Below are 192,825 nucleotides of genomic sequence, written 5' to 3'. Positions count from 1 at the left end.
CTCTTACTGGCATTCAATGACAATACCACCATACAAAGTAACTCTTCAATACTTTTAAAAGGAAATAAGGATGTGAGGTTAAGAAGTAATGAATCAATAAGTTTAATTTTTACAACGGGAAAGTGGCTTGAAGTAGCAAGAAACGTGCAGTATACACCGAATATTCAGGCTCTTGAAAGAGATAGTACATTTATAGATGTAACTGATAACGACAGAGTTTATTTAAACCAACCAAATAAAAACATCATTACAGAGTTGGTAAACGGAACAGGTTCTCAGGAAATCCTCTTACTGGCATTCAATGACAATACCACCATACAAAGTAACTCTTCAATACTTTTAAAAGGAAATAAGGATGTGAGGTTAAGAAGTAATGAATCAATAAGTTTAATTTTTACAACGGGAAAGTGGCTTGAAGTAGCAAGAAACGTGCAGTATACACCGAATATTCAGGCTCTTGAAAGAGATAGTACATTTATAGATGTAACTGATAACGACAGAGTTTATTTAAACCAACCAAATAAAAACATCATTACAGAGTTGGTAAACGGAACAGGTTCTCAGGAAATTCTCTTACTGGCATTCAATGATAATACCACCATACAAAGTAACTCATCTATAGTTTTGAGTAAAAATACAAATATTACGTTACCTAATAAGGGAATAATAAAACTTCTTTATACAACTGATAAATGGGTAGAGTTGTTTAGAAATTTTTGATTATATTTTTTCTGAATACACCTAACAGACATTTAGAGGACGAGAATGTTTGTTGGGTGTATATAGTTAAATATAGTGATGAATATTCAAACTTTTCATTTTTAAGGAGGAAACACAATGAAGAAAAATGTACTACTAGCAGTATTCTTGATATTTTGTATAGTTGTCTATTCTATAAGTAATCTATTTTTTCAAGAAAACCACACGAAGAAGATACATGAAAACCCAAAACATAATATCCACAAAGGAGTCGCACTTACTTTGCTTGACCCCTATAATACTGACAATTTCTATGATAAGAATTTACCGAAAATAAAAGAAATGGGCGCCGAGTTAGAAGTAGTAACCAAAGTTAGTATACAGAGCACAAATGATTCAATGCCAGTTAACGACCCTAATATAGAAGACAAGTTTAATAGATTATTTTCTAAGAGTAAAGAATATGGAGTTAAGGTTAGTGTAATTAAACCGCATATTATGTTTCCAGGAGATGGTTTTGATAGGGGAACATACAACCCTAGTAATACCAATGATTTTTTTAAAAGATGGAAAGAAATTATTTTATATTATGCGAAAGTCAGCCACGACGAGGATGTGCCCTTTTTAAGTATAACTTGTGAGACAAGCATTATAACTCAAAATACTTACATACCTTATTGGCAAGAAATAATTAACGAAATTAAACAAAAGTATCCTGATGTACAAGTAACTATGGCTTTAAAAAAATCTGATTTGGATAGAGAAATAGCATATCACGAAAAGGGGGTCATTAGCATATTAGATTATTTAGATGTTGTGTCTTTAAATATGTTTCCAAGAGTCAAAAGAGATTATGTAGGTAAGAATATCATTGCACCTAGTGACGATGCTTTTGTCAGTGTACCAGGATCTTATGGGTTTATCACTTCAATAAAAAAAGTTAAAGAATATTTTAAAAAAGACGTAATAATTACTGAAACAGGCTCCTCTCCTAGGTCAGATTTTAAAAAGGATTATCTAAACCCTTTTAATTTTGATCAGGAGACTCCTAAAAACCATAGGGATCAAAATGATTGGATGAAGATTGTTTTAGATAATTTATTCCTACTGAAAGAAGTCAAAGGTATTTATATCTGGCATATAGATCAACCTTTTGATTTTTTAGATACAAAAACTGCAGATACTATAAGAAAAAAGTATCGCAACTAAGTAAAAAATTCTGATAATGTTGCATACTTGTACACTTAGACTGTTAGAAGCTTTAAGATGTATTTCTATAATTAATGTATGTCTTCTAACACTATAATTTAAGCATATTATTTTGAGATATAAGATTTAATGAATATTAAGAACTATTTAGGAACCAAAATGATACATTAAAAGACTTAAAGTGCAACATTTGACGTATTTCGACAAAACAAGACATTGAACCTATGTATACATTGTGCTAGTATTTTCTAGTATTAATAGTCTTTTTTCCCTAATGTGGTTTTTAATAAAATTGTGGAGATGTTTTTTATTTTTTTGAAAAACAATCTTGTTAAATAACCTAACAAGATTCTTATTTTCAAGATGAAGAAGCATTATACTAATAGAGGTGAGTGTTCTTAATAAAAAATACCTTGGGTAATATGCTCAATTAATTATAATTAATTATTAAGGAAGTGAGGATGCAAATGGAGCAAATATCTAGTAAAGAAGCTATCTCTTGCAATGCAGAATTACAAATAGCACCTAATGATACCATCACCTATCTATTTTTCAAGAGAACAATTGATATATTTGGAGCAGTAATAGGGTTAGTTATACTATCCGTTGTTTTTATAGCTGTAGCACTTTTAATTAAAGTCGAAGATCCTAGAGGACCCGTTTTTTTTGCTCAAGAAAGAATGGGAAAAAAAGGAAATAAATTCAAAATGTATAAATTTCGATCTATGGTTGTAGATGCTGAGGATAAATTAAAAGATTTATTGGAACTTAATGAGACTACAGGTGCCATGTTTAAAATGAAAAATGATCCCCGCATAACCAAAATAGGGAAATTTATCAGAAAAACTAGCATCGATGAATTACCTCAGTTATGGAATGTCTTGAAAGGAGATATGAGTTTAGTTGGACCTAGACCTCCTTTATTAAGAGAGGTATTGGAGTATACGGCGTACGACAAACAGCGCTTATTAGTTAAGCCAGGTTGTACAGGACCTTGGCAGGTAAGTGGAAGAAGCAACATAGGATTTAAAGAAATGGTAGAGTTAGATTTAATTTATATTAAAACACGAAATTGTAAAGCTGATATTAATTTAATATTAAAAACTATCAAAATAATCTTAATGCCAAACAAAGGTGCTTTTTAAACTCTCTTGTATCTTTAATTTTAAAAAATGATAGATAACTATAAGAATCGAAAGGCGATTTATGAATATTCAAAGAGAAGGAGAAAGAGTTTATAAGAAAACTCTAATCCATTACATTCCAGCTGTTTTAGTTCCAGCAATTACAAATATATTTTTAACACTAGGGTTAGCAAGAATATTAGATTTAAATATTTATGGGGATTATACATATCTAACGAGCATAGCAGTGGTAGTTACATCAATTCTTTCCCAGTGGTTAGTACAGTCTATTCAAAAATTTTATTATGTTGATAAAGAAAAGGAAGAATATATTCTTCTGATAAATAATTTTAAAGCAGCCTTAATATATTTATTTATAATTTCGTTTGTAGTTTGGTCTTTCAATAAAGTGTTCTTGAATACTAATGATGGATTTATAAATAATTTATTAGGACTAATTATGTTATTTTCTTCACAAAGTTTACTTGCAGTAAAAGTAGCAGAGTACGCTGCGAAATATCAAGTTAAACATATAAGAAATTTAAATATACAACAATCTTTTTTAAAACTTATTTTTCTTACAGCGTATTTGCTGTTAGTCAACTCTTATCAATTAAATGAAATTATAGTAATGATAGCCTTTCCTGCTTTTCTAAATCTACTCTATTTTATAGGAAGAGATAAAGAAATTAGAGACATTTCAAGGATCAACTACTTTAAAATGAATAGTAGTGCTAAGGAGTTATTTAATATACACTTGAGAAAATCTTTGGCTTATGGGTTACCTATGACGGGGTGGTTCATAGGAACCAATTTGTTAGGAGTAGGAGATAGAATCATTTTAAAATTCTTTACGGATAGTAGTCAAGTAGGGGTTTACTCAGCAAATTATACTTTAGTTTCAACAGGAATTGCTTTGTTAGTGTCTCCTTTATTACAAGCTGCTCACCCTATAATAATGAATTATGGGCAAAAGGAGAAACAAAGCCCTGAAGAGGTTGCTCTTTTTATTGAAAAGCTGTCGAGGAAATTTATTATGGTTAGTATGTTAATGGTAGTATTCCTATTTTTCTATTACAAAAAAATAAGTCTCCTTTTATTTGGCTCAGAATATCAAGCAGGTGCAATTATTATACCATTGTCTATTCTAGGAATTTTCTTTTGGAACTACAGTATGTATGGACATAAAGGAATCGAACTACTTGGTAGGCCTCTCCAAATGATGAAATATGTTCTTTATTCTGCTTTAATTAATACAGTACTTAATATTGTCTTAATACCTATAATGGGAATAAAAGGGGCTGGTATAGCAACTTTAATAGCTTATATCTCCTATGCTTTTATGATTAAAGTAAATTCTAGACATAATATAAGATGGATTATTAATTATAAGTATATTGGATCATTAGCAGTTATATATTCTGTACTATGTTTTCTTTTATCTCCTTTAATCAATTTAGTATTAGATTATATTATTAAAGTTATGAATTAAAATGCTGTTACTAAGTGTATAAATAGTCTATTAAACACTTATCTCTAGCTAAATAAGTGTTTAATAGACTTAAAAACACACTATTTTCTATTTTATAAGGAGCGGTTAAATTTGGACGGCGTAATATTAAACTATAATTCTTCAAGTGATACAGTAGAGTTATTAAGTAACTTATTAAGAATGAACGACACCTTTGAACACATTGTTGTTGTGGATAATAACTCCAATGAAAAGGATAAGGCGGCCTTATCCGCGGCAGTTGATGAAATGAAAAGTCAGTCTAATAGTTCAGTAGATATTAAACTTATATTTAATAAGAAAAATACAGGATACGCCTCGGGTAACAATATTGGTTTAAAGTACTTAAATACTTTAAGTTCTAGAGATAACCTAGTTGCTATAATGAATCCTGATATTTATATAGAAGAGCAACAACTAAGGGGTGTAATAAAGAATTACCAATACTTTGAAAGTAAATCAGGAGAAAATTCAGTAGGCGTTATTAGCCCCTGGGTTATAAATACTGGCCAAGCAGGTATGGTAGCTTGGAAATTGCCTTATTTTTGGTCTGATGTAATTGCTTCTTCCATGATATTGAAAAAATTATTGGGTGATAAACTGGAGTATAAAAAATTAAATAGAAATAAACATCTCCAGCCTGTAGATGTCTTGCCAGGCTCTTTTTTAATTATAAATAAAACGGCGCTTGAAAGAGTAGGTTTTTTGGAAGAAAGTACTTTTTTATACTGTGAAGAGAGAATTTTAGCTTCTAAAATGAAAAGAAATGGCTTTGCAACTTTACTTGATACAGATCATTACTATCATCACGCTCATTCAAAAACTATAAATAAGTTTTTAAATGGCTTAAAAAAAATAGACTTTTTATATGATAGTAAAAAAGTTTATTATAAGCAAGAAAAAAAATCTTATATCCAAAGTTTTATTATCAGTAACTTAAGATTTCTTTCTAAAGCTGAATATGTTTGTATCCAAGGTCTGAAATCTCTAATAGCAATAAAAAATTAAAAGGCTGAATAAAAAATGATAATGGAGTGCGAGTATGCAACAAAACATTTTTCCGGCGAAATACAAAAAAATAAAATATATCCCTAATATTATGTTAGCTGTGATTATTAATGTTATTTTAAAGTACGTATATAAAAAGAAGAATATTGTATTAGTAGGAGGACATGCAGGCGAAAAATACCAAGATAATTCAGCAGCTATACATCAATACCTTTTAGAAGAAAAAAAGAATATAACGCTCTGTTGGATGACACATCATTCGCTCAATAAGTCAAATTTAAACATTAATGGCGAGGTAATTAAACTTGGAAGTATAAAAAATTATCTATTCTATTTAAATGCAAAAACTTGCTACTTTAGTCATTCTTTAAGTACTGATATAGCTCCAATTATTGATAAATTATTACCACATAAATATAAGCCAATTAGGGTTCACCTTAGTCATGGTATTGAGGGATTAAAAAAGAATTTAAATTTAGAGCATATAGAAGACGTGGATTTTTATATTTGTAGTTCTAATCAAGAGAAGGTAATAAAAAAAGAAGAGTGGGGGCTAGAGGAAAAAAAGCTAATAGTTACAGGGGTGCCACGATACGATGAACTATATAACCATTTGGAGAAAACGTCTAAAAACACAATTCTGTACGCTCCTACGTGGAGAGAATGGCTATATTTGAATGGAGAAGAAGAGTTTTTTAATACAGAGTTTTGTATTAATTTAGTGAACCTCATTTCTGATAAATATTTAAACGATATTTTACATAGAAAAGGTTTTAGACTAGAAATAGTACTTCATCCATTCATGCATAATAAGCTATCCATAATTAAGAAGCAGGTAGAAAGTTTGTCTAACATAAATATCATGTCTGATAAGGTAGACGTAGGGAAGAAAATTCGAGAGTCTGCATTGTTAATTACAGATTATTCTAGTATATGTTGGGATTTTCTCTATTTAGATAAAAGTGTGATTTTTTATCAATTTGACCAGACCAAATATTTGCTAGAACGTGGATCTTATATAGATTTAAATAGTAGTTTATTTGGAGAAGTCGTCCTGACTAAAGATAAGTTAATTGAATGTATTGAAGAGCAACTTTTTAGTGAAAGTTATGAAAAGAAATATCGTAATTATAAAGCATATAAAGAAAAATATTTTGCGTTTTTCGATAATAAAAACTGCAAAAGGGTAGTAGAAGCTACATTAAATGTCTAATCATTCAAGGGGAAGCTTACAATAAAGTTTCTCGAGGCAACATTTATATATGTTTTCATCTAATCAATATAAATCAGAAAAGAGTTTTAAAGAATGATAATACTTCATTATAGTTTAGGACTGCCACCTTACAGAAGTGGAGGACTCACTAAGTATTCAGTAGATTTAATGTCTGAACAACTTCAACAAGGTCATCAAGTATATCTCTTGTATCCAGGTCAAATTAACCCATTCCAAAAGCAAAAAATTATAAAGAATCAAGCTTATAACAATATTCAAGTATATGAACTAATAAATCCTTTGCCTGTAGCACTATTAGGGGGAGTGTTTCGCCCCGCTAACTTTATGGAAGAACCAAAAGTTAGTTCCTTATACTCCGATTTTTTCATGAGTTTAAAACCTGATGTTATCCATATGCATACACTAATGGGCATACACAGTGAATTTATAGAGCATGCGAGAAAGAATGGAATTAAATTAATTTTTAGTACGCATGACTACTATGGGATATGTCCAAAAGTAAATTTATTAGACGTCAAAGGCGAAATTTGTGAAGACTTTGAAAGTGGACAAAAATGTATTTCATGTAATGTCAATAGTTACAGCAAGTCATTAATTACCGTTATGCAATCGCATCTTTACAAAAACTTTAAAAATAGTCCTTCTATTAAGAAATTAAGAGCTTTTAAAAAAAGTGACATTAAAGACGTGGAAGAGCAACAGTCTATTAATCATGAGCATGTTGAAGTGAAAAAAGATTTGGTGCTTGCAGAAGAATTTCAACAGCTTAGAAACTATTATATGAACATGTTAAGTATGATGGATATGGTTCATTTTAATAGTGAGGTAACAAAAAATGAATATGAAAAATATGTGAATGTTGAAAGTGAAATTGTTTCGATTACTCATAAAGATATTAAAGACCAAAGAAAAATTAAAGAATACAACAGCGATAAGCCATTACAAATTGGTTTTCTAGGGCCTATAGAAAAATATAAAGGTTTTCCTTTATTAAGAAAATCCTTAAAAAACCTTTTGAAAGAACAAGAAATGGACTGGCATTTGCATGTATATGGTAATGATAGAGTCGTACAGCTAGATGAAGATTGCGATTACGTCTCTTTTCATGGCCGTTATGAACATGAAGAACTTCCAAATATCTTTGAGAAAATAGATATTTTAATTTTGCCAAGCCTATGGAAAGAAACATTCGGTTTTATTGGTTTGGAAGCTTTATCTAATGGTGTTCCTACAATTGTGACAACATACGTAGGTTTTAAAGATCTTGTGGACAATTATAATACTGGATTAGTAGTGGAGCCAAACGAAGACGAAATCGGTAAAGGAATTAAATATGCTATCCATAACCGAGATAAGCTGGCTGTTTGGAATAAAAATATTTGTACAGGAACATTTAATTCTATTATGAAAGACCACAGTCAATCATTAGAAGTACTATATGAAAAAATTGTAGGAGAAAAATAAGATGAAAAATGTATTTATTATTGGTTCTAAAGGCATTCCAGCTAAATATGGAGGATTTGAAACATTTGTTGAATATTTAACAAAAATGAAAGTCAGTGAAGAAATAGCTTATCATGTTTCCTGTATGGCTGAAGATAACAAAGAATTCTATCATAACAATGTTCGCTGCTTTAATGTGAAAGTGCCTAATATCGGAAGTGCTAAAGCTGTTTTGTATGATATTTTAAGCTTGAAAGAATGTTTGAACTATATAAAAGAAAAGAAACTTACTAATTCAATAGTATATGTACTGGCTTGCCGAATCGGTCCGTTCTTCGCTAAATATAAAACAGCTCTTGAAAAAATGGGCGTCCAAGTATTTGTGAATCCTGACGGACATGAGTGGAAACGAAGTAAATGGAATTATTATATTAGACAGTATTGGAAACTTTCTGAACGTCTCATGGTTAAACATGCGGATTTATTAGTATGCGACTCTAAAGGAATAGAAGATTACATACAAAAAGATTATCAACGTTATTCTCCAAAGACCACTTTTATTGCGTATGGTGCGACAGTAGAAGAGGCACCATTAAGCAGTACTTCTAGCAAATTAACTGAATGGTATCAAAAACACGGTGTTGAAGCATTTGAATATTATTTAATTGTCGGTCGCTTCGTACCTGAAAATAATTATGAACTAATGATCAGAGAGTTTATGGCATCTAACTCGAAAAAAGATTTAGTTATTATTTCAAATGTAGAGCAAAATAGCTTTTATGAAGAACTTTTAAAACGTACAAACTTTAATCAAGATTCACGTATTAAGTTTGTTGGAACAGTATACGATCAAGAATTGCTTCAAAAAATCCGTGAACAAGCATATGGCTATTTTCACGGTCATGAAGTAGGAGGAACTAACCCTTCTCTACTTGAAGCACTTGCCTCTACAAGACTTAATTTATTACTAGATGTTGTTTTTAACAGAGAAGTAGGAGCTGAAGGGGCAGTTTACTTTAACAAAGATAAAGGTAGTTTATCAAAGCTAGTAGATTCAGCAGATTTGTATAACATTGATACAATCGATTTAATGTCAAAAAAAGCCAAAAAACGTATTGTTGAGGAGTATTCATGGGGGAAAATTGTTCATGAATATGAAACATTATTCTTAAAGAATTAATAAAGGAGCTGGAAATATGAAAGGCATAATATTAGCAGGTGGCAGTGGTACTAGATTATACCCTATTACAAGATCAATTTCTAAACAATTGATTCCGATTTATGATAAACCGATGATTTATTACCCACTGTCTGTATTGATGTTAGCAGGTATAAAAGATATTTTAATTATTTCTACGCCTACAGACACTCCACGTTTTGAACAGTTGCTTGGAGATGGAAAAGATTTAGGTATTAATTTAAGCTACGAAGTACAAGAATCACCTGATGGCTTAGCGCAAGCATTTATTATTGGTGAAGAATTTATTGGAAATGATTCAGTGGCCTTGATTTTAGGAGATAATATTTTCTATGGTCATGGATTTACCAAAACATTAGAGCGTGCAGCAAGCCGCTCTGAAGGTGCTACAGTATTTGGATATAATGTAAAAGACCCTGAACGTTTTGGTGTAGTAGAATTTGATGAAAAAGGCAAAGCCATTTCTATTGAAGAGAAACCTGCAGATCCAAAATCAACGTATGCTGTTACAGGCCTGTATTTCTATGATAACGATGTAGTAGAAATTGCAAAATCTATTAAACCATCAGCTCGTGGTGAACTAGAGATTACTTCTGTTAACGAAGAGTATCTACGTCGCGGAAAACTTCAGGTAGAGTTATTAGGACGTGGATTTGCGTGGCTTGATACAGGTACTCATGAATCATTATTAGAAGCGTCTACGTTTATTGAAACTGTAGAGAAACGCCAAAGCTTGAAAGTAGCATGCTTAGAAGAAATAGCATTTAGAAAAGGATACATCACAAAAGAACAACTTATTCAATTAGCTGAGCCATTAAAGAAAAATGAATATGGACAGTACATGCTACGTTTAGCGAATCAAAGTGCATTAGAAAAAATATTGGTGGGTGGAAAAGCATGAATATTATAAAAACAAAATTTGAAGATGCGATCTTGATTGAACCGAAGGTTTTTGGTGATCATAGAGGTTTCTTTACAGAAAGCTATAACAAAGAAATGTTTCAACAAAATGGAATTGATATGGATTTTATTCAAGATAACCATTCATTATCTCAGCAACCAGGCACGTTGCGAGGCATGCATTATCAGCTGAATGACAAAGCACAAACAAAACTTGTACGTGTAACAAGAGGTGCAATTTATGATGTTATTGTAGATATCCGAAAGGGTTCACCTACATATGGAGAATGGCAAGGTTTTATCTTATCAGCAGATAACAAACGTCAGCTTTTAGTACCAAAAGGTTTTGCACACGGTTTTTGTACGATTGTAGAAAATACTGAGGTGCAATATAAAGTAGACGAGCTGTATTCCCCAGAGCATGATAGAGGTATTGCTTGGAACGATCCGGCTTTAAATATTGATTGGCCGTTTAATAATCCAGTTCTCTCTGACAAAGATACAAAACATCCAACTTTAGCAGAAGCAGATAATAATTTTACTTGGGAGTGATTCAATAATGAATATTTTAGTAACGGGTGGAGCAGGTTTTATTGGAAGTAATTTTGTACGTCACATGGTAGAAACATATCCTAGTTATGGTATCGTAAACTATGATTTACTTACATATGCAGGAAATCTTGAAAACTTAAAAGATATAGAAAGTCATGAAAACTATACTTTTGTAAAAGGTGATATTAACAATAGAGAACTTGTAGGCCATTTAGTTAAATATCATGATATTGATGTAATTGTAAACTTTGCAGCAGAATCACATGTTGATCGCAGTATTACAGAGCCAGATATTTTCATTAAGAGTAATGTGTTAGGGACACAAGCACTTTTAGATGTAGCAAAAGCTAATAACCTGAAGAAATATGTACAAGTATCAACGGATGAAGTATATGGTTCACTAGGCGAAACAGGCTATTTTACAGAAGAAACGCCTCTTGATCCAAACAGTCCTTATTCTGCAAGTAAAGCAGGGGCTGATATGCTTGTGAGTGCGTACCATGAGACATTCGGCATGAATGTTAATATCACAAGATGTTCAAATAACTATGGTCCTTATCATTTTCCTGAGAAATTGATTCCATTAATGGTGACAAATGCTCTAGAAGGAAAAGAACTTCCTATCTATGGAGATGGTAAAAACGTTCGTGATTGGTTACATGTAAAAGATCATTGTGCTGCTATCGATTTGGTTATTCATAAAGGAGAGCCAGGTGAAATTTATAATGTAGGCGGCCACAATGAACGTACAAATAATGAGATTGTACATTTAATTGTAGAAAAACTTAATGCTCCAAAAGAATTAATTAAATTTGTAGAAGACCGACTTGGACATGATCGTCGTTATGCAATCGATCCTACTAAATTAACAACAGAGCTTGGATGGAAGCCAAAATACACGTTTGATACAGGAATCGTTGAAACGATTCAATGGTATTTGGATAATCAAGACTGGTGGAAAAACATTAAATCAGGTGACTATGTAAACTACTACAACAAACAATATGGTGATAAATAATGAGTCAAAAAGTTTTAATTACAGGAGCGAATGGACAGCTTGGTAAGGAGTTAGTCGAACTCTTTACTGAAAAAGGTTTTGAAGTTTATGGATTTGGTCGAGATAAGATGGATATTACAAACCAAGCACAAGTTCAAGAAGTAATTAGTACTTTGAAACCAAATATCGTACTTCATTCGGCTGCTCATACACAAGTAGATTTAGCAGAATCAGAGCCTGAACAAGCATTCTCTATTAATGCATACGGTACACGCAATGTTTCTGTAGCCGCAGAAGCAGTAGGAGCAAAACTTGTATATGTAAGTACGGATTATGTATTTGATGGCACAAATGATGAACCTTATAACGAATTCTCACCGACTTCTCCCTTAGGCGTATATGGAAAATCTAAACTAGCCGGTGAACAATTTGTACGTGATTTGCATTCTAAATTCTTTATTGTGCGAACTTCTTGGGTATACGGCAAGCATGGGGCTAACTTTGTTAAAACTATGCTAAAATTAGGAAAAGAACGAAAAGAACTTTCTGTAGTGGCTGATCAAAGAGGCTGTCCAACTTACACGCTAGATTTAGCTAATGCTATTTTAGAGTTAGTAGATACTGAAAAATACGGGGTGTATCACATTTCTAACAGTGGAAGTTGCTCTTGGTATGAATTTGCAAAAGCTATATTTGAAAATACAGATCTGGATATAAAAGTAATTCCATGTACCACATTAGATTTTCCGCGTGTAGCAGCTCGACCAGCATACTCAGTTTTGGAGCATATGTCACTAAAACTAAATAATTTTACTCCTATGAGAAATTGGAAAGAAGGCCTATCTAACTTTATTAAGCATCAGTAAAGTTTAAGAACTTTTATAGTCTGTGATTTAAAATTGGAAAAAACAATGAATTTAGTAATTGTAGGGTTTAGAATTTTTTTACAGAATTATATAGAATTTAGACCTATTGTAAATTATAATGGAGCGTATAATTTATTTCATTATTATAATACATTGAGAAATTTGGAGGTCAACTATGGAAGAAACGATTAGTTTACGAGACTTATTTCAAGTACTACGTAAGCGCGTATGGTTGATTATATTAATCACTATTATTTCAGCCATTATTAGTGCAGTTATCAGTTTTTTTGTGTTAACACCCGTCTATCAAACAAGTACACAAATTCTTGTAAATCAGGCTAAATCAGAACAGCAATTGTATAATGCAGGGGCCGTGCAAACGAATGTTCAATTAATTAGAACGTATAATGATATTATTAAAAGCCCTGCTATTCTAGATAAAGTTGTTGAGCAATTAAAGCTAGATGGCTCAGCTAAAGCTTTAAGTGGAAAAATTCAAGTAACTAGTGCTGAAAATTCCCAAGTTGCTCAAATTACTGTTCAAGACACAGATCCAAAGCGTGCTACTAAAATTGCCAATACAACAGCAGCAGTTTTCCAGAAAGAAGTACCGAAAATTATGAATATTGACAATGTGAGTGTTCTATCTAAGGCAGACCTTGCATCTAGTGAAAATCCTGTAAAGCCGCAGCCCACTTTAAATATTATTGTTGCCTTAGTTGTCGGATTAATGGTAGGTGTTGGAATATCTTTCTTACTAGAATACTTAGATAATACTATTAAAACAGAGCAAGATATTGAAAATATTTTAGATCTTCCAGTAATGGGTGTCATTACAAATATCAAAGAGGTGCCTAAAGCAACAAATGTGCAGAGAACGGATATAAATTCTCGTGTACAACAAAGAGGTGAGACATTTGGCTCGTAAAGAAAAAGAAAACAAAAATAGCAAGATATTAACATTAAAACGACGAATGCTTGCGCATAACAGCCCAAAAGATCCTGTTGCTGAACAGTATCGTACAATTCGTACAAATATTCAGTTTTCAGGTGTGGATCAAGATATTAAGTCGTTGCTTTTAACTTCGAGTGGAACTGCTGAAGGCAAATCGACTACTGCTTCAAATTTAGCAGCTGTTTATGCTCAGCAGGGCTTAAAGGTATTATTAGTCGATGCGGATTTACGCAAGCCAACGGCTCATTACACATATCGTCTAGAAAACCACAGCGGTCTCACAAACGTTCTAACAAGACAGTCTAGCTTGGGACAAGCAGTGCAAGAGACGGAAGTGAGTGATCTTCATGTTTTAACAAGCGGTCCTATTCCTCCAAATCCATCTGAACTGCTTGCATCATATCAAATGGCAGAGTTACTGAACGAAATGAAGCAGCAGTTTGATATGGTCATTTTTGATACGCCGCCTATTTTGGCTGTAACAGATGCTCAAATTTTGGCTAATCAAGTAGATGCTTCTATTTTAGTAGTTAGTAGTGGGAAAACCGATAAGGAAGCAGCATTAAAAGCAAAAGAGTTGCTATTTTATGCAAAGTCGAAATTACTTGGTGCGGTTTTAAATAATCGTAAAGCAGAAGGTGGAAACTACTATTATTATTATGGGAATAATTAATAGTAATAGTGTTAGATATCTTAAATAGAGTGTAATAAGGCAATAAAGGAACTCGAAACTTCAAAGGTTTCGAGTTTTTAATCCTATTATTACAATATAAGGGGCTAGATTAGTGAGTTCTATATCTGGCATTTATTTTACAAAAAATAAGAAGCATCTAACATTTACCACTTAAGATTTATCTGTAGAGGAGTAGGATGACGCAGATGATTGATTTACATTGTCACATTTTATCTGGTATTGATGATGGAGCTTTAAATGATGACATAAGCTTAAAGATGGCTCAAAAAGCCATTTCAGAAGGCATTCATACAATTGTAGCTACACCTCATCATCAAAATGGGCGATATTTTAATGAGAAAAAAGATATTGTACAATACGTACAGAAATTAAATGAGCTGCTAAAGCAGAAAAAGCTTCCATTAATAATCTTACCAGGACAGGAAATACGGCTTTACGGTGAAATCCTTGAAGACTATCGAGCAGATAAAATTTTGACGCTCAATGATACAGGAAAATATTTATTTATAGAATTTCCATCTAATCAGGTGCCGCATTATGCAGAGCGATTGTTGTTTAATATTCAATCACAGGGGTTAATTCCAATTATTGTGCACCCTGAAAGAAATAGTCGTTTGCTTGAAGAGCCTGATCTTCTCTATAAATTTATAACGAATGGAGCTCTCGCTCAAGTAACAGCTGGAAGCGTAACGGGACGTTTTGGAAAAAAAATAAAAAAATTTTCTCATCAGCTAATTCAATCAAATCTCGTGCACTTTGTATCCTCTGATGCCCATAATCTTGAGGGCCGCTCGTTTTATATGAGGGAAGCTTTAGAAGTTATAGAAAGTGAGCATGGACAGGATACAGTATATGTGTTTCTAGAAAATGCCCAGTACGTGATACAGGGTCAAATGTGCTACAAAGAACCCCCAGAGATGATTAAAAAGAAAAAGTTTTTAGGCATCTTTTAAAGTGCTTTATTTATACTAAACTACGTATCTAAAAGGAGAAATGAACATGCAAAAAGTTAAAAAGGCCATTATTCCAGCAGCAGGATTAGGAACTCGATTTTTACCAGCAACAAAAGCCATGCCAAAAGAGATGCTTCCAATCGTCGATAAGCCAACGATTCAATATATTATCGAAGAGGCAATTGAATCAGGTATTGAAGATATTATCATTGTAACTGGTAAAGGCAAGCGTGCAATTGAAGATCATTTTGACAATGCACCTGAGCTAGAGCAAAACTTAGCTGAAAAAGGAAAGTTTGAGCTGCTAGAGAAAGTTCGTCAGTCTTCAAATGTGGAAATTCACTATATTCGCCAAAAAGATCCAAAAGGATTAGGGCACGCAGTGTGGTGTGCGCGTAACTTTATTGGCAACGAGCCTTTCGCGGTATTGCTAGGAGATGATATCGTACAAGCAGAAACGCCGGGCTTACGTCAGTTGATGGATGAATACGAACAAACATTATCATCTGTTATTGGTGTTCAAACTGTTGCTGATAATGAAACGCATCGCTATGGTATTGTTGATCCAACTTCAAGTAAGGGCCGCCGTTACCAGGTTAATTCGTTTGTTGAAAAGCCAGCGCCAGGAACTGCACCTTCTAATCTAGCAATTATGGGACGCTATGTATTCACACCGGAAATCTTTAAGTTCTTAGAAGAGCAGGAAGTAGGAGCAGGCGGCGAAATTCAGTTAACAGATGCGATTCAAAAATTAAATGAAATTCAGCGTGTATTTGCTTATGATTTTGAAGGAAAACGTTATGATGTAGGTGAAAAGTTAGGCTTTATCCAAACATCTTTGGAATTTGCTCTCCAGCATGAAGATCTACGTGAAGACCTTCTTGTGTTTATGGAAGAGTTGTTAAAACAAGAAAAAGTTCAAGCGTGAACGATTAATAACTAATAATCTCATAGACTATTAAATATAATTAAGATAAGTAAAGGTTTAATTCAATAAAAAAGGAAATGTCCTATAGGTCACGTTAAGTGATTTATGGGACATTTTTTTGTGGAACGTAGAAGTTACTCTTCGTGACTATAGCATGAACCAGCTCAATCTTCCTATAGATTTTTTAGTTTTAATTCCTCCTAACCCAGCTGAGCTGCTGGTATCTAACCAAATGCTTGAAGTATTTAACGAAATGAAGCAGCAGTTCGATATGATTATCTTTGATACGCCTCTTATTTTAGCGGCGGCTGATGCGCAGATTTTAGCGAATCAAGCAGACGGCACGATTTTAGTTGTCAACAGCGGTAAAACAGAGAAAGACGCTGCGTTAAAATCGAAAGAGCTGCTAAGTAATGCGAAAGGCAAACTGCTTGGGGTTGTGTTAAATAACCGCAAAGTAGAAGAAGGCAACTACTATTATTATTATGGTACCAATTGATCAAAGCCTCCTTGCTAGCTTTTGCTAGCGAGGAGGCTTTTTGGTGTGTTTTTATCGAAGCACGTATAAGAAATTATGACTATTGTTATAAAAAGTTTGAAATGTGAGATTTTTCATGGTTGAAGAACTTAGAAGTAATTAGTAAAAAATTGCTGTTTATTCATGTGCTTACATTATAGATAAAAAGTAGGTTTTTCTTGATGAACAGCACATTCTAGGGCTTGTTTAGTAGTTCGAATGAAATGAACACATATATTCAGACTATTCTTAAATATTTACAGGGCGTTGATTTGCAGATGTTTCGACAAAAAAAGACATAGAAATACATGTTATAATATGCTAACATAAGTATTGCTTTTATTAGGTCTTAAGAAGGATAGGGGTGAGGGTAGATGATTGCCTTACATTGTCACATTTTGCCTAATGTCGATGATGGTTCTGCAAGTAGTGAGATGAGTATTGAAATGGCAAAACGAGCGGTATCAGAAGGCATTACAGCTATTGTTGCCACGCCTCATCATCAGAATGGCAGATATCTCAATGAAAAAGAAGCTATTTTACAGAGTGTTGAACAATTAAATAGTTTATTAGTTCGTGAAGGAGTGCCATTAACCATTTTACCTGGTCAAGAAAACCGTATTTACGGTGAAATCTTAGACGACTATCATCAAGACAAAATACTCACTTTAAACAATACGGGAAAATACTTGTTTGTTGAATTTCCTTCGAGTCAAGTCCCTCGATATGCGGAGCGGCTGCTGTTTGATATTCAATCACAGGGAATCATCCCCATTATTGTCCATCCAGAACGAAACAGTCGGTTGTTAGAAGACCCTGATCTTCTCTATAACTTTATTAATAAAGGAGCATTAGCTCAATTTACAGCTTCTAGCTTGGTTGGACACTTTGGAAAGAAGATAAAGAAATTTTCTCACCAGTTAATAGACGCCAACCTCGTGCATTTTGTTTCCTCAGACGCCCATAACCTCCAACATCGCTCTTTTCATATGCAAGAGGCGATTGATGTGATTGAGAGTGAGCATGGAAGAGATTATTATTATATGTTTCTAGAAAACGCTCAATGCGTTATCGACGGTACACAGCGCTACAAAGAATCTCCAGAAAAAATTATGCGGAAAAAGTTTCTAGGTATTTTTTAATGCCTAGAGGGTAGAAGCTATTGAGCAGGATAGAAATCATGAAAGAATTTGATCATTTACCTAAGAGTGTAAAAAAGGCTGTGCGGTATATTTACCAAGATGCATCTTACGATCAGCTGCTGATTTTAAAGAAACATTTAGCACATGCCATTCAGCAGAAAGAACAAGAACTTTATAAAGAAAGAGACTAGTATTTTCTATTAGAAATACTAGTGCTTTTATACATAATTTAATGAAACTAGGTGACTGCATTGCAACAGCGTATTAAAGTAATGACGATTTTTGGCACACGTCCAGAAGCCATTAAAATGGCTCCCCTTGTATTAGAATTAAATAAACGTTCAGAAGAATTTGAATCTATCGTGACGGTAACAGCTCAGCACCGTGAAATGTTAGACCAAGTGCTGCGTGTATTTGATATCACACCGAATCACGACTTGAACATTATGAAAGATCGTCAAACGCTTATGGACGTAACAACACGTGGCCTTCAAGGACTAGATCAAGTCATGAAAGAAGTTCAGCCTGATATCGTACTTGTACACGGCGATACAACAACAACCTTCATCGCAGGTCTTGCGGCTTTTTATAACCAAATCAAAGTAGGCCATGTAGAAGCGGGTCTTCGTACATGGAATAAATATTCTCCGTACCCGGAAGAAATGAACCGCCAGTTAACAGGTGTATTAGCGGACCTTCATTTTGCTCCTACTACAAAGTCTGCCCATAACTTATTGCAAGAAAACAAAAAAGAAGAAACGTTGTTTATTACAGGAAACACGGCAATCGATGCACTAAAAACAACTGTGTTAGAAGAATATTCTCATCCGGTATTAGATCGTGTAGGGGATGACCGTTTAATTCTGTTAACCGCTCACCGCCGTGAAAACCTTGGTGAACCAATGCGCAATATGTTCCGTGCGATTAAACGAATTGTAGAGGAACATGATGACGTACAAGTAGTCTACCCTGTACATTTAAATCCTGTTGTTCGTGAATTGGCAGATGAAGTGTTAGGAAATGATCCTCGCATTCAATTAATTGAACCTCTAGAAGTAGTAGATTTCCATAATTTCGCTTCGCGTGCTCATATCATTTTAACGGATTCAGGCGGCGTGCAAGAAGAAGCTCCTTCATTAGGTGTGCCGGTATTAGTACTTCGTGATACAACCGAACGTCCTGAAGGCATTGAAGCTGGTACGTTAAAGCTTGCAGGTGTAGAAGAAGAAACCATTTATTCACTTGCTAAAGAGCTTCTAACAAATGAAGAAGAATATGCACGTATGTCTAAAGCGTCGAATCCGTACGGTGACGGCTTTGCTTCAAAACGTATCGCTGATGCGATTAGCGAATATTTCAGCGCTCAAAATAAGTAATTAGTAGATGGGGGAAGTTTAATCATGTCAAAAGTGAAAAAAGCAATTATTCCAGCTGCTGGATTAGGTACACGTTTCTTACCGGCAACAAAAGCAATGCCAAAAGAAATGCTTCCAATTGTAGACAAACCGACCATTCAATACATTATCGAAGAAGCAATTGAGTCTGGTATTGAAGACATTATTATCGTAACGGGTAAAGGAAAGCGTGCGATTGAAGATCATTTTGATAATGCACCCGAATTAGAACAAAACCTTGTAGAAAAGGAAAAGTTCGAACTTCTAGAAAAAGTGCGTCAATCAGCAAATGTAGAAATTCACTACATCCGTCAAAAAGAGCCAAAAGGATTAGGGCATGCGGTTTGGTGCGCACGTAAATTTATTGGAGACGAGCCTTTTGCTGTGCTGCTCGGAGACGACATTGTTCAAGCAGACACGCCTTGCCTGCGCCAGCTGATGAATCAGTATGACGAAACGTTATCATCAGTCATAGGTGTGCAGACGGTTCCAGAAAACGAAACGAATCGTTATGGAATTGTAGATCCTATTTCTAATAAAGGACGCCGCTATCAGGTTGATACCTTTGTCGAAAAACCAGCATTAGGAACAGCTCCTTCTAATCTAGCGATTATGGGCCGCTATATTTTCACGCCTGAAATCTTTAAATTTTTAGAGCAGCAGGAAGTAGGCGCAGGTGGAGAGATCCAATTAACAGATGCAATTCAAAAGCTTAACGAAATTCAGCGCGTATTTGCTTACGACTTTGAAGGCAAACGTTACGACGTGGGTGAAAAGCTTGGATTTATTCAAACGTCGTTAGAATTTGCTCTTCAGCATGAAGATTTACGTGAAGATTTACTTACATTTATGGATGAGCTATTACAGAGAGAAAACGTAAAAGCTTAATTGATGTTTCACTAGTTCGCTTGGCGAGCTAGTGAAATTGTATTGGAGTGAAGTTGCTTTGACAAAAAGGGTACTTGTGATTTCTCAACATTTTTATCCTGAAATCGGTAGTGCAGGAAATCGTATAAAAAATATATATAAACTCTTAAAAGATGAAAATTATGACGTAAATGTACTGACGACTGAGCCCACATATCCAAATAAAAAGATCTATCATGACGAACAGTTTTGGGATGATGAGTCAATTGATGAAGAAAATGATGTAACGCGTATCGGTGTAAAAAATCGCAAGTATTCTAGAAGTATTATCAATCGTTTAATGTATTATTTAGAAATTGCTTTTAAAATGATGTTATTCATTTTAACCGACCGAAAAAAGTATGATGTGATTTTCGTTACGTCTCCGCCTATTTTTATTGCTGTCGTCGGGCTGCTTGCCAAATACCGTTACCGGAGGCCACTTATTTTAGACATTCGAGATTTATGGCCTGAATCGTTAAAAGGCGTAGGGGTGTTTAATTATCCGGTCGTTATTTCTGTGTTTAGCCGGATCGAGAAAATTCTCTATGTAAAAGCAGATCATATTATTGTAAACAGCGAAGGCTTTATTCGTTTTATGACAGAGAAATATGCTATTCCTTTAAATAAAATTCATTTTATGCCTAATGCTGCAAATCGTAACGAAATTTCAATGATTGAATCTGGAAGCGACGTATTTAAAGTTATGTATGCAGGTAATATTGGGTTAGCGCAAGATGTAACGGTTCTAATGGATCTTGCAAAAGAACTAAATGAGTATAATATTGAATTGACGGTTATGGGATATGGGTTTAAAAAGAAAGAATTTGTGAGCTTTGCCAAAGAGCATAAGTTAACAAATGTTCGATTTATTAAGCCCACTACTCGTCAAGAATGTTTACATATTATTTCTGAACATCATATTGGAATTGTGACGTTGAACGGTAAGCAAGTATTTGAAACGGTTCTTCCTGGTAAGGTCATTGATTACATGACGTGTGGAATCCCGATTGTCGCATCGGTTTCTGGCTATGCCAAAGACGTAATTGTTTCGCATGAAGCTGGGATTGTATCAGAGACAAATACAGCAGATGAGATGCTCAGACATATTCTGTACTTGTATCAGCACCCTTCTAAAAGAGGTGAAATGTCTCGCAACAGCTTAAATTATGTGAAAAAGCATTTCTTCTGGGAGAAAAACATCGAAGTATTAATACGTTTAATTGAGAATAAAAGTTCTGAACCGCTGCATGTGGAGCAGACAGAATCAGTGGATAAGGTTGAAGTATTATGAGAAAAAATGTCTGTATGTTTGTATGGAATCATTTTACCAATGATGCGCGCGTTCTGCGCGAATGTACGGCTTTATCAGAGAATGGTTACGCCGTTGATTTAATTTGTATTCATGATCCGAACAATCCGGATTTAAAACAGTATGAAGAAGTAAATGAACATTTTCACGTTCATCGCGTAAAGCGTTATCCTTCTTCGCTGCTTTTTATGAAAAAAGCGTACCGTGCACTTCTAAAATATAAAGTGCTCGCTCTGATCGCTTTTTTGCTGTGGTTAGGAGCAGCGTACGTAGCTCCTTATGTAGTTCTTCCTGTTACAATCGCAGCAGCGCTGTTATTAAAAACGAAGCTGCAAGTGGTTTGGGTAAGAGGAAGCATTATCTTAAGGATGATTTTAAAAGGCAGGAAGAAGAAATACGAGATTTATCACTCGAATGATTTAAATACGTTGCCTCAAGGGTTTATATGCTCCAAGCTTCGCTTTAAGCGCAAGTATCTTGTCTATGATTCTCACGAGGTGCAAACGAGCAGAACGGGCTATGACAGCGGCGTATACGCAAAAATGGAGTCGTTTTTCATTAATAAAATTGACTCTATGATTGTAGAAAATCACACGCGTGCCAAATACAATGAAGATTTATATGGCTTCTATCCAAACGTTGTCTATAACTATCCGTTTCGACCAAAAAAGAAGCAGCAGCAACAAGTGAATTTACACGAACGCTTAGGGCTTCCTGAAAATGAAAAAATTCTGCTGTATCAAGGCGGTATTCAAACGGGACGAGGCCTTGAAAAGCTTGTTCAAGCGGCTCCGTTATTTAAAGAAGGAACGTTAGTCTTTATTGGAGACGGGCGTATCAAGCCAGAGCTAGAGCGTATGGTAGCTGAGATGAAGTTAGAAAATAAAGTGAAGTTTATTCCAAAAGTACCCTTGCAAGACTTACCGAAGTATACAAAAAATGCGTACTTAGGTTTCCAAGTATTAAATAATGTTTGTTTCAATCACTATTCCGCTTCTTCAAATAAGCTGTTTGAATACATTATGAGCGATGTACCGGTGGTAGCATGCGACTTTCCGGAGATTAAAAAAGTAGTAGAAGGCGAGCATCTTGGATTGTGTGTAGATTCGCATGATTACAAAGAGATTGCAAGTGCTGTTAATCAGTTATTACGAGATCCTGTGCTGCGCGCAACGATGAGCAACAACTGTAAAACAGCGAAGTTCAAGTACAACTGGGAAAGTGAACAAGTTCAATTTTTGAAAGTCTATCAAGCAATATAACGTAAAAGGAGGAACTTACGCGTATGGGTGTCAAACTCCAGAGCCATGTATCTGTAGAAGTTCTTGAAAAAGAACTTCAAGTGGTTAAATCGGAACTAATCGAACAATTAAATATAAGAGAAAAAGAATTAAAAGAGTACCAGGATTTGCAAAAGCGCTATACGATGCTCGAAAAGAGATATGCGGCTATCAGCCGTTCTTTTCTAGGAAAGTTAACGCTAAAGTACTGGACGGTTCGAAAGCGAATGGGTACAAATAAAGCAACAAAGGGGCATAGATAATGATCAGTGATATTCAAAAGCGTATGAAGTCGATTACGCAAAAAAGAGATTGGGCAAAAGCACATCGCATTCCAAGCCTAGAGTTTTCAGAAGTCGAAGCAAATAGCGGCTGGTTTAAAAAGAATCAAGTTGCTGTTTCATTTAATGAAGACGACCGAAGTTTTACTGTTGATTTGAATTCTAACAACTATACGTATCTAACTTATCGCGAGCAGAATATCGACTTTCAACAAGCTCCTGTAGAAGAAAATATTGCATTCGACTTTTCAAGTCAGCAAACGCTTGTCTTCAAAGGGACAAAAAGTGAAAGTGTCTCCGTCGAGTTATTCATTATTGAATATAAAAATCGTCAAAAAGTAGGTATACATAGATTTGAAATGAACAGTGAAGGTATTATACCGTTCTCTCAATCTACTGATTCTATACGCTTAGCGCTGCGCGTGAAAGGGCAGGGAACATTTAAAATTGAGAGCATGTTAATTAATGACCGAGGATTCTGGAATCAAAGCGAGCTTTTGACAGAAGGAAATTATATTGTTTTAGAACAAAATCAGTGGTACATGCCTAAGTCCGATCAATTATACTATGATCCATTTAACAAAAAGTTCAACGTGAGCTTTGAAGATAAGCAATTCGCGTATGTAACGCATAGAGAAGGAAATGCTGCTTTCTCTGCTCAGCCTGCAAGTCCAGTGGCTGTTCATGACGATACACTATCGGTTTGCTTCCAAGGTGAGAAAGAGAATTCTGTTGATGTACGTCTTGCTATTATTTTTTACCAAGATGGAAAAAAAGTAGGAACAGATGAATTAAAGTTAAATAATAAAAAACTTATTCATTTCCAAGAAGAATATAACTCTATTCGTCTAGCAGTAAGAGTATCTGGTAAAGGTGAATTTAAACTTGATGATATCATCATTAACAACGTGTCTTATTGGTGGGTTCATGACGTTGAAGTAACAATTCCTAAAATGACGGTCGATGCACTTATTAAATATGCTCTTAACGAACACTCCCTTAGAGGATGGCAAGAGTCAAATAATGGTGTCATTTATCATCCTTGGAACCAGCTGTTTCAATCGAAGTTAAAAGGACAAGAATTCATTCATTTAACAGCTCAGCACTTTAATACGAGTGAAAATATCTCAGTAGCTGTTGATCATGATTCTACGTATGTGATTACGCCAGCAGGTGAAGTGTACGAAGGTATTGAGTTAGTTGTATATGCCGTAGGATATAAAAACAACAAGCAAAATGAAATTCATCAGCTTGAGCTAAATGAAAAAGCTGAACTGCGTTTCAAAAAAGATACAGAACACGTTGAGTTTTTAATACGTGTGACGGAGAGCGGATTCTTTAAAGGACTGCAGATTAACATTCAAGAAAAGCCAATTGAAATTACCAACAGTGCACAGCTAGAGCTACAAGCTTCAGATTGGTTTGCAAGCGCGAAGAAATTAGTACAGCTTTCTACATCAGAAAAAGGGCTGCACGGTTTAGTGAATATTGAAGCTGGAAAAAACAGCTATATTTCGTATAAAGAAACAAATAACAGTTTTAAAATGCTTCCGACTCACCATATCATGACGATGCAAAAAGGTTTTGAATATGAGTTCACTGTAAAAGGTAAAGCAGATGAAGATGTAGCGGTAATTCCAATGTTTATTGGATATTCCGATGAAGAAAAGCTTCAAGTGCTGCAGCTAAAATTTAATTCAATGACAAAAGTTCAAATTCATCCTGATATTACACAGTTCCGAATTGCTTTACGCGTTTCTGGAAAAGGTGAATTTGAGGTTCATACGATTTCTATTAATGAAATGAAAAGCATTGAACGAGAGCAGTCATTAAATTACGTAGCAAAACAAGAAGTAGATGCATTTAACATGCTTCCTCCAAAGCCGATCAAAGAAATGAAGATGGCGGTTATCTTTGACGAATTTACGACGGCTTCTTATGAACATGAATGTAAATTAATTAAAATGACGCCAGATAACTGGCTTGAGGTTATGACAAAAGAACAGCCGGACTTGTTAATGGTTGAATCTGCTTGGCGTGGTAACGGAGGCGTTTGGAATAAGCGTGTTGGTTACTACGGAGAAGAGAATATGAAGCCTCTTTACTCACTGTTAGCTTGGTGTAAAGAACATAATGTGCCAACCGTATTCTGGAACAAGGAAGATCCTGTTCACTTTAATCGTTTTATTGAAACAGCTAGACGATTTGATTACATTTTCACAACGGATGAAAACATGGTTCCTTACTACCAAGAAAGAGCTGGACATCAAAACGCATTTGCGCTGCCGTTTGCTGCGCAGCCGGCTATTCATAATCCGATTAAAATCGTGGATGAACGCGAAAACAAAGCGTGTTTCGCTGGATCTTATTATCGTCATCATGAAGAAAGATGTATTGATATGGATCGATTATTAGATGCCGCGGCTAAAGTGGGACTGGATATTTACGATCGAAACTATATTCAAAACTTAAAAGGTCTTATGCCAAATCATCAATTCCCGGATCGCTTTGTTCCTTATGTAAAAGGAAACTTAAAGTATTACGAAATTGACAAAGCATATAAAGGCTACAAAGTTATGATTAACGTAAATACAGTAAAAGAATCTCCTACGATGTTCTCTCGACGTGTATATGAAGGGTTAGCATGTGGAACGCCTGTTATTAGTACGTACGCACAGGGAATTGGAGAAATTTTCGGTGATCTTGTTTATATGTCTGAAGATCCAACGAGTTTGCATGAAGAATTCAAGCAGCTGTTAGAAGATGAGCGCTACTACGAAGAAAAAGCTTTAACGGGTATTCGAGATGTATTAACCAAGCATACGTATACGCATCGCTTAGAGTACATCATTGAGAAAGTGGGCTTAAACTTTGCTTTCGAACTGCCGACAGTTACGGTAGTTGCGATTGCTAATACCCGTCAAGAGTTTGAGAACATCGTTGATCAATTTAACCGTCAAGCTTATGAAAATAAGCAATTATATATTTTAGTAGATACATTTGATGGCTATTTAGACCTTTACAATAAGTACAACACAAAAACCATTCACACGTTTGTTCGCAGTTATATGCATAACTACTTAAACATTCGCGACTGGATTACAAGTGAGTATGTAACGTACTTTGGCCAAGACAGCTATTATGGGCAAAATTATTTACTAGACTTAATGCTGGGCACAACGTTTACGGACAGTGACTTTATTGGTAAAACAACTCACTACAGTGTGGAAAACGGAAAGCTTGAAGAGAAAAATGCAGGTCAAGAATACGAGTTTGTAAGAGAGTTATCGTCACAGAGCTCCGTTGCTAAAACAAATGTATACAGCAATCTTTCGCTTGAGCAAGTAATTAATCTCTTTGAACAAGATCAAAGTCTTGCGTCATATGCTAAATACGGCAAGCAGTTCTTTAGTAATGACAAATTTAATTACTTGAAATTAGAAGATAGCAGCAAGGACGACATCACTGCTATGGTAAATAAAATAGAGCTGTGAGGTTACAAAAATGAAAAAGATATTATTTGCAGGACATGATTTAAAATTTGCACGTATCATTATGGACCGTTTGGCAAGCCGTCCTGGGTTTGAAATTAAAACGGACGAGTGGAGTGGTCATAATGCTCATGATGAAGAACAGAGCCAAGCTTGCTTAGAGTGGGCAGACGTTATTGTTTGCGAATGGGGACTTGGAAATGCAGTGTGGTATTCTCATCATAAAAAGCCTCATCAGCAGTTAATTGTACGCATGCATCTTCAAGAGCGTGATACGATTTACCCTCATAGTTTTAACATGGAAAATATCGATAAAATTATCGCGATTTCTCCATACGTATATGAAGAGTTTTATCGAACGTTTAATTTTTCGCGTGAAAAGATGACGATGATTTATAACGTAGTAGATACAGAAAAAGTGGATGGCTCCAAAACGGAAGACGCTAAGTATCATTTAGGCATTATTGGAATTTGTCCGCAGCGAAAGCGTCTAGACTTGGCTGTAGATATGCTAGATAAGTTATGGCATCAAGATAATCGCTATAAGCTGTTTGTTAAAGGGAAAATGCCGCAGGAATATTCATGGCTGTGGAATAAAGAAGAAGAGCGTGAATATTATGAAGCAATTTTTAATCGTATCGAAAAAGCTCCGTGGAAAGATGCTGTTATTTTTGAAGGGTTCGGCGATATTTCTGAATGGCTTTCAAAGGTAGGAATTGTTCTATCAACAAGTGATTTTGAAAGTTTCCACCTTTCACCAAGTGAAGGAATGGCTTCAGGAGCTTATCCAATCATTCTCAACTGGGATGGCAGTGATACAATCTATCCGAAAGAGTATCTTCTATCTGATGTGGAGGAAGCAGTAGCGCGTATTCTAGCACTGAACTCAAAAGAAACAGATGCAGAGCTTCAAGCTTCTTTAAAAGAGTATGTAAAGCAGCACTTTGGAGCTGAAAAAGTAGCGAATCAATGGGAAGAGTTAATTGTGAACGTTGCGGAACCTGTTTTAAGTTAATCTATAAGTTCCTTTTGAAATTTATAGTTTGTATGCGTACAGGGCGCATATGAGAAAGTGGGAAATGACTGAATGATAAATACAAAAAAAGCATTAACGGCATTGGATGAAGAAAAAATTCAAAAGCTGATGAGGATCTTACCGAAAAGTCGGAATAAAGATCCGCTAGCAGCTGCTAAAAACATTATGGGTAATAAATATCCGCTTCCGCCTTTTGGGGTCATTCGATACCCAAAAGGAATTCTATGGAACGAAGATAAATCTAGAAGTTTTTTACGCTTGATTCATGGTCATACTTTTTTAGGATGTTTGACGGATGCTTACGAAGAGACAAAAGAAGAGCAGTACAAAGATAAAGCCATTGGTTTAGTCAAAGATTGGATTCAAAAAAATCCTTATCCTAATGGTTCAAATGAAATGGCTTTTCACGATGAAACAACAGCAATGCGTTTGCAGTATTGGTTGAGATTATACATCTTAGCAAAGGACAAGCTTGCTTCATCCGATGAACAGCTTATCGTAGAGAATATGGCCAAAACGGCTAATTTACTGTCTCAAGATGACTTCCATTCAACAAATACAAATCACGGCATGTTCCAAGATATTTCGTTGCTTGCTTACGCGATGTATTTCGAAGAGGCAGATAATGAGTCGGATCGTTATCGTGATATTGCATTAAAGCGTCTCGTTGATTACTTTACCTATGTGTATACAGAAGAAGGCGTACATAAGGAACATTCGCCGTCTTATCATTTTCTCGTATCCAATTATTTGAATAAATTGGTGGTATGGCTGAAGGATTTGAGCCCTAACCACGCAAAGTTTTTTATTGATTTATTTAAAAAGACAGAAAAATACGCAACCTATATTATTCGACCAGACGGATTATTCCCGCCTCTTTGTGATACAGAGTCTAAGCCTGTTGTAAACAGCAGCTACCGAAGCTTGTACAAAAGTGAAGAGTTTTTATATGCAGTTCATCAAGGTAAAGCTGGCAGGATGCCTGTAGAAAAAGATGCGGTGTTCAAAGACTCGGGTTATGCGATTTTCAGGAGCGGATGGGAAAGAAAAGAAAAAGAAACGTACGTACTGTTTTCCGCGGCTTATCACACTAGTTACCATAAGCACAGTGATGACTTAAATATGCACATTTATTCAAACGGTGATATCATTACAGAAGCTGGGCCAAATGGATATAATTACAAAGATAAGTTTACGAAATATGCGTATTCTTCATTTGGACACAACACGCTAATCGTGGACGGACGCGGTCTCCCTCGAGTGGATCATCAGCACGAAAAAGTATATATAAAAGATTATCAGCTAACGGAAGCCTACTCGGAAGCAACGGGAGTGAATGAACGTTATAGTGGAGTTACCCATACGCGTAACGTACGCTATAACAAGCAGCTTGAGCATATCACTGTACGTGATCAAGTCGCTTCAGAAGATACTCATCAATATAAGCTGTTTTGGCATGTAGCTCCGGACTTAGAAGTTCACGTAAGAGATCAAATTGTGGAGTTATTTAGAAACAATAACAAAGTAGCTGAACTTGAAGTTACGTCTACTACAGATGTCAATATACGAGCAGTGCGTGAACAAACAGTTCCGCACGTGCAAGGATGGGTATTTCCCAAAATGGAATCGAAACAGCCTGCTACTGTGCTTGAGCTGGATTTCAGCAGCGGCAAACATTCGGTTGAAGTAGTAACAGAATTCCGCTTGGCGAATTATAAAATCGCAGCAAGAGATCAAGGGCCATTTGAATTAGAGTCACATTATCAATCTATGAATGGCGTGAAGTATCACTTCGTTCCAACAGCTGATGAGACATTACAGGATAAATTGGTTATTGTCTTTTCTGCTTTAGCTAATAAATATCATTATGTATATAATTATATGAAAACGTTAGACGAAGTTGGAGCAAATAAACTTTTCATTTTAGATGATTTTGGTGAACAAGGCTCTTACTACTTAGGTAAAAATAGAAATCATGTGATTGAAACAAGCGTATCTTCGCTTATTCAATATATTATGTCCAAGCACGGTTTTACGCACAAAAATGTCATGACCGTAGGCTCGTCTAAAGGCGGCTATGCGGCGTTATACTATGGAATTAAGTATCATTTTGGACAAGTAATTGCCGGTGCTCCTCAAAGTAAATTAGGAGACTTTTTGATTGATCAGGCAGAGCATGTCAATATTGCAGAGTATATTTCGGGATCGGATAATGTAAACAAAGAATACTTAAATCAAATTCTATTTAACTTGCTAGATCAGCCCGTGGATAGCGCACCAGACATCCGTTTATATGTAGGAACGTGGGATTATCATCACAAAAGTCATGTTCTTCCGCTGTATCATCAGCTAAAAGACAGAGGATATAAAGTAACGCTAGATTTAGAAGATCGAGCAAATCATAAAGATTTAAAAGGTTATTTTCCTCTGTATCTTGGCCGAACGATTAGCGAAATTTTAGACGTGCAGTATGTCGAACATGTGCCATTTAAAATTAAAAGAGCTCTTTTAAAAGATAACGAGAGCTACTTTATCGTACGATGTGACACAGAAGGTCAGGGCAATTTAGAGTACGCGTATTACATCTATAAAGACGATAAAATCGTTCACAAAACTTCTTACATCGACGAAGAAATTTTCCGCTATAAGCCAAGAGCTAAAGGCGAATACAGATGTAGAATTTTTGTAAGAAATCAATACAAACAAAAAGCGGTTAGAGACACAAATAGTGTCTTTATATAAAACATTATTAAGCAGTTAACACAGGAGGAAATAAAATGAAACTTTGTACAGTAGGATTAGGATATATTGGATTACCAACGTCTATTATGTTTGCAAAACATGATGTGGATGTTGTAGGTGTTGACGTAAGTCAACGCGTAATTGAATCATTAAACAATGGGAAAATCCATTTAGAAGAGCCTGGTCTGCAGGAAGCATTAAATGAAGTAATTGAAAAAGGTACATTCCGCGCAGCATTACAGCCGGAAAAAGCAGATGCATTCATCGTAGCTGTACCAACACCAAACCATGACGATCAACACAAATCTTGTGATCTCTCATATGTATTAAGCGCTGTAAGCAACGTCATTCCTTACTTAGAAAAAGGAAACGTATTAATCGTAGAATCTACAATCGCACCGCGCAGCATGGATGACCATGTGAAACCGTTAGTAGAAGCAGCTGGCTTTGAAGTTGGAAAAGACGTGTTCTTAGTACATTGCCCAGAACGTGTACTTCCAGGACAAATCCTTCACGAACTAATCCACAACAACCGTATTGTTGGAGGACTTACGCCAAATTGTACAGAAGCTGGTGCAATGGTATACAGCACGTTTGTACAAGGTGAAATCATTAAAACAGATGCAAAAACAGCAGAAATGTCAAAACTAATGGAAAACACATTCCGTGACGTAAACATTGCGTTAGCAAACGAATTAACAAAAGTATGTAACGAATTAGAAATCGATGCATTAGAAGTTGTTCAAATGGCTAATAAGCATCCGCGTGTAAACCTTCATACACCTGGACCGGGTGTAGGTGGACACTGCTTGGCTGTAGACCCGTATTTCATCGTTGCAAAAGCGCCTAAAACAGCGCAGCTTATTAATCTAGCAAGAACAATTAACACGTCTATGCCTCAATACGTAGTAGATAACACAAATGCTCTAATGGAAAAAGTAGACGGACGCGTTGTGACAGTATTCGGTTTAACGTATAAAGGAAATGTAGACGACATCCGTGAAAGTCCAGCAATGGAAATCTATGATCTATTAAAAGCAGAAGGCAAATACGAAATTCGCGCATTTGATCCTCACGTGGAACAAGATTGGGTTGAACAAGATATCAAGGAAGCTGTACGTAACTCTGATTTAGTTCTTGTGTTAACAGACCATAATGAATTTAAAGAATTAAACTGGAGCGAATTAGAAGGTATGGCAACAAAACGTATTTTTGATACGAAAAACGTGGTAGCTAACCGTTCTGACAATTTCAGCTATATTAACTATGGTAACCTACATGCATTTCTTAAGAAGGAAGAAGTAATGGCATGAATTCTGTAGGGAGGATTTTGAAAGAACAATCCTCGAATTTTCATTTAATATTGAGATTATCTCTTTATGATGCAAAAAGTAAATACCAAATGCACTATCTTGGAGCTGTATGGCAGTTTTTAGGACCTGCCATACAGATTCTTCTGTACTGGCTTGTTTTTGGATTAGGAATTCGTGGAGGCGCACCCGTACACGGAATTCCATTCTTCGTATGGCTAATTGCTGGGTTAATCCCTTGGTTTTTTATTAGTCCTTCCATTACTCAAGGTTCAAACAGTGTGTACGCAAGGGTAAATTTGGTTTCAAAAATGAAGTTTCCAGTCAGTGTACTGCCAACTGTCACGATTGTTAGTAACAGTTTTCAGTTCATCATCATGATGCTGGTTATGGGAGTTATCTTCGTTATTTATGGAATTAATCCAGGATGGTATTTACTTCAATTGCCATATTATTTAGTAGCGTTATTTGTGTTTTTATTTGCGCTTACGCTGCTAACATCAACTATTTCAACGTTAATAAGAGATTTTCAGCAAGTATTACAATCATTAATGAGAATGGTGCTTTACTTATTGCCTATTTTATGGGATACGTCTAAATTGTCACATGTATATGAAACGATTTTAAAATTAAATCCTCTCTTTTACATCGTGCAAGGATTTAGATATTCATTGTTAGGTTACGGTTGGTTTTATGAGGATTGGATATATACATTATATTTTTGGGTTATCACATTATTAATACTAACAGTAGGATCAATCCTGCATTTAAAATTCAGAAATAAATTCATCGATTACTTGTAATCTAGGAGCGTAATCTATGGCACTAAAAGTTCAGTTTAAGAACGTTAGTAAAAAGTATGTTTTATATAAAAAAAGATCTGATAAACTGCTCGAAATTTTCTTTCCAAAAAAGAAAAATGAAAGCTTTTATGCCCTGAGAAACATCTCTTTTTCCGTAAATGAAGGAGAAACCATTGGTGTTGTGGGAATTAACGGATCAGGAAAATCAACTCTTTCTAACTTGCTGTCGCAAGTTGTGCCTCAGACGTCAGGTGATATTAAAATCAATGGCGAAACATCATTGATTGCTATTTCAGTAGGGTTAAATAATAACTTAAATGGATTAGAAAATATCGAATTGAAGTGTTTGATGCATGGACTAACGAAAGAAGAAATTAAAAAAATCACTCCGGATATCATCGAATTTGCTGATATAGGTAAATTTATTACTCAGCCCGTCAAAAACTATTCAAGCGGTATGAAATCAAGACTTGGGTTTGCCATTTCAGTTCATACTAACCCCGATATACTAGTAGTGGATGAGGCATTATCCGTAGGAGATCAAACATTTTATGATAAATGTTTGAAAAAAATTAATGAATTTAAAGCACAAGGTAAAACTATTTTCTTTATAAGTCACTCGTTGACTCAAATCCGCAGTGTATGCAACAAGGTCATGTGGATCCATTTTGGAGAGTTAAAGCAATTTGGCGGTACTCGTGTTGTTTTAGAAAAATATAAAGAGTTTGTTAAATGGTTTAATGGATTAACTGAGGAAGAAAAAAAGCAGTATAAGCTAGATATGCTGGCTAACCAAGCGAAAGATGAATATGCCTTGATGGATGAAAAGAGTGAATATAATCAGTCTTTATACTCATTAGAGAAGCGTACGAAGCGACGTGAACGAAAGAAAGAAAGACGAAAAACGTTCAAGCTTTATTGTCAAGTAGGCATTCTATCTATGCTGTCTTTGTTTTTAGCGATTTTAATGTTTTATACATAAGGTTTATAAAGCATTTTAATAATATTGAGAATAGATATGTAAATTGATATATCTACTATTCAAGGAGGATCTCTAATGAAAGCAAAAGTATTAATTCCAATCGTAGCAGGTGCACTATTATTCACAGGCTGCAGCAATGACAAAGAAACTGCAAGCAAACCAACTAAAACGGAACAGACTCAACAAGAAAAAACAGCATTAAACAAGGTCTCTATTAAAAACGTAGGAGACAAACGCTTAGAAGTAAAAACAACAACGGAAGGGAAAGACCTTAAATACGCTTACTCCGTTTATAAAGACGGAAAGCTATTCCAAAAAATCCCTTACTCTTCAAAAAAAGAGTTGGCTTATAAGCTAACGAAGTCTGGCGACTATCGTGTACGCGTATACGTGAAAGCTGGAAAAGAAAAAGCTGTTGCAAAAAGCACAGAATTAGTAAAAGTAACAAAATCATAATAAATAAAAAGATCACGGGAGACATCCCGCGATCTTTTTTTATTTTAGATTTAAACTTTCTTTTAATTCAGCAGATAGTTGGTTACGTGTGTCATCAGATACGGCATAGTAATAGATACCGTTAATCTTTTCGCCTTTTCCATCTATTTGAAGCTGTTCTGAATGTTTGCGTGCGTCTTTATAGTTTGATTGAATTTGCTTCATATCATCAAACGTAAGGTTTGTTTTTACATTTTGGCCAATTGCATCTAGAATTGTACCGTAGTTTGTTAAAGACTGAACGCTAGCTCCTTCATCAATAACGCCTTCAATTACTTGACGCTGGCGCTGTTGACGTCCAAAGTCACCGCGAGGGTCTTGTTTACGCATACGTGTGAAAGCCAATGCTTCTTTACCATCTAACGTTAGAGGGCCTTTTTGGAAGCTGTAGCCGTCATAATCAAATGCAAGAGTATTATTTACAGTTACGCCGCCAACAGCGTCTACAATGTCTTTAAAGCTTTCCATATTCACTTGAACGTAGTAGTCTACGGGAACGTCCAAGAATTTCTCTACCGTATTTACGGACATGTCTACGCCCCCAAAAGCATAAGCATGGTTGATTTTATCTTGTGTTCCTTTTCCTACAATTTCAGTACGCGTATCACGTGGAATACTGACCATCTTCATAGACTGTGTCTTTGGGTTTACCGTCATTAAAATAGTAGAATCTGAACGTCCGCGGTCACCGGCACGCTGATCTACTCCCAATAGTAAAATAGAAATAGGATCTCCATTTGCCAGGCTCACTTTGCTTGAACGTTTTTCAGATACATCACGTTTTAACGGTTCGTGAGTTTGTGTAAATGTCTTTTCAACGGAATGCCATATGCTATATGCATAGCCTGCTACACCTAGAATTAATACTAAAATAATACCAAGAATAATTTTAAAGGCGCGTTTCTTTTTCGGTTTTTTTCGTTTGCGTCTGCGCGCATTTGAAGGTTGTACTTGTTCTTCCATGTGGAACCTCTCTTCCTTTTCCTTATGTATTGATAAAATAAATGTCTTCTATGTAAGCCATTATTCTTATCTTTTTCATCAGAAAATACGTCAAAATGATTAAAAAAATGACAAATTTAATCAAATTTCTTCATGTACTTTAAAATTATATTATAATAAAAGAAAAAAAGAAAGATATAGTAAGGGAGACATTTTATGAAAATTTTAATTAATGTATTTGCTATTCTCATCTTTATCTCGTCTTTAGTAGCAGGAAAGATGTACTGGAATCATCAATTAGACAAGCAGTTCGAAACAAAGCCTACGAAAGTAAGCGCAGCAGAAACAAAAAAAGATACGCAAACCGAGACTAAGAATCTGCCGGAATCAATTGTGAAAAAATTAGAAAATGCAAAGAAAACAGGAAATCCTGTAAAACTTGTAATTGTCGGATCCGCTCCTGAGAAAGATGTAAAGACATGGGGAACTTTATTGAAAGATAAAGTAGAAGATACATATGGGACGGATTTAATAAATGTAGAGTTGTATGAATACAAACAAATGAATACATTACAATTTGTGAAATCGAAAATGTATGAAGACATTACAAAAGCAAAGCCTGATATCTTGCTTTTTGAACCATTTCTATTAAATGATAACGGCGTAGTAGGTATTAACAATACAATTGATAACTTGCAAATTATTATGAAGCATATTGAAAGTGAAAATAAAGACCTAGTTACTATTTTTCAACCATCAGCTCCGGTCTATCAAGCTCAAAATTACCCTAATGACGTAAAGGCTTTAGAAACCTTTGCTAAAGAACATGGATACGAGTTTGTAAATCACTGGAGTGCATGGCCAGATTATAACGGGGAAGACATTTTAAAGTATTTATCTGATGAAAATGGCCAGCCGAACGAAGAAGGGGAGAAGGTATGGTTCAAATTTCTCTCTGAGTATTTTACTAATTCATAATGAAAAAGCACGCTACCTTATAAAAAAAGGTGCGTGCTTTTATTTTTTAATTTGCTGCAACAGGTAAAAGTAAAGCGTTAAGCTGCTCTAAAAATCTTTCATAATAAGATGGCTGATAGTGTCTTGGCGTAAGACCCCATTTGTGATTTTCATCTGCCATAAATTCTTCTTTTATTTCAAGGTATGTACTATTGTTAATTTTGTTGCCAAGGTATGTATACATATACTCTAATTGCTGATTGTGACGTTGAATTTCGTCTTGATTTTCAAAAACTTGAACGTTTCCTTCTTTATCTACATATTTTTCTTTCCAAAACGCTTTATGAATAATGACTTTTGAAATGCTGCTTGCGTTGATTCTTTCGCATATTTTATCAGCAGAGCTTTCCCATAATTCATCAGTGCGTTCTACAATTCTTTTACTCTTTAAATCCTTCATTAAATTAGATTGAGCAAATTCTTTGGAAAGGGCGATATAAGATTCTCCGCGTTTCATAAGTCTTAATCTTTCAGAGAGTAAGTCAATGATTAACGTGTCGGCAGGCTCTTCATCCACATGTTTTAAGAAAAGCTTATTAAGATCATTGTATACACTTCTACGCTGGAATTTAGACTCAATGTGGATGCCTCGAATGGAAAGTCCAACAGGTTTGGATGCTAGCGATATAATATTCGTTCTAGCAAAATACTCATTAATTTCATATTGATGGTCAAACATAGCAAAAGGGTCTCTAGAAACACAGCTTCCTAGAATGTCAATTTTTTTCTTCAAATTCATCTACAACTCCTACAATATTTTCTCATTTTTAGACACATATAGAAAAACTATAAACGAAGAAGAAGAGAAAAGTCAATCAGTGTTTGGGTATATTTACTCATTTTCTATCTCGTTAATTTTCCATTATTTATTTTTAACATTTTCTTCAAGAAAAGAATGCTACATTTCAATACAAAAGGAACGTCTATCAATCCCAAAAGAGAGCATGAGCAAAAATAGATACTTATGCTAGAAGATAGAAAAAAAGCCCTGTGATATAATATAATTCATGGAATACTATCCATGATCTGAGGCATAGAAAGAGGAGAAAAAAATGATAGATATATATACCAATATCTTGCCAAATGTGAACAGTGGTCCCAAAAGTGTAGAAGAGTTTTTAGAAATGGCAAATGTATTAGTGAAACAAGGAGTAACAGAAGCCGTAGCAGCACCTCTTTATGACGGAAAAGATTCCAGCTATAAAGAAGGCGTGGATCTTGCGAATGAATGGTTAAGAAAATCTTCTATTTCGTTAAGCGTTTTACCAGGTCAAAAAGTAATTGCCTCTACCAACATGATTGTATCAAATGAAGAGTATTACACGATGACAATAAATGAAAATGAAAAATATATGTTTTTACACATTCCACAAGACGTGGAAATTGAAGTGTTAGAAAATATTGCTTACGAGCTTCAGCTAAAAGGTATTGTACCGGTTTTAAATGAGCCTGAGTGCCATTCATTATTTGTGGAGAACCCTCCGCACTTGTACAAGCTCGTAAAAAATGGAGCAGTCGTTCAGCTGTCTGCACAAAGTGTGCTGGGCAGCAACGGCAGTAAAGCTAAAAAAGCAGCTTATCAGTTCATTGATCACGGATTAGCACACGTTATTGCATCAGGTGTAAATCGTGAAAATTACCAGCAGTACGGCCTGCAAAAAGCCTACTCAGCCGTTTCTAAAAAATACGGAAACAGCAAGCTTTATCATTTCATGGAAAATGCTGAAGCCATTGCGAGTGGGAAGGCTGTTTATAAACAAGAGCCTGAACGCATCAAAAAAACAAAATTTCTAGGAATCTTTTAAATTTTCCCTTTGTACCCTGATTAACTTCTGTTTAATCAGGGTATTTGCATACAAAGACCTATTTCAATCCCTTCTTTTATCATCATTATTTGGAGTTATTTTACAAGTTATGTTTGCGTTTTCACATAGAGTGATAGTAAAATATTGTTAGTTAAGTAGATGACAGGAAAGTACGCGGTTTTCCGGGGTTCGTGGTGGTAAATGTCGAGAAGAATACATAGTTTCACACTAGAAATCGTCGTAGAATATATTTATATTGATGTAGAAGATTTGCCAGGACTAAAGAACGTAGTCCTGGCAAATCTTCTAGACCTAAGCGTGTGTCGCTCCCCTTGCGGGGTTAGCGCCATCCGCATAGGTGAATCTTTTAGTGAGTATTCAGTGAAGAGAAAATCACGTTCTCTGATGAAAGGTGAGTGTGATTGGACGAAATAAGATGCAGATAGAATGCAGGGAGGGAAATAAAGTGATTGATATTCATACGTACATATTGCCTAATATCGATAGCGGACCTGAGGAAGTAGACGGCTTTTTGAAGATGGCGCGCTCCTTAGCGGAGCAAGGAGTTCAGTCCGTCGTGGCGACGCCGCTTTATGATAGCGATCAAGAGTTTATGAAACACCATTTATTTCTCTATGTAAATGCAGCTAATGAATGGCTCACAAATTCATGTATTCCTCTTCAAGTATTACCAGGTCAGCTTGTCCCTTTATCGCCTCAACTTCTGCGAAACTATGAGCGAAATCAGCTTCTTACGCTTAATCACACCGATAAATATTTGTTTCTTTCACTGCCTGACTATGATGTCTCACCTTATTTTGAAAAGATACTGTCTGATCTTCTAACAAAAGGCATTGTGCCTATTCTTCGTTCACCAGAATGTCACCCGATTTTCCGAGATCACCCTGAGCGTTTGTATGAGCTTGTTAAAAAAGGCGTACTCGTTCAGCTAAGCGCCGCTAGTATTCTTGGTTTAAATGGAAAAAAAGAAAGAAAAGCGGCGTGTACGTTTATTAAATACCGCTTAGCCCACGTGATTGCCTCTGGCGTTCATGCTCGCAATTACCACGACTATTCACTTTCAAAAGCGTATGATTACATTTCCGATATGTACGGTGCGTCAGAACTTTATTTTTTTATTGAAAATGCAGAAGCGATTATCGACGGTCGTCCGGTCCATCAACTAGATCCTGAGCCAATGAAAAAATTTAGTTTATTTAAATTATTTAGCTGAAAACAAGGGACTTTTCCATAAAAACGGGAAAGTCCCTTGTTTTGTCTTTCTTTCATTGTGGTATGGAATAGAAACAAAGTAAAAGAAAGGAAGGCTGAATATGATAAAAACTACAGCTGGAAAAGCAGCTATGTCGGTATTAAAAGAATGGAATATCGATCACATTTTCGGTATGCCAGGAGATTCAATCAATCATTTTATGGACAATCTGCGCAGTGAAAAAGATGAAATTGAGTTTATTCAAGTCCGTCACGAGGAAGTAGGTGCACTTGCGGCATCTTCTTACGCTAAGATCACGGGTAAAATCGGCGTGTGTCTGTCAATTGGAGGGCCGGGTGCGATTCATCTGTTAAACGGTTTGTATGATGCTAAAGCAGACGGTGCACCGGTGCTGGTGCTAGCGGGACAGGTGCCACGTGTGAAGCTTGGCAATGAATCGTTTCAAGAAGTGAACTTAGAACGTGTTTTTGACGATGTGTCGGTGTTTAATCACCGAGTAGATTCGCCTGAATCATTTCCGCATCTGCTGCAGCAAGCCATTCGAACGGCTTACGCGAAAAAAGGCGTCGCGGTATTAGTCATTCCAGATGATATTCCGTCTTCAACGATTAAAATTGATGAAAAAACGCCAGTTGCGAATGTATCAAAATCCATTTCTCACAGTGACCCGGAAGATGTGGCTAAAGCGCTTCTAGCGATTAAATATGCAAAAAAACCGGTTATTTTAGCAGGAACGGGTGCCAAGCACGCCAAGCTTGAGTTAGCGCAGTTTGCAGAAAAAATTGCGGCACCGATTATCTTTACGCTTCCGGGTAAAGGAATACTGCCAGATCATCATCCTTACAATTTAGGTCAGCTCGGGCAGATTGGTACAAAGCCGGCGTATGAAGCGATGGAAGAAACCGATCTGCTGATCATGATTGGAACTTCGTTTCCATACCGTGAGTTTTTACCGGACGGCGTTGAAGCAATACAGCTGGATTCTGACGCCACACAAATCGGCAGACGCTATCCTGTATCTATCGGATTAGTCGGAGACTCTAAAACGACGCTGTCGCAGCTTGCGCATAATTTAGATTACCAAGAAAACCGCCGTTTCTTAGAAGAGTGTCAAGTTAATATGGAAAACTGGTGGAAGCACGTAGAAAAAGAAGAAAACGAAGTGAGTACGCCAATCAAGCCGCAGCAAGTTATTCCTAAGCTGCAAAAAATCGTCGATGATGATGCGATTGTATCGGTTGATGTTGGGAACGTGACGGTATGGATGGCGAGACATTTCCGCATGACGAATCAAAAATTTGTGATTTCAAGCTGGCTGGCAACAATGGGCTGCGGACTTCCGGCTGCGATTGCAGGAAAGCTTGCTCATCCTGAAAAACAATCGGTAGCCGTATGCGGTGACGGAGGCTTTACGATGGTCATGCAAGACTTTGTGACGGCTGTGAAGTACAAGCTGCCAATCGTTGTAGTCGTCCTTAATAACAGTGAAATCGGGATGATTAAATATGAACAAGCCATTCAAGGTCACTTGGATTACCAAACGCAGCTTGGTGAAATGAACTTTGCGAAGTTCGCTGAATCGTGCGGAGGAATTGGCTACCGCGTTGAAAAACACAAGGAGCTCGAAACAGCGTTTGAAAAAGCAGCGCTTGCGAATGTTCCTGTTGTGATTGATGTTGTTATTGCGGATGAGCCGCCGCTTCCAGGCAAAATTTCATTCGGACAAGCAGCCAATTATTCGAAGCACATCATGAAAAAATTCTTTAAAGAACATGAGCTCGAAATGCCGCCGCTTCGTAAAGGACTAAGCAGAATGCTTTAATCAGTGACTCTCCGTATAGGAGAGTCTTTTTAGGAGGGATATCATGGGAGTATTTGAAATCATTTTACTTATTTTTGGCGCAGTCATGATGCTTGTCATTGTAGTGCCGGTTATTATGGCTATTATTCTTTGGATGAAAGATGAAAAACAAGAAGAGCATTCGGTTTTGAGAAACTATCCGCTGCTTGGGAAAATGCGCTATATTTTTGAGAAAATGGGGCCTGAACTGCGTCAGTATTTATTTTTAAATAATAACGAAGGCAAGCCGTTTTCTAGAAATCAATATGAACAAACCGTTAAGTCGGGTAAATACCTCAACCGAATGATGGGATTTGGCTCAGAACGTGATTTTAGCGAACCGGGATACTATATTCGTAATGCGGTATTTCCAAAGCAACGTGACGAAATGAAAGCGGATAATACGCAAAAAATTAAAACGAAAGTATATAAAATGGACGCCGATAACTTATTCAGCCGAAGAGAGCACCGAGAAGAAAAAGAAGCGGATCCGTTTTATTTGCGGGATGAAGAGGCGGTCGTTATAGGTCCTTCATGCAAAAATCCGTTTGTTGTAAAAGGATTAATCGGTCAATCCGGCATGAGCTTTGGAGCGCTTGGCGACCACGCGATTACGGCTTTATCACTAGGATTAGGACGAGCAGGCGGCACGTGGATGAACACGGGAGAAGGCGGACTGTCACCGTATCATTTAAAAGGAAACGTCGATATCATTTTTCAAATTGGTCCAGGGCTTTTTGGCGTTCGGACAAAAGAAGGCGAATTTTCATGGGAAGAATTTAAAAAGAAAAGTGACATGGAGCAAATCAAAGCGTTTGAAATTAAGCTCGCTCAAGGAGCTAAAACGCGAGGGGGTCACGTAGACGGTTCAAAAGTAACGGAAGAAATCGCAAAAATCCGCAACTTAAAGCCAGGAGAATCGGTAGACAGCCCAAACCGTTTTAAAGAGTTCGCGTCGTATCCTGAAATGTTTCAGTTTATTGAAAAACTTCGAGATATAGGCGGCAAGCCAGTAGGCATTAAAATGGTTGTCGGAAACACAAATGATCTTGAAGAAATGGCAGCGTATATGAAAGAGACAGGAAGCGGTCCTGATTTTATTACGATCGACGGAGCAGAAGGAGGAACAGGCGCATCGTTTCAAGAATTAGCGGACGGAGCGGGCGTACCGCTATTTTCAGGACTTCCTTTTGTGGATGAACTGCTTAAAAAGTATGGCGTTCGTGATGAAGTAAAGCTTTTTGCATCGGGCAAGCTGTTAACGGCTGATAAAATTGCGACGGCTTTATCACTGGGTGCTGACTGCGTTAATATTGCCAGAGGCTTTATGTTTTCTGTTGGCTGTATTCAAGCGCAGGTTTGTCACAATAACAGGTGTCCCGTGGGCATAGCGACAACAGATCCGAAGCTGCAAAAAGCGCTTATTATTGAAGAAAAATCATACCGCGTGTGCAACTACGTGCTGTCATTACGTGAAGGATTGTTTAATTTAGCCGCAGCAGCCGGTATTGATTCGCCAACGAAGTTTTCAAATAAACACGTGGTGTTCAAAAACAGCAGCGGACAGTTAGCTGATATTTCTATAAAAGAAAAGATGTACGTATAAAAAAGCTGCCGATTGGCAGCTTTTTTATTGTCTTCTTTGAAGTAAATGCAGGCAAAACTCTAAGTCTTTTTGAAGGTGCTCTTGCATTAACGCTTCCGCTTTTTCAGCATTGCGTTCTTTAATAGCTTTATAAATTTCTTCATGTTCGTCAATTAAAAACGGGCGGTTGTAAAATACGACCGTATGACGGAATAAGTAAATGATCGACTGCATGCGGTCGATGATATTAATCATGACGTCATTGTTGCTTGCGTTCACAATAATGGCGTGAAAACGTTCATTTGCGCTCATGATTTCTTCAAACGAGCCGTTTCTTCCTGTGTCTACGCATTCCTTTAATTCTTCTAATTCGTTATCAGATAAAAAAGTTGCGGCAGCTTTAGAAGCTGAGCCTTCTAGCAGCATTCGCACTTCAAACAAGTTGCGTAGATCTTTTTCTGTCGGCGACACCACTTTTTTTCGAACAATCAGTCCTTCATATTCTAAGCGTCTAATGGAATCACGAATCGGCGTTCGGCTGAATCCAAGCTCGCTCGCTAATTTTTCTTCGACGATTTTTGTACCGCCTTCAAGCTCACCGTTTAAAATTTTATCTCGAATCATCTCATAAGAAGGGTGATGAGACGAACGAGAACCTTGATTTCTTAACATACTCTACTTCACCTCTAGCATTCGACACGAGGAAATCTCGTCTCTTTCTCTCTTTATTTTTTATCATTTTGTACGCGTATACCCAAATCATACTATAACTTGTGAAAAGGTGGGACGGAAAGTTTCGGTTTTGGAAATAAATTTCATTAAAAAAAAGGCTAGACAAATAAATAAAATGCGAATATGATGAGTGTATACAAAATTATCAGAAATGTATACAAAAAATATTTTAACGTATACATTCTTTTTTAAAACGTATTTGAAAACGTATACAACAAGGGGAGGAAACGAAAATGACAAAACGCGTTGGATTTATTGGACTTGGAATTATGGGAAAACCGATGACACTCAATTTATTAAAAGCAGGCTTTGAGGTAATGGTTTACGATATTAATAAAGCAGCAGTAGAAGAAGTGAAAGCAGTAGGAGGATTTGGAGCAGAAAGTCTTGCTGAAGTTGCAGTGAACAGCGACGTGATGATCACGATGCTTCCGGCTTCACATCATGTAAAAAGCGTAGTGCTTGGAGAAGAAGGGTTAATTCATAGCGCCAAAGAAGGAAGCGTTATCATCGATATGAGTTCCATTTCGCCGGTAGCATCAAAAGAAATTGCGGCTGAGCTTGCACAAAAAGGAATTCACATGCTAGACGCTCCTGTTAGCGGCGGAGAGCCAAAAGCAATTGACGGCACGCTTGCCATTATGGTCGGAGGAAATGAACACATCTTTGAAAGCGTTTCATCTATTCTTCATGCGATGGGAGCAGAAATAACGCTTGTTGGAGACAACGGAAGCGGCGTAACGGCTAAGCTTGCAAACCAAGTGATTGTAAACTTAAACATTGCAGCGATGTCTGAAGCACTTGTACTAGCAGCCAAAGCAGGCATTGACGTTGAAAAAATGTATCAAGCGATTCGTGGCGGATTAGCAGGAAGCGCTGTATTAGATGCAAAGGTACCGCTTATTTTAGACCGCAACTTTGTAGCAGGCGGACGCATTGATATTAACTTAAAAGATATGACAAACGTGATGGAAACGGCTCATGACATTGGCGTACCGCTTCCGCTTTCAAGTCAGCTTGTGGAAATTTTCCATGCGTTAAAAGTAGACGGAAAAGCAAGCGATGATCACGGCGGAATTGTACAGTACTATGAAAAGTTAGCAAATGTTGAAGTGAAAAAGAAGGTGGAAGCATGATTAAACAGCAGGAAAAACGTCTTGTAAGCGATGTGTTTAAAAACATTCCAGCAGTTGATGAAGCACTTGTCCAAAAAATGCTCGACGAAGAGCTGCTGACGTTTAATCAAAAAATCATTGTACTGGATGATGATCCAACTGGTGTTCAAACGGTTAACGGTATTTCTGTTTATACAGACTGGAGCAAAGACAGCATCAAGCAAGGGTTTTTAGAAGAAAACTCCATGTTTTTTATTCTAACGAATTCACGCGGATTTACGGCTTCTGAAACGGAAAAAGCCCACGCGGACATTGCGGCTGTTATTACAGAAGTAGCGGCTGAAGTAGATAAAGAGTTTTTAATTATTAGCAGAGGTGATTCAACTCTTCGCGGTCACTATCCGTTAGAAACAGAAGTGTTAAAGAAAACGGTTGAACAGCACTCAAACCAAGTGCTTGACGGCGAAGTGATTTTTCCTTTCTTTAAAGAAGGCGGACGATTCACAGTTGATAACATTCACTACGTGCAAGATGAAGACTACTTAGTGCCGGCAGGAGAAACAGAATTTGCAAAAGACCGTACGTTTGGCTACAGCAAGTCTCATTTAGGCGAGTGGGTAGAAGAAAAGTCAGAAGGAAAATTCAAAGCAAGTCATACGACATATATTTCGCTCGGGAGCATTCGTGCACTTGATTTAGTGACGATTACAAATCAGTTAATGGAAGTGAAAGACTTTAACAAAGTAGTTGTGAACGCAGTGGATTATGTAGACGTAAAAGTTGTAACGATTGCGCTTCTTCGCGCGATGAAGCTTGGAAAGCACTTTATGTATCGAAGCGCTGCGGCTCTAACAAAAGTGATGGGCGGCGTGAGCGACAAAGACCTTTTAACAAAAGAAGAGCTCATTAAAGAAAAGTCGTCAAACGGCGGATTAATTATGGTTGGCTCGCACGTTAAAAAAACAACAGAGCAGCTGGAAGAATTAAAGAAATGCAGCTTCATTGAATTTATTGAATTTGATTGTCATCTTGTCTTAGAACCTGAAAAGTTTGAAGAAGAAGTGAACCGTATTATCAATGAAGCAGAGAAGCTTGTTTCCAAAGGTCAAACGGTAGCTGTGTATACAAGACGCGAGCGCTTAGATCTTGGTGAAGGAAAAAAAGAAGAAGAGCTTAAATTATCGGTAAAAATTTCAGATGCGGTTACAAGCATTGTTCGCCGCTTGAACGTTCGTCCAAACTTTATCGTCGCAAAAGGCGGCATTACGTCAAGCGATATCGGCGTAAACGGGTTGTCTGTAAAGCGTGCGACGGTTGCTGGACAAATCAAACCCGGCATTCCGGTATGGGTAACGGGAGAGGAAAGCAAGTTTCCAGGCATTGCGTACATCATTTTCCCTGGAAACGTCGGAGCCAAAACAACGCTTCGTGAAACAGTTGAATTACTAAGTAAATAGAAAGAAGTGAACGTACGAGGTGCGTTCACTTTAGAAAATATTTGAAAGCGTATACATTATTTGGATGTACGTACATGAAAAATGGTCACACTAAGGGGATGAACATATGAATTCAGTATTCGGATTAAGTCATGAAGCAAGTCTTTTGCTGTATGCGATTGTATCGATTGTCGGACTGATCTTTTTAATTGCTAAGTTTAAAACAAATCCGTTCGTAGCACTGATTGTTGCGGCTTTGTTTATGGGCCTTATTTCAGGAATGAAGCTGCCTGATATCGTAACGGCTTTCCAAGAAGGCGTAGCGAGCGTCTTAGGGTTTATCGCGATTGTTCTTGGTCTTGGAACGATGTTAGGTAAAATGATGGCAGAGTCAGGCGGAGCCGAGCGTATTGCCCGCACGTTAATTAAAGTATTCGGTGAAAAGAACGTACACTGGGCAATGATGGTTGTAGCCGTTATTTGTGGTATTCCAGTCTTTTTCCAAGTTGGTGTTGTATTATTAATTCCACTTGTGTTTGTAATTGCCAAGCATACGGGTACGTCACTTATTAAAATTGGTTTATCATTAATTGCCGGTTTAGCCGTTGTTCACAGTTTAGTACCTCCGCATCCGGCAGCGATGCTAGCGGTGGATATCTTCAAAGCAGATTTAGGTAAAACGATTTTGTATTCATTAGTTGTGGCATTCCCAGCTGCAGCAGTGGCAGGTCCTATTTACGGATCGTTCATTTCACGCCGTGTTCACGTAGAGCCAACGGGTGAAATTATGGAGCAGTTCACAGAGTCAAAGCATAAAGATCTTCCTGGTTTCGGCATTACGTTATTCACGATTTTACTTCCAGTACTATTAATGCTTTTAGCAACAATCACTGGGTTTGTTTATCCAGAAACAAGTACGATTCGCTATGTAACAAACTTTATCGGAAGCCCAATCGTAGCGCTGTTAATTTCGCTAGTGTTTGCTTTTTATTCGTTCGGCTTTGCAAGAGGATACAACAAAGACGATTTATTAAAATTCACAAACGAATGTCTTGGACCCGTTGCTTCGATCATTTTAATCATCGGTGCAGGCGGCGGTTTTAATAAAATTTTAACAGCAAGCGGTGTAGGTGACGCGATTGCAGGATTTGCTCAAGATGCACATCTTTCTCCTATCGTGTTAGCATTTGTGATTGCCGGGTTAATTCGTGCAGCAGTTGGTTCAGCAACAGTAGCCATGACCACAGCAGCAGGTATTGTCGCACCAATTGCAGCAACCATGCCAAACGTAAGCCCAGAGCTGCTAGTACTGGCAACAGGCGCAGGCTCTGTAATGCTATCGCACGTAAATGATTCTGGCTTCTGGTTAATCAAAGAATTCTTCAATATGTCAGTGGCTCAAACGTTAAAAACGTGGACAGTGATGGAAACGATTCTATCATTTGCGGCGTTTGCAATGGTTCTTATTTTAGACATTTTTATTTAAAAGAAAAGCGCTGTCTCCAGCGCTTTTTTTACTTGTTAATATGAAAATATAAAAAATTTCAAATAATGAGAAAAAAATACTAGATTTTCCTTATTTCGATAGTATAGAATAGTGATAAAGTATCAAAAGGGGGTAGATGTATGACAAGTAATGAAAATTATCGAATTAGTTTGACGACAAAAGCATTAATTCCAGTGAATGATCCTATTTACCGAACGAAGGTGCTAGATGAAGCAGGAGAATACATGCTAAGCAAGACGTGTAGACAACTATTAGAAGAAGCATGTATTCGAGAATTAAGTACGTTCAACGGTTCCATCGCTGCTGTTCGAAAAATGTTTCCGTACAAACAGCTTACACCTCTTGTTATTAGTCGTTCACAAGCTATCATTGCGTTTCCGACATCTTCACCCAACGACTATAGCTGCGCCTGGATTTTTTCCTCTCATGTTCATACTTCACATACGCTTGCTTCAGTTAGTTCAAATTCTACGGTGATTTACTTCAAAGACGACACGTTCATTACTGTCAAACTTTCCTATTACAGTTTAGAAAAAAAGCTAGCGAGAGCAGCCGTTATTCGAAACTATTGCTTAGAAAGTGAGCTTTTTTTTCTTAATCTGTTCGTTTTATCAAACGCACTTGTTTACATACGGTCAATATTTTGGTCCCGGTGTGTTGAGAGGAAGCTTAAACAAGCTTCCTCTATCTTATTCTTTTATTCTTGAAGAAGCAGGACCTTTAGTTTTTTACGGGCTGTCTTTCCCCAGTTCTTAACGGCTCCTGTTGATACGTGATATTTGTATGCAATTTCTTTATAAGAATATCCTTCAAGCAAGTATTCTATTACATAGATTTTTTCTCTAGGGGTGAGATGTTCAATATATTGGTTAATTGTATCAGCTTCTAATGGAACAATAGGAGCAGGGTCTTCATTTAATGCAAGTAAATCATATTCAGCAGGAGTTTCTCGTTCTTCACGCAATGCATTTCCTTTTAAATAAGAAAGTATAGTTCCACGCACGGTTGTGTAAGCATAAGCGGAAAAAGAGCCCTTGCTTTCATCAAATTTTTGGTGTGCTCTCCATAAACCAATTAAAGCAACCTGATAATATTCATCAAAGTCTTTGTAAATGTGAAATCTCTTAATCATTGACACAATTAATGGATGGAAAGATGAAGCGACTTGATCAAACGAGCTTTTTTGCATATAGCATTCCTTTTTCAAAAACGCGTTTTTGCTGTATTCCGCCGGTATCTCTACTGTACAAGGGGAAGATCATATGTGCGAATGAACGTACATTATGTTTTCTTTTTAAGAAACGTGACGTAATTTCCCCGGAAACTTCACGTTTCGCTAGGAAATATGCGAAGTATACGTGTATTTGTAGAGATTTTACGTACGAAAGGTCCCCCATTCCAATTTCTACTAATCTATACTATTTATATATCGATGTAGCAACTCTACCATCACGGAAGAGCGGTGATGGTAGAGTTGCTAGACCTATCCGGATGAGTCCCTCCCTTGCGGGCTGGCCTCATCCAGATAGGTGGACCTTTGAGGGTATATTCGCAGGAGCTAATAATTTTGAGGTCTTCTTTATGAAAGCAAGTTGCTGAGATTGTAAGAAGAACTTATAAAGGGGAGATTGAATGAAGGCGATGGTTGGGGTAAATGTGGCGGCGGCTGTTCTGTGCGGGACGGTGATGTATGCGGGGACGCAGCACTGGAAGGAGCAAACGGAAGCGCAGGCAAGTGAAGTAAAAACTGCTGTTGTACATAAAGAAAAACAGTTTTCTGATGTATCTGCTTATACAAAAAATCTTCCAGACTTTATCACAAAGCAAATCCAGTCATCTATCGCAAATAAAAAGCCTCTGACTCTTGTGCTTGCCACATCCGCGAAGGAAGCAGGCTGGCCGCAACAGTTAAAAAAAGAGCTAGCAGCTACATATGGAAGTGATGTGTTTACGGTTAAAACACTTTCATACGGCAACCAAACAACTGGTGAGCTTTTATCCTCACATATTGCAGATCAAATTAATCAACTTCAGCCAAATATTATTTTATTTGAAGCACCTCTTAAAAATGATTATCAGAAGCTGACGTTAGACGATACACTTAAAAATACAGACGAGCTGATTTATCAGCTTAAAGACTTGAAAAAAACCCTGGTCCTTCAGCCGTCTCAGCCGTATATTTCTCAGACGGAATCCTATGAAGAAGGGGTAGAAGCTATTCGGGGAGTGGCAGAAAAAAATTGGGTGCATTATCTAAATCATTCGCTCATTTGGCCGTTTCATTTAGGAGAGTATATTAATAAAAACGACGGAAGGTTAACAAATAAAGGAGGTGAAGTGTGGGGAGACTATTTAGTGAATTGGTTCACCGATACTAAAAAAGAGATTAAATAATAGATTTTCTGATGTTATACTAAGCAGCTACTAGGTAAAAATAGCTGAACGAAGCTTTCTATGATAAAGCTAGAAAACTTCATTCACGTTATTGTGTTATTTTACTTTTTTTAAGTGCCTGTTTGCTCTGCTTTTATAATAATAAGAGCCGGTGCTTGGGCATTTGTAAAGCGTAATACCAAAAAACTGCAAAGGTGTTTTAATTCGTTTTAAAGAATAAGATAAGGGCATTATGGTCCTCCTAAATAAAATGGGTTAATATTACAAAATTTGAGTTAATTATACAAAAAAATCCTCGGTTGGTAAACCTTAATAACGAACAAAATAAAAAAATGTTCTTTATCAGAAACAAAAATGCGTTTTTTCTCTAGAATAATGCCTGTTTTACTGACATAATAGTTTAGGGAGTTTAGTATAGTTTTATTAAATTAACGTAAAAAAATAGGTATGAGGGTTATATTGCAACAGAATTTGATTTATAATTAGAAAGGTTGAAAGAAGGGATAAAATGGATATTAATGAAAAAAATGATATGTTGCTTCCTCCAGAATGGATGGCCCTTGTTAAGGAAGCAATGGATTCAAATATAACGAAGAATCAGTTTGAAGAGTTTCTTAAACAAAAATCTCTAGAAAACAAAGGTATACGTAGCAGCGAAAAAACCATTAGAACTTAAGTTCTAATGGTTTTTTACTATTGTGCTTTATTTTGTTGTAAAAAATCCTTAATTTCTTTGCTAGATAAGCCCAGCTGTTTTGCTTCGTAAATAAGCTGTAGCCATTCTTTATCTAGTTCGTTATCAAATACTTTGTTCAGCTTTTCCATCAAGTCTGCTCCTTTAGTAAAGGAAACTCAGCCATCATAGTGTAAAAACCGTAGATCTGTAGTTTTGCGTCCTAACTTTTCAATTAGTTTGCCTTTTTCTGTAGTAATATAATTTAAGTTATATTCTACTATATTTAGTCTGTAAAAACATGTAAAAAACAAGTTTTTGAGACTGAATTTCCGTTATTTTAAGCGTCTTCAGAAACATTCCGTTCCTTATGTGAGACTTTTCGTATAAATATTTTCACTTTATATCCCAATGTTGTAAACGTATACAATGAATTCATATGTTAGATAACCTAACACATAAGTTGAACGATTCAGAAAATTCATATATCTTAAATATATCTTTAAAGATGCATAGAAAATATATCTTTGAAACAAGCAGGTATAGACGCCAGGGGAGGAATGGAAGATGCAAAAAAAGAAACTCGTATTGATTGGAAATGGAATGGCTGGAGTTCGAGCGATTGAAGAAGTATTGAAGGTTTCAAGCGAAGCTTTTGAAATTACGATTTTCGGAAGCGAGCCGCATCCGAACTATAATCGTATTTTACTATCAAAAGTGCTGCAAGGAGATACGAATGTTGAAGACATTACGTTAAACGATTGGAACTGGTATCAAGAAAACAATATTACATTGTATACGGGCGAAACGGTTACTAGTATCGATTCAGTAAAAAAAGAAGTAGCGACAAACAGCGGCAGAGTAGAATCATATGATGAATTAATTTTAGCAACGGGCTCTCTTCCTTTTATTCTTCCGATTCCAGGGTCTGATAAAAAAGGAGTTACGGCTTTTCGAGATATAAAAGACACGGATGAAATGCTGCAGGCTTCTCAGCAGTATAAAAAAGCAGCGGTTATTGGAGGCGGACTGCTTGGATTAGAAGCGGCGCGCGGACTGTTAAATCTAGGGATGGACGTATCTGTGATTCATTTAGCTCCGTATTTAATGGAACGCCAGCTCGATCCAACAGCCGGCAAATTGCTTCAAAACGAATTAGAAAAACAAGGCATGAAGTTTTTGCTTGAAAAACAAACGGCGGAAATCGTCGGCGATGAGCGAGTTGAAGGATTATCTTTTAAAGACGGGACGTTTTTAGAAGCTGATTTAGTCGTGATGGCCGTTGGAATTAAGCCAAATGTTCAGCTTGCAAAAGAAGCGGGACTTAATGTAAACCGAGGAATTGTTGTGAATGACTATATGCAAACGGATATTCCAAACATCTACGCGGTTGGAGAATGTGCAGAGCATAGAGGAATGGTATACGGATTAGTGGCACCTTTGTATGAACAAGGAAAAGCATTAGCAAAAGCAATTTGCGGGGCAGAAAAAGTGCCTTATGAAGGATCGGTTTTATCAACGCAGCTAAAAGTATCAGGTGTTGAAGTGTTCTCGGCAGGAGACTTCACGGAAGATGAAGAGAAAAAAGCAATCAAAGTGTTCGATGAACAAGACGGCATTTATAAAAAGCTTGTTTTGCGAGGCAATCAAATCGTAGGAGCCGTTCTTTTTGGAGACAGCAGCGACGGAAATCGACTGTTTTCAATGATTCAAAAGCAAGAAGATGTATCCGATGTCGCAAAAGTGTCGATTTTACAGCCATCTGGCGGTAACGCGGGTGAAAGCTTAGTAGCAAGCATGAGCGCGGATGATATTATTTGCGGCTGTAACGGCGTAACAAAAGGTACGATTGTGGAAGCTATCCAAAAACAAGGATGCTCATCGGTTGATGAAATCAAAGCTTGTACAAGTGCCTCTCGCTCCTGCGGAGGATGTAAACCGCTTGTAGCGGAAGTGCTTCAGCATACGCTTGGCGCTGACTTTGACGCTACGGCTCAAAAAGAAGCGATTTGCGGCTGTACGACTCTGTCACGAGATGAAGTTGTGGAAGAAATCAAAGCAAAAGGCCTTTCGCATACGCGTGAAGTTATGAATGTACTTGAATGGAACAATGAAGAAGGCTGTTCAAAATGCCGTCCGGCGCTGAACTATTATTTAGGTATGGTGAATCCAACCGGATACGTTGATGAACGCGAATCACGATTTGTGAATGAACGCATGCACGCAAATATTCAAAAAGACGGCACGTATTCTGTTGTTCCTCGCATGTACGGAGGCGTCACAAACGCAGAAGATTTACGAAAAATTGCAGATGTTGTTGATAAATATGAAATTCCGCTCGTAAAAGTGACGGGTGGTCAGCGTCTTGATTTGTTTGGTGTTAAAAAAGAAGATTTGCCTAGCGTATGGGAAGAGTTAGATATGCCTTCTGGATACGCGTACGGTAAGTCGCTGCGAACGGTGAAAACATGCGTCGGCGAACAGTTTTGCCGCTTTGGAACGCAGGATTCAATGGGCGTTGGAATTGCGCTTGAGAAAAAATTTGAAGGACTATGGACGCCTCATAAAGTGAAAATGGCTGTATCTGCTTGTCCGAGAAGCTGCGCTGAGTCAGGCATTAAAGATATTGGCTTTATTGGAATTGACGGCGGCTGGGAAATTTACGTGGGCGGAAATGGAGGTACGCATCTTCGCGGCGGAGATTTGTTGTATAAAGTAAAAACAGACGAAGAATTGATGGACATTACAGGAGCTTATTTGCAGTATTATCGAGAAACGGCTAATTACTTAGAGCGTACGTCTGCATGGATTGAGCGCATGGGACTTTCGCACATTCAGTCAGTGCTTGATGACGCTGAGACGAGAAGAGAGCTGAATATGCGTATGGACGAAGCGTTATCTACGTACCTTGATCCTTGGAAAGAAATCGTCGAAAGCAAAAAGACGAAAAAAGAGCTGTTCGAAACAGTTGTTACATCATAATGCTGGGGGGAAATAAAGATGGTGAATAAAAACATTACAAAAGTATGCGTAGGGTCAATTCATGATTTTCCAGTAAGCCTTGGTAAAACAGTGAAAGTAAACGGAAAAGAAATTGCGGTGTTTAAGCTATCAAGCGGAAAAATACGGGCAATTGAAAATCGTTGTCCGCATAAAGGCGGGGTGTTAAGTGAAGGGATCGTGAGCGGCGACTCGGTGTTTTGTCCGATGCACGACTGGAAAATTTGCTTGCATGACGGTAACGTGCAAGAGCCTGACAGTGGCTGTGTAGACACGTACGAATCGTCTGTTGAAGGAGATTTGCTGTATCTTTTAATTGAAGAATAAGTAACGTGGCGCGTTGATTTTCAACGCGCCACAAAAATTCAAGGGGACACACTAAAAGGAGCGAAGCAAAAATGAGAACAGGAAAAGTGTACATTGTAGGAGCCGGACCAGGAGATCCAGATTTACTAACGATAAAAGCAGCCAAATGTTTAGAAAAAGCAGATGTTATTTTATATGACCGCTTAGTGAACCCTGTTCTTCTTCAGTATGCAAAAGAAGGAGCCGAACTCGTCTACTGCGGGAAAAAGCCTGGTGATCACTGCGTTTCTCAAGATGATATTCATGATTTGCTTGTATTCTACGCAAGAAAAGGAAACACCGTCGTCCGGTTAAAAGGCGGAGATCCGTTTATTTTCGGAAGAGGCGGTGAAGAAGCAGAAGTGCTTGCTCAGCATAGAATTCCATTTGAAATCGTTCCGGGTATTACAGCAGGCATAGCGGCACCGGCCTATGCTGGAATTCCTGTGACGCATCGTGAGCTCAGTCGTTCGTTTGCCGTTGTGACGGGACACTGTTTGAGCGGCAAGCCGGAAAGTATTCGCTGGGAGCATTTAGCAAAAGGAGTTGATACGCTTGCGATTTATATGGGCGTTAAAAACTTGCCTTATATTTGCCGTCAGCTTTTAGACGCGGGAAAAAGCGCGGATACGCCGGTCGCTCTTATTGAACAAGGCACGTCGCTTTATCAGCGCACGGTTACAGGCACGCTTGGCACAATCGTAGATACGGCTGCAGAGCAGAAAGTCAGCAATCCCGCGATGATTGTGATTGGTGAAGTGGTGAAGCAAGCTTCTGTTCTTTCGTGGTTTTTGGAAAAAACAGAAGACAAAGTATGCGTCTAGTATGAATAAAAGGAGGGAACGCTTTTGCTTAAGAATTCACTGCAGTCAATGAATGAGTTAGCCCGTGAAAAAACGAAGCTTGTGAATGATCATTTACCGAGTTATTTGCTGTTAGCTATGCTTGCGGGTGCTTACGTGGGGCTTGGCGTTATATTAGCTCTATCGGTAGGAGCGCCTTTAGCTTCTGCTTCTTTAGCGGTCGTTTCTCTTGTGATGGGGTTATCTTTTGCTGTTGCTCTCCTGCTTGTCGTATTTGCAGGAGCTGAATTGTTTACGGGGAATCATATGGTTTATACAGTCAGTACGCTATCAGGAGTCACGACATGGAAAGATACGTTTAAAAACTGGACGTGGTGTTTTATCGGAAATGCGATAGGTGCGTTTGGACTTTGTTTGTTAATTACCGGAACCGGTTTGTTTAAAGGAATTGAACCGAATCATTTACTTATGGCGCTGGCAGCTAAAAAAATGAATTTGCCGGTCAGTGAATTGTTTTTTCGCGGCATCCTTTGCAACTGGCTTGTTTGTCTGGCGATTTGGACCGCTTCGCGCACTAAAAGCGATGCAGCAAAGATCATGCTTATTTTTTGGATGCTGTTTGCATTTGTTGCTTCAGGATACGAGCACAGCGTGGCAAATATGACGTTTCTTGGCCTAGCTTTACTGCTTCCACACCCCGATACGATTTCGGCTGCTGGACTACTGCATAATTTAATTCCTGTTACGCTCGGAAACATCGTAGGGGGAGGACTGTTTGTAGGAAGCGTTTACTGGTTTGTGAACGCTAGGCAGCTAAAAGAAGCTAAAAAGCAGCCGGCTTCTCTCTCAGCTGACTTGGATTCTGCTAAACTGTCTAAATAGCAAAAAACCGCCCTTTGTACCATATAGTCTGCTTTTAAAGCTAACATAACGGTATTTTAGAGCGGTTTTCTTCTATATAATATAAACTGCTTAAAGCGTATTCACATCTATACGTATCGAACAAGCAGTATTGTTCTTCATTTTATAGAAACAGGAAGTCTGTGAGAATTGAATCCGAACAGATTCTGTTGAAATGAATGTGTGAGGGTGCAGATATCATCGAAGAGGCAGAGGGCATCTTAGAATTTTAATGTTGTTTGGCATTTTATGCTCTTTTTGAGCATCTTTAAAGCAGTTGTACATTGCTTTGCTGCCTAAGTGATTAGCGGAGTGAATCGTAATTCGATCGGCATATAAATGGTGTTTTACCATAAAATGCACGAGCATTAATCCATTCCGTGTCTTGCTGAGTAAATCGTGATCGATTGACAAATGTTCAACATCGAATGCTCTTAGCAGGTCAATACATTCGTCAATCGTTTCGGCTAAAACATGACCGTCAGGGCACTTGCGATAGTCGTCTAGAAAAACATTGATTTTCATGACTGATTCTCCCTTCCTTGCCTTGTATTTAGTGTAACATACATAATGTCATATACCTACCTAAGTCTATTCGACACGTTTTAAGCTATTCCTTCTTAAATAGGGGTAAAAACACGAATTTTTATCATTATTTGCATATTCACGGCGAATAAACAGGAAATAAGGAAAGAGATGTCGAACGAAAAGTAAATAAATAAACAGTTTAAACTGGAAATTAACTTTTTTTATTTTGTGATCTTTGTTTAACAAGGCCTTTTAAATCCCAGATTTAACAAGGGATGGAAAAGGTTTAATGAATAAAAGATTGTGAGAAAAAAACGATAATTTGCGATTTTTTTAAAATAAATTGGAAATTTCTCTTTACGAAAAAGATGTTTGGGACGTATAATTTGATTTAAGGATTTTTTGGAACATAGTATGACAATATGACAAAATAGAAAAGTAAGGTGAATAGAATGGGTAAGTTATTTAGTATCGGTGAAGTATTAATTGATATGATTCCAGCTCAAAAGGGTCTTCAATTGAAAGAAGTGGAATCGTTTACGCGTGTGCCAGGCGGAGCGCCGGCAAACGTTGCAGCAGTTGTTGCTACATACGGTAATGAGTCAGCGCTTATTACAAAAGTTGGAGAAGATGCGTTTGGAGACTTTCTAGTAGACACGCTTCGTGAAGTAGGAGTAGGTACTGATATGGTCTATCGTACAGAAGAAGCAAACACAGCTTTAGCTTTCGTTTCACTGCGTGAAGACGGAGAAAGAGATTTCAGCTTCTATCGTAATCCTTCAGCAGATTTATTGCTAACAGAAGAAGAAATTAACCCTGATTGGTTTGCAAGCAACGATCTTCTTCATTTCTGTTCGGTTGATTTAGTTGAAAGTCCTATGAAATACGCTCATATGAAAGCGATTAAAAGCATGAAAGAAAAAGGCGGAGTTATCAGCTTTGATCCAAATGTACGTCTTCCGCTGTGGAAAGACCATGAGCTATGCCGTCAAACGATTTTAGAATTTATCCCTCAAGCGCACATTGTCAAAATTTCTGACGACGAGCTAGCGTTTATCACAGGCATTGAAGATGAACAGCAAGCGATTCAGTCTCTATTTACAGGTGACGTTCAAGTAGTTGTGTTCACAAAAGGTGCAGAAGGCGCAACGCTTTATACAAAAGAAGCTGTTTATGAATCAAACGGTTACAAAGTAGCGGTTGTTGATACAACAGGTGCAGGAGATGCGTTTATTGGCGGATTCCTTTATCAGCTATTAAGCCGAGATGTGTCACAAGAAAACTTAACGGCTATTCTTGACCGTGACCACGATGCTATTTTGCGCTTTGCAAATGCAAGCGGTGCCTTAACGACAACTGGAAAAGGTGCAATCAGCTCAATTCCAGCCAAAGAAGTAGTAGAGCAATTTTGTAAGCCTGTAGCTAACTAAAATGAAAAGGCTTTATCTCTTCTTATTTTCAATCAGCAGAGGCGTCTGTTTCTGCTGATTGCAGATCACATAAGAGGAAAAAGCAGGCTGCGGAGTAAGAAGAAAAAAATTTTTTCTGTTTTTAAAAAATAATCAAAAAAATTTCTAGCTAAATAATAAATGTTCGTGTTAGTATAATACGAGCAGTAAGAAATAGAAGTTTTACCAACATTTATGAAAACGTTATATATTTATCGATGTAGAACATTTAATAGGATTAAAGAGCGATCCTATTAAATGTTCTAGACCTTTGGGGGAATATTCGAGGGAGTATGAGTGCTTGGTCCTTAGCCCTTGATGAGAGAAAAGCAGCAGGTCGTTACATACGATGTACATAGATTAGAAATAGGAAAGTAGGTTAAGAGAAAGATGGATATTTTGCTAGGTGTTCTTCCTTCCGTTGCGTGGGGAAGCATGATTTTAGTTAGTATGAAGATGGGCGGTGGACCTTACAGTCAAACGCTTGGAACAATTATTGGAGCTTTGATCCTTTCATTTGTTCAGTTTATGATTGTTCAGCCGGTGTTAACGCCAACGCTTGTTATTGTTGGGATTGTTTCAGGTTTGTTCTGGTCAGTAGGTCAAAGCAATCAGTTTAAAAGTGTTCCATACCTTGGGGTTTCAAAATCAATGCCGATTTCAACGGGTATGCAATTAGTATCAACAGCTCTTTTTGGTGTTATTGTATTTAAAGAATGGTCAACGCTTCAAACGATTGTACTTGGATCTATTGCGATTCTTTTAATACTAGCAGGCGTTGTGCTTTCTTCATTAGACGGTAAAAAAGAAGGAGCACAAGGGACTCCAGGACAAACGAAAAAAGGAGTTATCACTCTTATCATTTCAAGTCTTGGATTCTTAGTTTACGTAGTTATCGCACGTATCTTTAACGTAGACGCATGGGCAGCACTATTCCCGCAAGCAATCGGTATGTTAATTGGCGGTTTAATCATTACATACAAACATAAGCCATTTAACAAATATACGATTCGTAATATCTTACCAGGTCTAATCTGGGCATCTGGAAATATGTTCTTATTCTTATCTCAATCAAGACTAGGCGTAGCAACAAGCTTTTCATTATCGCAAATGGGTATTGTTATTTCTATCTTTGGCGGTATTGTATTCTTGGGAGAAAAGAAAACAAAGCGTCAATTGTTTTATGTATCTCTTGCGAGTGTACTGATTATTTCAGGCGGTATCTGCATAGGCCTCGCAAAAGCCCACGCTTAATATATCGATGTAGAAAAACCCTCATGGCTAGAGTGCAGCCATGGGGGTTTTTCTAGACCTAAGGTTTTGAGGCACCCCTTGCGGGGTAGCCTCAAAACTTTAGTTAAAGTCAAATTCAAAGTCAAAGTCAAATCCATAGTGCTCTTGGAGATTTCCAAGCTGTACGTTTGTGTGAGTGTTTCTCGTTCTTAAGTATGATTGTTTTTCATTCTTTGTTAGGAAGCTGTTTGGTGTGAAATGGCTTATAGTAGTAGGAAAGGATGGGGGAGAGGCTATGATTAAGAGTATTTATGAGACGCATGTACAGGTTCGGAGTTTGGAGGATTCGATTGAGTTTTATAGACATCTTGGGCTGACGTTTGTTCATAAAATTGAAGAGAGGCGCTGTGCTTTTTTCTTTGTTGGGGAACAAAAGCAGATGCTTGGGCTTTGGGAAACAGACGAAAAAGAGCTGAAAAGAAGTCATTTTGCTTTTGGAATTGAAGCAGCAGATATTCATGAAGCGTTAACGTGGCTGCGTTCAAAAGGCATTGAGCCGGAAGAAACGTCGTTTGGAAAGCCGCAGACAGAGCCAATTGTTCATACGTGGATGCCGGCGGCTTGCGTGTACTTTAATGACCCTGACGGTAACAGCTTGGAGTTAATTACGCTTTTGAATGACGAGCCCGTTGTATCTAAGGATTTTCCGTATTTAAGTGAATGGAATAAAGAGACAGGGACGAAATTATTTTAGCCCAAGTGAAAAACGAACCACTGATCAACGTGTTTGATTAGCGGTTCGTTTTTTTTAGTTATGGTAAACGTAGGTTTCATATGTGTAGGTCTTTCTAGCAGTTAATTGGAGGGCAAGGCGAAGACTCCTGCGGGAAAAGCGGAACAGGTGAGATCCCGCGAGCGAAAGCGACGAGGAGGCTCACCGGCCGCCCGCGGAAAGTGAAGCCTTGCATGGAAATTGACTGCGGTGTCATAAGCGATCTATATGAGCTCGTGTATCCCGTTTGTTCGTCTTTAGATTGGAGTCATTTCGTTATGTCTTCATCTTTTTATGTATCATAAACGTAGAATTGACATATTTATAAACATATAATATATTTGTTTATAAATTAATAAACAAAATAGAAAGGTGTCTATTTAAATGGTAAACGACTTGTTTTGGGAATCATCTTTTGAAGATATGAAGAAAGGGTACGGGGAAAGCGAAGATCACTACCACTGCTTACTGTGCGGTGAAAGTATTGAAAAAGGCATTATTTATCCCGTGGAAGGTGTTTTTTATGAAGCAAAACGCTATATGAAGCTTCATATTGAACAGCAGCACGGATCTGTATTTCATCATTTAATAGGGCTAGATAAAGAGGTAACCGGTCTTTCTGATCATCAAAAAAATTTAGTGAAGTTTTTTAAAGAAGGAAAAAGCGATAGTGATATTCAAAAAGAAATGGGAATTGGCAGTTCATCCACCATTCGGAATCACCGCTTTACGTTAAAGAAAAAAGAGCGTCAGGCAAAAGTGTTTTTAACGCTGATGGAACTGTTAAATGAAGGGGAAGAAGAGAAGGCGGTACCCGTAACAAATACTGCGACTAGAAGAAGTCAGCGCTACAGCGTCAGTGATGAAGAGCGTGAAAAGATTTTAGAGAAGAATTTTCCTCAAGGTTTAAACGGACCGCTTCGTACTTTTCATTTGCAAGAAAAACACCGTCTTGTTGTTCTTGAAGAATTAAGCGGGCATTTTGAGTTTGGCGCAACGTATACCGAAAAAGAAGTAAATGATAGGTTAACACCTTTTTATGACGATTATGCGGTGCTGCGACGCTATTTAATTGAGTACGGTTTCTTAGAGCGCAGCGCAGACGGAAGCAGCTACTGGAGAAAAGGAGAGACAGAGATGAGTACTGATTCGAAAGACTACAAAAAACAAATGAAGCAGCTAGCGAAAGAAGTAAAAACAGAAGGCGGCGTGTATCAAATTAAAAACCTTCAAAACGATAAGATTTACATTGGCTCTACGCCTAATATCAAAACGTTAAACGGCGTAAAGTTCACGTTAAAGACGAACACTCATCAAAATAAAGAGCTTCAAGATGAGTGGAATACGTATGGTGCGGATGCTTTTTCAATTGAGATGCTGGAAACGATTAAAAGAGAAGAAGAAAAAGCACTTTCAAAAAAGGATTTGCTAAAACTAGAAGCGAAATGGTTAGAGAAGCTGCAGCCTTACGGCGAAAAAGGCTATCATTCGCCCAAAGCTGATACAAAGGAGAAATAGGTGTGAAGAATCAAGATGTGAAAAGTGAAGTAGTGGAATCAGAAAAATCCGTCAGTAAGCTGATGCTTGTGTTTTTGATTCCGCTCATGTTAAGTAATGCCATGCAGTCCGTTGGGCAGCTGGCGGGGAGTATTATTGTCGGAAGAGCGCTTGGAGTTGATGCGTTAGCCGCTATTTCCGCGTTTTTTCCTCTGTTTTTTCTGCTCGTGTCGTTTTCGATTGGAATTGGGTCAGGAAGTTCCATTTTAATCGGGCAAGCGTACGGGGCACAAAATGAAAAACGAGTGAAAGAAATTATCGGTACCACGCTCACGTTTACCTTTTTAGTCGGAATTGTGCTTGCTGTTTTGGGAAGCATATTTGCTCCGGAGATTCTTCGGATTATGGGAACGCCGGCTAATATTATTGATGTAACGGTTCACTATGCGCGCATTTTGTTTGTGGCGATTCCTGTTTTGTTTTTATACTTTGTTTATACGACGTTTATGCGCGGAACCGGAGACTCTAAAACGCCTTTTTACTTTTTAGTTGTGAGTACGGTCTTAAACCTCATTTTTCTTCCAATTTTAATTTTTGGATGGATCGGAGTGCCGAAGCTTGGTGTGTACGGCGCTGCGTACGCAACCGTGTTTTCAACCGTATTAACGTTCATTATTATGATCATTTATTTACGCAAGAAAAATCATCCGCTAAAGTTTGACTCATCTATTTCATTAAAAATGGACGGAACGCTGTTAAAGCTGCTTATGCGTTTAGGAATTCCCGCGAGTATCAATATGATTTTAGTTTCTCTTTCTGAAATTGCGGTTATTACGTTCGTAAACGGATTTGGCTCAGACGCTACAGCGGCCTACGGAGCGGTGAACCAAGTAGCAAGCTATGTACAAATGCCGGCAATCAGCTTAGGAATTGCGGTTTCTATTTTTGCCGCGCAGTCGATTGGTGCCAATAAATTTGAGCGTTTAAAAGAAGTGATTCGCTCTGGAATTATGCTGAATTACGTTATTGGCAGCGTATTGATTTTACTTATTTATCTCTTTTCCAATCAAATTTTAGCGCTGTTTTTAACTAGTCAGCATACGCTCCATATTGCCGAAGAGCTGTTAGTGATAACGCTTTGGAGCTATTTGATTTTCGGCCATGCGCAAATTATTACCGCTACGATGCGAGCAAGCGGTACGGTGCTTTGGCCTACGGTATTTAGCATTATGGCTATTTGGTGTGTGGAAGTGCCCGTAGCCTACGTGTTATCGCAGTTTACGTCTCTTGAAATCAAAGGGATTTGGATTGGATATCCAGCGGCGTTTGTGGTCAGCTTAATCCTGCAGTACAGCTATTATCAATTTGTATGGAAGAAAAAGAAAATTGAACGCCTTGTCGGATAAAAAAACGAGTGGAAACGCTCGTTTTTTATTTTTCCTAATTAAAACACCCTTAGCTAAGAGTTTTAATAGGATAGTGCATATAACTTTTTAATGAAAAGAGGGTATGACACTATGAGTAAATCTGGATTTGTGCCGGATAATTCAAATATTAAAAAAAGCTCAGGAACGCCTAATTTGTCAGTGAACTATAAGCAAAACGTCCTGTTCAAACGAAACGACCAAAATATAGCGTATCAACTAACCTCAACTCAGCTTCCTGCCATGCTTGGAGGAGCGTTTGTTGATTTATATATGACCAAAGGGCATATGAGAGAACCGCACTGGCATCCAAACGCGTGGGAATTAGATGTCGTTGTTTCAGGTGAAGTGCAGGTATCTATTTTAGACCCTGATACAAGTAGCATGCACAATTACCGAATAAAAGAAGGCGAAGTTGTGTTTATACCGATGGGCTGGTGGCATTGGATTGAACCCTTATCGGAAGAAGCGCATCTTCATCTCTTTTTTAACAATGATCAATTTGAGTCTACAGAAGGATCCGACGTGCTGCGCTTAACGCCGCCTATTGTGTTTCAGAAAGCGTATGGAGTAAGTGCAAGTGAAGTGGCAGAAGCCGTCGCTCCGATTACCGATACCCTTGTGATTGGACCGCCTAATAATCATTCTTTTTATCAAAAGAGCTATCTCAAAGATGAACGGGATGAACAAATTGTGGTTAAAATAAATGAAAAAGTAGTGCTTGCTGAAGATAAGTAGCAAAAAAAGAGGCTGGGATAAAAGTCTTTTAGGCGAAGTGAAAAACGAACCATGAATCTTTAATTCACGGTTCGTTTTCCTGTTATAGTGAACGTAGATTTCATTTGTTTCATTCCTTCTAGCAGTTGATTGGAGGGCAAGGCGAAGACTCCTGCGGGAAAAGCGGAACAGATGAGACCCCGCAGGAGCGCAAGCGACGAGGAGGCTCAGCGGCCGTCCGCGGAAAGCGCAGTCTTGCACGGAAATCAACTGCGGTGTCACAAGCAGTTCAGCTTATGTATCTCCTTTGGTCGTCTTTAGATTGGTTTCATTTTGTTATGTCCCAGCCTCTTTTTCGTGAAGCGTTTTTTATAAAAACAGCTCGCTGCGTTCTAAGTGCTTATACAGCCGCATTGTGACTTGTTTTTGATTCCATTCGTTTTGCGGAAACTGCTGCTTGTCTACGTGAGCAACGGCCGGCTTGTAGGTTTTTTGAATCCGTTTGATATCATTAAAGGTTGCGTTGGTTTCAATGTGATCAGCCAGCGTAAATACAAGAGAATGCAGCTTTGCAACGTTGGGTACCGTAGCTGCTTGACTGAAAATGGCTTTTGCTACGGACAGCTGCCTTTCATGCGCCGTAAAGACGTCCTGTTCATTACGCTCCTTTAAAAAAACAAGCGCTTCTTTTCCGTTAAGGCGAATCGATCCTTTTGGAAAAACAATATTGCTGTGTTCAAAAGCACGTTTGTTTGTGACGATAATGCCGCCTAATTTATCTACAGCATTGACGACTGCCTGCTGATCCATTTTGACATAATAATCAACAGGAAGCTTTGCATATGCTTCGACTTTCTTTACAACAGCATTCATATTTCCTTGATGATAAAGGGTTCGCAGCGTTTCATTGCCGAGCTGAGTTGACCCTGGCAAGTGGGTCATTTTTATTGATTCATGCTGCTTATTAACAGTCATATATACAAATGACGTATTTTGATGGTTTTCTTGAATTAAAAGCAGGGAAAACGGTTGTCCTTTTTTTAAATTGACGTGTGTTTTGTTACCATGCTCAAGCGGTACATACGTTTGATCAACGGCAGCTTTCACCGTATGATAGCCTGCAAACGTGATGCTGACAAAACTGACGAGTAAAAACAGTACGAGACCGCCAATCCACTCTTTTTTTTCTTTACTGCTCATCGTCTCACCTTTTTTCTATCGAAGTCGTTCGTAGTATTGCCATCTTAAAAGGGGAGTAAAACAACTGAGCGCTATTTTTATTGCGTATCTCGTTTTTTCTTGGCGTAGGTTTTGAGTTCTGTAATTAAAATTGCTTGTTCTTCCACATCGTTAAATGCTTCAATGCCATAAAGGTATTCGGTATGCCGTTTTTCTTTCCACACACAAAGTCCGGTAATATGGATGGGTTTTTCATTTAAATAAAAGCTGATTTTTAGCTGAATTTGATGGTTGAAAATAGGTAAATCAAGCGGCGTAATTATTTTGATTCCTTTTGGTGAAAGGTCGATAACAGACAAAGGACCTGGCTTAGAATCGATTTCTTTGTTGTCGTATTTAGCAATGGAAAACGTTCCAACAATGGGAGTCTCGAATAAAAAGCGAAACGGTTCTTCACGTTTAAAATGCATGTATCATCAGTCCTTTTCGTAATCTAAGTTTGTTAAGTAAGTATTCGATGAAAGTCTAAAAATTCCTACACGTTTTTCCCCATCACCCATATAATGTTTATCGATGTAGAATATCTACCATGGTCACAAACCGGCCATGGTAGATATTCTAGACCTAATCGTAGGTCACCCCCCTTGCGGGGTTGGTGGCCTACGATTAGGTGAACCTTTGTGGGAGGATTCGAGAGGTCTGGGAGAGCGCATACCGTTTGCAAGTACTGTTGCATTATTAAATAGCGGGTATATTAGTAAGGCATTCTTAAGAATTATAATAACTGCTTTTATAGTATCGGAAGTTTTGTTTAAAACTTTAAATAGAGAGGAAAAGGTTTTGAAAAAAGCGCTACGCTAGAGTTGGATTGTATGTTAAAATTAAACTTTGTGAAGTAGCTGTATTACAAGTCAGCGTTCCTTCAACTAATTAGGAGGTGAGATGAATGGGCACTGATGACCCCATTTCGATGAAGGTTACTGCAAAACAAGATAGGGGCAACAAAGGTGTATGTGTTCCTCTCATTTCAACGAAGGAAAATACTCCTTAATGCCTCAATGATGTGAGGTGAAAAATCAATGATTAAAACATACTTATATGATGATGAAACAAAAGAAATGGTAACGAATCTTGATTTAGGAGACGTGCATGAAAAATTGCGCAATCCTGATAATTTGCTGTGGATTGATCTGTATGATGTCCACGGACAAGAGCTTGCTCAAATTGCTAAATTATTCGATTTTCACCCATTGGCGATTGAAGACTGCTTACACGACAGTCCTCGCGCTAAAATGGATGATTACGAAGACTATAAATTTTTCGTTTTTCACGCGCTTCGCTATAACGAAGAAAGTGATGACGAGATTACGACGCTTGAGTTAAATGCCTTTGTCGGATCAAATTACGTAGTGACGATTCATAAACATAAAATGGGCTGGCTTCGCAAAATGGATGCTGTGTGCTCACGCTATCCAAAGTTTATGAACCGCGGCGCCGACTTTTTACTATATGCTTTGATTGATGGCATCACGGACGAATACTTTCCGATTTTAGACCGTATTGACATGCGTATTGATGAATTAGAAGATGAAATTTACAACAAAGAAGTCCGCGGAGTGACGGAAGAGTTCTTAGCCTTAAAAAGAACCATTATCTTAATCCGTCGCGTTATTCTGCCTCAGCGCCGAATTTTCTTAACGGTTAATGGAAAGTGGAAATTCGATATACGAGAAGAAAATGTTCCTTTCTACATTGACTTGCTTGACCACTTAGAGCGTATTGTAGACTCTGCTGAAACATTTAGAGACCTCGTAAACAGTGCGCTTGATACGTATTATTCTATTACCAATGCAACTTCATCTGAAAAGCTGAATGTCTTAACGTTAATTTCAACGATTATGCTTCCGCTAACGTTCGTAACCGGATTTTTTGGAATGAACGTACCGATTCCATATCAAAATTCCCACTGGGCTACTGCTGTTATTATTGTTATGTTAATTGTGTTAACGTGGGGAATGTGGAAATACTTTAAAAACAAACAGCTGTTATAACAAAAAAGGCACTTGGCTATAAGCCAAGTGCCTTTTTCTTTCTTTATTTTGTCACCGTTTTTGTTGTTGCTTTACTCGTATTGTTCGCTTTGTCTTTTGCCGTTACGCTTAAAACTGTTTTTTCTTTTTGTTTTTTAATTTTTACTGAGTATTGTCCTTTGCTGTTAGCAGCAGCAGAGCCGATGCTTTTTTTGTTTACAGTTACCGTTACGGTAGCATTTGCTTCTGCTTTACCCGTTACAGCCGTGCTTTTTGTTGTGACAGCATTTACGCTTGGTGCAGCAGGGGGAGTTCTATCGCTCACTTTTACAGTCGTAGCTTTACTTGTGTTGTTAGCTGCGTCTGCTGCTGTTACGCTGATTGCTGTACCCGCTTTTTGTTTTTTAATCGTTATGCTGTACTGACCTTTTGCGTTAGCTTTTGCTTTGCCGATTTCTTTGTTGTTCACTTTGGCTACAACAGATGCATTTGCTTCTGTTGTTCCTTTAATAGCTGTATCCGCGTCGCTGACTGGATTCACTTTAGGTGCATTTGGAGCAATAACGTCACGCACCGTTACTTTTACTTCTTCACTTTCTTGTTTTTGGCTGTTTGTAGCCGTGATGTACAAGACTGTGTTTTCTTTTTGTTTTGGAATTTTCACTTTGAACGCGCCTTTTGCATCAGCTTTTGCTGAAGCAATCACTTTCTTAGCGCTGTTTTTAACATTTACCGTAAAATTCGCTTTAGACGTTCCTGTTACATACTCATCTTTATTCGTCACGGCTTTTACCGCTGGTTTGGCAGGTGCTTTTTGAACAACTGCACGAATACTTGTGCTTGCTTTTCCGTTTGTGACAACCACTTGTAAAACGGTATCAGCTTTTTGAGCTGGAATGTTCACAGAGAACGTATTTTTTGCATCAGCTTTGGCAGTGCCAAGTGTTTTTGAGCCGTTCATCACTTTAACAGTTGAACCGCTTTGAGCTTTACCTGTAACCATTTTTTGCGTGCTGACAAATGTATTTACCTGCGCTTGCAGCTGCTGTGCACTTACCGCGCTGTACGCATTTAAACGTCCCCATCCTGATACGTAATCGTAGCCTGGAGCAGGAGGTTCTGCTGGACTTTCTTCATCATCGTATACAGGAGCATCTTTCTCGTCAAACTTAATATCTTTAGCTGTGTCCGTTAGGCGTTTTTCAACGTCTTTTGGCTTTAAGCCTGGGTTTTGGGACAGTAATAATCCCGCAACGGCTGCCACGTGAGGTGTTGCCATTGATGTTCCGCTTAAGTAAGTAACGTTTCCGTCTGGAACAAGACTTGGAATATCAGAGCCTGGAGCTGTAATATCTAATCCTTTTCCATAGTTTGAGTAGTCAGATACGATATCTAAACGGTTTGATGCGCCTACTGAAATCGCATAGGCAGATGAAGCAGGGTAAGAGAGTTCTTCCATACCGTCGTTTCCGCTTGCTGCTACAACCGTTACGTTATGGTCGTATGCATATTTTAATGAATATTCAAGCACGCGGCTGTAAGATCCGCCAAGGCTTAAGTTAATAACTTTTGCACCGTGATCAACCGCGTATTTAATACCGTACGCAATTTGTTCTGTATCTCCGCTTCCAGATGCGTCTAGAATTTTAACCGGTAAAATTTTCGCGTGAGAATTAATGCCGGCCATTGAATAGTTATTGTTTGCAGAGGCTGCGATAATACCTGCTACGTGAGTTCCGTGTCCGTTGTCATCAGTTGCATTTGACGAACGATCCACGTAGTTATAGCCTTTTTTTGTATCCACCACGCCTTTTAAATCAGCTAGTGATGAATCGACACCCGTATCGGCAACGGCAATAACCGTATCTTTTAACTTTTGCCCGTTTAGTAATTTTTCAAGCGATTCATATTGAATATCGGCATGTTGCGTACCGTCATTTTTACCCGTGTTATTTAATGACCATTGATACGGATATTGTGAATCCATTGAAAGAGCGTGGTACTCTTGGACCGGCTCGATAAATTCAGTTTCAGGAAGTGCCTGAATTTGTTTTGCGGTCATTTTACCTTGAGCAGATGACGTGCTGAAGCTTTTTCCATTGCTGTCATCTAATTGAATAACAAACATATTATCAAAAGAAGCAGCTGATTGTTTTAATGGATTAATAGATTCAATGCTTGCTGATTTTGCCTGTGCTTTTGTTTTAAATGACTTTGCATTTGCACCATCTTTTAATTTAACAATATAGCGAGTTTCCGCTTTTGTTGAAACGCTGTTTGCGCTGACTAATTTAGCTCTTACTAATACAGACGATACGTTTAAGTCCGTTACGTCTTTTAATTTTGTCTGTGCTGCTACTTTTTCTAAATCTTTCTTTAAAGCAGCCGGAACGGATTTATAAGCGATGCTGTATAAATCATTGATTGCTTTTTGATCAGCACTTGTAATCATATATGTGCTTGATGCGCCGTTTTTCGCTACATCTGTAAATAGACCCTTTAGCTGAACTAAATCTTTGTATACTTGTTCGCGCATCGATTTATCGATGATCATTTTAGAGCTGATAAACGGAGCGGCTTTGTAGTAAAGAGAAGAAAGGTCTTTTCCGCTTGCTGTTTTTGAAAGCACAGCGTCACGAATCGTACGCAAATCTTTTAAAATACCTTTTCCGTTTTCTTTTTGGCTTGTACTTAATTCAGCCGGGCATTCTTCTGCCTCCATTTGAGAAGGAGGAAGTGAAGCGCCTTCATAGCTGATTGTGTAAGGAACTTCTGTTTTTAATTCCGGTTGAGGTTCAGAAGGTTTTTTTCCATCTTCTTCTGTATCGTCTTCGATGATGATATCTTCATCTCCGTAATATTCAACCTTTACATAATAAGGACCTGTCCAAGCGATTGGAAAATCTAGCTGAGCAGGCTCATCTTTGTAAGAGTATCCCATATAACGGTCAAATGCCACGTTGTTTTTGGCATCTTCAAGACTAGAGTAAATCGTGATATTTACTTCATCATCACTTTGAAGCTTAATTCGGTAGTGTGAAAACTTTGCTACCTCTTGCTTAGAAGGATTAATTTTGTACCAATGTGTTTGTTCTGGTTCTGTAAATGTTCCTTTTGCTACTTTACCAATGCTTAATGTTTTTTCATTAGCAGGAGGATTGCCTGCCGCTTGTGTTTTCAGTAAGCCTAATTGGCTAAAACACAAGGTGAACATTAAAGCAAAAGCAATAAAACGATAAATTGACCCTTTTTTCATGTTAAACCTCCAAAAAAATATAGTAAAAAACAGGAATTACATACCTATTAAACCATAAAGTTTAAAAACTTGTAAATAATTACTGTTGCTTATTTTAGTATTTTGTCAAGTTATTAATCTGGCATAAAAAATGGTGAGATAAGTCCTAGTTGCAAAAAGTAGAAAAAATTGGAATAATAAAGATTGAGCCTATTTATAAGAGGCGAAAGTACGCTGAAAAGGGAAGAAGGGAATGAGAATTATTTTTAAAAGCAGAATCTGTTGGAGAAAATCTGATCGGTTTCTTTTTACCTGTGTTTATAAAGAGGAAATCGGGCTATATAAATAAAGATTGGAAAAATTTTCAGTCTAATTAAGTTCATTTGTAGCATATAATACGAGCTGGATTTCTTTTATAATAAACAAAAGCAAAGAAAGAGCAAATGGTGAAAAGGAGTGAAAGAAGTTGTCAAATGTGATGCAACGACAGGAAAAACGAATGAAGTTTGATGCCGAACAGCTTGCACCCCTTGATATTGATAAAGAGACAAAGAAGTTGCTAACAGAAAAAGGATTGCCCAAAGAAGCTTCACCATTTCTAGAGTTCGTTTCATCCAAAGGAAAGCTAACAACATTATGCGAAACATTTGAGTTATCATCTCGCTACCAGCACTATTGGTTTTTAGGAACAACTGGCGCTGGAGATCCAATTTGTCTTCATCAAAAAAACGGTTCGGTTGTGCTGCTCGATACGTCCAACGATGACTGCGAGCGTTTCGTGAATACAACTTTTCCGCAGTTTTTAGCATGCTTAGATGTGTTTGAAGAGCTAGTAGAAGAAACGATTCAAGCAAACGGAGAATCTGCATACTTAGAGCGACACATTCCTGCTGAGGTACTGCAGCGATGCAAAAAACGTATGAATGAAATTGATGAAGCTTGCTTAGCCCCTTATTCTTTTTGGTTCAAAGAACTTTCTTTTTAATAATATAGTAGAAAAATAGACATGGCCGTTTTGGTCATGTCTATTTAGTTGTGGCTGCAGGGCTATTAATATAGATAGAATAAATAAAAATGATAGTATATAATGGATATAAATTCCTTTTTTGAAGAGGGAGGAGAGTGTAAATGATTTCTTTATTTGGATTAATGGGTGCTTTCTTCGTGCTGCTTTTTGGTGCGTCGCATTTCTTCTATAGAAGAAACTCGCCCGTGCAGTACGGAATTTCACTTAGCAGCATGCTAATAAGCATATTTCTATTTCTATATAGCATATTTGGAGTTGGCGGCTTTGAAGGAATGGGTCTTGGTGCTTTAGCGGCTGCTTTGTTCTTGGCGTCGGTTCTGAGCTTGTTCGTCAGCGTTCTTTTTAATATCATAAATGGACGAGGGAAAGGTGCTGTGTGAAATGGGAGAAATAACCTTTAGAGAAGCAGTGCGAGAAGATTTGGATCAAATTGTTGAAATGCTTGCGGATGATATGCTCGGAAGCAAACGAGAACGCTACGAATTACCGCTTCCAGACTGTTATGTGCAAGCATTTCAGGCAATTGATGCGGATCCAAACAATGAACTGATTGTCGCATGTAAAGATAGTAAAGTAATAGGTGTTCAACAAATAACCTTTACGCCCCACATTGCAAGACAAGGCGGGTGGAGAGCCACGATTGAAGGAGTTCGAACCGCTTCGTCACAGCGCGGAAAAGGGGTTGGCTATCAGCTGATTACATGGGCGATTGAACGAGCGAAAGAACGTAATTGTCAGTTGATACAATTAACAACGGACAAGGAACGATCGGAGGCTTTGCGTTTCTATCAAAAGCTTGGATTCACAGCTTCTCATGAAGGATTAAAGCTCCATTTGTAATTCGCTGTTAATGATTATGAACATAAAATAATGAGTACGATAGAAAGAGAAGAGGTTGAGACACAACGAAATTAAATCAATCTAAAGACGAACAAATGGGATACATGAGCTGAACCGCTTGTGACACCGCAGTTGATTTCCGTGCAAGACTTCGCTTTCCGCGGGCGGACGCCGAGCCTCCTCGTCGCATACGCTCCTGCGGGGTCTCACCTGTTCCGCTTTTCCCGCAGGAGTCTTCGTCTTGCCCTCCAATCAACTGCTAGAAGAACGAAACAAATGAAAATTATGTCTACTATAATAAAAAAAGGAATCACTAATCGAACACGTTGATTAATGGTTCCTTTTTCACTTCAGCTAAACTACTTTTGTTCCAGCCTCTTTTTGTAATATGCACAATAAAACTTATATAAAGCTTCGGCAGGGGTTTACATGTAAAATTTATAGGTATGGTAAACTATTCGAAATTGTATCGGCACGAAAAAGAAAGGAGGAGTTCTATGGATACACGCGAGCTCTTTTATTATATTTATCAAAAGAGTGTCACAGCAGAAAAACATTATTTACCATGGGCACTTTCTATGCTGGAGCACGAACAGGATTCTTTATCTCTTTCTATTTTAGCTTCTCTCCAACCACCTTATAATCTCTTTGAAATAGAAGATTATTTTCAGCGTACTTTAAAAGAGCTTTCCTTATTGAAACCGAGTGAACAGGAATGTACAGATTACCTGATTTATACGCGGCTTCAAACGATTGTGCAGCATGAAGAGAGAGCGCTAACAGAAGCCAATCACTTATACAACATGTTCATTGAACTTGACTGTCCGACCAAGTTAGTAGGTTGGCTTGAAATTAGTGATATGATAGATGACTATCAGTACGGAGACAATTATTTTAACATTACGGATGAAATCATACATACGACAATTATGAAAGAAGCTAAAAGCCAGCTAGAACATTACCGTAAAAAAATCTTCAAATGAATGCCCTACGAAATTTCTTATAACTTATTTGACACCTAAGGTATAAAAGAGTATACTTATGTTAAACATAGTAATTATGTCGGATAAGTAGGTTATGGTGCTGTGAACAAGACTTCTACTGATAAAGAGGAGATCTAGTCCAAAACGTACAGTCCGACTTTGATGAGATGCTTTCAAGCATCTTTTTTTTGTGCAAAAAAACAGCCGCAGGGGCTGTTATAGGGCAGTAATTCTTCCTTTGTAAGCATCAATCAACCGCTGGTTATGTTCATCTGAACCTTCCATGTTTCCGCTTAAAAAGACAGGAGGCGTGATGCCGCGGCTGAGCAGTTTTTGTATGGCTTTAGATAGGACATCATTTAGAATAGCGCCTCCAATTACAGTAGAACCCGAAGCGAAAGAAATGTCTTGCTGATGAAGAAGAACGTCTCCTTTTGGAATATGATTACTAATAACAAGATCCACGACATCATGAAGGTATTTTCCGCTTTTATGTCGCGAAGCCCGGCTCGTGGCATAAGAAGGAGAGGTAAGCCCGATAACAAAGGCGCCTTTTTCTTTTGCAATCAAAGCTACATCAATCGGAACGGGATTTACGCCCGATGTAGAAATGACAATCATAATATCGCCTGGTACGATATCTTCTTTTTCCATAAAGGTGGAGGCATAGTCGTTTTTACGCTCTAGCTGTGAAGAGCGCGAAGCTCCTTTATGAAGCATCAGTTCTTCCACAAAAATAGGATGAATCGGTGCAAGCCCTCCAGAACGGTAAAACACTTCTTCCGTTAAAATATGAGAATGACCGCATCCAAATAAATGAATGAGGTGATGAGAAGCTAATTGCTGTGAGATTTTCTCGGCTGCGGATTCTATTGCCTGCTGTTCATGCGCCTCCACTTTAGCAAGCAGTTTTGTTAGTTCCTGTAGATATAAACTAGACATAAAAAAACTCCTTAGTTTTAAGATCGTGTCATGTTAATCGTAAACTTATAGCGGTCTGCTCGGTACGAAGATTTCACCACTTCAAGCGGCGTGCCGTCTTGCAAATACGTATTTCGTTGAATCAGTAGAACGGGTGAATATGAGTTGATTCCAAGATGCTTCACTTCGGTTTCAGAAGCTAAAATGGATTCTAACGTTTGATTGGCTTCGCCAATTTTCAGGCCCAACTCTTCTTCTATATAGCGGTAAAGAGAGTCGTTAACAATGGATTCTGTTAACCCTTTGACTAAGTTAGCGGATACATATACGCTTTCGAGCGCCATTGGCACGTCGTCAGCTAAACGAATACGCTTTATTTCATAAACAGGTGCATGAAGAGAAATGTGCAGCTGCTCGGCAATTTTTTCTGAAGCCGCAATGATTTCAAAGCTCAGCAATTTACTGCTTGGCACCATTCCGCGCGCTTTCATATCTTCTGTAAAACTCGTTAATCCAACGAGCTGCTGCTCCAGTTTTTTTTCAGATACAAAGGTGCCGCGGCCTTTTTGACGATATAAATAACCGTCGTTTACTAAATTGTTAATCGCTTGGCGAACGGTCATTCTGCTGATTTCAAATCGTTCTGCAAACTCTCGTTCAGAAGGAAGCGAATCATTTGGTTTTAACTCTCCGTTTTCAATTTGTTTTTTCAACTGTTCTTCAATTTGATAATAAATCGGAAGAGGTGAGCTTTTATCAATCACTTAAGTTCTCTCCTTTATGTAAACCTCCTCATCTAAAAAAGACGAGGAGGCTATAAATTAAACCGTAGTCGATACTTTAGCTAAAGCTTCTTGGTCCGCAATAATTGTAACACAGTGATGCTTCTTTAAAATAGAAGCAGGGAAGTCTTCTGTGATTTCTCCGTTAAGCAGCTGATACATCGCTTCTGCTTTGGCTTCCCCGGAGATAAGCAGTAAAATTTCTTTGCTTTTCATAATCGATTCAATTCCCATTGTAATAGCCTGAGTAGGCACTTCGTCAAGAGAATTAAAGTAGCGCGCATTGGCTTTTCGCGTTGACTCTTCTAACGTCACAATATGAGTAGGAGAGTTGAATGACGTACCAGGTTCGTTAAAGCCAATGTGTCCGTTTTGGCCGATTCCAAGAATCTGAAGGTCAATGCCTCCGTGATTTTGAATCATTTCATCGTAGCGGCGGCATTCTTCTTCAGGCGTATCAGCCAGCCCGTTAGGAACGTGCGTGTTGCTTACGTCAATATCAATGTGATTAAATAACGCATCTGCCATATAGTAGTGATAGCTGTTTGGATCTTGCGGCTTCATTCCCACATATTCATCTAAGTTAAAGGAAGTAACGTGTTTGTAAGACGTGCCGTGTTCTTTATGATCTTGAATTAAACGATCATATAATCCTTTCGGCGTGCCTCCCGTTGCAAGTCCCAGATTCATATTTGGCTTTTCATGAAGTTTGCTAATCAGCATATCAGCTGCTTTTGCACTCATTTCACTGTAGTTTTTTACTTGGATGATATTCATTGTTAGTCCTCCTTTTGAAAGCTCAATGTGCCTCGGCAAAATGTCATTTCAACATCTAAGTTTTCATTTAACACCACGATATCCGCATCTTTTCCAATTTTAAGGCTTCCTTTTGTATCAAACAGGTTAAGCTGTTTTGCTGGGTTTTCAGCGGTCATCTTTACGATGTCTTCTAATGAGCAGTTCGTAAAGCTCATCGTGTTTTTAATTGCATCGTTCATCTTTAAGATGCTTCCTGCTAATGTTCCATCTGCAAGGGTAGCCGTTGTGTCGTTTACGTGAACAGGCTGTCCTCCTAAATCATACGTACCGTTTTTTAGCCATTTGGCACGAAGAGAATCCGTGATAAGAATCATGCGTTCACTTGTAATTTGATCGTACGCAAGCTTGACCATTTCAGGTCGGCAGTGGATGCCGTCTGTAATCAGCTCTACAAATAATTCATCTCTCAAATAAGCGGCGCCTAATACGCCGGGCTCTCTATGGTGAAGACCGCGCATGCCGTTATATAAATGCGTAATATGAGAAGCTCCTGCTTCGATGGCTTCATCAACTTGATCATATGTGCTGTCAGAATGGCCAATAGAAGCGACAACGTTTGTTTCTTTTAAATAAGAAGTAAGAGATAAGCCGTTTGGCTGCTCGGGAGCTAACGTAACAAGTTTAATATGTCCTCCGGCTGCTTTTTGCCACTCTTGAAACAGTGCCACATTCGGATCTTGAATGTGAGTAGGAGGCTGCGCGCCCGCACGTTTCGGTGAAATAAACGGACCTTCTAAATGAATACCAACTACTTCAGCATCCGCATCTGTTTGCTCTTCGATATAAGCGCCTGCGTTGCGAAGTGCTTTTTCAACCGCTTCATTCGACTGCGTCATAGTAGTTGCTAAAAAGCTTGTTGTACCTTCTTTTGGAAGCGTGCGCGCCATTGTTTTTAATGCTTCTGCCGTACCGTCCATAGCGTCCGCATTGTTAACGCCATGAATATGCACGTCAATGGCACCAGGAATCACTTTATAGGAAGGAGAAAGTTCAATTACATGGTCTTGCGGCTGACGTACGTATTGATGGATCTCTCCGATTTCAGTAATTTTCTTGTTCGTTAGTTTAATATACCCGTTTTTTAATGTCTGATTTTCACTATAAACGGTTACATTATAAATAATGATGGATGAATGTGTATCCATACATACACTCCTTTGCTCGTTGTATTGATTTAAGTGTAACGCTTTTTGGAATAGTTGTCTAGACCAGCTGATTCTTTTTGTGAACTAGAAAGTTTTGTAAGGGCTTTTAACATTGACATAGAGAGGTTTTTAAAAAGAAAATTGGTATAGACAACTATATATTTTATGTGCTAGTATGAGTCCATGCAGTAAAACCGCCGTCATTTCAGCTGATTATGTAATCATAGGACAGGGATGAATGCGGTAACTTGTCATCCGATAAATATTGTTACGAAAATCCTTGCTCGTAACATCGGGTTAAATACGTTATACAAAGGGGATAGAAACATGCTGAATTTTTTACAACGTATTGGTAAATCGCTTATGCTGCCAATCGCAGTATTACCTGCTGCGGCATTGCTTCTTCGTTTGGGTCAAAAGGACTTATTAGATATTCCATTTATGGCTCAAGCCGGAGATGCGATTTTTGCGAATTTAGCACTACTGTTTGCACTCGGAATTGCTGTAGGGCTTTCAAAAGATGGAAGCGGCGCAGCAGCACTTGCCGGAGTCGTCGGTTATTTTGTGTTAACAAAAGGAACTGTAGCTATTGATAAAGATATTAATATGGGTGTACTCGGCGGGATCGTCTCGGGGGTAACGGCTGGTTTACTATACAATCGTTTCTCAGCGATTAAGCTGCCAGAGTGGCTCGGCTTCTTTGCAGGAAAGCGGTTTGTACCGATTATTACTTCAGTCGTTATGCTTGCGCTTGCAGGAATTTTCGGGGTTATTTGGCCGCCGATTCAAGATCAAATTAACAACTTAGGAACGTGGATTACAGGAGCAGGAGCGCTTGGCGCAGGTATATACGGATTTTTAAACCGTCTGTTGATTCCAATTGGACTGCATCACGTGTTAAACAGCTTAGTATGGTTTGTATTCGGAGACTATCACGGCGTAACGGGAGATTTGAATCGCTTCTTTAAAGGAGATCCAACGGCAGGAACGTTCATGTCTGGATTCTTCCCGGTTATGATGTTTGGTTTACCGGCAGCTGCGCTTGCGATGATTGCAGCAGCTAAAAAAGAAAAGCGCAAACAAGTCAGCGGTATGTTAATTGGACTTGCTGTTACATCTTTTTTAACAGGAATTACGGAACCAATTGAATTTCTATTTATGTTCGTAGCACCGCTATTATACGTTATTCATGCCGTTTTAACAGGAATATCGATGGCTTTAGCCGTTGCTCTTGGCATTCACGCTGGATTTGGATTTTCAGCAGGGGCCATTGATTTCTTCTTAAACTACGGAATTTCACAAAAACCGCTGCTGTTAGCGGGAATTGGAATTGTATATGCAGTCATTTATTTTGTCATTTTCTACACGCTGATCAAAGCATTAAATTTAAAAACACCGGGACGTGAAGATGATGAAGAAGTAGACACATCAAACGAAACGGTTGTAGCAACAGGCGATAAATATGTGGATATGGCATCGTATTTTATTGAAGATTTAGGCGGAAAAGAAAACTTAACCGTAATTGATAACTGTGCAACTCGTCTTCGCTTACAAGTAGCTGATGCTAGCCATATTAATGAAGCTGCCTTAAAGCGCCACGGAGCGAGAGGAATCATGAAGCTCAATAAAACAAATGTTCAAGTCATTGTCGGAACAGAAGTAGAGTTTGTTGCAGACGCAATGAATCAATTAGTTAAATACGGCACAGCGTCAACCGCTGCACCTGTTGAACAACAGGCTGTTCAAACAGATACACACATAGAGTTTGTGTTACCGTTTGAAGGCGTTGTAAAACCGCTTAGTGAAGTGGAAGATCAAGTGTTTTCACAAAAGATGATGGGCGACGGCTTTGCGATTGAACCGATTGAAGGAACGCTCGTATCACCGATTAACGGTGAAGTCATGACTGTGTTCCCAACAAAACATGCGATTGGCTTAAAAACAGTAGAAGGAATTGAAATCCTGATTCACGTTGGATTAGATACTGTGAATTTAAAAGGAGAAGGATTTCAAGCGCTTGTTCAAGAAGGTGACAGCGTTCAACAAGGAACACCTCTTTTACAGGTAGATTTAGAGTATGTTAAAAAGCATGCACCGTCTATTGTGACACCAGTTGTATTTACCAACTTGCCAGCGGATAAAGAAGTGAAGCTGTTAAAAACAGGCTACCAAAAGCAAGGTACAAAAGACGTTATTACATTTTAATAAAAAGAGGCTGGAACAAACCTGTTCTAGTTAAAAGAAGATCCGAACGATGAAGCGTTCGGATCTTTTTATTGTGATGGTGAACGTAGATTTAATCTATTTAGTTGCTTCTGGCTGTTGATTGGAGGGCAAGGCGAAGACTCCTGCGGGAAAAGCGGAACAGGTGAGACCCCGCAGGAGCGTAAGCGACGAGGAGGCTCAGCGCCCGCCCGCGGAAAGCGAAGCCTTGCACGGAAATCAACAGCGTTGTCGCAAGCAATCAGCTCATGTATCCTATTTGTTCGTTTTTATATGGGGGTAATCTAGTTACGTTTCAATCTCTTTTTTCTTTTCTTCATAATTGAAAGAATTTTATGTTAAAATTTAGTGTGTTTGATACAGCTAGTGCGGAGCAGAGAGGGAGTAGAACAAATGAAAAAAGAAGCGGCATTATTCATGGTAAAGGTGACGGCATGTTTATTATAGGAGCATTAGTCAATGGATTAGCAATTGTTGTAGGAACATTAATGGGCAAGCTTGCTCACCGCATTCCTGAAAAAGTAAGCGTGACGGTGATGCAAGTGATGGGTTTATCCGTTATCACGCTCGGTTTGCAAATGGGTTTTAAAAGTCATCAGTTTTTAATTGTAATTTTGAGCTTAGCCATTGGAGCGGTTATTGGTGAGTTCATTGATTTAGATGAAAAGCTAAACCTTTTAGGCAATATGATTGAACGGAAATTTCAATCACAGCAAAATGACAAGCAAACATTCAGTATGTCACAGGGCTTTGTAACAGGGACGTTAATTTTTGTTATTGGAGCGATGGCGATTGTCGGGGCATTAGACAGCGGAATACGCGGCGATCACAGCGTATTGTTTACAAAAGCGGTGATGGATGGGTTTATCTCATTATTATTAACGACTACGCTTGGAATAGGCGTCATTTTTTCAGCTGTGCCCGTGTTTCTATACGAAGGCATCATTGCGTTATTTGCCACGCAAATTAATACGATTGTGCCGCAAGATTTAATGAATAGTATCATTGCCGAAGTCACAGGAGTAGGCGGCGTGTTAATTTTAGCAATTGGAATTAATTTATTAGAAATTATTAAAATTAAAGTTGCTAATTTACTGCCTTCGATTTTAATTGCGGTTGTGATTGTAGTTGTACAGCATACATATTTTTTATGAAGAAAAAGCTTGTGAATAGTATTCGCAAGCTTTTCTGTATATATGAGCAAAACTTAAGGAAGTAGCAGGTATAAAGTGATACGTGGATAATGGTATAGAATGAATAGAAAAACAAAAAGGAGGGTAAAAATACCAAGTCCTGTTTTCAACAAAATGAATACGGTATTTATCCACGTATCCAATTTAAAGTCTTCAGTAAAATGGTATAGCGAGTTACTGAGTCAAGAATACAAGATGAGCGAGGTGAAGGACCCCGTTTATAATCTTAACATTGATGGAGAAACGGGGTTAACACTAGACGCGGGTCCTGAAGGAACAGAAAAACAAATAGCGGCTAGCCTCCATCCAATTTTTAATTTCCATACGGAAGATATTAAAGAAGCGTATGAATTTGTTAAAGGGATGGACTATACGATTGAGTCTCCGATTACTTCTTTTGATGATTTTTCGTTTTTTACGATAAAAGATCCGGATGGACATGTGGTCATGATATGCACAGGTTAAGTCGTTAGCTCCAGAAGTTTAAGGTATAGTATACTAATAAGAAAACCCTAATGAGATGAAGTAAGGAGAAATACTGCTTATGAAAGACAATCAACCGATTACAGCTCTTATTGCTGCACAAGTGGAGAAGTTAGCACGTCAATTTGGCTATGACTTTTTATCTGAAAAACAAGGGAATCAAACGCTTTGTCAAATTCTTCAGCGAGATGAAGACGGATCTATTTTGGCAACGCCGCTTAGTTTTCATTTACATATGAATGAAGACAAAGGAACGGGAGATATTATTTACTACCATGAACAAGGAGAATTTAAGCGTCAGCAAGTGAATGTCTATGAAGAAAATAGCCTTGTGAACGTGTTGTTATTTATCCAAGAGCGGTTGAAGGTCAATCGATAAAAGACATATGCAAGAAAAAAAGCAGGGAGCTCCCTGCTTTTTTCTATGAATTGATATAGCGTAGTCCTACGCGATTATTAAAAATTTGGTTGTGATTTTTGAAGATAAAAGCACCTGCCGCGTGATCGATCACCAGCTCATTGTCGTACACTTCTTCCATGTCATCGTCAACAATAAACTCTAAGTCTTCAACCGTTACAACTTTTTCATAGGGTTGAAGGCTGCGCTTTGAGATGATCTTCATTTCATAAATCGTATTAACAATATCGCAGCTCCCCCGATCAAAAGAAAGCTGAATCATTTGATTTTGTTCTACGTTCTGCAACGCTTCTTTTGCAGAAGGAGTGACGCGTATATTCATAAATGATATCCTCCTTTTTCTATCCTCAAATTAAATTGTGTGAAATGTATTTAGGAATACTTTATTCGATTTTTATGTCACAGGCAAGAAAAAAGCTTTCTCACTATTATTATTTCCCTTTCAAAACAGAACAAAACGCTGATGTTTTTATCATGTTTTCATAAAGACGTACATAGATATCACCTGTATGTGATGAAAGGAAAGAGGAAAAAACTGCGCTTTGTAATTCTTAGGTGTAAATACTTAATTATAGGAATATATTGTAAAAATACAAGAAGATAAGTCATTTACGTATTTTAATAGTTATTGAGATAGTTTTGAATAATTGGTTTTATTTTCAATATATTGGGTACTTAAGTAGAGTACTTTGCACACGATATTGCACCGAAAGACATCGGTTTATCGGACTAATTATTGTCTTATTTTGTCGAAGTAGTAGAATTTATGGAAACCATTCCTTATCATGTACAAAGTGACTAACAAAATACATAGGAGGTTCTGGTGTAGATGAGTGAGAAAGATCAAAACAGAACAACAGACGAAACAGCGGCTTCGCTAGAAACAGCGCCCGCTCCCAAAAAAGCGCCAGCTAAATGGATTATCATTTTGGCAGCTTTAATTGTGATTATTGGAGGAGTAATTACATTTGCTACGGTATTTAAAAAATCTCCTAAGCAGTTATATTTAATTTCTGAAGTAAATACGTATCAAAAAGCAGCAGATGAATTAGAAACGAAGTACAGTGAAACGATGGCTTATCAGGAAAAAGCGATGAAGCAGCCTTCTACCACAAATGCTACTGTCAAAGGCGGCTTTAACATGGATTCACTTTCGTATGATCCAAGCTTTAAAATGATTCAAGATCTTATCAGTAAAGCTGAAATTAAAATTAAAGCGGAACAAGATCCGAAAAAAAGTGAAGCATACGGTTCACTGGCTCTTAATATCGGCGGTTCAAAAGCGCTTGACCTAGAAGGTTTTCAAACGAAAGAAAGAATAGGCTTTAAAGCCCCGATTCTAGCAAATGAATATTTCTATTTAAACTTAGACGAATATGGACAGGTAGCGCGTAAGTTCGATCCTTCGTATTCAGGTCCTGAAACGCTTGATATTAACACGAGTAACGTAAGTTTAGAAGACTTAAAGTTAACGGAAAAAGAAAAAACCTACATTGCAAAAGAGTATGGAACGTTCATTTATGATCAGCTAGACAGCGATTATTTTACAAAAGAAAAAAATGTGGATTATAAAACAAATGGCAAAACGCTTCAGTTAACAAGCGTGACGCTTAACATGTCTGACAAAGAAACAAAACAATTTATGGATAAGCTTATTGCGAAGGTAGCGAAAGATGACAAGCTTCATACTATCTATGCAAATCACGTGTCTAAGCTGTTTAAATCTTCAGCAGCGACAAATCCAGAATTAAAAGATATGGCAGATCCAAAAGAATTGAAAAAATCAGTAAAAGAAAGTCTTCAAGACTTCCAAAAAGAAGCAAAAGATACGACTTACCCTGGCGGTGTTAAATCAACTGTGTACGTTCAAGATGATGTTGTTGTAGCTCGCGATATGAACATTGGCGTAAAAAATGCTTCTAACGATAAAGGAAAACTTAACGTCGTAACTAAAAATATTCCGTATGAAGATAACAAAACGGCTAAGCAGTTCAAAGCAGTCCTAACCGATAGCACTACCGATGATGCATTTACGTTTGATATGAAAAATGACGTAACAACGGAAAGTGAAAAGAGAAAAGAAAACATGTCTATTCATTTGTTAACAAAAGATTCAAAAGATGAAGACACGAATATGACGTTTAAAATGAATTCAGTAATCAACGGTAAAACCGATGCAAAACAGACGGCTGACCGTACTTTCTCTTTAGACTTAGGTGATCAAGAAGATCTAGTAGTAAACGGAGAAGTAAAGCAGAATCAAGCAATAAGTGCTTCAAAAGGAAAAGCAGATTATTCGTTTGATATTCGTACAAAAATAGGACCAAAAGCAGATCCTGCAAACGTTACGTTAAAAATTGACTCTGCTTCTCAATTAAAAAAATCAGCCTCTATTCCAGAGCTTGACGCATCTAATGCGACAAACGTAAAAGATGTAACGCCTGAAGATATGCTGTCGATTCAAGAAAATTTCGCTAAAAATGTTCAAGGTCTCATGATGAATATGGGAACCGCTGGTTACTAAAAGGTGCAAAGCAGATGAAGATATATTTCTCTTTGACTCTTTTTACATGTAAAGCTCTATTGAAAAATATAAAATCTCTCATACTGCTAATAATGATCCCTGCTCTGTTTTTACTTGGAGCAGGGATCATTATTAGTCAGACCATGCAAGGTGAGGAGAAAGTCAATCGGTTTCCCGTGGCCATTGTGGATAAAGATGATACTGCACAGACGAAGTACGTCATCGAACAGCTGACTGAAGGTAAGCTTCGCAAGATCATGAAGCCGCTTTATACGAATGAAGAGAAAGCTAAACAGCTGCTGCAGCAAAATAAAGTGGCAGCCATTGTAACACTGCCAAAAGGTTTTAGTCACGATATTGCTCATGGGAAAAATCAGCCTTTACACGTCATTGGAAACAACAATAAGCCGCTTCAGTCACAGGTGTTTCGCTACGTGATGGAAAGTGCAGCCGACTACACGTCAGCCGCTCAAAGCGGTATTAATACGGTTGATGCCTTTTTAGAAAAAGAAAATGTTTCCGATGAAAAGAGACGCGCAGAATTTAAGAAGAGCTTAGTAACGTTTGGGCTTCATGTATTAGATAGAGGAAGTTTATTTGATGAACAAGTAGAAACGAGTTTCTTCCAGCAGGATATGAAGCAATATTATGTCCTGTCTTTTGCTGCTTTGCTACTTATGATTTGGAGCTACGGCGGATGGCTGCTTGCTAGTGAAACGCAGACTTCTCCCGTGCTGGATCGAATGAAAACAAGAGGTGTATCGTTTCTTCGCATTTATTTAGCGCAGATGACGGCTCTGTTTGTTCTTTTGCTACCGGTATCTGTCGTATTGTTTGGAAGCATCATTAAAGGACTGAAACTGCCTGTAACCGGTACGTACGGAGAGCTTTTTCTAGGGATAAGCGGAAGTTTGTTTGCTTTTTTATGTTTGTTTTTACTTCTTCGGGTTCTTTTTTTATCACAAAAAGCTTATCAACTAACCGGCATGCTGTTTATTTTGCTGAGTGCGGTTTTAAGCGGACATGTTGTGCCGGTCGTCTATTTACCAGACTGGGCTAGTGGTTTTCAAAAATGGTCACTCAACACCCGCGTCTTGGAGCTGTTATTTTATGAATTTGATGGATATAACACAAACGAAGCTTTTCTTTACCTTAAGCCTATTCTCATTACGGCAGCAGGAAGTTTTGTTCTTGCTGTTGGCTACGTGATGACTTTGCAAAGGCGGTGGAGAAAATGATCAGTGAAAAAATAAAGCAGCTGCTGAAGCGTCCTATGCTTATTGTCATGATTTTCTTTTTACCTTTAATAGGAACGGTCATCAGCAGCTCGTTTTTAGCAAAAGTACAAAGTGATTCAAAAATACCCGTTGCTCTTGTCGATCAAGACCACAGCAACATGTCTAAACAAGTGCTGGATCGACTGCGGAAAACAACAGAAATTCAGTTTCTTTCTATGAATGAAGAACAAGCGAGAAAGCAGCTGGAGAAAAATAAAATTGACAGCATTTTTGTGTTTCCTAACGGATTTCAGCAAGAAGTAGCAGCGGGGAATTATCAAGGAGTCATTGATTTGCTTACGCTGCCTTCTTCCGTTGCGACAGAAGCGGTTCGAGAAGTCGTGGCCAGTGAAGTGACACGGTTAACGACAAATGTTAAAGCCGCAAATGAAGTGCGTTTTTTATATAAAGTCTATCACATTCATGCAGGACCGGATTTATGGAAAGAAGCGTATCACTATACCGATAACCAGTGGAAACCAAAGCCGCTGATGACAATTGATTACGAGGCGCAAGGAACGAAGAAGTATAAGAAGCAAGGGAGCGTTCAAATGACCGGATACGTGCCGCTATGGGGATTTTTTACGCTTTTACTTTGCTGCATTACATCAGATTGGATGATTAAAGAGCGGAGTCATCTTTTTAAACGAATGAAGACCATGCAAAAAGGACTTTATGGTTATATTCGAAGCGTCAGCGCCGCTTATGCTGTGCTATACGTGCTTCAAGCTCTCATCAGTTTTGCTCTATTTGAATGGCTGTATGGAGCAGAGTCTTACGGTGTGCTGCTGTATATGTGTATCTATGTGATTGTGTGCGTTGCTTTTAGCACGTGGCTTGCAAGTGAAAGTCAGCGAGTTGGCTCTTATTATATGATCAGCGTCGTCACAGTCACAGGACTCAGCATAATAGGAGGGAGCTTTTTCCCGGTAGGAGAGCTTTCTGCAACGATTGAAAGAATAAGTCAGTGGCTTCCGCAGCATCTGCTTCTGTATCAGCATACACTGCCGCTTACGTTCATTTGGAAAGAGATAGCTGTTTCCATTGGATGCATATGTTTGTGCACGTTTAAAATAGTGTGGAATGTGAGGAGCATTAAATGATTGAAATTAACAATGTTAGCAAAACATACGGAAAAAAACAATCGTTAGCAAATGTTACGCTGACCGTAGAAAGTGGAGAAGTCATTGGTCTTTTAGGACCAAACGGCGCTGGTAAGTCAACGCTTCTGTCTATTTTGTCTACCATTACGGCTCCTTCAAGCGGGAATGTCACGATTGGAGGCTTATCGCTTAAGAAAAATCAAAAAGCGATACGAGAAGTCATTGGCTACGTTCCACAAGACATAGCGCTGTGGGAAGAGCTTAGCGTAAAAGAAAACATGAAAATGTGGAGCAAAATGACTTCACGCTCTTTGTCGAATGAACAGCTTCAGTCTCTTTGCTCAGCTGTACAGCTCGAAGGAAGATGGAAGGATAAAGTGAAAAATTTATCAGGAGGCATGAAGCGAAAGCTGAATATAGCCGTTTCACTTATTCATGAACCGTCCGTTTTGTTAATGGACGAGCCGACAGTCGGAATTGATTTGCAGTCCAAGCTTGAGATCATTCGTTATATTAAACAGCTGGCGGCAAAAGGAAAGACGATTATCTATATCACCCATGATTTGAATGAAATTTTAGGCGTGTGTGATCGGTTTGCCGTCTTAAAGGAAGGAAAGCTGGAGTTTGTCGGCACGATGGACCAAGCGAAGGAAAAGACTGGGGAAGACGCAGAAGAGAACGTTGTGTATAAGCTGCTGCATGATTAAGAGTAAACAATCATAAAAAAAGAGCCGCTTCATGAAGAAGCGGCTCTTTCTATTATGCTTGTGTAACTTCTTGTTCTGGTGAATGGCTTTCAGGCTGCACGCGTTCTTCCTCAGGAAGGGCACGTACTTCCACTTCTTTCATTTGGTGACCGTCCATTTCTTTTGCAATAAACTCGTATCCAAAAAGTTTGAACGATTCGCCTTCTTGAATATCGATATTTTGCATCAGCATCCAGCCGCCGATTGTATCGATATCATCGTTTTCAATTTCGATATGAAGCACTTCGTTGACTTCTTCAAGCAGTACTTTTGAGTTAAAGACAAAGTGCTGATCGCTGATTTTTTGAACAAGCGGCTTTTCATCTGTATCAAACTCATCTCGAATTTCTCCAACGATTTCTTCTAAAATATCTTCAACGGTAACGATACCAGCCGTACCGCCGTACTCGTCAATCAACACGGCCATATGCGTACGTTTCTTCTGCATCGAGCGCAGTAGGTCTTGAATCGCTACGGTTTCAATTACTTGAATAATAGGATTCATATAAAGCTTCACGCTTTGCTTTTTTAACGCATCGTTAATTACGACATCGTTTAGAATCTCTTTGACGTTGACTAAGCCGATAATGTTATCTTTGTCTCCGTCAACGGTAACAGGGTAACGGGTGTAGCGGTCTTCTACAGCAAGCTTTAAGAAATCTTCAATGCTGTCGTCTTCAGAAACAGCTGAAATTTCTGTTCTTGGTACCATGATTTCGCGAGCAACACGGTTATCGAATTCAAAAATGTTGTTCACGTACTTATATTCAGACTGGTTAATTTCCCCGCCTTTAAAACTTTCTGATAAAATAATGCGCAGCTCTTCTTCACTGTGCGCAAGTTCATGCTCTGAAGCTGGCTTTAATCCAAACATGCCAGTTAACAAACGGGCAGAACCATTGAGTAACCAAATGAAAGGGAACATGATTTTATAGAATAAAATTAACGGACGAGCAAACAATAACGTAACTGTTTCAGCTTTTTGAATCGCAAATGTTTTTGGCGCTAATTCACCAACGACTACGTGAACAAACGTTACAAGCGCAAATGCGATAATGAATGAAAGAATATGTGTTAAAGATGCAGCAACACCAAGTTCTTCAAACAGAGGTTCCAAAATCTTCGCAACAGTCGGTTCTCCTAACCAACCGAGTCCTAAAGCAGTAATCGTAATACCAAGCTGACACGCAGATAAATACTCATCTAAGTGTGTCGTTACGGTTTTAACCGCATTCGCTCCTTTTTTGCCTTCAGCAACAAGTTGATCTACCCGTGAACTACGAAGCTTCACAATTGCAAACTCTGAAGCAACGAAAAAAGCAGTGAGTACAATTAAAATCGCAAAAATAATTAAGTTAATGGTTATCAATGAATATACTTACTTTATAGTGCTATAAAGTAAGTAAACACCTCCTGTAAATAATAAATTTACGACAGCAGCAGCAGTAAAGAGTGCAAAAGAGTGACGCTTTCTGGTGAAAGCCCATTCATCATTACTTTTCGATCTTCTTCGTTAAGCTTTTCCATAAGCGGTGCAACTTCTTTTAAACTGTCGTTTAGTACGTAAAATTTGGATGCTAATTCGTCTTTGGAGTGGCTATTCTCGGATTGCTCTACAGAAAAGAGAGAAGAAATCTCTTCAAGAGAACGGCCTTCGCTTTTTAATTTTTCAATTAAGTAAAGACGTTTCAGCGCTTCTTCGTTATAAAAGCGATAGTTAGAAGCAGAGCGTTCTGCTTTTAACAACCCAATGTTAGTATAATAGTCAACCGTGCGCTTCGTTACATGTGCCATCTCTGCAAGTTCGCCAATTTTGTATGTCGCAACCCCATCAGAATACCACCTCCTTTAACTATGTCAACCATCACGTGATGGTTTTTATCTACGCAACTATTTATCTTTTATCCTATCGTAATTAAGTATACGCGCGTAAGATCAAAAAGTTTCATTTTTTTATTAGCATTCAGTATATCTCAAAATAAGGTAGTTTGACAAAGATTTTATAAAAAAAACTCGCTTATATTAAGCGAGTTTTTTAGTAGGATGACGTACGATAATGTGCATGCGTTCATACACATATTGAATACGTTCAGTATATTCTATGAACTCAGAGCTCATTGGAGATAGCTGATCAGCAATACGGTGCATAATAGCAGCTTCTTCTTTTAACGAATCTAAATTTTGAGTTCTGTCAATTCTAGATTTAAATGTTAACGAAATCATGTTATTCACCTCGTTGTTATATTACTTGTTATGAGACACTATGTCCGTGACTTTTATCACTCTAGTCAAAGGTGATAACGTAATTATTTGATGTTTGCCGGCATTTTGTGTAGGATGATTAGAAAAGGGTTTTTATGGGAGAATGAAATGAATTTAAAACGAATGCACCACGTAGCCATTATAGGAAGTAATTATGAACGTTCAAAAGCTTTTTATGTAAATGTGTTAGGATGCAAGATTATAGAAGAAACATATAGAAAAGAAAGAGATTCATATAAGCTAGATTTAGAAGTAGCTCCTGGCTATCAAATTGAGTTGTTCTCGTTTCCAAATCCGCCACAGCGTCCTTCAAGACCTGAAGCGTGCGGCTTACGCCATTTAGCTTTTGCGGTTGAAAGCGTAGAGGATTCCAAGCGTGAACTAGAGCAGCAAGGGATTGATGTGGAACCTATTAGGGTAGATGAACTAACGGGAAAAAAATTCACATTTTTTGCTGATCCGGACGGGTTACCGCTAGAGCTTTATGAAGAGAAAGAGGGGGAATAAGGAGTATGTGCAATTATTTATTTGTATACGGAACGCTTCTTGAAGGAGAAGGTAATCACGGATTGCTGCATCATGCGCGCTCAATTGCCAAACAGGCAAAAACGAAAGGGAAATTATATGACACTAAGCACGGCTATCCTATGCTCGATATTGACAGTGAACATATTACGTACGGAGAAGTATATGAAGTGACCGATCAGCTTATGTGGAAGGCGCTTGATGAATTAGAAGGGTACATTCACGAAGGTCATAAAGACAATGAATATGATAAAATTGTGCAAACGGTTGAAACGGACCAAGGTGAATTTGAAGCCGTTGTGTATGTAGCAAGAGACCGTTCCCTGCTGCAAGAATTTATCCCAGGCGGAAACTGGCGCGTATGGAAAGAAGATTTATTAGAAGGCATGCTGTATTTTGCTTACGGTTCATGTATGGATAACGATCGTTTTATTAAGCACGGCGTTGACCAGCATTTCCAAGACTGTCTTGGCAGAGCTGTTTTTAAAGGCTATACGCTTCGATATAACCACGTTATTCATGACGGAGGACGTGCAGACATGGTTGAAGAAGGCGGAGTTGTTGAAGGCAAACTGTACCGCGTGCCGCCCGAAGCAATTACGTATTTGTATGGCAGAGAAGGGGTAGATAATAACGGCTATCGTCCTGCTATTATTTCTGTCGAGCATGAAGGTAAGATGGTGGATCATGTTCTTACTTTTTTTGTGTTAAATAAAGAAAAAGAAGTCGCACCTCCGGATCACTATTCGACTGAAATTATTCGAGGAGCAACAGGTGTACTCAGCGAAGAATACGTTCAGAAGCTAATAGAGCAAGTCCATGCGCTAAAAAATAGCGATGTTGTAAATAACTAATATAAAAGAGGCTGGGACAAAAATATGTTAGTTAAAGGAAGATCCGAACGAGTAATCGTTCGGATCTTTTTATTGTTATGGTGAACGCGGGTTTAATCTATTTAACTGCTTCTAGCTGTTGATTGGATTGATTTTGTTATGTGTTGCATTAGCTAAAGGAAACAGAGAATTCTGTTTGAAATACACCGTCTTTTGATAAACGGTTGATGCCTAATTTTTCTTTGAAATTTCCGTTGTGGTCATGCGTATCTGCAATTCCAAACCAAGGTTCGATGCAAAGAAATGGAGCGATTGTATGATTTTCTGCATCATACTTTGACCAAATACCGACATACGGGAAATCATTAAACTGAACGTTAATATGATTTTCATTAACCGGCGATTTAATCGTAATTCCGTCAATATGACTAAAAATTAACGCATCATTTGCAAATAAATCTGCGCTTAGCGGCAGCTTGTGCAAGTTTTCTGCAGCCCCTTTTTCATGAATAAGAGCGTCTTTTAATACAAATTCCTTCGGCGTAGTTTCAGAAGGCTCTATTTCTAAAAAGTAATCAGAAATCTGCTCGTTTTCACGTAACGGAATACGAAAAGCAGGGTGGGCTCCAATTGAAAAATACATATCCTCTTTATCTTCATTTACTACTTTCCACTGAAACGTTAATCGGTTGTTTTCCAGCCGGTAGCTAATTTCAACTGAACATTCAAACGGATACACGTCTTTAAAACGGCCGTTTGTGGCGAATTTCAGCCGTGTAGTTTCGTTTGTTTGCTCAATCACGCTGAAAGTAGAATCACGTAAAAAGCCGTGCTGAGGCAAAGAGTATTCGCGCTGATCAACGGTATACTGATCATTTTTTAATCGGCCTACGATTGGAAACAATACGGGCGATACTCGTCCCCAATAAGCGGGGTCTCCGCTCCACATAAACTGCAGGCCTTTTTCTTTATGAAATACTTCTACAACTTCCGCTCCTTTTTCTTCAATGCTGACTTTCATTTCGCTATTTTCTAGTACAATCATTACAACATCTCCCAAATCATTGTTGTACGCTAGAGCTGTCTCAAACGTACTGGCTTTGCTTATATTATACCCTTCTTGGCAAAAAAGGTATTAATTTCCCTATTTTTGTTCAAATTAATATAGAAAAAGGAGGGTTCAAATATGAATCATGCAACATTATTGCTTATTAAATTTGCAGCGGCACTTATTGCGTTTGGTATAGGCCTTGATTTGTTTTTTGATGCAACCATCGGAGACATTATTTCTTTTAGCTTGCTAACGACAGTTGTGACATATCTAGTAGTGGATCGAATTGTACTGCCTCGAGTGGGCAACCGTGATGCCATTATTGTTGAATTTGTTCTAACATATATGAGCGTATGGATTTTTGGCACATTGTTATTAGACAGCTACGTTCAAATTGCTTGGGGAAGTATTATTTCTGCAGCAATTATTACATTTGCCGAGGTTTTTGTTCACCGCTACTTATTCAACCATATTGAAACAAAGCATACAGCGAGAACGCGCCCGGCTTTTAAGCGAAAACTAGCGTATGACACAGAATTTGCAGAAGAACAGCATGTAGAAAACAAAGAAAATCCAAAATAAAAAGAGGCTGGAACAAAAGTATTTTAGCTGAAGTGAAAAACGAACCACTAATCAACATGTCTGACTGATTAGTGGTTCGTTTTTGTTTGTTATGGTGAACATAGGTGTCACAAGCGGTTCAGCTCATGTATCCCATTTGTTCGTCTTTAAGTTGGATTCATTTCGTTATGCCTCAACCTCTTTTTATGTGTTAGTGCATAAAAGTCATTTCGTTTAAAGGCCAATATTTCATGTTGACTTCTCCCATGATTGAAGAAATGGGGGTGAGGCCAAAATGTCTTCCGTCCCGGCTTATGCGTCTGTTGTCACCTAGCACTAATACGTATCCATCCGGTATCGTGCCGTCTGGAGACAGTTCATACGTGGAAAAGTTTTCAGTAAATCGCTCGTAAGCAGGCACTTTAGATAAGTATTTATGGAGATGCGGCTCTTTTTTGACCTTGTTATTTATATACAGAACATCATCTTTGTATTCGACTGTTTCTCCAGGTAAGCCCACAATCCGCTTGACTAGAAAATCACTGCTATAGGGAGCTTGTAAAACAACAATGTCAAAGCGCTCCAGCTTGCTGTGTTTGTTAATAATAATTCGATTGCCTTCGTGCAAAATAGGCTTCATAGAATCACCTTTCACAGTGTAGGGCTGAAACCAATAGTGCTGAACGACAACAGAAAGCAAAACGGTGCCGAGGATGACGCTTGTGTATGTAAGAATTTCACGCTTTATTTTTTTATTGATCATAATGGATGAACACCTTCTTAACGGTAAGACTGTCAATTTAAGTTTTTCATAGAGATATAACAGTGTTGATTGTACCATTCAGAACTAAAGTTTTCCATATCTATCTGTTTATGCGTGTATCCCGAAAATATGCTTGGCGGAACAAAAAATGAAAAAAGCCGTTATTCTAGAGAATAACGACTTTTCTTTATTATAACTGAGCGCGCTCAGTGCGAGTAGCTGGTTGATTTGGCTCTTCTTCCACAACAGGCTCAACAGGCTCAACAGGCTTATGCTGCTTGATTTCTTCTTCCAGTTCAGCAATTCGCTTGTTTTTCTGTTTCACTTGTCCTCTTAGTTGAACAATTTTTACAAAGCTCAATGAAGCAGCAACAACTCCTCCAAACACAGCCGTTGTTAAGATGATTAAAATAAGAGGCCATTTTTGCGAACCAAATACATAGTTAAATTGTACAGGATCGTTGTTAATTACAGCTAAAACAGCAATGATAAGAGCAAATATAAGTCCTAAAATAAAAAAGCTCTGTCCTTTCATAAGCTGCACTTCCTTTCTTTACATGGTCATTACACCTTTTACAGCGTAACCACTTGTCTTAAGTGTTTGCTATCTTGCTTATAGGTATACGTATCCACATTTAAACAAAATCAAACATTTTCTTGATTATATATATCTTTCTTTTAAAACACAATATATCGATTGGTGTAGAAGGTTTGACATGTCCAAAGACCTGGTATGTCGAATTTTTGGAATAAAGAGCTCGCGTATCCTTTTTTGCTTAAGCACATTAAGCAGGGGGAGAGCCTTTCATTTAAATCATATATGTACAAAGAGGCTGTGACATATTCAAATGAATCCAACCTAAAGACGAACAAATGAGATACATGAGCTGAACCGCTTATGACACCGCAGTTGATTTCCGTACAAGGAAGGCTTCGCTTTCAGCGGTCGGCCGCTGAGCCTCCTCGTCGCTTGCGCTCCTGCGGGGTCTCACCTGTTCCGCTTTTCCAGCAGGAGTCTTTGCCTTGCCCTTCAATCAACTGCCAGAAGGAACGAAACAGATGAAGCTGTATTCAAGTAACAAAAAAACGAACCCCTCATCAAACATGTTGATCAATGGTTCGTTTTTCACTTGGGCTAAGATACTGTTGTTCCAGCCTCACTTTTACTAAAGATTTTATATAAACGCAAGATGAGACTTTGATCTAATTGCATTAAATTGTTTCATTATCTATCACCTGGAGCAGGGTGGTCTACGCCTTTGACATGATGCCGATGCTGGTTGTCTTCGCTGGTGTAAAAGTCATAATAGTGAACATGCATACCGTTGCCAATGGGAATAGCGGGACCAGAGTAGGCTTTGTAATGATGTGTATGTCCGTCTTCAAAAACAACATAGCCTTCTGTATAGTGAATGTGGCTTCCATCCTCGCTGTGAATTGGAGGAGACGTTACATCGAGACACTGATGGACATGTCCTGACGCAACGGAAGTGTAGTCCACTGAGCCATGATTATGATGAGGAACAAACCCTGAAATAAAATCATCTTTGCCTATTTTTTTCATTTTACTTCCTCCTATAAATTCAATTTTTAAAAACTGTTTAAGTAAATTATTTAAATGGGCATCTGAATTTCTCTTTTTAGTTAAATTCAAAAATACATGCTATTGATATGAACAAAGAAAAATAAATATGACTTTTGCTAATAAGGATTTATCAAATAGGTAGTTTTCTTGTGCGTTTGCCGTTTCTATTTAATAACTTTCACATATATTTATTAAGAAAGGACAAGTTATTATAAGAGAGGAAGTCAGGATAATGAGTTGGGAAAATAAAAAGAGTCTATGTCAGGAGTTTGCGAGAATTCTAGGTGGACAAGGCAGTTTAGATGAAAATGGCGTTTGTTTAGTACAAAAGTTTCGTACGATTCGTTTTAAAATTTTAGGGCGTCCTACGCGCTCTCCATTAGTTACCCCTCAATTTTTCACTTTTGAAGATTTAGATAGCAAAGGAAGAGCGCTAAATCTAGGTGAAACCGTGCTTTTGCAAGAAGAGGTAAATCCATTATTAACGGAGCTTAGAAAAAGAGATATTAAGGTTACGGCCGTTCACAACCATTGGCTATTTGAAGAACCGAGAGCAATGTATATGCACTTTGAATCCGTAGAGCCACCGTTAGATTTTGCACGAAAAGTAAGAGAAGCGTTTAGAGTACTAAAAGGATAAAAAGCAGTTTTTTATAGAATCAGTTTAGTCTTACTTACTGCTTTTAAAATTAGATTAATAAACCTTTAAACATGTATATTATATATTTCTTTATAAAATGCGCTTGAATGAACCTATGAGGTTAACTAATTTTTGAGCAGTAAGACTCTTGTATCAAAATAAAAAAAGCACGCGTTCGCCGCGTGCTTTTTTTATGTATAAACTTAAAATGCGTTTAGGGTGTTATCGCTTAACCACTGTTTGCGTTCAGCTGCATCTTCGAATAACTCATCTGCATTTGTAAATTGAGAAGCAATGACATATTCAATTGTTGCAAGAGGAGCTGTTAGCAAACGCCAGTTTAATACGATTGTATTATCTTGAGTCGTAGCGTATTCTTCACCTAACTCGTCCCACTTAACAGATTCAGGAGCATTGTCAGCTGCTTTTTTAACAGATTTCAAAGCTTCTTGGAATTTTTCGCCTGCGCGGCCTTGGTACCATTCTGTTAATAGTTGTCCAATACCTTCATTTGTTTGCTGCTCGTTCCAGCTTTCAGGTACTGTAGCAATGAATTTTGCACGGAATGTCATTTCAGCCTTTGCTACATCTCCACGAACGATGTTTAAGCGGTATTGACGCCCTAGGTAAGGGAATTTGTCTCCTTCTTCAAAAGAACCAGTTTTAGCTGCAGAAGCTGCTGCTTTAGGAGCCTCTTTTTTAGCTGTTTCTTTTTTTACTGCTTCTTTCTTTGGAGCAGCTGGCTTTTCCTCAGCTGGTTGTGAACCGTTTAGTTGTTTTAAAATCCATGTTGCTTTGCGTGCGATGATTGAACGCACATTGTTTTCATTAAGACCTCTTGGGATAATAACTTTTACCCCTTCTTTGTCACAAATTTGCACCGTGATATCGGTTCTATTTGGAACGACTTCAATTTTGTAGTCAATTGTTTGATTGCCTGTTTGATACGTATACATAAAATTTTTCGTACTCCTTTCTACAAATCTTCATTTTATAAGCAAAGGTAGAGTTTGGTCAAATGAAAGAATAATCAGACAGTTATCAACTGCTGTTGCAGCGCCTTGCAGGAAGATATGTATTCCAATATTTAGTGGAAAAGCGCCAATAATAATTGTTTCAATTCTTCTTTAGTTTTTACAAAAAAATATAAAAATATGCCGATACTACTAATATAGATTAGACATTCTATGTCTTTAGATTGTATAGGGGATGAAAAAATGAAAAAAGCTTTTCAAAGTTTACGCATGAAAATGCTATGTATGATTGCAGCCATGATGGCCATAACATCTACTGTAATTGAAGTAACCAATTATTATCTTATTGTGAAACAAGAGCAAGCAGCTTCGATTACGCTAGTGATTACATTTCTGTTTGTTTCTTTTACAACTACCGTGTTCTATTTTATCATACGTCGCTACATAATTGCGGTTGAAAATTTGTCAAAAACAATGAAAGGGATTTCAAACGGCGATTTATCTGTAGATGTTGTTCCTTTGAAAGGGAAAAATGAGATTAGTACACTCATATCTTCATTTAATGAAATGATGACTCACATGAGAATGCTGCGTCAGAAAATAAGTAAAACAAAGAGCACGGTCAGTCATTCCTCAGAGCAATTGCTTGTAAGCATGGAGGAAACAAAAACAGCTGTGACAGAAGTTACGATGTCGATTCAAGAAATTGCTGCGGGTTCTGATAAGCAGTTGCTAAGTGTGGTTGAAACCGAGCAAGCTATGGTGGATATGGCCAAGCTGCTTCAGAAAATGACTGATCATTCTTCAAAGGTACAACAATCGATGAACAGAGCCTCTGAACATGCTTCTACCGGAAATGTTGCGGTGAAAGATGTGACGAATCAAATGAATAAAATCTATGAAACCGTTAAGATATCGACCAGTGAAGTAAAGGGACTCGAAGATCGTTCCGCAGAGATTGGCCGCATTATTAATACGATTACAAGAATTGCTGAACAAACAAATCTTCTTGCACTTAATGCTGCTATTGAAGCTGCAAGGGCTGGAGAACATGGAAAAGGTTTTGCTGTAGTGGCAGGGGAAGTACGTAAGCTAGCGGAAGAATCTAAAACGTCCGCTATACAAATCAGTCATTTGTTAAAAGAAATTGAAGTACAGGCAAAGCGGGCTTATCAAAACATGGAAGTGAATACGGAAGAAGTCACGCTTGGTATTGCCACTGTCGAAGATGTAACGCAACAGTTTTCCACAATTATGGAAGATGTCTTTGCCGCTCAAGAACAAATGAACAAAATGACAAAAGCAACAGGAGAGATTGATGGGTATTCGTTCAAAGTAATGGAGTCCGTCATGACCCTTTCGGAGGTTGCTAAACAAGCAGCTGCTTACGCTGAAGAAGTAGCTGCGGCTTCACAAGAAGAGTTAGCATCTATAGAAGAACTTGTGATGTTGGCAGCTAATTTAAAAGCTACGGTAAGTGAGTCCTGAAGTCTATCTTGATATGTACGTAATACGCGCAGTTTTCTGCGTGTATTTGTTTTATTTATATCTTTTATAGAAAACGATAAATAGAATTGACACGTTATTAAAGCAGTTGTATAGTGAGTACGCAAGGCGGCAGTCTGTCTTTTTTAATTCTTAGTAAACTTATAAGTTAAATAAAATATTTAAGTACTATATAAGGAGACAAAGAGATGAAAAATGAATTCCGTTTGGCAACAAATGACGACGCGGATAACTTATTGAACTTAACTCTACAAGCATATAAGCCTATTCGAGAGCTAGGCATTCCTTTCTTAGCAGCTACTGCTGATCTTGCCCTCGTTAAGAAAAATATTTCTCAAAACCTTTGCTATGTATATGAAGAAGATAAAAGAATCGCTGCCACTGTATCTATACGAATGCCTTGGGGAGAACATCCAGGTCCGTTTGCTGTTCCGCATTTTTGGTGGTTTGCAGTGGACCCGTCGCTTGCCAGGAAAGGCGTTGGATCTAAGCTGCTGCATCTAGTAGAGGAAGAGGTAATAAAGAATACGTTTAAATCGCCAGGTGTGTCTTTAGGAACAGCAAAAGAACATCCTTGGTTAGTTGAGATGTATGAACGAAAAGGATATGTTCAAGCTAAAGAAAAGCACCTTGCACAAGGCTATACGACCGTATTTCTTTATAAAAAATTCAATGAGGTACACTCTTTGTCGTAAAAGATAGAGAAGTGGTCTAAATTAAGAAATGTGAAAGAGTGATAAATATGACAGATCAATTACTACTAAATACGCTAATAGACATACGCCGTGAGCTGCACCGGTTTCCAGAGCTTTCAATGAAAGAATATGAAACAACTAAACGTATTAAAAAGTGGTTAAAGCACTACGATATTTCTATAGCGGATGCATTCCATTTAGACGTGGGAGCAGTAGCGGAAATTGTGGGAGGAAAGCCGGGACCTACTATCGCTATTCGAGCTGATATTGATGCGCTGCCAATTGAAGAAAAAACCAATCTGCCATTTGCTTCTGAAGTGAACGGTGTTATGCACGCATGCGGACATGATTTTCATACGGCTTCTATAATCGGAGCAGCCATTCTTCTCAAAGAGCGTCAGCAGGAGCTTTGCGGTACGGTTCGATTTATCTTTCAACCGGCCGAAGAAACGGCTTCTGGGGCAAAAATGCTAGTTGAAAAAGGTGTGCTCGACGGAGTAGAAGCGATATTTGGGATGCATAACAAACCGGATCTTCCTGTAGGAACCATTGGTATCAAATCGGGACCTTTAATGGCAAGTGTTGATCGTTTTGAAATTGACGTCAAAGGAGTAGGAGGTCACGCGGGCATCCCTGAAAAAACAGTAGATCCGATTGCTGCTGCTGGTCAAATTGTTACTAGTTTACAAACCATTGTCAGCCGTAATCTCAGTCCATTTCAAAATGTTGTTGTCAGCATAACTCAAATCCACGGAGGGAGCTCGTGGAACGTCATTCCTGACAAAGTAACGCTTGAAGGAACGGTGCGTACCTTTCAAGAAGAAGCGAGAGAAAAAATACCGGCTCTTATGAAACGAACTGCTGAAGGGATTGGAGCAGCTTTCGGGGCTTCAGTAGACGTTAAATGGTATCCGTATCTTCCTGTAGTAAACAATGATGATACGCTGGAAAAATTGGTTATTAACGCTGCAGAGAATCTTAGTTATCAAGTCGTAGAAGCTGAACAATCGCCTGGAGGAGAAGATTTTGCCGTATATCAGCAGCGTGTACCAGGATTTTTTGTATGGATGGGTACGGCTGGAGAATATGAATGGCACCATCCTTCTTTTTCATTAAATGAAGAGGCATTACTTGTAGCAGCTTCTTATTTTGCTAATCTAAGCTTTGACTTTTTGAATTCATTCCATTACCAAAAAAATTAAAATATTTTTATTTTTCTATTTACGCGGATGGAATTGTTTGATAAAATAAATTTTAAATTAAAAAAGTTATCACGAGTGGACGAGAGATCTGGCTCTTTGACTCCACAGCAACCTACGAATGTAAGGTGCTCCTACCAGCAAAGCATGTGCTTTGGGTGATAAAACGGGTGAAAAACTCATTTTGCATCAAAGCAAAATGAGTTTTTTTTATTTTTCTAAAAGGAGAGGGTTTTATGAGTCATACAGCAGTTGCAGCACATACAGGAGAGAAAGCATTAAAGGAAGCCGTAAAATTATTAGGAAAGCATTATCAAGTAGCTTATCGTGAATTAGAAACATTTTATGAAATTGTGGTCGAAAACCATGTTCGTACATATGCTGTAGGCATAGATATTAAAGATGTACAAAAAGCAAATGAACTAGAAATTTATTCATCATGCTGTTCCAAGCTTGAGCGAGTAGGCTGTCTTTTATAGAAGTCTGCTCGCGCCTCTATTTTTAAAGTGTTTTTAAATAGAAAGCATGTTTTTTGACAATTGAAGAATCTGGTGGGTATAATCATTACTCACTAGGTTTCAAAATTAATCATAAATTGTCGAAATTTTTACACAAATTAAAGGTTACATTCGAAATGAATTGTGGTATGTTATAAAACAAGAATATTTTATGAAAGGAGCATTGAAATGGAAATGTCTCTTGAACATGGAAACGATGCAGGAAGCGAACAGCTTATTGATCGTATCCTAGACTTTTTAGAAGATGACGAAAAGTAAAAAAAAGAGTGTGCGGTGCTAGCCCTAGCCGCGCACTCTTTTTTTATCATTTGCGTCAAGGAAGCGCATACTATGATACATAGGGATAGAATGAAAGGGTCTCTGTCAAAGGGATTGACGAATCGTTTTGTTTGATGGAAAATTTAGAAAAAGGAAAGAGATGAAGGGTATGTCGAACAAAACATCTTTGTATCAAACAAGAGAACAGTTAAAGAAGCTTGTAAGCGAATTGGTTTCTATACCTAGCGTGACAGGAACGATGGCAGAAGTGGAAATGGCTGAATCGATAGCGTCGTATTTATTGAAGCTGCCTTACTTTCAAAAAAACGAGCAAGTTGAGCTTCATTCAACAGGAGACGGGCGATCGATTGTCACAGCTTTTGTTGAAGGGAAAAATACGAATAAAACAGTTGTATTAGTCAGTCATTACGATGTAGTGGATGTACAAGATTATGGACAGTGGAAAAAGGATGCTTTTCACGCTGATACGTTAACGAGTACTTTTTATAATGATATGGAACAAGTTCCGGCGCACGTACAAAAAGATATGGTAAAAGGAGACTGGCTTTTTGGCCGAGGAACGATGGACATGAAAGCAGGTATTGCTCTGCATATCAGTATGATTGAACGAGCATGCAACGGAGAGTTTGACGGAAACATCCTGCTTCTGTCGGTACCGGATGAAGAAGTAAATTCGCTCGGAATGAGAAAAGCAGTGCCTGTTCTTTTAGAACTTGCGTGCAAACATCAGCTGGATTTTTCTCTCATGCTAAATGCAGAACCAGTGTTCAGCCGCTATCCTGGTGATCAAACGAACTATGTGTACTCAGGATCGATTGGCAAGATCATGCCAAGCTTTTTGTGTTATGGAAAAGAAACTCATGTAGGGGAACCGCTAGCTGGTTTGAATGCTAATTTACTAGCTTCTTATTTAACAAAAGAAATAGAACTAAACGTTGATTTTTGCGAAAAAGTAAGAGATGAAACGAGTCCACCTCCTACTGTGCTGATACAAAGAGATTTAAAAGAAGAGTATTCCGTTCAAGTTCCGCACTCTGCCGTTGTATTATTTAATTTATTTATGTTAAACCGCTCTCTTAAAGAAGTAACAGATCTGCTGTTGAAATCGGCTGACAAAGCGGCTTTGAATGTAAAAAAACATTATAATAAAGCTGCTCGGCAGTACGCTGTGGGAATGGAGGGTTCATCCCTTGACGTGAACGTATGGACGTATGAAGAACTTTATACTCATGCAGTCAAACAGCACGGTGAAAAATATGTGCAAGAAATGGAAGCGGCACTTTTGGCACAAGAAGATGATGACAGAAATAAAACCATTAAATTAGTAAACTCTTTAGCTGGTTTATGTAAAGAAGCAGCTCCGATGATAGTCTTATTTTTTACGCCGCCTTTTTACCCGGCCGTTTGTTCACATGATGATCTCTTTGTACAAAAGATTTTGTCAAACGTACAGGCAACTGCCAAAGAGCAATTCCAAGTGGAGCTAGTTGAACAAAGTTATTTTGGTGGAATTTCGGATTTAAGCTATGCCAGCCTGCAGCACCCGCTTCATACATTTAACACGTTAGTAGCCAATATGCCTCTATGGAATAAAGGATATCATATCCCGCTAGAAGAGCTAGAGGAGCTGAAGATGCCGGTGCTGAACATTGGACCGCTGGGAAGAGATGCGCATCAATGGACCGAAAGATTAGACGTTCAGTATTCCTTTGAAATTTTGCCTCACTTCATTTATCAAGCTATAAAAGAAGCACAGAAATAAACATCCGTCCGCGGATGTTTATTTGTTGAATTTAAAAGAAGCTCCTTGTACGGTAATTTGTTGCGGTGTTAGAGCGTGATCCAATTCAACCAAAAATGGACGCTCTCCAACTTTTTTTAATGTATCATGGACAACACCTTGTGTTCCGCTGCAAAAAATAAGGTTTCCTTCATTGACATATAGTTTTTGACAACGTGCATCAAGTAAAGAGTCTTTGTAGCTTTCGCCAGCCTGAACGTCCAGCAGTTTTGTCCATTTGCTGATGGATTCTTCAAGGTTATGTACAGCACAGTAAATGTTTTTTAGCTGCAGCTGACCGGCTTGATGGGAAGAAAGAGCAGCTAGCTTTGGTTTGCGTTTTTCTTCTGGTTCACCCCACTCAATAAAGAAAGGAAAAGGGAGGGCATCATAGTCATCTTCAATAAAACACATTTGCCATTGAAGTCTTTCTCCATCATTAGTTTGACGAGACCCCGCTACAGGGCCTTTTACAGTGTAGCCCTTGTCTTTCAGCTCGGTTATGAGCAAATCTATATCATCTGTACGAAGGGCCAATCGCCCAAAATGACCAAATGGCGTATGTTCGTTAACAAGCTGCTGAATAAGATCATTATCTGTAACTGTTTGAGCTAATGCGATATCTTTAAGCCCAAGCCATTCAATATAGCTGAGGTGAAAATAAGCCAACGTGTTAAAAGTGCCCCATTTTTCATGGGTACCGCCTTTAATAACATTTATTCCGTATTCGTTTAGTTCTTTCTGAGCTTTAATAGGATCAGGTGAAAAATGAACAAGATGATCAAAAGATAAGTGCATGGGTAGGCCTCCTTTTAAGAGAGAGTCTTTCCCACTATTATACTTTGTTTTCTTTTTTAAGAAGAGTAAAACGAATGATTATGTAAAATAAAAATCTTTAAAAAAGCAAGCCGCGTATGTTTTAAACTCGGCTTGCTTTAGGTTTATTTAGCGGCTACAGCCATGCCCTTTAAAGCAGCAGCCAAATGATTTATTAAACCATGGATATGAGCAGCAAGGTGAACCGCAGCGACAGCGGCGATGGCTAGAGCGACGAGTAGAACGGCGAGTAGTGCGACGAGTAGTGCGACGAGTAGAACGACGAGTAGAACGGCGAGTAGTGCGACGAGTAGTGCGACGAGTAGAACGGCGAGTAGTGCGACGAGTAGTGCGGCGAGTAGAACGGCGAGTAGAACGACGACGAGAGCGTCTGTGAAGAGCAGTTGGCTCTTGGTACATAAATGTTTCAAGCTCAGTAGAAGCAAGTGCTTCTGTTGCTTCTCTAATTCTTTCAGCAGTGATATGCATATAAACACCTCCTGGCTAATTCGGTACATAATACAATATGTACAAGGAAGGTGTTTGGATATAGTGAAAACATGGAATTTGTCTAAATTTGTGAAAGAAATGGAGTGGTTTTCATGCTTCAAATCCTCGAACATCAAAGAGTGGATATCGCTCTTCAAATAGTAGCTGTGCAAGTAGAAGCTTATCAAGAAGAAGCAAGGCTCATTAGCTTTTCAGATATTCCTCAGCTTACAGAAAGCAAAGAAGATGTTATGAAAAGCAAGGAAGTGTTTATCGGAGAAATAATTGAAGGTAAGCTAGCAGGCGTGCTGTCGTTTGAAAAAGAAAATGAGCGATTAACGATTTGCCGCCTTGTTGTGCGTCCTCGTTACTTTCGAAAAGGAATCGGAAGCCGTCTTTTAACATATGTACTTCAAAGATATTCAGAATGTGAGTGTATGGTTTCTACAGCCGAAAAAAATACACCTGCGATTAAGCTATACGAAGCTCATCGGTTTTCAATTATAAAACACACTGCAGCTGCGGATAATCTTGTGTTAGTAACGATGAAAAGAGATTGAGACATAGCTAAATTAATCCAAAGACTAACAAATTGGCTACATGAGCTAGTAGGAATCGGCTGTTGATTTCCCTACAAGGCTTCGCTTTCTGCAGGAGTCTTCGCCTTGCCCTCCAATCACCAGCTAGAAGTACCTACATACATGAAACTTACGTTTACCATAGCAATAAAAAAATCCGAACGCGTTGGATTCTTCATCAAGAATCTCGATTCATCGTTCGGATCTTCCTTCAGCTAAAATACTTTTGTCTCAGCCTCTATGATGATAGTGTTTGCTCAGAATAATCTAGAGCTGTATGACGCTGAATCAGCAGTAAAGCAGCTAAAGTGACAACTGCTCCGATAATAAAAGGCAGCGTCATATTGAGTTTAAAGGCAAATGCACCAAGCAGAGGGCCAAAAATACGCCCTAAGCTATCCATTGAGGCAGTTAACCCTGAAGCAGAGCCATATCCTACTTTGGTTCTCATCGTAATTAATGAGAGGACACAAGGACGAATAAGGGCATTTCCTGCTGTAAATATGCACAGAAATAAGGTAGCATTAACGGCACTAGAAGATAACAAAATAGACGTAAATCCTATTGCTGAAACCAATAAGCCAATAGCCATCAGTTTTTTTTCATTTCCTTTTTTAAATCGCTGCAGTACACCGCCTTGAATCAGGGCTTGAGTTAAACCGCTCGCCATAAACATCCATCCGATTGTCGTGGGAGTAGCATTGATTTTCGCTATTTGAAAAAATTGAAAAGTAGCTTCTAAACCAGCGAGCGTAAAAGTAGCTAAAAATGAAAGAACATATAAATACTTCATAGCTCCTTGAAAATCTGACGTGAAGTCATGCCATCTGGATGTCTGTACTTTGGCAGCAGGTTCTTTTCGTAACGATTCTTTTAACGTAAAGAATGAGAACGCTGTCATAATCAGTGACAAGATACCAGAGATAACGAAGGGAACAAACAAGCCGAAAGACGAAAGGACACCGCCTAATGCCGGTCCAAAAATAAAGCCTAAGCCAATTGACATCCCTAACAGTCCCATTGCTTTCGTGCGGTTTTCTTCATCTGTACTATCAGAAGCGTATGCAAAAGCACAAGGAATAACAGCTCCTGCAAACAAACCTCCGATGATGCGTGACGTATACATCAGAGTCAGAGAGTTTTCTGCCACCGAAAAAAGAAAAAAGCTTGCGCTAAAGCCAAGTAAGCCCCAAAGTAAGATGGGACGGCGGCCTTTTATATCGGAAAGCTTCCCCCAAAAAGGTGCGGTAATAAAAGATGCGATCGAATAGCTAGCCATTAGTATCCCTAAATTGACCGTGCTTGCACCCGTGGCACGAATAACTTCAGGTACGATGGGGATGATCACTCCAAAGCCGACAAATACCATAAAAATAACAAACATTAACGTTCCAAGCTGTTTGTTCATATGCAATTAAGCCCCTTTCTCTGTAGAACATGCCGTGAGTTTAGTATACCAAATACAAAGACGTTTTTTACGTATATTTGGTAAAAAGCGCTTTATTTATAAATGGATAACTATGTTAATATTTACCTGTTGCGCTGAAGCTGATACAATTAAAAGAAAAGGGACGTGAAGCAATTGCCAATATGGATTGTATTTGCTGGAATCATAGGCGGTCTTTTAGGATTTGGGGCGCTAGTGGATTATATAGCTAAAAAGAGAAGTGTCGAGCTAAATCCAGAAGAAGGGATAAAGAATGCTTCTGATGCAGAACAAATCTATGTGGAAAATTACCTTTATCAAACAAAAGAAAATAACAATCACTTTCAATAAAAAAAAAGCTTGGAGAGAAATCTCCAAGCTTTTTTAATGCGGTAAAAAGATGAGCTGATAGAGAAATAAAACAGCAAAGACATACACAAGCGGATGAACTTGTTTGCCTTTTCCTTTTACCAGCTTCATTAACGGATAAGAAATGAAGCCAAGCGCAATTCCTGTTGCAATACTCGATGTAAGAGGCATTGCTAGAACAACTAAAAAGGCAGGGAACGCTTCATCAAAGTCATTCCAATTAATTTTAGCTACAGCACCCATCATTAAGCTTCCGACAATAATTAATGCAGGTGAAGTAATAGCTGCTACGCCAGAAACCGAGCTTACAACCGGACTAAAGAATGCTGCCACAATAAATAGAATGGCTACCGTCACGCCCGTTAGACCTGTACGTCCGCCTGCTGCTACACCAGATGAAGATTCAACATAAGCCGTTGTTGGGCTTGTACCAAATAAAGCCCCAATCGTTGTACCAAATGAGTCAGCAAGCAATGCTTGACGCACGCGAGGCATCTTATTACCTTTCATAAGGCCGGCCTGTTGAGCTACGCCTACCATTGTACCTGTTGTATCAAAAATCGTCACAAGTAAGAAAGAAAAAACAACTGTGTACAAATCATGATGAATAACATCTCCAAAAGCAGCAAAAGGATTTGAAATCATTAAGCCATCTGGAAGGTGAGGGGAAGCAAACAAACCTTTATCAAATGAAAGCTGTCCTCTAAAGAAAGCAATTAATCCGGTAATAATCATACCGAAGAATAAAGCGCCGTTTACATTTAGCGTATATAAAATGATTGTAATCGCAAGTCCAATCAGTGTTAAAACTACTTTCTCAGACTGCAAATCACCAAGTCCAATTAAATTTGATTTATTTGCAACAATAATACCGGCTGAACGAAGCCCGATAAAAGCAATAAATAAACCGATACCAGCACTGATCGCGTGCTTTAAATTGTTTGGAATAGCTTCAATTAATTTTTCACGAAACGATGTTAACGATAGGATGATAAAGATAATACCCGCTACGAATACAGCTGAAAAAGCAGTAGCATAGTCGATACTTCCATTTGAACCAACAACTAAAGCAGCAAAGTATGCATTCATTCCCATACCGGGAGCAATAGCGATTGGATAGTTAGCTGCAAGAGCCATCCATAGCGTAGCTACGACTGCTGAAATAATAGTAGCTGTAAATACTTGATCAAAAGGAACGCCGGCGCTGGACAAAATAACTGGGTTCACAATGACGATATAAATCATGGTTAAAAACGTTGTAATACCAGCTAAAATCTCCGTTTTAGCATCCGTGTTATATTCTTTTAACTTAAACATAAGTAACCTCCAAAAATAACGAACATTAAAAGCAACATGATATATAATATTCGTTTTTTACTTGAAATGCAATAGATTTGCATATAAAAAATCAAAAACTAAAAAAGTGACGATAAAAGAGCTAAAACAAGTGTGAAATATTTCTTTTTTTCGGTGCTTTTTATAGTGTGCGCGTATAGAAGAGGCTCATACGAAAAAAAGCCGCTTAGGCTATAGCGGCTATGTTGCTTGTTTTGAGGAAACGACTATAGGAAATTTTATTTTAATGGAAAGAGTTAAATCGTGATAGGTATATTCCAAGCGTCCTTGGTAGTTGGAAACAAGTTCAGAAATGATCCACGTGCCAAGGCCTTCGTGGCGTTCTTTCTTTTCTGTCACATGAAAAGAAGTAAACAAGTGATCTTGACGCTCTCGTGATAAAGGAGCGGTAGAATTGCTGACTTCTAAAATGTAAATGCCACTTCGAATCATACTCGAAAGGGTTATCTCTTTTTTCTCAGAAGAATGAGCGGCTTCTAAAGCATTATGCAGTAAATTCATGATGAGATTCATTTGGTCAAGGTGCTTTAAAGGCAGCTGTGATAACGGTGAATCTAATTGAACATTCATATGTATTCCCCACGTATGTGCTTGATTCTTGCTTTGATGTACAACAGAAGCAACGTGCGAATGTTCACCTTGAATATATGAATGGGTATCATTCAAAGCTTCAACGTAATCTTGAATATACTCTTGTGCCTGCTGTCTTTGGTTTGTTTCTAGAAGATAGGATACGGCGCTGACATGTTTAATAAAATCATGTCTTTCAGCTCTTAAAGCTTGAAAAAGCTCATTGTTTTTTTGAATTTCACGTGAAGCACTGCTTTCCCGGTTAGCTACGAATATGTATTGTTGATAAGACGAAAACATGTCGGTCATGTAACCAATCATTGCGATAACGGTTAGGCCAATACTAAGAGGTGAAGATAGGCTAAATAAAAGCAGGAAAAAAGACGTCAGCACGATTGCTTTTTTTATCGTTAGTGAAGGAGCCGTTTGATATTTCTTTCTCCATATAAAAAATGAACCAATTATAAAAGAACTAAGTAGGAGATGTAAACTAACAGGCAGGTCTTTAAAAAAGAGGAGCACGAAAACAGTTAGTAAAACTAGTGTGTAAAATAGTTTCATTTTAAATAGTGCCTCCTTTAAAAGTACTCTTTTTGCAAGATGTCTAAATTTGTTTTCGTGATTAAAGCTGTTTTTTCGGTGCTTTGAAACATCACGGAGTAGGAGTGCTTAGTATACAGGGAGAAATTTTGAATATAGGAAATGTTGATAATAAAAGCTCGATGCGACCTTAGAAAATGACTCGCCGTTAATTCTTTTTCAATTTCGTTTAATGATTGATAGGTACTAAATTCTCCATTTGTCGTTATGATGGTGGTAGAGCGACCCGTTCGCTCTGCAAATATAATATCTTGTTTGTTCAGCACTTGCATTTCGGTTTTTTGTTTTAAAATAAGCTTATCTCTTGTATCAGTTGATTGTTTTTTTTGATGAAAACGCTGAATGCCTTTTAACAGGCGCTCTTTAGAATAAGGCTTCATAATGTAGTCTAAAACGTTGAGTTCAAATGCATGAACGGCAAAGCCGCTGTGCCCAGTGACAAAGATGACTTGAATATCAAGCGCGTAAGCATTGATAAAGTCTGCAAGCTCATAACCTGATAGCTTTGGCATTTCAATATCTGTAATTAATAAATCAATTTCATTTTTTTTAATTTCGTTATAAGCTTCCTCCGCGCTGCTAGTCGAAAAAAGTATGTCTATATCATCTTCTCTTTCTAAAGAAATCCTCAATTTTTCTAAATCATATGAATGATCATCCACTAATCCTACCTTCATAAATAAAAACCCTCTTTGTTTTATTCTATTGGATATTACCACACTATTTTACCATGATTTATAAGATGGAAAGGACGTTTCGCGACATAAAAAACCCTCTTTATGACAAGATGGAAGATGCTGTATAAAAAATAAGCTAAGATAGAGTCAATCACAGTAAAAGGGGAGAGCGGATATGATTGAAATCAAAGGTGTGACGAAATATTTTAAAGAGAAAAAGCAAACAATTGCAGCTGTTCAAGATATTCATGTAACCATCGCACAAGGAGAAATTGTAGGACTATTAGGGGAAAATGGAGCGGGGAAAACAACTCTTTTACGTATGCTGTCGACTGTACTTGAACCATCGGAAGGCCATATGTTCATTCACGGAATTAACATTCATAAACGGCCCGATAAAATAAAGCAAAAAATCGGCGTCCTTTTTGGCGGTGAAACAGGTTTATACGACCGTTTGACAGCTCGTGAAAACTTAGCTTATTTTGCTAAGTTTTATGGAATGAGCAAACATGAAACAAAGATAAGGATTGAGGAACTGGCCAAACGTTTTGGAATGAAAGACTACTTGGATCGCCGCGTCGGAGGCTTTTCAAAAGGAATGCGTCAAAAAGTAGCCATTGCACGCACTATTCTTCATAACCCAGACGTTATCCTATTTGATGAACCGACTACAGGATTAGACATTACATCAGCAAACATGTTTCGCGAGCTTATTAAAAGTCTGCAAAGAGAAGGAAAAACGATTGTTTTTTCCAGTCACATTATGGAAGAAGTGGAGATGCTGTGTCAGTCTATCATCATGATTCATAAAGGAAAAATGATTTATCAAGGAACAAATGAACAGCTGTATAAAGAAGAAGAAAGTACAGACTTAAACTACATCTTTATGTCGCGTATCGTGAGGGGGGCTTAATATGATTTGGCATATTTATAAAAAAGAGTTGATTGATTGTTTGCGAGATCGCAAAACGATTATCTTTAGCGTGTTGATTCCGATTCTGTTAAATGTAGGGATTATCTTTTTTGCAGACAAAATGATGGCTAGTGATCAAACAGATTCCATGTCTGTAGCTGTTACAAAAGATTCTGATGCCAGTGTGATCGACTGGTTAAAAAACGATGACAATATTAAAGTAATTGAAAGCAGAAATCCACTCAGTGCTGTAGAACAAGGGAAAGCGTTAGCGGCGTTAAAGCTACCAGACGATTTTTCTTCAGAAGTGCGTAAGATGAAATCGCCAGAAGTTACTGTTTATACGGATTCAGCGAGCATGAACTCAGGTGCTACCGCAGAGTATATACAAAATATACTGAATAAACATCGAGAAGCTATAGTTAGCGAACGCTTAGACCAACTAAATGTGAATAGTCAAACGATAGCTCCGTTTAATGTGGTTGAAAAAGGAGTGTCTAAAGAAGATGACGGCTCTTTAACAATGATTGCGATGTTTGCGCCAATGATTATCATTATGGGCGTTTTAGGTGGCATTCTTCCTTCTGCCAATGATATTTTTGCAGGTGAAAAAGAACGGAAGACGATGGAAGCTCTATTGATGGCTCCTGTCAAACGAACGCAATTACTGGTTGGAAAATGGCTTACGATCTCTACATTCGGTATCGTAAGCGGCCTTTTGTCTACATTGGCATTTGTTTTCTCTGTACGTTATTTAACAACTATATTAAATGATGCACTGCAGCTTAAGGATCATGTTACAACCTTTATCTTCTCGTTTTTAGTCACCCTTACCCTGCTAGCGCTGCTAGGAGCCATAGTATTATGTATCCTTAGCCTTTTAGCAAATTCAGTTAAAGAAGCGCAGAGCTATACATCTCAAATTATGATGGTAGCGATACTTCCATACTTTTTACTGATGGGAAAATCCGTACACGAACTGCAACCAAGCGGATTTTTAATTCCTATTTATAACGTATTTGCACTTATGAAACAGCTTCTCTACGGTGTCTACGACATGCAGAGTCTCGTCTATACAATAGGAAGCTTATCGGTTTGTACGGTTGTTTTATTTGCGGTTGGTTATACGATGTTTACGAAAAGCCGCTGGGTGCTTGGTAAAGGGTAAGAGACTGGGCAAAAGTAGTTTAGTTGAAGGAAGGTCCGAACGAGTAATCGTTCGGATTTTTTTATTGGAATGGTGAACGTAAGTTTCAGGTATGCAGTTAGTTGCTTCTAGCTGTTGATTGGAGGGAAAGAGCAACAAAAAGAGAATGTAGAAAGAAAGGGAAGTGAGACAGTTGCATCCTATTATAATAGAAGAAATTCCTCATTCGATAAAAAAGTATGTAAAGCAAATCGAAAAAGTGACGTTTCCGAAGCAAGGGTGTACCTCAGATGTTGGTATCCTTCATACGGCTAGAGGGAGATATGTTTTAAAACGGGCAAAAAGGGAAAAGTACAGAAAATGGTTATATAAGGAATATTATGTATTAAAAAATATACGCGCTCTGGAAGAATGTCAAAGCCCGATCGCTTACAAATTCGTTCAAACAGCAGAGGAGAGCTGGATGCTGCTAGAATTTTTTGAAGGAAAGACGGTAAGAGAGTATTTAGAGAAGGAAGATAATGAAAAAAAGCGTGAGCACGTTGTCTATGAAATGGGGCATCTTCTTGCTCGTATTCACAATGCTGAGTGTCCAGAACGATTAGTGAGTAAGCAGCCGTGGATCCACCGAATGCTGCAAGAGGCAGAGTACAATTTAACTCAATATGAGGTAGACGGAAATCAACGGCTGCTAAAACAACTGCAGAAGCAAAACATGATATGCAAACAAGAGGTACTTATTCACGGAGACTACACGATTGATAATGTACTTGTACACGACGGTCAGATAACAGCTGTTATTGACTGGAGCGGAGGAACTTTAGGAGACGCTCGTTATGATATGGCGCTGGCTGTTCGTTTTGAAGACGGAATCTTTACAGGTAAAGAGCGCGCGTCTTTTTTTAAGGGATACGGCAAGGGGATTTCACAGAGCGAATTTTGTTATTTTGCAGAAGGTTTATACGAGTTTTTCTAGGGAATAATGACATCATTTTCTTCATTTGTTGAACGTCCACTTTCTTTGACGAATTCATACTAGTTTTGTCACGTATGAAGGGATTTAAAGATTTCTCTCGAAATGGCTAGTAAATGAAAAAATGGAGGGATGGAACATGACGATGAAAACGGTGGATGTGGCAAAGTCGCTGGGAATACATCCAAGTACGGTATTAAAATGGGTTAAAATGGCGGATATCGAGCTAGAGAGAAATGAATCGGGACACTGTGAGTTTACAGAAGAAAATATTGAAGCACTTAGAGACTTTCAAAAAAACCGCAATCGTCAAGCCGTCGTCAAAGTGGTAGAAAAAGTAGTAGAAAAAGAGGAAGTCGTTATATCTGATGAACGTGCACAAGATATGCAAAAGCAGCTTGATCAGCTTTTTTTAAGACTGATTGAAAATGAAAAGCGTACAGAAGAAAAAGCGGGAGAAGTAGTGACCTTTCAAATTTTAGAGCATCGTTCAGAAATCGATCGATTAAATAAAGTTGTTACGAAATTAGAAAATCGAGTAGCGGAACTTGAAAGTCAGTTAAAAAGTGAAGACAGCTTAAAAGGTAAAAAGCCTGTTCCAAGATGGAGAAGCTTTTTAACCGGTATTTTTAGCTACTAGCAGCGATTTACCATAACGGTAAATCGCTTTTTTTATGGAATTTTATGAAAAATACATCAATTCGTACAGGATTGTGGAAAAAAATCTCAATAATAGTTGACGAAACGCTTAGTAATTTGATAAAACTAATTAAGTTAAGAAAGTGAAATACTTTCGTAAATACATATTCGTTATCATGCGATAGCGTTAAGGAGAGTGACAAGTGAAAAAAAGAGAAGAGCTCGTTCAAGAAATGGAGACGCTGTTTCGCTTTGTGTTCAGACAGCTTCGCCAAGAAATTAATGAAGTATACAATTCAGAGCTATCAACAAATGAATTTATGGTGCTTCGTATGCTGGTTGATTCCGGCAGGCAGCGATCAACTGATTTATCTAAGTATCTTCAAGTGTCAGCAAGCCACATTACGGCGGTAACCGACTTGCTTTTGTCAAAAGGCTACATTGCACGCAAACGGTCTGAAAATGATCGACGTATTATTGATATTGAACTGACCAAAGAAGGGCAAGATATTTTTAATGTGATTCAAGAAAAAAAACGAGCGTATTTCCTTGAGCGGTTTGAGCACTTTACAGATAAAGAAATTGAAACGATGAATAAACTGTTTCACAAAATTAAAGGCGATCAAAAATAAAGCGCTTTAAATGCGGAAGAATAATCAGTGAAGATGAGCTTCACTGATTATTTTTTTGTCTTAAAACGGAAAGAGTACAAGAAGCAAGTTAGTTGGTGAGAACATCAAATCAGCGTATAATAATAGAAAGAATACATGAAGGAGGTCATCTTTTTGACAGAACAATATGAAGTAGCAACTTTTGCTGGAGGCTGTTTTTGGTGTATGGTGAAGCCCTTTGATGAACAGCCAGGCATTATAAAAGTTGTATCTGGCTATACAGGCGGTCACAAAGAGAACCCGACGTACAAAGAAGTATGCTCAGAAACAACGGGCCACTATGAAGCGGTCCAAATTACATTTGACCCAGAAGTTTTTCCATATGAAAAGCTTTTAGAACTATACTGGCCTCAAATTGACCCAACGGATGCAGGCGGACAATTTGCGGATCGAGGCGATTCATATCGAACAGCTATCTTTTATCACAATGAGCACCAAAAGGCACTAGCTGAAGAATCCAAGCAACAATTAGAAGCAAGCGGTCGTTTTTCTGAACCAATTGCCACACAAATTCTACCGGCAAAACCGTTTTATGAAGCGGAAGAATACCATCAAGGTTATTATAAGAAAAATAAATTCCGCTATGCTATGTATCGACGAGGATCTGGACGTGATCGGTTTATTAAAGAAAACTGGAAAGACTTTGGCCGCGACGAGCAGCTAAAAACGACATTAACGCCTATTCAATATGAAGTTACTCAAAATGACGCAACGGAACCCCCGTTTCGCAATGAATTTTGGGATCATACAGAAGATGGTATTTATGTAGATATCGTATCAGGAGAGCCGTTGTTTAGTTCAACGGATAAATATGATGCCGGATGCGGATGGCCGTCTTTCACAAAAGCGATTAATAAAGATGAAGTAAAAGAAAACATGGACGTTAGTCATAATATGGTTCGTACAGAAGTACGAAGCAAAACGGCTAACTCTCATTTAGGTCATTTATTTGATGATGGTCCGCAAGATGCAGGCGGCTTGCGTTACTGCATCAACTCAGCGGCTCTTCGCTTTGTTCCGAAGGAAGATTTAGAAAAAGAAGGATACGGGGAATACGCTGTTTTATTTAACAAATAAAATAATATGAAAAAAAGAGCGGGATTCAACTTAAAGTTGGCTCACGCTCTTCTTTTTTTGCTTTCTTTTGTTTTATTTTGGCTCGAATGAGGCTATAGAGAAAAAGGAAAGGAATGTAGCCATAAATAAAGTAAAAGCCGGTCATGGATAATCGTGTATTAAGATGATCGATAGTTTCTCGATCGTCAAAGAAAATAGAAAAACCAAGAAGGGCAATAAGAACTAATATGAGAAAAAGCGTAGGCGGCTTATTAAATGTTTTACTAAATCCACGAATTGTACACCATACGCTGACAGCAATAGTAGGCAGAACAACTAAGAGCCACAGAGCAATTAAAATATATTCAAAACGCTGTAAAAATGGAATTTCAATAATTTTGGCCATCGTTAAAGTTGGCCATATGGTATGAGCTAACTGTCCTTGACTAAAGTAAGCAAATGACACTAATGCTGTGCAAAAATATAAAAAAGTGCTGAATAAAACGCCATATTGCCCCCACTTCTGACTAGTAGCGCCATTTTTTATAAACGGATAGAAAAAAAGCACGGATTCAAACCCCAAATTCTCAAAGGTCATCATCTTAGTCGAAATTAAAAATTCCCATATCGTGTGATCAAACAAAGGAAATAAATTATTAATGTGCCCATACTTCAAAGGGTAAATTAAGGCAAATATGAGCGGCAAGGGAAGCATGACCCCAAAAAAGGCAATGCCAGTAATTACACGAAACCCACCTGAAACCGTGTAGTAAATAATAGGCAAGTATACAAGTGATACGATCCATGTTTCTAACTGTGGAAACATCCATATTTGTAAAATCTCTACGTAGGTTCGGTAAATCGTTAACGCAAAGATAAAATAATAAATGGAAGCGGCAAGAGTTAAAGCTCCTCCAAGGTATTTACCGAAATATAACCGGTGAATATCAACAATATCGCTGTTTTCACGAGTTAAGATATTAAAGATCATCGCTAATAAAATACAAACGCTGATTGCAGCAAGGAAGATGGATATCCACGCTTCATATCCGGCACCTTTAATAATATAACGCTGAAATCCTAGTATTCCAACGCCAATCTGAGTAGAGTGAACTAAGAAAAAAAGAAAAGAAGGGGAAACTTGATTTTCTTCTTTAATTGTATTGTGCATCTTTTCTTCCTCCTAGTTGCTAATACCGGTTTGAATAAGGTGAACGCGAGCTTTTACTTCAATATTCATATCCGGATATTGCGCTTTAAATTCTTCACTGTTAAACCTTCTCGTTTTACTTCGAACATAATCTGTAAAACAAATGGGGTCGATCCTATGCTGCTGAAGTTTCTTAATAAAGGTATCCCCATCTTTTTCAATATCTTTTTGGAGCGTTTTTTCAACCATTTTAATACGAGCCGGATCAGTTAGGTCCACCCATCCAGGAAATTCTTTTACAAGACCGTCGATAGTTAAGTGCGCAACGATACTTGGGCTTTGATGATTTCCTTTAATTTCATACTTTGTTTTGGTGCGCAAGTTTTGCAGTATAATTTCGCCTTTACGGTCATTCTCTTTAATTTTTACTGCGTAGCGGCCGTGCTTTGTTCCGCTGGTTAGCAGCTTAAATAAAAACGTTTCTTCCATTCCGATGGTTGTAACGACTTTTTGTTCTTTGAAAAGCGCCAGCCCCTTTAATTTAATAGCATCTTTTTCTTGTGCTAAAACAGGAAGATACGGGTCACGGTCGTCGCTAAAAAAACTGAATAAAAAAATTTGTAAATTGGTGTTAGGCAAATTTTCTGTGCGGATATTTTGTTCGATTAAATTAGAAATAAACTGATAGTCCTTAATTTTCTTTTTTGTAACGGAGCTTAATAATTCATGTGCGTTGCCGTCTACAATGCTTAATTTAATGTTACGTCCAAGGTCTGGATTTCTAGCAATTGTATTTACTAACTCATCTACTCCATGTGTTGCAAATTCTTTTCCCATAACGATGCTTCTCAGCTGCCCAAACGCGACGGGAAGAGATGATTTATTGTTCAAACGGAGTGGAATATCAAATGATGAATTAGCAGTAGCCGCAATAATACTCGGTTCTTCCGTTGGTCCGTATTTATAGATAGGGTATAAAATAGTTCCTCTGACTTTATTGCTTTGAGGAATATAATCATATCCGATGGAGTTGACTACTTGAATTTCGTCAATCGTTTCACGGTCTGCACAGCTCGTTAAAAAAGTAAGGCAAGTGCATAAAATTAGTATTCTTTTCATGACGTTTCCCCGCTTTACTCATTATCTAAATTACTTTTTCGTTTCATCTTATTCGCTTTATTAGGGTTATAGCGGAAGCGTTCTAAAGGACGTAAGTAGCTTGGACGCTTTGCTGTATGACTATAGGGCAATCGCAGAAATGTATCCCTGTACTCTGTGGGGCGAAACGGAAAAAGCGGAACAAGATAAGGCATGCCCAAAGATTTTAAACGAAGCAAATGAACCAGCAAGAAACAAAAGCCAAATGTGATGCCGACTAAACCGAACGCAGTGGCAAACAAAATAAACGGAAAACGTAGCAGCCGGATCGTGTTAGACATTTTAAAAATAGGCGTTGTAAAAGAGGCTAAAGCTGTCAGTGAAACGATAATAAGCAAAATATTGCTTGTTAACGCAGCTTCTACGGTTGCTTGCCCAATAACAATCCCGCCTACGATTCCCAGTGTTTGACCTACTTTTGTTGGAAGTCTGGCTCCCGCCTCGCGAAGCAGCTCAATGGTGATTTCTAAAAAAAGTACTTCGATGACCGGTGGAAAAGGAACGTTGGTCCTTGAAAAGATAATAGGCCCGAGCAAATCTTTTGGAAGCATTTCATAATGATACGTAACAATCGCTACATAAAGAGGCGTAGCAAAAATAGAGAAAAAGACGCCAAAAATACGAATAACTCGGAAAAATGACCCTAGAACCCACGGTAAATAGTAGTCCTCAGGTGAAATAAAGAAGTCAAGCAATGTTGACGGTCCGGTAACTGCGTAGGGTGAACCACTCGAAAAAAAGGCAGCTTGCCCGTTTAACAGACTGAACAGGACTCGGTCGATCCGCTCTGTTGTTAAAAAAAGCGGAAACGCCGTAGAAGAATTATCGGAAATCAATTGATCAAGCATTGTACTATCAAAAATGACGTCAAAATCTATATCTTCAAGGCGCTGGGTCATGGTGTCTACGTGCTGAGGATTCGTTACGCCTTCTAAGTAAACAAGCACCACGCGCGTTTTCGATTTATTTCCTACGGTGAGTTCTTTAAAAATAAGGTTTTCGGAAATGACCGTTTTTCTCATTAAATAGAGATTGACATCTAAATCCTCCACAAAACCAATTTTAGGACCAACGACGCTGAACTCATTTTCCGTTTCATTTTCTTTTCGAAACCCCGTATCAAAGCTTTGAACTTTAATAAGAGCTACTAGCTTATCGTCTTTATGCAGTTGAAACATCACATAGCCGCGCAGCAGCTTTTCTAAAATTTCTTTTGTATCTTTTGTAACGGAAATATCTTCAATCGGCAGAACATTTTCAACTTCATATACACTGCTTAACGTGAAGTCTAGTTTTTGAAAAGGCTCGAGTATTTTATCTTCAACACTTTGCATGTTTACGAGCTGCTTAAAATAAGTGATGATGTATTTTCGATGCTGCGAACCAATGGCTAATGTTGTAAAATCACTTGATTTTTTAAATTGTTTAATCAGTTCGTCCAATGTTTTTTTGGGCTGATCGTCTGCATTCTTTTTTTTAAATAAATGTTTAAACATAACCGTGCCCCTCGCATGACTTTCTATTACTGGTAGTTTGTTCATGTACTTCCTTTTTATTCGACTATTTTTTCTCAACAAGAAAGGAAGAATATAAAGACAAACTTTACACTCTTTTACAGTAGATAAACAGTGGATTTACGTTTGAATGGTAACTTTAAACATGTCGAAGATAATGAAATAAAGGAGCGGGTACATTTATATGAAGAAAAAATTAGCAGGTATTACACTGGCAGGAGCGGTAGCATTGGCCTCGTTTGGTGTAGGCAACTCACTTATTCAAACGGAAGCAAAAGTGGAGCATAAGTCAGCTAAGAAACCGCAAAATGTCATTATGATGGTAATGGACGGGACGAGTTCAAATGCTACTACACTTGCAAGATGGTACAAAGGAAAACCGTTACATATGGATCAGCTGATGGCCGGGGGAGTACGTGCGTATTCGGCAGAATCTGCTATTACAGATTCCGCTCCGGCAGCTACTGCTTTAGCAACAGGAAATAAATCAAATTCAGGTTATGTAGGTGTGCTCCCTTCAGTAGTGAATACACCTGGGGTTAAACCCGTAGAAAAAGAAGATCAGTTTCGTCCCGTAGCAAACGTTCTAGAAGGAGCAAAGCTTTCGGGGCGCGCGACAGGAATTGTGGCTACTTCTGAAATCCAGCACGCCACACCAGCTGGTTTTTCAGCCCACAACTACAGCCGTGATGATTTTCAAACGCTAGCGGAGCAGCAAGTGTATCAAAACATTGATGTAGTACTTGGAGGAGGTAAGCAATCTCTTCTGACAGGAAAAGAAGAAAAAAGCCGAAAAGACGGTGAAAACTTGGTCAATGTATTGAACAAAAGAGGATATGACTTTGTAGAAAATAAAAAGGAATTAGAGCAGTCACGCGCCAAAAAAATCTGGGGGAGCTTCGCTGACCGAGACTTAGCGTATGATATGGACCGACCGCAGACAAAAGCAGAACAGCCGAAGCTGTCTCAGATGACAAATAAAGCAATAACAACACTATCCAAAGATAAAGACGGTTTTTTCTTATTTGTTGAAGGAAGCAAAACGGATTGGGCAGCTCATGCGAATGATCCAGTAGGTATGATTAGCGATGTATTAGCGTTTGATGAAGCAGTGGGCAAGGCAGTAGAGTTCGCTAAAAAAGATGGAAATACGATGGTTATTGCGATTGCTGATCACGGAAACAGCGGTCTTTCAATCGGTAATGCAAATACAACAAAAGGATATGATACCACACCTGTTTCTGCTTATATTGATCCATTAAAAAAAGCAAAAATGACGTTAGAAGGTGCTACGTCTAACTTAAAAGAAGATTTATCAAATAAAGAAGAAGTAGCTGCTTTGTATGGTTTATCAAATCTAACTTCAGAGGAAAAAGCGCAGCTGACTAAAGCAAGAGATAAAAAAGAAACGAGTGCTACACTATCGAAGCTATTAGCCAACCGAGCAAACCTTGGATTCACAACGGGCGGTCATACGGGTGAGGATGTATTTCTGTATTCATACGGCGTCAATCGACCAACGGGGCACTTTGATAATACGGATATTGCCAAACATATGGCTAAGTCAATGAATATTAACTTAAACGAGTTAACAAATGAATTATTTATTGAAGCAAATAAAGCTTTTAAAGGCTCAAATGTAGCGGTGGACTCAAAAGATAAAAACAACCCTGTGCTCGTTGTTACAAACAATAAGCGAACGGTACGTTTTCCGGTAAATAAAAATATTGCGATTGTAAATGGAAAAGAGATGCAGATGGACAGTGTGGTGGTACAGGATAAAAAAGGTCGCTTCTTTGTATCGAAACAGGCACAGCAAATTGTAAAAAATGCAAAATAAGAAATGAAAGTAAAACAGGCCGAAGTATAACTTTAGGCCTGTTTTTTTACAGATAATAGATGGATAATTAGATGTATTAGCCTTTAGAGAGGAATGAATTGATTTATTTTACAAATAAATAGCTTTGAACTCTTAAAGGAATGGAAAGTCTTCACCTTTAACTATATGTGATTTATACTATGAAATGGTATAATAATCATAGTTCTAAAAGGAACTAGTTCGGAATACATATGTAAGTTCATAGCGTTATATGCTAGAATTTTTATAATAAAATGAATAAAAAATACATAAATTTCTTCAAGTGAAATTACAAATACAGGGTTATTAAGGGTTGTATGTAAGTAATTACCTTGAATAAAAAGTAAAAAAATGAATAAAAGTATGGGTGGAAAACCGTAGAACATGTTTTAATAGTAAGAGAAGACAAAATGATTGAAAATAGCGTGTCGCCTTTATTAAAAATATTAAATAAAGATTCTGGCATGCTGATTTACAGATTATAAAAAGGGTATTAAATCATTGTTAGGAAAATAAATGATAATAGATAAACGGTTTTATTTCTTCTTCTAGAAAACCTACAATTATTGCAATATTCCCCATGAACAATCGTTGTGCGTTCCATTAACGATTAGCGTCCGTGTAGATCATTCATCTCAACATAAAAACACTATAAAGATGTGTAGACATGCATAAAACAGAATGGGCAATAGTTCGTACTATACTTTAACATTGTATCCTAGGGGGAGTCAGGATGAACAAAATCAACTTAATTATTGCCGATGATAACGAAGATTCGGTTGAAATTTTAGATTATTTTATAGAACAGCTTCCGGAATTTGAAGTGATTGGCATCTGCAAAGACGGAGAGCAGCTTGTACAGGAAGTGATGGCTAAGAGTCCAGACCTTTTGCTCGTAGACATTAATATGCCTACGATTAACGGTGTAGATGCCATAAAAAAGTGCCTGCGCATTAAGCCGAATTTAAACTTCATTTTTATCACCGGTTATGATGAATTTGCTGTGAAGGCATTCGAGTTGTCGGCACTGGATTACATTGTAAAACCAATTGAAAAAACCAGACTTTATATGGCGCTAGAGCGGGCAAAAAACTCCATTGGAATTGATAAAAATCAGTCAAAAAAGCCAGGTGAGCAATTAAAAAGACTGCCTGTAAAATTTAACGGATCTACTTATTACATTCCAATTGATCAAATTATTTTTATTGAAAAGTCCGGAAAAAAATGCTTAATCTATACTCAATCACGTGTCTATGAGACATATGAAAATATTAGTGATATCTATATGTATTTGAACCCTTCTGTATTCAGTCAAACACACCGGTCTTATATCGTAAATTTGCAGAAAGTTTCGCACATCACACCAAAAAACGAAACATATCTTGTTTATTTCTTAGAAATTGATGAATATGCTCATATCTCAAAATTAAAAATCCAAGACGTTCAAAAACAGCTGCATCAGTTAATGACAAATTAAGAGATGCTGCTTCTTCTAAAATAGTTATGCTGATGAGAGGACGAAGCTTATGTAAGTTTCGTCTATTTCATGTGTCTGCTTTCGGAATAAATGATCGTAATATAGTTCTTATAAGGAGAGTTAGATAGAAGAAGTAACGTTAAAGTGAAAGGAAAGAAAATGATTCCAATTACTGGTCACTATAATGAATTTACCGTATTTCTTGCTGTCATTGTAGGGATTCTTGCCTCTTATACAGCACTTGATATTGTGAGCAAAATGATGAAAAAACAGCGGAACAATTATTTGTGGCTCACATTGTCAGCAACTTCAATGGGACTTGGAGTGGGGGCGATGCACTATATTGCGATGCTTGCTTATTATGTTCCTGTTAGCTTTCATTTTGATGTTGTACTTTCTGTCCTTGCTTTAATAATAGCGATTAGCGGATCATTAGTTGCGTTTTGGACATTCTGGAAATGGCGCACGTCGGTATGGTCAGGGCTCATTTTAGGAAGCAGTATTCTGGGTACACATTATATTGCAATGGCAGCAATTGAAACAGAAGCACACATTCATTATTCCGTGCTATCTGTTTTGCTTTCCGTCATCATCGCTCTGGTCGTTGCATTTTATGCTATGCACTTGTTTTTTCGGTCAAAAAATGTAAAAGCTAATCCGTTCCTTAAACTTGTTAGCTCTATTTTACTAGGCATTGGCATTTCAGCTATGCATTTCATCAGTATGTATGGAATGAAGCTGCATATTGCACATTCAGTTGCTAGAAGGTGGGGCCAGTGGCTGCCGTATCAAGCGCCGTTTTCCAATATTATTGCAAGTATCACGATTACGCTACTCATTGTCTTCCTGCTCGTTGCAGCTTTTAAGCGTCAGGAAGAAGTGAGGGAAAGTCAATTAAAAGAAGAGTATTATCAATCCCTTTTTAACTACAATCCCAATATTGTGTGTGCGGTTGATTTATACGGCAATATTCAAACGATTAACCCAAAAGGAATCGAGCTGACAGGATACACGTTAAATAAAATGGAGAAAATCCCGTTTCCTTCTATGTTCAGAGAAGTTGAAAGAGCTGAAGAATATATGTGGAAATCCCTGAGGGGAGACTCTGTATATTATGAGGCAACGCTGATTCGCAAAGATAATCAGTCTGTATATGTTGAAGTCACGCAAATGCCTATTATTGTTCATGATCAAATTAAAGGCAGTTACGTCATCGCCAAAGATGTGACAGATCGAAAAAGGGCTCAACAGCAGCTTCTGGATTTACAAAAAGATTTAAAACGCACGCTTTCACAGCAAGATGGTACTATTTTTAAATTTGTGAAGAACAGTAAAGGATATGTCTATACGATGTGCGAAGGCAAAATGATTCGTGAAATGGGATACGAGGAAATAGATGTTGTCGGAAAAACACCTGAGGAATTTTTACCTGAATCCTACGCAAGAGATAATAGGAGTTACTATGATAAAGCATGGGCGGGAGAGAAAGTGTCGTATGAAGTACTTTTGAACGACTTTGCTTACTATACGAAATTAACACCTCATATCTACAAAGGAGAAGTACAAGAAGTTATTGGTTCTATAGTAGATATTACGGATCTTCACGAAGCAAGAGAAAAGCTGGCTAAAAGTGAAAGCATGTATCGATCCGTTCTTTCTACAATGTCAGAAGGCGTGGTGTTTCATGACCTTGAAGGTAACTTAATTGCTGCCAATGCATACGCTGCTAAGATTCTAAACGTGCCTTATGACCAAATGTTATCGGTTAACCCGTTTGGTTTGGACTGGGAAATTATTCATCCTGATGGCACAGCTTTTGCACTCGAAGATATTCCATCTGTCCGCTGTCTTCATACAAAAGAGCCTGTGCGAAATACAGTCATGGGCATTTATTTAAATGAGAAAAAGTTGACTTGGCTTTCGGTGAATGCTGAACCTCTGCAAGAAAGCAAATATTATAAAGGCGTAGTTGTTACATTTTATGATATTACAAAGCAGCAGGAACAAGAACAAGACCTGCTTCATTCCAATCATCAAATGATTATAGCCAAAGAAGAAGCCGAAAAAGCAAATCAGGCTAAGTCAGAATTTTTATCAAAAGTAAGCCATGAACTTCGAACGCCTTTAAACAGTATTTTAGGCTATGCACAGATATTGGAAGAACAAGGAGAAAAAGATTTAACAGAAAAACAATTGAATCGTGTACGAAAAATTTTAAAAGCAGGTAATCATCTTCTTTATTTAATAAATGAAACGCTGGATTTATCGAAAATTGAATCAGGCCACTTAGCGATTAACCTTGAACCAGTGTCGGTAAAAGAAGCAATTGAAGACGCGCTTAAAATTATGAAACCATTAGCAAAAGATAAGCATAGTATATTTTATACTCGCTTTCACGCATACCAAGAAGTCTTTGTTGAAGTAGATGAACTTCGGTTTCAGCAGATCTTATTAAATCTGCTTACAAACGCCATTAAATATTCACCCGCTTATCGCGATATCATTATCTATACCGATATTACTCAGCATCACGTAACCATATTGATTGAAGATAGGGGCTATGGAATTCCAGCTTCAGAATTAAATCGGATTTTTGAGCCTTTCTATCGTGTGAATAGACTAGAAAAAGACGGAACAGGGATTGGGCTGGCGCTTGTAAAGCAGCTTGTTGTCTTAATGAATGGAACGTGCGGAGTGCGAAGTGAAGAAGGAAAAGGCAGTACATTTTGGGTTCGTTTTCCCTTAGTACATCCACCTGTTCCTAAACGCTTATCCAATGAAGGGGAAGCCGAGTCATTTTTAGGTTTTTCTATGCCGATCTCAATTGCGTATATTGAGGATAACGATACAAATATTGAGCTTATGCAATCGATTCTTTCTCCATATAAAAACGTTAAGCTCTTAGTTGCTAAAACAGGAGAAAACGGCATCGGGCTAATCAAGTCCATTTCACCGGATATTGTTTTAATTGATATTGATCTGCCTGATATGAATGGTTTTGAGGTATGCACACAGCTTCAGTTGGAAAAAGAGTTGAAGCATATTCCGCGAGTCGCCTTGAGTGCAAGCGCGATGCAAAGCGATATCGATCAAGCTTTTTTAGTCGGTTTTAGTGAATACGTAACAAAGCCAATTCATATTGCCACGTTTTTGAATTTATTAAATCGCTTTACAAAAGCTTAACAAAAGTTTAGAAGGCTTTTCATTGACTTATTAGTGGACCTTTTGTAAAATAAAAACAACTTAATACATTTACTTCTTACGGAGTAAAGGGGAGTAGCGTCAGGGAAACCTGAAACAAAGTCGTCATTACATGGAGTATTCCATCGGCTTTGTTGGCATAATGATTATGCTTAGCAAGACCTTTGCCATATTTGGCAAAGGTCTTTTTGTGTTTTATTCCGGTAATGAGAATAAATCAACTTATACAAAGAAACGAGAGGGGATTTTTATGGATGCATCGCTTTTGTTAGAATATGGATGGGTATTGCTGGTGCTGGTTGCATTAGAAGGAATTTTGGCGGCGGATAATGCTCTTGTAATGGCCATTATGGTCAAACATTTACCGGAAGAAAAACGCAAGAAGGCATTGTTTTACGGATTAGCCGGTGCCTTTATTTTTAGATTCGGTTCATTGTTTTTGATTTCATTTTTGGTAGATGTATGGCAGCTTCAAGCAATAGGAGCCATTTACTTATTGTTCATTTCCATTAATCATATTGTGAAGCGATATGTGAAAAAAGGTGATCATGAAAAAGTAAAAGAAGCGGACGGAAAAAAAGGCTCAGGTTTCTGGATGACGGTTTTAAAAGTAGAAGTAGCGGACATTGCTTTTGCGGTTGATTCAATTTTGGCTGCTGTGGCTCTTGCCGTTACGTTGCCAACAACCAATCTTCCTAAAATTGGCGGACTCGATGGCGGACAATTCTTGGTGATCTTTGCCGGAGGAATTATGGGACTAATCATTATGCGTTTTGCTGCAACTTGGTTTGTCAAGCTATTAAATACGCGCCCGGGGCTAGAAACGGCGGCTTTTGCTATCGTAGGCTGGGTAGGGGTTAAGCTAGCAGTTTACACTCTTGCTCATCCGGAGTTAGGTATTATTAATGAACACTTCCCTGAATCAAAAGTATGGAAAATTACGTTTTGGATTGTGTTACTTGGTATAGCAGCTTCAGGCTGGTTTTTATCTAAAAACAAAGAACAAACTGATCTTGAAGGTTCAGAGAAAGAAAAAGACTCATTAAAGAAAATTGAAAATCAATAATACAAAAAAAACGCGCTTTTAATGCGCGTTTTTTTGTATATTAAGATAAAATACCTAGTTTAAATTGTTTTGAGAAAGGGTAAAAGAACTAACTGATGTTTAATTACTGTATATCCGAATGTTTTGCTTTTTCGTTCATATTCTGTAAAGAACGGAAGCAGCGTTGGATAATTCAGTTCAATGAAGTTTATTTCAGTTCATAAACATATATTTCAAATGTATGTTAATTGGTAAAATTGAGCTATTATGGGTTATAATAAAGAGAAATTAAAAGGAGCAGAGTGCTTCTTGACCCTGTTCGTCATCAAAAGAATGGATATTAACATGGTATAAAGCAACTGAGTATAGTAAAAGAGGTGAAGCCAATGCTCACAAAAGTTCAAACGCCTCCATCGCTTGAAACGCTTGTACTGACGATTCAGCAAGGGGATAAACAATTACATAACGAAATGATTCAACAATATAAACCGTTTATTGCTAAAGTTGTTTCAGCTGTATGTAAACGTTATATAAGTGAAGCTGACGATGAATTTAGCATTGGTCTGATTGCGTTTAATGAAGCCATTGAAAATTACACAATCCAAAAAGGAAGATCCCTTCTTGCATTTGCGGAACTGATTATTAAAAGAAGAGTCATCGACTATATTCGAAAAGAAAAGCGAAACCAAACGCTGCTCTATAGCCGAATTGAAAATGAAGGTTTTATGCAAGGTAAGGTAGAAAGGGATATATCGCTTTCTAACTATAAAAGGCAAAGTGAAACTTCATATATTCAAGAGGAAATGACTTATTTTTGTCAGACGCTGGAACTGTTTAAATTAACTCTTGAAGACATTATTAGCACGTCTCCTAAACATAAGGATGCAAGGGGAAATGCAGTGGAAGTTGCATCTTTTATCGTCAATGAAAAAGAATTAAAAGATAAGCTGTTTTTAAAGCGGCAGCTTCCCATTCGCTTGATTGAAAAACATGTCAAAGTGAGCCGGAAAACAATTGAAAGAAACCGGAAATATATCATCGCAATGGTTATTATATTAGCGGGGGACTACGTGTATTTAAAAGACTATATTATGTAAGAAAAAGGCACACGCAGGTGCCTTTTTTTTAGCCATGTTATGAAGTTATGTTTTATTTTTGTGTGCTGCCGCTTAAGTGAGCTTGAGCTTGTTGCACCAAGCGTTTTGTGATTTCTCCGCCTACTGAACCGTTGCTGCGTGCAGCAGTGTCAGAACCTAGAGTTACCCCAAATTCTTGAGCGATTTCGTATTTATATTGATCTAAAAATTGTTCTACGCCTGGTGTTAATAGTTTATTTGTTCTAGCCATGATTAGTCATCTCCTTTTTTAGTTGTACAGCAGTTCACTGCTGTACCTGTATTATTTGCTGTTTACTATTTTGCATACTGGTAATGGTTTGCAAGAAAGTATAAAAAAGCCCAGCTTTCAAAGAAGCTGGGCTTTTTTATATATTATTTTACAACTGCATATTGCTCAAGAGACTGAGCAAATGATTTTTGAAGAGATTTTACTTGCTCTACGTATGCATCAGATACGTGTTGGAACTCTTGACGCGTTTTCTTTTGCTCTTCTACTAATTGTGTTACTACTTGATGATATTGTTCTTGAGCTTGCTTTACTAAAGAATAGCTTGATTTGCTTTGGTTAAGAGAAAGCTCTTGTAATTTATTTAATGCTTCATGCGTGCGGTTTGTCCATTCTTCATAAGAATCAGCAACAGCGTTACCAGCTGTTTTACGTAAGTTTTCAACTGTTTTTTGTTGAAGATCTTCTAATTCAGCTTTCCACTGTTTGTCTGTTGCTTGAAGTTGTTCAACTGCTTTTGTTACAAATTCTTGCTGTTGCTCAAGTGCTTTTAACGTCCATTGCTCAATTTGTTTGTTTCCGTCTGCAATGTTTTGTAACCCCTTTGTCCATTGTTCCCACATTGCATCAATTACTGTATCATACTTTACTGTTGACATAATCAAATTCCTCCTTGAATAATTTGGTCTGGCGAACAGTTATCGTAATGAACAAAACGTTAAAGAAGAAATTCGTAGTTGTGTAATAAACCTAACATTCCGCGCTCGCTGGTTGACCGTGAAATTTATTTAACATTATATTAGGAAACGCAGATGTACTGCGTGAATCCCTTTAATCGTTTTCTTCCTCTTTTGATTCTTTTGACTTTTTAGAAGAAGAAGAGCTAAAAGGGAACAACATGTCGGTATACATGTGAAAAAATGAATCTAACATGTTTTGATACTGTTCAAGTGAATTAGCCCACATACTTAAATATTGTTCACCGGCATCTGTTAATGAGTAAATCCGGCGTGCAGGTCCTTCAGCTGACGTATCCCATTGCGATGTAATCAAGTTGTCTTTTTCAAGCTGTCTCAGCGTGCGGTAGACATTTCCTTGATCAACTGATGTGAATCCAAAGCTCATTAGTTGCTGAATGAGCTTGTAACCATGTAGATTCCAACCTCTTAAACTTAAAAGAAGAAAAGGAACCATCAAGTTTTTTGGTGCACCGCTAATCGATTTTTCTAAGTTGTTTGAATTAGAGGTGTTATCTTTTTCACTTGATCCCAAGGTAATCACCCCTTCGAAAAAAGAGAATTTGTTTTCTATATGTGTAATTTACACCTAGATGAAAAAATTGTCAACACTTTAAAAGAGGTCTTTCAAATACAGGAAAAAAGAACGATTTTTTGGATTTCGACAAAAAACGTCAAAAAAATTCAAAAATAAACAAAGATTTAGAATTGTTTATTTTGGAAAACGAATTTATAATAGTACATGTAGGTAATTTTTATAACATTTATAATTTGTTGGTAAGTGAATTGTGAAAAGATTTACATTATCCAATAAATAAACGCAAAATTGGTTGCGTTTACTTAGAGCTTCTAATATGTCGCTTGTCACATTAAGTGTCCATATTGAAAGCCATCACTTTTAACGTACACAAGAAAGGAGATGGAGTTTTGGAACAGCAAAAAGTATTTGATCCGTTTCAAGCATGGAAAGACGTATATGACAAAACCGAATCTTACTGGGGTAAAGTTATTGGGGACAATATGAATCGTGAAGAATTTTCCCAGCTCATGGGAAATGTACTAAATATGAACCTTCAATATCAACAAGCAGTAAATGAAGTAACGGGGCGCTATCTGCACCAAGTAAATGTACCCACAAAAGAAGATGTAGCAAACGTTGCGTCATTAGTCATCAATGTGGAAGAAAAAGTAGAATTATTAGAAGAGCAATTTGACGATCGTTTTGATGAATTAGAAGCACAGCAAGAAAGTGCATCCGCTTTGAAAAAAGATGTAACTAAGCTGAAATCTGATGTCAAATCGTTAGACAAAAAACTCGACAAAGTGTTATCTCTTCTTGAAGGGCAGCAAAAAACACAAGACGAGTTAAAAGAATCGATTCAACAACAAATTAAAACTCAAGGTGAGCAGCTTCAGGCTCAGCTGTTAGAAAAACAAGAAAAATTAGCTGAAAAGCCAAAGGCAGAAGCTAAATCTGAAGCAAAACCATCAAACGCTCAAAAAACTGAGCAGCCGGCTCGCAAGTAGGGCATAGGGGATTTTAAAACAACATTAACTGCTGTATTTACAGTAAAAATCATCGCTGAAGAAGCAAGGGGGAAATTTTTCATGACAACATTACAAGGTAAAGTAGCAATCGTAACAGGCGGATCTAAAGGTATCGGGGCAGCAATTACACGTGAGCTTGCTTCTAATGGAGTAAAAGTAGCAGTAAACTATAACAGCAGTAAAGAATCTGCAGAAGCAATTGTAAAAGAAATTAAAGACAACGGCGGAGAAGCTATTGCGGTTCAAGCTGACGTGTCTTATGTAGATCAAGCAAAACACCTAATTGAAGAAACAAAAGCTGCGTTTGGTCAATTAGACATTCTAGTAAACAATGCTGGAATTACGCGCGACCGTTCATTCAAGAAGTTAGGTGAAGAAGATTGGAAAAAAGTAATTGATGTAAACTTACATAGCGTATACAACACAACATCAGCTGCGCTAACGCATCTTTTAGAATCTGAAGGTGGTCGTGTTATCAATATTTCATCAATTATTGGTCAAGCGGGCGGATTTGGTCAAACAAACTACTCAGCTGCTAAAGCAGGTATGCTAGGATTCACTAAATCATTAGCTCTTGAACTTGCTAAGTCAGGCGTAACAGTTAATGCAATTTGCCCAGGATTTATTGAAACGGAAATGGTAATGGCAATGCCGGAAGAAGTTCGTGCAAAAGTTGTTGCGAAAATTCCAACTCGTCGCTTAGGCCACGCTGAAGAAATTGCACGCGGAGTTGTTTACTTAGCAAAAGACGGCGCGTACATTACAGGACAACAGTTAAACATTAACGGCGGCTTATACATGTAATAGATGCTGGCCCTGACTTTTGTCGGGGCTGTGCTTGTTAACTAACTACTAATGAAATGAAAGGGTGTGTATATTCGTGGCAATTCCTTACGTGCAAGAGTGGGAAAAACTAATCAAATCAATGCCAAGTGAATATAAAAGTTCTGCAAGACGTTTTAAGCGTGCATATGAAATTATGACAACAGAAGCGGAACCGGAAGTTGGATTAACACCAAAAGAGGTTATTTGGAAAAAGAACAAAGCGAAATTATATCGCTATACGCCAGTAAAAGATAACCTTCATAAAACACCAATTTTACTCGTATATGCACTGATCAATAAACCGTATATTTTGGATTTGACACCTGGAAACAGCCTTGTTGAATACTTATTAAACCGCGGTTTTGACGTGTATTTACTTGACTGGGGAACTCCTGGACTTGAAGACAGCAATATGAAGCTAGATGATTATATTGTGGATTATATTCCAAAAGCGGCGAAAAAGGTGCTGCGCACTTCTAAATCTCCTGATTTGTCTGTTCTTGGTTACTGCATGGGCGGAACTATGACATCTATTTTTGCTGCGTTAAATGAAGACTTGCCGATTAAAAACTTAATTTTTATGACAAGTCCATTTGATTTCTCGGATACAGGTTTATACGGGGCATTCCTAGACGACCGCTACTTTAATTTAGATAAAGCAGTAGATACATTCGGAAACATCCCTCCAGAGATGATTGACTTTGGAAACAAGATGCTAAAGCCAATCACAAATTTTTACGGTCCGTATGTAACGCTGGTGGATCGTTCGGAAAATCAGCGCTTTGTTGAAAGCTGGAAGCTAATGCAAAAGTGGGTTGCTGACGGAATCCCATTTGCTGGTGAAGCTTATCGTCAGTGGATTCGCGACTTCTATCAACAAAACAAATTAATCAATGGTGAACTTGAAGTTCGCGGCCGAAAAGTAGATTTGAAAAATATTAAAGCTAATATTTTAAACATTGCTGCTAGCCGTGATCATATTGCGATGCCGCATCAAGTGGCAGCTTTAATGGACGCTGTTTCAAGTGAAGATAAAGAGTACAAATTGCTGCAAACAGGTCACGTATCTGTTGTATTTGGTCCAAAAGCAGTGAAGGAAACATATCCTTCAATCGGCGATTGGCTAGAAAAACGTTCTAAATAAAATAAAGACGCGGCTGGGACAAAAATATTTTAGCCGAAGTAAAAAACGAACCACTGATATTAGTGGTTCGTTTTTTGTTATGGTGAACGCAGGTTTCAAGTATGTGGTTGCTTCTAGCTGGTGATTGGAGGGCAAGGCGAAGACTCCTGCGGGGAAAGCGGAACAGGTGAGACCCCGCAGGAGCGTAAGCGACGAGGAGGCTCAGCGGTCGCCCGCGGAAAGCGAAGTCTTGCACGGAAATCAACAGCGGTGTCTCAAGTGTCCATACGAGCTCATGTATCCCATTTATTTGTCTTTAGATTAGATTAATTTAATTATGTCTCGACCTCGTTTTTTTGTATAAACAGACAATATTGAGTGACGGTTCTTGATGCAGGCTGCTGGGATTTATGATATCTAATGACAAGTGAGGTGACTTCTTTTATACTAATGTAGTCACCTTCTTGAACATGGGATTTTTTACATGGATATTGCGATTCGTGTAACAATGAGTATGCTTTGGGAAGAAAGAAGAAAACTATTAGTATTATAACAAAAAAAGGAATGTCAGATTATGCCGCAACCATGGAAACGACGAGTAAGGCAGATGTCTTCAGCTCAAATTATTGTTACATTTTACATAGTGGCTGTTACGCTTGGATTTCTATTGCTTAGTATTCCAGAAGCTTTAAAGCCGGGAGTGAAGTTAGCATTTATTGATCGCTTATTTATTGCCGTTAGTGCGGTAAGTGTAACAGGGCTGACACCTGTTTCTACTCCGGATACATTTAGTACGACGGGCTATTTTTTGCTCGCTTTTATCTTTCAAATCGGTGGTATTGGTGTGATGACACTCAGTACATTCATTTGGATGATTTTAGGTAAAAAAATTGGTTTAAAGGAACGTCAGCTCATTATGACAGATCATAACCAATCCCGTTTATCAGGATTAGTTGACTTGATGAGAAATATTTTATTTATTATTTTTGCTATTGAACTAGTTGGCGCCATTATTTTAGGATTACATTTTCTCCGTTACTATTCGAGCTGGACAGATGCGTTTCTGCATGGTTTCTTTGCTTCTGTCAGCGCTACAACAAATGCTGGCTTCGATATTACAGGATCTTCATTTATTCCGTATGCCCATGATTATTTTGTCCAAGTGGTAACCGTTATTTTAATTACGCTTGGAGCGATTGGATTCCCTGTATTAATTGAAATTAAACACTATTTTTTAACATTTAAAGATAAGCGTAAATTTCAATTTTCGCTATTTACGAAGCTAACGACTATTATGTTTTTTCTGCTGTTAGCAGGGGGAACAATTTTAATTCTTGTGCTAGAGCATTCAGGGTTTTTAGCAGATAAGTCTTGGGATGAATCGTTCTTTTATGCGTTTTTCCAATCCGCTGCTACAAGGAGCGGAGGAGTGGCGACCATGAATATTAATGAGTTTTCACTTCCTACGTTAATTATGATGAGCGCGATGATGTTTATCGGTGCTTCACCGAGCTCAGTAGGAGGAGGAATTCGTACAACGACGTTTGCATTAAATATTCTTTTCCTGTTTTATTACGTAAGAGGAAATAAGACGATTAAAATCTTTCGCCGCGAAATTCATGAAGATGACATTATCAAATCAGTAGCCGTGTCGATGTTAGCCGTGATCATTTGCTCGATTTCTCTTCTTATTTTAAGTATTACAGAACATTTTTCTCTCATTGAGCTTATTTTTGAAGTGTGTTCAGCTTTTGGGACAACCGGTTTATCAATGGGCATTACAGGAGGGCTTTCTGATATCGGAAAATGCGTTATTATGGTTTTAATGTTCATTGGCCGAATTGGCATGTTTTCATTTATCTTAATGCTTCGCCGTCCAACGTCTGGACCGGATTATCACTATCCGAAAGAACGTATCATTATTGGATAAAAGAGGCTGGGACAAAAATATGTTAGTTGAAGGAAGATCTGAACGAGTTTGTTTCTTGATTAAGAATCCAACTCGTTCGGGTTTTTTTATTATGATGGTGAACGTAGGTTTCATGTAGCTGCTTCTAGCTGTTGATGGGAGGGCGAAGCTTAGCGACCGCCCGCGGAAAGCGAAGCCTTGCACGGAAATCAACAGCGGTGTCACAAGCGGTTCAAGGCATTTATCCTAGTTGTTCGTATTTAGAGTAAAGTAATTTTGTTATGTTTCAACCGCTTTTTTACAGCTTTTTCTGCTTATATTGCTTAGCAAAAGGCGCATTCTAAGAAAAGGAAGTTCAATGGACTTCCAAGCATAGGAGGGATACATGATGGCAAAGCGTAAAGTAGGATACAAATCAGCACTAACTAACAACAATACACCAAAAGAGAGCCTTTCAGATGCAGAATTTGCTGCTGAATATGCTGGCGGCGAGGAGCCGGCTAAAGGCGCGAATCGCAATTCTAAAAAAGGAAAGCAAGGTAAGTAACGATGAGCAAACATAAACAAAATAATAAGCACATCGCGAGCACCGAAGCAAAACAAAAACAATTACTGCAAGAAGAGTTTGGAACGGAAATGGGCGATCCGAACGCAGCTAAAATATATGAATCCCTTGGAAAGACAAAGTCTGATAAAGAGCATGAAAAGAAAAAAGAATGCTAAAGAAAAAAACCTCGGATATCCGAGGTTTTAGCTTACAACTGGAAGGTCAAATGCTTCTACAGGTGCTGAATAAAGTTTTGTATCATTTGCTTTTTGATCATAATAAGCAAGAAGAACAGATGGTTGTTCATTGATTTGTCCTGTTTGTTTATAATACATATAATCAAATGGAAGAATCTCTAAAACAGTGTGCTTGTATAATTCTTTTTCAGCAAGCTGTTCAGCTTCAAAAGTCTGTCCCATAATAGAAGGGTTAGCAAGCATTTGCTGATAGTAATGAGAGCGGACTTGTTTTTCTACTTTATCGTCCCACCATGGCTTACGAGGTTTATGCTTTTGGTTTTGTAAATAATCAATTTTCATAAACCCTTCAATCACGTCTTCATTGGAAAAATTTTCTGTTTGGATATACTGTTTAAGGCGTCTGAATAAATCTTCAAGCTGATGACCGATTCGAACCCAGCCCATTTCATCCCAATACGTCCCAAAGTTTTGGAAAAAATCAAAAGGCGTATCATAGCAGTGTTCTACTAAAAACTCGATCGTTTCATCCATTCGGTGGTCATTCCAAAACTTTTCTAAAATATCTTCTACATGCTTGATACGTACGACATCTGAAAACGGCAAGACGTTATTGCTTAAAATTTCATAAGGCGACTGATCCATGTATTGATAATTATAGCGAGGCGCACTTAAACGTAAGCCGGTGCCGCGAAGCATTTTTAAAAAGCCTAGCTGAAGCTCTTCAGGACGAAGTGCAAATACATCATTAAACGTATTTTTAAATGAGTTGTAATCTTCGTCTGGCAGACCCGCGATTAAATCCAAATGCTGGTCAATCTTTCCGCCTTCTTTTACCATTGTTACGGTACGCGTTAATTTCTTGAAGTTTTGTTTGCGTTTGACTAGCTCATTAACGGCATCATTTGTAGATTGAACGCCAATTTCAAAGCGGAATAATCCTTTTGGCGCGTTATCGTTTAAGAACTGAATAACTTCTGGGCGCATAATATCGGCAGTAATTTCAAACTGAAATACGGTACCTTCACGATGTTCATCAATTAAAAATTGGAACATTTCCATGGCGTAGCTGCGGCTGATGTTGAACGTGCGGTCTACGAACTTAATTGTGCGCGCTCCGTTATCCATCAAATAGCGAATATCTTCTTTTACTTTTTCTCGGTCGAAATAACGAACGCCTACTTCAATAGAAGAGAGACAGAACTGACAGCTAAACGGACAGCCGCGGCTTGTTTCAATATACACAACGCGTTTTGAAAGTTCTTGGCGGTCTTCTTCAAAACGGAAAGGAGAAGGCATTTCGCGCAGATCAATTTTATTGCGCTGTGGGTTAACAACTGGTTTTCCTTCTTTTCGGAAAGCCACGCCGCTTACGTTTTCAAACTGACGCTCGCCGTGAAGTTCATCTAACAGCTGCTTGAATGTTTCTTCACCTTCACCAATAGCGATAAAGTCAGCTTCAGGAATACGCTCTAACCAGTGAGTTACATCATAGGTTACTTCTGGTCCACCGAATATAATGATGAGCTCAGGATTGATCTTTTTAAGCATTTGTGCGACTTTAATCGTTTCTTCAATATTCCAAATGTAACAGCTGAAACCAATAATATCTGGGTTGCGTTTATATAAATCCGTGACAATGTTCATAGCAGGATCTTTAATCGTATATTCGGCCATATCCACTTTATAGTCAGGCTCGGCATAGGCTTTTAAACATCGAAGGGCTAAAGAAGTATGAATATACTTCGCATTCAATGTACTGACAACAATGTTCATTCAAAAAGCTCCTTTTAACTCGTAATATGAAATCAATTTACTATTTTAGCACATTTGAGAAATAAAGTATAAATACCTTTGCACTTTTGTTGTGGCGGGGAAAAGATTTCGGTAAAATGTAACAGAAACGTAAAAGAAGAAAGAGTCTCGGTTAATGTGAACCTTGGTGAACGAAAAAAATGAGGTGGAAAACGTGGAATATAAGCGAATTAAGCCAAAAAAAATATACGAAGAAGTAGCCGAAACGCTTCTTGAGAATATAAAAGAAGGCAGCTTGAAGCCTGGAGATCGTTTGGATTCAGTGCAGCAGCTGGCGGAAAACTTTCAGGTAGGACGCTCAGCTATTCGTGAAGCTCTTAGCGCTTTGCGGGCGATGGGGCTTCTGGAGATGAAGCAAGGAGAAGGCACATTTGTACGCGAATTTAACTCAGATATGCTGTCTTTGCCTGTAACTAGCGCTGTATTAATGAATAAAAACGATATTGAGCATTTGCTTGAAGTGAGAAAAGTATTAGAAATTGGAGCTGTTCGAGCGGCAGCTCAAAAGAGAACGGATGCGGACCTTAAACAGCTGTCTAATAGTCTGGAACAAATGAAAGGAGCGTTTGGCAATGAAGAACTGGGAGAGAAAGCAGATTTTGCTTTTCATTTAGCCATTGCCAAAGCCTCACAAAACCCTCTTTTAGTGAAGCTTATGAATAACGTATCAGAAATGATGATTGAAACGATGAAAGAGACAAGACGCATCTGGCTTTATGCAGAAGAGAAAACGGCTGAACGGATTTATAAAGAGCATCAGCAAATTTATGAAGCTATTCTGTCTCAGCATGCAGAAGATGCTCAGCATTTTATGATGAGTCACCTTGATAATGTTGAACATGTACTAATGAAATACATACCGGAAGAAAAATAACGCCATTTCATGCAGAAAAGTGCGCTCTAAACAACAGAAAAACTAAAATTCAAGCACCTTCCGATAATTTATGCTTGCTCTATTGTGAAAAGATTTACATAATAGAAACTAGGATTGTCAAATGGAGGGTTACAAAGTATGAAAAAGCAATATAGAGATGATAGTCTAGCTTTGCATACAGATCTATACGAGCTGAATATGGCGCATACGTATTTTAAAGACCACATTCATAAACGTCGTTCTGTATTTGAAGCTTACTTTCGTCGGATGCCGTTTGAAAGCGGTTATGCGGTGTTTGCTGGGCTAGAAAGAGTAATTGATTTTATTGCTAATTTCAGATTTAGCGAAACGGACTTAGATTATTTATATGAAGAATTACATTATGAAGCGGAGTTTATCGACTATCTAAAACAGGTTCGATTTAGCGGTAATATTCGTTCGGTCGTAGAAGGCGAAATGATTTTTGCTAATGAACCGATGCTGCAAATTGACGCTCCTTTAGCAGAAGCGCAGCTTATTGAAACGCCGCTTTTAAATATTTTAAATTTCCATCCGCTTATTGCCACAAAAGCATCGCGTATTCGCTTAGCCGCGGGAGAAGATAATTTATATGAACATACGGGTACAAATCAGCTTATGGAATTTGGTTCAAGAAGAGCACATGAGCTGGATGCTGCTTTTTACGGGGCAAGAGCTGCTTATATTGGAGGCTTTGACGCAACCAGTAATGTAAGAGCGGGAAAAGTGTTTGGAATTCCTGTGTCCGGCACTCACGCCCACGCGCTTGTTCAAGTCTATCGTGATGAATATAGTGCGTTTAAAAAATATGCCGAATCACACCGTAACTGTATCTTTTTAGTAGATACATATAATACGTTAAAATCAGGTATTCCAAATGCTATTAAAGTAGCAAAAGAAATGGGAGAACGAATTAATTTTATCGGTATTCGATTAGACAGCGGAAGACTTCCATATCTTTCTCAAGAGGCAAGAAAAATGCTTGATGAAGCGGGCTATCATGATGTGAAAATTTTCGCTTCGAATGACCTTGATGAGTACAGCATTCTAGATTTGAAAGCGCAAGGTGCCAAAATTGATGGATGGGGAGTTGGAACAAAACTCATGACGTCCTTTGATCAGCCGGCGCTAGGAGCGGTGTACAAGCTGGTTTCGATTGAAGATGATCATGGAAACATGGTGGATACGATTAAGCTGTCAGAAAACCCGGAGAAAATTTCAACTCCTGGTCTAAAAGAAGTATATCGAATTGTAAATCAAGTGAATCACAAATGGGAAGGTGATTATATTACGATGCAAGACGAAGTGCCGAATGAAGAGGAGCATTTAAAAATGTTTCATCCTATTCATACGCACGTCAGCAAGTTTGTCACGAACTTTAACGCACGTAAAATTCACCAGCCAATCTTTGCACAGGGAAAGCTTGTGTATGAGCAGCCTACCATTGAAGAAATGAGAGCCTACTGCTTACAAAACTTAAAGCATCTATGGGATGACTACAAAGTTATTACAAAATCGAACGAAGATGTATTTCGTCCTACAGAGTATCCAGTAGACTTAAGTACAAACTGCTGGGATAACAAAATGCAAAATATCGAAGAGACTAGAAGCAAGTTACTATCTGATACCGTACTTGTGTAGATTCCGTCAGCTAGTAATGAGAGGAGAGTTTTTTTATGAAAGAGCTACAAAAGCAAATTATTGAAGAAATGCATGTGCAAAAAGAAATTAATCCCGCGGAAGAAATTCGCCGCAGCGTTGATTTTCTGAAATCCTACATGAACAAATATCCTTTTTTACGTTCGTTTGTACTAGGTATTTCCGGCGGCCAAGATTCTACGTTAACTGGAAAGCTGGCGCAGCTAGCGGTTAATGAGTTGAATGAAGAAGCCGAAGAAGAGCGCTATCAGTTTATTGCTGTTCGTCTTCCATACGGTGTGCAGGCAGATGAAGCAGACTGTCAAGATGCACTTGCTTTTATTCAACCAACAAAATCTATTTCTATTAATGTAAAACCAGCAGTAGATGCGATGCTTTCTGCTGTTGAAGAAGCGGCAGATGATAAAGTTTCCGACTTCAACAAAGGAAATGTAAAAGCACGTGAACGAATGATTGCGCAATATACGGTAGCAGGCATGTACAGTGGAGTCGTACTTGGAACGGATCACTCCGCTGAAGCTGTTACAGGATTTTATACAAAATTTGGTGACGGAGGAGCTGACTTAGTGCCTATCTTCCGTCTAAACAAGCGACAAGGGAAACAAATGCTAAAGGAATTAGGCTGTCCCGAGCATCTATATATGAAAAAACCAACGGCTGATTTGGAAGAAGATCGTCCACAGCTTCCGGATGAAGAAGCGCTTGGCGTAACGTATGAGCAAATCGACGATTATTTAGAAGGCAAAGATGTAGGTGAACATGCAAGTAACGTCATTGAAGGTCACTTCTTAAAAACGCAGCATAAACGCCAATTGCCAATCACAGTGTTTGATGATTTTTGGAAATAAATAAGTAAGAAGCTGAGACAAACGTAGTTTAGTTGAAGGAAGATCCGAACGGTTTTGATTCTTGATGGAGAATCAAATTCGTTCGGATTTTTTTAATAATAGGGCAAACGTAGGTTTCACGTGTCTCAATTTCTTATTATTTTGTGGGAAAAATATCAAACAAAGAAATGTATTTTTGAAAAACTAGTGAAATTAGAAAAACATAGGAGTATAATAGCATTAAGTCATCTGATGACCTGTTAACTAAAAGAAGTAAAATGATCAGCTTGGAGGGAGCAAATGATGAAAGTATCTTTATTTGCCACATGTTTGATTGATATGTTTCAAACAAATGTAGGAAAAGCGACGGTAGAATTGTTAGAACGATTAGGATGCGAAGTGGATTTTCCAAAGAGTCAAGTATGCTGCGGGCAGCCTGCGTATAACAGCGGTTACGTAAAAGAATCAAAAGAAGCAATGAAAAACATGATAAAAGCGTTTGAACATGCAGAGTACGTTGTATCTCCATCAGGCTCGTGTGTGACAATGTTTAAAGAGTATCCCCATCTTTTTAAAGGTGATGCTGCATGGCATGAGTCTGCCGTGAAGCTTGCTGATAAAACGTATGAGCTAACGGATTTTATTGTAAACGTTTTAAAGGTAGAAGACGTGGGAGCCAGCTTAAATGGGAAAGCCACTTATCATTCTTCCTGTCATATGACGCGTTTGCTAAACGTAAAAAAAGAACCTTTTACACTATTAAACAATGTAAAGGGTCTTGAAATGGAGAATCTTGAAAACAGTCATAACTGCTGCGGATTTGGCGGGACGTTTTCGGTTAAGATGGGGCAAATCTCTGAACAAATGGTCGATGAAAAAGTGGGCTGTATAGCTAAAACAAACGCGGAGTACTTAATTGGAGCTGACTGCGGCTGTCTTATGAATATTGGAGGAAGAATTGAACGAAAAGGACAGCCTGTAAAAGTGATGCATATCGCTGAAGTGTTAAATAGCAGAATGTAAAGAAAGGAGAATACCGAATGTCTATGAAAATAGGAAACGATCAGTTTAAAAAACGCGTCGATGACGGAGTCAATAATGCGTTTATGCGCTTTGCGGTTTCAGGTGCTCAAGAGCGCTTAAGAAGCCGTAGATTAGATGCGGCAGAAGAATTAGGGAACTGGGAAGAATGGAGAGCGGTTGGCGAAGAAATTCGTCAGCATACGCTTGAAAATTTAGATTACTATTTAGAGCAGCTCACGGATAATGTAGCTAAACGCGGAGGCCACGTTTTTTTCGCTCAAACAGCTGAAGAAGCGAATGAGTACATAAAAAATGTAGCGAGGCAAAAGCAGGCAAAGAAAGTCGTTAAATCCAAGTCAATGGTTACAGAAGAAATTCATATGAACGCTGCTTTAGAAGAACTGGGCTGTGAAGTTATTGAAACGGATTTAGGAGAATATATCCTGCAAGTAGATGATCACGATCCGCCTTCTCATATCGTAGCTCCTGCACTTCATAAAAATAAAGAACAAATTAGAGATGTATTTCAACAAAAGCTTTCTTATAAAAAAACAGAAAAACCTGAAGAACTAGCTCTTCACGCCCGGGAAATGCTGCGAAAAGAATTTTTATCAGCTGATATTGGCATCACGGGATGTAATTTTGCGATTGCAGAATCTGGGTCTATTTCACTTGTAACCAATGAAGGAAATGCAAGGTTAACAACGGCCCTTCCTAAAACGCAAATTACGGTTATGGGAATGGAACGAATTGTGCCAACGTTTGAAGAATTTGAAGTGTTGGTAAGCCTGTTAACTAGAAGTGCAGTAGGTCAGCGACTTACAAGTTACGTAACAGCGCTTACAGGACCTAGACTTCCAGGAGAAGTAGACGGACCGGAAGAGTTTCACCTAGTGATTGTAGATAACGGACGATCTGCGATTTTAGGAACTGAGTTTCAATCTGTTTTACAGTGTATTCGCTGTGCGGCATGTGTGAATGTATGTCCCGTGTATCGCCATATTGGAGGGCATTCATATGGATCTATTTATTCAGGTCCGATTGGAGCTGTATTATCTCCTTTGCTTGGAGGCTATGAAGACTACAAAGAGCTTCCATATGCTTCAACGCTATGCGCAGCCTGTACGGATGCCTGTCCGGTCAAAATTCCGCTGCATGAGCTATTGCACAAGCATCGTCAACGAATTGTCGAGAAAGAAGGAAAAGCACCTATTTCGGAAAAGCTGGCGATGAAAGCATTTGGCTTGGGAGCCGCTTCTTCTTCTCTATATACAGTGGGCGCTAAAGTAGCACCGGCAGCTCTTACTCCTTTTATGTCAGGAAGCAGTATTTCCAAAGGGCCTGGTCCATTAAAAGCGTGGACGGAAAGCAGAGAGTTTCCGGCGCCTACAAAAGAGCGCTTACGAGATTGGTTTGATAAAAGGAGTGATGATGATGAACGGAAGCATTCAAAATAGAGACAGTTTTTTAGACAATATTGCTGCTAATCTTAAGCGAAGCAGGCGAACAAGCGGCGTAGTAAAGCCACAATGGAAGCATGCTCCTCAGCATGAGGTCTACCGCAGCTATTCGCCAGATCAATTAAAAAAAGAGCTTGAAAACCATTGCGAACGTATTCATACTCGCTATGTAGAAACATCATCACAACACTTGCCAGCTGCGCTTGAAGAAGCCGTAGCGAACTATGGAAATGGTCTTGTCTGCACGTGGGATGATCCTAGGTTTTCCGAATATGGATTGAATCTGCTGATGGAGAAATGGGAAACAAGCAGTAGCCTTCATGTATGGAATTCTGCAAAAGGCGATGAGAATATTAAACTAGCTGAACAAGCAAATGTAGGCATCACATTCAGTGATTTGACGCTAGCGGAATCCGGCACAGTTGTTTTGTTCAGCAGCGCTGCAAAAGGACGATCGGTCAGTTTGCTGCCGGCCACTTATATTGCGATCATTCCTCAAAGTTCCATTGTCCCTCGCATGACACAAGCTGCTGAAATGATTCATGAAAAAGTAGAGCGAGGAGAAACGATTGCTTCTTGCATTAACTTTATTACGGGACCGAGCAATTCAGCTGATATTGAAATGAATCTAGTCGTTGGCGTGCATGGACCTATTCAAGCCACTTATATTGTAGTGAATGATCGATAGAGGCTGGGGAAAATGTATTTTAGCCGAAGTGAAAAACGAACCGTGAATCAAACATGTTGATTCACGGTTCGTTTTCTTTGTTATGTTGAGCATAGGTTTCATTTTGTTATGTCCCAGCCTCTGTTATTCATGCTCCTTTTTTAAATAACGGGAGAATGTGAAGAAATGTCGCATTTTGAATAAACGTGACTAATTTTAAAAAGGTAAAAAGCAAATCTTGTAGAATACTAAGTCTATAGATAAAAGGTGGGGAAATGGGAAGTGCAAAAGAAAGGAGCAATGAGCATGTCACCACACAGAGAATTAACATCTGAAGCTGCGCAAAAGCAGCAAGGTGAATTAGAGCAGCTACGAGCTATTTTTAATGACGTATTAGATGCCATTGTCGTATTTGATGAGTATTTTCAAGTTATAAATGCCAATGAATCAGCCTGCGGGCTGTTTGAAAAAACAAAGGATGAGCTATTAACGTATCAAATGAAAGATTTTCTCATGTATTTTCCGTATGACATGATTGAAGCGTACTATCCAGCGCTTTTAGAAGAAAGCTATTTCAAATATGAAGGCGCGATGACGCTTCAAAGCGGCATGATGAAACATGTTGAATTTACTTCACACAAACATAGTCACATGTCGGGCATTATTGTGTGTACATTTCGAGATATTACGCAGCACAAGATGATGGAAAATGAACGGTTTATTAGTCATCATATGTTTATGGATGTATTTAATGAAGCGGTAGATGGAATTGTCATTTTTGATCGAACCGGTCAGCTTATCGACGCGAACCCTTCATTTTGCGAACGATTAAATTATACAAGAGCACAGCTTCTAACCAAAACGTTAGAGGAGCTTGTAGAACCTACTTATCACTATAAAGTGAAAAAATTATGGAGAACTCTGCATCAAGAAGGAAAGACAAGCGGCGAGCTGCCGATTAAGCTCGAAAATGGAGACGTTACTTTTTTTGAATTTACCACAACGGCTAATATATACAGTCAATACTATATGTCCATTATGAGAGACGTGACGGAAAAACGGCTGATGGAGCAGCAGCTGTTGAGAAGCGAAAAAAATTTCAGGGCTATTTTTGAAAATGCGATTGAAGCCATTTTGATTTGGAAAGACGATGGGGAAATCTTAAACGCTAATCTTGCTTCGTCCCGTACTTTCGAGCTGCCGTTGAACAAATTGATTGGAAGTAATTTGTATACGTTTATCGATAAGCAAAGCTTTAGTGCATTAAAAATGCTGCAAACATTTCAAAAAGAAGGAGAAATTCGCAATCAGCTTCCTTTTTACATGCCAAATGGAGAAATCAAACAGTTGGAATTCACAGGGAAAAAAGGCATTATAGAAGGAGACCATTTAACCATTTTTCGAAACATTAGTGAACGTACAAAAATCGAACAAGAGCTTCGGAATAACGAAGAGAAATTCAGACAGATTTTTAATGGTTCGATCGATGGGTTAGTTTTATGGGACGGCAAGCGAAATATTATTGATGTGAATTCTTCTCTTTGTGATATTCTCGAACTCAGCAAAGAGGAGATTTGTGCGCATTCCATGGAGGATTTTATTTCTTCAGCGAATTTAGATGCGGTCATTGAGCATAAAGAAACAATTGAGCAAAAAGGGGAAGCTGAAGGAGAGATTACGTACGTTACGGGGAACGAAAAAGTTAAAAATATCGAATTCTCTACGAAAAAAGATATCTTGCCAGGTCTATATATGACGCTTTTAAGAGACGTAACGGAACGAAATCAAATGCAGGAGCAGATTCGGAAATCGGATACGCTTCAAGTAGTCGGACAGTTAGCAGCTGGGATTGCGCATGAAATCCGCAACCCGATGACGGCTTTAAAAGGGTTTGTTCAGCTGCTAGAAAGCAGCATTCAAGAAGATCACTCTCTTTATTTTGATATTATTAAATCCGAATTAAAAAGAATCGAAACCATTATTACAGAGTTTCTAGTACTCGCTAAGCCACAGGCCGTAAAGTTCGAAAAGAAAAATCTAGCTGCGGTTGTTAAAGAAACGATTGATTTATTAAATGCTCAAGCGCTTTTAGAAAATATTCAGTTTGAACTAAGTGTGTCCCCTCAGCTGCCAATGGTATACTGCGAGCCGAACCAAATTAAACAAGTACTAATAAATGTAATTAAAAACGCAATTGAAGTTACGTCAAACGGGGGAAGAATTTTTGTTGAAGTCTATTCTACAGAGCCGCACTACGTGACGGTCTCCATTCGAGATCAAGGAGACGGAATGCCCGAAGAGCGCATCAAGCGCTTAGGAGAACCATTTTATACGACAAAAGAAAAAGGAACGGGGCTCGGTTTGATGGTCTCATATAAAATTATCGAAGAACATAAAGGGCGAATTGAAGTGGAAAGCAAAATAGGAGAAGGAACAGCTTTTCGTGTTATTCTTCCAGCCTAAACAGAAAGGATAAGCGAGTATGTACTATGGAGAAATGAACTTATTTTCTGATTTGAAAATTTATATTGTAGCCTCGGAAAAAGGGGTTCAACATATTTGGTTTGATAGCGATGATCACAACGAGCAGCTTAAAAAACTTGTCCATGACGAGAATTATCACCTTGTGAAAGAAGCGAAGCGGCAGCTTCAGGATTATGCTGAAGGGCGCACGCTAACATTTGATGTGCCTTTGGATATAAAAGGAACAGACTTTCAAAAAGAAGTGTGGTTAACGCTTAAAGGTATACCTTATGGACAAACGTGGTCTTATAGTGATGTAGCGGAGTCTGTTAATCGCTCTAAAGCCGTAAGGGCCGTGGGACAAGCGAATCGTCGAAATCCACTGCCTATTATTTTACCTTGTCACCGTGTGATTGGTAAAAATGGAGCTTTAACAGGTTATGCAGGTTCCCAAACTCATATAAAAGAAAAACTATTAATGCTTGAAAGAAATGTAGCAAAAGGCGCTCTGGAGTTAAAATAACTATTCACCGTCTAATTTCCAGCCTTCTCCCTGCACAAAAACACCGTCAATTTGCTGAGGAGAAGGGAGGGAATTTAGTTCTTCATCTTTGGATAAATCGAATAGCTGATATTGCTGCTTACGATTCACCGCTTTGTTTTTATCCGTTTTTTGCTCTGCACTCATTTTTACTCCTCCTTATTCAAAAAGAATCCCCTATAATATATGTAGAAAAAGCAGAGAGTACTGTTACAATTGTGTTACAAATGCAGCCAAAAAGCGCTGTTTAATAAAAAAGGTTGAGACATAACAAAATCAATGTCATCTAAAGATGAACAACTCGTATACATAAACTGAACCGCTTGTGACACCGCAGTTGATTTCCGTGCAAGACTTCGCTTTCCGCGGGCGGCCGCTGAGCCTCCTCGTTGCTTGCGCTCCTGCGGGGTCTCACCTGATCCGCTTTTCCCGCAGGAGTCTTCACCTTGCCCTCCAATCAACTGCTAGAGGGAACGAAACAGATAAAACGATATGTACCATCACAAAAAAACGAACCACTAATCAACATGTTGATTAGTGGTTCGTTTTGCAGTGGGGCTAAAATACTTTTGTCCCAGCCTCTTGTTATTGAGCAGATTGCAGCAAAACTTTTTGAATGGATTCAAAAGACGAGGAATGGATAACTCCATGCTCTGTAATAATGGCCGTAATCAGTTCGCTTGGCGTCACATCAAAAGCTGGATTGTACACAGAGATTCCGTCTGGAGCAATTTGCGTATCTCCAATGTGCGTTACTTCTTTAGGTGAACGTTCTTCAATAGGGATGCTGCTTCCGTCTTGAATAGATAAATCAAATGTGGACTGCGGCGCTGCTACGTAAAATGGAATACCGAATGCTTTCGCTAAAAGAGCAAGTCCATACGTTCCAATTTTGTTAGCCGTATCGCCATTTGCTGCAATGCGGTCAGCACCTACAATGATCCCATTAATTCCTTTTGTTTTAATGGTATGAGCAGCCATATTATCTGTAATCAGCGTAACGTCTACTCCCGACTGCTGAAGTTCCCATGCTGTTAAGCGAGAACCTTGAAGAACGGGTCTTGTTTCACAAGCAAATACTTCAAGCGGAATATCGCGCTGCTTAGACAAGTGAAAAGGTGCTAATGCGGTTCCATAATAAGCTGTAGCAATTGAACCAGCATTACATATTGTCATGATTTTATCTTTCTTTTTAAATAAAGAAAGGGCATGATCTCCAATTCGGTAGCACGTTTCTTCATCTTCTACTTGAATTTGAATCGCTTCATGAACAACTTTTGTTTTAGCTTCATTAACGGACGAAGCGGATTCAGCGCTTTTCGCTACGCGGTCCAGTGCCCAAAATAAATTGACGGCAGTCGGGCGTGAACTAGCTAAATACTGTTGATCAAGAGCTAGCTTTTTGTTAAATTCCTTGACTGAATCCGTGTCATAGCTAAGGGCAGAAAGAGCAAGACCAAAAGCCGCCGTAATGCCAATTGCAGGGGCTCCGCGTACTTTCAAGGTAGTGATAGCATCCCATACGTCTTTAATGGTTTGCAGCTTAATATATTCAACTTTGCCAGGAAGCTGCTGCTGATCTAATAAAGTAATATATGATTCATTCCATTCCACTGAGCGCGGAAGTGATAGTGTATTTGTCATGCTGATACCGATCCTTTCATTGTGTACATTATTAGTTATCGAAGTAAATGTTCAAATTCATTTGGTGAAACGTCTTGTTGATGCAGAAGTAAATAGCGTCCAATTTTTAACGCAGTACGTTTAGCGTTAATTTTTCTTTCCTCTGAAGAAATTTCGTCTAAGTCTGCGACGTGAGCTAAGCCAATTGTACGTCGAATGATTTCACATCCTGCATATCCAACAGCATCTTGCCACGTTTGTGTTAAAATTTCATGTAATAAGCGCTCATCTTTAGCGAAAGGTTCAATGTTTTCAGAATGCCAAAGCGCAGTAAAGGTATCTTTAAATACGTTCCATGTGTTCGTAATGTGTGCAAATAACGGTTCGCGATCTGTTTTTCGAGAAAGAGCATTTAAAAATAAATTCGCAACAAATTGGCCTAAATCGAATCCAAACGGACCGTAAAAAGCAAACTCTGGATCAATCACTTTCGTTTCTTGACTGCTAGCAAATATGCTTCCTGTATGTAAATCACCGTGAATTAGCGTTTGGGCATTTGTTAAAAATTTATATTTTAATTTTGCTGCTTGTAGCTTTACATCTCCATCGTTCCACAATTCTTCTACATCAGGACGCAGCGCTTCTTCAAATTCATTTGTATCGATATCAAAAAAAGGATCTGTAAAAACTAAATCTTCCGTAATATTGCATAAGTCCGGATTGCTGTACTTGACGACTTCTTCTTTTTTATCCTGAGGCTTTAAGGCAAAATCCGACGTTTTGAACGCAATATGTCCTAGAAAAGAACCGATATGCTGTGAAAGCAGGGGATAACTTTCTCCTTGAATAAGTCCGGCGCGGGAAATCGTTAAATGAGACAGATCTTCCATGACCGTAACAGCAAGCGTTTCATCGTGGTAATACACAGCTGGTACGAGTTCAGGGGTAAATGCACCGAATTGCTTGAGCGCATTGCTTTCAATCGTGGCACGGTTCAAGGATAGAGGCCAGCTTTCGCCTACAACTTTTGCATAGGGAAGTGCTTGTTTGACGATAATGGATTTATTCGTTTGATCATTTATGATGTGAAAGACGAGATTTAAGTTGCCATCACCGATTTCACGGGCAGTCAGTGCTTCTGTGGCATCAAAGAGACCTAGCTTTTTCACAAGTTTGATTGCTGAAATTTCTGTTAAAGGCTGATACTTCTCTGTTTTTGTTGTTGACATTAGAATCCCTCCATAGTTTATTAAACTGATTTGTTTACTAAGTTAATAGGTTTAAGAATGTATGGAGGCTTTTATAATTTTAGAAAATATAAAAGCCTCTTTCGTTGGAAAGAGGCTTGATTGTAGTGTTCAAACCTCTTATCTGCCAGAAAGAATTACTTTCTGTTGGAATTAGCACCGTGCCTTTGTAAAAACATGTTTTACGGGTGTGATCCACCTTAGGATGGAATGACGGTCGGTTGCTGGGCTTCACAGGGCCAAATCCCTCAGCCAACTCTTGATAAGAGTACGATTACTTATTCAATTTTGATTTGTTTGAAAATTTTATGTTATCTGGTGAAAATCGTATCATGCAAAAAAACGGCTGTCAATACATAATTAATAAAATTCTGTGCGGCGATCTGTAAAGACAGGAATTTGTTTACGAATTTCTTTTACAAGTTCCAGGTTAACGTCGGCACTTAAAAGTTCTTCGCTATCGCCAGCTTCAGCGATTATTTCTCCCCACGGATCGATGACTAAGGAATGTCCGGCAAATGTGTTATTAGGATCTTGGCCTACACGATTACACGCGATTACATAGCATTGATTTTCGATTGCGCGGCTAATGAGCAGTGCTTTCCAATGGGCAAGTCTTGGAGCCGGCCACTGAGCAACAACAAATAAGACTTCTGCTCCGCTGCTAGTATGCACGCGAATCCATTCTGGAAAACGAATATCGTAACAAATAACTCCTGCGCATAAAGACTGTTCAAGTGTAAAAAGATTTTTTGCTGTTCCTGCTTCTAGATAGAGGTGCTCATCCATTAATTTAAATAAGTGCAGCTTACTGTATTGTGACACTTCACGACCTTTTCGGTCAAAAATATACATCGTATTTGTGACGCCTTGCTCTGTTTTTTTCGCGATCGAACCTGCCACAATATTTACTTCGTTCGTTTTAGCAAATTGAGAGATTAATTGCTTGGCCTGCTGTCCTTCATCATCGGCAATTTCGTCTAGCCGCGTCAAATCATAAGCTGTATCCCATAGCTCAGGAAGCACAAGGATGTCAGGGTTTTCTTTTAGAGCTTCCGTCATTTTTTGTTGAATATATTTTCGGTTTTTAGTTGGGTTTCCAAACGCAATATCAAGCTGCAAACACGTGATTTTTACACTCACTTTATCATCCGTCCTTTTTTTAGTAGTTGAAAAAAATGACTTTACAAGTTGAGTATTACAATATATTATTTGTGACTAGAATTTCAAGAATTTTTTGAGAAGGTGTGCGATGATGAAACAATTTGAGCAATCGGAACTATTAAAAAGTTTACCAAAACAATTTTTTGCATCACTTGTAGGCAAGGTAGGAAAAGTAATGGCCCAAGGGCACGACGTTATTAACTTAGGGCAGGGAAATCCTGATCAGCCTACTCCTTCACATATTGTAGAAACACTCCAAAAAGCAAGTGCTAATCCTGTGCATCATAAATATTCTCCATTTCGGGGACACCAGTTTTTAAAAGAGGCCGTTGCGACTTTTTATAAACGAGAATATGGCGTTGATGTGGATCCTGAAAAAGAAGTAGCTATTTTGTTTGGCGGGAAGGGTGGACTTGTAGAAATTCCGCAGTGCTTATTAAACCCTGGAGATACGGTGCTGGTTCCGGATCCTGGATATCCTGATTACTGGTCTGGAGTAGAGCTTGCAAAAGCAAAGATGGAAGTGATGCCGCTCACGGCTGAAAATCATTTTCTGCCCGTATACGAAGAGATAGGTGAACGTGCTAAAGAACAGGCAAAGCTCATGTTTTTAAACTATCCGAATAATCCTACCGGTGCAGTGGCAACGGCAGAATTTTTTGAAGACACCGTGGCGTTTGCTGCCAAGCACGATATTTGTGTGGTACACGACTTTGCCTACGGAGCCATTGGATTTGATGGTGAAAAGCCAATCAGCTTTTTACAGACTCCTGGTGCAAAAGAGACGGGAATTGAAATTTATACTCTTTCTAAAACGTATAACATGGCGGGATGGCGAGTTGGATTTGCTGTAGGAAATGAAAGTGTAGTAGAAGCTATTAATCTTCTTCAAGATCATATGTATGTCAGCCTCTTTGGGGCGGTTCAAGAGGCAGCAGCGGCAGCTCTGTTAGAATCTCAACAATGTGTGAATGATTTAGTTAAGCGATATGAATCTAGACGCAATACCTTTATTCAAGGGCTTCAAGAAATTGGTTGGGACGTTACATCTCCAGCGGGCTCCTTTTTTGCATGGCTAAAAGTTCCTAAAGGATATACTTCTGAACAATTTTCAGATTTACTTCTTGAAAAAGCCCACGTTGTAGTGGCACCTGGAGTAGGCTTCGGAACATATGGTGAAGGCTATGTGCGCGTAGGACTGCTGACGGATGAAGAGCGCATGAGAGAAGCTGTATCTCGAATAAAAAAATTAAATTTATTTTAAAAACGCATTGACAATCCTTTTTGAGTTGGCTTAATATGTAAGAAGTTAACGAGATTAATAACCGATAAATCCTAGCGGTATTTTTTATTTAGTATATAATCTACGAATTCAATTTAAATAAATAGCAACTTTCTTATTAAGAGTAGGTGGAGGGACTAGCCCGATGAAGCCCGGCAACCGACTTAACGCATGTTAAGCACGGTGCTAATTCTTGCAGCAGCAGCTGAGAGATAAGAAGAGCAACGAAAGCCTCTTCTTAATCACAGAAGAGGTTTTTTTTATTAACGATATTAAACAGCAAGGGAGTTTTTAGCATAATGAGTGAAATCGTTGCAAGCTACTTACTACATGACAATAAAGGAAATTTTCATAAAAAAGCGGAAGGAATTGCTTTAGGACTAACCGTCGGCTCATGGACAGATCTGCCGCTTTTAGATCAACAGCAGCTTCAAAAGCATAAAGGGCGCGTCGTATCCGTAACTGAGCTTCAAGACTGCGAACGTGTTAACGGATATTTAGGCGGAGAGGTTAAGCAGGCTATTGTCAAAATTGCTTATCCTACTGCCAACTTTTCAAGAGATTTACCGGCTATTTTAGTTACGGTTTTCGGAAAACTATCACTTGATGGAAAAGTGAAATTATTAGACTTGGATTTTCCTGATGAATTATTAGCTGAATTCCCAGGACCGCGCTTTGGAATAGAAGGTATACGAGAGAAACTAGGCGTTTATGACCGTCCGCTTGTGATGAGTATTTTTAAAGGCGTGATTGGAAGAGACATGACGTACTTAACAACTCAGCTGCGTGAGCAAGCGCTTGGCGGAGTGGATTTGGTTAAAGACGACGAGATTTTGTTTGATAGTGAACGAACACCTTTTGAAACTCGCGTTACAGAAGGAAAAAAAGTACTGAATGACGTATACGAAAAAACGGGACACCGCACGCTGTATGCTGTTAATTTAACGGGACGAACGTTTGAATTAAAAGAAAAAGCGAGAAAAGCAGCTGAGCTAGGAGCCGATGCTCTTTTATTCAACGTATTTGCTTACGGGTTAGACGTACTGCAGGCACTTCGAGAAGATGATGAAATTAACTTGCCGATTATGGCACACCCAGCTGTTAGCGGAGCGCTTACGCCATCAGAGTTTTACGGTTTTTCAAATTCATTGCTGCTTGGAAAGCTATTGCGCTTAGCCGGAGCGGATTTCTCTCTGTTTCCATCACCATACGGAAGCGTAGCGCTTTCTCTTGAAGATACGACAGGCATTGCCTACGAATTAACGCGTCCTGTATACAAATATAAGCAGTCTTTCCCGGTTCCTTCAGCAGGAATTCATCCTGGAATGGTACCGCAGCTTGTGAAGGACTTTGGAATCGACAGCATTATTAATGCAGGAGGCGGAGTTCACGGTCATCCAGAGGGAGCTATCGGAGGAGGAAAAGCATTCCGTGCGGCGATAGATGCAGTACTCTCTCATCAAACATTAGCCGAAAAAGCTGAAGAATCAAAAGAGTTGCAAAAAGCTTTGCAACTATGGGGAACAGTAGAGGTGAAAGCATGACATCGTTAAAAATCTTTTGTGACTTTGATGGAACAATCACAAACAGCGATAACATTATTGCTATTATGAAACAATTTGCTCCTCCGGAGTGGGAAAGTATTAAAGACGACGTGCTAGCACAACGCGTCTCCATTCAAGAAGGAGTAGGGCAAATGTTTGCCTTGCTTCCCGTGGAATTAAAGGAAGATATTATTTCTTATATTTTAGAGACGTCTGCTATTCGAGATGGATTTGATGATTTTATTGCCTATACAAAAGAGCATCATATTCCGCTTTATATTGTAAGCGGAGGAATTGACTTTTTTGTAAAACCGCTTTTGGGAAATCGAGTTGCAGAGGAAATGCTCTACTGCAACGGATCTGATTTTTCCGGTGAGCATATTTCCATTACGTGGCCTCATACATGTGATAAACAGTGTACAAATGACTGCGGCTGCTGTAAGCCAACGATTATTCGCCATCTTGCAGATGAAAGAGATCATACGGTTGTTATTGGCGATTCAATTACAGATTTGCAGGCTGCCAAATTAGCTGACACTGTCATTGCGCGTGACTTTTTAATTAAAAAATGCGAAGAGCTATCTCTACCGTATCGTCCTTTTTCTACTTTTTATGATGTGATTCACCATTTACAAGAATTAACAGAAGAGGTGAAAGCATGAGTATTATGGCTCAGCAAAGATTACACGAGCTTGCAGATATAAAAGATGAGTTGGCAGAGCGCGATTGGTTCTTCGGTACAAGCGGAAACTTAGCGATTAAAGTGGATCAAAATCCGACAACTTTCTTTGTATCAGCAAGTGGAAAAGATAAAAGAAAACGCACAAATGAAGACTTTTTGTTAGTTGATCAATACGGGAAGCCTGCAGAAGAAACACATTTAAAGCCTTCTGCTGAAACGCTTTTACACGTTAAGATTTACGAGTCAACGAATGCTGGGTGCAGCCTTCATGTACATACAATCGACAACAACGTGATCTCTGAACTGTACGGAGATGAAGGGTTTATTTCATTCAAAGGCCAAGAAATTATTAAGGCACTGGGTATTTGGGAGGAAGATGCGGAAATTACTGTTCCGATTATTCCGAATTACGCGGATATTCCGACACTAGCAGAAGAATTTTCTCACCATATAAAAGGCGATCAAGGCGCGATTTTAATTCGTAACCACGGGATTACGGTATGGGGGAAAAATGCGTTTGAAACAAAAAAAGCGCTAGAAGCCTATGAATTTCTATTTAGCTACCATGTGAAATTACTATCACTTAAAGGCATTAAGCCAAAGGTGCATTTATAAAAGGAGGAAATAAAAATGGCGCAAATTCGCTTACATGTAAATAATAAAAGAATTGAAACTCAAGAGGAAGTATCAGCTTTTCTGGCAAACAATGAAGTTATTTATGAAAACTGGGATATTACAAAACTTCCAGAAAATCTTCGTGAAAAATATGATTTAACTGATGAAGAAAAAACAGAAATTTTAAACGCTTTTGGTGAGGATATTAAAGATATTTCTGAACGCCGCGGCTATAAAGCTCAAGATGTTATCTCGTTATCGGAATCTACACCAAACATTGATGAATTGTTAAAAAACTTTCAGCGCAAGCATATTCATACAGATGACGAAGTTCGCTTTATCGTAAGCGGTCATGGAATCTTTGTTATTCAAGGAAAAGACGGTGAATTTTTTGATGTTGAATTAGAGCCGGGCGATTTAATTTCAGTACCAGAAAACATTCTTCATTACTTTACACTAATGGAAGATCGTAAAGTAGTCGCTGTGCGAATTTTCGTGACAACTGAAGGATGGGTACCTATTTACGCATAACAACTACTTGTAAAGCATAGGTCATGATCACCCCGCTTTTACATCTAAAAGCGGGGTATTCTTTGGATTATTATAAAACTAACTATTTTTATATGAATAATGAGTTTAATAGGAGGAACACCATGAAAAAGAGTAAAAAAATGCTGTGGCCACTTACTTTGCTCGTGCTTCTAGTTTTTGCGCTGGCTGCCTGCACGAAAGAACAGCCAAGTCTAAACGAGAAAGCACAGGCAGCTCCAGCGCAGCAAGCGGCTTCTGCTAAGCCTGTACAGCAAGAAGGAAAAAAGATTACGAAAGATACAAAAATTGTTCTTATTTCTGAATTTACGTCAGGCACTCACGCTGCTCAGTACATAACAGGTGTGACAAAAGCGGCTAAAAAAGCCGGAGTACAGCTATCCGTTTCTGATTCTAATAATGATCAATCTAAAATGGCGGCGTATTTAGACACGGCTATTAACCAAAATGTCGACGGTATTATGATTGACCACGGCCGGGCTGAAACCCTTGAACCTGGCGTGAAGCGCGCGATTGCAAAAGGGATTCCCGTTATTGCAACAGACGTAGAATTAAAAGTAGAAGGCGTTACAACGATTGACCAAGATGATTATATGCTTGCGCTCCAGGGGCTAAAGCAAATGATGCAGGACATTAACGGAAAAGGAAATATTGTATATGCGTTTGTTGGAGGCTTTGCACCGATGGAAAAACGCGACAGCATTTATAAAATTATGATGAATCGCTATCCAGATGTAAAACAAATTGCCACGTTTGGAAGCGCAACAGACAACACCTCTCTAGACACTCAAAATAAAATGGCGGCTGTATTAAAGCAGTATCCAAATAAAGGAGACATTGCAGCCGTTTGGGCACCTTGGGACGAATTTGCAAAAGGAGTCACAAGAGCGATTAAAGAAGCAGGACGAGATGAGATTAAGGTATATGGAGTGGACTTATCTGATGAAGACCTACAAATGATGCAGGCAAAAAACAGCCCGTGGAAAGCGTCAGCTGCTGTAAACCCAGCTTCAGTAGGAGAAAAGCAGGTTGATTTGCTTCTTAAAAAGATTTACGGTCAAGAGATCCCTCGTTATTATTCCTTTGATCCGGTTTTAGTCAAACAAACTGACTTGCCTAATCAAACGATTAATATGGACCAGCTTAGTCAGTACGTAGAAGAATGGGGTAAAAAAGAGTAGAAGTGGAGGGACAGACATGACGAACGAGCTTTCAATGAAGAACATTACAAAAAACTTTGGTTCTTTTCAAGCGCTGAACAAAGTTGATTTTACTGTTCAAAAAGGGGAAATTCATGCTTTATTGGGAGCCAATGGTGCCGGTAAAAGTACGTTGATGAAAATATTGTGCGGAGCTTACGACGAGTACGAAGGAAAGACCTACAAAGACGGAGGAGAAATCTCTATTTCTTCTCCTAAGGAAGCGAAGAGCCACGGCATCGGCATTGTACACCAAGAAGTCGATGTAGCGCTGATTCCTTCGCTATCAGTAGCTGAAAACATTGTGTTAGACGTGCAGGTTTCTAAGAAAAGTAAGACATTTGTAAACTGGAAATCTATTTATAAGAAAGCGGAAGAAGCTCTTTCTTTACTTGGTTCTTCTTTATCCGTTAAAAAAAATGTTGTTGATCTAACTCTATCAGAAAAACAGCAGGTGCTTATTGCACGTGCAATTGTACAGAATGTTGATTATTTAATTTTGGATGAACCAACCGCACCTCTTAGTGTGGAAGAGACGAAACAATTGTTTTCTGTGATGAGAGAGCTGAAGAAAAGCGGAGTAGGCATTATTTATATTTCACATCGCCTTCAAGAAGTGGTTGATATTTGCGACCGCTTAACGGTTTTAAAGGACGGACGCTATGTAGCTACAAAAGAAACTTCACATACATCAATTGAAGACGTGATTACGCTCATGTTAGGAACGTCTTCTGTAAAACAGTGGGTCAAAAAATCAGTAGAAGTTGGAAACGAACTTTTACATGTAGAAGCATTATCCCTTCCAGGGCGCCTTTCGAATATCTCTTTTCATGTAAAAGAAGGAGAGGTAGTCGGTATTGCAGGGCTTGTAGGAGCAGGGAAAACGGAGCTTTGCCGAAGTCTATTTGGTTTAGAGCAATATGTCAGCGGCAGCGTTCGGTTAAAAGGCAAGAAACTAAAGTTGAATAAGCAGCCGTATTATTATATTGCACAAGGTCTTTCTCTTGTTCCTGAAGAACGAAGAAAAGAAGGAATTTTTGTTCATGAATCGATTGCCGATAACTTAGTTTTGCCAAGTCTGTCCCGCTTTACAAATTATTCGTTTCTAAAGCGAGGAAAGATTAAAGAAAAAGCGCAGAAAACGACTGGGCAAGTTGGCGTAAAGTCTCATTCTATCGAGCAGTCAGTTGGAACGTTAAGCGGTGGAAATCAGCAGAAAGTAGCAATCGGAAAATGGCTTGTTACGGATTCTGACGTACTGTTGTTCGATGAGCCAACTAAAGGGGTTGATGTGGGCTCTAAGCGAGAGATATTCGACTTAATTACAGGGCTTGTGTCACAGCAAAAAGGCGTTGTTTATGCAACCTGTGAATTCGAGGAGCTGCTAGGGGTAGCGGATCGAATTTATGTTATGTACAACGGGAAAATCGTGAAAGAATTATCCAAAGAAGAAGCAACTAGTGAAAAATTATTTTATTATACAGCAGGAGGAGTAAAAGGATGAGTGCGGAGTATGTAACAGAACCTGTAGCGAAACCAAAGAGAAAAATAAGCGTTTTCGACTTTTTTTACAAATATGGGACAGTCTTAATGATTTTTGTTATTATGATTATTTTTTCCATTGCCACACCTAACTTTTTAACAGGAGAAAACATTAGTGATATTCTGCGCTCTATTTCCATTGTTACCTTAATTGCGCTTGGTGTAACGATATCGTTAACCGTCAACGGACTCGACTTATCTGTAGGATCTACGGCTGGTTTAGCCACTATTTTATCAGCTTCTATGCTCGTTTTACACAGACAAGAAATTGCAGTTGCGATCATTGTTCCGATTATTGCATCGCTTCTCATCGGGTTAGTGAATGCTTTTTTAGTAGTGAAAGTAAAGATTCCTGATATTTTAGCCACGCTTTCCATGATGTTTATCGTACAGGGGATTTTATTAACGTATACAAAAGGCTCAGCTATTTATACCAATATGCCTTTACCAAGCGGAGAAAGAGCTCCGGGAATTTTCATTCCTTCTTTCCTTGCGCTGGGGCAAGGTCACTTTCTAGGTATTCCCGTCCCTGTGATCATTATGCTGCTGACTGTGCTGCTTGTTCATATCGTTTTTTCCTATACAAAGTTTGGTCGTTTTTTCTACGTAACAGGAGGTAACATAGAAGCAGCAAGACTTTCGGGTGTACCGGTTAATCGTTATCGTATGTATGCCTATATGTTTTCAGGTTTGCTTGCTGGAATTGGAGGAGTCGTTTTAGCTGCCCGTATTGGAGTAGGAGAAGTGAACGCAGGCTCACCATTTTTAATGGATGCCGTAGCTGCGACATACATTGGCTTTTCCGTATTTGGAGCAGGGAAACCGAATGTATTCGGGACGCTGATTGGCTCTATTTTAATTGGTGTGCTGTTAAATGGATTAACGATGCTAAATGTTCCGTATTATATGCAAGATATTATTAAAGGAGCTGTATTAGCAGGAGCCTTGGCTTTAACGTATTACCGCTCGAAACAAACATCTACGGCTGTGTAAACAGCCGTTTTTTTTCGTTTGAAATCGGGAAGAATAAGGAAAAACAATAGTATAATCTATTATTTATGTAGAAAGAGGGAGTATAGATGAAACGTGTCGTCATTATAGGAGGAGTAGCCGCCGGAATGAGCGCAGCTTCACAGCTTCGCCGGATGAAAGAAAAAGAAGAAGTGGAAATCCTTGTGTTTGAAAAAGGTGGAGATATCTCTTACAGCGCATGTGGCATGCCTTACTATCTGTCAGGTGTTGTAAAAGAAAAAGACGATTTGATTGCTCGTACGAAACAAGAGTTTGAAGAGCGAAATATCTCTGTCCATCTTTTTCACGAAGTTAAAGAAGTAAACCATACAAAGAAATACATAGTAGCACAAGATGTCAAAACGCACGCTGAAAAAGAGATAACATATGATGAACTCATCATTGCAACTGGAACAACGGCTGTTAAACCTAATTTTATGAGTGATAACATGCCGAATGTATGCACATTAAAGTCATTAGAAGACAGCGAAAGAATCTATACATATCTACAGGCTCACTCCGTAGAAAAAGTCACTATTATTGGTGGAGGATATGTCGGAATGGAAGTAGCTGAAGCAATGAAGGCTTTGGGAAAAGAAGTACGGGTCATTGAACAGGGAAAGCAGATTCTATCTATTTTAGATCAAGACATGGCAGAGCATTTACAAAAGCAGCTAGATGACGATATTTTATTTCATTTCGAAGAAGAAGTGGAAGCATTGCTGCATTCAGATGGTTGCGTCACTCACGTTCAAACAAACCGTCAAACGTACCAAACGGATTTAGTGATTGTAAATGTAGGAGTTCGTCCGAATACGCAATTCTTAGAAAGAAACGGACTAAGAATGCTTGAAAATGGAGCTATTTTAGTAAACGAGAAGTTGGAAACCAACGTGCCTCATATCTACGCAGCGGGAGATTGTGCAACGAGCTATCACCGCGTATTAAAAAAAGATGTTCATATTGCTCTTGGAACCATTGCCAATAAGCAGGGAAGGGTTCTTGGTTACCGATTAGGGGGAGAAAATAGAGAATTTCCGGGTGTTTTAGGTACAAGTATTGTCAAAGTGATGGACTATGAAATTGGAAAAACCGGCATCTCAGAAAGAGAAGCAAGAGAAAATTCTCTTTTATACAAAACCATCACAGCCGAGGCTCCGAGTCATGCTTCTTACTATCCAGGAGCTGAGAAGATGGTCATAAAACTTGTTTATCATCCTGAAACAAAAGAGATTTTAGGAGTTCAGATGGTTGGGAAAGAAGGAGTTGCAAAACGAATCGATGTATTTGCGACAGCTATTACTTGCCGCCTCACAACAGATGAAATAACCATGCTAGATCTTTCGTATGCCCCTCCTTTTGCTACGGTATGGGATGCTGTACAAATCGCTGCTCAAAAAGCTGAATAAAAAAGAGGCTGGGACAAAAGTAGTTGAGTCCAAGTAAAAAAAGAACCATTCATCAACCTGTTTGATGAGTGGTTCTTTTTTTGTGATGGTGCACATCGTTTTATTTGTTTCGTTCCTTCTAGCAATTGATTGGAGGGCAGGGAGAAGACTCCTGCGGGAAAAGAGGCTCAGCGGCCGCCCGCGGAAAGCGAAGCCTTGCACGGAAATCAATTGCGGTGTCATAAGCAGTCCAGCTCATGTATCTCATTTGTTCGTCTTTCGATTGGATTTATTTCGTTATGTCTCAACCTCTTTTTTATTCGACAAGCAGCATCTTTTGTCGAAAAACAACTTGTAAAAAAAAGATAAACGGTATTCCTATAGTAATGTAAGCGTTTGTAAATTCCGACAAAATAATTTTTTTGCGAAAAAAATGTCTATTATTGCGACTCTATTTACATATTTAGTAGAATTTGTAATAATGCGTTATAAGCTAATTTCTTTGTCATAGGAGAGGATTTTGTGTTTGGAGTGAGAAATAGAACGAAATCAGAGAGATTATTAGTGGAAATCGTCCAAAAAAGACAAAAGATGGTGCAGCTCGGAGAAGAAAAAGGTCTGACTAATGAAGAAACCGTTACCTGTAGTCAAGAGCTTGATCAGCTCTTACTCGTTTATCAAAAGCAGCGTTTAAAAGAAGAGGAAGAAAAGACATCGTTTGCCACAATGATCAGCCGCTTTTTATCTTTTTCAAAGCTGTAATGCAGGACAAGCATTCGGGATCGGGCAGTGAAACAATTACGCTGCCCGTGGCCTCTCTTCAGCTTTAAAAAATGTTAATTAAAAAAATCATAAACAAAATACCAAAAATAAACGAATAAGTAGCAAATCTTTCGTTTCCATCGCCGTGACTTTCCGGAATTAACTCTTTATAAATAATAAAAAGCATGGCTCCGGCAGCAAACGCTAATCCATATGAAACGAGAGACTCCACAAAATTAGTTAAATAAAACCCGAGTAAAGACGTTACAATTTCAACTGATCCTGTAAGGGTAGCAATTAAAAATGCTTTTATTTTACTGATATTTTGCTGAGCTAAAAATAGCGCGACCAACAGTCCTTCAGGTGCATTTTGAAGACCGATTGCAAGGGCAATTAAGTTCCCTGTATTTTCAACATTTGAAGCGTAGCTCACACCAACAGACAGTCCTTCAGGAAGGTTGTGCAACGTAATAGCGGACACAATTAAAAGTGCTTTTTCATCAAATTGAATGCCGGTTTTAGAATGCTCAAGATCAATGTGAGGAATATTCTGCTCCAAGAGTGTTAATGTTACAACTCCAAGCAGTAAGCCAATTGCTAAGGAAAAAAAACCTCCGCTTTGAAGAGATTCTGGAATTAAGCTCATAGTCGAAGCAGCCGTCATAATACCTGCAGTGAGCGCAAGAAGCACATCTTTCCATCGATGAGTGAGTTCTTGATTCAAAAACAGAATAGGCAAAGCACCTACTCCAGTCGATAGGGCAGAAAGAATGCTTCCAATTAGTACCTCAGTCATAAACCGTCTCCTTTTACGTATTCTTCTTTTTATCCTCAATTCACATCGTTCTTTTAGTGTATGTTTTTTTGTTTTCTATGAGCATGACTATTTTAAAAACGAACAGCTTTATGCAATAATTTTACAAAAAAGTTGAACCAGTGAAGGTTCAACTTTTTAGGTAAAGTACAGCTCCTGAACTTGGTTAGCAATGTGCTCAAGCTTATTGGAAACTTGAGGAATGCCATACCCTACGTACAAAGGGGATGTGGCAAAGCGAGGAATGATTTTCGCCGCAATTTTGCCGTTTTTAAGATTATAAAAAAACAAGTTGTAGCTCGTGCAGCTACGATGAAAATGGTTTAATAAATAGTGAGCGGCCGTTTGAAGATAATCTGCAAACGTGTGCAGCTCTTTGTCAAGCTGATCTGTTATCACGTTAAATTCAAAAAAGCCCATTCGAGGTTTTACAGATAAATTAAATGTGACGTGTTCATTTTTGGCAATTGTGACTCCTTCAAACTGCTCTAGCTTCACATTTTCATTTACATCCATCTCATTTAAACCAATAATTTGCATATGAGGATGTCGTAATGATCCTCCGGACATGGGGCCGTGGTTTTTAAAGAAAAGAACAGAAGCATATTCTCCGCTGTTCATCATCGATATCCATCGTTCAGTAGCAAAACTCAGCAAGGTATACAGATGTTCTTTTGGATAAATAGATAGTTCTGACGAACACTCATCGGTCTCAATAATAACCGTCTGATAAGCATCTTGCAGAACGGGAAACTTATTTTTTAGCCAAATGATAGGTCCTTGTTTTTCAATGATGCCTGTAAGAGATTCTACGTCGCAAAAGGGACAGGGGTTTTGCCGGTTAACGATTGTTTCAGGCTTTTGCGAACCAATCGCGGAATTAAATAATAAATGGGTTGGTTTCATAATCATTCACCTTTTTATGTAATGTTCATATGTTTATTGTATTAAAAGCATATGTATAAATCCACTTATATACATTTTTTATCAAAAAAATTGTACAAGCAGAGAGAATAACCGATGAAATAAGCCTGCTTTGATTGACTTTGAAGGGAAATTTTAGTATTATCTTGATATCAAGATAATATCAAAGGAACTGATTAAAATGACGAATGATGTAACTAGAGAAGAGTTAGACCAATCTCTTAAATTATTTATTGTACTATCTCGTGCCAATCGTTCAATTAATGATCATGTGCATAAATTTATTCAACAGCATGGAATGAATCCAACCGAATTCGCTGTCCTAGAGTTATTGTATCACAAAGGCCAGCAGCCTCTTCAGCAAATTGGCGGAAAAATTCTGTTGGCAAGCGGCAGTATTACGTATGTAGTAGACAAGCTTGAGAAAAAAGGCTTCTTGGAGCGCGTTGCTTGTCCGAACGATCGTCGCGTAACCTATGCAGCTATCACCAAGCAAGGCAAGGAAATGATTGAAAGCATGTTTCCGAGTCACGAAAAAAGAATTCATGATATTTTATCCGTTTTATCTAGCGAAGAAAAGGAAGTTGCCATTTCGATGCTTAAGAAACTAGGGCACTATGCAGATGAATTTTTGCCGGAATCGACTAATTAAGTAAGGAAAGCTCGTTTGTTTCTTTTGAACAAACGAGTTTTTTCTATGACTTCTTTCATGACCAATCGACATAAAAAATAAAAAGTGACAAAAAATTGAAATTAACAGGAATACAGCTGGATAAAAACGAATTAGGTTACATACAGACAATAGAGGAAGGGGAATAAATGATGAAATTTGAGAATTATACATATACGCGACCTGATATGAATGAAATTGAAAAGCAGTTTGAAAAGGCCATTACACATTTTACGGAAGCAGGGTCAGTCAGTCAGCAAAATGAGGCAATTCGTCTAGCAAACGATGCGTATTCTCAGTACAGTACAATGGGGAACATCTGCTATATTCGTCATTCTATCGACACAGCCAATGAATTTTATAAAGAAGAACAAGACTATTTTGATGAAACACAGCCGCTTTTAGAAGGATACGTAGAGAAATTTTACAAAGCCTTAATCTCTTCACCTTTTAAACCGGAACTAGAAGAAAAGTGGGGAAAGCAGCTGTTTTCTCTTGCTGAAATGCAGTTAAAAACGTTCTCTCCTGAAATAGTAAAAGAGCTGCAGGAAGAAAATAAGCTATCATCTCAATATACGAAGCTAGTGGCGTCAGCTAAAATTGTATTTGAAGGAGAAGAAAGAACGTTAGCTCAGCTCGATCCGTTTATGGAGTCACCTGATCGAGAAATGAGAAAAAAAGCAGCAGAAGCGAAGTTTCAATTTTTTACTGATCATGAAGAGGAATTTGATGATATTTACGACAAGCTTGTAAAAGTGCGGACTAAGCTTGCTGAAAAATTAGGCTATAAAAATTTCGTAGAAGTGGGCTATGCTCGTATGTCTAGAATAGGGTACGATGCTGAAATGGTTGCCACTTTTCGCCAACAAGTGAAAGAGTATATTGTTCCCCTTACTGAAAAACTAAAAAAGCGTCAGCAGGAAAGAATTCAAGTAGAGAGCTTAACTTATTATGATGAACCGTTTCAGTTTGAAACAGGAAACGCAGTGCCAAAAGGTGATGAAAAGTGGATTATTGAAAATGGACGGGTTATGTATAAGGAGCTTTCTAAAGAAACGGACGAATTTTTTTCCTTTATGCTTGAAAATAATTTAATGGATTTAGTCGCTAAAAAGGGCAAAGCAGGCGGAGGCTACTGTACGTTTATTGAAGAATACAAAGCGCCGTTTATTTTTTCAAACTTTAATGGAACATCAGGCGATATTGATGTGTTAACGCATGAAGCAGGGCATGCTTTTCAAGTGTATTCCAGCCGAGATATGGAAACCAATGAGTATCACTGGCCTACGCATGAAGGAGCTGAAATTCATTCGATGAGCATGGAGTATTTTACATGGCCTTGGATGGAGTTGTTCTTTAAAGAGGACAAAGATAAATACCAGTTTTCTCATTTAAGCTCAGGCTTAACTTTCTTGCCTTACGGGGTAGCAGTTGATGAATTTCAGCATGCTGTATACGAACGCCCCGAGATGACGCCTTCGGAACGAAAACAAACGTGGCGAGAAATTGAAAAGAAATATATGCCTTCTAAAAACTATGACGGCCATCACTATCTAGAAAGCGGGGGCTTCTGGCAGCGTCAGCTTCATATTTACACGTCTCCGTTTTATTATATTGATTACACGCTCGCTCAAATTTGTGCATTTCAATTTTGGAAAAAAGATCGGGAAAATCATGAACAAGCATGGCAAGATTACGTTCATTTGTGTAAGCTTGGCGGAAGTAAGCCATTTTTAGAATTAGTAGAGGAAGCGAATTTGATCTCTCCATTCGAAGAGGGCTGCGTGCAGTCTGTAGTAGATGAAATTGAAAGCTATTTAAATAGTATTGATGATAAAAAGCTATAAAAAAAGCCGCGTTTGCGGCTTTTTTTTATTGACATGTTCCTTTTTTCCATAAAGGAATCGTAAGGGTAACGCTGGTTCCTTCGCCCACAGTGCTTTTAATCTCAAATGTTCCTTTATGCTGATACAGAATGTTTTTAATCACAACAAGTCCAAGACCCGTGCCTGATGGCTTCGTAGTAAAAAAGGGCTTTTGAATGTGCGTAAGCAAATTTGAGGGAATACCTACTCCTGTATCTTTAATGAAAATAGTAAGGCCTTTAGTATGCTGAGTAACGTTTAAATGGATTTCTCCTCCGCTAGGCATAGCTTCGAGCGCATTTTTTAATAAATTAATGAGTACTTGCTTAATTTGATTGGCATCACAGCAGATGTATGTATGCGGAGCTTCCACCTGCGTTTTAACTACGACGTTTTTTAATACACATTCTGATTCATACAGAAGAATAACGTCATTTAAAATAGTAGAGAATGCATGTTTTTTCATAACCGTATCATGAGGTTTAGCGAGCAATAAAAATTCTCCAACGATTGAGTTAATACGATTCAGTTCACTCAGCATGATGGTTGTATAAGAATGATAGCGGCTGCTGTCTTCATGAATAAGCTGAATAAATCCATTCAGGGAAGTAAGCGGATTTCGAATTTCATGAGCGATGCCCGCTGCCATTTCGCCGGCTAAAGATAATTTATCGGTTTGGCGAAGAAATTTTTCTGTTTCCTTTTCTTCTGTAAGATCGCGTGAAATACCAAAAAGCGCAACGACTTGCTGATCACGATTAAAAATAGGTGAAACAGTAATTTCTACGTCAATTATTTTTCCGTCTTTTCGCTTATCTTGGGTTTCAAAGGCTACCAGCTTTTCTCCTTTTTTAACCCTTTCTAATCGGTTTTCAGCGTCGCCTTTTAAGCCAGCAGGAATAAATGGGATGGCTTTTCCGACAATCTCTTCCGCTTTCCATCCGTATATTTGCTCAAAAGCATCGTTTACTTTAATCACTTTGCCGTCTAGACTGAACACGGAAATGGCGTCGCGATTGTATGTGAAAAAAGATTGTAAATACTCTTGAGCTGAGTAAAGTTCATCTTCGGTTTTGTTCATTTTGACCGTCGTAATAGCAATTAATTTTTTAGAGAAATGAGCACAATACAACAAAATAATCATTGTGATCAGCGTAAACAAAATGAAATAAACGATATCTAATTTCACGAAAGTCACAGATGTAAAAAGAGTGTTGCTTACATAAAAGTACAAAACAATTATTATGGACATTAATGTAGAAGTTACAATAGCGATATAGCTATAGTAAATAAAGCTAACAATTATTCCAAGAAACAAAAACAAATAATTAATAACAGCAGGTTCAATAGATGTTATGTACGCAATATAGGCATAATAGCATATAAAAAAAGAATACATAATGATAGCAGGATGAAAACGAAAGTAGTACATAGCCGTCACTACCAATAATAAAATTCCTCCGCTTATAAAAACAATCATATTAGGATCAGCTGCAATAAAGTGATATAACACAATGTGGACAAAATACAGCAGCCAAAAAATAAGTAAAAGAATAAAATTACGTTTTTTTATGAGGTTGTGTGATTCCATAAAAAATCCCTTTCTTAAATGGTGAATAATTTTATAGGAGAATAACTTCATAGTCAGCTAGTCGCACGATACAGTAATATATCACTCATATTAGCATAGTTACAACTATGTGAATAGCCGAATTGAGCACTTAGACCAAGGAAGATAGATCTAGAATGTGGCTGGTCATAAACTATTAAGGAAATATGAGGGGAATATGAACGAAATGAAGGAGATGTAAAGCTTTTGTGATAACCTTGTAAAAGTGAACTTTTTTCCAATTGGATAGGCTATACTGCCAGTAGAGCCATATGAATGGTGACTACATAGAGGCTCAGATGATTCGAAAGGAGACGGTAAAATGAACAAAAGTTTATTAGTCAAGTTATTTGGATCACTTCTAGCAATTATGTTAATCACAGCATGCAACTCACAAACGGATGAAAAAGATGCAACAGAACAGCAAACCGAACAGTCGGATGATACTCAATCGGAGGATACAACGACAGATGATTCACAGGAAACAATGAAGCAAGACGAAGCAGATGACTCATCTGGGGATGAAGCAGCTGATGATCAAGAAGAATCAACGGATAGTGCGGACGAAAAAACAGATGAAAAAACAGATGAAAGTAAATAAACGAAAGTATTTCTATAAAAAAAGCGACTCAAGTAGAGTCGCTTTTTCTATTAGTTTTGTACGGTGATTTCGCTTGCTTCATTTAACGTTACGTTCACTGTTGATACGTCCGCATCACCTAACAGTAAATCTGTAATTCGATCTTCAAGCTGTTCTTGAATTGCTCGGCGGAGTGGTCTAGCACCGAATGCAGGGTGATAGCCAAGTTCAGCCAGTTTTTCTTTTACCTCATCTGTTACGCTCAGCGTGATGTTTTGTTCTTGTAATGTTTCTTTTAATTCAGCAAGCATAAGGTCAACGATTTTAATCAAGTTATCTTTTTCAAGGTGATTAAATTCAATGATTGTATCAAATCGATTTAAAAACTCTGGTTTGAAATAAGATGAAAGTGAATCTAAAACGGATGCCTGCTTAAGCGCATCATTTTCTGCGTCAAACCCAACCGTAATTTTCTTTTCACCTACACCAGCGTTACTTGTCATAATGATAACCGTGTCTTTGAAGCTTACTGTGCGACCTTGACTATCCGTTAGACGTCCATCTTCTAAAATTTGCAAAAACATATGCTGAACGTCTGGATGAGCTTTTTCAATTTCATCTAGTAAGATGATGGAATAAGGGTTACGGCGTACTTTCTCTGTTAATTGTCCTGCCTCTTCGTGACCTACGTAGCCAGGAGGTGAACCGATTAATTTAGACACCGCGTGTTTTTCCATGTATTCACTCATATCTAGACGAACCATAGCATCTTTTGAGCCGAATAGTTCTTCAGCTAATGTTTTGGTTAACTCTGTTTTACCGACACCTGTTGGACCAACAAATAAGAATGAACCAATTGGGCGATGCTTCGCTTTTAATCCAGCGCGAGAACGTCGAATCGCTTTTGCTACTTTTTCTACAGCTTCCTGCTGTCCGATTACTTTTTGAGCTAAGTGCTCTGCTAAATGCTTCATTTTTGCTGATTCATTTTCTTGAAGTTTACCAACAGGGATACCCGTTTTCTTTTCAATAATGGCTTGAATGTCAGCAATATCCACGTTCATTTTTTGCTGTTCTTCGTTTAGTTGTTTTTCAAGAGCAGCTTCTTCATCGCGGAGTTTTGCCGCTACTTCATATTTTTCATCCTTTAGCGCCTGCTCTTTTTCTTTTGTAATTTCTTTTAAGCGAGCGGCTGCGTCGTCTTTATTTGTAATGCCTGCCTGTAAGTTCATTTTTGAACCTGCTTCATCTAGCAAGTCAATTGCTTTATCAGGCAAGAAACGATCTTGAATGTAGCGGTGTGATAAATTTACACAAGCGCGGATCGCTTCATCTGTATAGCTAACGCCGTGATAATCTTCATATTTACTTTGAATTCCTTTTAGAATTTCAACGGCTTCTTCTACAGACGGTTCGTGAACCATAACCGGCTGGAAACGTCGTTCAAGAGCCGCATCTTTTTCAATGGAACGGTACTCTTTTAAAGTGGTAGCTCCGACTACTTGAAGTTCACCTCGTGCAAGAGCAGGTTTTAAAATATTGCTTGCGTCCATTGAACCTTCCGCTGAACCTGCTCCTACAAGAAGGTGGATTTCATCGATAAATAAAATCACGTTTTTTCGCTGTTGAAGCTCAGAAATTAACTGTTTCATACGCTCTTCAAATTGACCTCGCACGCCCGTATTAGCTACGAGTGATGCTACATCTAACAGATATACATCTTTATTTAGCAGCTTTGCAGGAACTTTTCCTTCCGCAATTTTTAAAGCTAACCCTTCGACTACAGCTGTTTTACCAACACCGGGTTCTCCAATTAGTACCGGGTTGTTTTTGTTTCTTCTATTTAAAATTTCAATGACGCGCTCTACTTCTTCTTCGCGGCCAATAACAGGGTCAATTAATCCCGTTTTCGCAATTTGAGTTAAGTTTCGACCAAATTGATCTAAAAAGCCGCCGCCGCCGTTTCCTTGCTGTGGCTGCTCCGGTGCAGCTTGTTCGTGCGCCATTTGCTTGAATAAATCATCGATGTTCATAAAGCCGCCACCTCCAAAACCTGATGGGATTTTATGTTCTTTCATTAGTGCTTGATAACATGTATGACATAAACGATATTGAGATTTTTGATTATTTGTTTGTACATTTAATTGAATAGATGCTTCACGTTTATTACAGTTTTGACAAATCATTTAATTAGCCTCCCTAAATGATTTTAATCGAAGATCAGCAGGTGTTTGACCTTTCTTGACCTTTCATAATCTTATTATACTTTGACCTTTTTTGACTTTCAAGTCTTTTGCTTAAAAATTTTTTGAGGGAAGTTCCTCGCTTATGTACAAAAGGTAGTACATTAAAAAAACGTGTGTTTTGTGTGTACCCGTTTTATATACATAAAAACATTAGAAGCATTTTGTACAATGATTTGCTTAGATAGAGAATAAATATTAATAAGAAGAAAAGTGGAAAAATGAGTGCAGAGCCTGCCGTTGGATAAAATAAGTTATTGACAGCAAGAAGGATAAAAATTATACTCAAGAAGGTTTGCACTTAACTGCGTAAAAGCATAAAAGCGTTTAAGTGAAAAAGAAAGATAGAAAGGGAATACCTCATGAAAAAAGAAATTTCATTTATACAATCAATAGCGGTGGTTTTGGTGCTATTAGCTATTATTTTTGTTTCATTATTTATGTTAAAGCTGCCGCCTCATATTCCGCTAATATTTGGTGTAGCATTTATTAGTGTGATTGGCTTTTTGTTGAAATATAAGTGGACAGAAATGGAGAAAGGCATTTTAGACGGTGTTAGACTTGGCATTAAGCCTATCCTTATTCTAATGCTGATCGGGATGCTCATTGCGATTTGGATGGTAGGAGGAACGATACCGACGATTTTATCCTACGGCTTCCACTGGATTTCACCGCAGTACTTTTTAATTAGTGCTTTGGTTATCACCGTGTTAGTTTCAACATTCACGGGAAGTTCATTAACAACCGTCAGTACGGTAGGAGTCGCTTTATTTGGCGTGGGAACTGCTATTGGTGTACATCCAGGGCTAGCAGCAGGGATGATTGTTTCAGGAGCTGTGTTTGGAGATAAGATGTCTCCATTGTCTGATACAACAAATTTTGCTTCTGGTATCGTTGAAGTGCCGCTCCCTAAACATATTCAGCATATTACGTGGACGACGGTTCCAAGTATTGTTATTACAGCAATCATTGCATTGGTAATCGGAATGAACGGAAATCATGAAAGCGTCAATTACGGAGAAATTCAAGGGATTCAAGAAGCATTAAAATATACGTTTAATTTACACGTGTTAACGTTGCTTTCTCCACTCTTAGTTCTTATTTTTTCGATGAGAAGAGTCGATGTATTGCCAACGTTAGTTTTAGGTATTGTAACGGCAATCATTACAGGAATGATTACACAGCATGAATTTACGCTGAGTCAATTGCTAGGGGTTCTTCAAAGCGGGCCGGCAATCGAGTCAGGAAATAAAGTAGTCGATGCGATTGTAAACAAAGGCGGATTACAGTCCATGATGTTTTCTATTTCTCTTATCATGATTGCCTTGTCGCTAGGTGGCTTGATGAGAGCGGTTGGAATTATTGATGCTTTATTAAAAGGATTAGCAAAACAAATCCGCCGCAGCGGAGACGTTATTTTTGCTACGCTTCTATCTTCAATTGGAGTGAACGTTATTACAGGAGAACAGTATTTATCAATTCTTCTGCCTGGGCAAACGTTTAAGCCGCTGTATGAAAAGTGGAACTTAGATCCGAAAAACTTATCACGAACGCTTGAAGACGGTGGAACGGTTATTAATGCTATTATTCCGTGGGGTGTCAGCGGAGCTTTTATTTCAACTGCATTAAATATTCCAGCGGCTGACTATATTCCATTTACATTCTTTAGCATTTTATGTCCGATTTTTTCAATTATTTTAGCATATACAGGCATTGGTATTGTCAAGAAAAAAGCTCAGTCTTAACTGGGCTTTTTTCTTTTTAAAAAAGGACAGGTAAAAAACGACAAAAAAAGTATCATTCCACTTTTCAAATCTATAATTTAATAATACAATTTACTATACGTCTTTCCTGTTCATGTACTTGTATGAATTCTTATTTCTTTATTAATGAAGAAATTTGGGTTTTGCGGTATGATAAATGAGCTGTATTGGCGATGGGATGAATGCCCTTTTTAGCAAACATTTAAGAAGGGTAAAGGCAAATGAAAACACTCATTATAAAAGAGAAAAGATATTTGTTGAGGAGAGGGTTTCTGTTGAAAAAATGGGGCATCATTGCATTAATCACTGTAGCTGTGCTCGGTGTGACAGCGGTTTTTAACCGAGCTGAAAGTGATGATGTAAATAAAGAAAAAATGAATTTATTATCGCCTTATTCAAATAAAGTAGATGTATATAGCATTACGTATCCTAGTGATAATTTAAAGATAAAAGGGTTTTTAGTACAGCCTAAAGATATTGCAGACAAACATTATCCGCTTTTAGTATATAATCGCGGAGGAAATCGCGAACATGGCATGATTCGCGCAAAAACACTTCAGTATTTGTCATACTGGGCAAGTAAAGGCTACGTCGTTGTTGCGACTCAATACAGGGGAAATGGCGGAAGTGAAGGAACAGAGACGTACGGCGGTAAAGATATTGACGACGTATTAAATCTTATTAAATGGGGAGAACAGCTTCCTTATGTAAATCACCAGCAAAAGGTAGCGCTAGGATATTCACGCGGCGGTATGATGACGTATTTAACGATGAAAAACGGCGTTAAATTTGATGCTGTTGTCGTACAATCAGGTATTACAGACATGTTTCAATTCTACGACCAAAGAGGGCCTGAAATGAAACAAGTGCTGCGGACAATTGTAGGAGATCCGGCGCAGTATCCAGAGAGGTATAAAAGTCGTTCTGTTGTCTACTGGAGCGATAAAGTAAATTCACCTCTTTTAATTTTACAGGGCGATCATGATCGTAAAGTTCACCACACTCAGGCTGAAAAACTTGTGAAACAGCTAGATGAGCAGGGAAAAGAATACAAATATGTACTGTACAAAAATGGAGACCATCCGCTAACTGCTTATTATGATCAATATAACGCGGAAATTGATAAATGGTTTAAAATACATTTAGCTAAGCAGTAAAGAAATTGGAAGCAGTTTTGATGTATGGAAAAGAGCAGCTTGTTTTATCCTACTACATGTAAGCATATAAAAAGGGGATGAAGCAAAATGACTCAGTCTAAAAGTCAAAAAGAGCGTCAGTGGAACGTACGAAAGCAATCACAAAACCCATCGCATGGAAAAGTAAAGTCTTTTGAAGAACTATCAGAAGAAATCACGCCTAAACGTAAATAAGCTAACTATCATATAAAAGAAGACACAAAAAAGGAGAGCTGAAGCTCTCCTTTTTCTATGTTTGTTTATGGATTTGTAGACCACATGCCCGCAGATTTGATAAAAATACGCGGATGCAGCTTTAATTGTGCTACCATAATTTCTGCTAGGTCTTCAGGCTGCATCACTTTATCAGGATTGCCATCCGTTAAGTTTTCTTTATATGCTAATTCCGTTGCTACTGTACTTGGTGTTAGAGCTGTTACACGAATATTGTGTTTGCGCACTTCTAGCGCTAAAGATTCAGTTAAGCCAAGCACGCCAAATTTTGAAGCGCTGTAAGCACTTGTAACGGGAGCGCCTTTTTGACCAGCAGTGGATGAAATATTGATGATGTCTCCACCATTTTTTTCGATTAATTGAGGTAGAACGGCGCGCGTTACGTAGTAAACGCCCATTAAATTCACATCAATGATTTGTTTCCACTCAGCTGGGTCTAGCTCTAAAAAGCCTCCGAATTTACCGATTCCCGCATTGTTGATTAAGATATCCGTTGCCCCTAATTTTGTATGTAGATGCTCAACTGCTACGTTTACTTCTTCCATAGAAGAAACGTCTGCTGTTGCATAAGCAACTTGTACATCAAATGCTTCCAGTTCAGAAGCAACAGCCTTTAAATCTGCCTCTGTACGAGCAATTAAACCGATATTTACGCCTTCTTTTGCTAATTCAATTGCAGTTGAACGACCGATGCCTTTTCCTGCTCCTGTAATAAGAGCTACTTTGCCTTTAAGTGATTGTGCCATGTATAGACTCCTTTCAATATTCCGTATAAACATTCTTCATAATAACGAAGAATTATCCATTACTATCCTATAGAAATGCACAAATGATGTCAAAAATAAAGATTATTAAAATGGCTTCAAGTATAAATTTCCTTTTCATACAAAAACTATAGAGACTAAAAAGAAGAAATTCCGTTTCTTTTCGTTCAATGTAGTGGAGGATGAACAATGCGTATTAAAAAACTATCGGAGTTAACGAATAAATCCAAACAGCGGAAAGAAAAAGCTGGTGAATCGAAGGACTCTAAGGCAACTAGTGCTTCTTCCACTGAGGAAGAGCAGAAATTGTCGGAGAGAGTGGGAGATAATATCTTCCACATGAAAAAAGCATTGGGACAGAGCACGGACTTAGTGACAAGAGAGTTTCGAATTTCAATTGAAGAAAAATTCACTTTAGGTGTTGCTTACATCGACGGATTGGTAAATAAAGATGAAGTTGAACACTATGCGCTAGACTCCATTATGCATTATCACGATGAGCATTTAACTCATGATGACGGTGTCGTTAATATGTACGAGTTGATTAAAAGCTATAGTTTGGCGGCCGGTGAAATTATGGAAGCCAAAACATTGGATGATGCTCTTCTTCATGTTTTATCAGGAGATACCGTGCTGTTTTTAGAAGGGTATCAAACGTGTATTGTGGCAAGTACAAGAGGGTGGAGAGACAGGGCTGTTTCTGAACCACAATCTCAGACCGTTGTAAGAGGACCTCGAGACAGTTTTACAGAAACACTGCGAACGAATACCGCATTGATTCGGCGCCGAATAAAATCTCCAAAACTTTGGATTGAATCTCAGCAAATAGGAGAGTTTACAAAAACGGATATTGCGCTCGTTTATATAGACGGCATTGCGGATGAACAGGTCATTCAAGAGGTAAAAGAGCGTCTTTCTAAAATTGATATAGACGGTATTTTGGAGAGCGGATATATCGAAGAGTTGATTCAAGATGAAGATTATACACCTTTTCCTACTATGCATAACACGGAGCGTCCAGACTCCGTGGCAGCAGGTCTTTTAGAGGGGCGGATAGCCATTTTAGTAGACGGTACACCTTTTGTATTGATGGTTCCTGCCCTATTTATTCAATTTTTTCAGGCGGCCGAAGATTATTACCAGCGCGCAGATATTAGTACATTGATTCGCTTAATGCGCTACATGGCATTTTTCTTAGCCCTTTTAACACCTTCTGCTTATATTGCTTTAACTACTTTTCATCAAGAGATGCTTCCTTTTGCTTTGTTAATTAGTATTGCAGCTCAAAGGGAAGGTGTGCCTTTTCCAGCTATTATTGAAGCGTTTATTATGGAAATCACGTTTGAAATTTTGCGAGAAGCGGGAGTCCGATTGCCTCGAGCAGTAGGTTCAGCTATTTCAATCGTGGGAGCACTCGTTTTAGGAGAAGCCGCCGTACAAGCTGGATTAGTATCCCCTGCAATGGTTATCGTTGTATCCATCACCGCTATTAGTAACTTTGTTTCACCGGTGTATGATATGGCCATTGCAGTAAGGATGCTGCGCTTTATTTTAATGGTTTTAGCAGCTACTTTTGGCTTGTTCGGTATTATCCTCGGGCTAATTTTAATGATTTTACATTTATGCAGCTTAAGGTCATTTGGAGTCCCTTATATGACACCTATGGCTCCCTTTGTGAAGCGTGATCAAAAGGATGTTCTAATTAGACGTTCGATCAAAAAAATGAAAACAAGGCCAAAGCTTATTAACGAGAAGAATATTTCACGTCAAAAGACGCAAAAAAACTAAACTGTGCAAAGGTGGCCGGTTACTATGAAAGCATTTCTGATGTTATGTATCTGTTCATTGCTGTTAAGCGGCTGCTGGAGCAGTCGAGAGTTGAATGAGCTAGCCATTACGGTTGCTGTCGGAATTGATAAAGCAGAAGATGGCATTATTGTTACAGTTCAGCTGATTAACCCTGGTGATATTCAGGCCAAAACCCCTACAAACGGGCCTTCTGTTACCACATTCTCTATTAAGGCTTCGTCTGTAATGGAAGGGTTAAGAAAAATAACGACAAAATCCCCGCGGAAAATTTATCTTTCTCATTTACGAATGCTAGTCATTAGCGAAAGCATGGCGGAAGAGGGTATTGCTGAAGTGCTTGATTTCTTTGCTCGGGATCATGAAGTGCGTACCGATTATTTTGTTGTTGTTGCTAAAAACACGAAAGCATCGAGCGTTCTGAACGTATTAACAACAATTGAAAAAATACCAGCTAACCATATGTTTGCTTCATTAGACGTCTCTCAACGTATTTGGGCACCTACTAGAGGCGTAAAGTTAAATGAACTGATCAGTAACTTAACGAGCGAAGGAAAGCAGGCGGTGTTATCGGGAGTATTGGTCAAAGGCGATGTGAAAAAGGCAGGAGATATGTCGAGCATTTCCCGGACCAATCTGTCCACCCTGCTCAATTTTAAAGGATTAGGTGTCTTTCAAAATGATAAGCTGATCGGCTGGTTCAATGAAGACGAAAGTAAAGGATATAACTATATTACAGGAAATGTAAAAAGTACGTTAATTGTTATTCCATGCGAAGGAAAAGAAAAACAGCACGATATCATCGGAGTAGAAATGCTTCGAACGAACGTGAAGGTAACGGCTTCTATGAAAAACCATAAGCCTCATATTCACGTGGATTTAAAAGGTGAAGCAAACGTGGCAGATGTAGAGTGTCAAGTAAACTTACAGGACCCAGCTGTAATTAATATGCTCGAACGAAAAACAGCAGCGGACGTAAAAGAAAAAATGAATGACGCAGTGGAAAAAGCTCAAAAAGATTATAAAAGTGATATCTTCGGTTTTGGAGAAACGTTTTACAGACAAGATGTAAAGAGATGGTACAAAATGAAAAGAGACTGGAACAGAATTTACGCAGAAGATTTAACCGTCGATTTAGATGCCAAAGTTCAAATCCGTCGCTTAGGCACGTTAAATAACTCATATATGAAGCAAATGAAGCATTAAGGAGAAAGAAAATGGAGGGATTTATCGCCTTACTGGTACTTCTTGCTTTTTTGACTAAAAAAATTATGATTAACTTCCGAAAGGAAAAGTATTACCGTGAAATCGTTGTCTATCTTTGTCTTATAGGTATGGGTTTATTCTTTTGGGGAGCCATTACACTCCGTAAAGAAGTACCTACGCCTCTGTACTTTTTAGAGGAACTCATTAAGCCTCTTACTAAAACCGTTCATCATCTGTTATTTACGTAAGCATGTAGGAGAGAAGGGGTGTATGATGCAAATAAAAGAATTTATTACTCCGAAACAACTTCTTTTTCTCATTTATTTTTTTTGTATCGGAAGCGCTATTTTGGCAGTTCCGGCTACGTTATTAGAAACGAATAGACAAAATGCCTGGGTATGTAGTGTGCTTGCTATTGGCTTTGCCCTTTTAATTGTTGCGGTGCTGCTATGGCTGATGCACCGTTACCCTCAGCAAACGTTCATTGAAATAGCTAAAAAAGCGCTAGGTCCTTACGCCGGAGCGTGTATGTCTCTTATTTACATTTCTTTTATGTTCATTCAATCTACGTTTTCCCTTCGAGATATCAGTACATTTATGACGACGCAAATTGTCCCTGAAACGCTGCCTACGTGGATTCATGCTCTTGTGATTTTAGCGGTTATATACGGAGGGTATTTAGGCATTGAAGTGATAGCGAGAACCGCGGAAATCTTTTTACCGTGGATCGTCGTCCCTTTTTTATTGTTAATTTCGTTAAATATTCCTCAGATGAAACTGGATCGTCTTTACCCTTTGTTTGAATTCCGCATGGATGATTTAGTGTTAGGGACCACGTATTTCTTAGGAAATCCGTTTATGGAATTGATTTTTGTGCTAATGATTACGCCTCATATAAAAGATGGCAAAAAGGTAAAAAGAATGATTGTTATCGGCACTGTGGCATCGGGCTTGACGATTACGATTGCAGTTGCGGCTTGTATATTAGCTCTTGGCGCGAATATTGCATCAATGCACAGCTACCCAGTTTATTTATTAGGAAAAATGATTTCGTTAGGTGCAACGATACAGCATGTTGAAGTATTAGTAGCTATTATTTGGATGTTATCTATCTTTTTTAAAGTTGTCATTGTGTTCTATGCTATTCAGTTAAGTATCGCTCAATTATGTAATTTACGGGTGCGCAATTTTTTGAGCTTCCCTTTAGGTCTAATCATTACAGGCGTGGCGTATTACATTATTCCAAATACAGCATACTTCAATTATTTTGAAAAATATTACTGGCCGTTTTATTTATTTGTACTAAGCGTCTGTTTTCCGTTGTTATTTATTGCGCTTTCTTATATAAAGAGAAATAAGGCAGCTAAAGGTGATAGAAGCCAACAAACATAGCATTATTTATACGTATGTGGTATAGTATACGATGACAATTCAAGAAGAAACGCCGTACACGTTTGTATATGTACGGGAGAGGTTCGAAAACTCCCTCTATAAAAAACTAAGATCATCGTTGATGACAAAAGACACGGTTTTAGCGTGTCTTCTTTCACGTGCTTTTCTATCAACACGTCTTTTTGACGTGTATGCTGGCGAGGACGTGTATCTTAGTTGCTTTTTAGGGAGATTGCTGGAAAAGAGCAGTCTCTTTTTTATGTTATAAAATTAGTCACAAAGGGAACGAACGGTTCAATAAAGTTTCTTCTTCTTTTGATTTCAATCAAAAAGGAGACGAACAATAATGATGAAAAATGAAAAAGCTATTGTTGTATTTAGCGGAGGTCAAGATAGTACAACATGTCTATTTTGGGCTTTGAAAAACTTTAAAGAAGTAGAAACGGTTACTTTCCAATACGGTCAGCGTCATAGTCAAGAGATAGAGGTAGCAAAAGCTATCGCAGCTGATTTAGGTGTGAAGCATACCGTCCTAGATATGTCACTTTTAAATCAATTAGCACCAAATGCCTTAACGCGAGATGATATTGAAATTGAGCAAAAAGAAGGAGAGTTGCCTACAACGTTTGTGGATGGCCGCAATCTGTTATTTTTATCATTTGCTGCCGTACTGGCTAAAAACAGCGGAGGCCGTCATATCGTAACAGGCGTTTGTGAAACTGATTTTTCGGGATATCCAGACTGTCGAGACGTATTTGTGAAATCGTTAAACGTCACGCTTAATTTATCAATGGACTTCGAGTTTGTGATTCATACGCCGCTTATGTGGATTGATAAAGCAGAAACGTGGGCGTTAGCGGATGAGCTAGGAGCGCTTGAATATGTGCGTGAAAAAACATTAACGTGCTACAACGGTATTGTTGCTGATGGGTGCGGCGAATGTCCCGCATGTCAATTGAGAAAACGCGGGTTAGATCAATACTTGCAAACAAAAAAAGGAGGAGAAAAATAATGCTGCAACAAATGTATCCTCAAGTCTTTCATGACTATGAATATGAATTGAACAAAGATATGCAGTTTGCTGCGGCACATTTTGTTCCTCATACAGAAGCAGGAAAATGCCGTCAAGTCCATGGACATACGTATTTTGTAAATTTAACTGTTGCCGGAGATACATTAGACGAAGCGGGCTTTTTAGTAAACTTTGCGCTATTGAAAAAAATTGTTTCTGGTCAATTTGATCATACATTATTGAACGATCATTCTATCTTTAACGAAGAAAATCCAAATGATTTTCCTACAACTGAAGTTGTTGCTCGTAAAATTTATGAGTTGGTTCAAGAATATCTAGACACACTACCAAATAAGCCTTCTTGCGTACAAGTATTCGTGCGGGAAACGCCGACAAGTTACGTAGTTTACCGCCCAAAGAAGGTGAAAAAACGTGGCTAATACAATTCCGGTACTTGAAATATTCGGCCCAACGATTCAAGGGGAAGGAATGGTTGTAGGACGTAAGACGATGTTTGTTCGTACCGCAGGCTGTGATTATTCCTGCAGCTGGTGTGATTCAGCTTTTACATGGGATGGATCAGCTAAAAACGATATTCGTCAGCTAACAGCAGAACAAATTTGGACGGAGCTTAAAGAAATTGGAGGAGAGTGCTTTGATCACGTCACCATTTCTGGAGGAAACCCTGCGCTTATCAAGGCGATTGGTTCACTTGTAGAGCTTTTGCACAGTCATGGGGTAAAAGCAGCTCTTGAAACACAGGGAAGCCGTTATCAGGATTGGTTCCTAAAGATCGATGATTTAACGATTTCTCCTAAGCCTCCAAGTTCATTAATGAAAACAAATTTCTCCGTATTAGACGATATTATAGAGACATTAATAAAGGAAAAACGCATGGCGCACATAAGCATAAAAGTCGTTGTATTTAATAATGAGGACTTTGAGTATGCAGCGTCTGTTCATGAACGTTATCCTGAGGTTCCATTTTTTGTTCAAGTAGGCAACGAGGACTTAACGACAATCGATAATGCGTCGTTAACACAAGAATTGCTTAAAAAGTATGAGTGGTTAATCGACAAGGCAGTGGCAGCTAAAAACATGAACGATGTAAGAGTTCTGCCGCAGGTTCACGCCCTTGTTTGGGGAAATAAACGAGGCGTGTAAGCGCATAGCAAAAAATTTACAAAGAAAAATAAAAACAGATATATACAAAATAAAAAAACGCTGTTAGAATGACAATCGTAGAAAGAGAGGAAATGCAAATGAGCGGTCGAAAAGATGAAGAATTAGAAGGTGTATCACTCCTTGGAAATCAAGGAACAAACTATTTGTTTGAATATTCACCAGATATTCTAGAAGCATTTGATAACAAACATCCAAATCGTGATTATTTTGTGAAATTTAACTGTCCGGAATTTACGAGCTTATGTCCAAAAACGGGTCAGCCGGATTTCGCAACCATTTATATTAGTTACATTCCAGATGAAAAAATGGTGGAAAGCAAGTCGTTAAAGCTTTATTTGTTCAGCTTCCGTAACCATGGAGATTTCCATGAAGACTGTATGAATATTATTATGAATGACTTAATTAAACTGATGAATCCAAGATATATTGAAGTATGGGGAAAATTCACACCACGCGGCGGGATTTCAATTGATCCATATACAAACTATGGCCGTCCTGGTACGAAGTATGAAGAAATGGCTAATTATCGCCTGATGAATCATGATTTATACCCAGAAACAATTGATAATCGTTAATTCGAACAAACAGGTTGTGTATGCAACCTGTTTTCCATTGCAAAAACAACAGATGAGAAGGTGAAAGAATGTCACAGAGATCAGCATTAGTATTAGGTGCAAGCGGACTTGTTGGTCAAGAACTTTTAAAAATGTTATTAAGCAACAGCTTATATAACCATGTGACAGTGTTTGTTCGAAAAAAGCTACCAATCGAACACACAAAGCTACGTCAGCTTGAAATTGATTTTTCAGAGCTTGATAAGCACGAAGAATGCTTTGCAGTTGATGATGTATATTGCTGTTTAGGCACGACAATGAAAAAAGCAAAAACAAAAGCGAAATTCATTAAAGTTGACTACGAATTTCCTTTAAAAGCGGCTAAATGTGCAGAAAAATATCGCTGCAAAAACTTTTTAACGATTACAGCAATTGGTGCTGATCTTCGTTCGCCATTCTTTTACAGTAAAGTAAAGGGGCAAGTAGAAGAAGATATCGCAAGCTTGTATATCCGTTCTACTCACTTTTTCCGCCCATCGTTATTATTAGGCAAGCGCCAAGAGTTTCGCCTATTTGAAAAGCTTGGGGGATACACGTTAAAGTCGTGTTCATTTTGCCTTGTAGGAAAGTGGAGAAAATATCGTCCAATTAAAGCGTATAACGTAGCCAAATCCATGATGAAAGCTGCACTTGAAGATAAATGTGGTGTTCATGTACATGAAAGCCAAGACATTTATACAGGTGAATGCTATTATTCGTTTACCAACGGCAAGCGCGTGTTATCAAAATAAAAAAAGCCTCTTCATAAGAAGAGGCTTTTTTCTATCTTCCGTCAGCATCCGCGTTCCCATCACCATCACCATCACCATCGTGATCGTGATTAGAAGCAGATTCACTCCAGCTTGTGTAGGAGTTAGAATCTTCTTCGGCATAATTCATGGGTTCAACGGATGTTTTTTTATTTGAAGTTTGCTTGCGTTTAAAAACGAACTGCACGATGAAAAAAAGAATGACAATAAGTGCAACGATAAACAATACAGTATCAAACATGCTAGTAATTCCTTTCAGTAAGTAGGTAGTAGTAGCTTGTTCTTATTGTCACACGAAAATAAGACCCTTTCAAGAAAAAATGGGGCCTGGTTTTGTTTCTTTAAGGAAACTTTTTTTATCTTAGCCATATATTATTGTATGAAGAAACATTTTAGAAAAGAGGGAGTACAGTGAAAAAAAGTTCGAAGGATGTTAAGGTTCAACAGTATATTTATCTCATGTATAAGCTGGGAATTATTACAGAAGAACAAAAGAATCAGTTCTTTCAAAACCACTAAAAAAGCAACCGTTTTTGCGTTCCGGTTGCTTTTTCCCTTTACATAGCGGGATTAATAATCGTGTAGTTTTTGTGGTTGACAACAGTTCGCTGTTCTAAGTCTAAATCCCGGTAGTTTGTCATGTAAGTCAAATCAACAATCACGGAGTTTTCATTTACTTTTTCGACAATGCCCTGTAAGCCATTTTTAAATTCTATCAAGTTTCCTACCTCTGCTATCTTCATCATTCATCGCTCCTTTGTTTTAAATTAGTTCATTATTAATTTTTTAAATAATTTTAATTTTGAAAATAGTAAAACTAGTTAGCGTTTTCTTTTTTTACAATTTTGCCTTAAAACTGGGAATTAGTAAAGGGTTTTTTGAAAAAATATAAAATAAAATTGAAAAAACAAGTAAAATGTGCTGAGGAATAAAAGGAATTGGTAGCTTTAACGAAAGAGAGAAGCAACACAGTTCCATCTTTGTTCATCTTTCGTTATAATAAACGAGGTATAATCTTGTCATAAATTATAAGAATTAGAAGGTGTAGAAATTGAAAGATACTGGACTCGTGCTCGAAGGAGGCGGTATGAGAGGCCTTTATACAACCGGAGTTTTAGATTACTTTATGGAAAGAAATCTGTACCTTCCGTATGTAATTGGCGTTTCAGCCGGCGCTTGTCATGCCACTTCTTATTTATCTAGACAAATAGGAAGAAGTCGCAAAGCTAATTTAGATTTTTTAGAGGATCCTCGCTACTTGTCGTGGAAAAATTATTTTAAAACAAAAGAGATATTTGGAATGGATTTCGTTTTTGATGAAATTCCTAATCAGCTTCTTCCATTTGACTTTGAGGCATTTGCTGAGCGTACAGAGAAGCTTGTAGTAGGAGCAACGGACTGCGTGACGGGAGAACCCGTTTATTTTGATGAGTATGATCGGGATATTTTGACAGCGGTTCGCGCTTCTAGTTCCCTTCCATTTTTAGCACCTGTCGTTACATATAAAGGAAAAGAGCTGTTAGATGGAGGAATCAGTGATCCGATTCCAATCAAAAAAGCAGTGCAGGATGGATATAGAAAAAATATTGTTGTGCTAACGCGAAACGAAGGATATCGAAAAAAGAAATCAAATATGCTTTGGTTATTGAAGCGCAAATATCGTCATTATGATGGGCTGACTCGTGCGCTTGAGAACCGCTATAAATTGTATAATGAAACATTGTCATATATTGAAGAGCAGGAAAGACAGGGAAATATCTTTGTGATTCGTCCGCAATCCCCTCTTGTAGTAGGGCGAATTGAGAAGAATCGTGAGCGTCTCGACGCTCTTTATAACCAAGGATATAAAGAAGCTGAAGCTCAATTTGCGTCTCTGCAAAATTGGCTGAACAGCTAAAAACGAGGTGGAACTGAATGGATGAACAAACAGTAATCAATATGTTAAATGAGTTAAGTGAAGGAAAAGTAACCGAAATTAAAGTTAAAAAAGAAGACTTTCTTGCTTTTCGCCCTTTTTTAGTAAATCGCCCTGATTTCAAACATTTTCGTGGAATCGCCGGACGCGGAGGCGATTTTACCTATACGTATCTAGAAATTCCTAGGAGTTAAACGAAATGATGGCATTATTTGATTATGCCTTATATAATGGATGTATGAGCCTGTACAGTAGAGAATATACTGTTACAAGTGCTTGTGCGTTTATTTAGTAACGTATAGTAAGAGCGAATAAACGTGTTTAGTTATAGGAGGGATATTATGGATGAGTTTCGAAAAAGTACAGCACCTTTTTATTTTGCAGATCATATATGGAAAGATAAAAATGGAATGACGACTTATGGGATGCTGTTAACGAACCGGCCCGAAGATGACGGGGACTATGACCTCCATTCGTTATTAGAAGAAGCATATGTAGATCATAAAAAAATTCTAATTACTACTGTTTACGATAACAGTGAACAGCAGTTGACCGGATACGTGATACATTTATCAGATGATCAAGACGTTTTTACGTTTATGGATGATACGGGTGCTAAGCTAGTGATTGATTTCTATGATGTTGTAGAAATTGAGATCGAAGATTAAAAAGAGCTGAATGTTGATTACAACATTCAGCTCTTTTGTGTAAAAGTAGATGAATTTAAATGTTTATCATAAGAATTATAAGGGAAAAACGAATGAAGAAATTTCTGATTAAACTGAAATAAGGCGGGAAAATATACCTGTATTTTAGAAAAATTACCGTGATTATGACAAAAAATAAGGTACAATGTCATATTTGTGTTCCGAACGTAATTTTGTTCATCAAACTTAAAGAAATGTAATTGAATCGTTCGGTGAAACCCCTATATAGCTATGATAGAGTAATACCATACGAAATTTCAGGAGGTATTACCTATGAAACATAGTTATATGAAATCAATGGTAGTAGCTTGTTTAGCTACTCTTTCATTTATAGGTTTTAATGCAACAGCTACGGCTGCAACTAATTATAAAGTAGTCAAAGGCGATAGTCTTTGGAAGTTAGGTAAAAGATATAGTGTAACAATTGACGATATTAAAAAATTAAACAATCGTCAAGGAGATATGATTTATATTGGTGAAACATTAGCTATTCCGAGTAAGACAAAAGTGCTGGCTGCTGAAACAACGGAACCTTCAACGGCAGCACCTGCTAATACGGCTAAGCCAGAACCAAAACCAGAAGCCAAACCCGCAGACCAGGAAACACCTGCAGTTTCGATTTCGTCAAGCGAAAAAGATTTATTAGCTCGCTTAGTAGAAGCCGAAGCAAAAGGCGAATCGTATGAAGGAAAAGTAGGGGTAGCAACAGTGGTGTTAAACCGTGTAGATTCTCCGAAGTTTCCAGATACGGTAACAGGAGTTATTAAACAAGTTGTCGGAAAAGCATACGCTTTTTCACCGGTTCAAAACGGATCAATTAACAAACCTGCTTCAGAAGATTCGAAAAAAGCAGTAGAGCAAGCATTGACTAGAAAAGATCGTTTAGACGATTCCATTTACTTTTATAATCCAAAAACAGCTACCGATAACTGGATTCGTTCACGTGCTGTAATTAAAACAATTGATCATCACGTGTTTGCTAAATAAAAAAGAGGCTGCAACAAAAGTATTTTAAACGAAGTAAAAAACGAACCATTGATCACATGTTGATCAATGGTTCGTTTTTTTTTGATGGTGAATATAGTTTTATCTGTCTCGTTCCTTCTAGCAGTTGATTGGATTCATTTCGTTATGTGTCAACCTCTTTTTTTAGTCTAAAAAGATATCTCGTTCCAAACTGCCTTCAGAACCCGTTAAAACTAGACCAATATCGGTATCAGCTTCTAAGTTCTGAACGATGGTAAAAGGCACTTTATGTTGGTTAGCCGCTTGAATATAAGGTGAGAGGTATGAATAAGACAAAGAGCCATTTAAAAACAAATGACCGTCTTTCACTTTTTCTAAAAGAGGCTTTATTTTTGCTGCATCCTTTTTCATGACTTGCCCTTTTTTTAGCGCAATTTCAATATTCTCACGTAGAGCAGTTAAGAAATATCTTCTTTCGTCTCTTTTTGTTTCCTTTGCTCCGTACATTCCTCGTTCTAAGTATTCTTCTAGTTGATCAGACATTATGTCACTTCCTTTCGTTATAAACTATAAACGATTATGGATATAAGTAAAAGGGACAGGAAAAAAGGAAAATCATTGTGCTATATCACCTGTTTTTTTGCTGAGTACAAAGAAAAACAAAAAATGTGTTGAAATTTAGCCTAAAATATTGTTTAATGTAAATAGATAGAAAATCATATCGGTTTTTTATTAAAGGTTTGTAAGCGATTACAGATATACATACATAGCAGCGTTTGGGGAGACGCTCCTATGATTTTATGTTCAAAGCGCATTGTATAAAAAGGGGATTATATAGCTTTAGGGCATATACGGTCAAGCAAAGGGTCAGATAAATTAATAAAAAATCGCTATGTATTTTCATAAGAAGAGCGGTCAACATCTTTGTTGAGCGTTCTTTTTATGCGTTCATATTATGTTTATTTCTCATTGCAGCAGCTGCTGAAAATGCTAAAAGGACATTCCTCGTTTCATCTCTCTTATTTTACATGTAGTATGTTTCAAAGCCTTAAAAAATATGTCTGTACGCTCGTTTGATCCTAACGAGGTGATAGAAAAAGAATATTTTTTAAGAAATCACAAAAAAAGAGGCGATTGCCTATGCAAGAAGTAGGTGAATAACATATGTAATAAAGAGAATGAAATATAATTTGAGGAGGCATGTATCATGCAAGAATTTGATATTAATGACATAAGAAGACCATTTGGTGGTTTTGGAGGCTTTGGCCGTCCAGGATTCGGTTTCGGTCGCCCAGGTTTTGGTTTCGGTCGTCCTGGTTTTGGCTTCGGCCGCCCGGGGTTCGGTTATGGCTTTGGTCGCCCTTGGGGTTGGGGCTTTGGAGCTCCATTTCTTGGAGGGTTAGTTCTTGGAAGTGCATTAGGAGGTCCAGGTTATTACGGTTATCCAGCACCATATTATCCGCCGTACCCACCATATTATTATTATTAAAACAGTGAGCGCTGATAAAGCGCTCTTTTATTATGTCCAATTCAAGGTATATATAGAATGCATACAAGACGCTACGTTTAGAAAATGATAACAGTTTTAAATAAGGAATGAACGCTTAAGCTAAAGGAGACAAGTTTTCCTTGCAACAATTGTTGATTTTGCTATAATAACTTCGGTGGCATTTTTGGTCACTGGGTGGGCGAGGGATAGATGAAAAGAAGGAAATTAGATTGAACACATTATTTGAAAAGTTGTTTCGTTTAAACGACCACCAAACAACTGTCGGAAAAGAAAGCTTAGCTGGGGTCATTTCATTTCTTTCCATCGTGTATATTATTGCTGTTAATTCAACCATTTTGTCTGATGCTGGTATTCCGCTTGAAGCAGGAATATTCGCAACAGTGGCTTCGGCTTTTGTAGGCTGTGTTATTATGGCTTTTTGGGCAAATGCGCCTCTCATTCTGGTGCCAGGTATGGGGATTAACGCATTGTTTACGTATACGATGGTTCAATCAATGGGGTTATCTTGGCAAGAAGGGTTATTAGCAGTAGTGATATCCGGCTTTCTTTTTATAGCATTAGCTTTTTCACGACTGTCTGCCAAAATTGTTTCTTCGATTCCGCATTCGTTAAAAGAAGCGATAACAGTCGGTGTTGGCTTATTTTTAACATTTATCGGTTTGCAAAAAGGGAAGCTTGTAGTTCCAAGCGAAAACACTTTTGTAGCACTTGGAGACTTGTCAGATCCGTTTGTTATCAGTACGCTGTTGACGTTAATTATCACAATCGTACTGTTTATCCGAAATGTGAAAGGTAACTTTTTGTTAAGCATGATTGCTGGATCCGTCCTTGCCTTCTTACTTGGTGTAAGAAGCAGTGCAGAAAATGGACAGTCCGCTGCGAGCGTGAACGACTTTTTTAGCAGCTTTGGCACATTGTCTTTTGGAGCCATTGGAGACGTTGCGTTTTGGGCAGCTGTCTTTTCATTAACAATGGTATTGATTTTTGAAAATATTGGTTTGCTTCATGGTCAGCTAGGTATGATGAATCAAGATAGCAAATTTCCGCGGGCCTTTCAAGCAACAGCCGCCTCAGCTTTGCTAAGCGGGGTGTTTGGAACAAGTCCAACGGTGTCTTCTGTAGAAGGAGCATCTGGTATTGCAGCTGGAGGGCGAACGGGTTTAACATCGCTGATTACAGGAGTTTTATTTTTAAGTTCACTTCTGTTTATTCCATTTATCAAGCTGGTTCCAGATAGTGCTATTGCACCTATTCTCATTGTGATTGGAGCACTAATGATTCAAAATATCAAAAACATCAATTTACAGGACTTAACAGAAGGTTTCCCTGCATTTTTAATTATTGCGCTTATTCCTCTTACGTACAGCATTGCTGATGGAATTGCATTTGGGTTCATTGCGTATCCACTGCTTAAATTATTCCTTGGTAAAATGCGTGAAGTATCGATGTTTATGTATGTAAGCGCGCTATTGTTTTTCTTGAATTTTGTGCTGCATTATATTGCTTAAAATAGACGGCTGAGTACTTTTGCTCAGCTGTTTTTTGTGTTTGCGGTAAAGAATCCTCTTTTTAGATATCATACTCCGTATTTCGTGTCCTTTGGTTAATCAGCCGCTTCTAAAATGGCGTTTCCTGCGTAAAGTAGTACAGAAGTCGGAGGGGATATAAGGGGGAGAAAACAATGGGAATTAAATTAATTAAAATATCAGCCGTTTATTTTGGAATTGGCATCATATTGGGGTATTATATGTCAATTGTTCACAGCTACGCTTTGACGCCTGTTCACGTGCACATTAATTTATTAGGATGGACGTCGCTTACGTTAGCGGGACTTATTTATTATTTGTTTCCTGCGTTTAGCGAAAGTAAATTAGCTAAACTGCACGTATGGTTGCATAATATAGGATTACCGGTCATGATGATTGGTTTATTTCTCATGATCGTACTAGAAAACCAAGCTTTTACACCCGTAGTAGCAGTAGGAGCAACACTTACGGCTATTGGCGTTTTAATTTTCGTATATCACATCCTTAAAAATTTGAAATCTGAACGATAAACCAAGAAGGTCGTTGACGATGGTTGCTAATTTCAAAAGGAAAAAGAACCAGCTATAGCGAATATACATGTAAACAAGGTGAAAGTGCGATTTACATAAAGGTGTGCTAGGCATCTTTATAAGGAGGGGTAAGCTGTAGGGATTTCTAGCTCTTATAAAAGCCAATAAAAGGGCTGATTATAAGTTTCTTGCGGCGGAGATACTATGGGAGAACATCAACAATTAGTGCGTGTTAGGGAGCTAGCAAATGAAATTATTCGACTTCGTCTTCAAGACCGTACGACTTATGACGAATTAGAGTTGCAAAATAATGTAGAGTTGTTGTCTCGTTCTGTGGTTGACTTAGTAAACATTATGTTAGCCGAAGATGTGGATTCGTCTACGTCTTTAAAAGCTACAGCTTCTAAAATGAAAATGGTGTATAATAACATGCATCAAGCTGAGAAAAAAGATTATTTGCATTTCTAATTGCTAGGCTCCTTTTCGCCACAAACGAAATGGAGGTGTACGAGGCAGATGCTATCGTCACTAACGACTTCTGAAGCTATTGTAGCATCCGTTCTTGCACTGGTTGTCATTGCCGTTTCCATTATCTTTTTTGCCACTCTTATTATGGTTGTTGTACGACGAGAAAGAATCAGCAGCTTGGTTAATCACGGAGAGCATGCAGATGGGAAGCAAAAAAGCTTAGGTGAATTTTTTCGTTCTTTACGAAAAAAATAACTACCGTTTTCTTATTAAATAGATAAAAGCGGTCAATTTAAACGTTGACCGCTTTTTTTAGATTGTTTGCTTATTTTTTTCTAAAACAATACGCGCTGCTTCACTAACAGATGACACAACAGCAGAGGCATGGCGCTGAACAGCTTTAGGAGCTGTAGCCATAGCGAAACTGTTCGGTGTTAATTGAAACATAGGAATATCATTAAATGAATCCCCCACACATGCAATTTCCTCTGGTTTTAGCTGAAGATGATTTAATAAAATTTCAATGGCATTTCCTTTGCTGATATGTTTAGGCATAATATCCAAACACTGCTTGGCAGAAATATATGTATCAATATAATCACCAAACTCTTCGTTCACTTCTTTTTGCAGAGCTACCATTTCATCGTGATCTCCAAGAACCGTGATTTTAGATGGAGAAAGAGCGTGACCAAATGAATCTGTCATTTCAATTTGTTCTTCGATAGGGAAAAACATGTGAGTTTCAATTGCTTCAATAATTTCATTTCGCTGCTCTACATAATTCGTGTCGTTTGAACAGACAAGCGTAATACGGTTAGGATCTATCGTTTTTTTATAAAGTTGAACCGCTAAATCATCTTCAAACACTTTTCCATGAAGTTCTTGATTTTCTTTGGTCCACACAAATCCTCCGTTTTGACTAATACGATGAAATGTATTATTAATATCAGTAGAAATCTTTAAAATTTCCGTATCCATTCGTCCAGAAGCAAGACAAACCTCTACTCCTTGGCGCTGAAGTTCACTAAGTGCGTCTGCATTATGCTGTTCTACGTATTTTTCTTCGTGTAAAAGAGTTCCATCTAAGTCGCTTACAAATAATTTAATCATCTCTTGAAAATTCCTTTCCCTAAAAAAATTACCTTGATAAGAGTGTTACAAATTTATTACATTCCTTATTCTATCAGTGTTTCCCAAGAAACTCATAAAAAAAGCTCAAACCGGCGGTGAATTCAAAGAGATTAAGACATAACTACATCACTTTTTTTCGCAGGAGTCTTCGCCTTGCCCTCTAATCAACAGCTAGAAACAGCTACATGAAATCTAGTTCAGCATCATAATGAAAACAATCCGAACGGAGTTGATTCTCAATTAAGAATTAACTCCGTTCGGATCTTTCTTCAACTAAAATCCATTTGTCGCAGCCTTTTTTTTAGGTTTGTTCACTTTAAAAAAACAGCCGCGGTCTAAAAGACCGCAGCCATGTTTTACAATACGTTAAAATATTTCGCTTCAGGATGTGCAAAAACAAGGGCTGTAACAGAAGCTTCTGGTTCCATCATGAAACCGTCTGTTAACTGAATGCCGATGTCTTCAGGTTTAATTAATTTAAACAGTTTTGCTTGGTCTTCAAGGTCTGGACATGCGGGATATCCGAATGAAAAACGCTGACCTTGGTATTTGGCTGAAAAACGCTCCGCCATTGTAAAGTCAGGCGAATCGGGGAATCCCCAGCGGTCACGAATTTGCTGATGAACACGTTCTGCTAATCCTTCAGCTAGTTCAAGCGCAAGAGCTTGGAACACGTGACTCTTTAAAAACTCGCCGTTTTCTTTGAATTTCGCCGCGCGTTCGCGAATGCCTGTTCCTGCTGTTACAGAGAAGAAACATACATAGTCCATCTCTTTTTCTTTAGGCTTTGCAAAATCAGATAAGCACAGGAACTGTCCTTTTGCTTGTCGAGGGAAGGTAAAGCGTTCAATTTCTGTTTTTTCATCAGCAGGATCATAAATAATTAAATCATTTCCGTCTGCTTGAGCAGGGAAGAACTGATAAATAACCGCTGGTTTAATTAAGTTTTCTTTTAGTGCCAGTTCGAGAAGGTCATCAACGGTTTCTTTTAATTGAACAGCACGCTCGTCTTTTTCAGCAAGCAGCTTATTCACTTTTCCTTTTAGTCCTAAGTGATGGCCTAAAAGCATCTGCCAGTTAATATACGGAAGAACCTGTGCCAAATCGTAGTGTTTGACAACGTGGCGCTTTAAATCAGCCGGTACAAAAACAGGAACATCCGTTGAAATGGCGGATCTTTCTAAAACAGCCGTAGCTGCTTGAGCGGTTTGAGGCTGGCGTTCTCGAACCGTTACTTTCTTTTCTTGACGCGTTTTTAAATCTGCTAAAAGCTGAATAACTTCTTCTTTGTTCTGCAGCTTATTTGCTAACGCTAATCCGTCCATCGCATCTTTGGCGTAGAGGACGGCACCTTCATATTCCGGGGCAATTTTAAAGTCAGTAAATTTACGGGAAAGGGCAGCGCCTCCTACCATAATTGGAACATCAATGCTTGATTGCGTTAAATCTTGTGCAGTTAAAACCATTTGCTGAGCTGATTTTACTAAAAGACCTGACAGGCCAATGATGTCTGGCTTTTCGTCTTTTACTGCTTCAATCAGCTGCTGCGGCGTTACTTTAATTCCTAAATCAATGACTTTAAAACCATTGTTGCTTAAAATGATGTCTACTAAGTTTTTACCGATATCGTGCACGTCGCCTTTAACCGTTGCAAGAATCACTTTTCCTTTTCCAGAATCATTTTCAGTTGCTTCCATATGAGGTTCTAAAAAGGCAACGGATGCTTTCATAACTTCCGCACTTTGAAGCACTTCTGCTACAATCAGCTGGTTGTCATTAAACAAACGTCCGACTTCCGCCATCCCCTTCATAAGCGGTCCGTTAATAATATCTAACGGATCATCATATTGAGCTAAAGCCTGTTCTAAATCAGGAAGCAATCCTTCTTTTGTACCTTCGACAATATACATTGCCAATCGTTCTTCAAGTGTTAACGTAGAAATTTCTACTTTTGCTTCCTTCTTTTTATCACGATAAAAGTCCGTAAACGTGCTTAGCGTTTCATCAGTTGTGTTAAATAATAACGCATTAGCAAGCTCAATTTCAGCTTCTGGAATAGAAGCATAGCGCTCTAATTTTTCTGTATTAACAATGGCATAATCGAGTCCAGCCTGCGTACAGTGATAAAGGTAAACCGCATTCAGTACTTCACGTCCGACTGGAGGAAGACCGAATGACACGTTACTTACGCCAAGAATGGTCAGGCAATCAGGCAGGGCCTCTTTAATCATTTTAATTCCCTTAACTGTTTCTTCAGCAGAACCAATATATTGTTCATCACCAGTCCCTACAGGAAACACAAGAGGGTCAAAAATAATATCTTTTGGATTAAAGCCATGTTTTTCAACAAGCAAATCATGTGAGCGTTTAGCAATCTCTACTTTTCTTTCTGCAGTAACGGCCATGCCTGTTTCATCGATTGTACCGACAACCAGAGCTGCACCGAATTTTTTTACTAGCGGTAAGATTGCATCAAAACGCTCTTCGCCATCTTCTAAGTTAATGGAGTTAATAATGACCTTACCTTGCGAGTACGTTAAAGCTTTTTCAATAACTTTCTCGTCAGTTGAATCGATTACAAGAGGAACCTTCACTTTTTTTACAACTTCTTGAATAAATTCCTCCATGTCTTCCATTTCTTCGCGGTCTGGATCTGCTAAGCAAATATCAATAACGTGAGCACCATTTTTAACTTGAGCACGCGCAATTTCAGATGCTTCTTCAATTTTCCCTTCCGCAATCAGACGCTTGAACTTGCGAGAACCGATTACATTCGTACGTTCTCCCACAAAAAGAGGGCGCATAGAATCGTCATATACAAGCGGTTCAATACCGGTTACAGCATGATTATGCTCGGAGCGATCAAGCGAACGAGGCGCAACCTCTTTTACTGCTTCAGCAAGTGCTTTAATATGAGCAGGCGTTGTACCACAGCATCCGCCTACAAAGTTCAGCCAGCCTTTATCAGCAAATCCTTTAATTTTTTGAGCCAGCAACTCAGGGGACTCATGATAATTGCCTTCTTCATCCGGAAGTCCAGCGTTTGGATAGCAGCTAACAGCTGAAGTGGCTAGGTCTGAAAGAGAGCGAATATGATCCGTCATAAATTCAGGACCTGTCGCGCAGTTAAGTCCGACTGAAAGAGGCTTCATGTGTTCCAGTGATAAGTAAAAAGATTCGATATCTTGACCAGCGAGAGTTGTTCCCATTGGCTCAATCGTTCCTGAAATCATAATTGGAACTTCTATTTTCAGTTTTTCAAACGCCTCTGTAATGCCTAAAAACGCAGCTTTTACGTTCAGCATGTCTTGACAGGTTTCGACTAGAAGTAAGTCAACGCCGCCGTCTAACAAACCCCGAGCTTGCTCTTCGTACGATTCTACTAACTCAGGGAATGTAATACCTCCCGTAACAGAGAGAGTTTTAGTGGTAGGGCCGATAGCTCCAGCTACGAACCTAGGCCATTCGGGAGTTGAATATTTATCGCGGGCTGCACAAGCAAGCTTCACAGCTTCGATATTCAATTCATACGCCAAGTGGCCTAAATCGTATTCATCAAGTACGGTAGATGTTGAGCCAAACGTATTGGTTTCAATGATGTCAGCACCCGCTGCAAAGTACTCTTCATGAATGCGCTGAATCACATGAGGTGCCGTTCGGGTCAAGTATTCGTTGCAGCCTTCATATTCTTCGCCGCCAAAATCTTCAGCGGTTAAATCAGCATCTTGAATCATCGTTCCCATTGCTCCATCGATGACGAGTATTCGCTTCTTTAGTTGTTGTTCGATAAGTGAGCTCATTTATATCTTCCTTTCTGATGTAACGAGTTGCTTGTCATGAATATAGCGTGTTAGAATTTCGGTCATTTCATAGCGCATAAACGGCGTAATTAAGTAAATACCGTCAAATAGCTCATATGCTGTATCAATTAAGTTTTTTGCAATCGCAAGGCCTTCGACTTCACCGCGAATCCGGTCATTTCCCGTTGCGTCCATGCGTTCTAGAATGTCTTCTGATAATTTAATTCCAGGTACTTCATGGTGAATAAATCGAGCATTTCTTGCGCTTGTTAACGGCATGATCCCGATGTATACCGGTGTTGTTAAATGTTTGGTTGCTTCATATACCTCTTCAATTTGCTTAGTTGAATAGAGAGGCTGAGTAATGAAATAGTGAGCCCCGCAGTCGATTTTCTTTTCCAAGCGCTGAACGGCTCGGTCTAAGTGACGCACGTTTGGGTTAAAGGCAGCTGCAATGGAAAAATTGGTTTTTTGACCAAGCGGTTTGCCGGAATAAGATAGTCCTTCATTAAACTGAGCGATTAAACTAATCAAGTCAAATGAAGATAAATCATAGACCGAAGTGGCGCCAGGGAAATCGCCAACTTTTGACGGATCACCGGTAATTGCAAGCACTTGATTCATTCCTAGCGTATGAAGTCCCATTAAATGAGATTGAAGTCCAATTAAATTTCGGTCGCGACAGGTAATGTGAATAAGCGGTCGTGCTTTTGTTTCTTGTTGCATCAGTGTTGCCATTGCCAAGTTGCTGATGCGAGGTGAGGCAAGAGAATTATCAGCTAATGTAATAGC

The 192,825-nt window shown here is 38.2% G+C and carries 189 protein-coding genes, 1 pseudogene and 6 riboswitches (1 of these 196 running past the window's edge); of the genes and pseudogenes, 138 read left to right on the top strand and 52 right to left on the bottom strand.

Going from position 1 to position 192,825, the window contains the following annotated elements:
* The 31 genes and pseudogenes from ACH0CI_RS13800 to ACH0CI_RS13650 all read left to right on the top strand — a co-directional run.
* Window positions 1–720: hypothetical protein (locus ACH0CI_RS13800; protein WP_406901645.1), on the top strand; the 720-nt coding region annotated here is incomplete at its 5' end.
* A gap of 117 nt (window positions 721–837) precedes the next feature.
* Complete coding sequence (locus tag ACH0CI_RS13795; protein ID WP_406901644.1) at window positions 838–1,908, top strand: glycoside hydrolase family 113; 1,071 nt, start codon at window positions 838–840, stop codon at window positions 1,906–1,908.
* Window positions 1,909–2,375: 467 nt separating this feature from the next.
* Window positions 2,376–3,053 carry a sugar transferase gene (locus tag ACH0CI_RS13790; RefSeq protein ID WP_406901781.1) on the top strand — a complete coding sequence of 226 codons (678 nt, stop codon included), beginning with the start codon at window positions 2,376–2,378 and terminating at the stop codon, window positions 3,051–3,053.
* 61 nt (window positions 3,054–3,114) lie between these two features.
* On the top strand, window positions 3,115–4,524 hold the full coding sequence (locus ACH0CI_RS13785) for a lipopolysaccharide biosynthesis protein (protein ID WP_406901643.1): 1,410 nt from the start codon (window positions 3,115–3,117) through the stop codon (window positions 4,522–4,524).
* A gap of 111 nt (window positions 4,525–4,635) precedes the next feature.
* On the top strand, window positions 4,636–5,550 hold the full coding sequence (locus ACH0CI_RS13780; RefSeq protein ID WP_406901642.1) for a glycosyltransferase: 915 nt from the start codon (window positions 4,636–4,638) through the stop codon (window positions 5,548–5,550).
* A gap of 34 nt (window positions 5,551–5,584) precedes the next feature.
* The gene (locus ACH0CI_RS13775) at window positions 5,585–6,763 is read left to right on the top strand and encodes a CDP-glycerol glycerophosphotransferase family protein (protein WP_406901641.1); all 1,179 of its coding nucleotides are present in this window, start codon (window positions 5,585–5,587) and stop codon (window positions 6,761–6,763) included.
* A 93-nt stretch (window positions 6,764–6,856) separates the two neighbouring features.
* Complete coding sequence (locus ACH0CI_RS13770) at window positions 6,857–8,248, top strand: glycosyltransferase (protein ID WP_406901640.1); 1,392 nt, start codon at window positions 6,857–6,859, stop codon at window positions 8,246–8,248.
* A gap of 1 nt (window position 8,249) precedes the next feature.
* On the top strand, window positions 8,250–9,407 hold the full coding sequence (cps2T, locus tag ACH0CI_RS13765) for a beta 1-4 rhamnosyltransferase Cps2T (protein ID WP_406901639.1): 1,158 nt from the start codon (window positions 8,250–8,252) through the stop codon (window positions 9,405–9,407).
* Window positions 9,408–9,423: 16 nt separating this feature from the next.
* Window positions 9,424–10,326 carry a glucose-1-phosphate thymidylyltransferase RfbA gene (gene rfbA, locus ACH0CI_RS13760; protein ID WP_406901638.1) on the top strand — a complete coding sequence of 301 codons (903 nt, stop codon included), beginning with the start codon at window positions 9,424–9,426 and terminating at the stop codon, window positions 10,324–10,326.
* A complete protein-coding gene (gene rfbC, locus ACH0CI_RS13755) occupies window positions 10,323–10,877 on the top strand; it encodes a dTDP-4-dehydrorhamnose 3,5-epimerase (protein WP_406901637.1) in 555 nt (184 codons plus the stop codon). The genes rfbA and rfbC overlap by 4 nt, the downstream gene beginning before the upstream one ends.
* A gap of 7 nt (window positions 10,878–10,884) precedes the next feature.
* A complete protein-coding gene (gene rfbB, locus ACH0CI_RS13750; RefSeq protein ID WP_406901636.1) occupies window positions 10,885–11,895 on the top strand; it encodes a dTDP-glucose 4,6-dehydratase in 1,011 nt (336 codons plus the stop codon).
* A complete protein-coding gene (gene rfbD / locus ACH0CI_RS13745) occupies window positions 11,895–12,740 on the top strand; it encodes a dTDP-4-dehydrorhamnose reductase (RefSeq protein ID WP_406901635.1) in 846 nt (281 codons plus the stop codon). Before rfbB ends, rfbD begins: the two co-directional genes overlap by 1 nt.
* A gap of 175 nt (window positions 12,741–12,915) precedes the next feature.
* Window positions 12,916–13,668, top strand: coding sequence for a YveK family protein (locus ACH0CI_RS13740; protein ID WP_406901634.1), 753 nt, complete (start codon window positions 12,916–12,918; stop codon window positions 13,666–13,668).
* Complete coding sequence (locus tag ACH0CI_RS13735; protein ID WP_316909769.1) at window positions 13,658–14,368, top strand: CpsD/CapB family tyrosine-protein kinase; 711 nt, start codon at window positions 13,658–13,660, stop codon at window positions 14,366–14,368. The genes ACH0CI_RS13740 and ACH0CI_RS13735 overlap by 11 nt, the downstream gene beginning before the upstream one ends.
* Window positions 14,369–14,574: 206 nt before the next feature.
* Window positions 14,575–15,342 carry a tyrosine-protein phosphatase gene (locus ACH0CI_RS13730; RefSeq protein WP_406901633.1) on the top strand — a complete coding sequence of 256 codons (768 nt, stop codon included), beginning with the start codon at window positions 14,575–14,577 and terminating at the stop codon, window positions 15,340–15,342.
* A gap of 46 nt (window positions 15,343–15,388) precedes the next feature.
* Window positions 15,389–16,270 carry a UTP--glucose-1-phosphate uridylyltransferase GalU gene (gene galU, locus ACH0CI_RS13725; protein WP_406901632.1) on the top strand — a complete coding sequence of 294 codons (882 nt, stop codon included), beginning with the start codon at window positions 15,389–15,391 and terminating at the stop codon, window positions 16,268–16,270.
* 193 nt (window positions 16,271–16,463) lie between these two features.
* Window positions 16,464–16,769 (top strand): annotated as a pseudogene (locus tag ACH0CI_RS13720) (P-loop NTPase family protein); the annotation flags it as partial.
* Window positions 16,770–17,161: 392 nt separating this feature from the next.
* Complete coding sequence (locus ACH0CI_RS13715; protein ID WP_406901631.1) at window positions 17,162–17,929, top strand: tyrosine-protein phosphatase; 768 nt, start codon at window positions 17,162–17,164, stop codon at window positions 17,927–17,929.
* 38 nt (window positions 17,930–17,967) lie between these two features.
* Window positions 17,968–18,120 carry a hypothetical protein gene (locus tag ACH0CI_RS13710; protein ID WP_406901630.1) on the top strand — a complete coding sequence of 51 codons (153 nt, stop codon included), beginning with the start codon at window positions 17,968–17,970 and terminating at the stop codon, window positions 18,118–18,120.
* A 60-nt stretch (window positions 18,121–18,180) separates the two neighbouring features.
* Complete coding sequence (gene wecB / locus ACH0CI_RS13705) at window positions 18,181–19,305, top strand: non-hydrolyzing UDP-N-acetylglucosamine 2-epimerase (RefSeq protein ID WP_335707077.1); 1,125 nt, start codon at window positions 18,181–18,183, stop codon at window positions 19,303–19,305.
* A gap of 24 nt (window positions 19,306–19,329) precedes the next feature.
* Complete coding sequence (gene galU, locus ACH0CI_RS13700; protein WP_155010336.1) at window positions 19,330–20,211, top strand: UTP--glucose-1-phosphate uridylyltransferase GalU; 882 nt, start codon at window positions 19,330–19,332, stop codon at window positions 20,209–20,211.
* Between the two features lie 58 nt (window positions 20,212–20,269).
* On the top strand, window positions 20,270–21,523 hold the full coding sequence (locus tag ACH0CI_RS13695) for a glycosyltransferase family 4 protein (RefSeq protein ID WP_155010335.1): 1,254 nt from the start codon (window positions 20,270–20,272) through the stop codon (window positions 21,521–21,523).
* On the top strand, window positions 21,517–22,803 hold the full coding sequence (locus ACH0CI_RS13690; RefSeq protein ID WP_186819748.1) for a glycosyltransferase: 1,287 nt from the start codon (window positions 21,517–21,519) through the stop codon (window positions 22,801–22,803). Before ACH0CI_RS13695 ends, ACH0CI_RS13690 begins: the two co-directional genes overlap by 7 nt.
* Before the next feature lie 23 nt (window positions 22,804–22,826).
* Entirely contained in the window at window positions 22,827–23,084 is a 258-nt protein-coding gene (locus ACH0CI_RS13685) for a hypothetical protein (RefSeq protein ID WP_155010333.1), read from the top strand.
* Window positions 23,084–26,596, top strand: coding sequence for a CgeB family protein (locus ACH0CI_RS13680; protein ID WP_406901628.1), 3,513 nt, complete (start codon window positions 23,084–23,086; stop codon window positions 26,594–26,596). Before ACH0CI_RS13685 ends, ACH0CI_RS13680 begins: the two co-directional genes overlap by 1 nt.
* A gap of 10 nt (window positions 26,597–26,606) precedes the next feature.
* The gene (locus ACH0CI_RS13675; protein ID WP_406901627.1) at window positions 26,607–27,608 is read left to right on the top strand and encodes a glycosyltransferase family 4 protein; all 1,002 of its coding nucleotides are present in this window, start codon (window positions 26,607–26,609) and stop codon (window positions 27,606–27,608) included.
* Window positions 27,609–27,680: 72 nt separating this feature from the next.
* Window positions 27,681–30,371, top strand: a complete 2,691-nt coding sequence (locus tag ACH0CI_RS13670; protein WP_406901626.1) for an accessory Sec system protein Asp2 — start codon at window positions 27,681–27,683, stop codon at window positions 30,369–30,371.
* A gap of 35 nt (window positions 30,372–30,406) precedes the next feature.
* On the top strand, window positions 30,407–31,684 hold the full coding sequence (locus ACH0CI_RS13665) for a nucleotide sugar dehydrogenase (protein ID WP_045293110.1): 1,278 nt from the start codon (window positions 30,407–30,409) through the stop codon (window positions 31,682–31,684).
* Window positions 31,681–32,484 (top strand): ABC transporter permease, encoded by an 804-nt coding sequence (locus ACH0CI_RS13660; RefSeq protein WP_045293108.1) that lies wholly within the window; start codon window positions 31,681–31,683, stop codon window positions 32,482–32,484. Before ACH0CI_RS13665 ends, ACH0CI_RS13660 begins: the two co-directional genes overlap by 4 nt.
* Window positions 32,485–32,500: 16 nt before the next feature.
* On the top strand, window positions 32,501–33,466 hold the full coding sequence (gene tagH / locus ACH0CI_RS13655; protein ID WP_155010329.1) for a teichoic acids export ABC transporter ATP-binding subunit TagH: 966 nt from the start codon (window positions 32,501–32,503) through the stop codon (window positions 33,464–33,466).
* A gap of 75 nt (window positions 33,467–33,541) precedes the next feature.
* A complete protein-coding gene (locus tag ACH0CI_RS13650; protein ID WP_406901625.1) occupies window positions 33,542–33,922 on the top strand; it encodes a triple tyrosine motif-containing protein in 381 nt (126 codons plus the stop codon).
* Between the two features lie 39 nt (window positions 33,923–33,961).
* Here ACH0CI_RS13650 and tagU read toward each other — a convergent pair whose 3' ends face one another.
* A complete protein-coding gene (gene tagU, locus ACH0CI_RS13645; RefSeq protein ID WP_406901624.1) occupies window positions 33,962–34,924 on the bottom strand; it encodes a polyisoprenyl-teichoic acid--peptidoglycan teichoic acid transferase TagU in 963 nt (320 codons plus the stop codon).
* A 195-nt stretch (window positions 34,925–35,119) separates the two neighbouring features.
* Between tagU and ACH0CI_RS13640 the strand changes: the two genes are divergently transcribed.
* Window positions 35,120–35,881: an SGNH/GDSL hydrolase family protein gene (locus ACH0CI_RS13640; protein ID WP_406901622.1), complete on the top strand. Its 762-nt coding sequence runs from the start codon at window positions 35,120–35,122 to the stop codon at window positions 35,879–35,881.
* Between the two features lie 46 nt (window positions 35,882–35,927).
* Here the strand turns inward: ACH0CI_RS13640 and ACH0CI_RS13635 are convergent, their stop codons facing one another.
* Window positions 35,928–36,659 (bottom strand): DUF6270 domain-containing protein, encoded by a 732-nt coding sequence (locus ACH0CI_RS13635; RefSeq protein WP_406901621.1) that lies wholly within the window; start codon window positions 36,657–36,659, stop codon window positions 35,928–35,930.
* A 313-nt stretch (window positions 36,660–36,972) separates the two neighbouring features.
* Between ACH0CI_RS13635 and ACH0CI_RS13630 the strand changes: the two genes are divergently transcribed.
* The 4 genes from ACH0CI_RS13630 to ACH0CI_RS13615 all read left to right on the top strand — a co-directional run bounded on the left by ACH0CI_RS13630 (window position 36,973) and on the right by ACH0CI_RS13615 (window position 42,405).
* A complete protein-coding gene (locus ACH0CI_RS13630; protein ID WP_406901620.1) occupies window positions 36,973–37,725 on the top strand; it encodes a CpsB/CapC family capsule biosynthesis tyrosine phosphatase in 753 nt (250 codons plus the stop codon).
* 466 nt (window positions 37,726–38,191) lie between these two features.
* On the top strand, window positions 38,192–38,959 hold the full coding sequence (locus tag ACH0CI_RS13625; protein WP_406901619.1) for a tyrosine-protein phosphatase: 768 nt from the start codon (window positions 38,192–38,194) through the stop codon (window positions 38,957–38,959).
* A gap of 100 nt (window positions 38,960–39,059) precedes the next feature.
* Complete coding sequence (locus ACH0CI_RS13620; RefSeq protein ID WP_406901618.1) at window positions 39,060–40,781, top strand: pyruvate oxidase; 1,722 nt, start codon at window positions 39,060–39,062, stop codon at window positions 40,779–40,781.
* A 43-nt stretch (window positions 40,782–40,824) separates the two neighbouring features.
* Entirely contained in the window at window positions 40,825–42,405 is a 1,581-nt protein-coding gene (locus ACH0CI_RS13615) for an FMN-binding glutamate synthase family protein (protein WP_406901617.1), read from the top strand.
* A gap of 24 nt (window positions 42,406–42,429) precedes the next feature.
* Here the strand turns inward: ACH0CI_RS13615 and ACH0CI_RS13610 are convergent, their stop codons facing one another.
* On the bottom strand, window positions 42,430–43,056 hold the full coding sequence (locus tag ACH0CI_RS13610; RefSeq protein WP_028407811.1) for a GntR family transcriptional regulator: 627 nt from the start codon (window positions 43,054–43,056) through the stop codon (window positions 42,430–42,432).
* Window positions 43,057–43,349: 293 nt separating this feature from the next.
* On the opposite strand from ACH0CI_RS13610, the gene garR reads away from it, so the two are divergent.
* The 4 genes from garR to ACH0CI_RS13590 all read left to right on the top strand — a co-directional run bounded on the left by garR (window position 43,350) and on the right by ACH0CI_RS13590 (window position 47,881).
* Window positions 43,350–44,252: a 2-hydroxy-3-oxopropionate reductase gene (gene garR, locus ACH0CI_RS13605; protein WP_406901616.1), complete on the top strand. Its 903-nt coding sequence runs from the start codon at window positions 43,350–43,352 to the stop codon at window positions 44,250–44,252.
* Complete coding sequence (locus tag ACH0CI_RS13600) at window positions 44,249–45,688, top strand: four-carbon acid sugar kinase family protein (protein ID WP_406901615.1); 1,440 nt, start codon at window positions 44,249–44,251, stop codon at window positions 45,686–45,688. Before garR ends, ACH0CI_RS13600 begins: the two co-directional genes overlap by 4 nt.
* A gap of 106 nt (window positions 45,689–45,794) precedes the next feature.
* Window positions 45,795–47,153, top strand: coding sequence for a GntT/GntP/DsdX family permease (locus ACH0CI_RS13595; RefSeq protein ID WP_013055857.1), 1,359 nt, complete (start codon window positions 45,795–45,797; stop codon window positions 47,151–47,153).
* 140 nt (window positions 47,154–47,293) lie between these two features.
* A complete protein-coding gene (locus ACH0CI_RS13590) occupies window positions 47,294–47,881 on the top strand; it encodes a competence protein ComK (protein WP_406901614.1) in 588 nt (195 codons plus the stop codon).
* Here ACH0CI_RS13590 and ACH0CI_RS13585 read toward each other — a convergent pair.
* Window positions 47,872–48,363: a sigma-70 family RNA polymerase sigma factor gene (locus ACH0CI_RS13585; protein WP_098966404.1), complete on the bottom strand. Its 492-nt coding sequence runs from the start codon at window positions 48,361–48,363 to the stop codon at window positions 47,872–47,874. The genes ACH0CI_RS13590 and ACH0CI_RS13585 overlap by 10 nt on opposite strands.
* A gap of 443 nt (window positions 48,364–48,806) precedes the next feature.
* Here ACH0CI_RS13585 and ACH0CI_RS13580 point away from each other — a divergent pair, with 443 nt between their 5' ends.
* Together ACH0CI_RS13580 and ACH0CI_RS13575 are read left to right on the top strand one after the other, a co-directional pair.
* A complete protein-coding gene (locus ACH0CI_RS13580; protein ID WP_406901613.1) occupies window positions 48,807–49,568 on the top strand; it encodes an SGNH/GDSL hydrolase family protein in 762 nt (253 codons plus the stop codon).
* Between the two features lie 508 nt (window positions 49,569–50,076).
* Window positions 50,077–50,244: an anti-repressor SinI family protein gene (locus ACH0CI_RS13575; protein ID WP_406901611.1), complete on the top strand. Its 168-nt coding sequence runs from the start codon at window positions 50,077–50,079 to the stop codon at window positions 50,242–50,244.
* Between the two features lie 17 nt (window positions 50,245–50,261).
* On the opposite strand, the gene ACH0CI_RS13570 is transcribed toward ACH0CI_RS13575, so the two are convergent.
* Window positions 50,262–50,393, bottom strand: a complete 132-nt coding sequence (locus ACH0CI_RS13570; RefSeq protein ID WP_154989363.1) for an anti-repressor SinI family protein — start codon at window positions 50,391–50,393, stop codon at window positions 50,262–50,264.
* Window positions 50,394–50,411: 18 nt separating this feature from the next.
* Window positions 50,412–50,496: riboswitch (cyclic di-GMP riboswitch) on the bottom strand.
* Between the two features lie 312 nt (window positions 50,497–50,808).
* On the opposite strand from ACH0CI_RS13570, the gene nirB reads away from it, so the two are divergent.
* From nirB to ACH0CI_RS13550, 4 genes are all read left to right on the top strand, one after another.
* The gene (gene nirB / locus ACH0CI_RS13565; protein ID WP_406901610.1) at window positions 50,809–53,223 is read left to right on the top strand and encodes a nitrite reductase large subunit NirB; all 2,415 of its coding nucleotides are present in this window, start codon (window positions 50,809–50,811) and stop codon (window positions 53,221–53,223) included.
* Between the two features lie 18 nt (window positions 53,224–53,241).
* A complete protein-coding gene (gene nirD, locus ACH0CI_RS13560; RefSeq protein ID WP_406901608.1) occupies window positions 53,242–53,568 on the top strand; it encodes a nitrite reductase small subunit NirD in 327 nt (108 codons plus the stop codon).
* A 71-nt stretch (window positions 53,569–53,639) separates the two neighbouring features.
* Window positions 53,640–54,410, top strand: coding sequence for a uroporphyrinogen-III C-methyltransferase (gene cobA, locus ACH0CI_RS13555; protein ID WP_406901607.1), 771 nt, complete (start codon window positions 53,640–53,642; stop codon window positions 54,408–54,410).
* Window positions 54,411–54,434: 24 nt separating this feature from the next.
* Window positions 54,435–55,271: a formate/nitrite transporter family protein gene (locus ACH0CI_RS13550; protein WP_406901605.1), complete on the top strand. Its 837-nt coding sequence runs from the start codon at window positions 54,435–54,437 to the stop codon at window positions 55,269–55,271.
* A 216-nt stretch (window positions 55,272–55,487) separates the two neighbouring features.
* Here ACH0CI_RS13550 and ACH0CI_RS13545 read toward each other — a convergent pair whose 3' ends face one another.
* A complete protein-coding gene (locus ACH0CI_RS13545; RefSeq protein ID WP_406901603.1) occupies window positions 55,488–55,814 on the bottom strand; it encodes a cyclic-phosphate processing receiver domain-containing protein in 327 nt (108 codons plus the stop codon).
* Between the two features lie 455 nt (window positions 55,815–56,269).
* Between ACH0CI_RS13545 and ACH0CI_RS13540 the strand changes: the two genes are divergently transcribed.
* From ACH0CI_RS13540 to ACH0CI_RS13510, 7 genes are all read left to right on the top strand, one after another.
* Entirely contained in the window at window positions 56,270–57,247 is a 978-nt protein-coding gene (locus ACH0CI_RS13540) for a carbohydrate kinase family protein (protein ID WP_406901602.1), read from the top strand.
* A 408-nt stretch (window positions 57,248–57,655) separates the two neighbouring features.
* Window positions 57,656–58,519: a GRP family sugar transporter gene (locus ACH0CI_RS13535; RefSeq protein WP_014461163.1), complete on the top strand. Its 864-nt coding sequence runs from the start codon at window positions 57,656–57,658 to the stop codon at window positions 58,517–58,519.
* Between the two features lie 274 nt (window positions 58,520–58,793).
* Entirely contained in the window at window positions 58,794–59,252 is a 459-nt protein-coding gene (locus ACH0CI_RS13530) for a VOC family protein (protein WP_406901601.1), read from the top strand.
* Between the two features lie 402 nt (window positions 59,253–59,654).
* Complete coding sequence (locus ACH0CI_RS13525) at window positions 59,655–60,788, top strand: DUF2087 domain-containing protein (protein WP_406901600.1); 1,134 nt, start codon at window positions 59,655–59,657, stop codon at window positions 60,786–60,788.
* Between the two features lie 62 nt (window positions 60,789–60,850).
* Complete coding sequence (locus ACH0CI_RS13520) at window positions 60,851–62,173, top strand: MATE family efflux transporter (RefSeq protein ID WP_205689713.1); 1,323 nt, start codon at window positions 60,851–60,853, stop codon at window positions 62,171–62,173.
* A gap of 111 nt (window positions 62,174–62,284) precedes the next feature.
* Window positions 62,285–62,929 carry a cupin domain-containing protein gene (locus ACH0CI_RS13515; protein WP_406901599.1) on the top strand — a complete coding sequence of 215 codons (645 nt, stop codon included), beginning with the start codon at window positions 62,285–62,287 and terminating at the stop codon, window positions 62,927–62,929.
* 125 nt (window positions 62,930–63,054) lie between these two features.
* A complete protein-coding gene (locus ACH0CI_RS13510; protein ID WP_406901598.1) occupies window positions 63,055–63,327 on the top strand; it encodes a hypothetical protein in 273 nt (90 codons plus the stop codon).
* Here ACH0CI_RS13510 and ACH0CI_RS13505 read toward each other — a convergent pair.
* Window positions 63,278–64,108 carry an LCP family glycopolymer transferase gene (locus ACH0CI_RS13505; RefSeq protein WP_406901597.1) on the bottom strand — a complete coding sequence of 277 codons (831 nt, stop codon included), beginning with the start codon at window positions 64,106–64,108 and terminating at the stop codon, window positions 63,278–63,280. The two genes, ACH0CI_RS13510 and ACH0CI_RS13505, sit on opposite strands and share 50 nt — an antisense overlap.
* A 77-nt stretch (window positions 64,109–64,185) precedes the next feature.
* Complete coding sequence (locus tag ACH0CI_RS13500) at window positions 64,186–64,557, bottom strand: PilZ domain-containing protein (RefSeq protein ID WP_013055873.1); 372 nt, start codon at window positions 64,555–64,557, stop codon at window positions 64,186–64,188.
* Between the two features lie 609 nt (window positions 64,558–65,166).
* Here ACH0CI_RS13500 and corA point away from each other — a divergent pair.
* On the top strand, window positions 65,167–66,138 hold the full coding sequence (corA, locus tag ACH0CI_RS13495) for a magnesium/cobalt transporter CorA (RefSeq protein ID WP_013055874.1): 972 nt from the start codon (window positions 65,167–65,169) through the stop codon (window positions 66,136–66,138).
* Between the two features lie 43 nt (window positions 66,139–66,181).
* On the opposite strand, the gene ACH0CI_RS13490 is transcribed toward corA, so the two are convergent.
* A complete protein-coding gene (locus ACH0CI_RS13490) occupies window positions 66,182–69,373 on the bottom strand; it encodes a S8 family peptidase (RefSeq protein ID WP_406901596.1) in 3,192 nt (1,063 codons plus the stop codon).
* Between the two features lie 454 nt (window positions 69,374–69,827).
* Here ACH0CI_RS13490 and ACH0CI_RS13485 point away from each other — a divergent pair, with 454 nt between their 5' ends.
* From ACH0CI_RS13485 to ACH0CI_RS13475, 3 genes are all read left to right on the top strand, one after another.
* On the top strand, window positions 69,828–70,337 hold the full coding sequence (locus ACH0CI_RS13485) for an SUKH-4 family immunity protein (RefSeq protein ID WP_223546654.1): 510 nt from the start codon (window positions 69,828–69,830) through the stop codon (window positions 70,335–70,337).
* Between the two features lie 143 nt (window positions 70,338–70,480).
* Window positions 70,481–70,759 (top strand): YesK family protein, encoded by a 279-nt coding sequence (locus ACH0CI_RS13480; RefSeq protein WP_049163483.1) that lies wholly within the window; start codon window positions 70,481–70,483, stop codon window positions 70,757–70,759.
* A 1-nt stretch (window position 70,760) separates the two neighbouring features.
* Window positions 70,761–71,219, top strand: coding sequence for a GNAT family N-acetyltransferase (locus tag ACH0CI_RS13475; RefSeq protein WP_047751447.1), 459 nt, complete (start codon window positions 70,761–70,763; stop codon window positions 71,217–71,219).
* A gap of 76 nt (window positions 71,220–71,295) precedes the next feature.
* Here the strand turns inward: ACH0CI_RS13475 and ACH0CI_RS13470 are convergent, their stop codons facing one another.
* Entirely contained in the window at window positions 71,296–71,475 is a 180-nt protein-coding gene (locus ACH0CI_RS13470) for a hypothetical protein (RefSeq protein WP_406901595.1), read from the bottom strand.
* Window positions 71,476–71,716: 241 nt separating this feature from the next.
* Between ACH0CI_RS13470 and ACH0CI_RS13465 the strand changes: the two genes are divergently transcribed.
* Window positions 71,717–72,202, top strand: a complete 486-nt coding sequence (locus ACH0CI_RS13465; RefSeq protein ID WP_050688262.1) for a hypothetical protein — start codon at window positions 71,717–71,719, stop codon at window positions 72,200–72,202.
* 216 nt (window positions 72,203–72,418) lie between these two features.
* On the opposite strand, the gene ACH0CI_RS13460 is transcribed toward ACH0CI_RS13465, so the two are convergent.
* The 4 genes from ACH0CI_RS13460 to nagA are packed head-to-tail and all read right to left on the bottom strand — an operon-like array spanning window position 72,419 to window position 75,869.
* Window positions 72,419–73,144 carry an SIS domain-containing protein gene (locus ACH0CI_RS13460; RefSeq protein ID WP_154973324.1) on the bottom strand — a complete coding sequence of 242 codons (726 nt, stop codon included), beginning with the start codon at window positions 73,142–73,144 and terminating at the stop codon, window positions 72,419–72,421.
* 17 nt (window positions 73,145–73,161) lie between these two features.
* On the bottom strand, window positions 73,162–73,887 hold the full coding sequence (locus tag ACH0CI_RS13455) for a GntR family transcriptional regulator (protein WP_028414225.1): 726 nt from the start codon (window positions 73,885–73,887) through the stop codon (window positions 73,162–73,164).
* A 57-nt stretch (window positions 73,888–73,944) separates the two neighbouring features.
* Entirely contained in the window at window positions 73,945–74,682 is a 738-nt protein-coding gene (gene nagB / locus ACH0CI_RS13450; RefSeq protein ID WP_033578330.1) for a glucosamine-6-phosphate deaminase, read from the bottom strand.
* A 2-nt stretch (window positions 74,683–74,684) separates the two neighbouring features.
* Complete coding sequence (nagA, locus tag ACH0CI_RS13445) at window positions 74,685–75,869, bottom strand: N-acetylglucosamine-6-phosphate deacetylase (RefSeq protein WP_335706877.1); 1,185 nt, start codon at window positions 75,867–75,869, stop codon at window positions 74,685–74,687.
* Window positions 75,870–76,196: 327 nt separating this feature from the next.
* Between nagA and nagE the strand changes: the two genes are divergently transcribed.
* The 5 genes from nagE to ACH0CI_RS13420 all read left to right on the top strand — a co-directional run bounded on the left by nagE (window position 76,197) and on the right by ACH0CI_RS13420 (window position 80,147).
* Window positions 76,197–78,074 (top strand): N-acetylglucosamine-specific PTS transporter subunit IIBC, encoded by a 1,878-nt coding sequence (gene nagE, locus ACH0CI_RS13440; protein WP_406901592.1) that lies wholly within the window; start codon window positions 76,197–76,199, stop codon window positions 78,072–78,074.
* A gap of 117 nt (window positions 78,075–78,191) precedes the next feature.
* A complete protein-coding gene (locus ACH0CI_RS13435) occupies window positions 78,192–78,380 on the top strand; it encodes a hypothetical protein (protein ID WP_251626041.1) in 189 nt (62 codons plus the stop codon).
* A gap of 146 nt (window positions 78,381–78,526) precedes the next feature.
* Complete coding sequence (locus ACH0CI_RS13430; RefSeq protein ID WP_406901780.1) at window positions 78,527–79,246, top strand: DUF554 domain-containing protein; 720 nt, start codon at window positions 78,527–78,529, stop codon at window positions 79,244–79,246.
* Window positions 79,247–79,345: 99 nt separating this feature from the next.
* On the top strand, window positions 79,346–79,750 hold the full coding sequence (locus tag ACH0CI_RS13425) for a VOC family protein (RefSeq protein WP_406901590.1): 405 nt from the start codon (window positions 79,346–79,348) through the stop codon (window positions 79,748–79,750).
* Between the two features lie 79 nt (window positions 79,751–79,829).
* A complete protein-coding gene (locus ACH0CI_RS13420) occupies window positions 79,830–80,147 on the top strand; it encodes a hypothetical protein (protein ID WP_016763330.1) in 318 nt (105 codons plus the stop codon).
* A 43-nt stretch (window positions 80,148–80,190) separates the two neighbouring features.
* On the opposite strand, the gene ACH0CI_RS13415 is transcribed toward ACH0CI_RS13420, so the two are convergent.
* Window positions 80,191–80,508: an iron-sulfur cluster biosynthesis family protein gene (locus ACH0CI_RS13415; RefSeq protein ID WP_028414219.1), complete on the bottom strand. Its 318-nt coding sequence runs from the start codon at window positions 80,506–80,508 to the stop codon at window positions 80,191–80,193.
* A gap of 507 nt (window positions 80,509–81,015) precedes the next feature.
* Between ACH0CI_RS13415 and ACH0CI_RS13410 the strand changes: the two genes are divergently transcribed.
* The 4 genes from ACH0CI_RS13410 to ACH0CI_RS13395 are packed head-to-tail and all read left to right on the top strand — an operon-like array spanning window position 81,016 to window position 85,797.
* Window positions 81,016–82,710: a hypothetical protein gene (locus tag ACH0CI_RS13410; RefSeq protein WP_406901588.1), complete on the top strand. Its 1,695-nt coding sequence runs from the start codon at window positions 81,016–81,018 to the stop codon at window positions 82,708–82,710.
* Window positions 82,711–82,724: 14 nt separating this feature from the next.
* Entirely contained in the window at window positions 82,725–83,948 is a 1,224-nt protein-coding gene (locus tag ACH0CI_RS13405; protein WP_406901586.1) for an ABC transporter permease, read from the top strand.
* Window positions 83,945–85,090 (top strand): ABC transporter permease, encoded by a 1,146-nt coding sequence (locus ACH0CI_RS13400; RefSeq protein WP_406901585.1) that lies wholly within the window; start codon window positions 83,945–83,947, stop codon window positions 85,088–85,090. The genes ACH0CI_RS13405 and ACH0CI_RS13400 overlap by 4 nt, the downstream gene beginning before the upstream one ends.
* A complete protein-coding gene (locus ACH0CI_RS13395; RefSeq protein ID WP_182029583.1) occupies window positions 85,087–85,797 on the top strand; it encodes an ABC transporter ATP-binding protein in 711 nt (236 codons plus the stop codon). The genes ACH0CI_RS13400 and ACH0CI_RS13395 overlap by 4 nt, the downstream gene beginning before the upstream one ends.
* A 52-nt stretch (window positions 85,798–85,849) precedes the next feature.
* On the opposite strand, the gene ACH0CI_RS13390 is transcribed toward ACH0CI_RS13395, so the two are convergent.
* The 3 genes from ACH0CI_RS13390 to ACH0CI_RS13380 form a co-directional block, all read right to left on the bottom strand.
* Entirely contained in the window at window positions 85,850–87,205 is a 1,356-nt protein-coding gene (locus ACH0CI_RS13390) for a hemolysin family protein (protein WP_033578338.1), read from the bottom strand.
* A 59-nt stretch (window positions 87,206–87,264) separates the two neighbouring features.
* Window positions 87,265–87,630, bottom strand: a complete 366-nt coding sequence (locus ACH0CI_RS13385; protein WP_406901583.1) for a MerR family transcriptional regulator — start codon at window positions 87,628–87,630, stop codon at window positions 87,265–87,267.
* A 228-nt stretch (window positions 87,631–87,858) separates the two neighbouring features.
* The gene (locus tag ACH0CI_RS13380) at window positions 87,859–88,059 is read right to left on the bottom strand and encodes a hypothetical protein (protein WP_028414212.1); all 201 of its coding nucleotides are present in this window, start codon (window positions 88,057–88,059) and stop codon (window positions 87,859–87,861) included.
* 147 nt (window positions 88,060–88,206) lie between these two features.
* Between ACH0CI_RS13380 and gloA2 the strand changes: the two genes are divergently transcribed.
* Both gloA2 and ACH0CI_RS13370 read left to right on the top strand, forming a co-directional pair.
* On the top strand, window positions 88,207–88,605 hold the full coding sequence (gene gloA2 / locus ACH0CI_RS13375) for an SMU1112c/YaeR family gloxylase I-like metalloprotein (RefSeq protein ID WP_014461134.1): 399 nt from the start codon (window positions 88,207–88,209) through the stop codon (window positions 88,603–88,605).
* A gap of 5 nt (window positions 88,606–88,610) precedes the next feature.
* Window positions 88,611–89,477, top strand: a complete 867-nt coding sequence (locus ACH0CI_RS13370; protein WP_099000178.1) for a gamma-glutamylcyclotransferase family protein — start codon at window positions 88,611–88,613, stop codon at window positions 89,475–89,477.
* A 148-nt stretch (window positions 89,478–89,625) separates the two neighbouring features.
* Here ACH0CI_RS13370 and ACH0CI_RS13365 read toward each other — a convergent pair whose 3' ends face one another.
* Window positions 89,626–90,501 carry an aldose 1-epimerase family protein gene (locus ACH0CI_RS13365; RefSeq protein WP_406901582.1) on the bottom strand — a complete coding sequence of 292 codons (876 nt, stop codon included), beginning with the start codon at window positions 90,499–90,501 and terminating at the stop codon, window positions 89,626–89,628.
* A 141-nt stretch (window positions 90,502–90,642) separates the two neighbouring features.
* On the opposite strand from ACH0CI_RS13365, the gene ACH0CI_RS13360 reads away from it, so the two are divergent.
* Window positions 90,643–91,089, top strand: a complete 447-nt coding sequence (locus ACH0CI_RS13360; protein WP_016763336.1) for a YndM family protein — start codon at window positions 90,643–90,645, stop codon at window positions 91,087–91,089.
* A gap of 190 nt (window positions 91,090–91,279) precedes the next feature.
* Here the strand turns inward: ACH0CI_RS13360 and lepB are convergent, their stop codons facing one another.
* The 3 genes from lepB to ACH0CI_RS13345 all read right to left on the bottom strand — a co-directional run bounded on the left by lepB (window position 91,280) and on the right by ACH0CI_RS13345 (window position 93,395).
* Complete coding sequence (gene lepB, locus ACH0CI_RS13355) at window positions 91,280–91,831, bottom strand: signal peptidase I (RefSeq protein WP_098112680.1); 552 nt, start codon at window positions 91,829–91,831, stop codon at window positions 91,280–91,282.
* 190 nt (window positions 91,832–92,021) lie between these two features.
* The gene (locus ACH0CI_RS13350) at window positions 92,022–92,366 is read right to left on the bottom strand and encodes a LapA family protein (RefSeq protein ID WP_406901581.1); all 345 of its coding nucleotides are present in this window, start codon (window positions 92,364–92,366) and stop codon (window positions 92,022–92,024) included.
* Between the two features lie 690 nt (window positions 92,367–93,056).
* Window positions 93,057–93,395, bottom strand: a complete 339-nt coding sequence (locus tag ACH0CI_RS13345) for a YmaF family protein (RefSeq protein WP_406901580.1) — start codon at window positions 93,393–93,395, stop codon at window positions 93,057–93,059.
* A 253-nt stretch (window positions 93,396–93,648) separates the two neighbouring features.
* Here ACH0CI_RS13345 and ACH0CI_RS13340 point away from each other — a divergent pair, with 253 nt between their 5' ends.
* Window positions 93,649–94,056: a DUF1259 domain-containing protein gene (locus ACH0CI_RS13340; RefSeq protein WP_016763340.1), complete on the top strand. Its 408-nt coding sequence runs from the start codon at window positions 93,649–93,651 to the stop codon at window positions 94,054–94,056.
* A gap of 203 nt (window positions 94,057–94,259) precedes the next feature.
* Here the strand turns inward: ACH0CI_RS13340 and ACH0CI_RS13335 are convergent, their stop codons facing one another.
* Window positions 94,260–95,012 (bottom strand): M48 family metallopeptidase, encoded by a 753-nt coding sequence (locus tag ACH0CI_RS13335; protein ID WP_028414208.1) that lies wholly within the window; start codon window positions 95,010–95,012, stop codon window positions 94,260–94,262.
* A 261-nt stretch (window positions 95,013–95,273) separates the two neighbouring features.
* On the opposite strand from ACH0CI_RS13335, the gene ACH0CI_RS13330 reads away from it, so the two are divergent.
* From ACH0CI_RS13330 to ACH0CI_RS13310, 5 genes are all read left to right on the top strand, one after another.
* A complete protein-coding gene (locus ACH0CI_RS13330) occupies window positions 95,274–96,518 on the top strand; it encodes a methyl-accepting chemotaxis protein (protein WP_328153269.1) in 1,245 nt (414 codons plus the stop codon).
* Between the two features lie 206 nt (window positions 96,519–96,724).
* Complete coding sequence (locus ACH0CI_RS13325) at window positions 96,725–97,231, top strand: GNAT family N-acetyltransferase (protein WP_048020280.1); 507 nt, start codon at window positions 96,725–96,727, stop codon at window positions 97,229–97,231.
* A 47-nt stretch (window positions 97,232–97,278) separates the two neighbouring features.
* Entirely contained in the window at window positions 97,279–98,433 is a 1,155-nt protein-coding gene (locus ACH0CI_RS13320) for an amidohydrolase (RefSeq protein WP_406901577.1), read from the top strand.
* Window positions 98,434–98,496: 63 nt separating this feature from the next.
* A riboswitch (SAM riboswitch) is annotated at window positions 98,497–98,598 on the top strand.
* Window positions 98,599–98,666: 68 nt separating this feature from the next.
* Window positions 98,667–98,909 carry a hypothetical protein gene (locus tag ACH0CI_RS13315; protein ID WP_028414204.1) on the top strand — a complete coding sequence of 81 codons (243 nt, stop codon included), beginning with the start codon at window positions 98,667–98,669 and terminating at the stop codon, window positions 98,907–98,909.
* A 466-nt stretch (window positions 98,910–99,375) separates the two neighbouring features.
* Entirely contained in the window at window positions 99,376–100,989 is a 1,614-nt protein-coding gene (locus ACH0CI_RS13310) for a M20/M25/M40 family metallo-hydrolase (protein WP_406901576.1), read from the top strand.
* 18 nt (window positions 100,990–101,007) lie between these two features.
* Here ACH0CI_RS13310 and ACH0CI_RS13305 read toward each other — a convergent pair whose 3' ends face one another.
* Together ACH0CI_RS13305 and ACH0CI_RS13300 are read right to left on the bottom strand one after the other, a co-directional pair.
* Entirely contained in the window at window positions 101,008–101,805 is a 798-nt protein-coding gene (locus ACH0CI_RS13305; RefSeq protein ID WP_406901574.1) for a VOC family protein, read from the bottom strand.
* Between the two features lie 147 nt (window positions 101,806–101,952).
* Window positions 101,953–102,312, bottom strand: coding sequence for a CotG/ExsB N-terminal domain-containing protein (locus tag ACH0CI_RS13300; protein WP_406901572.1), 360 nt, complete (start codon window positions 102,310–102,312; stop codon window positions 101,953–101,955).
* A 113-nt stretch (window positions 102,313–102,425) separates the two neighbouring features.
* Between ACH0CI_RS13300 and ACH0CI_RS13295 the strand changes: the two genes are divergently transcribed.
* Window positions 102,426–102,872: a GNAT family N-acetyltransferase gene (locus tag ACH0CI_RS13295; protein WP_033578349.1), complete on the top strand. Its 447-nt coding sequence runs from the start codon at window positions 102,426–102,428 to the stop codon at window positions 102,870–102,872.
* Between the two features lie 256 nt (window positions 102,873–103,128).
* On the opposite strand, the gene ACH0CI_RS13290 is transcribed toward ACH0CI_RS13295, so the two are convergent.
* Complete coding sequence (locus tag ACH0CI_RS13290) at window positions 103,129–104,298, bottom strand: MFS transporter (RefSeq protein ID WP_028414199.1); 1,170 nt, start codon at window positions 104,296–104,298, stop codon at window positions 103,129–103,131.
* A 174-nt stretch (window positions 104,299–104,472) separates the two neighbouring features.
* On the opposite strand from ACH0CI_RS13290, the gene ACH0CI_RS13285 reads away from it, so the two are divergent.
* Complete coding sequence (locus tag ACH0CI_RS13285) at window positions 104,473–104,667, top strand: hypothetical protein (protein WP_033578351.1); 195 nt, start codon at window positions 104,473–104,475, stop codon at window positions 104,665–104,667.
* Window positions 104,668–104,700: 33 nt separating this feature from the next.
* On the opposite strand, the gene ACH0CI_RS13280 is transcribed toward ACH0CI_RS13285, so the two are convergent.
* The 3 genes from ACH0CI_RS13280 to ACH0CI_RS13270 form a co-directional block, all read right to left on the bottom strand.
* Window positions 104,701–106,002 (bottom strand): NCS2 family permease, encoded by a 1,302-nt coding sequence (locus ACH0CI_RS13280; RefSeq protein ID WP_013055916.1) that lies wholly within the window; start codon window positions 106,000–106,002, stop codon window positions 104,701–104,703.
* A 219-nt stretch (window positions 106,003–106,221) separates the two neighbouring features.
* Window positions 106,222–107,172 carry a sensor histidine kinase gene (locus ACH0CI_RS13275; protein ID WP_406901571.1) on the bottom strand — a complete coding sequence of 317 codons (951 nt, stop codon included), beginning with the start codon at window positions 107,170–107,172 and terminating at the stop codon, window positions 106,222–106,224.
* Window positions 107,173–107,189: 17 nt separating this feature from the next.
* The gene (locus ACH0CI_RS13270; protein WP_016763353.1) at window positions 107,190–107,888 is read right to left on the bottom strand and encodes a LytR/AlgR family response regulator transcription factor; all 699 of its coding nucleotides are present in this window, start codon (window positions 107,886–107,888) and stop codon (window positions 107,190–107,192) included.
* A gap of 175 nt (window positions 107,889–108,063) precedes the next feature.
* Between ACH0CI_RS13270 and ACH0CI_RS13265 the strand changes: the two genes are divergently transcribed.
* The 6 genes from ACH0CI_RS13265 to msrA all read left to right on the top strand — a co-directional run bounded on the left by ACH0CI_RS13265 (window position 108,064) and on the right by msrA (window position 113,308).
* Window positions 108,064–108,801, top strand: a complete 738-nt coding sequence (locus tag ACH0CI_RS13265; RefSeq protein ID WP_049163521.1) for an ABC transporter ATP-binding protein — start codon at window positions 108,064–108,066, stop codon at window positions 108,799–108,801.
* A gap of 1 nt (window position 108,802) precedes the next feature.
* Entirely contained in the window at window positions 108,803–109,969 is a 1,167-nt protein-coding gene (locus tag ACH0CI_RS13260) for an ABC transporter permease (RefSeq protein WP_406901569.1), read from the top strand.
* 172 nt (window positions 109,970–110,141) lie between these two features.
* Complete coding sequence (locus ACH0CI_RS13255; protein ID WP_406901568.1) at window positions 110,142–110,924, top strand: aminoglycoside phosphotransferase family protein; 783 nt, start codon at window positions 110,142–110,144, stop codon at window positions 110,922–110,924.
* Window positions 110,925–111,060: 136 nt separating this feature from the next.
* Complete coding sequence (locus tag ACH0CI_RS13250) at window positions 111,061–111,561, top strand: MerR family transcriptional regulator (protein WP_406901567.1); 501 nt, start codon at window positions 111,061–111,063, stop codon at window positions 111,559–111,561.
* 202 nt (window positions 111,562–111,763) lie between these two features.
* Entirely contained in the window at window positions 111,764–112,192 is a 429-nt protein-coding gene (locus ACH0CI_RS13245; RefSeq protein ID WP_028414193.1) for a MarR family winged helix-turn-helix transcriptional regulator, read from the top strand.
* Window positions 112,193–112,345: 153 nt separating this feature from the next.
* A complete protein-coding gene (gene msrA, locus ACH0CI_RS13240; RefSeq protein ID WP_080754393.1) occupies window positions 112,346–113,308 on the top strand; it encodes a peptide-methionine (S)-S-oxide reductase MsrA in 963 nt (320 codons plus the stop codon).
* Window positions 113,309–113,333: 25 nt separating this feature from the next.
* On the opposite strand, the gene ACH0CI_RS13235 is transcribed toward msrA, so the two are convergent.
* The 3 genes from ACH0CI_RS13235 to ACH0CI_RS13225 are packed head-to-tail and all read right to left on the bottom strand — an operon-like array spanning window position 113,334 to window position 117,091.
* Entirely contained in the window at window positions 113,334–114,458 is a 1,125-nt protein-coding gene (locus tag ACH0CI_RS13235) for a GerAB/ArcD/ProY family transporter (RefSeq protein ID WP_335706893.1), read from the bottom strand.
* 12 nt (window positions 114,459–114,470) lie between these two features.
* On the bottom strand, window positions 114,471–115,556 hold the full coding sequence (locus ACH0CI_RS13230) for a Ger(x)C family spore germination protein (RefSeq protein ID WP_335706894.1): 1,086 nt from the start codon (window positions 115,554–115,556) through the stop codon (window positions 114,471–114,473).
* A gap of 14 nt (window positions 115,557–115,570) precedes the next feature.
* Window positions 115,571–117,091, bottom strand: coding sequence for a spore germination protein (locus ACH0CI_RS13225; protein ID WP_335706895.1), 1,521 nt, complete (start codon window positions 117,089–117,091; stop codon window positions 115,571–115,573).
* Window positions 117,092–117,293: 202 nt separating this feature from the next.
* Between ACH0CI_RS13225 and ACH0CI_RS13220 the strand changes: the two genes are divergently transcribed.
* The 5 genes from ACH0CI_RS13220 to sigI all read left to right on the top strand — a co-directional run bounded on the left by ACH0CI_RS13220 (window position 117,294) and on the right by sigI (window position 125,787).
* Window positions 117,294–118,949: an alkaline phosphatase gene (locus tag ACH0CI_RS13220; RefSeq protein ID WP_406901566.1), complete on the top strand. Its 1,656-nt coding sequence runs from the start codon at window positions 117,294–117,296 to the stop codon at window positions 118,947–118,949.
* 751 nt (window positions 118,950–119,700) lie between these two features.
* On the top strand, window positions 119,701–120,444 hold the full coding sequence (locus ACH0CI_RS13215; RefSeq protein ID WP_028414187.1) for a LytR/AlgR family response regulator transcription factor: 744 nt from the start codon (window positions 119,701–119,703) through the stop codon (window positions 120,442–120,444).
* A gap of 144 nt (window positions 120,445–120,588) precedes the next feature.
* Window positions 120,589–123,627, top strand: a complete 3,039-nt coding sequence (locus tag ACH0CI_RS13210) for an MHYT domain-containing protein (RefSeq protein WP_406901565.1) — start codon at window positions 120,589–120,591, stop codon at window positions 123,625–123,627.
* A 76-nt stretch (window positions 123,628–123,703) separates the two neighbouring features.
* Window positions 123,704–123,799, top strand: a riboswitch (yybP-ykoY riboswitch).
* 96 nt (window positions 123,800–123,895) lie between these two features.
* A complete protein-coding gene (locus ACH0CI_RS13205) occupies window positions 123,896–124,711 on the top strand; it encodes a TerC family protein (protein ID WP_335707201.1) in 816 nt (271 codons plus the stop codon).
* 365 nt (window positions 124,712–125,076) lie between these two features.
* Window positions 125,077–125,787, top strand: coding sequence for an RNA polymerase sigma factor SigI (gene sigI, locus ACH0CI_RS13200; RefSeq protein ID WP_335707200.1), 711 nt, complete (start codon window positions 125,077–125,079; stop codon window positions 125,785–125,787).
* Window positions 125,788–125,839: 52 nt separating this feature from the next.
* Here sigI and ACH0CI_RS13195 read toward each other — a convergent pair whose 3' ends face one another.
* From ACH0CI_RS13195 to phaQ, 3 genes are all read right to left on the bottom strand, one after another.
* Window positions 125,840–126,037, bottom strand: coding sequence for an alpha/beta-type small acid-soluble spore protein (locus ACH0CI_RS13195; protein WP_013055933.1), 198 nt, complete (start codon window positions 126,035–126,037; stop codon window positions 125,840–125,842).
* A 143-nt stretch (window positions 126,038–126,180) separates the two neighbouring features.
* On the bottom strand, window positions 126,181–126,693 hold the full coding sequence (gene phaP / locus ACH0CI_RS13190; RefSeq protein ID WP_014461097.1) for a polyhydroxyalkanoic acid inclusion protein PhaP: 513 nt from the start codon (window positions 126,691–126,693) through the stop codon (window positions 126,181–126,183).
* A 172-nt stretch (window positions 126,694–126,865) separates the two neighbouring features.
* Window positions 126,866–127,306: a poly-beta-hydroxybutyrate-responsive repressor gene (gene phaQ / locus ACH0CI_RS13185; protein ID WP_013055935.1), complete on the bottom strand. Its 441-nt coding sequence runs from the start codon at window positions 127,304–127,306 to the stop codon at window positions 126,866–126,868.
* 392 nt (window positions 127,307–127,698) lie between these two features.
* Here phaQ and phaR point away from each other — a divergent pair, with 392 nt between their 5' ends.
* From phaR to ACH0CI_RS13150, 7 genes are all read left to right on the top strand, one after another.
* Window positions 127,699–128,298 carry a polyhydroxyalkanoic acid synthase subunit PhaR gene (gene phaR / locus ACH0CI_RS13180; protein ID WP_335707199.1) on the top strand — a complete coding sequence of 200 codons (600 nt, stop codon included), beginning with the start codon at window positions 127,699–127,701 and terminating at the stop codon, window positions 128,296–128,298.
* Between the two features lie 81 nt (window positions 128,299–128,379).
* Entirely contained in the window at window positions 128,380–129,123 is a 744-nt protein-coding gene (phbB, locus tag ACH0CI_RS13175; protein ID WP_014461095.1) for an acetoacetyl-CoA reductase, read from the top strand.
* Between the two features lie 76 nt (window positions 129,124–129,199).
* A complete protein-coding gene (locus ACH0CI_RS13170) occupies window positions 129,200–130,288 on the top strand; it encodes a class III poly(R)-hydroxyalkanoic acid synthase subunit PhaC (RefSeq protein WP_013055939.1) in 1,089 nt (362 codons plus the stop codon).
* A 120-nt stretch (window positions 130,289–130,408) separates the two neighbouring features.
* Window positions 130,409–130,597: a hypothetical protein gene (locus ACH0CI_RS13165; RefSeq protein ID WP_080963408.1), complete on the top strand. Its 189-nt coding sequence runs from the start codon at window positions 130,409–130,411 to the stop codon at window positions 130,595–130,597.
* A gap of 244 nt (window positions 130,598–130,841) precedes the next feature.
* Window positions 130,842–132,197, top strand: coding sequence for a TrkH family potassium uptake protein (locus ACH0CI_RS13160; protein ID WP_048020320.1), 1,356 nt, complete (start codon window positions 130,842–130,844; stop codon window positions 132,195–132,197).
* A gap of 367 nt (window positions 132,198–132,564) precedes the next feature.
* Complete coding sequence (locus ACH0CI_RS13155; protein ID WP_025749458.1) at window positions 132,565–132,723, top strand: hypothetical protein; 159 nt, start codon at window positions 132,565–132,567, stop codon at window positions 132,721–132,723.
* Window positions 132,724–132,725: 2 nt separating this feature from the next.
* On the top strand, window positions 132,726–132,899 hold the full coding sequence (locus tag ACH0CI_RS13150) for a thiamine pyrophosphate-dependent enzyme (protein WP_014461091.1): 174 nt from the start codon (window positions 132,726–132,728) through the stop codon (window positions 132,897–132,899).
* Between the two features lie 27 nt (window positions 132,900–132,926).
* On the opposite strand, the gene ACH0CI_RS13145 is transcribed toward ACH0CI_RS13150, so the two are convergent.
* The gene (locus ACH0CI_RS13145) at window positions 132,927–134,696 is read right to left on the bottom strand and encodes a B12-binding domain-containing radical SAM protein (protein WP_406901564.1); all 1,770 of its coding nucleotides are present in this window, start codon (window positions 134,694–134,696) and stop codon (window positions 132,927–132,929) included.
* A gap of 193 nt (window positions 134,697–134,889) precedes the next feature.
* On the opposite strand from ACH0CI_RS13145, the gene ACH0CI_RS13140 reads away from it, so the two are divergent.
* The 8 genes from ACH0CI_RS13140 to ACH0CI_RS13105 all read left to right on the top strand — a co-directional run bounded on the left by ACH0CI_RS13140 (window position 134,890) and on the right by ACH0CI_RS13105 (window position 144,249).
* Window positions 134,890–135,609, top strand: coding sequence for a FadR/GntR family transcriptional regulator (locus ACH0CI_RS13140; protein WP_028414180.1), 720 nt, complete (start codon window positions 134,890–134,892; stop codon window positions 135,607–135,609).
* Window positions 135,610–135,747: 138 nt separating this feature from the next.
* Window positions 135,748–137,268: a nicotinate phosphoribosyltransferase gene (locus tag ACH0CI_RS13135; protein WP_221832907.1), complete on the top strand. Its 1,521-nt coding sequence runs from the start codon at window positions 135,748–135,750 to the stop codon at window positions 137,266–137,268.
* Window positions 137,269–137,303: 35 nt separating this feature from the next.
* Window positions 137,304–138,134: an ammonia-dependent NAD(+) synthetase gene (nadE, locus tag ACH0CI_RS13130; protein ID WP_028414178.1), complete on the top strand. Its 831-nt coding sequence runs from the start codon at window positions 137,304–137,306 to the stop codon at window positions 138,132–138,134.
* A gap of 282 nt (window positions 138,135–138,416) precedes the next feature.
* Complete coding sequence (locus ACH0CI_RS13125; protein WP_028414177.1) at window positions 138,417–139,136, top strand: (Fe-S)-binding protein; 720 nt, start codon at window positions 138,417–138,419, stop codon at window positions 139,134–139,136.
* A 17-nt stretch (window positions 139,137–139,153) separates the two neighbouring features.
* The gene (locus ACH0CI_RS13120; RefSeq protein ID WP_335707196.1) at window positions 139,154–140,593 is read left to right on the top strand and encodes a LutB/LldF family L-lactate oxidation iron-sulfur protein; all 1,440 of its coding nucleotides are present in this window, start codon (window positions 139,154–139,156) and stop codon (window positions 140,591–140,593) included.
* Window positions 140,571–141,284: a LutC/YkgG family protein gene (locus tag ACH0CI_RS13115; protein ID WP_033578366.1), complete on the top strand. Its 714-nt coding sequence runs from the start codon at window positions 140,571–140,573 to the stop codon at window positions 141,282–141,284. The genes ACH0CI_RS13120 and ACH0CI_RS13115 overlap by 23 nt, the downstream gene beginning before the upstream one ends.
* A gap of 261 nt (window positions 141,285–141,545) precedes the next feature.
* Window positions 141,546–143,726: a PAS domain S-box protein gene (locus ACH0CI_RS13110; protein ID WP_034264009.1), complete on the top strand. Its 2,181-nt coding sequence runs from the start codon at window positions 141,546–141,548 to the stop codon at window positions 143,724–143,726.
* 19 nt (window positions 143,727–143,745) lie between these two features.
* Window positions 143,746–144,249 (top strand): methylated-DNA--[protein]-cysteine S-methyltransferase, encoded by a 504-nt coding sequence (locus ACH0CI_RS13105; RefSeq protein WP_028414173.1) that lies wholly within the window; start codon window positions 143,746–143,748, stop codon window positions 144,247–144,249.
* Here ACH0CI_RS13105 and ACH0CI_RS13100 read toward each other — a convergent pair whose 3' ends face one another.
* The 5 genes from ACH0CI_RS13100 to ACH0CI_RS13080 all read right to left on the bottom strand — a co-directional run bounded on the left by ACH0CI_RS13100 (window position 144,250) and on the right by ACH0CI_RS13080 (window position 148,280).
* Complete coding sequence (locus ACH0CI_RS13100; protein WP_335707195.1) at window positions 144,250–144,414, bottom strand: hypothetical protein; 165 nt, start codon at window positions 144,412–144,414, stop codon at window positions 144,250–144,252.
* Window positions 144,415–144,488: 74 nt separating this feature from the next.
* Window positions 144,489–144,728, bottom strand: a complete 240-nt coding sequence (locus ACH0CI_RS13095; protein WP_335707194.1) for a hypothetical protein — start codon at window positions 144,726–144,728, stop codon at window positions 144,489–144,491.
* Window positions 144,729–144,852: 124 nt separating this feature from the next.
* Window positions 144,853–145,911, bottom strand: a complete 1,059-nt coding sequence (gene mtnA, locus ACH0CI_RS13090; RefSeq protein ID WP_335707193.1) for an S-methyl-5-thioribose-1-phosphate isomerase — start codon at window positions 145,909–145,911, stop codon at window positions 144,853–144,855.
* 35 nt (window positions 145,912–145,946) lie between these two features.
* Complete coding sequence (mtnK, locus tag ACH0CI_RS13085; protein WP_310876808.1) at window positions 145,947–147,119, bottom strand: S-methyl-5-thioribose kinase; 1,173 nt, start codon at window positions 147,117–147,119, stop codon at window positions 145,947–145,949.
* A 135-nt stretch (window positions 147,120–147,254) separates the two neighbouring features.
* A riboswitch (SAM riboswitch) is annotated at window positions 147,255–147,406 on the bottom strand.
* 91 nt (window positions 147,407–147,497) lie between these two features.
* A complete protein-coding gene (locus tag ACH0CI_RS13080) occupies window positions 147,498–148,280 on the bottom strand; it encodes a carbon-nitrogen family hydrolase (protein ID WP_028414170.1) in 783 nt (260 codons plus the stop codon).
* A gap of 112 nt (window positions 148,281–148,392) precedes the next feature.
* On the opposite strand from ACH0CI_RS13080, the gene ACH0CI_RS13075 reads away from it, so the two are divergent.
* The 10 genes from ACH0CI_RS13075 (at window position 148,393) to ACH0CI_RS13030 (ending at window position 158,875) form a co-directional block, all read left to right on the top strand.
* A complete protein-coding gene (locus ACH0CI_RS13075; protein WP_335707203.1) occupies window positions 148,393–149,565 on the top strand; it encodes a pyridoxal phosphate-dependent aminotransferase in 1,173 nt (390 codons plus the stop codon).
* A 130-nt stretch (window positions 149,566–149,695) separates the two neighbouring features.
* A riboswitch (SAM riboswitch) is annotated at window positions 149,696–149,802 on the top strand.
* Between the two features lie 80 nt (window positions 149,803–149,882).
* Entirely contained in the window at window positions 149,883–151,127 is a 1,245-nt protein-coding gene (gene mtnW, locus ACH0CI_RS13070) for a 2,3-diketo-5-methylthiopentyl-1-phosphate enolase (RefSeq protein ID WP_335707191.1), read from the top strand.
* Window positions 151,124–151,789: a 2-hydroxy-3-keto-5-methylthiopentenyl-1-phosphate phosphatase gene (locus tag ACH0CI_RS13065; protein ID WP_048020344.1), complete on the top strand. Its 666-nt coding sequence runs from the start codon at window positions 151,124–151,126 to the stop codon at window positions 151,787–151,789. Before mtnW ends, ACH0CI_RS13065 begins: the two co-directional genes overlap by 4 nt.
* The gene (locus ACH0CI_RS13060) at window positions 151,786–152,424 is read left to right on the top strand and encodes a methylthioribulose 1-phosphate dehydratase (RefSeq protein ID WP_028414166.1); all 639 of its coding nucleotides are present in this window, start codon (window positions 151,786–151,788) and stop codon (window positions 152,422–152,424) included. The genes ACH0CI_RS13065 and ACH0CI_RS13060 overlap by 4 nt, the downstream gene beginning before the upstream one ends.
* A gap of 15 nt (window positions 152,425–152,439) precedes the next feature.
* Entirely contained in the window at window positions 152,440–152,955 is a 516-nt protein-coding gene (locus ACH0CI_RS13055) for a 1,2-dihydroxy-3-keto-5-methylthiopentene dioxygenase (protein ID WP_013055961.1), read from the top strand.
* A gap of 122 nt (window positions 152,956–153,077) precedes the next feature.
* Window positions 153,078–154,154 (top strand): sugar ABC transporter substrate-binding protein, encoded by a 1,077-nt coding sequence (locus ACH0CI_RS13050; protein WP_335707190.1) that lies wholly within the window; start codon window positions 153,078–153,080, stop codon window positions 154,152–154,154.
* Window positions 154,155–154,170: 16 nt separating this feature from the next.
* A complete protein-coding gene (locus ACH0CI_RS13045; protein ID WP_335707189.1) occupies window positions 154,171–155,676 on the top strand; it encodes a sugar ABC transporter ATP-binding protein in 1,506 nt (501 codons plus the stop codon).
* Window positions 155,673–156,707, top strand: coding sequence for an ABC transporter permease (locus tag ACH0CI_RS13040; RefSeq protein ID WP_028414163.1), 1,035 nt, complete (start codon window positions 155,673–155,675; stop codon window positions 156,705–156,707). The genes ACH0CI_RS13045 and ACH0CI_RS13040 overlap by 4 nt, the downstream gene beginning before the upstream one ends.
* Before the next feature lie 86 nt (window positions 156,708–156,793).
* Window positions 156,794–158,134, top strand: a complete 1,341-nt coding sequence (locus ACH0CI_RS13035) for a CoA-disulfide reductase (protein WP_406901563.1) — start codon at window positions 156,794–156,796, stop codon at window positions 158,132–158,134.
* A gap of 501 nt (window positions 158,135–158,635) precedes the next feature.
* A complete protein-coding gene (locus ACH0CI_RS13030) occupies window positions 158,636–158,875 on the top strand; it encodes a Spo0E family sporulation regulatory protein-aspartic acid phosphatase (protein WP_406901562.1) in 240 nt (79 codons plus the stop codon).
* Between the two features lie 64 nt (window positions 158,876–158,939).
* Here ACH0CI_RS13030 and ACH0CI_RS13025 read toward each other — a convergent pair whose 3' ends face one another.
* Both ACH0CI_RS13025 and ACH0CI_RS13020 read right to left on the bottom strand, forming a co-directional pair.
* The gene (locus tag ACH0CI_RS13025) at window positions 158,940–159,671 is read right to left on the bottom strand and encodes a ZIP family metal transporter (RefSeq protein ID WP_335707187.1); all 732 of its coding nucleotides are present in this window, start codon (window positions 159,669–159,671) and stop codon (window positions 158,940–158,942) included.
* Window positions 159,672–159,827: 156 nt separating this feature from the next.
* The gene (locus tag ACH0CI_RS13020; protein WP_028414160.1) at window positions 159,828–160,595 is read right to left on the bottom strand and encodes a DUF4931 domain-containing protein; all 768 of its coding nucleotides are present in this window, start codon (window positions 160,593–160,595) and stop codon (window positions 159,828–159,830) included.
* A gap of 199 nt (window positions 160,596–160,794) precedes the next feature.
* Here ACH0CI_RS13020 and ACH0CI_RS13015 point away from each other — a divergent pair, with 199 nt between their 5' ends.
* On the top strand, window positions 160,795–161,265 hold the full coding sequence (locus ACH0CI_RS13015) for a MarR family winged helix-turn-helix transcriptional regulator (protein WP_013082231.1): 471 nt from the start codon (window positions 160,795–160,797) through the stop codon (window positions 161,263–161,265).
* A gap of 170 nt (window positions 161,266–161,435) precedes the next feature.
* Window positions 161,436–163,130, top strand: a complete 1,695-nt coding sequence (locus ACH0CI_RS13010; protein WP_406901561.1) for a M3 family oligoendopeptidase — start codon at window positions 161,436–161,438, stop codon at window positions 163,128–163,130.
* Between the two features lie 25 nt (window positions 163,131–163,155).
* On the opposite strand, the gene ACH0CI_RS13005 is transcribed toward ACH0CI_RS13010, so the two are convergent.
* Window positions 163,156–164,739, bottom strand: coding sequence for a PAS domain S-box protein (locus tag ACH0CI_RS13005; protein WP_406901560.1), 1,584 nt, complete (start codon window positions 164,737–164,739; stop codon window positions 163,156–163,158).
* A gap of 340 nt (window positions 164,740–165,079) precedes the next feature.
* Between ACH0CI_RS13005 and ACH0CI_RS13000 the strand changes: the two genes are divergently transcribed.
* Window positions 165,080–165,358 (top strand): hypothetical protein, encoded by a 279-nt coding sequence (locus ACH0CI_RS13000; protein ID WP_033578378.1) that lies wholly within the window; start codon window positions 165,080–165,082, stop codon window positions 165,356–165,358.
* 50 nt (window positions 165,359–165,408) lie between these two features.
* Here ACH0CI_RS13000 and ACH0CI_RS12995 read toward each other — a convergent pair whose 3' ends face one another.
* A complete protein-coding gene (locus ACH0CI_RS12995; RefSeq protein WP_406901558.1) occupies window positions 165,409–167,523 on the bottom strand; it encodes an ATP-dependent Clp protease ATP-binding subunit in 2,115 nt (704 codons plus the stop codon).
* A gap of 419 nt (window positions 167,524–167,942) precedes the next feature.
* Between ACH0CI_RS12995 and nhaC the strand changes: the two genes are divergently transcribed.
* From nhaC to ACH0CI_RS12980, 3 genes are all read left to right on the top strand, one after another.
* Entirely contained in the window at window positions 167,943–169,325 is a 1,383-nt protein-coding gene (gene nhaC / locus ACH0CI_RS12990) for a Na+/H+ antiporter NhaC (RefSeq protein WP_406901557.1), read from the top strand.
* 293 nt (window positions 169,326–169,618) lie between these two features.
* The gene (locus tag ACH0CI_RS12985; RefSeq protein ID WP_406901555.1) at window positions 169,619–170,500 is read left to right on the top strand and encodes an alpha/beta hydrolase family protein; all 882 of its coding nucleotides are present in this window, start codon (window positions 169,619–169,621) and stop codon (window positions 170,498–170,500) included.
* 87 nt (window positions 170,501–170,587) lie between these two features.
* Window positions 170,588–170,713 (top strand): DUF6254 family protein, encoded by a 126-nt coding sequence (locus tag ACH0CI_RS12980; protein ID WP_013082238.1) that lies wholly within the window; start codon window positions 170,588–170,590, stop codon window positions 170,711–170,713.
* 65 nt (window positions 170,714–170,778) lie between these two features.
* Here ACH0CI_RS12980 and ACH0CI_RS12975 read toward each other — a convergent pair whose 3' ends face one another.
* Window positions 170,779–171,498 (bottom strand): 3-ketoacyl-ACP reductase, encoded by a 720-nt coding sequence (locus tag ACH0CI_RS12975; protein WP_406901554.1) that lies wholly within the window; start codon window positions 171,496–171,498, stop codon window positions 170,779–170,781.
* Window positions 171,499–171,705: 207 nt separating this feature from the next.
* On the opposite strand from ACH0CI_RS12975, the gene ACH0CI_RS12970 reads away from it, so the two are divergent.
* From ACH0CI_RS12970 to ACH0CI_RS12930, 9 genes are all read left to right on the top strand, one after another.
* Entirely contained in the window at window positions 171,706–173,304 is a 1,599-nt protein-coding gene (locus ACH0CI_RS12970; RefSeq protein WP_028414152.1) for a spore germination protein, read from the top strand.
* Window positions 173,305–173,328: 24 nt separating this feature from the next.
* Window positions 173,329–174,528: a Ger(x)C family spore germination protein gene (locus tag ACH0CI_RS12965; protein ID WP_028414151.1), complete on the top strand. Its 1,200-nt coding sequence runs from the start codon at window positions 173,329–173,331 to the stop codon at window positions 174,526–174,528.
* An 11-nt stretch (window positions 174,529–174,539) separates the two neighbouring features.
* Window positions 174,540–174,776 carry a hypothetical protein gene (locus ACH0CI_RS12960; RefSeq protein ID WP_048020033.1) on the top strand — a complete coding sequence of 79 codons (237 nt, stop codon included), beginning with the start codon at window positions 174,540–174,542 and terminating at the stop codon, window positions 174,774–174,776.
* A gap of 22 nt (window positions 174,777–174,798) precedes the next feature.
* Window positions 174,799–175,920 (top strand): GerAB/ArcD/ProY family transporter, encoded by a 1,122-nt coding sequence (locus ACH0CI_RS12955; protein WP_406901553.1) that lies wholly within the window; start codon window positions 174,799–174,801, stop codon window positions 175,918–175,920.
* Between the two features lie 72 nt (window positions 175,921–175,992).
* A riboswitch (PreQ1 riboswitch) is annotated at window positions 175,993–176,036 on the top strand.
* Between the two features lie 230 nt (window positions 176,037–176,266).
* Window positions 176,267–176,932, top strand: coding sequence for a 7-cyano-7-deazaguanine synthase QueC (gene queC, locus ACH0CI_RS12950; RefSeq protein WP_406901552.1), 666 nt, complete (start codon window positions 176,267–176,269; stop codon window positions 176,930–176,932).
* Window positions 176,932–177,372, top strand: coding sequence for a 6-carboxytetrahydropterin synthase QueD (gene queD / locus ACH0CI_RS12945; protein WP_013055983.1), 441 nt, complete (start codon window positions 176,932–176,934; stop codon window positions 177,370–177,372). The genes queC and queD overlap by 1 nt, the downstream gene beginning before the upstream one ends.
* Window positions 177,365–178,096, top strand: coding sequence for a 7-carboxy-7-deazaguanine synthase QueE (gene queE / locus ACH0CI_RS12940; RefSeq protein ID WP_406901551.1), 732 nt, complete (start codon window positions 177,365–177,367; stop codon window positions 178,094–178,096). Before queD ends, queE begins: the two co-directional genes overlap by 8 nt.
* A gap of 98 nt (window positions 178,097–178,194) precedes the next feature.
* Window positions 178,195–178,692 (top strand): preQ(1) synthase, encoded by a 498-nt coding sequence (gene queF / locus ACH0CI_RS12935; RefSeq protein ID WP_406901550.1) that lies wholly within the window; start codon window positions 178,195–178,197, stop codon window positions 178,690–178,692.
* A gap of 68 nt (window positions 178,693–178,760) precedes the next feature.
* Window positions 178,761–179,462 (top strand): NAD(P)H-binding protein, encoded by a 702-nt coding sequence (locus ACH0CI_RS12930; protein WP_028414147.1) that lies wholly within the window; start codon window positions 178,761–178,763, stop codon window positions 179,460–179,462.
* 31 nt (window positions 179,463–179,493) lie between these two features.
* Here the strand turns inward: ACH0CI_RS12930 and ACH0CI_RS12925 are convergent, their stop codons facing one another.
* Window positions 179,494–179,721: a hypothetical protein gene (locus tag ACH0CI_RS12925; RefSeq protein WP_034268205.1), complete on the bottom strand. Its 228-nt coding sequence runs from the start codon at window positions 179,719–179,721 to the stop codon at window positions 179,494–179,496.
* A 316-nt stretch (window positions 179,722–180,037) separates the two neighbouring features.
* A complete protein-coding gene (locus ACH0CI_RS12920; protein WP_013055988.1) occupies window positions 180,038–180,223 on the bottom strand; it encodes a YkvS family protein in 186 nt (61 codons plus the stop codon).
* Window positions 180,224–180,531: 308 nt separating this feature from the next.
* On the opposite strand from ACH0CI_RS12920, the gene ACH0CI_RS12915 reads away from it, so the two are divergent.
* From ACH0CI_RS12915 to ACH0CI_RS12900, 4 genes are all read left to right on the top strand, one after another.
* On the top strand, window positions 180,532–181,377 hold the full coding sequence (locus ACH0CI_RS12915) for a patatin-like phospholipase family protein (protein ID WP_028414145.1): 846 nt from the start codon (window positions 180,532–180,534) through the stop codon (window positions 181,375–181,377).
* 17 nt (window positions 181,378–181,394) lie between these two features.
* A complete protein-coding gene (locus ACH0CI_RS12910; RefSeq protein ID WP_033578384.1) occupies window positions 181,395–181,589 on the top strand; it encodes a hypothetical protein in 195 nt (64 codons plus the stop codon).
* Window positions 181,590–181,736: 147 nt separating this feature from the next.
* Window positions 181,737–182,063, top strand: coding sequence for a hypothetical protein (locus ACH0CI_RS12905; protein ID WP_013082248.1), 327 nt, complete (start codon window positions 181,737–181,739; stop codon window positions 182,061–182,063).
* 312 nt (window positions 182,064–182,375) lie between these two features.
* A complete protein-coding gene (locus ACH0CI_RS12900) occupies window positions 182,376–183,089 on the top strand; it encodes a cell wall hydrolase (RefSeq protein ID WP_098112871.1) in 714 nt (237 codons plus the stop codon).
* A 162-nt stretch (window positions 183,090–183,251) separates the two neighbouring features.
* Here ACH0CI_RS12900 and ACH0CI_RS12895 read toward each other — a convergent pair whose 3' ends face one another.
* Window positions 183,252–183,611 carry a YueI family protein gene (locus tag ACH0CI_RS12895; RefSeq protein WP_406901549.1) on the bottom strand — a complete coding sequence of 120 codons (360 nt, stop codon included), beginning with the start codon at window positions 183,609–183,611 and terminating at the stop codon, window positions 183,252–183,254.
* 664 nt (window positions 183,612–184,275) lie between these two features.
* Here ACH0CI_RS12895 and ACH0CI_RS12890 point away from each other — a divergent pair.
* The 5 genes from ACH0CI_RS12890 (at window position 184,276) to ACH0CI_RS12870 (ending at window position 187,357) form a co-directional block, all read left to right on the top strand.
* Window positions 184,276–184,557 (top strand): hypothetical protein, encoded by a 282-nt coding sequence (locus ACH0CI_RS12890; RefSeq protein WP_033578387.1) that lies wholly within the window; start codon window positions 184,276–184,278, stop codon window positions 184,555–184,557.
* 230 nt (window positions 184,558–184,787) lie between these two features.
* Window positions 184,788–186,086, top strand: a complete 1,299-nt coding sequence (locus ACH0CI_RS12885) for an NCS2 family permease (RefSeq protein ID WP_406901548.1) — start codon at window positions 184,788–184,790, stop codon at window positions 186,084–186,086.
* A 173-nt stretch (window positions 186,087–186,259) separates the two neighbouring features.
* Entirely contained in the window at window positions 186,260–186,634 is a 375-nt protein-coding gene (locus tag ACH0CI_RS12880) for a hypothetical protein (RefSeq protein ID WP_028414141.1), read from the top strand.
* A gap of 204 nt (window positions 186,635–186,838) precedes the next feature.
* The gene (locus tag ACH0CI_RS12875; RefSeq protein WP_013055998.1) at window positions 186,839–187,102 is read left to right on the top strand and encodes a hypothetical protein; all 264 of its coding nucleotides are present in this window, start codon (window positions 186,839–186,841) and stop codon (window positions 187,100–187,102) included.
* Between the two features lie 48 nt (window positions 187,103–187,150).
* Window positions 187,151–187,357, top strand: coding sequence for a hypothetical protein (locus ACH0CI_RS12870; RefSeq protein WP_013055999.1), 207 nt, complete (start codon window positions 187,151–187,153; stop codon window positions 187,355–187,357).
* A 57-nt stretch (window positions 187,358–187,414) separates the two neighbouring features.
* On the opposite strand, the gene ACH0CI_RS12865 is transcribed toward ACH0CI_RS12870, so the two are convergent.
* The 3 genes from ACH0CI_RS12865 to ACH0CI_RS12855 all read right to left on the bottom strand — a co-directional run.
* A complete protein-coding gene (locus tag ACH0CI_RS12865; RefSeq protein WP_280160399.1) occupies window positions 187,415–188,212 on the bottom strand; it encodes an HAD family hydrolase in 798 nt (265 codons plus the stop codon).
* Window positions 188,213–188,589: 377 nt separating this feature from the next.
* Window positions 188,590–192,033: a methionine synthase gene (gene metH / locus ACH0CI_RS12860; RefSeq protein WP_406901547.1), complete on the bottom strand. Its 3,444-nt coding sequence runs from the start codon at window positions 192,031–192,033 to the stop codon at window positions 188,590–188,592.
* Window positions 192,034–192,825: the 3' portion of a bifunctional homocysteine S-methyltransferase/methylenetetrahydrofolate reductase gene (locus ACH0CI_RS12855; protein ID WP_014461038.1), read on the bottom strand. The gene runs 1,047 nt beyond the window's last position; only the last 792 of its 1,839 coding nucleotides appear in the window; its start codon lies beyond the right edge, outside the window; it ends in the stop codon at window positions 192,034–192,036.

This window comes from Priestia sp. 179-F W1.4 NHS (assembly GCF_045369295.1).
Classification (GTDB): domain Bacteria; phylum Bacillota; class Bacilli; order Bacillales; family Bacillaceae_H; genus Priestia; species Priestia zanthoxyli.
The sequence above is the reverse complement of the archived record's forward strand: the minus strand, read 5'-3'. Positions and strand labels throughout refer to the sequence as shown.

Excerpts from the sequence above, each read along its gene's own strand:
- ACH0CI_RS13660 (WP_045293108.1), top strand. The coding sequence starts at position 31,681 with ATGAATTCTGTAGGGAGGATTTTGAAAGAACAATCCTCGAATTTTCAT.
- gloA2 (WP_014461134.1), top strand. The coding sequence starts at position 88,207 with ATGAATTTAAAACGAATGCACCACGTAGCCATTATAGGAAGTAATTAT.
- ACH0CI_RS13665 (WP_045293110.1), top strand. The coding sequence starts at position 30,407 with ATGAAACTTTGTACAGTAGGATTAGGATATATTGGATTACCAACGTCT.
- ACH0CI_RS13335 (WP_028414208.1), bottom strand. The coding sequence starts at position 95,012 with ATGTATACGTATCAAACAGGCAATCAAACAATTGACTACAAAATTGAA.
- ACH0CI_RS13430 (WP_406901780.1), top strand. The coding sequence starts at position 78,527 with ATGTTTATTATAGGAGCATTAGTCAATGGATTAGCAATTGTTGTAGGA.
- ACH0CI_RS13155 (WP_025749458.1), top strand. The coding sequence starts at position 132,565 with ATGGCAAAGCGTAAAGTAGGATACAAATCAGCACTAACTAACAACAAT.
- ACH0CI_RS13350 (WP_406901581.1), bottom strand. The coding sequence starts at position 92,366 with ATGAAAGGACAGAGCTTTTTTATTTTAGGACTTATATTTGCTCTTATC.
- ACH0CI_RS13370 (WP_099000178.1), top strand. The coding sequence starts at position 88,611 with ATGTGCAATTATTTATTTGTATACGGAACGCTTCTTGAAGGAGAAGGT.
- ACH0CI_RS12895 (WP_406901549.1), bottom strand. The coding sequence starts at position 183,611 with ATGTCTGATCAACTAGAAGAATACTTAGAACGAGGAATGTACGGAGCA.
- cobA (WP_406901607.1), top strand. The coding sequence starts at position 53,640 with ATGAGAACAGGAAAAGTGTACATTGTAGGAGCCGGACCAGGAGATCCA.
- ACH0CI_RS13345 (WP_406901580.1), bottom strand. The coding sequence starts at position 93,395 with ATGAAAAAAATAGGCAAAGATGATTTTATTTCAGGGTTTGTTCCTCAT.
- ACH0CI_RS13125 (WP_028414177.1), top strand. The coding sequence starts at position 138,417 with ATGAAAGTATCTTTATTTGCCACATGTTTGATTGATATGTTTCAAACA.
- ACH0CI_RS12890 (WP_033578387.1), top strand. The coding sequence starts at position 184,276 with ATGCAAGAATTTGATATTAATGACATAAGAAGACCATTTGGTGGTTTT.
- ACH0CI_RS13145 (WP_406901564.1), bottom strand. The coding sequence starts at position 134,696 with ATGAACATTGTTGTCAGTACATTGAATGCGAAGTATATTCATACTTCT.
- ACH0CI_RS12870 (WP_013055999.1), top strand. The coding sequence starts at position 187,151 with ATGCTATCGTCACTAACGACTTCTGAAGCTATTGTAGCATCCGTTCTT.
- ACH0CI_RS13575 (WP_406901611.1), top strand. The coding sequence starts at position 50,077 with ATGGATATTAATGAAAAAAATGATATGTTGCTTCCTCCAGAATGGATG.
- ACH0CI_RS13135 (WP_221832907.1), top strand. The coding sequence starts at position 135,748 with ATGAAAAAGCAATATAGAGATGATAGTCTAGCTTTGCATACAGATCTA.
- ACH0CI_RS13290 (WP_028414199.1), bottom strand. The coding sequence starts at position 104,298 with ATGAACAAACAGCTTGGAACGTTAATGTTTGTTATTTTTATGGTATTT.
- ACH0CI_RS13385 (WP_406901583.1), bottom strand. The coding sequence starts at position 87,630 with ATGGCACATGTAACGAAGCGCACGGTTGACTATTATACTAACATTGGG.
- queD (WP_013055983.1), top strand. The coding sequence starts at position 176,932 with ATGCTGCAACAAATGTATCCTCAAGTCTTTCATGACTATGAATATGAA.
- ACH0CI_RS13545 (WP_406901603.1), bottom strand. The coding sequence starts at position 55,814 with ATGAAAATCAATGTTTTTCTAGACGACTATCGCAAGTGCCCTGACGGT.
- ACH0CI_RS13320 (WP_406901577.1), top strand. The coding sequence starts at position 97,279 with ATGACAGATCAATTACTACTAAATACGCTAATAGACATACGCCGTGAG.
- ACH0CI_RS13590 (WP_406901614.1), top strand. The coding sequence starts at position 47,294 with ATGACAAGTAATGAAAATTATCGAATTAGTTTGACGACAAAAGCATTA.
- ACH0CI_RS13415 (WP_028414219.1), bottom strand. The coding sequence starts at position 80,508 with ATGAATATACGCGTCACTCCTTCTGCAAAAGAAGCGTTGCAGAACGTA.
- ACH0CI_RS13260 (WP_406901569.1), top strand. The coding sequence starts at position 108,803 with ATGATTTGGCATATTTATAAAAAAGAGTTGATTGATTGTTTGCGAGAT.
- ACH0CI_RS13065 (WP_048020344.1), top strand. The coding sequence starts at position 151,124 with ATGACATCGTTAAAAATCTTTTGTGACTTTGATGGAACAATCACAAAC.
- ACH0CI_RS13295 (WP_033578349.1), top strand. The coding sequence starts at position 102,426 with ATGCTTCAAATCCTCGAACATCAAAGAGTGGATATCGCTCTTCAAATA.
- rfbD (WP_406901635.1), top strand. The coding sequence starts at position 11,895 with ATGAGTCAAAAAGTTTTAATTACAGGAGCGAATGGACAGCTTGGTAAG.
- ACH0CI_RS13585 (WP_098966404.1), bottom strand. The coding sequence starts at position 48,363 with ATGCAAAAAAGCTCGTTTGATCAAGTCGCTTCATCTTTCCATCCATTA.
- ACH0CI_RS13635 (WP_406901621.1), bottom strand. The coding sequence starts at position 36,659 with ATGAATTTGAAGAAAAAAATTGACATTCTAGGAAGCTGTGTTTCTAGA.
- ACH0CI_RS13015 (WP_013082231.1), top strand. The coding sequence starts at position 160,795 with ATGACGAATGATGTAACTAGAGAAGAGTTAGACCAATCTCTTAAATTA.
- ACH0CI_RS13100 (WP_335707195.1), bottom strand. The coding sequence starts at position 144,414 with ATGAGTGCAGAGCAAAAAACGGATAAAAACAAAGCGGTGAATCGTAAG.
- ACH0CI_RS13105 (WP_028414173.1), top strand. The coding sequence starts at position 143,746 with ATGTACTATGGAGAAATGAACTTATTTTCTGATTTGAAAATTTATATT.
- ACH0CI_RS13730 (WP_406901633.1), top strand. The coding sequence starts at position 14,575 with ATGATTGATTTACATTGTCACATTTTATCTGGTATTGATGATGGAGCT.
- ACH0CI_RS13230 (WP_335706894.1), bottom strand. The coding sequence starts at position 115,556 with ATGAAAAGAATACTAATTTTATGCACTTGCCTTACTTTTTTAACGAGC.
- nagE (WP_406901592.1), top strand. The coding sequence starts at position 76,197 with ATGCTGAATTTTTTACAACGTATTGGTAAATCGCTTATGCTGCCAATC.
- nagA (WP_335706877.1), bottom strand. The coding sequence starts at position 75,869 with ATGGATACACATTCATCCATCATTATTTATAATGTAACCGTTTATAGT.
- ACH0CI_RS13315 (WP_028414204.1), top strand. The coding sequence starts at position 98,667 with ATGAGTCATACAGCAGTTGCAGCACATACAGGAGAGAAAGCATTAAAG.
- phbB (WP_014461095.1), top strand. The coding sequence starts at position 128,380 with ATGACAACATTACAAGGTAAAGTAGCAATCGTAACAGGCGGATCTAAA.
- ACH0CI_RS13150 (WP_014461091.1), top strand. The coding sequence starts at position 132,726 with ATGAGCAAACATAAACAAAATAATAAGCACATCGCGAGCACCGAAGCA.
- ACH0CI_RS13040 (WP_028414163.1), top strand. The coding sequence starts at position 155,673 with ATGAGTGCGGAGTATGTAACAGAACCTGTAGCGAAACCAAAGAGAAAA.
- nadE (WP_028414178.1), top strand. The coding sequence starts at position 137,304 with ATGAAAGAGCTACAAAAGCAAATTATTGAAGAAATGCATGTGCAAAAA.
- ACH0CI_RS13670 (WP_406901626.1), top strand. The coding sequence starts at position 27,681 with ATGATAAATACAAAAAAAGCATTAACGGCATTGGATGAAGAAAAAATT.
- ACH0CI_RS13505 (WP_406901597.1), bottom strand. The coding sequence starts at position 64,108 with ATGAGCAGTAAAGAAAAAAAAGAGTGGATTGGCGGTCTCGTACTGTTT.
- ACH0CI_RS13305 (WP_406901574.1), bottom strand. The coding sequence starts at position 101,805 with ATGCACTTATCTTTTGATCATCTTGTTCATTTTTCACCTGATCCTATT.
- ACH0CI_RS13480 (WP_049163483.1), top strand. The coding sequence starts at position 70,481 with ATGATTTCTTTATTTGGATTAATGGGTGCTTTCTTCGTGCTGCTTTTT.
- ACH0CI_RS13540 (WP_406901602.1), top strand. The coding sequence starts at position 56,270 with ATGGGTAAGTTATTTAGTATCGGTGAAGTATTAATTGATATGATTCCA.
- ACH0CI_RS13025 (WP_335707187.1), bottom strand. The coding sequence starts at position 159,671 with ATGACTGAGGTACTAATTGGAAGCATTCTTTCTGCCCTATCGACTGGA.
- ACH0CI_RS13055 (WP_013055961.1), top strand. The coding sequence starts at position 152,440 with ATGGCGCAAATTCGCTTACATGTAAATAATAAAAGAATTGAAACTCAA.
- metH (WP_406901547.1), bottom strand. The coding sequence starts at position 192,033 with ATGAGCTCACTTATCGAACAACAACTAAAGAAGCGAATACTCGTCATC.
- ACH0CI_RS13675 (WP_406901627.1), top strand. The coding sequence starts at position 26,607 with ATGAAAAAGATATTATTTGCAGGACATGATTTAAAATTTGCACGTATC.
- ACH0CI_RS13685 (WP_155010333.1), top strand. The coding sequence starts at position 22,827 with ATGGGTGTCAAACTCCAGAGCCATGTATCTGTAGAAGTTCTTGAAAAA.
- lepB (WP_098112680.1), bottom strand. The coding sequence starts at position 91,831 with ATGATCAATAAAAAAATAAAGCGTGAAATTCTTACATACACAAGCGTC.
- ACH0CI_RS13525 (WP_406901600.1), top strand. The coding sequence starts at position 59,655 with ATGGTAAACGACTTGTTTTGGGAATCATCTTTTGAAGATATGAAGAAA.
- phaP (WP_014461097.1), bottom strand. The coding sequence starts at position 126,693 with ATGTCAACAGTAAAGTATGATACAGTAATTGATGCAATGTGGGAACAA.
- queC (WP_406901552.1), top strand. The coding sequence starts at position 176,267 with ATGATGAAAAATGAAAAAGCTATTGTTGTATTTAGCGGAGGTCAAGAT.
- ACH0CI_RS13045 (WP_335707189.1), top strand. The coding sequence starts at position 154,171 with ATGACGAACGAGCTTTCAATGAAGAACATTACAAAAAACTTTGGTTCT.
- ACH0CI_RS12930 (WP_028414147.1), top strand. The coding sequence starts at position 178,761 with ATGTCACAGAGATCAGCATTAGTATTAGGTGCAAGCGGACTTGTTGGT.
- ACH0CI_RS12905 (WP_013082248.1), top strand. The coding sequence starts at position 181,737 with ATGGATGAGTTTCGAAAAAGTACAGCACCTTTTTATTTTGCAGATCAT.
- ACH0CI_RS13490 (WP_406901596.1), bottom strand. The coding sequence starts at position 69,373 with ATGAAAAAAGGGTCAATTTATCGTTTTATTGCTTTTGCTTTAATGTTC.
- ACH0CI_RS13340 (WP_016763340.1), top strand. The coding sequence starts at position 93,649 with ATGAGTTGGGAAAATAAAAAGAGTCTATGTCAGGAGTTTGCGAGAATT.
- ACH0CI_RS13075 (WP_335707203.1), top strand. The coding sequence starts at position 148,393 with ATGAAACAATTTGAGCAATCGGAACTATTAAAAAGTTTACCAAAACAA.
- ACH0CI_RS13600 (WP_406901615.1), top strand. The coding sequence starts at position 44,249 with ATGATTAAACAGCAGGAAAAACGTCTTGTAAGCGATGTGTTTAAAAAC.
- galU (WP_155010336.1), top strand. The coding sequence starts at position 19,330 with ATGTCAAAAGTGAAAAAAGCAATTATTCCAGCTGCTGGATTAGGTACA.
- cps2T (WP_406901639.1), top strand. The coding sequence starts at position 8,250 with ATGAAAAATGTATTTATTATTGGTTCTAAAGGCATTCCAGCTAAATAT.
- ACH0CI_RS13650 (WP_406901625.1), top strand. The coding sequence starts at position 33,542 with ATGAAAGCAAAAGTATTAATTCCAATCGTAGCAGGTGCACTATTATTC.
- ACH0CI_RS13570 (WP_154989363.1), bottom strand. The coding sequence starts at position 50,393 with ATGGAAAAGCTGAACAAAGTATTTGATAACGAACTAGATAAAGAATGG.
- ACH0CI_RS13035 (WP_406901563.1), top strand. The coding sequence starts at position 156,794 with ATGAAACGTGTCGTCATTATAGGAGGAGTAGCCGCCGGAATGAGCGCA.
- ACH0CI_RS13400 (WP_406901585.1), top strand. The coding sequence starts at position 83,945 with ATGATCAGTGAAAAAATAAAGCAGCTGCTGAAGCGTCCTATGCTTATT.
- ACH0CI_RS13790 (WP_406901781.1), top strand. The coding sequence starts at position 2,376 with ATGGAGCAAATATCTAGTAAAGAAGCTATCTCTTGCAATGCAGAATTA.
- ACH0CI_RS12995 (WP_406901558.1), bottom strand. The coding sequence starts at position 167,523 with ATGATTTGTCAAAACTGTAATAAACGTGAAGCATCTATTCAATTAAAT.
- queF (WP_406901550.1), top strand. The coding sequence starts at position 178,195 with ATGAGCGGTCGAAAAGATGAAGAATTAGAAGGTGTATCACTCCTTGGA.
- ACH0CI_RS13475 (WP_047751447.1), top strand. The coding sequence starts at position 70,761 with ATGGGAGAAATAACCTTTAGAGAAGCAGTGCGAGAAGATTTGGATCAA.
- ACH0CI_RS13300 (WP_406901572.1), bottom strand. The coding sequence starts at position 102,312 with ATGCATATCACTGCTGAAAGAATTAGAGAAGCAACAGAAGCACTTGCT.
- ACH0CI_RS13280 (WP_013055916.1), bottom strand. The coding sequence starts at position 106,002 with ATGTTTAAGTTAAAAGAATATAACACGGATGCTAAAACGGAGATTTTA.
- ACH0CI_RS13740 (WP_406901634.1), top strand. The coding sequence starts at position 12,916 with ATGGAAGAAACGATTAGTTTACGAGACTTATTTCAAGTACTACGTAAG.
- ACH0CI_RS13325 (WP_048020280.1), top strand. The coding sequence starts at position 96,725 with ATGAAAAATGAATTCCGTTTGGCAACAAATGACGACGCGGATAACTTA.
- rfbA (WP_406901638.1), top strand. The coding sequence starts at position 9,424 with ATGAAAGGCATAATATTAGCAGGTGGCAGTGGTACTAGATTATACCCT.
- ACH0CI_RS13010 (WP_406901561.1), top strand. The coding sequence starts at position 161,436 with ATGAAATTTGAGAATTATACATATACGCGACCTGATATGAATGAAATT.
- ACH0CI_RS13270 (WP_016763353.1), bottom strand. The coding sequence starts at position 107,888 with ATGAAGGTAGGATTAGTGGATGATCATTCATATGATTTAGAAAAATTG.
- tagU (WP_406901624.1), bottom strand. The coding sequence starts at position 34,924 with ATGGAAGAACAAGTACAACCTTCAAATGCGCGCAGACGCAAACGAAAA.
- ACH0CI_RS12965 (WP_028414151.1), top strand. The coding sequence starts at position 173,329 with ATGAAAGCATTTCTGATGTTATGTATCTGTTCATTGCTGTTAAGCGGC.
- ACH0CI_RS13515 (WP_406901599.1), top strand. The coding sequence starts at position 62,285 with ATGAGTAAATCTGGATTTGTGCCGGATAATTCAAATATTAAAAAAAGC.
- ACH0CI_RS12925 (WP_034268205.1), bottom strand. The coding sequence starts at position 179,721 with ATGTTTGATACTGTATTGTTTATCGTTGCACTTATTGTCATTCTTTTT.
- mtnW (WP_335707191.1), top strand. The coding sequence starts at position 149,883 with ATGAGTGAAATCGTTGCAAGCTACTTACTACATGACAATAAAGGAAAT.
- ACH0CI_RS13220 (WP_406901566.1), top strand. The coding sequence starts at position 117,294 with ATGAAGAAAAAATTAGCAGGTATTACACTGGCAGGAGCGGTAGCATTG.
- ACH0CI_RS12980 (WP_013082238.1), top strand. The coding sequence starts at position 170,588 with ATGACTCAGTCTAAAAGTCAAAAAGAGCGTCAGTGGAACGTACGAAAG.
- ACH0CI_RS13615 (WP_406901617.1), top strand. The coding sequence starts at position 40,825 with ATGGGAGTATTTGAAATCATTTTACTTATTTTTGGCGCAGTCATGATG.
- ACH0CI_RS13020 (WP_028414160.1), bottom strand. The coding sequence starts at position 160,595 with ATGAAACCAACCCATTTATTATTTAATTCCGCGATTGGTTCGCAAAAG.
- ACH0CI_RS13535 (WP_014461163.1), top strand. The coding sequence starts at position 57,656 with ATGGATATTTTGCTAGGTGTTCTTCCTTCCGTTGCGTGGGGAAGCATG.
- ACH0CI_RS13610 (WP_028407811.1), bottom strand. The coding sequence starts at position 43,056 with ATGTTAAGAAATCAAGGTTCTCGTTCGTCTCATCACCCTTCTTATGAG.
- rfbC (WP_406901637.1), top strand. The coding sequence starts at position 10,323 with ATGAATATTATAAAAACAAAATTTGAAGATGCGATCTTGATTGAACCG.
- garR (WP_406901616.1), top strand. The coding sequence starts at position 43,350 with ATGACAAAACGCGTTGGATTTATTGGACTTGGAATTATGGGAAAACCG.
- ACH0CI_RS13005 (WP_406901560.1), bottom strand. The coding sequence starts at position 164,739 with ATGGAATCACACAACCTCATAAAAAAACGTAATTTTATTCTTTTACTT.
- ACH0CI_RS13395 (WP_182029583.1), top strand. The coding sequence starts at position 85,087 with ATGATTGAAATTAACAATGTTAGCAAAACATACGGAAAAAAACAATCG.
- ACH0CI_RS13405 (WP_406901586.1), top strand. The coding sequence starts at position 82,725 with ATGAAGATATATTTCTCTTTGACTCTTTTTACATGTAAAGCTCTATTG.
- ACH0CI_RS13630 (WP_406901620.1), top strand. The coding sequence starts at position 36,973 with ATGATAGATATATATACCAATATCTTGCCAAATGTGAACAGTGGTCCC.
- ACH0CI_RS13710 (WP_406901630.1), top strand. The coding sequence starts at position 17,968 with ATGAAAGAATTTGATCATTTACCTAAGAGTGTAAAAAAGGCTGTGCGG.
- ACH0CI_RS13000 (WP_033578378.1), top strand. The coding sequence starts at position 165,080 with ATGAACAAAAGTTTATTAGTCAAGTTATTTGGATCACTTCTAGCAATT.
- ACH0CI_RS13050 (WP_335707190.1), top strand. The coding sequence starts at position 153,078 with ATGAAAAAGAGTAAAAAAATGCTGTGGCCACTTACTTTGCTCGTGCTT.
- nirD (WP_406901608.1), top strand. The coding sequence starts at position 53,242 with ATGGTGAATAAAAACATTACAAAAGTATGCGTAGGGTCAATTCATGAT.
- ACH0CI_RS12970 (WP_028414152.1), top strand. The coding sequence starts at position 171,706 with ATGCGTATTAAAAAACTATCGGAGTTAACGAATAAATCCAAACAGCGG.
- nagB (WP_033578330.1), bottom strand. The coding sequence starts at position 74,682 with ATGAATATCATCCAAGTAAAAAACTACAGTGAAATGAGTGCAAAAGCA.
- ACH0CI_RS13410 (WP_406901588.1), top strand. The coding sequence starts at position 81,016 with ATGAGTGAGAAAGATCAAAACAGAACAACAGACGAAACAGCGGCTTCG.
- ACH0CI_RS13215 (WP_028414187.1), top strand. The coding sequence starts at position 119,701 with ATGAACAAAATCAACTTAATTATTGCCGATGATAACGAAGATTCGGTT.
- ACH0CI_RS13195 (WP_013055933.1), bottom strand. The coding sequence starts at position 126,037 with ATGGCTAGAACAAATAAACTATTAACACCAGGCGTAGAACAATTTTTA.
- ACH0CI_RS12865 (WP_280160399.1), bottom strand. The coding sequence starts at position 188,212 with ATGATTAAATTATTTGTAAGCGACTTAGATGGAACTCTTTTACACGAA.
- ACH0CI_RS12975 (WP_406901554.1), bottom strand. The coding sequence starts at position 171,498 with ATGGCACAATCACTTAAAGGCAAAGTAGCTCTTATTACAGGAGCAGGA.
- ACH0CI_RS13500 (WP_013055873.1), bottom strand. The coding sequence starts at position 64,557 with ATGCATTTTAAACGTGAAGAACCGTTTCGCTTTTTATTCGAGACTCCC.
- ACH0CI_RS12910 (WP_033578384.1), top strand. The coding sequence starts at position 181,395 with ATGGATGAACAAACAGTAATCAATATGTTAAATGAGTTAAGTGAAGGA.
- ACH0CI_RS13330 (WP_328153269.1), top strand. The coding sequence starts at position 95,274 with ATGAAAAAAGCTTTTCAAAGTTTACGCATGAAAATGCTATGTATGATT.
- ACH0CI_RS13205 (WP_335707201.1), top strand. The coding sequence starts at position 123,896 with ATGGATGCATCGCTTTTGTTAGAATATGGATGGGTATTGCTGGTGCTG.
- ACH0CI_RS13425 (WP_406901590.1), top strand. The coding sequence starts at position 79,346 with ATGAATAGAAAAACAAAAAGGAGGGTAAAAATACCAAGTCCTGTTTTC.
- ACH0CI_RS13420 (WP_016763330.1), top strand. The coding sequence starts at position 79,830 with ATGAAAGACAATCAACCGATTACAGCTCTTATTGCTGCACAAGTGGAG.
- ACH0CI_RS12900 (WP_098112871.1), top strand. The coding sequence starts at position 182,376 with ATGAAACATAGTTATATGAAATCAATGGTAGTAGCTTGTTTAGCTACT.
- ACH0CI_RS13795 (WP_406901644.1), top strand. The coding sequence starts at position 838 with ATGAAGAAAAATGTACTACTAGCAGTATTCTTGATATTTTGTATAGTT.
- ACH0CI_RS13235 (WP_335706893.1), bottom strand. The coding sequence starts at position 114,458 with ATGCACAATACAATTAAAGAAGAAAATCAAGTTTCCCCTTCTTTTCTT.
- ACH0CI_RS13460 (WP_154973324.1), bottom strand. The coding sequence starts at position 73,144 with ATGTCTAGTTTATATCTACAGGAACTAACAAAACTGCTTGCTAAAGTG.
- ACH0CI_RS13530 (WP_406901601.1), top strand. The coding sequence starts at position 58,794 with ATGATTAAGAGTATTTATGAGACGCATGTACAGGTTCGGAGTTTGGAG.
- ACH0CI_RS13160 (WP_048020320.1), top strand. The coding sequence starts at position 130,842 with ATGCCGCAACCATGGAAACGACGAGTAAGGCAGATGTCTTCAGCTCAA.
- ACH0CI_RS13380 (WP_028414212.1), bottom strand. The coding sequence starts at position 88,059 with ATGATTTCGTTAACATTTAAATCTAGAATTGACAGAACTCAAAATTTA.
- ACH0CI_RS13680 (WP_406901628.1), top strand. The coding sequence starts at position 23,084 with ATGATCAGTGATATTCAAAAGCGTATGAAGTCGATTACGCAAAAAAGA.
- ACH0CI_RS13060 (WP_028414166.1), top strand. The coding sequence starts at position 151,786 with ATGAGTATTATGGCTCAGCAAAGATTACACGAGCTTGCAGATATAAAA.
- ACH0CI_RS13115 (WP_033578366.1), top strand. The coding sequence starts at position 140,571 with ATGAACGGAAGCATTCAAAATAGAGACAGTTTTTTAGACAATATTGCT.
- ACH0CI_RS12920 (WP_013055988.1), bottom strand. The coding sequence starts at position 180,223 with ATGAAGATAGCAGAGGTAGGAAACTTGATAGAATTTAAAAATGGCTTA.
- galU (WP_406901632.1), top strand. The coding sequence starts at position 15,389 with ATGCAAAAAGTTAAAAAGGCCATTATTCCAGCAGCAGGATTAGGAACT.
- tagH (WP_155010329.1), top strand. The coding sequence starts at position 32,501 with ATGGCACTAAAAGTTCAGTTTAAGAACGTTAGTAAAAAGTATGTTTTA.
- rfbB (WP_406901636.1), top strand. The coding sequence starts at position 10,885 with ATGAATATTTTAGTAACGGGTGGAGCAGGTTTTATTGGAAGTAATTTT.
- ACH0CI_RS13310 (WP_406901576.1), top strand. The coding sequence starts at position 99,376 with ATGTCGAACAAAACATCTTTGTATCAAACAAGAGAACAGTTAAAGAAG.
- ACH0CI_RS13785 (WP_406901643.1), top strand. The coding sequence starts at position 3,115 with ATGAATATTCAAAGAGAAGGAGAAAGAGTTTATAAGAAAACTCTAATC.
- ACH0CI_RS12955 (WP_406901553.1), top strand. The coding sequence starts at position 174,799 with ATGATGCAAATAAAAGAATTTATTACTCCGAAACAACTTCTTTTTCTC.
- ACH0CI_RS13225 (WP_335706895.1), bottom strand. The coding sequence starts at position 117,091 with ATGTTTAAACATTTATTTAAAAAAAAGAATGCAGACGATCAGCCCAAA.
- ACH0CI_RS13120 (WP_335707196.1), top strand. The coding sequence starts at position 139,154 with ATGTCTATGAAAATAGGAAACGATCAGTTTAAAAAACGCGTCGATGAC.
- nhaC (WP_406901557.1), top strand. The coding sequence starts at position 167,943 with ATGAAAAAAGAAATTTCATTTATACAATCAATAGCGGTGGTTTTGGTG.
- ACH0CI_RS13365 (WP_406901582.1), bottom strand. The coding sequence starts at position 90,501 with ATGATTGTACTAGAAAATAGCGAAATGAAAGTCAGCATTGAAGAAAAA.
- ACH0CI_RS13595 (WP_013055857.1), top strand. The coding sequence starts at position 45,795 with ATGAATTCAGTATTCGGATTAAGTCATGAAGCAAGTCTTTTGCTGTAT.
- ACH0CI_RS13715 (WP_406901631.1), top strand. The coding sequence starts at position 17,162 with ATGATTGCCTTACATTGTCACATTTTGCCTAATGTCGATGATGGTTCT.
- sigI (WP_335707200.1), top strand. The coding sequence starts at position 125,077 with ATGCTCACAAAAGTTCAAACGCCTCCATCGCTTGAAACGCTTGTACTG.
- ACH0CI_RS13640 (WP_406901622.1), top strand. The coding sequence starts at position 35,120 with ATGAAAATTTTAATTAATGTATTTGCTATTCTCATCTTTATCTCGTCT.
- corA (WP_013055874.1), top strand. The coding sequence starts at position 65,167 with ATGATTAAAACATACTTATATGATGATGAAACAAAAGAAATGGTAACG.
- mtnK (WP_310876808.1), bottom strand. The coding sequence starts at position 147,119 with ATGTCAACAACAAAAACAGAGAAGTATCAGCCTTTAACAGAAATTTCA.
- ACH0CI_RS13620 (WP_406901618.1), top strand. The coding sequence starts at position 39,060 with ATGATAAAAACTACAGCTGGAAAAGCAGCTATGTCGGTATTAAAAGAA.
- ACH0CI_RS13275 (WP_406901571.1), bottom strand. The coding sequence starts at position 107,172 with ATGAAACTATTTTACACACTAGTTTTACTAACTGTTTTCGTGCTCCTC.
- ACH0CI_RS12875 (WP_013055998.1), top strand. The coding sequence starts at position 186,839 with ATGGGAGAACATCAACAATTAGTGCGTGTTAGGGAGCTAGCAAATGAA.
- nirB (WP_406901610.1), top strand. The coding sequence starts at position 50,809 with ATGCAAAAAAAGAAACTCGTATTGATTGGAAATGGAATGGCTGGAGTT.
- ACH0CI_RS13520 (WP_205689713.1), top strand. The coding sequence starts at position 60,851 with ATGCTTGTGTTTTTGATTCCGCTCATGTTAAGTAATGCCATGCAGTCC.
- ACH0CI_RS13265 (WP_049163521.1), top strand. The coding sequence starts at position 108,064 with ATGATTGAAATCAAAGGTGTGACGAAATATTTTAAAGAGAAAAAGCAA.
- ACH0CI_RS13250 (WP_406901567.1), top strand. The coding sequence starts at position 111,061 with ATGACGATGAAAACGGTGGATGTGGCAAAGTCGCTGGGAATACATCCA.
- ACH0CI_RS13360 (WP_016763336.1), top strand. The coding sequence starts at position 90,643 with ATGAATCATGCAACATTATTGCTTATTAAATTTGCAGCGGCACTTATT.
- ACH0CI_RS13775 (WP_406901641.1), top strand. The coding sequence starts at position 5,585 with ATGCAACAAAACATTTTTCCGGCGAAATACAAAAAAATAAAATATATC.
- mtnA (WP_335707193.1), bottom strand. The coding sequence starts at position 145,911 with ATGACAAATACACTATCACTTCCGCGCTCAGTGGAATGGAATGAATCA.
- ACH0CI_RS12960 (WP_048020033.1), top strand. The coding sequence starts at position 174,540 with ATGGAGGGATTTATCGCCTTACTGGTACTTCTTGCTTTTTTGACTAAA.
- ACH0CI_RS13580 (WP_406901613.1), top strand. The coding sequence starts at position 48,807 with ATGAAGGCGATGGTTGGGGTAAATGTGGCGGCGGCTGTTCTGTGCGGG.
- ACH0CI_RS13770 (WP_406901640.1), top strand. The coding sequence starts at position 6,857 with ATGATAATACTTCATTATAGTTTAGGACTGCCACCTTACAGAAGTGGA.
- ACH0CI_RS13465 (WP_050688262.1), top strand. The coding sequence starts at position 71,717 with ATGGATACACGCGAGCTCTTTTATTATATTTATCAAAAGAGTGTCACA.
- ACH0CI_RS12880 (WP_028414141.1), top strand. The coding sequence starts at position 186,260 with ATGGGAATTAAATTAATTAAAATATCAGCCGTTTATTTTGGAATTGGC.